The sequence below is a fragment of the Bradyrhizobium sp. 44 genome (genome assembly GCF_023073095.1).
In the GTDB taxonomy this organism is placed as follows: Bacteria; Pseudomonadota; Alphaproteobacteria; order Rhizobiales; family Xanthobacteraceae; genus Bradyrhizobium.
Genome location: NZ_JADPIY010000029.1, coordinates 619,586 through 840,787 on the forward strand (window position 1 = coordinate 619,586; position 221,202 = coordinate 840,787).

At 64.2% G+C, this 221,202-nt stretch carries 230 protein-coding genes, 2 tRNA genes and 1 pseudogene (2 of these 233 only partly in view); 119 read left to right on the forward strand and 114 right to left on the reverse strand.

All coding sequences use genetic code 11. The features are described 5' to 3' along the window. Window positions 1-16, forward strand: the final stretch of a protein-coding gene (locus IVB41_RS28660) for an alpha/beta fold hydrolase (protein WP_247437423.1). 1,544 nt of this gene lie to the left of the window's left edge; 16 of the gene's 1,560 nt are visible here — the last part of the coding sequence; its start codon lies off the left edge, out of view; it ends in the stop codon at window positions 14-16. A gap of 78 nt (window positions 17-94) precedes the next feature. On the opposite strand, the gene IVB41_RS28665 is transcribed toward IVB41_RS28660, so the two are convergent. Further along, the gene (locus IVB41_RS28665; RefSeq protein WP_247437425.1) at window positions 95-760 is read right to left on the reverse strand and encodes a TetR/AcrR family transcriptional regulator; all 666 of its coding nucleotides are present in this window, start codon (window positions 758-760) and stop codon (window positions 95-97) included. 245 nt (window positions 761-1,005) lie between these two features. Here IVB41_RS28665 and IVB41_RS28670 point away from each other — a divergent pair, with 245 nt between their 5' ends. From IVB41_RS28670 to IVB41_RS28680, 3 genes are read left to right on the forward strand one after another with little or no spacing between them, the layout of a single operon-like run. After that, window positions 1,006-1,548 (forward strand): OsmC family protein, encoded by a 543-nt coding sequence (locus IVB41_RS28670; protein WP_007612153.1) that lies wholly within the window; start codon window positions 1,006-1,008, stop codon window positions 1,546-1,548. 35 nt (window positions 1,549-1,583) lie between these two features. After that, a complete protein-coding gene (locus tag IVB41_RS28675) occupies window positions 1,584-2,717 on the forward strand; it encodes an acyl-CoA dehydrogenase family protein (RefSeq protein ID WP_247437427.1) in 1,134 nt (377 codons plus the stop codon). A gap of 46 nt (window positions 2,718-2,763) precedes the next feature. Further along, window positions 2,764-3,642: a sulfurtransferase gene (locus tag IVB41_RS28680; RefSeq protein WP_247437428.1), complete on the forward strand. Its 879-nt coding sequence runs from the start codon at window positions 2,764-2,766 to the stop codon at window positions 3,640-3,642. 6 nt (window positions 3,643-3,648) lie between these two features. Here IVB41_RS28680 and IVB41_RS28685 read toward each other — a convergent pair whose 3' ends face one another. Further along, on the reverse strand, window positions 3,649-5,577 hold the full coding sequence (locus tag IVB41_RS28685; RefSeq protein WP_247437430.1) for a sigma 54-interacting transcriptional regulator: 1,929 nt from the start codon (window positions 5,575-5,577) through the stop codon (window positions 3,649-3,651). A gap of 159 nt (window positions 5,578-5,736) precedes the next feature. On the opposite strand from IVB41_RS28685, the gene IVB41_RS28690 reads away from it, so the two are divergent. The 4 genes from IVB41_RS28690 to cynS all read left to right on the forward strand — a co-directional run bounded on the left by IVB41_RS28690 (window position 5,737) and on the right by cynS (window position 9,630). Further along, entirely contained in the window at window positions 5,737-7,116 is a 1,380-nt protein-coding gene (locus IVB41_RS28690; RefSeq protein ID WP_247437432.1) for a CmpA/NrtA family ABC transporter substrate-binding protein, read from the forward strand. 187 nt (window positions 7,117-7,303) lie between these two features. Continuing rightward, a complete protein-coding gene (ntrB, locus tag IVB41_RS28695) occupies window positions 7,304-8,146 on the forward strand; it encodes a nitrate ABC transporter permease (RefSeq protein WP_247437434.1) in 843 nt (280 codons plus the stop codon). 4 nt (window positions 8,147-8,150) lie between these two features. Next, the gene (locus tag IVB41_RS28700; protein ID WP_247437436.1) at window positions 8,151-9,083 is read left to right on the forward strand and encodes an ABC transporter ATP-binding protein; all 933 of its coding nucleotides are present in this window, start codon (window positions 8,151-8,153) and stop codon (window positions 9,081-9,083) included. Window positions 9,084-9,147: 64 nt separating this feature from the next. After that, the gene (gene cynS, locus IVB41_RS28705; RefSeq protein ID WP_051462744.1) at window positions 9,148-9,630 is read left to right on the forward strand and encodes a cyanase; all 483 of its coding nucleotides are present in this window, start codon (window positions 9,148-9,150) and stop codon (window positions 9,628-9,630) included. A gap of 53 nt (window positions 9,631-9,683) precedes the next feature. Here the strand turns inward: cynS and IVB41_RS28710 are convergent, their stop codons facing one another. Then, complete coding sequence (locus IVB41_RS28710) at window positions 9,684-10,007, reverse strand: DUF1476 domain-containing protein (protein ID WP_247362456.1); 324 nt, start codon at window positions 10,005-10,007, stop codon at window positions 9,684-9,686. Between the two features lie 309 nt (window positions 10,008-10,316). On the opposite strand from IVB41_RS28710, the gene purC reads away from it, so the two are divergent. Then, the gene (gene purC, locus IVB41_RS28715) at window positions 10,317-11,084 is read left to right on the forward strand and encodes a phosphoribosylaminoimidazolesuccinocarboxamide synthase (RefSeq protein WP_171944915.1); all 768 of its coding nucleotides are present in this window, start codon (window positions 10,317-10,319) and stop codon (window positions 11,082-11,084) included. A 12-nt stretch (window positions 11,085-11,096) separates the two neighbouring features. Next, complete coding sequence (gene purS / locus IVB41_RS28720; RefSeq protein ID WP_007602264.1) at window positions 11,097-11,339, forward strand: phosphoribosylformylglycinamidine synthase subunit PurS; 243 nt, start codon at window positions 11,097-11,099, stop codon at window positions 11,337-11,339. Between the two features lie 10 nt (window positions 11,340-11,349). Here purS and IVB41_RS28725 read toward each other — a convergent pair whose 3' ends face one another. After that, window positions 11,350-12,366, reverse strand: coding sequence for a magnesium and cobalt transport protein CorA (locus IVB41_RS28725; protein WP_018455523.1), 1,017 nt, complete (start codon window positions 12,364-12,366; stop codon window positions 11,350-11,352). Between the two features lie 165 nt (window positions 12,367-12,531). Here IVB41_RS28725 and purQ point away from each other — a divergent pair, with 165 nt between their 5' ends. Together purQ and IVB41_RS28735 are read left to right on the forward strand one after the other, a co-directional pair. After that, on the forward strand, window positions 12,532-13,233 hold the full coding sequence (purQ, locus tag IVB41_RS28730) for a phosphoribosylformylglycinamidine synthase subunit PurQ (protein ID WP_247437438.1): 702 nt from the start codon (window positions 12,532-12,534) through the stop codon (window positions 13,231-13,233). Beyond that, window positions 13,230-14,201, forward strand: coding sequence for a tripartite tricarboxylate transporter substrate binding protein BugD (locus tag IVB41_RS28735; protein ID WP_247437440.1), 972 nt, complete (start codon window positions 13,230-13,232; stop codon window positions 14,199-14,201). The genes purQ and IVB41_RS28735 overlap by 4 nt, the downstream gene beginning before the upstream one ends. Before the next feature lie 3 nt (window positions 14,202-14,204). Here IVB41_RS28735 and IVB41_RS28740 read toward each other — a convergent pair whose 3' ends face one another. Together IVB41_RS28740 and IVB41_RS28745 are read right to left on the reverse strand one after the other, a co-directional pair. Next, window positions 14,205-15,161 carry a DMT family transporter gene (locus tag IVB41_RS28740; RefSeq protein ID WP_247437442.1) on the reverse strand — a complete coding sequence of 319 codons (957 nt, stop codon included), beginning with the start codon at window positions 15,159-15,161 and terminating at the stop codon, window positions 14,205-14,207. Between the two features lie 75 nt (window positions 15,162-15,236). Then, entirely contained in the window at window positions 15,237-15,716 is a 480-nt protein-coding gene (locus IVB41_RS28745; protein ID WP_247437444.1) for a PaaI family thioesterase, read from the reverse strand. A gap of 183 nt (window positions 15,717-15,899) precedes the next feature. Between IVB41_RS28745 and purL the strand changes: the two genes are divergently transcribed. Beyond that, complete coding sequence (gene purL, locus IVB41_RS28750; RefSeq protein ID WP_247362442.1) at window positions 15,900-18,110, forward strand: phosphoribosylformylglycinamidine synthase subunit PurL; 2,211 nt, start codon at window positions 15,900-15,902, stop codon at window positions 18,108-18,110. A gap of 124 nt (window positions 18,111-18,234) precedes the next feature. Here purL and IVB41_RS28755 read toward each other — a convergent pair whose 3' ends face one another. Further along, entirely contained in the window at window positions 18,235-19,413 is a 1,179-nt protein-coding gene (locus tag IVB41_RS28755) for an acyltransferase (RefSeq protein WP_247438224.1), read from the reverse strand. A 190-nt stretch (window positions 19,414-19,603) separates the two neighbouring features. Here IVB41_RS28755 and IVB41_RS28760 point away from each other — a divergent pair, with 190 nt between their 5' ends. Beyond that, window positions 19,604-19,777 carry a DUF1328 domain-containing protein gene (locus tag IVB41_RS28760; RefSeq protein ID WP_007602280.1) on the forward strand — a complete coding sequence of 58 codons (174 nt, stop codon included), beginning with the start codon at window positions 19,604-19,606 and terminating at the stop codon, window positions 19,775-19,777. Between the two features lie 136 nt (window positions 19,778-19,913). Here IVB41_RS28760 and IVB41_RS28765 read toward each other — a convergent pair whose 3' ends face one another. After that, complete coding sequence (locus IVB41_RS28765) at window positions 19,914-20,273, reverse strand: DUF427 domain-containing protein (RefSeq protein WP_027567668.1); 360 nt, start codon at window positions 20,271-20,273, stop codon at window positions 19,914-19,916. 212 nt (window positions 20,274-20,485) lie between these two features. Here IVB41_RS28765 and IVB41_RS28770 point away from each other — a divergent pair, with 212 nt between their 5' ends. Next, a complete protein-coding gene (locus IVB41_RS28770; RefSeq protein WP_007602284.1) occupies window positions 20,486-20,722 on the forward strand; it encodes a BolA/IbaG family iron-sulfur metabolism protein in 237 nt (78 codons plus the stop codon). Between the two features lie 24 nt (window positions 20,723-20,746). After that, entirely contained in the window at window positions 20,747-21,940 is a 1,194-nt protein-coding gene (locus IVB41_RS28775) for a low temperature requirement protein A (protein WP_247438226.1), read from the forward strand. 25 nt (window positions 21,941-21,965) lie between these two features. Here IVB41_RS28775 and egtD read toward each other — a convergent pair whose 3' ends face one another. Together egtD and egtB are read right to left on the reverse strand one after the other, a co-directional pair. Continuing rightward, on the reverse strand, window positions 21,966-22,937 hold the full coding sequence (gene egtD, locus IVB41_RS28780; RefSeq protein WP_247437446.1) for an L-histidine N(alpha)-methyltransferase: 972 nt from the start codon (window positions 22,935-22,937) through the stop codon (window positions 21,966-21,968). Window positions 22,938-22,989: 52 nt separating this feature from the next. Then, on the reverse strand, window positions 22,990-24,282 hold the full coding sequence (egtB, locus tag IVB41_RS28785; protein WP_247437448.1) for an ergothioneine biosynthesis protein EgtB: 1,293 nt from the start codon (window positions 24,280-24,282) through the stop codon (window positions 22,990-22,992). A 241-nt stretch (window positions 24,283-24,523) separates the two neighbouring features. Between egtB and grxD the strand changes: the two genes are divergently transcribed. From grxD to IVB41_RS28805, 4 genes are read left to right on the forward strand one after another with little or no spacing between them, the layout of a single operon-like run. After that, a complete protein-coding gene (gene grxD / locus IVB41_RS28790) occupies window positions 24,524-24,850 on the forward strand; it encodes a Grx4 family monothiol glutaredoxin (protein ID WP_063995769.1) in 327 nt (108 codons plus the stop codon). Between the two features lie 3 nt (window positions 24,851-24,853). Next, the gene (locus IVB41_RS28795) at window positions 24,854-25,405 is read left to right on the forward strand and encodes an O-acetyl-ADP-ribose deacetylase (protein ID WP_247437449.1); all 552 of its coding nucleotides are present in this window, start codon (window positions 24,854-24,856) and stop codon (window positions 25,403-25,405) included. Window positions 25,406-25,450: 45 nt separating this feature from the next. Further along, window positions 25,451-26,737 carry a serine hydrolase gene (locus IVB41_RS28800; protein WP_247437451.1) on the forward strand — a complete coding sequence of 429 codons (1,287 nt, stop codon included), beginning with the start codon at window positions 25,451-25,453 and terminating at the stop codon, window positions 26,735-26,737. A 1-nt stretch (window position 26,738) separates the two neighbouring features. Further along, entirely contained in the window at window positions 26,739-28,001 is a 1,263-nt protein-coding gene (locus IVB41_RS28805; protein WP_247437453.1) for a serine hydrolase, read from the forward strand. On the opposite strand, the gene IVB41_RS28810 is transcribed toward IVB41_RS28805, so the two are convergent. From IVB41_RS28810 to murI, 7 genes are all read right to left on the reverse strand, one after another. After that, the gene (locus tag IVB41_RS28810) at window positions 28,002-29,069 is read right to left on the reverse strand and encodes a low specificity L-threonine aldolase (protein ID WP_247437455.1); all 1,068 of its coding nucleotides are present in this window, start codon (window positions 29,067-29,069) and stop codon (window positions 28,002-28,004) included. It abuts the gene before it with no gap. Between the two features lie 63 nt (window positions 29,070-29,132). Beyond that, a complete protein-coding gene (locus IVB41_RS28815) occupies window positions 29,133-29,348 on the reverse strand; it encodes a hypothetical protein (protein WP_247437457.1) in 216 nt (71 codons plus the stop codon). A gap of 63 nt (window positions 29,349-29,411) precedes the next feature. Then, a complete protein-coding gene (gene rpsD / locus IVB41_RS28820; protein ID WP_007602315.1) occupies window positions 29,412-30,029 on the reverse strand; it encodes a 30S ribosomal protein S4 in 618 nt (205 codons plus the stop codon). A gap of 197 nt (window positions 30,030-30,226) precedes the next feature. After that, window positions 30,227-30,994: an acyltransferase gene (locus IVB41_RS28825; protein ID WP_247437458.1), complete on the reverse strand. Its 768-nt coding sequence runs from the start codon at window positions 30,992-30,994 to the stop codon at window positions 30,227-30,229. Between the two features lie 104 nt (window positions 30,995-31,098). Next, on the reverse strand, window positions 31,099-31,482 hold the full coding sequence (locus tag IVB41_RS28830) for a cupin domain-containing protein (RefSeq protein WP_027518835.1): 384 nt from the start codon (window positions 31,480-31,482) through the stop codon (window positions 31,099-31,101). Between the two features lie 86 nt (window positions 31,483-31,568). Then, a complete protein-coding gene (locus IVB41_RS28835) occupies window positions 31,569-32,342 on the reverse strand; it encodes an HpcH/HpaI aldolase/citrate lyase family protein (protein WP_247287266.1) in 774 nt (257 codons plus the stop codon). A 61-nt stretch (window positions 32,343-32,403) separates the two neighbouring features. Continuing rightward, entirely contained in the window at window positions 32,404-33,201 is a 798-nt protein-coding gene (gene murI / locus IVB41_RS28840; RefSeq protein ID WP_247437460.1) for a glutamate racemase, read from the reverse strand. A 173-nt stretch (window positions 33,202-33,374) separates the two neighbouring features. Between murI and IVB41_RS28845 the strand changes: the two genes are divergently transcribed. Beyond that, the gene (locus IVB41_RS28845) at window positions 33,375-33,926 is read left to right on the forward strand and encodes a cytochrome b (RefSeq protein ID WP_247437471.1); all 552 of its coding nucleotides are present in this window, start codon (window positions 33,375-33,377) and stop codon (window positions 33,924-33,926) included. Between the two features lie 170 nt (window positions 33,927-34,096). After that, the gene (locus IVB41_RS28850; protein ID WP_247437473.1) at window positions 34,097-34,738 is read left to right on the forward strand and encodes a glutathione S-transferase family protein; all 642 of its coding nucleotides are present in this window, start codon (window positions 34,097-34,099) and stop codon (window positions 34,736-34,738) included. Window positions 34,739-34,756: 18 nt separating this feature from the next. Here IVB41_RS28850 and IVB41_RS28855 read toward each other — a convergent pair whose 3' ends face one another. Beyond that, window positions 34,757-35,563: a Crp/Fnr family transcriptional regulator gene (locus IVB41_RS28855; RefSeq protein ID WP_027567682.1), complete on the reverse strand. Its 807-nt coding sequence runs from the start codon at window positions 35,561-35,563 to the stop codon at window positions 34,757-34,759. Window positions 35,564-35,841: 278 nt separating this feature from the next. Continuing rightward, a complete protein-coding gene (locus tag IVB41_RS28860; RefSeq protein ID WP_247437476.1) occupies window positions 35,842-36,939 on the reverse strand; it encodes a SecDF P1 head subdomain-containing protein in 1,098 nt (365 codons plus the stop codon). A 260-nt stretch (window positions 36,940-37,199) separates the two neighbouring features. On the opposite strand from IVB41_RS28860, the gene IVB41_RS28865 reads away from it, so the two are divergent. After that, complete coding sequence (locus IVB41_RS28865) at window positions 37,200-39,107, forward strand: acyl-CoA synthetase (RefSeq protein WP_247437478.1); 1,908 nt, start codon at window positions 37,200-37,202, stop codon at window positions 39,105-39,107. Between the two features lie 193 nt (window positions 39,108-39,300). Beyond that, window positions 39,301-41,157: a caspase domain-containing protein gene (locus tag IVB41_RS28870; RefSeq protein ID WP_407062504.1), complete on the forward strand. Its 1,857-nt coding sequence runs from the start codon at window positions 39,301-39,303 to the stop codon at window positions 41,155-41,157. Between the two features lie 162 nt (window positions 41,158-41,319). On the opposite strand, the gene IVB41_RS28875 is transcribed toward IVB41_RS28870, so the two are convergent. Next, entirely contained in the window at window positions 41,320-42,492 is a 1,173-nt protein-coding gene (locus IVB41_RS28875) for a M20 aminoacylase family protein (protein WP_106944488.1), read from the reverse strand. Window positions 42,493-42,600: 108 nt separating this feature from the next. Further along, window positions 42,601-43,908: an adenylosuccinate lyase gene (gene purB / locus IVB41_RS28880; protein ID WP_247437482.1), complete on the reverse strand. Its 1,308-nt coding sequence runs from the start codon at window positions 43,906-43,908 to the stop codon at window positions 42,601-42,603. Window positions 43,909-44,486: 578 nt separating this feature from the next. On the opposite strand from purB, the gene IVB41_RS28885 reads away from it, so the two are divergent. Further along, the gene (locus tag IVB41_RS28885; RefSeq protein ID WP_247287254.1) at window positions 44,487-45,074 is read left to right on the forward strand and encodes a TetR family transcriptional regulator; all 588 of its coding nucleotides are present in this window, start codon (window positions 44,487-44,489) and stop codon (window positions 45,072-45,074) included. Between the two features lie 141 nt (window positions 45,075-45,215). On the opposite strand, the gene IVB41_RS28890 is transcribed toward IVB41_RS28885, so the two are convergent. From IVB41_RS28890 to IVB41_RS28915, 6 genes and pseudogenes are all read right to left on the reverse strand, one after another. After that, window positions 45,216-46,412 (reverse strand): calcium-binding protein, encoded by a 1,197-nt coding sequence (locus IVB41_RS28890; RefSeq protein WP_247437485.1) that lies wholly within the window; start codon window positions 46,410-46,412, stop codon window positions 45,216-45,218. A 192-nt stretch (window positions 46,413-46,604) separates the two neighbouring features. Further along, a pseudogene (locus tag IVB41_RS28895) lies at window positions 46,605-46,697 on the reverse strand (DNA-binding response regulator); the annotation flags it as partial. Window positions 46,698-46,789: 92 nt separating this feature from the next. Then, complete coding sequence (locus IVB41_RS28900; RefSeq protein WP_247437486.1) at window positions 46,790-47,089, reverse strand: hypothetical protein; 300 nt, start codon at window positions 47,087-47,089, stop codon at window positions 46,790-46,792. Window positions 47,090-47,190: 101 nt separating this feature from the next. Then, window positions 47,191-48,228 carry an MBL fold metallo-hydrolase gene (locus IVB41_RS28905; RefSeq protein WP_247437488.1) on the reverse strand — a complete coding sequence of 346 codons (1,038 nt, stop codon included), beginning with the start codon at window positions 48,226-48,228 and terminating at the stop codon, window positions 47,191-47,193. Window positions 48,229-48,467: 239 nt separating this feature from the next. Further along, complete coding sequence (locus tag IVB41_RS28910) at window positions 48,468-49,118, reverse strand: response regulator transcription factor (RefSeq protein ID WP_247437490.1); 651 nt, start codon at window positions 49,116-49,118, stop codon at window positions 48,468-48,470. A 7-nt stretch (window positions 49,119-49,125) separates the two neighbouring features. Beyond that, entirely contained in the window at window positions 49,126-50,496 is a 1,371-nt protein-coding gene (locus tag IVB41_RS28915) for a sensor histidine kinase (RefSeq protein WP_247437492.1), read from the reverse strand. Window positions 50,497-50,675: 179 nt separating this feature from the next. Between IVB41_RS28915 and IVB41_RS28920 the strand changes: the two genes are divergently transcribed. The 5 genes from IVB41_RS28920 (at window position 50,676) to IVB41_RS28940 (ending at window position 55,044) form a co-directional block, all read left to right on the forward strand. After that, the gene (locus IVB41_RS28920; RefSeq protein WP_247437494.1) at window positions 50,676-51,476 is read left to right on the forward strand and encodes a MotA/TolQ/ExbB proton channel family protein; all 801 of its coding nucleotides are present in this window, start codon (window positions 50,676-50,678) and stop codon (window positions 51,474-51,476) included. Beyond that, window positions 51,473-52,159, forward strand: a complete 687-nt coding sequence (locus IVB41_RS28925) for a hypothetical protein (protein ID WP_027567694.1) — start codon at window positions 51,473-51,475, stop codon at window positions 52,157-52,159. The genes IVB41_RS28920 and IVB41_RS28925 overlap by 4 nt, the downstream gene beginning before the upstream one ends. Then, entirely contained in the window at window positions 52,152-52,757 is a 606-nt protein-coding gene (locus IVB41_RS28930; protein WP_027567695.1) for a hypothetical protein, read from the forward strand. Before IVB41_RS28925 ends, IVB41_RS28930 begins: the two co-directional genes overlap by 8 nt. 116 nt (window positions 52,758-52,873) lie before the next feature. Then, a complete protein-coding gene (locus IVB41_RS28935; protein WP_247362393.1) occupies window positions 52,874-53,614 on the forward strand; it encodes a metallophosphoesterase in 741 nt (246 codons plus the stop codon). Between the two features lie 5 nt (window positions 53,615-53,619). Continuing rightward, a complete protein-coding gene (locus IVB41_RS28940; RefSeq protein ID WP_027567697.1) occupies window positions 53,620-55,044 on the forward strand; it encodes a bifunctional serine/threonine-protein kinase/universal stress protein in 1,425 nt (474 codons plus the stop codon). 24 nt (window positions 55,045-55,068) lie between these two features. Here the strand turns inward: IVB41_RS28940 and IVB41_RS28945 are convergent, their stop codons facing one another. The 4 genes from IVB41_RS28945 to rpe form a co-directional block, all read right to left on the reverse strand. After that, window positions 55,069-55,260, reverse strand: coding sequence for a hypothetical protein (locus IVB41_RS28945; RefSeq protein ID WP_007602380.1), 192 nt, complete (start codon window positions 55,258-55,260; stop codon window positions 55,069-55,071). A 21-nt stretch (window positions 55,261-55,281) separates the two neighbouring features. Further along, window positions 55,282-55,458: a hypothetical protein gene (locus tag IVB41_RS28950; RefSeq protein WP_197031140.1), complete on the reverse strand. Its 177-nt coding sequence runs from the start codon at window positions 55,456-55,458 to the stop codon at window positions 55,282-55,284. 4 nt (window positions 55,459-55,462) lie between these two features. After that, window positions 55,463-55,603, reverse strand: a complete 141-nt coding sequence (locus tag IVB41_RS28955) for a hypothetical protein (protein ID WP_162847284.1) — start codon at window positions 55,601-55,603, stop codon at window positions 55,463-55,465. 149 nt (window positions 55,604-55,752) lie between these two features. Beyond that, window positions 55,753-56,454 (reverse strand): ribulose-phosphate 3-epimerase, encoded by a 702-nt coding sequence (gene rpe / locus IVB41_RS28960; protein WP_247437496.1) that lies wholly within the window; start codon window positions 56,452-56,454, stop codon window positions 55,753-55,755. Window positions 56,455-56,705: 251 nt separating this feature from the next. Here rpe and IVB41_RS28965 point away from each other — a divergent pair, with 251 nt between their 5' ends. Further along, window positions 56,706-57,500, forward strand: a complete 795-nt coding sequence (locus tag IVB41_RS28965; RefSeq protein ID WP_247437498.1) for an EF-hand domain-containing protein — start codon at window positions 56,706-56,708, stop codon at window positions 57,498-57,500. 12 nt (window positions 57,501-57,512) lie between these two features. Here the strand turns inward: IVB41_RS28965 and IVB41_RS28970 are convergent, their stop codons facing one another. From IVB41_RS28970 to IVB41_RS28980, 3 genes are read right to left on the reverse strand one after another with little or no spacing between them, the layout of a single operon-like run. Further along, window positions 57,513-57,725 carry a KTSC domain-containing protein gene (locus IVB41_RS28970; RefSeq protein WP_247437500.1) on the reverse strand — a complete coding sequence of 71 codons (213 nt, stop codon included), beginning with the start codon at window positions 57,723-57,725 and terminating at the stop codon, window positions 57,513-57,515. Between the two features lie 50 nt (window positions 57,726-57,775). Next, window positions 57,776-58,771, reverse strand: coding sequence for a P1 family peptidase (locus IVB41_RS28975; RefSeq protein WP_247437511.1), 996 nt, complete (start codon window positions 58,769-58,771; stop codon window positions 57,776-57,778). 58 nt (window positions 58,772-58,829) lie between these two features. Beyond that, window positions 58,830-61,640 carry a PAS domain S-box protein gene (locus IVB41_RS28980; protein ID WP_247437513.1) on the reverse strand — a complete coding sequence of 937 codons (2,811 nt, stop codon included), beginning with the start codon at window positions 61,638-61,640 and terminating at the stop codon, window positions 58,830-58,832. A gap of 240 nt (window positions 61,641-61,880) precedes the next feature. Here IVB41_RS28980 and IVB41_RS28985 point away from each other — a divergent pair, with 240 nt between their 5' ends. Further along, entirely contained in the window at window positions 61,881-62,267 is a 387-nt protein-coding gene (locus IVB41_RS28985) for a response regulator (protein WP_247437523.1), read from the forward strand. Window positions 62,268-62,349: 82 nt separating this feature from the next. Here IVB41_RS28985 and IVB41_RS28990 read toward each other — a convergent pair whose 3' ends face one another. The 5 genes from IVB41_RS28990 to IVB41_RS29010 all read right to left on the reverse strand — a co-directional run bounded on the left by IVB41_RS28990 (window position 62,350) and on the right by IVB41_RS29010 (window position 67,443). Beyond that, on the reverse strand, window positions 62,350-63,468 hold the full coding sequence (locus IVB41_RS28990; RefSeq protein WP_007602405.1) for a branched-chain amino acid ABC transporter substrate-binding protein: 1,119 nt from the start codon (window positions 63,466-63,468) through the stop codon (window positions 62,350-62,352). Window positions 63,469-63,627: 159 nt separating this feature from the next. After that, a complete protein-coding gene (locus IVB41_RS28995; protein WP_247437525.1) occupies window positions 63,628-64,368 on the reverse strand; it encodes an ABC transporter ATP-binding protein in 741 nt (246 codons plus the stop codon). Further along, complete coding sequence (locus IVB41_RS29000) at window positions 64,365-65,198, reverse strand: ABC transporter ATP-binding protein (protein WP_247287232.1); 834 nt, start codon at window positions 65,196-65,198, stop codon at window positions 64,365-64,367. Before IVB41_RS29000 ends, IVB41_RS28995 begins: the two co-directional genes overlap by 4 nt. Further along, window positions 65,195-66,514, reverse strand: a complete 1,320-nt coding sequence (gene livM, locus IVB41_RS29005; RefSeq protein WP_027567705.1) for a high-affinity branched-chain amino acid ABC transporter permease LivM — start codon at window positions 66,512-66,514, stop codon at window positions 65,195-65,197. Before livM ends, IVB41_RS29000 begins: the two co-directional genes overlap by 4 nt. 11 nt (window positions 66,515-66,525) lie before the next feature. Beyond that, entirely contained in the window at window positions 66,526-67,443 is a 918-nt protein-coding gene (locus IVB41_RS29010; RefSeq protein WP_007602412.1) for an ABC transporter permease subunit, read from the reverse strand. Window positions 67,444-67,787: 344 nt separating this feature from the next. Between IVB41_RS29010 and IVB41_RS29015 the strand changes: the two genes are divergently transcribed. Beyond that, window positions 67,788-68,324, forward strand: coding sequence for a hypothetical protein (locus IVB41_RS29015; protein WP_247437527.1), 537 nt, complete (start codon window positions 67,788-67,790; stop codon window positions 68,322-68,324). Here the strand turns inward: IVB41_RS29015 and IVB41_RS29020 are convergent. The 3 genes from IVB41_RS29020 to IVB41_RS29030 form a co-directional block, all read right to left on the reverse strand. Then, window positions 68,286-68,678, reverse strand: a complete 393-nt coding sequence (locus IVB41_RS29020; protein ID WP_027567707.1) for a carboxymuconolactone decarboxylase family protein — start codon at window positions 68,676-68,678, stop codon at window positions 68,286-68,288. The genes IVB41_RS29015 and IVB41_RS29020 overlap by 39 nt on opposite strands. 86 nt (window positions 68,679-68,764) lie before the next feature. Next, the gene (gene pcaD, locus IVB41_RS29025; RefSeq protein ID WP_027567708.1) at window positions 68,765-69,547 is read right to left on the reverse strand and encodes a 3-oxoadipate enol-lactonase; all 783 of its coding nucleotides are present in this window, start codon (window positions 69,545-69,547) and stop codon (window positions 68,765-68,767) included. A 36-nt stretch (window positions 69,548-69,583) separates the two neighbouring features. Further along, window positions 69,584-70,939 (reverse strand): 3-carboxy-cis,cis-muconate cycloisomerase, encoded by a 1,356-nt coding sequence (locus tag IVB41_RS29030; RefSeq protein ID WP_247437529.1) that lies wholly within the window; start codon window positions 70,937-70,939, stop codon window positions 69,584-69,586. Between the two features lie 182 nt (window positions 70,940-71,121). On the opposite strand from IVB41_RS29030, the gene IVB41_RS29035 reads away from it, so the two are divergent. The 10 genes from IVB41_RS29035 to IVB41_RS29080 all read left to right on the forward strand — a co-directional run bounded on the left by IVB41_RS29035 (window position 71,122) and on the right by IVB41_RS29080 (window position 79,022). Then, window positions 71,122-71,568: a carbon monoxide dehydrogenase subunit G gene (locus IVB41_RS29035; protein WP_018455582.1), complete on the forward strand. Its 447-nt coding sequence runs from the start codon at window positions 71,122-71,124 to the stop codon at window positions 71,566-71,568. A 135-nt stretch (window positions 71,569-71,703) separates the two neighbouring features. Continuing rightward, window positions 71,704-72,189, forward strand: a complete 486-nt coding sequence (locus IVB41_RS29040; protein ID WP_007602418.1) for a (2Fe-2S)-binding protein — start codon at window positions 71,704-71,706, stop codon at window positions 72,187-72,189. 33 nt (window positions 72,190-72,222) lie between these two features. Then, on the forward strand, window positions 72,223-73,029 hold the full coding sequence (locus IVB41_RS29045; protein WP_027567711.1) for a xanthine dehydrogenase family protein subunit M: 807 nt from the start codon (window positions 72,223-72,225) through the stop codon (window positions 73,027-73,029). A 62-nt stretch (window positions 73,030-73,091) separates the two neighbouring features. Next, window positions 73,092-74,027 (forward strand): MoxR family ATPase, encoded by a 936-nt coding sequence (locus IVB41_RS29050; protein ID WP_247287225.1) that lies wholly within the window; start codon window positions 73,092-73,094, stop codon window positions 74,025-74,027. A gap of 128 nt (window positions 74,028-74,155) precedes the next feature. After that, window positions 74,156-75,358: a VWA domain-containing protein gene (locus tag IVB41_RS29055; RefSeq protein WP_247437531.1), complete on the forward strand. Its 1,203-nt coding sequence runs from the start codon at window positions 74,156-74,158 to the stop codon at window positions 75,356-75,358. Window positions 75,359-75,367: 9 nt separating this feature from the next. Further along, entirely contained in the window at window positions 75,368-75,691 is a 324-nt protein-coding gene (locus IVB41_RS29060) for an XdhC family protein (protein ID WP_007602422.1), read from the forward strand. Between the two features lie 2 nt (window positions 75,692-75,693). Then, entirely contained in the window at window positions 75,694-76,395 is a 702-nt protein-coding gene (locus IVB41_RS29065) for an XdhC family protein (RefSeq protein WP_247437533.1), read from the forward strand. After that, window positions 76,392-77,996, forward strand: a complete 1,605-nt coding sequence (locus tag IVB41_RS29070) for an NTP transferase domain-containing protein (RefSeq protein WP_247437535.1) — start codon at window positions 76,392-76,394, stop codon at window positions 77,994-77,996. The genes IVB41_RS29065 and IVB41_RS29070 overlap by 4 nt, the downstream gene beginning before the upstream one ends. A 162-nt stretch (window positions 77,997-78,158) precedes the next feature. Beyond that, complete coding sequence (locus IVB41_RS29075; RefSeq protein WP_007611990.1) at window positions 78,159-78,548, forward strand: DUF4189 domain-containing protein; 390 nt, start codon at window positions 78,159-78,161, stop codon at window positions 78,546-78,548. Window positions 78,549-78,611: 63 nt separating this feature from the next. Further along, the gene (locus tag IVB41_RS29080; protein ID WP_247362359.1) at window positions 78,612-79,022 is read left to right on the forward strand and encodes a DUF2000 family protein; all 411 of its coding nucleotides are present in this window, start codon (window positions 78,612-78,614) and stop codon (window positions 79,020-79,022) included. Window positions 79,023-79,065: 43 nt separating this feature from the next. Here IVB41_RS29080 and IVB41_RS29085 read toward each other — a convergent pair whose 3' ends face one another. The 3 genes from IVB41_RS29085 to IVB41_RS29095 are packed head-to-tail and all read right to left on the reverse strand — an operon-like array spanning window position 79,066 to window position 80,287. Next, entirely contained in the window at window positions 79,066-79,479 is a 414-nt protein-coding gene (locus IVB41_RS29085) for a GFA family protein (RefSeq protein ID WP_247437537.1), read from the reverse strand. Between the two features lie 11 nt (window positions 79,480-79,490). Then, window positions 79,491-79,955: an SRPBCC domain-containing protein gene (locus IVB41_RS29090; protein ID WP_247437540.1), complete on the reverse strand. Its 465-nt coding sequence runs from the start codon at window positions 79,953-79,955 to the stop codon at window positions 79,491-79,493. After that, window positions 79,952-80,287, reverse strand: coding sequence for a helix-turn-helix transcriptional regulator (locus IVB41_RS29095; RefSeq protein ID WP_007611986.1), 336 nt, complete (start codon window positions 80,285-80,287; stop codon window positions 79,952-79,954). The genes IVB41_RS29090 and IVB41_RS29095 overlap by 4 nt, the downstream gene beginning before the upstream one ends. Window positions 80,288-80,396: 109 nt before the next feature. Here IVB41_RS29095 and IVB41_RS29100 point away from each other — a divergent pair, with 109 nt between their 5' ends. The 6 genes from IVB41_RS29100 (at window position 80,397) to IVB41_RS29125 (ending at window position 86,469) form a co-directional block, all read left to right on the forward strand. Further along, window positions 80,397-81,092, forward strand: coding sequence for a TetR/AcrR family transcriptional regulator (locus IVB41_RS29100; RefSeq protein ID WP_247437542.1), 696 nt, complete (start codon window positions 80,397-80,399; stop codon window positions 81,090-81,092). Continuing rightward, the gene (locus IVB41_RS29105) at window positions 81,089-81,877 is read left to right on the forward strand and encodes an HlyD family secretion protein (protein WP_247437544.1); all 789 of its coding nucleotides are present in this window, start codon (window positions 81,089-81,091) and stop codon (window positions 81,875-81,877) included. Before IVB41_RS29100 ends, IVB41_RS29105 begins: the two co-directional genes overlap by 4 nt. Continuing rightward, window positions 81,874-82,806 (forward strand): ABC transporter ATP-binding protein, encoded by a 933-nt coding sequence (locus IVB41_RS29110; RefSeq protein ID WP_247362350.1) that lies wholly within the window; start codon window positions 81,874-81,876, stop codon window positions 82,804-82,806. The genes IVB41_RS29105 and IVB41_RS29110 overlap by 4 nt, the downstream gene beginning before the upstream one ends. Then, entirely contained in the window at window positions 82,803-83,966 is a 1,164-nt protein-coding gene (locus IVB41_RS29115; protein ID WP_247362348.1) for an ABC transporter permease, read from the forward strand. Before IVB41_RS29110 ends, IVB41_RS29115 begins: the two co-directional genes overlap by 4 nt. 30 nt (window positions 83,967-83,996) lie before the next feature. Beyond that, the gene (locus tag IVB41_RS29120) at window positions 83,997-85,304 is read left to right on the forward strand and encodes an adenylate/guanylate cyclase domain-containing protein (RefSeq protein ID WP_247287212.1); all 1,308 of its coding nucleotides are present in this window, start codon (window positions 83,997-83,999) and stop codon (window positions 85,302-85,304) included. A 250-nt stretch (window positions 85,305-85,554) separates the two neighbouring features. Further along, window positions 85,555-86,469, forward strand: a complete 915-nt coding sequence (locus tag IVB41_RS29125; protein WP_247437559.1) for a PhzF family phenazine biosynthesis protein — start codon at window positions 85,555-85,557, stop codon at window positions 86,467-86,469. 33 nt (window positions 86,470-86,502) lie between these two features. Here IVB41_RS29125 and IVB41_RS29130 read toward each other — a convergent pair whose 3' ends face one another. Continuing rightward, window positions 86,503-86,964, reverse strand: coding sequence for a DUF488 family protein (locus tag IVB41_RS29130; protein WP_247362341.1), 462 nt, complete (start codon window positions 86,962-86,964; stop codon window positions 86,503-86,505). Between the two features lie 22 nt (window positions 86,965-86,986). Then, complete coding sequence (locus tag IVB41_RS29135) at window positions 86,987-87,808, reverse strand: DUF72 domain-containing protein (RefSeq protein WP_247287208.1); 822 nt, start codon at window positions 87,806-87,808, stop codon at window positions 86,987-86,989. A 117-nt stretch (window positions 87,809-87,925) separates the two neighbouring features. Here IVB41_RS29135 and IVB41_RS29140 point away from each other — a divergent pair, with 117 nt between their 5' ends. The 4 genes from IVB41_RS29140 (at window position 87,926) to IVB41_RS29155 (ending at window position 91,547) form a co-directional block, all read left to right on the forward strand. Continuing rightward, the gene (locus IVB41_RS29140; RefSeq protein WP_106944528.1) at window positions 87,926-88,306 is read left to right on the forward strand and encodes a hypothetical protein; all 381 of its coding nucleotides are present in this window, start codon (window positions 87,926-87,928) and stop codon (window positions 88,304-88,306) included. 88 nt (window positions 88,307-88,394) lie between these two features. After that, window positions 88,395-88,598, forward strand: a complete 204-nt coding sequence (locus IVB41_RS29145) for a hypothetical protein (RefSeq protein ID WP_027518781.1) — start codon at window positions 88,395-88,397, stop codon at window positions 88,596-88,598. A gap of 306 nt (window positions 88,599-88,904) precedes the next feature. Next, window positions 88,905-90,038, forward strand: a complete 1,134-nt coding sequence (locus IVB41_RS29150; protein ID WP_027567728.1) for a glycosyltransferase family 2 protein — start codon at window positions 88,905-88,907, stop codon at window positions 90,036-90,038. 6 nt (window positions 90,039-90,044) lie between these two features. Next, window positions 90,045-91,547: a glycosyltransferase family 39 protein gene (locus IVB41_RS29155; protein ID WP_247437562.1), complete on the forward strand. Its 1,503-nt coding sequence runs from the start codon at window positions 90,045-90,047 to the stop codon at window positions 91,545-91,547. Window positions 91,548-91,573: 26 nt separating this feature from the next. On the opposite strand, the gene IVB41_RS29160 is transcribed toward IVB41_RS29155, so the two are convergent. Together IVB41_RS29160 and IVB41_RS29165 are read right to left on the reverse strand one after the other, a co-directional pair. Next, complete coding sequence (locus IVB41_RS29160; protein ID WP_247437565.1) at window positions 91,574-93,463, reverse strand: CHASE2 domain-containing protein; 1,890 nt, start codon at window positions 93,461-93,463, stop codon at window positions 91,574-91,576. Window positions 93,464-93,539: 76 nt separating this feature from the next. Further along, entirely contained in the window at window positions 93,540-94,064 is a 525-nt protein-coding gene (locus tag IVB41_RS29165; protein WP_247437567.1) for a FecR domain-containing protein, read from the reverse strand. Between the two features lie 655 nt (window positions 94,065-94,719). Between IVB41_RS29165 and IVB41_RS29170 the strand changes: the two genes are divergently transcribed. After that, the gene (locus IVB41_RS29170) at window positions 94,720-95,793 is read left to right on the forward strand and encodes a DUF2778 domain-containing protein (RefSeq protein WP_247437569.1); all 1,074 of its coding nucleotides are present in this window, start codon (window positions 94,720-94,722) and stop codon (window positions 95,791-95,793) included. 73 nt (window positions 95,794-95,866) lie between these two features. Here the strand turns inward: IVB41_RS29170 and IVB41_RS29175 are convergent, their stop codons facing one another. Together IVB41_RS29175 and IVB41_RS29180 are read right to left on the reverse strand one after the other, a co-directional pair. Continuing rightward, window positions 95,867-96,691, reverse strand: coding sequence for an SDR family NAD(P)-dependent oxidoreductase (locus IVB41_RS29175; RefSeq protein ID WP_247437571.1), 825 nt, complete (start codon window positions 96,689-96,691; stop codon window positions 95,867-95,869). A 22-nt stretch (window positions 96,692-96,713) separates the two neighbouring features. After that, on the reverse strand, window positions 96,714-97,547 hold the full coding sequence (locus IVB41_RS29180) for a MurR/RpiR family transcriptional regulator (RefSeq protein WP_247287203.1): 834 nt from the start codon (window positions 97,545-97,547) through the stop codon (window positions 96,714-96,716). Between the two features lie 136 nt (window positions 97,548-97,683). Here IVB41_RS29180 and IVB41_RS29185 point away from each other — a divergent pair, with 136 nt between their 5' ends. The 7 genes from IVB41_RS29185 to IVB41_RS29215 all read left to right on the forward strand — a co-directional run bounded on the left by IVB41_RS29185 (window position 97,684) and on the right by IVB41_RS29215 (window position 104,602). After that, complete coding sequence (locus IVB41_RS29185) at window positions 97,684-98,976, forward strand: ABC transporter substrate-binding protein (protein WP_247437573.1); 1,293 nt, start codon at window positions 97,684-97,686, stop codon at window positions 98,974-98,976. Window positions 98,977-99,082: 106 nt separating this feature from the next. Then, the gene (locus IVB41_RS29190) at window positions 99,083-100,003 is read left to right on the forward strand and encodes a branched-chain amino acid ABC transporter permease (protein WP_247437575.1); all 921 of its coding nucleotides are present in this window, start codon (window positions 99,083-99,085) and stop codon (window positions 100,001-100,003) included. A 4-nt stretch (window positions 100,004-100,007) separates the two neighbouring features. Next, entirely contained in the window at window positions 100,008-101,051 is a 1,044-nt protein-coding gene (locus IVB41_RS29195; protein WP_247437576.1) for a branched-chain amino acid ABC transporter permease, read from the forward strand. After that, a complete protein-coding gene (locus tag IVB41_RS29200) occupies window positions 101,048-101,791 on the forward strand; it encodes an ABC transporter ATP-binding protein (RefSeq protein ID WP_247362319.1) in 744 nt (247 codons plus the stop codon). The genes IVB41_RS29195 and IVB41_RS29200 overlap by 4 nt, the downstream gene beginning before the upstream one ends. Then, window positions 101,788-102,489 (forward strand): ABC transporter ATP-binding protein, encoded by a 702-nt coding sequence (locus tag IVB41_RS29205; RefSeq protein WP_247287198.1) that lies wholly within the window; start codon window positions 101,788-101,790, stop codon window positions 102,487-102,489. Before IVB41_RS29200 ends, IVB41_RS29205 begins: the two co-directional genes overlap by 4 nt. Continuing rightward, a complete protein-coding gene (locus IVB41_RS29210) occupies window positions 102,489-103,154 on the forward strand; it encodes an ATP-binding cassette domain-containing protein (RefSeq protein WP_247437578.1) in 666 nt (221 codons plus the stop codon). The genes IVB41_RS29205 and IVB41_RS29210 overlap by 1 nt, the downstream gene beginning before the upstream one ends. An 11-nt stretch (window positions 103,155-103,165) precedes the next feature. Beyond that, on the forward strand, window positions 103,166-104,602 hold the full coding sequence (locus IVB41_RS29215) for an NAD-dependent succinate-semialdehyde dehydrogenase (RefSeq protein ID WP_247437580.1): 1,437 nt from the start codon (window positions 103,166-103,168) through the stop codon (window positions 104,600-104,602). 18 nt (window positions 104,603-104,620) lie between these two features. Here IVB41_RS29215 and IVB41_RS29220 read toward each other — a convergent pair whose 3' ends face one another. The 3 genes from IVB41_RS29220 to IVB41_RS29230 form a co-directional block, all read right to left on the reverse strand. Continuing rightward, the gene (locus tag IVB41_RS29220) at window positions 104,621-105,973 is read right to left on the reverse strand and encodes a caspase family protein (protein ID WP_247400315.1); all 1,353 of its coding nucleotides are present in this window, start codon (window positions 105,971-105,973) and stop codon (window positions 104,621-104,623) included. Window positions 105,974-106,084: 111 nt separating this feature from the next. Further along, entirely contained in the window at window positions 106,085-106,723 is a 639-nt protein-coding gene (locus IVB41_RS29225) for a glutathione binding-like protein (RefSeq protein ID WP_247437582.1), read from the reverse strand. A 13-nt stretch (window positions 106,724-106,736) separates the two neighbouring features. Then, complete coding sequence (locus tag IVB41_RS29230) at window positions 106,737-107,330, reverse strand: cysteine hydrolase family protein (protein WP_247437584.1); 594 nt, start codon at window positions 107,328-107,330, stop codon at window positions 106,737-106,739. A gap of 131 nt (window positions 107,331-107,461) precedes the next feature. On the opposite strand from IVB41_RS29230, the gene IVB41_RS29235 reads away from it, so the two are divergent. Both IVB41_RS29235 and lepB read left to right on the forward strand, forming a co-directional pair. Further along, entirely contained in the window at window positions 107,462-108,295 is an 834-nt protein-coding gene (locus IVB41_RS29235; protein ID WP_247400312.1) for a LysR family transcriptional regulator, read from the forward strand. Between the two features lie 108 nt (window positions 108,296-108,403). Next, window positions 108,404-109,150: a signal peptidase I gene (gene lepB / locus IVB41_RS29240; RefSeq protein ID WP_247437586.1), complete on the forward strand. Its 747-nt coding sequence runs from the start codon at window positions 108,404-108,406 to the stop codon at window positions 109,148-109,150. 121 nt (window positions 109,151-109,271) lie between these two features. Here lepB and groL read toward each other — a convergent pair whose 3' ends face one another. Then, window positions 109,272-110,912, reverse strand: coding sequence for a chaperonin GroEL (gene groL, locus IVB41_RS29245; protein WP_027567746.1), 1,641 nt, complete (start codon window positions 110,910-110,912; stop codon window positions 109,272-109,274). A gap of 44 nt (window positions 110,913-110,956) precedes the next feature. Next, the gene (locus IVB41_RS29250) at window positions 110,957-111,271 is read right to left on the reverse strand and encodes a co-chaperone GroES (protein WP_027518760.1); all 315 of its coding nucleotides are present in this window, start codon (window positions 111,269-111,271) and stop codon (window positions 110,957-110,959) included. 376 nt (window positions 111,272-111,647) lie between these two features. Here IVB41_RS29250 and IVB41_RS29255 point away from each other — a divergent pair, with 376 nt between their 5' ends. Beyond that, window positions 111,648-111,935, forward strand: coding sequence for an usg protein (locus IVB41_RS29255; protein WP_007602477.1), 288 nt, complete (start codon window positions 111,648-111,650; stop codon window positions 111,933-111,935). Window positions 111,936-112,037: 102 nt separating this feature from the next. Next, a complete protein-coding gene (locus IVB41_RS29260) occupies window positions 112,038-112,577 on the forward strand; it encodes a cupin domain-containing protein (RefSeq protein ID WP_247437588.1) in 540 nt (179 codons plus the stop codon). 12 nt (window positions 112,578-112,589) lie between these two features. On the opposite strand, the gene IVB41_RS29265 is transcribed toward IVB41_RS29260, so the two are convergent. Beyond that, entirely contained in the window at window positions 112,590-114,716 is a 2,127-nt protein-coding gene (locus tag IVB41_RS29265) for a tetratricopeptide repeat protein (RefSeq protein WP_247437591.1), read from the reverse strand. 121 nt (window positions 114,717-114,837) lie between these two features. After that, entirely contained in the window at window positions 114,838-115,797 is a 960-nt protein-coding gene (locus tag IVB41_RS29270; protein WP_247437594.1) for a LysR substrate-binding domain-containing protein, read from the reverse strand. A gap of 115 nt (window positions 115,798-115,912) precedes the next feature. On the opposite strand from IVB41_RS29270, the gene IVB41_RS29275 reads away from it, so the two are divergent. Both IVB41_RS29275 and IVB41_RS29280 read left to right on the forward strand, forming a co-directional pair. Further along, the gene (locus IVB41_RS29275; RefSeq protein ID WP_247437609.1) at window positions 115,913-116,833 is read left to right on the forward strand and encodes an amino acid ABC transporter substrate-binding protein; all 921 of its coding nucleotides are present in this window, start codon (window positions 115,913-115,915) and stop codon (window positions 116,831-116,833) included. A gap of 27 nt (window positions 116,834-116,860) precedes the next feature. Beyond that, the gene (locus tag IVB41_RS29280) at window positions 116,861-117,931 is read left to right on the forward strand and encodes a low specificity L-threonine aldolase (protein ID WP_247437613.1); all 1,071 of its coding nucleotides are present in this window, start codon (window positions 116,861-116,863) and stop codon (window positions 117,929-117,931) included. A 208-nt stretch (window positions 117,932-118,139) separates the two neighbouring features. On the opposite strand, the gene IVB41_RS29285 is transcribed toward IVB41_RS29280, so the two are convergent. Further along, the gene (locus tag IVB41_RS29285) at window positions 118,140-119,390 is read right to left on the reverse strand and encodes a NupC/NupG family nucleoside CNT transporter (RefSeq protein WP_027567752.1); all 1,251 of its coding nucleotides are present in this window, start codon (window positions 119,388-119,390) and stop codon (window positions 118,140-118,142) included. A 157-nt stretch (window positions 119,391-119,547) separates the two neighbouring features. Between IVB41_RS29285 and IVB41_RS29290 the strand changes: the two genes are divergently transcribed. After that, window positions 119,548-120,786, forward strand: a complete 1,239-nt coding sequence (locus tag IVB41_RS29290; RefSeq protein WP_247437616.1) for an MFS transporter — start codon at window positions 119,548-119,550, stop codon at window positions 120,784-120,786. A 221-nt stretch (window positions 120,787-121,007) separates the two neighbouring features. Here IVB41_RS29290 and IVB41_RS29295 read toward each other — a convergent pair whose 3' ends face one another. The 5 genes from IVB41_RS29295 to IVB41_RS29315 all read right to left on the reverse strand — a co-directional run bounded on the left by IVB41_RS29295 (window position 121,008) and on the right by IVB41_RS29315 (window position 125,959). Next, a complete protein-coding gene (locus tag IVB41_RS29295) occupies window positions 121,008-121,766 on the reverse strand; it encodes an SDR family oxidoreductase (protein ID WP_247437618.1) in 759 nt (252 codons plus the stop codon). Window positions 121,767-121,792: 26 nt separating this feature from the next. After that, window positions 121,793-122,551, reverse strand: a complete 759-nt coding sequence (locus IVB41_RS29300; protein WP_027567755.1) for a proteasome-type protease — start codon at window positions 122,549-122,551, stop codon at window positions 121,793-121,795. A 123-nt stretch (window positions 122,552-122,674) separates the two neighbouring features. After that, complete coding sequence (locus IVB41_RS29305; protein WP_247437621.1) at window positions 122,675-123,523, reverse strand: transglutaminase family protein; 849 nt, start codon at window positions 123,521-123,523, stop codon at window positions 122,675-122,677. 68 nt (window positions 123,524-123,591) lie between these two features. Continuing rightward, on the reverse strand, window positions 123,592-124,536 hold the full coding sequence (locus tag IVB41_RS29310; protein ID WP_027567757.1) for an alpha-E domain-containing protein: 945 nt from the start codon (window positions 124,534-124,536) through the stop codon (window positions 123,592-123,594). A 4-nt stretch (window positions 124,537-124,540) separates the two neighbouring features. Beyond that, window positions 124,541-125,959: a circularly permuted type 2 ATP-grasp protein gene (locus tag IVB41_RS29315; RefSeq protein WP_027518749.1), complete on the reverse strand. Its 1,419-nt coding sequence runs from the start codon at window positions 125,957-125,959 to the stop codon at window positions 124,541-124,543. Window positions 125,960-126,236: 277 nt separating this feature from the next. Here IVB41_RS29315 and IVB41_RS29320 point away from each other — a divergent pair, with 277 nt between their 5' ends. The 3 genes from IVB41_RS29320 to IVB41_RS29330 all read left to right on the forward strand — a co-directional run bounded on the left by IVB41_RS29320 (window position 126,237) and on the right by IVB41_RS29330 (window position 128,263). Beyond that, the gene (locus IVB41_RS29320) at window positions 126,237-126,974 is read left to right on the forward strand and encodes a molybdopterin-binding protein (RefSeq protein WP_027567758.1); all 738 of its coding nucleotides are present in this window, start codon (window positions 126,237-126,239) and stop codon (window positions 126,972-126,974) included. Between the two features lie 36 nt (window positions 126,975-127,010). Beyond that, complete coding sequence (gene gpt / locus IVB41_RS29325; protein ID WP_007602504.1) at window positions 127,011-127,538, forward strand: xanthine phosphoribosyltransferase; 528 nt, start codon at window positions 127,011-127,013, stop codon at window positions 127,536-127,538. 107 nt (window positions 127,539-127,645) lie between these two features. Further along, window positions 127,646-128,263 carry a hypothetical protein gene (locus IVB41_RS29330; protein ID WP_247437624.1) on the forward strand — a complete coding sequence of 206 codons (618 nt, stop codon included), beginning with the start codon at window positions 127,646-127,648 and terminating at the stop codon, window positions 128,261-128,263. Window positions 128,264-128,401: 138 nt separating this feature from the next. On the opposite strand, the gene IVB41_RS29335 is transcribed toward IVB41_RS29330, so the two are convergent. Continuing rightward, window positions 128,402-129,424: a methionine synthase gene (locus IVB41_RS29335; protein ID WP_035961417.1), complete on the reverse strand. Its 1,023-nt coding sequence runs from the start codon at window positions 129,422-129,424 to the stop codon at window positions 128,402-128,404. 110 nt (window positions 129,425-129,534) lie between these two features. Here IVB41_RS29335 and IVB41_RS29340 point away from each other — a divergent pair, with 110 nt between their 5' ends. Together IVB41_RS29340 and IVB41_RS29345 are read left to right on the forward strand one after the other, a co-directional pair. Beyond that, window positions 129,535-130,143, forward strand: a complete 609-nt coding sequence (locus tag IVB41_RS29340) for a 2-hydroxychromene-2-carboxylate isomerase (RefSeq protein WP_247362275.1) — start codon at window positions 129,535-129,537, stop codon at window positions 130,141-130,143. After that, window positions 130,143-131,120: an NADPH:quinone oxidoreductase family protein gene (locus tag IVB41_RS29345; RefSeq protein WP_247437625.1), complete on the forward strand. Its 978-nt coding sequence runs from the start codon at window positions 130,143-130,145 to the stop codon at window positions 131,118-131,120. Before IVB41_RS29340 ends, IVB41_RS29345 begins: the two co-directional genes overlap by 1 nt. 105 nt (window positions 131,121-131,225) lie before the next feature. Here IVB41_RS29345 and IVB41_RS29350 read toward each other — a convergent pair whose 3' ends face one another. The 8 genes from IVB41_RS29350 to IVB41_RS29385 form a co-directional block, all read right to left on the reverse strand. Continuing rightward, entirely contained in the window at window positions 131,226-132,116 is an 891-nt protein-coding gene (locus IVB41_RS29350) for a crotonase/enoyl-CoA hydratase family protein (RefSeq protein WP_027567763.1), read from the reverse strand. 98 nt (window positions 132,117-132,214) lie between these two features. Beyond that, a complete protein-coding gene (locus IVB41_RS29355) occupies window positions 132,215-133,636 on the reverse strand; it encodes an amidase (protein WP_247438228.1) in 1,422 nt (473 codons plus the stop codon). Further along, window positions 133,629-134,801: a M20 aminoacylase family protein gene (locus IVB41_RS29360; protein WP_027567765.1), complete on the reverse strand. Its 1,173-nt coding sequence runs from the start codon at window positions 134,799-134,801 to the stop codon at window positions 133,629-133,631. The genes IVB41_RS29355 and IVB41_RS29360 overlap by 8 nt, the downstream gene beginning before the upstream one ends. Before the next feature lie 13 nt (window positions 134,802-134,814). Then, window positions 134,815-136,320, reverse strand: a complete 1,506-nt coding sequence (locus IVB41_RS29365) for a M81 family metallopeptidase (protein ID WP_247437627.1) — start codon at window positions 136,318-136,320, stop codon at window positions 134,815-134,817. A gap of 212 nt (window positions 136,321-136,532) precedes the next feature. After that, window positions 136,533-138,182, reverse strand: coding sequence for an ABC transporter ATP-binding protein (locus IVB41_RS29370; RefSeq protein ID WP_247438230.1), 1,650 nt, complete (start codon window positions 138,180-138,182; stop codon window positions 136,533-136,535). 14 nt (window positions 138,183-138,196) lie between these two features. Continuing rightward, a complete protein-coding gene (locus tag IVB41_RS29375; RefSeq protein WP_247287172.1) occupies window positions 138,197-139,084 on the reverse strand; it encodes an ABC transporter permease in 888 nt (295 codons plus the stop codon). Between the two features lie 20 nt (window positions 139,085-139,104). Next, entirely contained in the window at window positions 139,105-140,046 is a 942-nt protein-coding gene (locus tag IVB41_RS29380) for an ABC transporter permease (protein WP_007602533.1), read from the reverse strand. Window positions 140,047-140,214: 168 nt separating this feature from the next. After that, window positions 140,215-141,345 (reverse strand): M20/M25/M40 family metallo-hydrolase, encoded by a 1,131-nt coding sequence (locus IVB41_RS29385; protein WP_247437641.1) that lies wholly within the window; start codon window positions 141,343-141,345, stop codon window positions 140,215-140,217. Window positions 141,346-141,624: 279 nt separating this feature from the next. Here IVB41_RS29385 and IVB41_RS29390 point away from each other — a divergent pair, with 279 nt between their 5' ends. Both IVB41_RS29390 and IVB41_RS29395 read left to right on the forward strand, forming a co-directional pair. Then, a complete protein-coding gene (locus IVB41_RS29390; RefSeq protein WP_247437644.1) occupies window positions 141,625-143,232 on the forward strand; it encodes an ABC transporter substrate-binding protein in 1,608 nt (535 codons plus the stop codon). Between the two features lie 243 nt (window positions 143,233-143,475). Then, on the forward strand, window positions 143,476-145,071 hold the full coding sequence (locus IVB41_RS29395; protein WP_346770876.1) for a glycosyltransferase family 39 protein: 1,596 nt from the start codon (window positions 143,476-143,478) through the stop codon (window positions 145,069-145,071). Between the two features lie 204 nt (window positions 145,072-145,275). Here IVB41_RS29395 and IVB41_RS29400 read toward each other — a convergent pair whose 3' ends face one another. After that, window positions 145,276-146,526: a multidrug effflux MFS transporter gene (locus IVB41_RS29400; RefSeq protein ID WP_027567771.1), complete on the reverse strand. Its 1,251-nt coding sequence runs from the start codon at window positions 146,524-146,526 to the stop codon at window positions 145,276-145,278. Between the two features lie 160 nt (window positions 146,527-146,686). Beyond that, window positions 146,687-146,775: transfer RNA gene (locus IVB41_RS29405), tRNA-Leu, on the reverse strand. Window positions 146,776-146,964: 189 nt separating this feature from the next. Between IVB41_RS29405 and IVB41_RS29410 the strand changes: the two genes are divergently transcribed. Next, window positions 146,965-147,399 carry a hypothetical protein gene (locus IVB41_RS29410; protein ID WP_027567772.1) on the forward strand — a complete coding sequence of 145 codons (435 nt, stop codon included), beginning with the start codon at window positions 146,965-146,967 and terminating at the stop codon, window positions 147,397-147,399. 15 nt (window positions 147,400-147,414) lie between these two features. On the opposite strand, the gene IVB41_RS29415 is transcribed toward IVB41_RS29410, so the two are convergent. Next, window positions 147,415-148,617 (reverse strand): FAD-dependent monooxygenase, encoded by a 1,203-nt coding sequence (locus IVB41_RS29415; protein ID WP_247437648.1) that lies wholly within the window; start codon window positions 148,615-148,617, stop codon window positions 147,415-147,417. A 19-nt stretch (window positions 148,618-148,636) separates the two neighbouring features. Beyond that, a complete protein-coding gene (locus tag IVB41_RS29420; protein WP_007602543.1) occupies window positions 148,637-148,882 on the reverse strand; it encodes a zinc-finger domain-containing protein in 246 nt (81 codons plus the stop codon). Between the two features lie 304 nt (window positions 148,883-149,186). Between IVB41_RS29420 and IVB41_RS29425 the strand changes: the two genes are divergently transcribed. Together IVB41_RS29425 and IVB41_RS29430 are read left to right on the forward strand one after the other, a co-directional pair. After that, window positions 149,187-150,323 carry a hypothetical protein gene (locus IVB41_RS29425; RefSeq protein WP_247287164.1) on the forward strand — a complete coding sequence of 379 codons (1,137 nt, stop codon included), beginning with the start codon at window positions 149,187-149,189 and terminating at the stop codon, window positions 150,321-150,323. Between the two features lie 34 nt (window positions 150,324-150,357). Beyond that, window positions 150,358-151,113: an alpha/beta fold hydrolase gene (locus IVB41_RS29430; RefSeq protein ID WP_247438232.1), complete on the forward strand. Its 756-nt coding sequence runs from the start codon at window positions 150,358-150,360 to the stop codon at window positions 151,111-151,113. On the opposite strand, the gene IVB41_RS29435 is transcribed toward IVB41_RS29430, so the two are convergent. Further along, the gene (locus IVB41_RS29435; protein ID WP_247437651.1) at window positions 151,099-152,472 is read right to left on the reverse strand and encodes a hypothetical protein; all 1,374 of its coding nucleotides are present in this window, start codon (window positions 152,470-152,472) and stop codon (window positions 151,099-151,101) included. The genes IVB41_RS29430 and IVB41_RS29435 overlap by 15 nt on opposite strands. 275 nt (window positions 152,473-152,747) lie before the next feature. On the opposite strand from IVB41_RS29435, the gene cysE reads away from it, so the two are divergent. The 3 genes from cysE to IVB41_RS29450 all read left to right on the forward strand — a co-directional run bounded on the left by cysE (window position 152,748) and on the right by IVB41_RS29450 (window position 155,230). Next, window positions 152,748-153,572 carry a serine O-acetyltransferase gene (cysE, locus tag IVB41_RS29440; protein ID WP_007602549.1) on the forward strand — a complete coding sequence of 275 codons (825 nt, stop codon included), beginning with the start codon at window positions 152,748-152,750 and terminating at the stop codon, window positions 153,570-153,572. Between the two features lie 151 nt (window positions 153,573-153,723). Beyond that, window positions 153,724-153,942, forward strand: coding sequence for a DUF3126 family protein (locus IVB41_RS29445; RefSeq protein WP_027567779.1), 219 nt, complete (start codon window positions 153,724-153,726; stop codon window positions 153,940-153,942). 94 nt (window positions 153,943-154,036) lie between these two features. Further along, window positions 154,037-155,230 (forward strand): FAD-binding domain, encoded by a 1,194-nt coding sequence (locus IVB41_RS29450; protein ID WP_247437656.1) that lies wholly within the window; start codon window positions 154,037-154,039, stop codon window positions 155,228-155,230. A 162-nt stretch (window positions 155,231-155,392) separates the two neighbouring features. Here the strand turns inward: IVB41_RS29450 and IVB41_RS29455 are convergent, their stop codons facing one another. Beyond that, on the reverse strand, window positions 155,393-156,100 hold the full coding sequence (locus IVB41_RS29455; RefSeq protein WP_247437668.1) for a hypothetical protein: 708 nt from the start codon (window positions 156,098-156,100) through the stop codon (window positions 155,393-155,395). Window positions 156,101-156,321: 221 nt separating this feature from the next. Here IVB41_RS29455 and IVB41_RS29460 point away from each other — a divergent pair, with 221 nt between their 5' ends. The 4 genes from IVB41_RS29460 to IVB41_RS29475 all read left to right on the forward strand — a co-directional run bounded on the left by IVB41_RS29460 (window position 156,322) and on the right by IVB41_RS29475 (window position 158,349). Continuing rightward, on the forward strand, window positions 156,322-156,651 hold the full coding sequence (locus IVB41_RS29460; RefSeq protein ID WP_007611845.1) for a DUF6949 family protein: 330 nt from the start codon (window positions 156,322-156,324) through the stop codon (window positions 156,649-156,651). A gap of 90 nt (window positions 156,652-156,741) precedes the next feature. Beyond that, window positions 156,742-157,272, forward strand: coding sequence for a gamma carbonic anhydrase family protein (locus IVB41_RS29465; protein ID WP_027567784.1), 531 nt, complete (start codon window positions 156,742-156,744; stop codon window positions 157,270-157,272). Window positions 157,273-157,580: 308 nt separating this feature from the next. Then, the gene (locus tag IVB41_RS29470; RefSeq protein WP_247437671.1) at window positions 157,581-157,883 is read left to right on the forward strand and encodes a hypothetical protein; all 303 of its coding nucleotides are present in this window, start codon (window positions 157,581-157,583) and stop codon (window positions 157,881-157,883) included. Window positions 157,884-157,986: 103 nt separating this feature from the next. Further along, complete coding sequence (locus IVB41_RS29475) at window positions 157,987-158,349, forward strand: hypothetical protein (RefSeq protein WP_247437673.1); 363 nt, start codon at window positions 157,987-157,989, stop codon at window positions 158,347-158,349. A gap of 173 nt (window positions 158,350-158,522) precedes the next feature. On the opposite strand, the gene IVB41_RS29480 is transcribed toward IVB41_RS29475, so the two are convergent. From IVB41_RS29480 to IVB41_RS29505, 6 genes are all read right to left on the reverse strand, one after another. Continuing rightward, the gene (locus IVB41_RS29480) at window positions 158,523-159,017 is read right to left on the reverse strand and encodes a hypothetical protein (RefSeq protein ID WP_247437675.1); all 495 of its coding nucleotides are present in this window, start codon (window positions 159,015-159,017) and stop codon (window positions 158,523-158,525) included. A gap of 176 nt (window positions 159,018-159,193) precedes the next feature. Beyond that, the gene (locus IVB41_RS29485; protein ID WP_247438234.1) at window positions 159,194-159,925 is read right to left on the reverse strand and encodes an aspartate/glutamate racemase family protein; all 732 of its coding nucleotides are present in this window, start codon (window positions 159,923-159,925) and stop codon (window positions 159,194-159,196) included. A gap of 4 nt (window positions 159,926-159,929) precedes the next feature. Beyond that, a complete protein-coding gene (locus IVB41_RS29490) occupies window positions 159,930-160,808 on the reverse strand; it encodes an ABC transporter permease (RefSeq protein ID WP_027567789.1) in 879 nt (292 codons plus the stop codon). A gap of 3 nt (window positions 160,809-160,811) precedes the next feature. Next, the gene (locus tag IVB41_RS29495) at window positions 160,812-161,771 is read right to left on the reverse strand and encodes an ABC transporter permease (protein ID WP_027567790.1); all 960 of its coding nucleotides are present in this window, start codon (window positions 161,769-161,771) and stop codon (window positions 160,812-160,814) included. A 4-nt stretch (window positions 161,772-161,775) separates the two neighbouring features. Further along, a complete protein-coding gene (locus IVB41_RS29500; protein WP_027567791.1) occupies window positions 161,776-163,065 on the reverse strand; it encodes a PotD/PotF family extracellular solute-binding protein in 1,290 nt (429 codons plus the stop codon). Between the two features lie 42 nt (window positions 163,066-163,107). Further along, a complete protein-coding gene (locus IVB41_RS29505; protein ID WP_027567792.1) occupies window positions 163,108-164,094 on the reverse strand; it encodes an ABC transporter ATP-binding protein in 987 nt (328 codons plus the stop codon). A 265-nt stretch (window positions 164,095-164,359) separates the two neighbouring features. On the opposite strand from IVB41_RS29505, the gene IVB41_RS29510 reads away from it, so the two are divergent. Further along, window positions 164,360-165,067: a GntR family transcriptional regulator gene (locus tag IVB41_RS29510; protein ID WP_007611826.1), complete on the forward strand. Its 708-nt coding sequence runs from the start codon at window positions 164,360-164,362 to the stop codon at window positions 165,065-165,067. A 42-nt stretch (window positions 165,068-165,109) separates the two neighbouring features. Here IVB41_RS29510 and IVB41_RS29515 read toward each other — a convergent pair whose 3' ends face one another. Further along, window positions 165,110-166,087 (reverse strand): tripartite tricarboxylate transporter substrate binding protein, encoded by a 978-nt coding sequence (locus IVB41_RS29515; RefSeq protein ID WP_247437678.1) that lies wholly within the window; start codon window positions 166,085-166,087, stop codon window positions 165,110-165,112. A 116-nt stretch (window positions 166,088-166,203) separates the two neighbouring features. After that, complete coding sequence (locus IVB41_RS29520; protein ID WP_247437681.1) at window positions 166,204-167,016, reverse strand: helix-turn-helix domain-containing protein; 813 nt, start codon at window positions 167,014-167,016, stop codon at window positions 166,204-166,206. Window positions 167,017-167,347: 331 nt separating this feature from the next. On the opposite strand from IVB41_RS29520, the gene IVB41_RS29525 reads away from it, so the two are divergent. Beyond that, the gene (locus IVB41_RS29525) at window positions 167,348-169,096 is read left to right on the forward strand and encodes a CYTH and CHAD domain-containing protein (protein WP_247400279.1); all 1,749 of its coding nucleotides are present in this window, start codon (window positions 167,348-167,350) and stop codon (window positions 169,094-169,096) included. 122 nt (window positions 169,097-169,218) lie between these two features. Here the strand turns inward: IVB41_RS29525 and IVB41_RS29530 are convergent, their stop codons facing one another. The 4 genes from IVB41_RS29530 to IVB41_RS29545 form a co-directional block, all read right to left on the reverse strand. Continuing rightward, complete coding sequence (locus IVB41_RS29530) at window positions 169,219-169,845, reverse strand: transglutaminase-like cysteine peptidase (protein WP_247287143.1); 627 nt, start codon at window positions 169,843-169,845, stop codon at window positions 169,219-169,221. A gap of 331 nt (window positions 169,846-170,176) precedes the next feature. Further along, a complete protein-coding gene (locus IVB41_RS29535; protein ID WP_007602573.1) occupies window positions 170,177-170,788 on the reverse strand; it encodes a PilZ domain-containing protein in 612 nt (203 codons plus the stop codon). A 68-nt stretch (window positions 170,789-170,856) separates the two neighbouring features. Further along, a complete protein-coding gene (locus tag IVB41_RS29540) occupies window positions 170,857-172,023 on the reverse strand; it encodes a CynX/NimT family MFS transporter (protein ID WP_247437683.1) in 1,167 nt (388 codons plus the stop codon). A 52-nt stretch (window positions 172,024-172,075) separates the two neighbouring features. Next, window positions 172,076-173,323, reverse strand: a complete 1,248-nt coding sequence (locus IVB41_RS29545) for an MFS transporter (RefSeq protein WP_256464261.1) — start codon at window positions 173,321-173,323, stop codon at window positions 172,076-172,078. A gap of 262 nt (window positions 173,324-173,585) precedes the next feature. Here IVB41_RS29545 and IVB41_RS29550 point away from each other — a divergent pair, with 262 nt between their 5' ends. From IVB41_RS29550 to IVB41_RS29570, 5 genes are all read left to right on the forward strand, one after another. Further along, window positions 173,586-174,737: a zinc-binding dehydrogenase gene (locus tag IVB41_RS29550; protein ID WP_247437685.1), complete on the forward strand. Its 1,152-nt coding sequence runs from the start codon at window positions 173,586-173,588 to the stop codon at window positions 174,735-174,737. 3 nt (window positions 174,738-174,740) lie between these two features. Next, on the forward strand, window positions 174,741-174,965 hold the full coding sequence (locus IVB41_RS29555) for a hypothetical protein (RefSeq protein WP_247362212.1): 225 nt from the start codon (window positions 174,741-174,743) through the stop codon (window positions 174,963-174,965). Then, complete coding sequence (locus tag IVB41_RS29560; RefSeq protein WP_247362210.1) at window positions 174,962-175,222, forward strand: DUF5680 domain-containing protein; 261 nt, start codon at window positions 174,962-174,964, stop codon at window positions 175,220-175,222. The genes IVB41_RS29555 and IVB41_RS29560 overlap by 4 nt, the downstream gene beginning before the upstream one ends. A gap of 109 nt (window positions 175,223-175,331) precedes the next feature. After that, window positions 175,332-175,760, forward strand: a complete 429-nt coding sequence (locus IVB41_RS29565; RefSeq protein ID WP_247437687.1) for a VOC family protein — start codon at window positions 175,332-175,334, stop codon at window positions 175,758-175,760. Between the two features lie 114 nt (window positions 175,761-175,874). After that, window positions 175,875-176,387: a hypothetical protein gene (locus IVB41_RS29570; protein ID WP_247437690.1), complete on the forward strand. Its 513-nt coding sequence runs from the start codon at window positions 175,875-175,877 to the stop codon at window positions 176,385-176,387. Between the two features lie 17 nt (window positions 176,388-176,404). On the opposite strand, the gene IVB41_RS29575 is transcribed toward IVB41_RS29570, so the two are convergent. Beyond that, window positions 176,405-176,758, reverse strand: coding sequence for a cupin domain-containing protein (locus tag IVB41_RS29575; protein WP_247437692.1), 354 nt, complete (start codon window positions 176,756-176,758; stop codon window positions 176,405-176,407). A gap of 463 nt (window positions 176,759-177,221) precedes the next feature. On the opposite strand from IVB41_RS29575, the gene IVB41_RS29580 reads away from it, so the two are divergent. Beyond that, window positions 177,222-179,207, forward strand: coding sequence for a DEAD/DEAH box helicase (locus IVB41_RS29580; RefSeq protein ID WP_247438238.1), 1,986 nt, complete (start codon window positions 177,222-177,224; stop codon window positions 179,205-179,207). A 32-nt stretch (window positions 179,208-179,239) separates the two neighbouring features. Here the strand turns inward: IVB41_RS29580 and IVB41_RS29585 are convergent, their stop codons facing one another. After that, window positions 179,240-179,746: a GNAT family N-acetyltransferase gene (locus IVB41_RS29585; RefSeq protein ID WP_027567805.1), complete on the reverse strand. Its 507-nt coding sequence runs from the start codon at window positions 179,744-179,746 to the stop codon at window positions 179,240-179,242. A gap of 146 nt (window positions 179,747-179,892) precedes the next feature. Here IVB41_RS29585 and IVB41_RS29590 point away from each other — a divergent pair, with 146 nt between their 5' ends. Beyond that, window positions 179,893-180,282 (forward strand): hypothetical protein, encoded by a 390-nt coding sequence (locus tag IVB41_RS29590; protein ID WP_027567806.1) that lies wholly within the window; start codon window positions 179,893-179,895, stop codon window positions 180,280-180,282. 13 nt (window positions 180,283-180,295) lie between these two features. Here the strand turns inward: IVB41_RS29590 and IVB41_RS29595 are convergent, their stop codons facing one another. Further along, complete coding sequence (locus IVB41_RS29595) at window positions 180,296-180,850, reverse strand: PAS domain-containing protein (RefSeq protein ID WP_247437695.1); 555 nt, start codon at window positions 180,848-180,850, stop codon at window positions 180,296-180,298. 465 nt (window positions 180,851-181,315) lie between these two features. Between IVB41_RS29595 and IVB41_RS29600 the strand changes: the two genes are divergently transcribed. Then, window positions 181,316-182,152: a rhomboid family intramembrane serine protease gene (locus IVB41_RS29600; protein WP_249802791.1), complete on the forward strand. Its 837-nt coding sequence runs from the start codon at window positions 181,316-181,318 to the stop codon at window positions 182,150-182,152. Between the two features lie 189 nt (window positions 182,153-182,341). After that, entirely contained in the window at window positions 182,342-182,770 is a 429-nt protein-coding gene (locus tag IVB41_RS29605) for a CBS domain-containing protein (protein ID WP_007611784.1), read from the forward strand. Here IVB41_RS29605 and IVB41_RS29610 read toward each other — a convergent pair whose 3' ends face one another. After that, the gene (locus IVB41_RS29610) at window positions 182,771-183,811 is read right to left on the reverse strand and encodes a patatin-like phospholipase family protein (RefSeq protein WP_247400268.1); all 1,041 of its coding nucleotides are present in this window, start codon (window positions 183,809-183,811) and stop codon (window positions 182,771-182,773) included. A gap of 242 nt (window positions 183,812-184,053) precedes the next feature. On the opposite strand from IVB41_RS29610, the gene IVB41_RS29615 reads away from it, so the two are divergent. Next, the gene (locus IVB41_RS29615; protein WP_247437701.1) at window positions 184,054-185,127 is read left to right on the forward strand and encodes a hypothetical protein; all 1,074 of its coding nucleotides are present in this window, start codon (window positions 184,054-184,056) and stop codon (window positions 185,125-185,127) included. Between the two features lie 302 nt (window positions 185,128-185,429). After that, on the forward strand, window positions 185,430-185,711 hold the full coding sequence (locus tag IVB41_RS29620) for a hypothetical protein (RefSeq protein WP_027567811.1): 282 nt from the start codon (window positions 185,430-185,432) through the stop codon (window positions 185,709-185,711). Window positions 185,712-185,790: 79 nt separating this feature from the next. Here IVB41_RS29620 and IVB41_RS29625 read toward each other — a convergent pair whose 3' ends face one another. Then, window positions 185,791-186,783 (reverse strand): zinc-dependent alcohol dehydrogenase family protein, encoded by a 993-nt coding sequence (locus IVB41_RS29625; protein ID WP_247437704.1) that lies wholly within the window; start codon window positions 186,781-186,783, stop codon window positions 185,791-185,793. A 104-nt stretch (window positions 186,784-186,887) separates the two neighbouring features. Between IVB41_RS29625 and IVB41_RS29630 the strand changes: the two genes are divergently transcribed. Then, window positions 186,888-187,739: a LysR family transcriptional regulator gene (locus IVB41_RS29630; RefSeq protein WP_247437705.1), complete on the forward strand. Its 852-nt coding sequence runs from the start codon at window positions 186,888-186,890 to the stop codon at window positions 187,737-187,739. An 884-nt stretch (window positions 187,740-188,623) separates the two neighbouring features. Here IVB41_RS29630 and IVB41_RS29635 read toward each other — a convergent pair. The 3 genes from IVB41_RS29635 to thrS all read right to left on the reverse strand — a co-directional run bounded on the left by IVB41_RS29635 (window position 188,624) and on the right by thrS (window position 192,706). Beyond that, window positions 188,624-189,892: a serine hydrolase gene (locus IVB41_RS29635; protein WP_247437707.1), complete on the reverse strand. Its 1,269-nt coding sequence runs from the start codon at window positions 189,890-189,892 to the stop codon at window positions 188,624-188,626. Window positions 189,893-189,955: 63 nt separating this feature from the next. Further along, window positions 189,956-190,519: a nitroreductase gene (locus IVB41_RS29640; protein ID WP_247437709.1), complete on the reverse strand. Its 564-nt coding sequence runs from the start codon at window positions 190,517-190,519 to the stop codon at window positions 189,956-189,958. Window positions 190,520-190,612: 93 nt separating this feature from the next. After that, window positions 190,613-192,706 (reverse strand): threonine--tRNA ligase, encoded by a 2,094-nt coding sequence (gene thrS, locus IVB41_RS29645; RefSeq protein ID WP_247362181.1) that lies wholly within the window; start codon window positions 192,704-192,706, stop codon window positions 190,613-190,615. Between the two features lie 186 nt (window positions 192,707-192,892). Here thrS and IVB41_RS29650 point away from each other — a divergent pair, with 186 nt between their 5' ends. Continuing rightward, window positions 192,893-194,065 carry an MFS transporter gene (locus tag IVB41_RS29650; protein ID WP_247437712.1) on the forward strand — a complete coding sequence of 391 codons (1,173 nt, stop codon included), beginning with the start codon at window positions 192,893-192,895 and terminating at the stop codon, window positions 194,063-194,065. A 92-nt stretch (window positions 194,066-194,157) separates the two neighbouring features. Next, complete coding sequence (locus tag IVB41_RS29655) at window positions 194,158-194,547, forward strand: hypothetical protein (RefSeq protein ID WP_247437714.1); 390 nt, start codon at window positions 194,158-194,160, stop codon at window positions 194,545-194,547. 35 nt (window positions 194,548-194,582) lie between these two features. Here IVB41_RS29655 and IVB41_RS29660 read toward each other — a convergent pair whose 3' ends face one another. Further along, complete coding sequence (locus IVB41_RS29660) at window positions 194,583-194,909, reverse strand: GrlR family regulatory protein (RefSeq protein ID WP_247437716.1); 327 nt, start codon at window positions 194,907-194,909, stop codon at window positions 194,583-194,585. Window positions 194,910-195,079: 170 nt separating this feature from the next. Then, entirely contained in the window at window positions 195,080-196,417 is a 1,338-nt protein-coding gene (locus IVB41_RS29665; RefSeq protein ID WP_247437717.1) for an alpha/beta hydrolase, read from the reverse strand. 329 nt (window positions 196,418-196,746) lie between these two features. Here IVB41_RS29665 and IVB41_RS29670 point away from each other — a divergent pair, with 329 nt between their 5' ends. After that, window positions 196,747-198,114: an APC family permease gene (locus IVB41_RS29670; protein ID WP_247437720.1), complete on the forward strand. Its 1,368-nt coding sequence runs from the start codon at window positions 196,747-196,749 to the stop codon at window positions 198,112-198,114. A 2-nt stretch (window positions 198,115-198,116) separates the two neighbouring features. After that, entirely contained in the window at window positions 198,117-199,331 is a 1,215-nt protein-coding gene (locus IVB41_RS29675) for a hypothetical protein (RefSeq protein ID WP_247437722.1), read from the forward strand. On the opposite strand, the gene IVB41_RS29680 is transcribed toward IVB41_RS29675, so the two are convergent. Beyond that, the gene (locus tag IVB41_RS29680) at window positions 199,332-199,544 is read right to left on the reverse strand and encodes a hypothetical protein (protein ID WP_247437725.1); all 213 of its coding nucleotides are present in this window, start codon (window positions 199,542-199,544) and stop codon (window positions 199,332-199,334) included. 91 nt (window positions 199,545-199,635) lie between these two features. Further along, entirely contained in the window at window positions 199,636-199,974 is a 339-nt protein-coding gene (yidD, locus tag IVB41_RS29685; RefSeq protein ID WP_247437728.1) for a membrane protein insertion efficiency factor YidD, read from the reverse strand. 253 nt (window positions 199,975-200,227) lie between these two features. Between yidD and IVB41_RS29690 the strand changes: the two genes are divergently transcribed. Beyond that, window positions 200,228-201,127: a hypothetical protein gene (locus IVB41_RS29690; RefSeq protein WP_247437730.1), complete on the forward strand. Its 900-nt coding sequence runs from the start codon at window positions 200,228-200,230 to the stop codon at window positions 201,125-201,127. A gap of 70 nt (window positions 201,128-201,197) precedes the next feature. On the opposite strand, the gene IVB41_RS29695 is transcribed toward IVB41_RS29690, so the two are convergent. Continuing rightward, entirely contained in the window at window positions 201,198-201,653 is a 456-nt protein-coding gene (locus IVB41_RS29695) for an iron-sulfur cluster assembly scaffold protein (protein ID WP_247437732.1), read from the reverse strand. Window positions 201,654-201,882: 229 nt separating this feature from the next. On the opposite strand from IVB41_RS29695, the gene folE reads away from it, so the two are divergent. The 4 genes from folE (at window position 201,883) to IVB41_RS29715 (ending at window position 205,592) form a co-directional block, all read left to right on the forward strand. Next, on the forward strand, window positions 201,883-202,575 hold the full coding sequence (gene folE, locus IVB41_RS29700; RefSeq protein ID WP_247287114.1) for a GTP cyclohydrolase I FolE: 693 nt from the start codon (window positions 201,883-201,885) through the stop codon (window positions 202,573-202,575). A gap of 27 nt (window positions 202,576-202,602) precedes the next feature. Continuing rightward, window positions 202,603-203,025 carry a phosphoribosyl-AMP cyclohydrolase gene (gene hisI / locus IVB41_RS29705; RefSeq protein ID WP_247437734.1) on the forward strand — a complete coding sequence of 141 codons (423 nt, stop codon included), beginning with the start codon at window positions 202,603-202,605 and terminating at the stop codon, window positions 203,023-203,025. An 89-nt stretch (window positions 203,026-203,114) separates the two neighbouring features. Beyond that, the gene (locus IVB41_RS29710) at window positions 203,115-204,212 is read left to right on the forward strand and encodes a lytic transglycosylase domain-containing protein (protein WP_247438240.1); all 1,098 of its coding nucleotides are present in this window, start codon (window positions 203,115-203,117) and stop codon (window positions 204,210-204,212) included. 204 nt (window positions 204,213-204,416) lie between these two features. Beyond that, window positions 204,417-205,592, forward strand: coding sequence for a DUF2336 domain-containing protein (locus IVB41_RS29715; RefSeq protein ID WP_247437737.1), 1,176 nt, complete (start codon window positions 204,417-204,419; stop codon window positions 205,590-205,592). A gap of 138 nt (window positions 205,593-205,730) precedes the next feature. Here the strand turns inward: IVB41_RS29715 and IVB41_RS29720 are convergent, their stop codons facing one another. The 3 genes from IVB41_RS29720 to IVB41_RS29730 form a co-directional block, all read right to left on the reverse strand. Further along, the gene (locus tag IVB41_RS29720; RefSeq protein WP_027518674.1) at window positions 205,731-206,309 is read right to left on the reverse strand and encodes an Hpt domain-containing protein; all 579 of its coding nucleotides are present in this window, start codon (window positions 206,307-206,309) and stop codon (window positions 205,731-205,733) included. Window positions 206,310-206,341: 32 nt separating this feature from the next. Then, the gene (locus IVB41_RS29725) at window positions 206,342-206,887 is read right to left on the reverse strand and encodes a response regulator (protein WP_027567831.1); all 546 of its coding nucleotides are present in this window, start codon (window positions 206,885-206,887) and stop codon (window positions 206,342-206,344) included. An 88-nt stretch (window positions 206,888-206,975) separates the two neighbouring features. After that, window positions 206,976-207,755 carry an NAD kinase gene (locus IVB41_RS29730; protein ID WP_007602648.1) on the reverse strand — a complete coding sequence of 260 codons (780 nt, stop codon included), beginning with the start codon at window positions 207,753-207,755 and terminating at the stop codon, window positions 206,976-206,978. Between the two features lie 254 nt (window positions 207,756-208,009). Here IVB41_RS29730 and IVB41_RS29735 point away from each other — a divergent pair, with 254 nt between their 5' ends. Continuing rightward, window positions 208,010-209,575 carry a S10 family peptidase gene (locus IVB41_RS29735; protein ID WP_247437739.1) on the forward strand — a complete coding sequence of 522 codons (1,566 nt, stop codon included), beginning with the start codon at window positions 208,010-208,012 and terminating at the stop codon, window positions 209,573-209,575. On the opposite strand, the gene IVB41_RS29740 is transcribed toward IVB41_RS29735, so the two are convergent. Together IVB41_RS29740 and IVB41_RS29745 are read right to left on the reverse strand one after the other, a co-directional pair. Beyond that, window positions 209,562-210,950 (reverse strand): serine hydrolase, encoded by a 1,389-nt coding sequence (locus IVB41_RS29740; RefSeq protein ID WP_247437742.1) that lies wholly within the window; start codon window positions 210,948-210,950, stop codon window positions 209,562-209,564. The two genes, IVB41_RS29735 and IVB41_RS29740, sit on opposite strands and share 14 nt — an antisense overlap. 108 nt (window positions 210,951-211,058) lie before the next feature. After that, window positions 211,059-211,601, reverse strand: coding sequence for a tetratricopeptide repeat protein (locus IVB41_RS29745; RefSeq protein WP_027568442.1), 543 nt, complete (start codon window positions 211,599-211,601; stop codon window positions 211,059-211,061). A gap of 252 nt (window positions 211,602-211,853) precedes the next feature. Here IVB41_RS29745 and IVB41_RS29750 point away from each other — a divergent pair, with 252 nt between their 5' ends. Further along, a complete protein-coding gene (locus tag IVB41_RS29750; protein ID WP_247437745.1) occupies window positions 211,854-212,252 on the forward strand; it encodes a His-rich protein BRANT in 399 nt (132 codons plus the stop codon). 72 nt (window positions 212,253-212,324) lie between these two features. On the opposite strand, the gene IVB41_RS29755 is transcribed toward IVB41_RS29750, so the two are convergent. Then, window positions 212,325-212,534 (reverse strand): hypothetical protein, encoded by a 210-nt coding sequence (locus IVB41_RS29755; protein WP_247437747.1) that lies wholly within the window; start codon window positions 212,532-212,534, stop codon window positions 212,325-212,327. Window positions 212,535-212,634: 100 nt separating this feature from the next. On the opposite strand from IVB41_RS29755, the gene IVB41_RS29760 reads away from it, so the two are divergent. The 3 genes from IVB41_RS29760 to IVB41_RS35840 all read left to right on the forward strand — a co-directional run bounded on the left by IVB41_RS29760 (window position 212,635) and on the right by IVB41_RS35840 (window position 214,525). Then, window positions 212,635-213,030: a hypothetical protein gene (locus IVB41_RS29760; protein ID WP_035961651.1), complete on the forward strand. Its 396-nt coding sequence runs from the start codon at window positions 212,635-212,637 to the stop codon at window positions 213,028-213,030. A gap of 291 nt (window positions 213,031-213,321) precedes the next feature. After that, the gene (locus IVB41_RS29765) at window positions 213,322-214,029 is read left to right on the forward strand and encodes an outer membrane protein (RefSeq protein WP_247437749.1); all 708 of its coding nucleotides are present in this window, start codon (window positions 213,322-213,324) and stop codon (window positions 214,027-214,029) included. Between the two features lie 253 nt (window positions 214,030-214,282). Next, on the forward strand, window positions 214,283-214,525 hold the full coding sequence (locus tag IVB41_RS35840; RefSeq protein WP_018455389.1) for a hypothetical protein: 243 nt from the start codon (window positions 214,283-214,285) through the stop codon (window positions 214,523-214,525). Between the two features lie 39 nt (window positions 214,526-214,564). On the opposite strand, the gene IVB41_RS29775 is transcribed toward IVB41_RS35840, so the two are convergent. Together IVB41_RS29775 and IVB41_RS29780 are read right to left on the reverse strand one after the other, a co-directional pair. Then, window positions 214,565-214,819: a hypothetical protein gene (locus tag IVB41_RS29775; RefSeq protein ID WP_247287099.1), complete on the reverse strand. Its 255-nt coding sequence runs from the start codon at window positions 214,817-214,819 to the stop codon at window positions 214,565-214,567. A gap of 303 nt (window positions 214,820-215,122) precedes the next feature. Then, a complete protein-coding gene (locus IVB41_RS29780; protein ID WP_247287097.1) occupies window positions 215,123-215,488 on the reverse strand; it encodes a hypothetical protein in 366 nt (121 codons plus the stop codon). A 102-nt stretch (window positions 215,489-215,590) separates the two neighbouring features. Between IVB41_RS29780 and IVB41_RS29785 the strand changes: the two genes are divergently transcribed. The 6 genes from IVB41_RS29785 (at window position 215,591) to IVB41_RS29815 (ending at window position 220,435) form a co-directional block, all read left to right on the forward strand. Continuing rightward, window positions 215,591-215,755, forward strand: coding sequence for a hypothetical protein (locus IVB41_RS29785; RefSeq protein ID WP_247437752.1), 165 nt, complete (start codon window positions 215,591-215,593; stop codon window positions 215,753-215,755). Window positions 215,756-216,184: 429 nt separating this feature from the next. After that, the gene (locus IVB41_RS29795) at window positions 216,185-217,882 is read left to right on the forward strand and encodes a methyl-accepting chemotaxis protein (protein WP_247437756.1); all 1,698 of its coding nucleotides are present in this window, start codon (window positions 216,185-216,187) and stop codon (window positions 217,880-217,882) included. A gap of 256 nt (window positions 217,883-218,138) precedes the next feature. Continuing rightward, window positions 218,139-218,822, forward strand: a complete 684-nt coding sequence (locus IVB41_RS29800) for a class I SAM-dependent methyltransferase (RefSeq protein WP_247362126.1) — start codon at window positions 218,139-218,141, stop codon at window positions 218,820-218,822. A 59-nt stretch (window positions 218,823-218,881) separates the two neighbouring features. Beyond that, the gene (locus IVB41_RS29805; RefSeq protein ID WP_247437758.1) at window positions 218,882-219,295 is read left to right on the forward strand and encodes a GFA family protein; all 414 of its coding nucleotides are present in this window, start codon (window positions 218,882-218,884) and stop codon (window positions 219,293-219,295) included. A 177-nt stretch (window positions 219,296-219,472) separates the two neighbouring features. Next, window positions 219,473-220,204, forward strand: a complete 732-nt coding sequence (locus IVB41_RS29810) for a Crp/Fnr family transcriptional regulator (protein ID WP_247437760.1) — start codon at window positions 219,473-219,475, stop codon at window positions 220,202-220,204. Window positions 220,205-220,207: 3 nt separating this feature from the next. Further along, complete coding sequence (locus IVB41_RS29815) at window positions 220,208-220,435, forward strand: DUF6894 family protein (protein WP_027568432.1); 228 nt, start codon at window positions 220,208-220,210, stop codon at window positions 220,433-220,435. A gap of 79 nt (window positions 220,436-220,514) precedes the next feature. Here the strand turns inward: IVB41_RS29815 and IVB41_RS29820 are convergent. Together IVB41_RS29820 and IVB41_RS29825 are read right to left on the reverse strand one after the other, a co-directional pair. Continuing rightward, window positions 220,515-220,589: transfer RNA gene (locus tag IVB41_RS29820), tRNA-Thr, on the reverse strand. 167 nt (window positions 220,590-220,756) lie between these two features. Beyond that, window positions 220,757-221,202: the 3' portion of a hypothetical protein gene (locus IVB41_RS29825; protein ID WP_035961364.1), read on the reverse strand. 64 nt of this gene lie beyond the right edge of the window; only the last 446 of its 510 coding nucleotides appear in the window; the start codon falls outside the window, past its right edge; its stop codon occupies window positions 220,757-220,759.

Sequence of the window (221,202 nt, forward strand, 5' to 3'; positions counted from 1 at the left end):
GCTGCGAGTGCCGTAGCCCGGATGAGCGAAGCGACATTCGGGGACGGTCGTCCCGCATGTCGCTGCGCTCATTGGGGCTACGGGATGGGAGCGATCACACCGCCTCTAACTGATCCGCCGCGCGCTTCTTCTTTGCCTTGGGCTGGCTGAGCAGGGGGCCTGCCGTCAGCGCCGCCGTATCGGCCACGCCCGGATCGCGCGACACCATCGCCGCGACGATGGCGCCGTCGATCAACAGCCCGAGCTGATGTGCGAGCACGAGGGGCTCGTTCGAACCGAGCTCGCCAGCGAGCTTTTCGATGTGGCCGAGCACGATCTTCTTGTGCTTCATCGCGATGTTGCGGAACTGCTTGGCGTCCTTGTCGTGCTCGCCGACCGCATTGATGAAGGGGCAGCCGTAGAAGCGCTCCTCCGCGAACCAGCTCTTCAGGGCCGGGAAGATGCGCGTGAGCTTGGCCTGCGCGTCGCCGCCCCCTTCTTCCATGGCGCCGATGAACCATTCGCGCCACTGCTTGCCTTCGCTCTCCAGCACCGCGTTGACAAGATTGGTCTTGGAGCCGAACAATTTATAGAGCGTGGTCTTCGCGGTGCCGGCTTCCGCGATGATCGCGTCGATCCCGGTGGCGTTAATGCCGTTCTTGCAGAACAGATGCGTCGCGGCGTTGAGCAGGCGACCGCGTGCGGACTCGTCGTCGCCCGCACCGGCATGCGGCGAATGAGACTTCTTCTTTGACGTCTTGTTCAGTGAGGGCTTGACCATGAGTCCAAACTTACCCGCAGCCGCGCCGCATCAGCAAGCCGCATCTGTCCGCGCTGAAAAGATTCGCACGGGAAAGCCCGTCTGCATCGCCTTTGAGCAAACGGCGGCTGATCAATTCGCAGGCAGCGTTCGCTAAGCGGCTCCAATACTTCGCCTTTTGATTTTGGTCGGCTCTGGCACGCTCCATGCAAGGAAACAGACCGTTCGGTATCCTACCGATTTCCACTTCTGCCAGGGAGAAGACGATGACTGCCGTCGTTCAAAAGACAGTGCTGACGGGTTGCCTCGCGCCCATCGACAAGAATGGCCTCGAGCAACTGATCGCCAACGGCAAGGCCAATCCGAAGGTCATCAAGACCTTGAAGTGCAAGACGGTCGCGGAAGGAAAATTCCGCCACGCCAACTACATCCGCAATTTGCAGCCCTACATCGTCGACGAGCCGCCCGGTCTGCTCGGCGACGACACTGCGCCCAATCCGTCCGAAGCTTCGCTCGCCGCGCTGGGCTCCTGCCTCGCCGTCGGCCTGCACGCCAACGCCGTGCATCGCGGCTGGATCGTCAACAAGCTCGAGCTCGAGCTCGAGGGCGATCTCAACATTACCGCCGTCTGGGGCACCGGCGACGTCTCGGACAAGCCCGTTGGATTTACGGACGTGCGCGTCAAGGTCGACATGGAATGTGAGGGGATCTCGCCGGACGAAATCAATGCGCTGGTCGCCCATGTGAAGCAATGGTCGCCGGTCGCCAACACCTTCACCCGCCCGGTCAATCTCGAGGTGGGCATCTGAGCTGACGGCAACAGGACAAGGTGCGGGAGACGATCATGGGTTCACTGGCTTTATCACGGGCCGAAGTTTTGGATCAGCCCGCACCGTCCATCGCAGGCGAGGTGGCGCGGATCGCGCGGGAGCAGCTCGCGCCGCTCGCCGCCGGCATCGATGCCGGCACCATTTATCCGGCCGATGTGCTGCACAAGCTCGGCGAGGTCGGTGCCTGGGGCAGTCACGTGCCGCACGAAGGGCCTGCCGATCTGCGCTGTGCCATTCAGGCGATGGCGGCAATCGGTGAGGTCTGCGGCAGCACTGCCTTCATGGCGTGGTGCCAGAACACACTGGTCTGGTACGCGGCCAACTCGACCAACACGAAGCTGGCAAAGCGCTTCGGCGATGCGTTCTCGACCGGTCGCGTGCTCGGCGGCACCGGACTCTCCAATCCGATGAAGAGCTTTTTCGGCATCGAAAAGCTCAAGCTGAAGGGGCGCAAGGTCGAAGGCGGCTACATCGTGCGCGGCGCGCTGCCCTGGGTGTCCAATCTCGGACCGGATCATTATTTCGGCACCATCTTCGAACGCGAGGACGAGCCGGGCATCGCAAGTGGCGAGCCCGGCCAAGTGATGTTTTTGGCGGACTGCTCCGATCCCGCGATCACACTGACGCCATGCAAGCCGTTCCTCGCCATGGACGGCACCGGCACCTATGGCGTGCAGTTCCGGGACGTCTTCGTGCCTGACGAGCTGATCCTGGCCGATCCCGCCGCGCCTTTCGTGAAGAAGATCCGCGCCGGCTTCATCCTGCTGCAGGCCGGCATGGCGCTCGGGCTCATCAAGGACTGCATCAACATCATGGACGAGGTCGACAATCCCCTCGGCCACATCAACCGCTATCTGCCGCAACAGCCGGTGCACTTCCGCGATCTCGCCGCCGAGCTCGAGGCCGAGACCATGGCACTGGCGCGTGATCCCTACAACGAGGAGGAGACCTACTGGCGCAAGGTGATCGCGCTCAGGCTTCGCGCCGGCGAGGCCAGCGTCGCGGCGGCGCATGCGGCGATGCTGCATTGTGGTGCGCGCGGCTACCTCAAGTCCCACCGCGCCCAGCGCCGCCTGCGCGAGGCCTATTTCGTCGCGATCGTCACGCCTGCCACCAAGCAGCTGCGCAAGATGCTCGCCGATTCCTGAGTTTTACGAGCCCACCCACCATCGAACCTCAACGGAGAGGCTGCCAATGACGGACGTTCTGATCTCTGCCAGCGAACTTGCCGATCTCTTGAAAACCGAGCCCTGTGTCGTGATCGACACCCGCAACCCCGACGCTTATGGCGCCGGGCACCTTCCCAACGCCGTGAACGTGCATGAGATATTCACGTTTCTTGCGACCTCGACGCCGGAAGGCATGAGCGAGCTGAAGACCAAGTTCGCCGATGCCTTCGGCGCGGCGGGCCTGTCCGGCAAGGAGACGGCCGTGATCTACGAGCAGTCGATGAACTCCGGCTTCGGCCAGTCCTGCCGCGGCTACTACCTGCTCACCATGCTCGGCTATCCCAAGATCAAAGTGCTGCATGGCGGCTTCGATGCCTGGGCTGCCGCAGGTCTTCCGGTGACGAAAGATGTGCCGGCGCCGATGAAGGCGTCGTTCGGAATCGTGCCTGAAGCGGGCGAGATTCTGATCGACGCCAAGACCATGCTGGCGGCCGTCGGCAAGCCGGGCGTCGCCATTCTCGACGTACGCGACGTCGACGAATGGATCGGCGACAGCTCTTCTCCGTATGGCAAGGATTTCTGCCCGCGCAAGGGCCGCATTCCCGGCGCGGTGTGGCTGGAATGGTATCGCATGATGAAACCGACCGCCGAGGGACCGCGCTTCAAATCCAAGGACGAGATCCTGGCGGAATGCGCCACGGTCGGCATCTCGCCCTCCACGCCGGTCTATCTCTATTGCTTCAAGGGGGCGCGCGCCTCGAACACGTTCCTGGCGCTCAAGAACGCCGGCGTGAAGGACGTGCGGATGTATTTCGGCTCCTGGAACGAATGGTCGCGCGATCCGTCGCTGCCGATCGAGCAGGGACTGCCGATCGCATCGGAGGTCACGACCAAGGCGGCGTGATCGCCACTAACCGAGGGCTCGCGGACGGGGCGTAATCCCCAGCGCCTTGATCCGCGAGGCCAGCGTGGTCGGCTTGATATCCAGCATCTCGGCCGCGCCACCGGGGCCGAACACTTTTCCGGCGCAGCCCTCGAGCGCGGCCAGGATGTTGGCGCGCTCGTGGTCGCGCATTTCGGATGACGTCATCACAGCGGGCCGTGCGTCAGCCTTCTGCCGCGCGGCGCCGGCTGGGGCCTGCGTGCCGGAGGGGTCGGGCAGATCGATCCGCAAACGGCCGTTCTGCGACAGGATCGCGGCGCGCTCGATCACGTTCTGGAGTTCGCGGACATTGCCGGGCCAGTCATAGCGCGTCAGCCGACGCGCATCGCCTTCCGACAAGCGCAGATTCGATTTCAGCGCCTTGCTCTCGCGCGTGAGGAAATGCTGGGCGAGCAGCGCAATATCCTCGCGTCGTTCGCGCAGGGGCACCGTCTCGATCGGAAACACGTTGAGCCGGAAATAGAGGTCCTCGCGAAAACGCCCGCGCTGCACCTCCTGCTTGAGGTCGCGATTGGTCGCGGCGATGACGCGGACGTCGACCGCGCGCGTGCGCTCCTGGCCGACGCGCTCGAAATTGCCCTCCTGCAAGACGCGCAGCAGCTTGCCTTGCAATTCGAGCGGGATCTCGCCGACCTCGTCGAGGAACAGCGTGCCGCCATCGGCGAGTTCGAACCGGCCGATGCGGTCGCGCGTCGCGCCGGTGAAGGCGCCGCGGACATGGCCGAAGAATTCGCTCTCGAACAATTCGCGCGGGATCGCGGCGCAGTTGACGCGGATCAGCGGCCGGTCGCTGCGGGTGGAATCCTCGTGGATGGCGCGCGCGATCAGCTCCTTGCCGGTGCCAGATTCCCCGGTGATCATCACCGCGGCGCTGGTCGGCGCCACCAGCTTGACCTGGCGCAGCGTCGTCTGGATCGCCTCGCTGCCACCGATGATGCCGCGCGGATTGGTCTCGATCCGGATTTCTTCCTGGAGGTAGGCGTTTTCGAGCTCGAGACGTTCGCGCAGGCGATCGACCTCGGCGAGCGCGGCGTGCAGCTTCTCGTCGGCCTCGCGGCGCTGGCTGACGTCGCGAAACACCACGACGGCACCGACCACCACGCCGCGATCACGGATCGGCGTGGAGGTGTATTCGACCCAGGCCGGCGAGCCGTCCTTGCGCCAGAACACCTCGCCGTCGACCTGGTGCACCGCGCCGTCGCGGAACGCCGCGTAGATCGGGCAATCATGGTTGTGATAGTGCCGCCCGTCATGGTGGGTGTGGTGCATGATGGGATGGATTTCCTTGCCGACCAGCTCCTCGGCCGTCCAGCCCAGCATCCGCTCGGCGGCGGGGTTCACGAAGGTGGTCTTTCCTTCCGCGTTGACGCCGTAAATGCCTTCGCCGGCGGCGCGCAGGATCAGCTGGTTCTCGCGCTCGATGTCCTGGAACACGCGCTCGACCCGCTGCCAGGTCGAGATGCCGCTGCGCATGTGGTCTTCGGCGGCGGCGTCGACATTGCGGCGGCGGCGCGCGTCGAGATCGGTCAGGGTGAGCTGGACCAGCGTGCGCCCGTCATGGGGCAGGACGCAGCCGGCATATTCGAGCCGGAGATTTTGCCCGGTGGCATGGCGTGGGTTGAGCGCCGTGGTCCAGTAGGCGCCCTTGTGCAGCACGGCCTGGGTGAACACGGTCAGCGCCGGAAGCTCGCCGGCATGCAGCGTGCTCGCCCTGGTCTGGCGCAGCAGAGCGCGGTCGTAGCCGAGCAGGGCGCAGGCGGCGGGATTGGCATCGACGATCTGGTCGCTGAAGGGGTCGACCAGCAGCGTCGCCTCCACCGAGGATTCGAAGGCCGCGACGCGCGGATCGATGGTCGGGGCCACATCGTCGTGGGCGAGTAGTGGCGTCGTTGCCATTACGAAATCTCGTTATTCAACTACGAAATATCGTTTATCACGAATTTTCGTAATGACCAAGTACAAGCGAAAGTGCCGCGTCATCAAGGCACTGGCCAGCCTAAAGGTGATGGCATGCTCCTTGCGTAATTCTCCTCGCAACGACGCGCAGGAGGTCCGATGTCCACTTTCGACAATCCGTTTGATCCCGATCGCAACCTGCGAGCCGGCTGTGCCTGCGGTCAGCATCAATCCGCGGCGGAGCATGAGCAGGCCACCGCGTTGCGCTGTGATCCCGTCGAGAGCGAGGAGAAGCGCTACGAGGGCGTGGTCGCTTCTGCCGTGATGCGCGCGATGTTTCCGCAGGACGTTGCGCGGCGCGCATTCTTGAAGTCGGTCGGTGCTTCCACCGCGCTGCCCGCGCTGTCGCAGTTCTTCCCGCTTCAGACCGCTACCGAAGTCTTTGCGCAGGCCGGCGCGCCGGAAAAGAAGGACCTCAAGGTCGGCTTCATCCCGATCACCTGTGCCACGCCGATCATCATGGCCGCTCCCCTCGGCTTCTATGCCAAGCACGGCCTCAACGTCGACGTGGTCAAGACCGCCGGCTGGGCCGTGATCCGCGACAAGACCATCAACAAGGAATACGACGCCGCGCACATGCTGGCGCCGATGCCGCTCGCGATCTCGCTGGGCTTAGGTGCCAACGCCATTCCGTTCGCCGTGCCCGCGATCGAGAACATCAACGGGCAGGGCATCGTGCTGGCGAGCAAGCACAAGGACAAGCGCGACCCGAAGGACTGGAAGGGCATGAAGTTCGCCATCCCCTTCGATTATTCCATGCACAATTATCTGCTGCGCTACTATCTCGCCGAACACGGGATCGACCCCGAAACCGACGTGCAGCTGCGTTCGGTGCCGCCGCCGGAAATGGTGGCAAACCTGCGCGCCGACAACATCGACGGTTTCCTCGCGCCCGACAACATCTGCCAGCGCGCGATCTATGACGGCGTCGGCTTCATGCATCTTTTGTCCAAGGAAATCTGGGACGGCCATCCCTGCTGCAGCTTCGCCGCCAGCCGCGAGTTCATCACCACGGCACCGAACAGCTTTGCCGCGCTGACGCGCGCGATCGTCGATGCCACGGCCTATGCGTCGAAGGCGGAGAATCGCAAGCAGATCGCCGAGGCGATCGCGCCGGCGAACTACATCAACGCGCCGGTCACGGTGCTGGAACAGGTCTTGACCGGCACCTATGCCGATGGCCTCGGCGGCGTGAAGACGGATGAAAAGCGCGTCGATTTCGACCCGTTCCCCTGGCAGTCCTTTGCGGTGTGGATGCTGACGCAGATGAAGCGCTGGGGCCAGATCAAGGGCGATGTCGACTACAAGGCGGTCGCCGAGCAGGTGTATCTCGCCACCGACACCAGGAAGCTGATGACCGAGATGGGCCTGGCGCCGCCGGCCAGCAGCTACAAATCGTTCGCGGTGATGGGCAAGACTTTCGATCCGGCCAAGCCCGAGGATTATTTGGCGGGCTTCAAGATCAGGAAGGCGTCGTGAGCGGCCGCGATGTGCCTCCGCTGTCGTCCCGGCCTAGTGCGCGCTGCGCACGGGGGCCGGGACCCATAACCTCAGGGGGGAGTTTGGCGAAGACACGCTGTTCGGTACCACGACCTTTCGGCTCCGCTAGATCACGCGGTATGGGTCCCGGCCTTCGCCGGGACGACGTGTGGAGAGGTTTCGCGCGATGACCACCAGCTCCCTCCGTCTCCGCGCCGGCCTCGTCTCGATCGTGCTGCTCGTCGCGTTCCTCGGTGTCTGGCATCTCGCCGTGCGCTCGGCGGCACCGGTGGCCACGATGAGCCCGGAATACGCCAAGCTGATGGGCCTGACTGCGACGCAGGGCAAATCCGCCATGCCGGGGCCGGTCGATGTCGGCGCAAAACTCTGGGAGCATGTGAGGAGGCCGTTCTACGACAACGGGCCGAACGACAAGGGGCTCGGCATCCAGCTCGGCTACTCGATCGCGCGCGTCGGCACCGGCTATCTGCTCGCCGTGCTGGTCGCCATCCCGCTCGGCTTCCTGATCGGGATGTCGCCGCTGCTCAGCCAGGCGCTCGATCCCTTCATCCAGCTGCTGAAGCCGATCTCGCCGCTGGCGTGGATGCCGCTCGCGCTCTACACCATCAAGGATTCCTCGATCTCCGCGATCTTCGTCATCTTCATCTGCTCGATCTGGCCGATGCTGCTCAATACCGTGTTCGGGGTCGCGAGCGTACGCAAGGAATGGATCAACGTCGCGCGAACGCTCGAGGTCGGAACGATCAGGCGCGCCTTCACCGTGATCCTGCCGGCGGCGGCTCCGACGATCCTGACCGGCATGCGCATTTCGATCGGCATCGCCTGGCTCGTGATCGTCGCGGCAGAAATGCTCGTCGGAGGCACCGGCATCGGCTATTTCGTCTGGAACGAGTGGAACAACCTCTCGATCACCAACGTGATCATCGCGATCCTGCTGATCGGGGTTGTCGGCATGTTGCTCGACCAGATCCTCGCGCGCTTCACGCGCATGGTCACGTTTCCGGAGTAGGGCCGTGACCGAAAAATTCATCTCGATCGAAGCCATCGCAAAGCGCTATCCGGGCGCAGGCGGCGCGACAACGGCGGTCTTCGAGAATCTCTGGCTGTCGATGGCGCGCGGCGAGTTCTGCTGCGTGATCGGCCATTCCGGCTGCGGCAAGACCACGGTGCTCAACATCCTTGCCGGCCTCGATGCGCCGAGCGAGGGCGCGGTGATCGTCGACGGGCAGGCCATTTCAGGGACGAGCCTCGATCGCGCCGTGATCTTCCAGAGCCATGCGCTGCTGCCCTGGCGCACCGTGCTCGGTAACGTTGCCTACGCCGTCAGCTCGAAATGGCGGAACTGGGATCGCGCCAGGGTGAAGGCGCATGCGCAGAAATTTATCGATCTCGTCGGCCTGACGGGGTCGGAACACAAGCGACCTTCCGAGCTTTCCGGCGGCATGAAGCAGCGCGTGGGCATCGCGCGTGCGCTGTCGATCACGCCAAAGATGATGCTGATGGACGAGCCGTTCTCGGCACTCGATGCGCTGACGCGCGGCACGCTGCAGGACGAGGTGCGGCGCATCTGTCTGGAGACCGGGCAGACCGCGTTCATGATCACCCATGACGTCGACGAGGCGATCTACCTCGCCGACAAGATCTTCCTGATGACCAACGGTCCCGGCGCGGTGCTGGCCGAGGTCGTCGAGAACCCGCTGCCGCGGGATCGCGGCCGCACCGATTTGCACCGCCATCCGCTGTACTACGCGCTGCGCAACCACATCGTTGATTTCCTGGTAACGCGCAGCAAGACTTTCACGGCCGAGACGCCCGGTCACGATCCGCGGAATGTGCCGGTGGTGCATATCGGCAAGCCCGGACTGACGGTCGCCTCTGATGCCAAGTCGGAGCCACTCAACGAGACGTCATGGTCGGGCTTGGCCCGGCCATCCACGTCCTTCTAGTGCAGCCAGAACGTGGATGCCCGGGACAAGGCCCGGGCATGACGACAACCAAGGAGACCTTGACATGAAACGCGAAGACCTCACCGAGAAGCTGCTCGACATCAAGCGCGAGAAGGGCTGGAGCTGGAAACACATCTGCGAAAAGATCGGCGGCTATTCCGAGGTGCTGATAACAGGCGCGATCCTCGGCCAAATGAAACTGACCAAGCCGCAGGCCGCAAACGCCGCTGAACTTTTCGGCCTGACGAAGGCCGAGACCGCGATGCTGAACGAGACGCCGATGCGCGGCATGCCGATGCCGCCGACCGATCCCTTGATCTATCGTTTCTACGAGCTGGTCATGGTCAACGGTCCGGCGTGGAAGGCGCTGATCGAGGAGGAGTACGGCGACGGCATCATGTCGGCGATCGATTTCGACATGGTGATGGAGCGCCTGCCCAACCCGAAGGGCGACCGCGTCAAGATCACCATGAGCGGCAAATTCCTGCCGTACAAATATTACGGCGCCAGCGGCAATGTGCCGGAGTATGGGTTCAAGGAGGGATAGCTGGTTGGCATTCCGGGGTGCGTCGCAGACGTGCCCCGGAATGACGCTTCGCCTTACTTCCCGGCTTTCACCTCGGCCGCCGCCACCGCGATCAGCTCGTTCATCTTGGCGCGAATCACCTGTTCGGTGACGGCGACGTTCTTGGCGGCGAAATCGGCCATGACCTTGCGCAGGACGTCGGCGTCGCCGGCTTCCTCGAAATCGGCCGCGACCACCTCCTTGGCATAGGCCGTGGCGGCATCGCCGGTGATGCCGAGCTTTTCGGCCGCCCACAGACCGAGCAGCCGGTTGCGGCGGGCTTCCGCCTTGAATTTCTGCTCCTCGTCGAGGGCAAACTTCTTCTCGAAGCCTTCCTCGCGCTTGTCCAACGTGCTCATGCCTTTTCCAATTCCCTGCTGAATGGACCCGGCTGGCCCTCGTTGCGAGAGCCCCGGTGCATGCCTAGATAGGGGGCACGAATCGGCAAAACAACGAGCCGTTAAGCCGCAGGCAAGACGGTATAAGTTTGATGCCGGACGGCCGGATCGATTGTGCTGGGACGGCCAATCGGATAGGTTGCCTAAGGCTGGGTTCCCGTTCTGTTTCCAGGGGTTCCGGGCCGTTCACGGCAGCTCCGCTGTGGGTCGTAGTCTCGTCAACCGGAGCACACCAGATACATGGATTTCAACAAAACACGGTACATCCCCATGAGCCGTCGGCGTCGCATTTATGAAGGCAAGGCAAAGGTTCTTTACGAAGGCCCGGAGCCCGGTACCCTGATCCAGCACTTCAAGGATGACGCCACCGCGTTCAATGCGAAAAAGCATCAGGTGATCGAGGGCAAGGGTGTCCTCAACAACCGGATCTCGGAGTACCTGTTTCAGCACCTCAATGACATCGGGGTGCCGACCCATTTCATCCGCCGCCTCAACATGCGCGAGCAGTTGATTCGCGAAGTCGAGATCGTGCCGCTGGAAGTGGTGGTGCGGAACGTTGCCGCCGGCTCGTTGTCGCAGCGCCTCGGCATCGAGGAGGGTACGCAGCTGCCCCGCTCGATCATCGAGTTCTATTACAAGAACGACCAGCTCAACGACCCCATGGTGTCGGAAGAGCACATCACCGCTTTCGGCTGGGCAACGCCGCAGGAGATCGACGACATCATGGCGCTTGCCATCCGTGTCAACGACTTCCTCACCGGTCTCTTCCTCGGCATCGGCATCCGCCTCGTCGACTTCAAGATGGAGTGCGGCCGGCTGTTCGAAAACGACATGATGCGGATCATCGTCGCCGACGAGATCTCGCCGGATAGCTGCCGTCTATGGGACATCAAGTCGAACGAGAAGCTCGACAAGGACCGTTTCCGCAGGGATCTCGGTGGGCTGCTCGAGGCCTATACCGAAGTCGCCAAGCGTCTCGGCATTCTCATGGAGAACGAGCGTCCGGCCGGTTCCGGCCCGGTGCTGGTGAAGAGCTAAGAGGGATCTGACGTGAAGGCACGTGTCACCGTTACGTTGAAAACGGGCATCCTCGATCCGCAGGGTAAGGCGATCGAGGGTGCGTTGAAGTCGCTCGGCGTCGACGGCGTCGCCAGCGTTCGCCAAGGCAAGGTGTTCGACATCGAGCTCGCCGGCGCGGACAAGGCCAAGGCAGAGGCGGCGTTGAAGGACGCCGCCGACAAGCTCCTGGCAAACACCGTGATCGAGAATTATCGGGTTGAGCTGATCGGGTGAACAGGATGGCTCACAGCCATCCGACCCGACGAAAACGCCAGTACAGCGCGCCGCAGGCCGTCAGCATCACGCCGAGCAGCGTGTAATAGCCGTACTCCCAGTCCAGCTCCGGCATGTGCTTGAAGTTCATGCCGTAGATGCCGGCAAGCGCGGTCGGGATCGCGATGATCGCGAGCCAGGAGGCAAGTTTCTTGGAGACCGCCGTCTCCTGGGCCTGGCCGACCAGCAGGCTTGCTTCGAAGGCGAAGGCCAGCACCTCGCGCATTGAATCGATCCGCTCCTGGATGTTCCTGACGTGGTCGGTGACGTCGCGGAACAGCGGCTGCATCGTAGCGCGCACCATCGCCAGTTCGTCATGCTCGAGCCGGCGGCAGACCTCCACCAGCGGTCCGATGGCAGTCCTGAGCCGCAGCAGGTCGCGGCGCAGCATGTAGAGCCGCTCGATCTGCGCCTTGCTGATCGCCTTGGAGAGCACGTCGTCCTCGATGCTCTCGACCTCTTCGTGAATGCTCTCGAGCACGGGCGAGTAGTTGTCGACGATGAAATCGAGGATAGCGTAGAGGATGTAGTCCTCGCCGCGCGCGAGCGCGCGCGGGCAGCTTTCGCAGCGTTCGCGCACCGGCGTGTAGGACGTCGACGCGCCGTGGCGCACCGAGACCAGATAGCCTTCGCCGACGAAGATGTGCGTCTCGCCGAAGGCGATCCGGCCCTCGATCAGTTGCGCCGTGCGCGCCACGATGAACAGGGCCTCGCCATATTGCTCGATCTTCGGTCGCTGATGGGCGTGGTTGGCGTCCTCGATGGCGAGCTCGTGCAGGTCGAACTGCTTCTGCACCGCGCTGAGCAGCGCCATGTCGGGCTCGTGCAGCCCGATCCAGACCACGTGGCCGGGTTTCGCCCGCCAGCTCGAAGCCTCGCTGATGGCGATATTGGCGACGCGCCGGCCGTCGACATAGGCACCGGCGGCGATGACGCCCTCGGTGGACACCGGCTCGGAGAGGGATGCGGGCAGCGAGGGGACATTCATGGCTTTAATCCCGGGCGAATCGATCGGCCGAATGGCGGGCTATGGCCTGTGCACAACGCTCGCGGGCAAGGCTAGCACTGGTAAAATCCCCGTCAAATGGTTATGTCTGCTGCCGATTTGGCAGCCGTGCCAGCCCCATTTTAATCCTCGTTCGGAACCTCTGCCATGAAAGCCGCCATCCTCGTCTTTCCCGGAATCAACCGCGAGCGCGACATGGCGCGTGCCTTGAGGCTGATCTCGGGCAGCGAGCCCGCGATGGTCTGGCATGCCGAGACGTCGCTACCTGATGGCACCGACCTCGTGGTCGTGCCCGGCGGGTTCTCCTACGGCGATTATCTGCGCTGCGGCGCGATTGCGGCGCGGGCGCCGGTGATGGACGCGGTGCGCGACTATGCGGTCAGGGGCGGCCTCGTGCTCGGCGTCTGCAACGGCTTTCAGATCCTCTGCGAATCCGGCCTCTTGCCCGGCGTCCTGATGCGCAATGCGCGGCTGAAATTCATCTGCCACGACGTGCATCTCCGCGTCGAGCGCTCCGACACGCCGTTCACGCGCGGCTACAATGCGGGGCAGGTGATCCGCGTGCCCATCGCGCATGGCGAGGGCAATTATGCGGCGGACGCGGAGACCATCAAGCGGCTCGAAGGCGACGGTCGCGTGCTGTACCGCTATTGCTCGGCCGACGGCGCGATCGACGACATCAGCAACATCAATGGCGCCGCGCAATCCATCGCCGGCATCGTCAACGACAAGGGCAACGTGCTCGGCATGATGCCGCATCCGGAAAACCACGTCGAAGACATCATGGGCTGCACCGACGGCCGCGGACTGTTCGCCGGCCTCACCGCGCATCTGGAAAAGGCCGCGTGATTGCGTTCGTGCTGAAGCGGCTGGCGGCCGCTGTCGCCGTCGTTGCATTCGCGACGGCCGCGTTCGCGCAGGACTTCCCCAAGCGTCCCGTCACCATGATCGTGCCGTTCGCGGCCGGCGGCACGTCCGACGTGATCGCGCGCACCGTTGCCGAGCAGATGGGCATCGCGCTCGGCCAGACCATCGTGATCGAGAACGTTGCCGGCGCCGGCGGATCGACCGCGCTGGCGCGCGCCTCCCGCGCCGAGCCCGACGGCTACACCATTGCGATCGGCAATGCCGGCACCAACGCCGCGACGTATACCATCTATCCCAGACTGCCGTTTACCCCGGACTCCTTCGTGCCGATCGCCATGGTGGCGAAGACGTTCGGCATCATCGCCGTGCGCAAGGATTTTCCGGCGAAGGACCTGAAGGAGTTCATCGCCTACGCCAAGGCCAATCCCGGCAAGATCAATCTCGGCCATGCCGGCGTCGGCTCTTCGAATTACCTGATCTGCAAGAGCTTCGTCACGGCCGCCGGCATCGACGCGACGCTGGTCGGCTATCGCGGCGCCGCGCCCGCACTCACCGATGCCATCGGCGGCCAGATCGACGGCGTCTGCGATGCGGCAGCCTCCGTCTCGCAGTCGATCAACGAGAAGCTGGCGCGCGGGCTCGTGGTCGGCTCGACCGTCCGGCTCGCCACAGTGCCCGACCTGCCGACGTCGGCCGAAGCCGGCCTGCCCGAATTCGAGGCGCAGGGCTGGAACGGCCTGTTCGCGCCCAAGGGGACCCCGCTGGCGGTCATCGCCAGGCTGAATGCAGCTGCACGCACGGCGGTCGAAACCGACGCGGTGAAGAAGCGGTTCGCCGACCTCTCGACCGTGGCACCCGATGCCGACGAGCACACGCCCGAGGTGCTGCAAAAGCTCGTGACTCGCGACGTCGAGAAGTACCGCAAGATGCTGGCTGACGACGCCAAGTAATAGCTAGCGTCGTTTCAGCCGCTCCGTCGGCACCGTCATCGCGGCAACGCCCGCCATGACCAGCACCAGGCCCAGCACCAGGTTCGACGGCACGCTCTCGCCGAGCAGCAGCACGGAGAGGCCGACGCCGATCGGGATGCGCAAATAGCCTTGCGCGTTCGTCGTCAGCGTGCCGAGCCGTCCCAGGCACATGTAGAACAGCATCAGCCCCAAGGCGCTGGAGACGATCCCCATGACGACGGTGGCTATGATCGCCGTCGGCGTCGGGTGCAGCGTCCAGGGCTGGTCGATGATCAGCGAAGGCGGCAGCAGCACCAGCCCGCCGAACAGCAGCGAACCGGCCGCCACCACCATCGGGTCGTATTCGGACAGCCGCAGGCCGAAGATCGTGGCACAGGCAAAGGAGATGGTGGCGAGCAGGATGGCGATCTCCGCCACGATCTCGCTACCGAAGCCGCGCAGCGCATCGAGGCCGACGATGACGATGGTGCCGGCAAGGCCGAGGAGCGCGCCCAAGAGCTTCAGCAGCGTTGCCGGCTCGTGGCGCGTGATCAGCGAGGTGATCAGGAAGGCGAAGATCGGCGTGGTCGAGGCCAGCACCACCGTGTTCGACGCCGGCACATAGAGCTGCGACCAGGTGATGATCAGGAACGGAAAGGTCGAGTTGATCAATTGCTGGACCGCGAACAGCTTCCAGGCCTTCGCATCGGTCGGGATCCTGACGCCGCGCATCCACAGGATCGCGAACAGGAAGGCGGCCGCGATCAGCGAGCGAGCCGAGATGAAGGTCACGGGCGGGATCGTATCCAGCGCGAGCTTGGCCAGCGGATAGGTTGAGCTCCAGCAGCAGGCGAGCGCGACCAGCAGCGCATAGTCGCGCCAGCTCCGCGCGCCTGTGGCAGTCATGGACGGCAATTGCGAGGCCGTGGCGCGAGCCGTCGGCGGTGTGCTCTGCGGCACCTTGATATTGCTCCCCGGCGCGACAGCGCTCGACACAAGTCTGGGCGAGGGGGCGCCAAAAGGGAAGGCGGCGAGCTATGCGTTTGGCTGCGGTGCCGGCTTCCGCTTCACCCGCTTGATCGTGCCGGAGAAGGTGAACAGCGGCCGCCCGCCCGATGTCAGCTTGCCGCGCAGGAAGATCAGCGAGCCGCCGGCGCGGGAGACCTCGCCGACGCATTCGATCAGCTCGCCTTCGCGCGCCGCGTCGAGGAAGTCGCAGGCGAAATTGGTGGTCACCGCCGGCCCATCCAGCTCGTGGGTGGCGATCGCGAACAGGCAATAGTCGGCAAACGCCATGAAGCAGCCGCCATGGACGTTTCCGGAGCCGTTGAGGTGCTTTTTCTCGACCCGGAACGCCGAGCGGACGCTGCCGTCGTCCTTGATCTTGTGCCAGAACGGGCCGACATGGCTCTCAAAACTGTCGCGAATCCAGGTTCGCCAGCCCTGGAATTCCCCATCGGTGGCGACGTGGAGGTCGGGGCGGCGAGGCGGGGGCGCTTTGGTCAATTCGTGCAAGGGAATGGGCCTTCAATTGCGGGTCGTTTGCCCTTAAATCCGATCTGTCCGCGCTGTGCAATTCCTGTTCCCGCAGCCCCCGGCCGCAAAACGTGGGACAGCGGGAAAATGCGCCATAAAGGGCTTTTCCAAGCCGTCCGATGTTCCTAAGAACGGCCCACCGCCGTCGAAAGCCTCGAATCCATGAAGAATGAACCCAAGATCACCCCCGAGCTGATTGCCGCCCACGGGCTCAAGCCCGACGAGTATGAGCGCATTCTGAAGCTGATCGGGCGGGAGCCGACCTTCACCGAGCTCGGCATCTTCTCGGCGATGTGGAACGAGCACTGCTCGTACAAATCCTCGCGCCTCCATTTGAAGGGTCTGCCGACGAAGGCGCCCTGGGTGATCCAGGGTCCTGGCGAGAACGCCGGCGTGATCGACATTGGCGACGGCCAGGCCGTGGTCTTCAAGATGGAGAGCCACAACCACCCGAGCTACATCGAGCCGTACCAGGGCGCCACCACCGGTGTCGGCGGCATCTTGCGCGACGTCTTCACCATGGGCGCGCGTCCGATCGCCTGCCTCAATGCGCTGAGCTTCGGCGCGCCTGAGCATGCCAGGACGCGCCATCTCGTCTCCGGCGTCGTCGCCGGGGTCGGCGGCTACGGCAATTCCTTCGGCGTTCCGACGGTCGGTGGCCAGGTCCGTTTCCACACCCGCTATGACGGCAACATTCTCGTCAATGCGATGGCGGTCGGCCTCGCCGATACCGACAAGATCTTCTATGCGGCCGCCTCCGGCGTGAATATGCCGATCGTCTATCTCGGCTCCAAGACCGGCCGCGACGGCATCCACGGCGCCTCGATGGCTTCGGCCGAGTTCGACGACAAGTCCGAAGAGAAGCGTCCGACCGTGCAGGTCGGCGATCCCTTCGCCGAAAAGCTGCTGTTAGAGGCTTGTCTCGAGATCATGGAGAAGGGCTGCGTCATCGCGATCCAGGACATGGGCGCGGCTGGCCTGACCTGCTCGGCGGTCGAGATGGGCGCCAAGGGCGACCTCGGCGTCGACCTCGACCTCGACTCTGTGCCGACGCGCGAGATCGGCATGAGCGCCTACGAAATGATGCTCTCGGAGAGCCAGGAGCGCATGCTCATGGTGCTCAAGCCCGAGAAGGAGAAAGAGGCCGAGGCGATCTTCAAGAAGTGGGGCCTTGATTTCGCCGTGGTCGGCTACACCACGCCGAGCAAGCGCTTTGTGGTCAAGCATGGCGGCGACGTCATGGCCGATTTGCCGATCAAGGAGCTCGGCGACGAGGCGCCGCTCTATGACCGCCCGCATGTCCCTTCCGCCGCTTTGCCGGTCGTGCATGCGCGCGAAGTGGCGGCCCCGATGGGGCTCGGTGCCGCGCTCGAAAAGCTGATCGGCACGCCCGATATGTGCAGCAAGCGCTGGGTCTGGGAGCAGTACGACCACGTCATTCTCGGCAACACCATGCAGCGTCCCGGCGGCGATGCCGCCGTGGTCCGCGTGCAGGACGGCCCGAAGGGCTTGGCGCTGACCGTCGACGTGACGCCGCGCTATTGCGAAGCCGATCCCTATCAGGGCGGCATGCAGGCCGTGGCGGAAGCCTGGCGCAACATCACTGCGGTCGGCGGCAAGCCGCTCGCGATCACCGACAATCTCAATTTCGGCAACCCCGAGCGGCCCGAGATCATGGGCCAGTTCGTCGGCTGCCTGAAGGGCATCTCGGAAGCCTGCCGCACGCTCGACTTCCCGGTCGTCTCAGGCAATGTCTCGCTCTACAACGAGACCAATGGCCGCGCGATCCTGCCGACGCCTTCGATCGGCGGCGTCGGTTTGCTCGATGACTTCACCAAGTCAGCCTCGCTCGCGTTCAAGGCCGAAGGCGAGGCGATTCTCCTGATCGGCGAAACTCACGGCTGGCTCGGCCAGTCGGTTTACTTGCGCGACATCTGCGGTCGCGAGGAAGGGGCGCCGCCGCCGGTCGATCTCGCCGCCGAGAAGCGCAACGGCGACTGCGTGCGCGGCATGATCCATGCGGGCACCGCGACCGCCGTGCACGACCTCTCCGACGGCGGCCTGCTGATCGCGCTCGCCGAGATGGCGATGGCGAGCGGTATCGGTGCCAAACTGCTCGCGGCGCCAACCTCGTTGGTGCCTCAGGCCTATTGGTTCGGCGAGGACCAGGCGCGCTATCTCGTCATCGTGCCTGAAACCGAGGCCGGCCGCGTGCTCGCCAAGATGCGCGGCTGCGAGGTGCCCTGCGTGCGGATCGGCACCACCGGCGGCGACGCGATCGCGATCGCGGGCGAGGCGCCTGTGACGATAGAGGCGCTGCGGACCTCGTTCGAGCGCTGGCTGCCGGAGTATATGGGCGGCAAGGCGGCGTAGGACGCGCTTCCGCAAACTCCGTCATTGCGAGCGCAGCGAAGCAATCCAGAGCCTCACCGCCGAGGCACTCTGGATTGCTTCGTCGCAAGAGCTCCTCGCAATGACGAATGGAAAGAGCTCGGCCTCACAACACGTGCGAGGCCCCCGGAATCTTGCGCAACGCCGCTGTCAGTGCCCAGCTCAGGATCACCGTGAGCACGAAGCCGATCGTGGCCTTGACGATCGCCGGCCACCCGTAGTCGTACAGCGCGTACTGGATCCACAGCGCGATCGGGTAGTGCACCAGGAAGATGCCGTAGGCATCCGCCTGCATGCGGTCGAGCAGGTTCGGTCCCGGCGACTTCTGGTGCAGGAAGAAGGCGAGGATCGCGAGCAGGATCGAGCCTGAGAACAGCACGAAGAACGTGCCGTAGATCGCCTGGTACCAGTGCGGCTGTGGGTCGGGATTACCGAGAACTTCGCGCTTGATGTAGATCATGCCCCACATCAGGCAGTAGGGGATCAGCGTGGCGATCACCCACAGCCAGCGCTGTTTCGGCAACTGGCCGCCGGCGCTGAGGATGCCGCGATCGAAATTGGCGGCTCCAACGCTGACGCCGATGAAGAAATAGGCGAAGTAGAGCAGGATGCGGCTGGCCTGCACCGAGAACGGCCCGAGCTCGAACCATTTGCTGCCGCCGAAATAGAGCAGCGCCGGCACGTAGGCGATTGTCGTGACGACGACGAGCAGCAGCCAGAATACGGCCGGCTGGTCGAATCCGCGCAGCGACACGCGGTTGCCCGGATCGACCAGATGCGCGGAGACCCGGTAGAGCAGGCTTGCGGTCAGGTCGAATGCCAGCAGCACCCACACGAACCAGATCGGGCCGCTCGGCCACGGGCCAACCGTGATCGTCTTCCACCAGAATGCCGTGAAGCTCAGCCCGGGATCGTGCCGCAGCGCGATCGCGTAATAGGCGAGCGGGATGACGGTGAACGCCGCGATCGCGAACGGCAGCCCGAGCCGCAACAGGCGGTCGCGGAGAAAGACCGACGGCGCCTTGCGCGCGATGCCGGGCCAGGTGAACAGTCCCGACAGGAAGAAGAACATCGCCATGAAGAAGCTGTCGGTGGCCAGCACGACCACGTCGAAACCGGCCCAGGACGCCGGATCGGTGTGCCCGAAATAGGTGTAGGGAATGACGGCGTGGTGCAGCAGCACCACCAGCGTGAGGAAGGTGCGGGCGCGATCGAGCGACAGATTGCGCGCCTTGGCCTTCGGCGCCGCATGCGCCTCTGCTCCGATCGTCGCTGAATGTGACATCGTCATCGTGGCCGCCCCGGTCGCGCTTTCCGTCCCAGCGGGACTTTGCCGCCGGGAACCGGATTCAGCAAGGGTCGTTTGGGACGCCCGCAGGGCCCGCTGCCGCTAGGAACCAGTTCCCTGCGACGCAGTTAGCGTTCGCCAAAAGGGCTTGAGGGCCGCGACAGGCGGCACAATTTCGGAGCTGGCGATGACGATCTTGAAATGGGCGCTGATCTTCTTACTTGTCTCGATCGTGGCCGGCGTGCTCGGCTTCACCGGCATTTCGGCCGCCTCCGCCGACATCGCCCGCTTCCTGTTCTACGTGTTCGTCGCGATTTTCCTGGTGCTGCTGATCCTGGGGCTCACGATATTCAGGGCGTAGCGGGGCTCGCGTCGGCATTCCCAGTCGTCGTGCCCGGGCTTGCCCCGGGCATGCATCGACGTTTTTTGTATCCGCGGCAGCCAAGGGCGTGGATGGCCGGGACGAGCCCGGCCATGACGGCAGGCCCTATGTGGGCTTACCCCACTTCCTCGATCTTCACCTTGTCCGGGTAGAAGGCGAGATGACCGGAAATCTCGGTCATCGCGGGGAAGGGCGCCTCATAAGTCCAGATCGCGTTGTCCAGCGTCTTGCCGTCGGCCTTGACGCTGTAGTAGCTCGCATCTCCCTTGTAGGGGCAGTGGGTGACACGGTCGGTGCGCTCCAGCAGCGCCATGTTGGCGTCCTGTCGCGGCACATATTGCACCGCCGGATATTTCGCCTCTTTCAGCGTCAGCGCCTTGGTGGTCTCGGCGATCACGATATCGCCGGCCGTGACCCGGACGCGCCGGGGATTTGGGGTGATGGTGATGGGGTGGTCGGGCCCTGGAAGCTTCATGATTTCACGCCTTTTTCGATCACTCTGCCGCGCGCGGCACTTTGTCGTGGCTTTATCCAGATCGGATCACCGATATAGTGCCGGAAGGCGTGACGTAGAAGGCCGTTCACGCTAAGTTTGGCCCCGCCGGCAAGTTTGGCTTTGCAGATCCCGGACCCCGGCAGCGATTCGACGACAAGGCTGATTGCAGCCGAGACAGGAGCACGACCCGAATGCCAATGGACGCCCACGATATCGAGGCGATGATCAAGGCGGCGATCCCCGATGCCGAGGTGACCATCCGTGACCTCGCCGGGGACGGCGATCACTATGCCGCGACCGTGATCTCGGAGACCTTCCGCGGCAAGTCCCGCGTCCAGCAGCACCAGATCGTCTATCAGTCCCTGCGCGGCCAGATGGGCGGCGTGCTGCATGCGCTGGCGCTGCAAACCGGGGTGCCGGGCGCCTGATCCGATCGTGACGGGGGCATGACGATGGCTGCGGACAATCCTCGCGGCGCGATGTTTCGCGTCATCCTGCCGAACCAGCACAGCCGCGTCACCAATGCCGAGCTGTTCTTCGACCTGGTCTTCGTTTTCGCGATCACGCAGGTCTCGCACACACTGCTGCACCATTTCACGCCGCTCGGTGCGATGCACGTCGCGGTGCTGTTTCTCGCGGTATGGTGGGTGTGGGTCTACACCGCCTGGGTCACCAACTGGCTCGATCCCGAGCTGACGCCGGTCCGGATCCTGATCTTCCTGATGATGCTGGGTGGCCTCGTGCTGTCCACGACGATTCCGACCGCGTTCGAGGGGCGGGGCCTGTGGTTTGCGATCGCCTACGCAACGATGCAGGTCGGGCGCACCGCCTTCTGGATGTTTGCGACTCCGCGCCACCGAACGGCGGTCCGGCACAATGCGATCCGCATCCTGACATGGCTCTCGGTTTCCGCGATCTTCTGGATCCTCGGCGGCCTCGCCCATGACGAGGTGCGGCTGTGGTTCTGGATCGTGGCGCTGACGATCGAATACATCTCGCCGGCAGTGCGCTTCTGGGTCCCGAAACTGGGCTTCTCGTCGGTCGAGGCCTGGGCCGTCGAAGGCGGCCACATGGCCGAGCGCTGCTCGCTCTTCGTCATCATCGCGCTCGGCGAGGCCGTCGTCGTCAACGGCGCCACCTTTGCCGAGCTGGACTGGACCGCGGACAACATTTTGGCCTTCGTCTCCGCGCTGGTCGGCAGCATCGCGATGTGGTGGGTCTATTTCCACAAGGGCGCCGAGGCCGGCGCCGAGCGCATCTCGAAATCCGCCGAATCCGGCCGGTTGGCGCGGCTCGCCTATACCTATCTGCACATGCCGATCGTCGCCGGCATCATCCTGACCGCGGTCTCCGACGAGCTGGTGCTGAAGCATCCGGTCGGCCATTCCGATATCAGGACCATCGTCAGCACGATCGGCGGGCCGCTGCTGTTCCTGGTCGGCACCATCCTGTTCAAGCATGCGATCCGCGGCTTCCTCCAGCTCTCGCACGGCATCGGCATCATTCTGCTTCTGGCGCTGTCGTGGTTCGCCGCCGAACTGTCCCCGCTATGGCTGTCGGTCGCCGCGACGGTGATCATGATCGTCGTTGCGGTGTGGGAGTCGGTCTCCCTGGGATCGACGCCGGAACAAGCCGAGGAGCATTGAGCCGGCGCCATTGGCGCCGGAGCGCTTACTCCGCCGCCTCCAGCGCATGCACCGAGAACATCTTCGCGACATCCGTCCAGCTCTCGCGCACGCGCCAGCCTGCGCCCTGCGCCAGCGCGGCGAAGCGCTCGATGCTGTATTTGTAGCTGTTCTCGGTGTGGATGCTCTCGCCCGCGCGGAACGAAAAGCTGGTGCCGAGCAGGCGCACGGTCTGGCTCTTCTTGCTGATCAGGTGCATCTCGATGCGGTGCCGCTCGCGATTGTAGATCGCGCGATGGGTGAAGGCGGAGAGGTCGAAATTGCCGCCGAGTTCGCGATTGATCCGTACCAGCACATTGAGGTTGAAACGCGCGGTGACGCCGGCGGCATCGTTATAGGCGTCGTGGAGCAGGCGCTCCTCCTTCTCGAGGTCGGCGCCGATGATCATCTGCGCACCCCGGCCCAGGATAGCGCGCGCGCTCTTCAGGAACGCCTGCGCTTCATGCGGCTCGAAATTGCCGATGGTCGAGCCCGGGAAGAACCCGACCTTGGGCATGGTCGCCACCGCCTTGGGCAGCTCGAACGGTGTGGTGAAGTCGGCCGCCACCGGGTAGATGCCGAGTGACGGAAAATCCCGCTTCAGGCCGTTCGCCTGCGCCGTCAGGAAGTCGCCGGAGATGTCGACGGGCACATAGGCCGCGAACTTGCAGTGGTTGAGCAGCAGGCGAACCTTTGTGGTCGCGCCCGCGCCGAATTCGACGAGCGCCGCGTGCTCCGGAATGATCTTTGCGATCTCGCTGCCACGCTCCTTCAGGATCGCCAGCTCCGTGCGCGTCGGGTAATATTCCGGCAGCCGTGTGATCGCTTCGAACAATTCCGATCCGGCCGCATCGTAGAAATATTTCGGCGACAGCTTTTTGGGCTGCTGCGAGAGGTCCTCGATGGCCTCGCGGGCAAAGGCGGTGGTTTGTTCGTGGGGAAGATGGGCTTCGGCCAAAGCGCTGGCGTGCACATTCATGATACTCTCCTGAACGCGCTGTCCGGCGCGCATTTGTCGTCGGATGAGAATTTTACTCGTAGTCGGCGAGCCGCAGTCCCGTGAATTGCCACCGGTGGTGCGGATAAAAGAAGTTACGATAGGTGATACGGCTGTGCCCCTCCGGGGTTGCAAGCGAGGAGCCGCGCAGCACCAGCTGGTTGACCATGAACTTGCCGTTGTATTCGCCGAGCGCGCCTTCGATGGCGCGATAGCCGGGGTATGGCGAGTAGGACGACCGCGTCCACTGCCAGACGATGCCGAACGCATCGTTGAGCTGGCCCGCGCGGGCCGCGACCTCCCATTCCATCTCGGTGGGCAGATGTTTTCCGGCCCAGCGCGCAAAGGCGTCAGCCTCGTAATAGCTGACGTGGCAGACGGGCGCGTCGGGATCGACCGGCTTGAGGCCGGCCAGCGTCATGACATGCCACTGGCCGTCGATCTCGCGCCAATGGCCGGGGGCGTCCCAGCCCTCGTTGTTCACGGTCGCAAAACCGTCCATCAGCCACAGCGTTGCGGTCCGGTAGCCACCGTCGCGCATGAAGGCGAGCCATTCGCCATTGGTGACGAGATTGCGTGCGAGCTTGACCGGGCCGACGAGGGCGCGATGCGCCGGCTTCTCGTTGTCGAAATGAAAACTCTCGTCGACATGACCGACGGTGTGGATGCCTTCGTTCAGCGTCAGCCAATCCTCGCTGGCCGGCGTTGCGGCCGGGAAGCGCCAGCCCGGATCATAGGCCGGCGGGATCGGGTTCTGCGCGAAGGCGTGCAGGATGTCGGTGAACATCAATTCCTGATGCTGCTGCTCGTGGTTGAGGCCGACCTCGACCAGCGGCGCGATCTCGCGAAGCTTGTCCTCGCCGGCGTCGCGGAAGAATGTCACGACGGCAGCGTCGACATGTTTTCGATAGGCGCCGACCTGATCGGCGCTCGGACGGGTGATATCGCCGCGGTGATTGCGGGAATGGCGTGGGCCGGCGCTGACGTAATAGGAATTGAACAGGAAGGCGAAGTCAGGGTGAAAGGGCCGGTAGCCCGCACAGTGCTCGCCGAGCACGAATTGCTCCCAGAACCAGGTGGTGTGCGCCCGGTGCCATTTCGTCGGGCTCGCGTCCGGCATGGACTGGATCTGCTGATCCTCCGGCGACAGCGGTGCGGCCCGGCGCTCGGTCTCGTCGCGGACGTTGAGAAACGCGTCTTCCAGCCTCTGGGCAAGGCCGCCCAAATCGGCCGACGGTGACGGAGCGGGGGCCGTAGCGGAGGCTTGTTTCGTCACGTTTTTCTCCAGACAGGACAAGAGAACGTTGTTGGCGTTGTCGGGTTCCAAAACGCCTGGTTCGTCCTAGATAGGGGCTCCGTGACGGTATGAAAGTCCTCCTCGGCTATGATATTCGTGCCATCATGCAATGGGCCGCTGCTGCCGAGAGCGGTCCGCCCAGGGGCCGCTCGCCGCCATTTTACTTTGGATGCACAACGGTTTGGGCTACATATATAGGCAGGGATCGGGTTAAATCGGCTGAGCCAGCCCGAAGCGATTGGAGTGGGCTCCGCCCCAGAAGGACACGGATATGAGCATCGAGGAATTCATCGCCAACGAAGTGAAGTCGAACGACGTGGTTCTGTTCATGAAGGGCACACCGCAATTTCCGCAGTGCGGCTTCTCCGGCCAGGTCGTCCAGATTCTCGACCACATCGGCGTCGGCTATAAGGGCCTCAACGTTCTCGAATCCGCCGAACTGCGCAACGGCATCAAGGACTTTTCGAACTGGCCGACCATCCCGCAGCTCTATGTGAAGGGCGAGTTCGTCGGCGGCTGCGACATTGTCCGCGAGATGTTCCAGGCCGGTGAATTGCAGCAGCTGTTCTCCGAAAAGGGCGTCGCTGTCGCGGCCTGATAGGTGACCCAGCTGACGCGCCGGATCGGCGGCGCGGAGCTCAAGGTCATAGTCGCTGACATCACCACGCTGAGCGTTGACGCCATCGTCAACGCGGCCAACACGTCGCTGCTGGGTGGCGGCGGCGTCGATGGTGCCATCCATCGGGCGGCCGGGCCCGAGCTTCTGGCCGAGTGTCGGAAGCTCGGAGGATGCCCGACCGGCGATGCCAAGATCACGAAGGGTTACCTTCTCCCTGCACCCCATGTGATCCATGCGGTCGGCCCGGTCTGGCACGGCGGCACTCGCGGTGAGGCGCAGGCGCTGGGCTCATGCTATCGCCGTACGCTTGAGCTCTGCGGGGCCAATCGGCTGACCTCCGTGGCGTTCTCCGCGATTTCGACCGGGGTTTACGGCTTTCCGGCCGACCAGGCGGCGAAGATTGCGGTCCATGCGACCATTGAAGCCCTTCCCGCCGCGCCGCTGGTCGTCGACGTCATATTTTGTTGTTTCTCGGAAAAGAGCGCGACTCTGCACGCGGACGTTTTGGCGCGGTACGGCGGCCCTTGTGCCTGATGACGCGGTCGGTACACTCCCCGGGCCATGTTCCGGGGAGGGGATATGATTTTACAGTCTGGACTGCGCGCGCTGGTCTGCGCCGCGCTTGTGTCGTTGGGTACGATGTCGCTTGCGCGGGCGGAGGGCACCTACGAGATTCCGGCCGGCGCGCATTTCAATCCGGACAAGCTCGCGAGGATCACCGAGTTCTTCAAGAACGAGGTCGCGACCGGCAAGATCGCCGGCGCAAACGTCCTCATCAAGCAACATGGCAAGCCGGTCTACCACGAAGTCTTCGGCGTGCAGGACGCGGTCAGCAAGGCGCCGATCACGGACAAGACGATCTTCCGCCTGTTCTCGATGAGCAAGGCGATCACCTCCGTCGTCGCAGTGAAGTTGATCGAGGAAGGTACGATCAAGCTCGACGATCCCGTCTCGAAATACATTCCGTCCTTCGCCAATGTGAAAGTCGGCGTCGAGAAGAAGGCCGAGGACGGCACCAAGTCGCTTGAGCTCGTGCCGCCGAGCCGGCCGATGACGGTGCACGATTTGATGACGCACACTTCGGGCGTCACCTACGGCTTCTATGGCGACAGCCTGGTCCGCAAGGCCTATCGCGACGCCAACATCTATGCCGGCGATTTCGACCTCGCGGAGTTCGCCGAGCGAATCGCAAAACTTCCGCTCCACAACCAGCCGGGCGCGCTGTGGCAATACGGCCATTCCACCGACATCCTGGCGCGGGTCATGGAAGTCGCGGCCGGCAAGCCGCTCATCGAGATCGAGCGGGAGAAGCTGCTCGACCCGCTCGGCATGGTCGATACCGGCTTCTTCGTCACCGATCCCGAGAAGCAGAAGCTGCTGGCGCAGCCGGTGCCGAACGACAGCGATTTCCGGGTCGGACGGATCAACGATCCGACGGTGATCAAGAAGATCCAGTTCGCCAGCGGCGGTATGGTGACGACCATGGCCGATTATGAACGCTTTACGCAGATGCTGCTCAAGGGCGGCAGTCTCAACGGCAAGACGATTCTCAAGCCCGAGACGTTCAAGCTGATGGTGACCGACCAGATCGGCCCCAAGTCGGGCGTCGATCGCGATTATTTCTATTTCCCCGGCGATGGTTTCGGCTTCGGTCTTGGACTTGCGGTGCGCACCGACCCCGGCAACGCAAAACCGCCGCCGCCCGGCGATCTCGGCGAATTAAAATGGGACGGCGCCTCCGGCTGTTATTTCGTGATCGATCCCAAGCAGGACATGTTCTTCGTGCTGCTGGAGCAGACCCCGACCGAGCGCCAGCGCGTGCAGCGAACATTGAAGCAGCTGGTTTATGAAGCGATGGAGAACTGACATGTTCGGGCGCCGCGCATTGATCGCGGCGCTCGTCCTTCTCGCCGGCGGCATCGTTACGAAGGCAGGCTCGGAGAGACCTGCGGCCCGCACGCTATCGCCTGCGGGGCTGGCGAAGGTTTCCGATTACATCCGCAACGAGGTCGCCACCGGCAAGATTCCCGGCGCCATCCTGCTGCTTCAGCAGCACGGCAAGCCGGTGTATTACCGAGATTTCGGCGTCCGCGACGTCGCGACCGAGTTATCGATGAGCGCGGACACGATCTTCCGCCTCTACTCGATGTCGAAGCCGGTCACCTCGGTCATGGCGATGATGCTGGTCGAGGAGGGCAAGCTGTCGCTCGACGATCCCGTCTCGCAATACATTCCGGCCTTCGCCGGCATGAAGGTCGGCATCGAGAAGAAGGCCGAGGACGGCAAAGTCACGCTGTCGCTGGAGCCGCTGGAGCGACCCATCACGATCAAGGATCTGCTGCGCCACACCTCGGGGCTGCCTTACGGCTATTACGGCGGCGGTATGGTGCGCGAGCTCTACGCGGACGCCAATCTCTTCAACAGTAATCTGACCAACGCCGAATTCGCCGCCAAGATCGCCACGCTGCCGCTGGTCGAGCAGCCCGGCACGGTGTGGGACTATGGCTATTCCACCGACGTGCTCGGCCGCGTCGTCGAAATCATCGCGGGAAAGACGCTGCTGCAGTTCGAGAAGGAGCGGCTGCTTGATCCGCTCGGCATGACCGAGACGGCCTTCTTCGTTGCCGATCCCGCCAAATTCCCGCGCATCGCCGAGCCGATGCCGGGGGATCGCAATATCAATCCGACGACGCAGGTCCGCGACATCAGGCGGCCCGCGACATGGGAATCGGGCGGCGGCGGTATGGTCGGCACGGTCGGCGACTACGCCCATTTCGCCCAGATGCTGCTCAACGGCGGCACTTATGACGGCCGGCGCTATCTCAAACCGGAGACCATCGCGCTGATGGCCTCCGATCATATCGGGCCGGAGACGAAGATCGCGCGCGACCAGAACTATTATCCGGGCGGGTCTTCCGGCTTCGGTCTCGGCTTCGCCGTGCGCACCTCGGTGCCCTCTGGAACAACGTGGCCGCTCGGCGAATATCGCTGGGACGGCGTCGGCGGCACGTTCTTCTTCATCGATCCCGAGGACGATCTGTTCGGGATCTTCATGGTGCAGACTCCGACGCAGCGCGGCCGGATTCAGCTGGCGCTGAAGACGTTGATCTACCAGGCGATGGGGCGGTGATTACGCTCCGCGCACGATCTCGCGGATATATCCGATCGTCTCCTCGACCTGGCTCGCATTGACGTCGAGATGGGTGCAGGCACGGATGCGGCCATCCATCATCGCAAGCGTCACGCCGCGTTGGCGCAGCGCCGCAACCATCTTGTCGCCGGGAATGCCGGCGGCATCGGGCTTGAAGAACACCAGGTTGGTTTCGGGCTCCTGCACCTCGACGCCTGCGATCTGCGACAGTCCGCGGGCGAGCGCGCGCGCGTTGGCGTGATCGTCGGCGAGCCGCTCGACATGATGGTCGAGCGCGTAGATGCAGGCCGCCGCGCAGATTCCGGCCTGTCGCATTGAGCCGCCGAGCCGCTGCTTCCACTGCCAGACCGCATCGATGAAGGCGCGCGAGCCCGCCAGCACGCCGCCGATCGGCGCGCCCAAGCCCTTCGAGAAGTCGATCCAGGCCGAATCCCAGCCCGCGGTCATGTCGCGCGGGGAGATGCCGCTTGCGACAGTGGCGTTGAGCAGGCGCGCGCCGTCCATGTGGGTGACGAGGCCATGTTGTTTCGCGATCGCGACGATCTCGTCGAGCGCGGCCTTCTTCCAGACCGTACCGCCGCCGATATTGGCGGTCTGCTCGACGCTGACCACCGTCTGTGGCGGTTGGTAGCGCGTGCGCGGATGCAGCGCTCTGCGAAAGGTCTCCGGCGTGAACTGGCCGTCGGGTCCCTTCAGCTGCGTGACCTGGAAGCCGCCGATCGCGGCATGCGCGCCGCCTTCGCGCGCGATGATATGGGCGCTCTCATGGGCGAGGATCTCGTCGCCGGGGCGGCAATGCACCAGCGTTGCGGTGACGTTGCACATCGTGCCTGACGGCATGTACACGGCGGCTTCCTTGCCGAGCAGCTCGGCGACGCGCTCGCACAGCGCATTCACGGTCGGATCGTCGCCGACCTGCTCGTCGCCGACCTCCGCCCGCGCCATCGCCTCGCGCATTGCGGGTGTCGGCTTTGTCTGCGTGTCAGAGAGCAGATTGATGCGCACTGGCGGCGCTTTGGGATCGATCGGGGGAGGGGTGTAGAGCATGGCTGGTCTCATTCTCTAGTCGAACAATGGCAACGTGTTGCGTGCGTGTCCCAATGACCTGAACTAGCCACGAGAACGTTGAGCGACGCGCTGTCGCGCGGCGAGCAGGATGTCGTCTAGCGTGTCGGCAGCGAAGATATTGCAATCGGGCTGAGCGAACAGCCCCTGATATCGGCAGATCTGCTCGTCGCGGGAGAGGGCCTCCCACGCTCCAAGCGCCGCTTCAGTCGGCGTTGCCGAAGGATGAGTGTTGGCGAGCTGGTCGGCCGTGCGAGACATCAATGGCATGCTAACAAACAAAAAGGCCCCGGAAAACCGGGGCCTTTGTCGATGCTGCAATTATCAGCGCGAATAGAATTCGACGACCAGATGCGGCTCCATCTGCACCGGGAACGGCACGTCGGAGAGGTGCGGGATGCGAATGTATTTCGCGGTCATCTTGCCGTGGTCGACTTCGAGATAGTCGGGGGTGTCACGCTCGGAGAGCTGGCTGGCTTCGAGGACGTGAGCGAGCTGCTTGGAGGATTCCTTGACCTCGATCACATCGCCGAGCTTGACCAGATAGCTCGAGATGTTGACCTTGCGGCCGTTCACCTTGACGTGGCCGTGGTTGATGAACTGGCGCGCGGCGAAGATCGTCGAGACGAACTTGGCGCGGTACACGACCGCGTCGAGACGGCGCTCGAGCAGGCCGATCAGGTTCTCGCCGGTATCACCCTTGAGACGGCTGGCCTCGACATAGATGCTGTGGAACTGACGCTCGGAGATGTTGGCGTAATAGCCCTTCAGCTTCTGCTTGGCGCGCAGCTGCACGCCGAAGTCGGAGAGCTTGCCCTTGCGGCGCTGGCCGTGCTGGCCGGGGCCGTATTCGCGGCGGTTCACGGGGCTCTTCGGGCGGCCCCAGATGTTCTGGCCCATACGGCGATCGAGTTTGTACTTCGCCTCACTGCGCTTAGTCATCGCGTCCTCTTCAGGTACTTGGTTTGAGGAAACGCGCCCTCCTGTGTGACGGGCTAGCCCGGCACTGACAGGTCCGATCCCCAAAGCTTAAGGGACAGGACCACGGGTCGCGAAACGCTTCGCGGGCCGAAATCGGCCCGCGAGCAAGCGGCTTTTAGGGGGACTTGGGGCTCGCTGTCAATGCGAATGGCCCGGACTCACGTCCCGACCGCCCGGATCGGCTTTGACCCGGCCGCACGCAATTCGGCAGCGATTTCAGTGTTCAGGACCTGTTCCAGCCGGGTCAGGACCTGGGCGATCGGGGCGGCGTCGGTGACCCGGTGATCCCAGCGGATCACGACATGGATGGTCTGGTCAGGCCCGACCATCCCATAGCTGACGATGAAGGGGCCGGGCGTGATCGGGTGAAGCTCGCCGCCACCATAGGCGGCCACCGAGCTCACCGCGAAGCTGCCGAACCAGTTGCCGCGCTGCCGGCCGAAATTCAGTCCTATCGCCCAGGACATCCGCCGCAGCGGCAGCGGCAGACGGGTCACCCGCATGATCTTGCGGAACATGGGAATTTCGTCGATCGGGGCGGTCTTGGCGCGCCGGATCTCGGCGTCGACCTCAGCCAGGGTCATGGCCTCGGGAGCCACGATTCGCTGCGGGATCACGCATTCCTCGCCGCCCTCGACCCGGGCAATGGCCACCGACGCCACGCTCTTCGGGAGCTCGTAAAGCGACGGCCAGGGCCATTTGGCATAGACGGTACGCAGGACCGGCTCGTTGCTGGCGACCAGGGCAAAAGCCTTGACGAACATGGCCGCCCAGCCGGCTGGTGCCATCGCGCCCGCGCGGGCCTCCTGCAGGGGGCCAATATCGAGCGAACGGGACAGGGACACGAAGGGCACGCCCATCGATGCGTGCATGAGGTCGATAATCAGGCGACGCGGCAGCGAAATGGTCTTGGGCGTCCCGCGCATCGCTCTTTGGTTTCCCCTGATTAAAGTTTGTGCAGCGAGCGGGTTCCCGCTCGCCGCCTGCTCTAGCACGAACCAACCCGCATGGGGCCGGTCGGTTCGCCGCATCAGGGCGCCGGCGAGGCCAGCGGCTTGGTCTTGTCGACGACGTAAACTCCAAGCACTTTCATAGCCTTGTCGCCGTGGGCCTTGGCGTCATGCACGACGCCCGCCGGGATCTGGTAGGAATCGCCGGCTTTCAGCGTCTTTTCCGGCTGCCCGTCGATGAGGAGATTGAGCTCGCCTTCCAGCACGTAGCCGGTCTCGATGCCCGGATGGGTATGGCGTCCCGCCGCGCCGCCCGCCGGGACCTCCGCGATGGCGGTGATGGTGTTGTAGCCATCGGGAAATTCGACCTTCTGGAGCGGGGTGCGCTTGATGCCGGGCTGCTGGGCGAAGGCCGCAACAGCGAGGCCGGTGAAGGCGAGAGCGAGCAAAGTCTTTTTGAGCATGGTTTTTCCTCCCTGGAACGACCGACCCTAGCAGCGCGGTGGTTCCCGGCAAGGCTCTCGGCAAAACTCCAGGCAAAGGCTCAAGGCTAGCGCTTGATCCCCTCGAACGCTGCCATGATGCCGCGCTGGAACAGGGACCAGTCAAAGCCGAGCGCGATCGCGCGGTAGCCGCGATCGACCAGGGCATTGGCCTGGTCCGCGGTACGCGCCACGCCGCCGATCGGCACGCCGCTTCTGAGGATGCCAGCCTCGGCCCGCGCCACCAGCTCCAGCAATTCCGGATCGTCCATCTGGCCGCGCTTGTTGATGGAGGTGGCGAGATCGCCGGGGCCGATTACGGCGACGTCGATGCCGGGCGTGGCCATGATCTCGTCGATTCGGTTGACGGCCTCGACGTGCTCGATGGTGATCATGCAGATCATCTCGTCGTCGGAGCTGGCCATGTAGTCCGGCATCGACTGGCCCCAGCGAAATGGCGCATGGAACGGACCCCAGAGCCGATCGCCGCGTGGTGGATAGCGCACGCTGCGCACCGCTTTCTCGGCCTCCGCGCGATTGGTGATCATCGGGAAATTGATGCCGAAGGCGCCGATGTCCATCGGTGCCTTCGCAAGCCACGGTTCGTTCGCCGCGATCCGCACCAGCGGCGTGCACGGTGTGCCGGTCGTGGCCGCGATCATCGCATGTGCTTCGGTCAGTCCAATCGGCCCATGCTCGAGATCGACGATGATCCAGTCGAGTGAGCGCGCCATGATCTGCACGGTCTGCACGCTCGGGATCGTCGCGATCGCGCCGAAGGCGGGACGACCCTCGCGCCAGAGCTGGCGGAGACGGTTGAGCGGCGTGGTCGGGACGGACATGGGAAGAACCTGCAGGAAACGACGAGGGCGGAGCCTAGCAGCGCGCCGTCGAGGCGCAAGGTCAGGCTGGAATGCGGCCGCCGAAGAACGGCGTCAGCTTGGCCGAAAGGCCATGGACGCGGTTCGAGGTGAAGATCATCTCGGCGCCGGACTGCGCGATGCCACTGGTCTGCGCGCCGAGCAGATCCGAGACGCGGCGGGCGATCGCGGGCGCCGGATCGATCCAGTCGACCGGCCAGGGCGCGAGCTTTTTCAGCCGGTCGAGCAGCAGTGGATAATGCGTGCAGGCGAGCACCACGGTGTCGGTGCGTGCGCCTGCGTCCCCGGCATCGCCGACGAAACACGGGGCGAGCTCGGCGAGGATGGCGTCGTCGCTGACGGGAGAGCCGCTGAGCTCTGCTTCAGCCAGCGCAGCCAGCTCGGGCGAACCGACCAGTGTCACCTCGCAGCCTTGCGCGAAATCCCGGATCAGCGCCTTGGTGTATTCGCGCTTCACCGTGCCCTTGGTGCCGAGCACCGACACCCGCCGGCTCCTCGACTGCGCGCAGGCCGGCTTGATCGCGGGCACAGTGCCGACGAAGGGCAGGGAATAAGCGGCGCGCAGATGCGATAGGACCAAGGTGGACGCCGTGTTGCAGGCGATGACGACGAGGTCAGGATCATGCGTGCCGACCAATTCCCCCATCAGCGGCACCACGCGGGCGATGATCTCGTCCTCGCTGTGGTGGCCGTAGGGAAAGAAGGCGTCGTCCGCGACGTAGACGTAATGCGCGTCGGAGCGCGCGGCCACGACCTCACGCAGGACCGTGAGCCCGCCAAGGCCGGAATCGAACACCAGAATCGTCGGGGAATTGGTCACGTGATCACTCTAGCCGGACATGGTTACCATTCGGTTTTTGGGGCGGTTTTGCGGCAGGGGCGCTTAGGGCTAATTTGGACCGATTCGATTTCGCGATTGCCGCATGGACCCGATATCAGCTGCCGGACTGCGGCGCGGATAGGGACAGGCCCGCAAAACTCCGGAGAGCCGACATGATCAGAAATACCAGCCACGGCTGGGGCAGCATTTCCCGATGGCTGCACTGGGTTCTGGCGCTGACCATCATCGGCATGATCGGCTTCGGGTGGTGGATGAACCACATCCCGGCGCGTCCCGACCGCTTCTTCTACCGCTCGATCCACGCCGATATCGGCTATGTGATTCTGCTGCTCACGGTGCTGCGCCTGGTCTGGCGCCTCGTTAACCCGACGCCCGCCATGCCGGCCGAGACCTCGCGGTGGCAGAAGGTCGCCGCCCATGTCAGCCAGGGCGCGCTCTACCTCGCAGTCATCGTCGTCACCATGCTCGGCTGGGCGCATTCCGGTGCGCACGCACCTGATTATTCGGACTTCTTCGGCCTGTTTCACGTGCCGCAATTCACCGCCCCCGACCGCGTGGCGGCGGGCGCCTATGAAGACCGCCACATCCTTTTTGCCTATGTGCTGCTCGCCTTGATCGCGGTTCACGTGATCGCCGCGCTCTGGCACCACTTCATCCGCCGCGACCGCGTCGTGGCGCGGATGGTGACGGACGAGGCGGGGTAGGGCGGACATGGGAGGAAGCATCGCGCCCGCAGCCTCCGCATCGTCATTGCGAGCGCAGCGAAGCAATCCAGAATCTTTCCTTTGTGGCAGTCTGGATTGCTTCGCTGCGCTCGCAATGACGGAGTAAGATGTGGGTCACGAACTATCCGATTGCGATCGCAGGAGGCCTCATGCTCACCGTCCATCATCTCGGCAAGTCGCAGTCCGAGCGTATAGTCTGGCTGTGCGAGGAGCTGGCGATTCCCTACGAGTTGAAGCGCTATACGCGCGATCCCGTCACCATGCTGGCTCCGGCCGAGTACAAGGCGTTGCATCCGATCGGGGCGGCGCCTGTGATCACCGACGGCGCACTGGTGCTCGCGGAATCCGGCGCGGTCGTCGACTACGTCGTTGCAAAATATGGCAACGGCCGACTCGTGCTCGGGCCCACTCATCCCGCCTTCGCGCAGTTTCTGTATTGGCTTCATTTCGCCAATGGCACCCTGCAACCCGGCATGGGGCGGATGATGATCCTGAGCCGGCTCGATCTCGCCAAGGACAGTCCGACCCTGCTCGCGATGAAGGGGCGTCTCGATCGGGCCTTCGATCTTCTCGACGCAAGGCTTCGCGAGGCCGAATACCTTGCGGGCAGCGCCTTCACGACCGCCGACATCATGACGGTGTTCTCACTCACCACCATGCGCTACTTCCAGCCCTATGACGTGTCGCGCTGTCCCAACGTGGTCAAATATCTCGGCCGCATCGGCGCGCGGGCGGGCTATCGGCGTGCGATGGAGAAGGGCGACCCGGGCATGGCGCTGCTGTTGAACTGAGCGGCGAGGGGCAGTCGATCACGCGATCCTGTTCGTGGTGGCCGCGCGCTCCGACGCCAGCTGCTTCTGGAGGCGCTCGATGTTCTGCAGCAGGCGCTGGCTGGTCAGCACCAGGAAGTAGTAGCCGAACTGCGGATCCTGGAAGTAGATCTCGAGCAATCGGTCATAGGTAATCGTCAACACCTGCCCGTCTTCGATGCATTCGATCGTTCCGGTGCGCCGGTTGCCCGGCGTGAGGAAGCCGAGCTCGCCCATCAGCGCGCCCGGCATGATCTCGATATTGATCTCCTTGACCAGGAACTTGCCGGTGACCGTGAGGAGCATCTCCTTGGCTGGGTCGCCCAGTTTGAACAGCGTGTCGCCGCGGCGATATTTGCGTTCGGTCATGAACGGCTTGAGCCATTCGATCGACATGTCGCCTTCGGCCGCATGGCGCGCCTTCTTGACGAGCTTGAGCATCTGCCGCAGGCGCAAGGCGTTGATCGGGAGCAGCAGGAGATAGAGCAGGAAGGTCGAGACGTTGGCAGAGAGCGCACCGAAGACGGCGAAGAACGCGCAGCCGACCATGTTGGCAACGCGCAGCGGAACCATCGTCCGCATCAGGAGGGTGGCGACGAAGAAGCCGGCGCCGACCGCGGCAAACATATTGGCCAGCGTGATGTTCTGGACGAAGATCTCCAGCATCCGATTGAAGATCGAGTCATAGGTGACGTTGTTCGGATCGAGGCCCATCTGGACCAGGATCTTCGCGATCCTGAGGTTATCCGTCGCCGCCTCGAGAATGCGGTCGAGGATCGACGAAATGTCTGCGCTGCCGGACGGCATGGTACTATCCCCGCGTAAGGCCTTCAGTCACGGTCGGTCTTCTCGACACCTATAGCCGAAATCGAACGACGACCGCTTGAATGAAGCTTTCGGCCGCCGTGCCGCAAGAGGCAAATTTTAGCCTGATCGGGCGTTTCGGCAATTGCCTGTTTGGCGGTGCGTATGGCCGTGGCGCGCCCGCGATTCGGGGCCCACCGGGTACGAGCCTCGGCGTGGTGGACCTCGACGCCGGATAGGGCGGGGCGGGACCAGGCGTGGGCGTGGGGCGATCCCCGCTCTTAGGGTTTGGCGGCGGGCTGCACGACCTGCTGCTCGACCAGGCTGAGGTGCCCGGGCAGCGAACCGGCGCGCAGCAGCATGGCGACGCTGTTTGCTTCCTCCAGGGTGAAATTGCCGGAGATCTGGCCCGAGCCGCCGGTGATGGGCTCGCGGATCACGGGGGCGGAGATCACCTTGCCGTCGAGCACGATGGCGAAGGGCTTTGCTACGTTCTCTTCGGTGATGTGGGCAAAGCGCCGCGTGCCACGGCCGTTGAAGCGGAACGAGGCGATCGGCTCTTTCGTGGCGCTCGCAAAACCCGGGCCCGCATAGCTGATGTCGTCGCCGTCGAGCACGCTGTCCTGGGCGACCAGATAAAGGCTCTTGTCCTTGAAGCCGGGCAGGACTTCCGTGCCGGCCGGCGGCGTGCCGGATTGCGCTTGGTCCGGCGGCATCGAGAGGTCGATCAGGCGGAAGCCGACCTTGACCCTTCGGGCGAACACCGCGGTGACGCGCTCGGGCTCCATCAGACCGGGCAGGAAGATGCGGATGCGCTCGGTCCCATCGGGCTGGACGCTGGCGAGCTGGACGCCGGCCTCCTTCAGACGCTGCTCGATCATGGCGATGGTATCTTCGACGAGTTCGTGCAGCCGCGCGGCGGATGCCGCATTGGTCGGGGCAAGCCTGACCATTCCGTCGCCGCCGTCGGTCACGGCGAGTGCATGCGACGGCAATCCCTCCGCGGCTGACGCGAGCTTGCGCGCAAGCTGCTCGCGGCCCTTGGCGTCCGCGATCTTCAACTCGACGCCGCCGTCGCGGATCGCAAGGCCGGAGAAGGCGATCTTGCCGTCGCGCAGGTTCTTGTAGACGCCGTCGCGCAAATCCGTGACGACGCTCTCGCGCAGGCCATCGGTGTCCACCTTGTAGACGATGCGGGACCCGCCGAGCTTCTCCATCTTGTCGCTGATGAAGGCCGATATCTTGGCGCGCATCTTGTCGATCTGGCCGTCCTCGGCGTGTGCGGCGCGGGGCAGGGCGAGCACCGATGTCATGATCCCTGCTGTCACGGCGAGCGCGATGAACAGTCGGGTAGCGCAATCCCGCGGGAGCGTAGTCATGATCACCTCAAGTCTTGCGCCAGGGCGCTGGCAAGGACACCGGCATGTGAGTCCAATGCCAGTTCTTGGTCCCCGGATCTGGCGCGCAGGTTCAAAAGCCTCTCACCAGAGCCCGATTACGGCGGCCGTTAGGTCATGGACGAACGCCAAATCATCCATCATTCTGCCCGTGCTCGGCCGGCCATCGGTCGAGGTCTCGCCAACCCAAAAAGTCAAAAGACGGGGCGCGGGGACATGCATCTGAGGGAGGACGGAATTCCATGGCGGGCATCCACGCGCTCGATCGCTTCATCGGCAACGACTATCCGGACCTGGCAACGGACGCAGAGGTTCGAGCCTTCGAGCAGGTCCCTTACGCCGATCGCGTCGCGGCCGAGAGCACTTACGATGCCATCAGGCTGGGTGCGGCCCGTAACCCCGACGGGCCGGCGCTGCAGTTCCTGCAAAATGCCGATCCCGCCGACACGCCGGTCGTGGTCACGTACCGCGACTTCATCGCGCGTGTCACGCAGGCCGCCAACATGTTTCACGCACTCGGCGTCGAGAAGGGCGACGTCGTCAGCTTCATGCTGCCGCTGGTGCCGGACGCCTTCGTGACGCTGTTCGGGGCGGAGGCCGCCGGCATCGCCAATCCCGTCAATCCGCTCCTGGAGCCGCACCAGATCGCGGAAATTCTGGAGGCTGCGAACACAAAAGTCCTGGTGGCGCTCGGGCCGATGCCGGGCACCGACATCTGGCAGAAAGTCGAGCAGATCAGGCCGCAACTCAAGCACCTCAAGGCGATCGTGCAGGTGTTCGGTGCTGGCGATCCGGCGAGGGGAATCCTTTCGTTCAACGACCTGATCAGGCAGCAGCCTTCGGACCGCCTTATCAGCGGGCGCAAGATTCTGGGCAGCGACATCGCCGCCTATTTCCACACCGGCGGCACCACCGGCACGCCAAAGCTGGTGCGGCACACGCACGCCAACCAAGTGTATCAAGCCTGGGCGCTCAATCTGCTGCTGGAGTCGAAGCCGGGCGCCAACATGCTGTTCGGCATGCCGCTGTTTCACGTCGGGGGCTCGTTGACGCAGGTGCTGACGACGCTCTCGGCCGGCGGTTCGCTGGTCGTGCTGTCGCCGAGCGGATGGCGCAATCCGAATGCGGTCAAGAACATCTGGCAACTGGTCGAGCGCTTCAAGCCCGAAGCGCTGTCGAGCGTGCCGACGGTGCTCGCCGCAACGCTCGCGGTGCCGCCTGGCAATGCCGACATCTCCAGCCTGAAATATGCAGCCGGTGGCGGCTCCGCGATCCCGGTCGCGGTGGGGTCTGCGATCCAGGACAAGCTCAAGCTGCCTGTCGTCGAGGTCTACGGCATGACCGAGACCTCGAGCGTTCACACGCTGGCCTATCCGTCACGGCCGATCCGACTCGGTTCGGTCGGCCTTCCTATGCCTTACGCGCGGGTCCGCATCGTCCAGCTCGATGCTGACGGCAAGCTGATCCGCGACTGCGCGCCGGACGAGATCGGCGTCGTCATCATGGCCGGGCCCGGCGTGTTCGGCGGCTATCTCAACGACGAGCACAACAAGGGTGCTTTCGTCGACGAGGTCTGGGTCAATTCCGGCGATCTTGGCCGGCTCGATGCTGACGGTTATCTCTGGATCACCGGCCGCGCCAAGGATCTCGTGATCCGCGGCGGCCACAACATCGATCCGGCACCGATCGAGGAGATCATGTTCCGTCATCCCGCCGTCGGCTTTGCCGCGGTGGTCGGCCAACCCGACGCCTATGCCGGCGAACTGCCGGTGGGATATGTGCAGCTGAAGCCGGGGGCGACCGTCGAGCCGGGGGAGCTGGAGACGTGGGTGCGCGAGCGTACTCCGGAGCGCGCGGCTGTCCCGGTGCAGGTCATCCCGATCGATCCGATGCCGGTGACCGGCGTCGGCAAAGTGTTCAAGCCGCAGCTGCGCTGGGACGCAGCCCAGCGCGTGTTCACGAAGGTGCTGACACCCCTCACTGAGCGCGGCATCGACTGCAAGGTCAGGGTCGGTGCTCACGGCAGCCACGGCTCGATCGCTACCGTGACGCTGGCGGGCCTGCCGGCGGATCAGCGCGAAGCGGTTGCGCGCGAGGTGCACGCACTGCTTGCACCGTTCGTGATGCGCCACGAGGTGGTGCAGATGTAACGGACCCAACGGACGGCTTCGGCGTCAGCTCGAAAGCAGGGCGACGCTTCGCCGCATTAGCCATACCCCCGATAGAGCCCCCTATGTGACAAGTATCACATAGGAAGAATTGGCAATCGGCGATGCTACCGAATAGTCTCATGGAATTGCATCCGGGGGGACGCAAGTGATTCCGTTTCGGATATTTGCTTTGTTGATTTTGGCCATTGGCCTCGCCTGCGGACCGGCCCATGCGGACCGGCGGGTTGCGCTTGTCATTGGCAATTCCGCCTACAAGAGCGCGCCCAAGCTCGGCAATCCCGTCAACGATGCCACTCTGGTCGGCGGCATGTTCAAGAAGGCCGGCTTTGATTCCGTCGACTTCAGGTTGGATCTCAGCGCGAGCGAGATGCGGCGCATGTTGCGTGAGTTCGCCGGCAGGACCCGCGATGCCGACATGGCGGTGATCTATTACGCCGGCCACGGCATCGAGCTGGAAGGCACAAACTATCTCATTCCGATCGACGCGACGCTGGAGACGGATGGCGACGTGCTCGACGAAACCATCCCGGTCGAGCGCGCGCTGTTCGCGGTGGAGCCGGCCAAGCAGCTGCGCCTGATCATCCTGGATGCCTGCCGCGACAATCCGTTTTCCAAGACCATGAAGCGGACGCTGGCCTCGCGCGCGATCGGACGCGGGCTTGCCAAGGTCGAGCCGACCAGCCCCAACACCATGATCGCTTTCGCCGCGAAGGCCGGTTCGACCGCGTCCGACGGTGACTCCAGGAACAGCCCGTTCGCCGTCGCTTTGGTCGAGCACTTGCCCAAGCCGGGCCTCGATTTGCGCAAGGCCTTCGGCTTCGTGCGCGACGACGTGCTCAAGAGCACTGGCTACAAGCAGGAGCCCTATGTCTACGGCTCGCTCGGCGGCGACGATGTGCCGCTGGTCGCGACCAAGCCGGCAGCGACCGGTCCGCAGGCCAATCCGCAGGATTCTATTCGCAGGGATTACGAACTCGCGCTGCAGCTTGCCACGCGCGACGGTTGGGAAGCCTTCCTGGCGCAATATCCCGAGGGGTTCTATGCAAATCTCGCCAAGGGCCAGATGAACAAGATAGCCGCCGAAGAGACGCGCGCCTCGGCCGAGCAAAAAGCGAATGCGGCCGAGCAGCAGAAGGCAAAACTTATTGCCGAACGTGCCCAGAAGGCCGAGCAGGACAAGGCGGCCGCGGCGGCCAAGGCGGCCGAAGAGGCCCGGATCGCGGCGGAGAAGCAGAAGCAGATCGAGCAGGCGAGGACGGATGCGGCCGAGCAGCAGCGCAAGCTGGCCGAAGCTGCCGCGGCGAAAGCACAGGCCGAGAAGCAGGCGGCGGAGAAGGCCAAGGCCGAGCTTGCCGCCAGGCAGGCCGCCGAGAAGGCGGAACAGGCGGCAAAGCCTGTGGCCGATCGGCAGATGCCTGAGGTCGAGCAAAAAGTTGCAGCCCTTTCACCGGCGCCGGCATCCACATTGTCGGCGGCTGATCTGACAAAATCCGTGCAGAGTGAATTGCGCCGCGTCGGCTGCCTGTCCGCCACCGCCGACGGCGATTGGAGCGCAGCATCGCAGCGTTCGCTGGCCCTGTTCAACAAATATGCCGGCACCCAATTCGACGCCAAGCTCGCAAGCGTCGACGCGCTGGATGCACTGAAGGCAAAGCCCGGACGCGTTTGCCCGCTCATTTGCAATTTCGGCTCCAAGGCGGACGGCGATCAATGCGTGAAGATCAGCTGCCGCGCCGGCTATCGCGTCGGTGACGACAACGAGTGCGAGAAGGCGCCGGATCAGAAGCCCGTTGCAGCGCGAGACAACGCGATCAAGCAAGACTCTAAGCGGGAAGAGCAGAAACGCGAACGACTTGAGCGAGGAAAGGCCGACACAGCTCCGGCGAAGCCGCAGGCGTCCGGACAGATGTTCTGTGGACCGGCTGGCTGCAGGCCGGTCCAACATGGCTGTCGCCTGCAATCCGCTCGATCTGGCCCGCAAAGCACAGCAGCCATGATGTCGGGAGGGCAAGTGGAGGTTTGCAATTGATCGCGCGGGTTCTTGAGACTGCTGTCACGTTTGAACAGCAGAAGAACTTATGGCTCTTCTCCGGCTCGTGTGGGTGATTACCGAGCGTTCATGCCTAGATTTGCCGCCAGTGCAATCCGGTGGGAGTTCTCCCGAGTGTTGCGTCGTGCACCGAATGCAGCCTTAACCGGCCGGCATCCGCGTCTCCACCAGTCGCGCCCAATACGACGCGCCGTGGCCGAGGATGTTGTCGTTGAAGATGTAGCTGGGATGATGGCACTCGTTGCCGTCGCCCATGCCGACCAGGATCATCGCGCCGGGGCGCGCTTCCAGCATGAAGGAAAAGTCTTCGGCGCCCATCATCGGGATGAACTTGTCGTTGACGCGCTCGGCACCGACGATGTCGCGGGCGACGTCGGCGGCAAGGCCAGCCTCGCGCGCATGGTTCATCGTCACCGGATACATGCGCGTGTATTTGGTTTCCGCCGAACCGCCATAGGCGCGCGCGACGCTGTCGGCGACTTCGCCGATGCGGCGCTCGACGAGATCGCGCACTTCAGGGTCGAGCGTGCGCACGGTGCCGCCGAGCTCGGCGATCTCTGGGATGATGTTGAAGGCCGTACCGGAGTGGAATTGCGTGATCGAGATGACGGCGGACTTCAGCGGATCGACGTTGCGCGCGACGATCGATTGCAGCGCGTTGACGATCTGCGCGCCGATCAGCACGCTATCGATCGACTTGTGCGGACCCGCGCCGGCATGGCCGCCCTTGCCGTGGACGGTGATCTGGATGTTGTCTGAGGAGGCGAGCATCGCACCCGGCGTGGTCGCGAAATGTCCTTCGGGCAGGCCCGGCATGTTGTGCATGCCATAGACCTCCTGGATGTTCCAGCGCGTCATCAGCCCGTCCTCGACCATCGCCTTGCCGCCGCCGCCGCCTTCTTCCGCGGGCTGGAAGATCACGACCGCGGTGCCATCGAAGTTACGGGTCTCGGCGAGATATTTGGCAGCGCCGAGCAACATGGCGGTGTGACCGTCATGGCCGCAGGCGTGCATCTTGCCGGGGACCTTGGAGGCGTAGGCGACGCCCGACGTCTCCATGATCGGCAGCGCGTCCATGTCGGCGCGCAGGCCAATGGTCTTGCCCGAGGCGGATTTGCGGCCACGGATCACACCGACGACGCCGGTGCGGCCGATCCCCGTCACCACCTCGTCGCAGCCGAACTCGCGCAAGCGGTCGGCGACGATGCCGGCGGTGCGGTGGACGTCGTATTGCAGCTCCGGGTTCTCGTGGAAGTCATGGCGCCAGGCGGCCATTTCGTCGGAGAGGGCGGCAACGCGGTTGACGATGGGCATGAGGAAGGTCCGCCTTGATTTGTAGCCCCGGATGAGCGAAGCGACATCCGGGATCTTTGTGAGGGAAGTCCCGGGTATCGCTGCGCTCACCCGGGCTACGAAGGACGTTCAGCTCTCGCCGAACACGCGCTTGAAGATCGTGTCGACGTGCTTGAAGTGATAGCCGAGGTCGAACTGCTCCTCGATCTCGGCGTCGGTGAGATACTTCTTCACGTCAGCGTCCTTCTTCAGAAGCTGGAGGAAGTCGCCTTCGCCGCGCCAGACCGGCATGGCGTTGCGCTGCACGAGCTTGTAGGCGTCCTCGCGGCTTGCGCCCTTCTGGGTCAGCGCCAGCAGAACGCGCTGTGAATGCACGAGGCCGCCGAGGCGGTCGAGGTTCTTCTGCATGTTGGCGGGGTACACCAGCAGCTTGTCGATCAGGCCGGCGAGGCGGACCAGCGCGAAGTCGAGCGTCACGGTGGCGTCGGGGCCCATCATGCGCTCGGCGGAGGAGTGCGAAATGTCGCGCTCGTGCCAGAGCACGACGTTCTCCAGCGCCGGCGTCACATAGGCGCGCACCATGCGCGACAGGCCGGTGAGGTTTTCCGACAGCACCGGGTTGCGCTTGTGCGGCATCGCCGACGAACCCTTCTGCCCTTCGGAGAAGAACTCCTCGGCTTCCAGCACCTCGGTGCGCTGCATGTGGCGGATCTCCACCGCGAAACGCTCGACCGAGGACGCGATCACGCCGAGCGTCGAGAAATACATCGCGTGGCGGTCGCGGGGGATGACCTGCGTCGAGATCGGCTCGGGGACGAGGCCCATGGCCTTGGCAACATGCTGTTCGACGCGCGGATCGATCTGGGCAAAAGTGCCGACCGCACCGGAGATGGCGCAGGTCGCGACTTCCTTCCGCGCCGCGATCAGGCGTTCCCTGGCGCGCGAGAATTCCGCATAGGCATAGGCGAGCTTGAGGCCGAAGGTCACGGGTTCGGCGTGGATGCCGTGGCTGCGGCCGATGGTCGGCGTCATCTTGTGCTCGAGGGCGCGCTTCTTCAGCGCCGCCAGCACCTTGTCGAGGTCGGCGAGCAGCAGGTCGGCGGCGCGGGTGAACTGGACGTTGAGGCAAGTGTCGAGCACGTCGGAGGAGGTCATGCCCTGATGCACGAAGCGCGCCTCGGGGCCGACGATCTCGGCGAGGTGGGTGAGAAAGGCGATGACGTCGTGCTTGGTCTCGCGCTCGATCTCGTCGATGCGGGCGACGTCGAAACTGGCGTCCTTGGCCTTGGCCCAGACCGTTTTGGCGGCCTCCTTGGGGATCGTGCCGAGCTCGGCAAGGGCGTCCGCCGCATGCGCCTCGATCTCGAACCAGATCTTGAACCGGGTCTGCGGCTCCCAGATCGAGGCCATTTCCGGGCGGGTATAGCGGGGGATCATTGGACTGCTCCAGGAAGGTGGGCGGGCGACCCGGAAGGGGCGACCTGCCAAAATGCTTTTTACGCCGTGATCTAGCAGAGCGGGGAGGGCGAAACAAACGGCGCCGGCAACGTAGCGGGGGATGATTGGGCTGGACAGGATCATCGGCCCGGCGGCGGGGCGATGGGCAGCCGGCCTCAGGGGGGAAGCTCGCAGATATTAACTGTCAATCACGGATCATTGACTGACAGATATTGAAATCTGTCAGCGAGACGTGTATATCCATTCCTGGACGCTCCGATTGGGCGTCTGGCGGCATCCCGGGAGCCCGACGTCCCAAGCAAATGGGGGATTGAGGGTCGCAATTGAACAACGGGGACCGCCAATTGATTGGAGACTTACGACAATGACGACCGAAATCATCAATTTGACCGGGACGATTGGGCACTGGCTCAATTTACTGGTGGCGCGCCAGATCGCGGCGCAGGCTGCAAAACTGCCTCATTAAGGCGAGAGCTTTCCGAAACGACCGGCACGGGCGCTTCGGAAGCAGCTCCATCGCCGGGTAACTGAGCCCTCAACGGGAACATGGTGCTGGCATGAACGAAGCCGTTATCTTGACGCCGGAGCGGATCCTCGAAGTCACCGAGGACGTGCTGCGGCGTTACGGACTCGCCAAGGCCACCGTAGTCGACGTCGCCCGTGCGCTCGATGTGAGCCACGGCAGCGTCTATCGCCATTTCCCGAGCAAGGCCTCGTTGCGCGAGGCCGTCGCAAAACGCTGGCTGGACCGCATCGACGCGCCCTTACGCCAGCTCGCCGAAGAGCAGGGCCCGGCCCCGGCGCGGCTCGACCGCTGGCTGCGCACCCTGTTCGCCGCCAAGCGTTCGCGCGTGCTCGACGACCCCGAGATGTTCGACACCTATCTGACCCTGGCGCGCGAGGCCTGTGCAGCCGTCAAATGTCACAAGGACACGATGATCGACCAGATCGCGGCGATCCTGTCCGATGGCGTGACGCAGGGCGTGTTCGCCGTGGACGATGTCAAGACCACCGCGCGTGCGATCTTCGATGCCACCGTCCGCTTCCACCATCCGGCTCATGCCGACGAATGGAAGGACGCCGATCTCTCGGCGCGCGTCGATGCGACGCTGGCGCTGGTATTGCGCGGGCTGAAGGCGGCGTGAGGTTGCGGAGCTTGCGTACATCGCAGCTTGGGGCTTGATTCACTCCTGCTCATGACTTTGGCGATCGGCAGGATGACGGGCCTGGCCTCGACGATTCTCTCGTGACCACCATCCCATCATCCTGCTTGGCTGTGAGCGCCGTCAGATGACGAAGTCCGCTGGATGCAGGGCCGCCGTGTGCACACCGTCCAACGTGATGGTATCGTTGGCGGTGAGGTGGATCACGGCATCGCCGGCGCTATTGTCGCCAATGAGGCTGGAGAGGGCTGCCCAGTCTGCGAAGCCGTAGTCATGCAGGTTGATCAGGTCATGTTCGCTGGTGGTGCTGCCGACAGCTTGGTTGCCTTGATTGAAGTCGTTGATGATGTCCTGGCCGGAGCCCGTGTTGAACACGAACGTGTCGTTGTTCGGCCCGCCCCACAAGAGATCATTGCCGCCACCACCGTTGAGGGTATCCGTGCCTCCGGTGATCGAGCCGGGTGAGGAAGGAGCGTAGCTCATCGCATCGCCCGCCAGGCGATCGGGGCTCGATCCGCCGGTGAGGATGTCGTTCCCGCCGTGAGCATTGCCCGACATCGTGGGAGCGTCGCCGTACAACGTCGTGCTGAAAGCAGCTCGCTCGCCATCGACGACGGCAGTGAGGATATCGTTCCCGCCCTGGGTATTGTCGGACATGGACGTTCCGGAATCGCCCGACAGGCTTCCTCCTCCCAGCTGGGCGTCACTGCTCGCCGCAAAGGTCAGGATGTCGTTTCCGCCGACCGCGTTGTCAGTCATGGCACCCGTGGCATCGCCGCTGAGTGCGTCGCCGCCGCCATTTATCCCATAGTCCGTGGCGCTCAGCGTATCGTTCCCGCCATGCGCATTGCCGCTCATGGCACCTCCAGCGTCTCCGCTGAGCGACCCGAACGATCTCCATCCGGTCGACGCCGTCAGCGTGTCATTGCCGCCTCCCGCGTTGCCCGACATGTCGCCCTGGACGTCGCCATAGAGATAAACATTGGTGTAGAGCGAGTTGTGGGCATCGACATTGAGGGTGTCGTTCCCGCCCTGGGTATTGTCCGCCATGGATTGGGCATCACCAACGGTGATGGCACTATCCCAGCCGCCATCCACGCTCACCAGGAGACTGTCGTTTCCTCCGTGAGAATTGCCATGCATGGCCACCAGGTCTTCCCCAACGAGCGTCACGTTCGAGTTGAGACTCGATATGGCTGCCGTCAACGCATCGTTTCCGCCCCAGTCATCGGTTGCCAACCCGGGATCTCCGAGCACGGTCATGGATTGACCAAAGTCCGGCAGGGTGACTGCGATAGTGTCGTTTGGCAGTTGGTGCATGTCGCTTCACTCCGATTTCATTTCAGTCGCGGGGCCTGAAAGCAGCGGAGCTCTTTGCGAGACGCGCTGTGGCCGCGCTTAACGTTGAATTTGCTCGGAGTTGATGGCGGAGATTTGCTTTGGGTTGGATTTCATTGCGGCCGGAGGAACTTCGGCGCGCGGGGTAACGGAACTCGAGCGACGCCAGAAATTCGTCAGCCCGCAAGCCGCTGCGAGCTGCGCATCCGTGCGCGCGCCGGTCTTCGTCTTGATCAGATAATGATAGTTCTGCAGCGTCTTGACGCTCGCGCTGGTATTGCGCGGGCTGAAGGCGTCGGCCGGACTTCCTTCGCGCGGTCCGAAGCCGCGACACCTGACGGGACCTGTCGGTTTCTATCTCAGACCTTATGGGCAACGCTGCCATTGCCGAGCGAGCGCGAATGATGGGTCTTTTTTCGCGCACGTAAGGCGGCGTTGGCCGATGGCACGACCGACGGGCTTTCCGGATAGGTATTGACTTCGATTTCGACCACGTCCTTTGACCGCTTTCGAAGGCGATAGAACGCAAGTTCCTGCTCGAGGATGGGGCAGTGGAATTGGATCGTCGCTGTGTCTGGCAGACGGCAGAGTTCATCGATGAGCTCGCCGACAGTGATGATCGGGGGATGATGGATGGCTTCGCGGATAGCCTTACTCATGGCGCAACTCCCTCACTCTGCTACTAACCACGGCGCGACGGTGTCAGTTCCAATCCTACCGGTCACAGCATGATCTAAAGTGCGAGCCGCGGGCCAGCGCCCTAAAGCGCGGGCGCCAAATGCGAGCTGCGCAAGCGCAATATGCCGAACGGGTCTTCGCGCCCAGCGGGTTTGCGATAGGTCGCAAGGTCGTCGAGCGTCGGACCTTCCCCGCGCCTGTCATTCACGCCCGCAACCGTTGCAACCGGAATCGACGTGCCGAGGCCTGCGTAGAGATAGTTGTCGCCGAACGCCTTCTTGAGCGCGGCAAAAGTCGGCTCACCGGTGCAATGTCCCGGGGCTACGCTGTCGACCTTGAACCTGTCCTTGAGGGCGGTAACGACTTTCGCGATGGCTTCGTCAGGTGCGACGACCAGATGAAATCCCCCCGCGATGAGATGAATCCTGGGATTGATACCCGTCGCCGCTTCGACGATGCGCTCTATGCCGGGGTGCGAACAACCGACCAGAAGGACCATGCCGTCGGCCGTGTTGACGGCCAAGGACAGTTCCTTGAGTTCTCTCGTGCCCGGTGCGTCGGAAATCAGCGAGATAAGTGTGATACCGGGAGCGATCTCGGTGGTCTGATCGATCAGTTCGAAGTTCGCGTGGGCCCATGCCGTGCCGAACTTCATCACCGCGGGCGGCTTGCCTGCATAGTACCGCATCTCCGGCGGCAAAGCCTCGTCCTTGCGGTAGAAGCCGGACGGCAGAGACGAGCCGTAGATGCCAAATCCTTCCTTTGGCGCGTAGATCTTGACCGTCGGATTGATGCTCAGGAGGTAGGACAAGCCGGCCATATGATCGGAATGGCGATGCGAAAGAACGACAAAGTCCAGGTCCGAGAGATCAACTCCCTTGGCCTTCACGTTCGCCGCGAAGATTTCGGGATCGTTACCCGTATCGAACAGGATGCGTTTTCCTGCGATTTCGACTAGGGCGGAGAAACCCCAGTCCTTTGTCATCGCATCATTTGTGCCGAAGGCGTCATAGAGAATGGTGATCTGTTCTTTCGCCTCCGTTGCCGCGCTTTCCGTAAGCCCGGTCGCAAGAACGCCGAAGGCGATCAGTGCTGTAAGAAGACTGTTCCTGATGTTCATGAAAGCGTCTCCTGTTGTCGTGCAAGACATACAACGGGAAGGAGGGCGGCCTCGAGAGCCGTCCAAACTGGCTCTCGACGAAAGATCGGAGCCGGACGCACATCCACTGGCGGCTTGGTGCTGGATGCCGTGCCTGTGGTGAAACCTAGCACAATCTAAGAGAGATTTGGAGACCTTCGTTGGAATGGCCAGTTGGGAACCAGTTATTCTGGTCGCAGTAACCGGCTCGCCGTCACGCTCTAGATCTTCGTCAGCCCACAACTGGCTGCCAGCCGCACCAGCTGCGCATCCGTGCGCGCTCCGGTTTTGGTCTTGATCAGATAGTGATAGTTCTGCACCGTCTTCACGCTGAGATTGAGTTGCGCAGCGATCTGTTCGGTCGTGGCGCCGCCGGCGAACTGGCGCAGGATCTCGATCTCGCGTTCGCCCAGTTGATCCAGCGCCGAGCCCGCCGACAGGCTGTCCTCGGCCAGGATATGCGCGATGTCGTCGCTCATGGCGCGTTCGCCGCGCGCAACGCTGCGGATCGCGGACACGACCGCGGACGGCTCGCTGCTCTTGGTGACGAAGCCGCTGGCGCCGGCACTGAAGGCTGCCTTCACCAGCACGGCCTCGTTGTGCATGGTGAAGACGAGGATCCGGGCCCGCGGGCTGCGCGCGCGGATGTTGCGGATGGCTTCCAGCCCGCTCGCGCCGGGCATCGAGATATCCAGCAAGACCACGTCGGGATCGCGCGCCTTGAAGGCGCTGTAGGCATCCGCGGCGTTGTCGGCTTCCGCCACGACATGCAGATCGCCCTGGCTTTCCAGCACGCGCCGATAGCCTTGCCGCACGATCGGATGGTCGTCGACCAGCAGCACGGAGATGCCTGTTGCCGTAATCTCGTTCATGCCGGCCTCACGCGGCGAGCGGGATGGTGGCGGCGACGCTGAGTCCGCCTCGGGCGGGCAGGATCGAGAATGAGCCGCCGGCCGCTGCGACGCGCTCGCGGATGCCCGTGAGGCCAAAGCCGGCCGACTGCTTTACGCGTGCTGCGTCGCCGCCGCCATCGTCTTCGACGCGGATCAGCAACGCATCGTCGTCGCCCGCTCGCCGCTCGACGCTGAGCGAAATCTCGCGTGCCGCGCCGTGGCGCAACGCGTTGGTCAGGCATTCCTGCGCGACGCGATAGGCGGTGGTGGCAGCCGGGCCGCTGATGTCGGTGAAGTCGCCCCGGAGATCGAGCTGGATCGTCGGTCGCGCCGCGCTCTGCGAGCGCCAGCTATCCACCAAATTCACGAGGCTCGCCTCCAGCCCAAGCTCGGCGGGCAGGGGATTGCGCAGGCGCTTCAGCGCGTCGCGTAGCGAGGCCATCAGATGATGCGTGGCCTGCGAGATCATCCGCGCGTCCTGCACGATATCGTTGTGCTTGTCTGCTTTCGTGCTCGCCGTCTCGATGGTGTTGGCGAAGGCGAGGATGGCCGAGAGATTTTGTCCGAACTCGTCGTGCAACTCGCGGGCGAGCGCGCGGCGTTCGTCGTCACGGATCTCGATCAGGCGCCGCGTCAGCGCCGCGCGTTGCTCGGTCGCTTCCTCCAACCGGCCGCCGAGCTCGCCGACGGCGCTGCCGATCATCGCCAGCTCCATCGAGCGGAAGCGCGGCAGTTTCGTGCGATACTGACCGCGGGCCATGCGCTGCAAGGCGATCACGATCGTGCGCGCCGGCGCCAGCGCATGCGCAATCGCGAGCGAAGCCAGGAGCGCGATCGCCGCCGCCATCAAGAGCGCGACGTCGATCACGTTGAGGATGTATTCCCAGGCGAGCGAGATGGCGGCCGTTTCATCCGGCGTCGCGACCACCGTTCCGGCGGTCGCCGCGCGGGGACTGACGGGCCGTATCGCTTCGGCATGGCTGCCGAGGAAGGTCGGCACAATCGATGCAAACCAGCGCGGCGGCGCCTTGCCGAGCCCCTCGCTCTGGCCGCAGAGCGGCTTTTCGAATGCGATGGCCGGTTGGAATTCGACGCAGACGCCGGGTGAGATCAGCTTCATCGTCTCCAGCGTGCGCCACTCCGGAACCGGCAGAAGCTGCTCGCGTGTTCTGCTGCTACGCAACAAGAATTCGCGCCAGTACAGGGCTTGCAGCGCCTGGGCGACCCGCTGCGCCGAGGCCGCAGTCGCCCGGTCGACGCTGCGATAGGCGTCGAACGTGGCCCAGATGGTGGCCGCCCCGAGGCAAAGCGCGACGATGAGAAGCAGACGGGCGACAAGCTGAAGCACAAGGCGCATGCGATCACCCCAAAATTTGGTAAGGTCAGCCTAACAACGCCGCCGCGCCTTGCCAATTGCGAGGCACGGCAAGATGGCAGCTCGGGCAAATTTCCCAAGCCGGATTGGGCATGGCTCTTTGGACCGGGCGCGGCGGCTTTGATCTAATGGGCGGAATTCACGGCCAGGAGCAGTGCAGCATGAGTTCGATGACGATTGGGCCGATCGCGGGGCCTGTTGCCGACCCATCCGAGCGCAGCGCGCTCCTGTTCTGGATGATCTTCACCGGGCTTTCGATCTTCGCCGTCGTGCTGCTGTGGCGGTTCGGCCTGATCCGTCTGATGCTGACCTCGGACCGGACCTACATTTCCAGCGTGATCGCACTGCTCTATGTGCTCACCTGCGGTCACTGCTTCCTGCGCACGCGGGCCATCGCCCGTGAGGGCGCGGCGGCCCGGCGCTGCCGCGCGGTGCTCGCGGCGCCCGAGGGCGGGAGGGCGCTCGACGCCGGCGCGGCTGCGCTGCCGCGCGGGCTGGTGCGTGATCACATCGAGAGCCTCGTGACCAAGGCCGCGGCGCAGGACTACCGCCCGGTCGACCAGACCCTATTGCTGCGGACGCTTGCCGACCGGCTGCGCGGCTCCAACGGCTTCGGGGCCTTCGTCTCGGATACGCTGATGAAGCTCGGTCTGCTCGGCACCATCGTCGGTTTCATCATCATGCTGGCGCCAATCGCGGGGCTGGATGCCGCCGACAAGGTCGCGATGCGGTCCTCGATGGGGCTGATGAGCGACGGCATGGCGGTCGCGATGTACACGACGCTGGCGGGCCTGGTCGGTTCGATCCTGGTCCGCATCCAGTACTACATGCTGGATGCCGCGACCCAGCGGGTGTTCTCGGATGCCGTGGTGCTGACCGAGACTTATGTGACGCCGGTGCTGGAGCGCAAGGGTTTCGGAATCACGGGTTCTGGAATCAAGGGCGCTGGAATCGCGACATGATGGATGATTTCGGTCTCTATCCGCGCGAGGAGCCGTTCGATCCCTTGGGCGTGATGCTGTTCAAGGCACTCCAGGTGATCGCTTTCCTGTTCTTCCTCGCGCTGCTCGCGGTCTCACCGGACGCCAAGGACGGCAAGATCGATTCCAAGGCCGAGTTCATGATCACGCTGGACTGGCCCGACAGCCATCCCGACGATCTCGACCTGTTCGTGCAGGATCCCGTGGGCAACATCGCCTGGTATCGCCACCGCGAGGCCGGTTTCCTCACGCTCGACCGCGACGACCGCGGCGGAGCCAACGACTTCATCGTGGTCAACGGCAAGAAGATTGCCTCGCCGATCCGCGAGGAGATCGTCACGGTGCGGGGCATCGTTCCCGGCGAATACACCGTCAATGTCTCACATTTCGTGGCCACGACCGGCGAACCCGTCACAGCCAATGTGAAGGTGCAGAAGCTCAATCCCACAGCGCAAGTGGTCTTCGACAACAAGTTCACGGTCGATCACACCGGCGACGAGAAGACCGCGGTGCGGTTCCGGCTCGATGCCGAGGGCAAGGTCGTCAATGTGGATCAGCGGCCGAAATCGCTGCTGGAGACGTTTCGCAGCGGCTGGCGCAACGGCGCCGATCTCGACCCGAGCACTGGCGTGAGCAAGAACGCTGTGAGGGTGCGCCGTGACTAGCCTGCAGACGGTCATCCTCACGCTATCGATAGCTTACGCCGTCATCGGCGCGCTGCTGCTGGTCGTGTTGGTCTATGCGCGGCTGCACTGGTCGATCAAGGCCGTTGCGGTGGTCGTGACCAGCGCCTTCTATGTCGTCAGCTTCACGGAAATGCGCGGGCTGCTCGGCTGGGCCAGCGCCGACCGGCTGCCGGCCTCCTTCAAGCTGCTGAAGGCCCGCATCGTCGAGCCGCATTCGCTGGAAGGCGATCCCGGCTCGATCTATCTCTGGGTCGAGCAGCTCGACGAGGACAATCGCCCAAGCGGCATACCGCGCGCCTTTCGTGTGCCCTACAATGACAGGCTGGCCGACAAGACCCATGCGGCGGAGAACGAGATCGCGCTGGGACATCCGCAAGGCGGCCGGGCCGCCGATTTCGGCGGCGGCGATGGCAGCCTCATCGACATGGTCAGGGAATATGTGACGCCCAAGACGATCCTGGAGACGAGCGGAGGCGATTCCTCGACCGGCGAATTCCTGGCGCCACCGGCCGGCGCGCAGGGCGCCGTGTTCACCCCGATTCCGCCGCCCCGGATGCCGCCGAAGGACGAGCAATAGGCTCTTCACCATCGCGACAGGGCAGCGCTGGCAAACCGCGCGCCGCTGGCGCATGTTCTTGACCTCCCTCAATTTGGCCTTATCGGCTCCTAATAAGGTTCGAGGGTGGAGGGTGCGTGCTTCTCGCTGTCTTCTCGGATATCCACGGCAACCGGCAGGCGTTCGAGGCGTGCCTGAAAGTCGCGCGGGCGCGGGGCGCCGAGCGGTTCATCCTGCTTGGCGACTTCGTGGGCTATGGCGCCGACCCGGAATGGGTAGTGGATACCGCGATGGAGCTGGTCGCCCAGGGCGCCGTCGCTGTGCGCGGCAATCATGACCAGGCGGTGAATTCCTCGGCCGAGACCATGAATGCCGAGGCGCAAGTCGCGATCGAATGGACCCGCGGCCGGCTCGACACCGCGCAGCGGCGGTTCCTGGCGGAATTGCCGATGCTGGTGGAGGACAGCGATCGTCTGTTCGTGCATTCGGAAGCCTCCAGCCCCCTGAGCTGGCACTATGTCCGATCGACGGCGGACGCCGCCAAAAGCCTGATCGCGACGCCCGCTCATGTCACGTTCTGCGGCCACATCCACCGCCCGGCGATCTATTCGATGTCGGTGACGGCGAAGATGTCGGGACTCGTGCCCAAGACCGACGTCTCCGTACCGCTGCTGCGCGGGCGGCAATGGCTAGCGGTGCTCGGCTCGGTCGGCCAGCCCCGCGATGGCGATCCCTCCGCGGCTTTCGTGCTGTTCGACACGGTCACCTGCCTGATCACCTATTGCCGCGCGCCCTACGATGTCGAGACGGCCGCGAACCGGATCCGTGAGAACGGCCTGCCGCACTGGCTCGCCGACCGATTGTCGCAGGGGCGCTAGAGGCGATGCCGAAACCCCTCGTCAAATCAGGCGCAGAGATCGACGGCTACACCATTGGCGAATGCGTCCATGCCGGCGGCATGGCGACGCTGTGGACGGTCACCCATCCCGGCATCGAGGTGCCGCTGCTGATGAAGATTCCGCGGGTGTCGGAGGGCGAGGATCCCGCGGCGATCGTCTCCTTCGAAATGGAAATGATGATCCTGCCGCGGCTGGCCGGGCCGCACGTGCCCTCAAGCTTCGGCACCGGCGATTTTGCCCACCAAGCCTATGTCGTAATCGAGCGCATCACCGGGACAACGCTCTACAAGCGGCTGCCCGACCTGCCGCTGCCGTATGACGAGGCGCGGCAACTCGTCGCCAGGATCACGACGGGGCTGGCGGATTTGCACCGGCAGAACGTGATCCATCACGACATCAAGCCGAGCAGCATCATGTTCCGCGAGAGCGGCGAGGCGGTGCTGATCGACTATGGCCTGTCGCATCACAACCACCTGCCTGACCTGTTGCAGGAGGAATTCCGCCTGCCTTACGGCACCGCGCCCTACATGGCGCCTGAACGGCTGTCAGGGGTGCGCGACGATCCGCGCAGCGATTTGTTCTCGCTTGGCGTGCTGCTCTATTTCTTCACGACCGGCGAGCGGCCGTTCGGCGAGGGCGAGACGCTGCGTGCGATGCGGCGCCGGTTGTGGCGCGATCCGCACCCGCCGCGCGGCTTGCGCGCCGACTATCCGCCCTGGCTCCAGGAGGTGGTGCTGCGGTGCCTCGAGATCGAGCCGGTGCGGCGCTATCCGACGGCGTCGCAGCTCGCCTTCGATCTGACCCATCCGGACCAGATCAGGCTCACGATGCGCTCGGAGCGAATGAAGCGCGATCCGCTCAGCGTCGCCTGGCGCCGCCGGTTCAACCAGGGTGTCATGGCGCCCCGCGCGAAATCGGATGTCGCAGCCCAGCTCGCATCAAGCCCGATCGTTGCGGTCGCGCTCGATACGGCGGAAGGCGAGCCGGAGTTGAACGAGGCTCTGCGCATGACGACGGAACGCATTCTCGCCACGCTGCCGTCGGCGCGGCTCGCATGTCTCAACGTGCTGAAGCTCAACCGCATCGCGATTGACAGGACGCTGGATGAGCAGGGCTCCAACAAGCATATCGACCGGTTGGTGGCGCTCAGGCACTGGGCCACTCCGCTCAAGCTCGATGAGAGCCGGCTGTCGGCTCACGTGCTGGAAGCCGTCGATCCCGCGGCGGCCATCCTGGAGTTTTGCGAGGTGAACCACGTCGACCACGTCATCATCGGCGCGCGGCAGGGCTCGTTCAGGCGCACGCTGCTCGGCAGCGTCTCGGCCAAGGTGGCCTCGGAAGCGGCCTGCACCGTTACCGTGGTACGGCCGCCGCGAATGGCTGCGGATGTGGGCGAAGAGGCCGGATAGGGCGGCGCTCTGGATCCTGGAGATTCAGGCCGCGTGAGCGGTGTGGACGGAGCGCTTGCGGCGGATCGGCCAGGAGAATTGCGGGCCGGGCTCGCCGTGATCCGCGCTACCGCCGAAGAACTGGATGATCTCGCGGCAGGGCTCGCAGTTGAACAGGTTACGCGACGCGGACGCCTTGGTCATTTCTTTCAGGCAGTTCGGGCAATGCGGCTTCATGAGCTTGGTCCAGAAAAGAATTCAATGCCGGCGCGGTGACCGGAGCGGATGATCCAGGTCCATGTCGGGCCCGGTGTCGTCGCGCATCTCGCCTTCGGTGCGTTCGAGCCGACCGAAGAAAAAATCGAGGTCAGGATGCGGGCGCCGCGGGATGCGGCACCGGCGCTTCGGCTGACGCTTTACGAGCGCGATCTGCATGGGGTCAGGCCCGATACCAGTCGCGACGGGCGATGCGGGCCGAGCGTACCGAGACCTTCACCGGTCCGGCTGATGGACCAAACACAACAAACGCACAAAAACCAAGCCACAACGCCACGCCAGTCCAAACCAAGGTCGTCGTCATGATGTGCTCCCGCGAAACAGGCAAGAATCACTAGCGGTGATTTGCGCGAATCAGGGAAGCCCGGAGGAGTACGGATCAAGGTTGCAAATTTAGGCATTGCGCGCCGCAACACCCGTAGAAGCCGCACGTCTGCGGAGCCGAGCGGGCCCTCAGATCGCCTCGCCACGCGCGCCCGCGGCGGCGTTGCGGATCGCCGCGATGTTGGTCTTGTAGGCGTCCTGCGTGCCGCCCCTGAACACGGACGTGCCGGCGACGAAGGCGTTGGCGCCGGCTGCGGCGAGGGGACCTGCGACGTCGGAGCCGACGCCGCCGTCGACTTCGATGTCGATCGGACGGCCCGCCGTCATCGCGCGGATGTCGCGGATCTTGCCGATCGAGGCGGGGATGAAGGCTTGGCCGCCGAAGCCGGGATTGACCGACATCACCAGCACGAGGTCGACCAGGTCCAGAACGTATTCGAGCGCGCTGATCGGCGTGCCCGGATTGAGCGAAACGCCGGCCTTCTTGCCGAGAGCGCGGATCGCCTGAAGCGAGCGGTGCAGATGGGGACCGGCCTCGGCATGCACGGTGATGTGGTCGCAGCCGGCTTTCGCAAAGGCCTCCAGGTAGGGGTCGCAGGGCGAGATCATCAGATGCGCGTCGAAGATCTTCTTGGTGTGCGGGCGCATCGCCTTGATGACGTCGGGGCCATACGAGATGTTGGGAACGAAGTGCCCGTCCATGACGTCGAGATGGATCCAGTCGGCTCCGGCGGCGTCCACGGCGCGCACCTCCTCGCCGAGCTTGGAGAAGTCCGAGGCCAGGATCGAGGGCGCGATTGCCAGGGGGCGGGGAGCGAAGGCTTGGGTCATGGCGGTTTCCCGTGGCGGCCGTGAAAGATGGACTCGCCTAACATGGGCCTCTCAGCCGGGCAATGCAGGGGCGGCGTGCTTCCTGTGGGCGGAAATTTCTGCCGCGACCGGCATGAATTGCCGGTGTTCCCGGGCCGTGCAAAGCGCGGTGAAAGCGGATTTCATTGAGCTTTTTGCGCTGGCACGGCGCTTGCTGACTTCACCTGAACAGAACATTGGCCGCGGCATGCCGCATCGGTTGGAGTTGTGCAATGTTGTTCGCTCTTGGGGCCGTATCGAGCGCGCTCGACGCGATCCAGTCGCTGACGAATTCGAAATCGTCCTCGTCGACGCAGAAGACGGGGTCCTCGCAAAAGCCTGCGACCAATCCGTTCGCGATCGACAGTGGCAGCAACAGCACGACCGGCGCGACCTCGTCGGTCAATGCGGGCAAAACCCCGCAGATCTCGCCGGAGACGATGAACGCGCTGTTCGCCGCACAGAGCCAATCCTCGGACAGTACGAGCAGCGCAGCGAGCTCGACCTCGTCCAGTTCAATATCCTCGTCCTCCACGCGCCGCGACGCCGCCCTGAAGGATCTGTTCTCGCAGATCGATGGCGACGGCGACGGCAAGATCACCGAGTCGGAATTCGAGAATGCGCTCGGCGCCGGCGGCACCAACCTCGCGCAGGCCGACGACGTGTTCTCTAAGCTGGATACGAATACCGACGGCAGCGTCAGCCTCGATGAGATGTCGAAGGTGCTGAAGAGCGGCCATCGCGGCCACCATCACGCGCAAGGTGCGGGCGATGCGTCCGGCGGCGGTTCGGATTCCTCCTCGCGGTCCAGCGGCGGTTCGACCTCGACCTCGACGACCGGCGCCGACGGCTCGACCACCACCACCGTCACCTACGCCGACGGCTTCAAGATGTCGACGACGGTCCCGGGCGCCTCCAGCCCCCGTAATTCGGCGTACGATCTGTTCGCGCAGTTGATGCAGCGGCAGGGCGGGCAGGGACAAGGCGCCTCAGCGGCTGTCGGTTCATCCATGTCGATGAGCGTGTAACCTTGCTCACGGCTAGCCTGCATATTCGCGAGTGATGTCACGGTAGAGATAACGGTCGCGGATTTCGCGGTTGAAGAATGTACCCTTTGAGCGCGCATTCCTGAACGCCGCGGCGACCTCGGGCGGAACGTCCTCGTAGACATAGAGGCGTCCGCTGACGAAAGTCACTTTCAGCTCGCGAGTCTCGGGCGCATAACGGAAAAACCGGATCACGGAAGACGGCATGGCGGTGCACCTTGGCCCGTCAGGGTAACGCCGTGTCAGCCGTTTCGTTTCTAGCCGAACCGATCCTTCCACGCCGGCAGCGCGCCGGCAAACGGCAGGGCCGTCGCATTGTAGACGCCGCGAGCGATCGCGCGTGCGACCACGTTGGCGGCGACGGTTCCCAATTCGGTGAGGCCGACCAGCGGCTCGATCGGCTTCTCGCCCGTTGCGGCGGCGAACAGCACGTCGCCATCGGTTGGGGCATGCACCGGATAAATCGCACGGGCGAACCCGGTATGCGCGATCATCGCAAGCCGCTTGGCCTGGGCCTTGGTCAGCGTGGCATCGGTGACGACGAGGCCGATCGTGGTGTTCTCACGCGCGTTCGCGGCGGGCCCGCCCTTGATACGCATCGCCAGCATGTCCGGCGTGAACGCGGACGGCAGGCCGCGCCCGCCGAACTCGCCGTTCTCCTCGAACGGTGCAGCCCAGAACCAAGGCCCCTCGCCAACGGTTGTGCTGCCGACCGCGTTGACGACGATGATCGCAGCGACCTTGATGCCATTGGCCAGGACCGCGGAGGCCGACCCCAGTCCGCCCTTGAAGGTTGCGGTGGTGGCACCGAGGCCGGCGCCGACGCTGCCCAGCGCGAAATCGTCGCTGGCGGCCAACGCTGCGGCGTAGCCGAGATCGCGATAGGGCGCGAAGCGTCCCCAGGCCTTGTCGCCACCGTTGAGCAGGTCGAAAACGATCGCGCCCGGGACGATCGGAATCACCGCGTCGCGAATCCGCAAGCCGCGGCCTTGTTCGGCGAGCCAGGCCTGGATGCCGCCGCCGGCGTCGATTCCAAAGGCTGAGCCGCCGGACAGCGCAATGGCGTCGACGCGATCGACGGTGCTGGCGAGGTCGAGCAACGCGTCTTCGCGCGTGCCGGGGCCGCCGCCACGAACATCGATGGCCGTAACCGCGGGGGCGTCGAAGATGATCGCGGTCGTGCCAGTGGCAATTTTCGCATCCTCGGCATGGCCGACGCGGACGCCGGCGATATCGGTGAGAAGGTTTTTCAAGGCGGCTCCGCAGGCTGAAAGGCGTCCGCTTCAGCGATATCGCAGGGATGCCGCAGGCTCAACCCGCGAGCGCGGTCCTCAGCATCTTGGCGAGCTCGGACTTGCGGTAGGGCTTTGCCAGCAGCAGCACGCCGGAATCGAGCCGTCCGTGATGGACGATGGCGTTCTCGGTGTAGCCCGAGGTGAACAGCGTCTTCAAGTCGGGGCGGCGGCGAGCCGCCTCGTCGGCGAGCTGGCGTCCGTTCATGTTGCCCGGCATTATGACGTCCGTGAACAGCAGGTCGATGTTCTTGTCGGCGTCGATAATGACGAGGGCCTCGGCCGCGTTGCCGGCTTCGAGGGTGACATAGCCGAGGCTCTTGATCTGGGTCACGACATATTGGCGCACCAGCGCGTCGTCCTCGACGATCAGGATCTTTTCGTGGCCGCCGGTGACGGGCGCGTTCTGGAGCGCCTCGAACTCGGTCTCCTGCACGCCGCTCGAGCGCGGCAGGTAGATCTTCACGCTCGTGCCGTGGCCTTCCTCGCTGTAGATCTTGATGTGTCCGCCGGACTGCTTGACGAAGCCGAACACCATGCTGAGCCCGAGGCCGGTGCCCTTGCCGACCTCCTTGGTGGTGAAGAAGGGATCGAACACCCGGTCCATCAACTCCGGCGGGATTCCGGAGCCGGTGTCGCTGACGGCGATCATGACGTAATTGCCAGCCACCACGTCGGGGTTCATGCTGGCATAGCCGTCGTCAAGAAAGATGTTGCGGGTCTCCAGCACCAGCGTGCCGCCGTTGGGCATGGCATCTCGCGCGTTCAGCGCGAGATTGAGGATCGCGGTGGAAAGCTGGCCCGGATCGATCAGTGCCGGCCACGCATCCTCGGTGAGTTGCGGCATGATGGTGATCTGCTCGCCGAGCGTGGGATGCAGGAGCTTTGCGGCCTCGAGCGTCAATGCGTTGACGTCGATTTCGCGCGGTTGGAGCGGCTGCTTGCGGGCGAAGGCGAGCAGATGCTTGGTCAGTTGCGCGCCACGTTCGGCGGCGTCATCGATTAGCTTGGTGATGGCAGCGAGCTCGGGACGGTCAGCGACCGCGTCCGCCAGAATGCCGATCGTGCCGGTGATGACGGTCAGCACATTGTTGAAGTCGTGCGCGACACCGCCGGTCAATTGACCGATGGAATCCATCTTCTGGACGTGCCTGAACTGCGCCTCGGCGGCCTGCTTCTCGGTGAGGTCGCGACCGATGAAGAAGTGGCGCTTGACCGGATCGGACCAGGTGCCCATCCAGTTCAGCGTGACCTCGTGACCATCGTAGTGGTAGTAGCGCGCCTCGAAGCTGCGCTTGACCGCGCCACGCCGCGCCGCGCGCATCTCGTCGCGCGTCTTCTGGAGGTCATCGGGGTGAATGAACTCGGTGGCGCTGTGCCCGATCATGTCGTCCGGGCTCAAGCCGAGAATCGTCTTCACGCTCGGGCTGACCTGGATGAAATTGCCAAAACCGTCGGTGACCAGGATCAGGTCCTGCGAGGTCTCGAAGATCCGCTCCCGCTCCTCGACCTCGCGGCGCAGTTTTTCTCTTGCCTGCTTCTCTTCCGTGATGTCGTGGGCGATCTTGGAAGCGCCGATGATCTGTCCGTTGGCTGATTTGAGCGGAGAAACATTGAGAACGACGTCGAGCGGCCGACCGTCCTTTCGGATCCGGACCGTTTCATGCTGGGCGATCGTTTCATTGCCGCCGACCCTGTTCAGGATACCCCTGACCTCGGCCTTGCGGTCCTCCGGCACGATGATGTCGATCGGTTGGCCGATGGCCTCCGCGGCGGCATAGCCGAACAGATGTTCGGCGGCCTTGTTCCAGCCCGTGATGACACCGTCGAGGGTCTTCGTAATGATGGCATCATTGGCGGATTCGACGACGGCCCCGTACAGCGCAAGGCGCTTGCCATAGTAGTCGCGATCCAATGCTGACTGCTGGCGCAACCTGCCGACGAGCCCCAGCGTGTGCGCCTGGAGGCGGACATTTTCGATCAAAAGCACTGCGAGCACGAAGGTCGCCGCGCAGAGGCCGTAGACGCGGCCGGCGTAGAAGCCGAGATCGAAGCGCGCGACGTTGACGATCGCCGACAGCGCGATGTCGAACAGCCACGCGCACATCACCACCATGAGCCAGACGTCGATGACCGAATGCGGACGACGGAACCACAGCGAGACCAGCGCGGCAAAGCTCAAGGACCAGACAAAGGCCACCACGCCGATCATGATCTGCGTGTAACGGCCGTCGCGCAGCAGGACCGGAAGCAGGTCGTGCTGGGCAGTGACGATCCAGGTCAAGACGACCATGACCGCGGCGACGCCGACCACGCTGGCGTAGATCGCCTTGCTTGCCGAGCCCGCGATCCGGGCGCCGCCGTCGGCCTCCTTCAGCCAGGCATAGGCCAGCACGCAGAGCGGGAAGCCACCGTGCCAGATCATGTAGAGCCAGACCGTGGTCTGCTGGTTGGCTCCCAGCAGCCCGGTCGGCGAAAAAAGTCCGGGGAAGGTGAGGGCATGGACCACGGCCGCGGCAGCGGTGAACAGATAGCCCGTCGCCAGCACGAGCAGCGCGCGGGTCCTGAGCACCGCAAACTGCGACAACAGCAGGACCGCGGTGACGATGTCCGCGACCACAAGGGCGGATTGATAGCTCGCGACGAAGGCTGGCACGGGCAGCAGCGGGATACCTGCGAAGGGCACGGCCACTGCGAACAGGATCGACGAGACGCCCACGATCGCCAATGCTGCGGTGCGGTCTTTCGGGGTGGCCGGCAACGTCGAAAGGAATGTGCTCCGATCGGTCGGCGCGGACACGTGCAGCTCTCGCAGATCGGTCTTGAGCATCTTCGCCAATCTCATTTGGCCCAATGAATTTCCGTCCATGGTAGCGGGTTCTGGGCACGCATCATGACAAAACCCACCGCGACTCAACCGAAGGTTACAGTTTACTTAATTTTATGGGGAACGCGCACGGGGGCTCGGGTAAGATGCGCTTTACTGGACGGTGCCATAATGCTCTCCCGCTGCTACGGGTTCCAGGTTTGAATCAGGCATTTTGAATTCAGGATCCGGGAGTTGTTCCCTATGCCCCGCGTTCTCATCATCGACGACCAGAAGGACGTCCGTGCGATGGTCGCGATCGTGCTGCGCGTCAACCGTTACGACGTCGTTGAGGCCGATAGCGGCGCAGCCGGGGTGAAAGCCTTCACCGAGACCTGCTTCGACGCGGCAATCGTGGACATTTTCCTTGGCGATACCAGCGGCGTCGAGGTCATCACGACGCTGCGCGAGCTTGCACCGAGTCTTCCGGTCGTTGCGGTGTCGGGGATGACGGCACTGGACTTCATGGAACAATCGTCCCACCTCGCCAATGTGGTCTGCCTGCAAAAGCCGTTTCGGCCGAACGATCTTCTTCAAGCACTAAGGAACGCCCAAGCCGCAGCGGACGGCGCGCTGCCTGCAGCCGTCTGACCCTGACGCAGGAAGAAACGCCCCGGGGCAAGCCGGGGCGCGATGATGATTGGAGGAAGCCTTCAGGCCCCGGCAACCGTGCTTAGGTGCCGTTGCCGCTGATCGCGGCGTAGCCGCCCTTGGCGTCCCATTTGTAGACGACGTAGTCGAGCTGCTTGATGTCGCCCTTGGCGTCATACTCGATCGGCCCGATCACGGTGTCCCACTTGCCGGCCTTGATGGCCGCCATGACCTTCTTGGCATCGGTGGTGCCGGCCTTCTTGGCCGCCTGCGACCAGACCTGCATCGCCGCATAGGTGTAGAGCGTGTAGCCCTCGGGGTCGATGTTCTTGGCCTTGAAGGCCTCGACGATCTTCTTCGCGGTCGGCTTATTGCGCGGATCGGGGCCAAAGGTGAACAGCGTGCCTTCGCCGGCAGGGCCGGTGATGGAGGCATATTCCTTGTCGGCGAGCGCGTCGCCGGCCATCAGCACGGTCTTGAGGCCCTGGTCGCGCATCTGGCGCAGGATCAGGCCGCTCTCCTGATGGTAGCCCCCGACATAGACGAGATCGATGTTGTCGCGCTTCAGCCGCGAGACGATCGCGTTGAAGTCCTTGTCGCCCTTGTTGTAGGACTCGTACATCTTCTCGGTGACGCCGGCCTTGTTGAGCGCCTTCTTGGTCTCGTCCGCAAGACCCTTGCCGTAGGTGGTCTTGTCGTTGAGGATGGCGATATTCTTGCCCTTGTAGTTCTTGGCGATGTACTGGGCGGCGACCAGGCCCTGCTGGTCGTCGCGGCCGCAGACGCGCGCCACGTTCCACAGTCCGCTATCGGTGAACTTCGGATTGGTGGAGGCGGGAGTAATCTGGAGCACGTTGCCGTCGGCATAGGCTTCCGACGCGGGGATCGACGACGACGAGCAATAATGCCCGGCCACGAAGGGGATCTTCGCGCCGGCGATCTTCTCGGCGATCGAGCGCGCCTGCTTCGGGTCGCAGGCGTCGTCCTCGACGGACAGCGCGAGCTTCTTGCCGTTGAGGCCGCCGGCGGCGTTGATGTCGGCTACGGCCATCTCGGCGCCGTTCTTCATCTGGCGGCCGAAAGCGGACTCGCCGCCGGTCATCGGACCTGCGACTGCGACGGTGACATCCTGCGCGAATGCCGCGCTCGACAGCGCGATCGACGCGCCGAATGCCAGACCGATGAGCTTCAGTGATTTCATGAGATACCTCGAGGGTGGTCGCCTGTGGGAGTTACCGGGCATGCCCGGTTCAAACCGGCGCTATTCTTGAATGAATTCGAGGAGAAGTCACCGGCAAAATACGGGCATGGGCAGAGATATCTCGCCACATTCGGCAGCGCGGGTTCGCCCTGGGCGGCCTCAACCGTGCCGGCCGCCTTCCAGGTAGGCGGCGCGAATCTCGGGGCGCTGCAACAACTCGGCGCCGGTCCCGGCCAGCGTGATCAGGCCATTGACCATGACATAGCCGCGATGGGCGAGCTTGAGCGCATGGTTGGCGTTTTGCTCGACGATCAGCACGGTGAGGCCGTCTTGCCGGTTCAGAGTGCGGATCGCATCGAAAATCTGGCGCGCGATCAGCGGCGCCAGACCGAGCGAGGGCTCGTCGAGCAGGAGCAGGCGAGGACGGCTCATCAAGGCGCGGCCGATGGCCAGCATCTGCTGCTCGCCGCCGGACAGGGTTCCGCCACGCTGGGCGTAGCGTTCCTTCAGCCGCGGGAACAGCGTGAACACGCGTTGTAGCGTCGCCTCGCGTTCGGCGTCAGCGCACTCGGTGGCGTCCGCCCCCATCTGGAGATTTTCCGCCACGCTCATGCGCGGGAAGATGCGGCGGCCTTCCGGCGATTGCGCGATGCGCAAATGCGCGATCTCGTGGGTGGGCACTTCGGTGATGTCACGGCCTTCGTACAGGATCTGGCCGGCGCGGGCGCGCGGCTTGCCGAAGATCGTCATCATCAGCGTCGACTTGCCGGCACCGTTGGCGCCGATCAGCGCCACGATCTCGCCGGCAGTGATTTCGAGGTCGACGCCCTTCAGCGCCTCGATCTTGCCGTAGGCGGCGCGAAGGCCGCGGATCGCGAGCAAGGCAGTGGGTGACGTCACGACCCGCTCTCCATCACGGCCGCCGCCTCTTCCTCATCGGTGCCGAGATAGGCGGCGATCACCTTTGGATCGTCGCGAACCTCGCGCGGGGAGCCTTCAGAGATCTTCACGCCGTGGTCCATCACCACGATGTGGTCGGAGATCTCCATCACCACAGACATGTCGTGCTCGATCAGCAGGATCGAGGTGCCGAGCTCGTTGCGGATCGACAGCAGCAGCTCGCTCAGGGCGGCACTCTCGCGCGCGTTGAGGCCGGCTGCGGGTTCGTCCAGGCACAAGAGCGCGGGCTCGGTGCACATCGCACGTGCGATCTCGAGCCGTCGCTGGTCGCCATAGGCAAAATTACCGGCGGCATCGTCGGCGCGATCGAGCAAATTGACCCGCTTGAGCCAATCGGTGGCGAGATCGATCGCGCGCTTCTCGGCCTCGCGGTAGACAGGCGCGCCAATGAGCCCGAGCAAGGTGAAGCCGGAGGCGCGCATCAGCGCGTTGTGCTGCGCCACCATCAGGTTTTCCAGCGCGGTCATGCCGGGGAACAGGCGGATGTTCTGGAAGGTGCGGGCGACCTTGGCCTGCTTGGCGATGCGGAAATCGTTCAGCCGCTCCAGCGCGATCACCTTGCCGTCGTCATGGCTGAGGCGGATGGCGCCGCCGCTCGGCTTGTAGAACCCGGTGATGCAGTTGAACACCGTCGTCTTACCGGCGCCGTTGGGTCCGATCAGCGCGGTGATCTTGTTCCGCTCGGCAGCAAACGACAGGTCCTGCACCGCGACGATGCCGCCGAAGCGCATGGTGAGCCGGTCGACCTCGAGAATCTGGTCGCGGCTCATCCGTGTCCCTCCTTGACGAGGTCGGATGAGATCGCGTGGGCCTTGGTCAGATACACGGTCGGCGCGCGATGGCCGATCAGGCCGCGCGGCCGCCAGATCATGATCAGCACCATGGCCATGCCGAACACCAGCATGCGATAGCTCTCGAGGCTGCGGAACAGCTCGAAACCGCCGATCATGGCGAGCGCGGAGAGCGCAACCCCAAGCTGCGAGCCCATGCCGCCGAGCACGACGATGGCGAGCACCAGCGCCGATTCCTGGAAGGTGAAGGATTCCGGGCTGATGAAGCCCTGGCGAGTCGCGAAGAACGCGCCGGCAAAGCCGCCGAACATCGCACCGGTCGCGAATGCCGTGAGCTTGGTCGTCGTGGTGTTGATACCGAGCGCGCGGCAGGCGACTTCATCCTCGCGCAAAGCTTCCCAGGCGCGGCCGATCGGCAGGCGGCGCAGCCGGATCGTCACCCAGTTGGTGAGCAGCGCGAGCGCCAGGATCAGGTAGAACAGGAAGACGATGCGGTGGGTCGGCGAATATTCGATGCCGAGCCGGGCGGCGAGCCCGTTGTCGCTGTTGTCGAGCGGGATGCCGAAGAAGGAGGGGCGGGGAATGCTGGAGACGCCGTTGGGGCCGCCGGTCAGATCCTGCCAATTGATGATGACGAGGCGGATGATCTCGCCGAAGGCGAGCGTCACGATGGCGAGGTAGTCGCCGCGGAGGCGCAGCACGGGAAAGCCGAGCAGCACGCCCCAGAATGCGGCGAGGACGCCGGCGAGCGGCAGGCAGATCCAGAATGACCAGCCGAAATTGGTCGCAAGCAGCGCGTAGGAATAGGCGCCCACCGCATAGAAGGCGACGTAGCCGAGATCGAGCAGGCCGGCGAGGCCAACCACGACATTCAATCCCCAACCCAGCATGACATAGGTGAGCACGAGGATTGCGAGGTCGAGGATGTACCGCTGGTCATAGAAGATCACGGGCACCAGCAGCGTGAAGATCAGGAGCGCCGGTGCGAGATAGCGGCCGAGGAACGACATTCCGCTCTGCACCGCGGGCGGCACCAGCTTCTCAGCGCCGGTCGGACCGATCCATTGCTTGAGCAGCTCGAGCACGATCGAGCCGCCGAATACCGCGGCGACGAGGGAGGCGACCTCGCCGAAGCGCGTCCAATAGGTGAGCTGGCCGTCGGAACCGGCTTCGGTGCGGACGCCGACCATCAGCGAGAACAGCACCAGCGCGATCAGTGCGTTGACGCAGGCGGTCTTCAGGAGAGCGGGGATGCCCGATGCAGCTTTGGCCGTATTGCTCGAAGGAGTTTTCACGCGCGCGACCGTCAGACTTTTTCGACTTCGGGGCGGCCGAGCAGGCCGGTCGGCATGAAGATCAGCACGACGATCAGGATCGAGAACGCGGCGACGTCCTTGTACTCGACCGAGAAATAGGCCGACCAGAACGTCTCGATCAGCCCGATCGCGAGCCCCCCGAGCATGGCGCCGGGCAGCGAGCCGATGCCGCCGAGTACGGCCGCGGTAAACGCCTTGATGCCGGCGACGAAGCCCATGAAGAAATCGACCAGGCCGTAATAGAGCAGGTACATCAGGCCGGCCACCGCGGCGAGCGCAGCGCCGATCACGAAGGTCATGGAGATGGTGCGGTCGACGTTGACGCCCAGCAGCGCCGCCATGGTCTGGTCCTGCTCGCAGGCGCGCATGTCGCGCCCGAGCCGGGTGCGCGACACCAGCCAGGTGAAGATCGCCAGCAGCACGATGGTGGTGATGACCACCACGATCTGGATGTTGGAGAGCTGGATGACGAATCCATCGGCGCTCTCGTGCAGCGTATATCCGCCGGTGATCACTGGCGGCACTGGCTTCACCCGTGCGCCTTGCGCCACCTGCGAATAGTTGGTCAGCACGAACGACATGCCGATCGCCGACAGCATCGGCGCCAGGCGGAAGGAGTGGCGCAGCGGACGGTAGGCGATGCGCTCGATGGTCCAGCCATACAGGGCGGTGACCGCCATCGAGACCAGGATCACGATCAAAAGGATCACCGGGACCGCAGTCAGGCCGGTCGAGACCAGGAGAAGGAAGGTGATCAGCGCGATGAAGCCGCCGATCATGAAGACATCGCCATGGGCGAAGTTGATCATGCCGACGATGCCGTAGACCATCGTGTAGCCGATCGCGATCAGCCCGTAGATCGAGCCGAGCACGAGGCCGTTGATGAGCTGCTGGGCGAAATAATCCATAGGCTGCCGTACCCAAATCTGACGCGGCTCAAAGGGAGCTCTTCGAGAGAGAGTGCTGGTTTCTTCTCGGGCCCCGGCAGCCCTTAAGCATTCTCGTTTTGTAACAGGAGGGAACTGGCGGCTGCAACCGGCCCTGCCTCCGCATCAAGGCTTTTACAGAGATCATTTGGGGCGCTCCGGTTCCCCGCAATGGCCGGAACCGGCGCCGCCGGCGCCTAATTGGATGCCTGGCGGGAGGCAGTTAAGGTAAACAAAGGGTTTAAATTGCCGCCACAGTCTGATGCGAGTTAGCTCCCGGCAAAGCCTTCCATCGAAGGCGCGGGCCAAACGAAGCGGGAAGCGGCATGTTCGGAAACTGGCGGATCGGTTCGGTCAACGGCGCACTTCTGGCGGCCTATTTCATCCCGGCCTGGACCCTCGTTGCCTTCAACATCATGGTGGCGCCGGTGCACGGCCTCTATGAGCGGCCGAGCGTCGCAGTGGCGCTTTTCCTCAGCGACCATCTCCAGATGGCGGGGATGGACACGGTGCGCGCCGCCTGGCTGCTGGCACTGGGGCGACTGACGGTGGTGGCGTTCCTTGCGATCTACCTTGCGCTGCTCTGCATCCCCCGCATCCGCAAGAACGGCGGCAGCGACGAAGCGCTCGGCATTGCGCTTGCGATCGGCAGCCTGATCTCGTTTGCGAGCATGATCATGGCCTCGAAGGTCGGCGAGATGGCCGCGCTGCGGCTGCACGCCACCGAGCTCCTGCTCCTGCTCGGTGCCGCCATCGTGGTGGTGATCGAACGGCCCGCGGCGGCGCCCAAGATCGTTCAGAGGACCGTCGAGGCCACCCCGCCGCTAGGTCTTGAGCAGGCCGAGCTCCTGCACAATCGCTGAGGCTTCCTTGACGGCGTGGTTCGCCGCCGGCACGCCGCAATAAATCGCCTGCTGCAGCAGGATTTCCTTGATGTCGTCGGGCGTGAATCCGCCCTCGGCGAGGGCTGCGCGCACATGCAGGCGGAATTCGTCCCATTGGCCGAGCGCAACCATGGTGCCGATCACCAGCACCCGCCGCGTGCGCTCGTCGAAATGCGGCCGCGTCCAGATCTCGCCCCAGGCGTAGCGTGTGATCATGTCCTGGAAATCGGTGTTGAATGCATTGCGGCCCGCGATCGACTTGTCGACCCAGGCATTGCCCAGCACTTTTCGGCGCACGTTCATGCCGGCATCGCGGCGTTTCTGGTCGTCCATGCTGTTCTCCTCCTTCGTCATTGCCAGTCTGTCACCGCGGAGGCATTTTCTGGATTGCTTCGCTGCGCTCGCAATGACGGTTGCGACTAACGCTGCGTCAAGAAGCCCACCACTGCGTCGGTGAACGCGTGCGGCTGCTCGACATTGGAAATATGGGCGGCGTCGATGATGGTCATGCTTGCGCCGGGAATGTTTGAGCGGATCAATTCACCCGCCGAAATCGGCGTCGCCATGTCGTGGCGGCCGGCGATCACCAGCGTCGGGCTTTTGATCTTCGGCAGCAGCGCGCGCTGGTCGAGCGTCGACAGCGCTTCGCAGCAGGCGAGATAGCCTTCGACCGGCGAGGCCAGCAGCATCGTCTTCATCCTGGCGCTGATGTCGGGTGCGCGCTCGCGGAAATCCTGGGTGAGCCAGCCGGCAATAACGGCATCGGCGACGGCGGCGATGCCGCCCTTCTTCACGGCATCGATGCGCTCGAGCCATTTGGTCGGCTCGGCATAGTAGCAGGAGGTGTTGGCGAGGATGAGCTTGCCGAAGCGCTCCGGCGCGTTCGCGCCCAGCCATTGCCCGACCATGCCGCCCATCGACAGGCCGCACCAGTGCACTTTCTCGATATTGAGGTCGTCGAGGATCGCGAGCACGTCGCGGCCGAAGCGCTCCATCGTATAGGGGCCGGGCGGAACGTTGGACTTGCCGTGGCCGCGGCGGTCGTAGCGGATGACGCGGAATATCTGCGTCAGCGCCTTCATCTGCGGCTCCCACATCTGCAGCGTGCAGCCGAGCGAGTTCGACAGCATCAGCGTCGGCCCGCCGTCGCGGCCCTCGACGGAGACGTTGATCAGGCAACCGTCGGCATCGATCATGGGCATGCTGGCGTCTCCGTTTTATGTCCGCTCAAGGCTGCTCTATTCGCGTTCGAGGCTGTCGAGCAGGCGGTCGATCAGGGCTTGGGAAGCGCCTTGATAGGCCATCGGCTCGAACAACGCCGCAATTTTTTCCTGCGAAAGATACGCAGTGACCTGCGAATCGGCTGCGAGCACCTCGCGCAGATGCTTCTTCTCGGCGACCGCGCGCTTGCTCGCGGCCTCGATCAGATGATGCGCATCGCTCTTGCCGATCTTGTCGGCCAGCGCAAAGGTGACCGCTTCCGCCATGATCAGCCCGTGCGTCGCATCGAGATTGCTGCGCATGCGCGCGGCATCGACATCGAGACCCTCGGCGATGTCGACGATGGCGGCAAGCGCGCCGGAGGTGACCAGCATTAATTGCGGCAGCGTCGGCCATTCCGCGTGCCAGGGACCGGCGCTGCGTTCGTGGTCCTGCACCTGTGCGGCAAAAATCGTCGCTGCGAGCTGAGGCGCCATGGTCGCGCAGCCCAGCGCACTTGCGGCCGCGACCGGGTTCCGCTTGTGCGGCATGGTCGAGGAGCCGCCGCGGCCTTCGCCGGCAGGCTCGAACGCTTCGCCGACATCGGTCTGCATCAGCAGCGAGACGTCGCGCGCGATCTTGCCGCAGCTGCCGGCGAGAATCGCAAAGCTCGATGCGGCTTCCGCGATGCGGTCGCGATGGGTGTGCCAGGGCGCTTCGGGCAGCAGCAGGTTCAGCTCCCGCGCCAGCTGTTCGGAGACCACGAGCCCCTTGTCGCCGAGTGCTGCAAGCGTGCCGGCCGCGCCGCCGAATTGCAGTGCGAGGCCCTCGCGGGAGAGCCGCCTCAAGCGGCAGCGGGCGCGGGCGAGGCTTGCGGCGTATTCGGCAGCCTTCAGGCCGAACGGCATCGGCAGCGCGTGCTGGAGCCAGGTCCGCGCCACCATCGCCGTGTTGCGATGAGTGCGCGCCAGTGCGGCAAAGCCCTTGATGGCGCGGCTGAGATCGGCGTCCAACGCATCGATGCCGGCGCGAAGCGTGAGCATGGTCGCGGTGTCGATGACGTCCTGGCTGGTCGCGCCCCAATGCACGTAGCGGGCGGCCTCTGCGTCGGCCCTGCCGACATTGGCGGTCAGCGTCTTGACCAGGGGGATCGCGAGATTGCCGGATCGCGTCGCGGCCTCGGCCAGCGCAGCCATGTCAAAGGTATCGGCCTTGCATGCGGCTTCGATCGGGCCCACCGCGGACGCGGGAATCACACCGGTGGCGGCCTCGGCTCGGGCCAGGGCTGCCTCGAAATCGAGCATGTTCTGGAGGGTCGACCGGTCGTCGCAGACCGCGCGCATGGCCACGCTCGACAGCATCGGCGCGAGCAGGGGGGAGAGGGATGTGCTCATATTATGCGGACCTAACCACCATGGCCCGCCTGTGCCAATCCCAAACCGGCGGCGCAAGCTTTTTGCAGTTGCGAATATGCATTGCCCGTGACCGGAGGCCACCCTTTCTTTTGCCGCCTCCGTGCGGTACTTGAGCAGCATTAAAGTTGCACGATCCAAGTTCGGTATCCGGGAGGCACCCAATGGCCATGACGATGAACGGCGAAGTCCAGCTTGCGGCGCCGCGCGAGGCCGTGTGGGCCAAGCTCAACGATGCCGAGGTGCTGAAGGCCTGCATCCCCGGCTGCGAGGAGCTGGAGAAGACCGACGATGGCGGCTTTCGTGCGACGGCGAAAATGAAGGTCGGTCCGGTGTCGGCGCGCTTCAAGGGCAAGGTCACGCTGTCCGATCTCGACCCGCCGAACGGCTACAAGATCTCCGGCGAAGGCGAGGGCGGGGTGGCCGGCTTCGCCAAGGGTGGCGCCGTGGTCAAGCTTGCGGAGAAGGACGGCGGCACGCTTTTGTCCTACGAGGTCGAGGCACAGATCGGCGGCAAGTTGGCGCAGCTCGGCCAGCGCCTGATCAACGGCGCCGCCAAGAAACTGGCCGACGAATTTTTCGCGAACTTCGCCAAGGCGGTACAGGGCTGAACGCTATCGCCTTTCGGCATGGCGCCTTGCATTCCCGGTGATGTTGCCCCGGGGCATAATGGCCCATATGATGGGTTGGAATAATTATAAGAACCGCTTCGACGGGACCCGTCGGGGCGCTGATAGAGAGTGCTTATGGCAAAAATCTCCCTCATCGTGAACGGCAATCCTGTTACGGCCAATGTCGATCCCCGCACCCTGCTGGTGCAGTTCCTGCGCGAGAATCTGCGGCTCACCGGCACCCATGTCGGCTGCGACACCTCGCAGTGCGGCGCCTGCGTCGTGCATCTGGACGGCAAGGCCGTGAAGTCCTGCACCACGCTCGCCGTGATGGCCGACGGCCACGAGGTCAAGACGATCGAGGGGTTGGCCGCCGACGGCGCGCCGCTGCATCCGATGCAGGAGGCCTTCCGCGAACACCATGGCCTGCAGTGCGGCTTCTGCACGCCCGGCATGATCATGACCGCGATCGACATCGTCCATCGGAAGGGCAACGAGCTCGACGACCACACCATCCGCGAGGAGCTGGAAGGCAATCTCTGCCGGTGCACCGGCTACCAGAACATCGTCACCTCGATCTCCGCCGGCGCCAAGGCGATGGCGAAATCCGATCTCGCGTAAACCTCGCGCGCACTCTGCGATCAGGACATTCAGATGTACGACTTCAAATATCATCGCCCCGGGACCGTTCGGCAGGCCGCCAACATCCTGGTCAAGAACGAAGACGCCAAGGTGATCGCCGGCGGCCATACGCTGATTCCCGTCATGAAGCAGCGCCTCGCCAGCCCGCCGCATCTGGTCGACCTCTCCCATATCGATGGGCTCAACACGATCGAGATGAAGGGCCGCGCGCTTGTGATCGGCGCCACCGCCAGGCATGCCGAGGTCGCAAGCTCGGCCATCGTCGGCGAGGCGATCCCGGCGCTCGCGAATCTTGCCAGCCAGATCGGCGATCCCGCCGTGCGCCACAAGGGCACGATCGGCGGCTCACTCGCCAACAACGACCCCACGGCGGACTATCCGGCTGCAGTGCTCGCGCTCGGCGCCACCATCGTCACGAACAAGCGCCGCCTTAAGGCGGAAGAGTTTTTCCAGGGCCTGTTCACGACGGCGCTCGAAGCCGACGAGATCATCACCAAGGTGATGTTCCCGCTGCCGAAGAAGGCGGCCTATATCAAATTCCGCAACCAGGCCTCGCGTTACGCGCTGGTCGGCGTGTTCGTGGCGCGGCGTCCCTCCGACGTGCGGGTCGCGGTCACCGGCGCCGGCTCCGAAGGCGTATTCCGTGTCACCGCGTTCGAGGAAGCCCTGAAGAAGCGCTTCGCCGCGAAAGCGCTTGACGGCATCGAGGTGCCGGCGGACGGCCTCAACAGCGACATCCATGGCAGCGCCGAATACCGCGCGCACCTCATCGGCGTGCTGACGCGGCGTGCCCTCGACGCCGCCAACGCCAAGGAGTGAGTGATCCTCACGCCTCGGCCCAAACTTGTCCCCGGTGAGGGCGTAGCGAGACTGGCTTTTTCATGACCTCAGCGGCCAATACGTCCGGTGCCAATACTTCAGTTGTATTGCCGGCATCGGTCGATTCGATGCTCGAACTCCTGACGTCGCGCGGCTATCTCGCCGAGCGATCGCTGGCCACGGTGACCTATCTGTCGCTGCGCATGGGCCGGCCGCTGTTTCTGGAAGGCGAGGCCGGCGTCGGCAAGACCGAGATCGCAAAAGTGCTGTCGGCGGCCCTGGGGCGGAAGCTGATCCGCCTGCAGTGTTACGAAGGCCTCGACGTCTCCTCGGCGGTCTACGAGTGGAATAGCGCCGCGCAGATGATCGCGATCCGGATGGCCGAGGCCGCCGGAGATACCGATCGCGATCAATTGTCGTCCGACATTTTCGCCGATCGCTACATGATCAAGCGACCGCTGCTCCAGGCGCTCGAGCCTGACGTCGCCGGGCCGCCGGTGCTGCTGATCGACGAGCTCGACCGCGCCGACGAGGCGTTCGAGGCCTATCTGCTCGAAATCCTCAGCGACTTCCAGGTGACGATCCCCGAATTCGGCACCGTGAAGGCGCCGAGCCCGCCGATCGTCATCATCACCTCCAACCGCACCCGCGAGATCCACGACGCGCTGAAGCGGCGTTGTCTCTACCACTGGGTCGATTATCCCGACGCCGACCGCGAGCTCGCGATCGTCAAGTCGCGCGTGCCCGGCATCTCCGCAAAATTGTCGCAGCAGGTCGTGCGCTTCGTCCAGGCACTGCGCAATCAGGATTTCTACAAGTCGCCGGGCGTCGCCGAGACCATCGATTGGGCCACCGCGCTGTCGGAGCTCGACGCCCGCTCGCTGACCCCGCAAGTGGTCGGCGACACGCTGGGCGCGCTGCTCAAATACCAGGACGACATCACGCGGATGCAGGGCGACACCTTGCAGAAGGTACTGAAGGACGCGACGAGCGACTAACTTGTCATTCCGGGGCGCGCGAAGCGCGAACCCGAAATCCATTGGGCCGCAGAGTGAGTAGATTGAATGGATTCCCGACTCGCGCCCATGAGGGCGCGCCCCGGAATGACGGCTGAGAGTGATGAACCATGGCCATCAACCACCTTGCGCCTGAGCAGACCGAGCAGTTCGCCGACAACATCGTCGGCTTTGCCCGCGCGCTGCGTTTGGCGGGCATGCCGGTCGGGCCGGGTGCGGTCATCGATGCCATGAGCGCGCTCCAGGTGATCGACATCGGCAACCGCGCCGACGTCTTCACCACGTTGGAGGCGATCTTCGTCAAGCGCCACGAGCATGCGCTGATCTTCAAACAGGCTTTCAACCTGTTCTTCCGCGCGTCGGAAGAGTGGAAGCACATGCTGGATTCGGTGCCGTTGCCGGAGCAGGCCAAGAAGAAGCCGCAGGCCGGCTCGCGCCGTGTGCAGGAGGCGATGTCGCAGCCGCGCATGACGGAGACGCCGCAGCACCAGGAGCAGGATTTGCGTCTGTCGGTCTCGGACAAGGAAATCCTTCAGAAAAAGGATTTTGCGCAGATGAGCGCCGCCGAGATCAACGAAGCGCTCCGCGCCGTCGAGCGGATGCGGTTGCCGCAGGCCGAGCTTCTGACGCGCCGGCACCGGCCCGATCCCCGGGGCCTGCGCCTCGATCTCCGCCGAACGCTGCGCGCCTCGTTACGCACGGGCGGCGACATCATCGACATCCATCGCCTCGGGCGGATCGAGAAACCGGCGCCGATCGTCGCGCTGCTCGACATCTCGGGTTCGATGAGCGAGTACACCCGCCTGTTCCTGCATTTCCTGCATGCCATAGGGGACGCGCGAAAACGTGTCTCGGTCTTCCTGTTCGGCACTCGCCTCACCAACGTGACCCGGGCGCTGCGCCAGCGCGACCCCGACGAGGCGCTGGCGAGCTGCTCGGCCTCGGTCGAGGACTGGGCCGGCGGCACGCGGATCTCGGCCTCCCTGCACAATTTCAACAAATTGTGGGCGCGGCGCGTGCTGAGCCAGGGCGCCATCGTGCTGCTGATCTCCGACGGCCTGGAGCGGGAGGCCGATTCCAAGCTCGCCTTCGAGATGGACCGGCTGCACCGTTCCTGCCGGCGGCTGATCTGGCTCAACCCGCTGCTGCGGTTTGGTGGCTTCGAGGCCAAGGCCCAGGGCATCAAAATGATGCTGCCGCACGTTGACGAATTCCGCCCCGTACATAATTTGAGCTCGATCCAGGAGCTGATCACCACGCTCTCCCGGCCGCTGCCGCCGCATCACCGCAGCTTGATCCGCTCCGCAGCCTGAGAGGTAGCCATGCTCGATCGCGACGAGGATATTCTGAAGGCGGCGGAGGACTGGCAGAAGGCCGGCCGTGGCGTCGCGCTCGCCACCGTGGTGGAGACCTGGGGCTCGGCACCGCGCCCGGCGGGCTCGAGCCTCGTCATCAATGACGAGGGCACGTTCCTGGGGTCCGTTTCCGGCGGTTGCGTCGAGGGCGCCGTGGTCACCGAGGCCATGGATGTGATCCAGAGCGGCAAGCCCAGGATGCTGGAGTTTGGCGTTGCCGACGAGACTGCCTGGAATGTCGGGCTGTCCTGCGGCGGCACCATCCGCGTCTTCGTCGAGAAGGTCGGCTAGCCGTGAAGCTCGCAATCCTGCACGAACTCAATGCCGAGCGCGCCGCGCGCCGCCCGGTGATTCTGGTGACGGACACCGAGAGTGGTGAGCAGCGCCTGGTGAAGGCCGAGGACTTCAGTAAGGATCCTTTCCGCGCCGAGCTGGACAAGCAGCTCCGCATGGGCAAGAGCGCCAGTGTGGAGGCCGGCGGCAAGAAGCTCTTCCTCAACGTCTATGCGCCGACCGCAAAGCTCGTCATCGTCGGCGCTGTCCATATCAGTCAGGCGCTGGCGCCGCTGGCGCGCTCGCTCGGCTACGACGTCACCGTGGTTGATCCGCGCACGGCCTTTGCGAGCCCCGAGCGCTTCCCCGACGTTCCCTTGGTCGCGGAATGGCCTGACACGGCGCTGCCGCCACTCAACGTCGATGCCTACACCGCTTTCGTCGCGGTGACGCACGATCCAAAGATCGACGATCCCGCGCTGCTGCACGCCTTCGAGCGCAACTGCTTCTATATCGGCGCACTCGGCTCGCGGAAGACGCACGCCAAGCGCGGCGACCGGCTGCGGGCGCAGGGCGCCAAGGACAGCGACATCGCGCGCATCCATGCGCCCATCGGGCTTGCGATCGGCGCGGTCTCGCCGTCCGAGATCGCGGTGTCGATCATGGCCGAGATCACGGCGGTGCTTCGCCTGCCGCCCAAAGAAAAAGAAGAACCCGCATGAAATTTGGCCCGGCGAGTCCCAGGGATGCGATCGGCGGGGTGACCGTCCACACCCTGCGCCAGGGACCGCTGGTGCTGAAGAAGGGCACGACGATCGGCCCTGCCGAGGTCGAGGCGCTGGAGCGCGCCGGCATCAAGGACATTGTGGTGGTGCGGATGGAGGCGGGCGATGTCTCCGAGGATATCGCTGCCGCCAGCATCGCACTTGCCGTCGGTGGCGATGGCATTCATGTCGAGCGTGCCTTTACCGGTCGCGCCAATCTGTTCGCCGCGCGCCCGGGCGTGCTGGTGATCGATCGCGCCGCAGTGGACCGCATCAACAATATCGACGAGGCCATTACCTTTGCCACGCTCTCCGCCTTCAAGCCGGTAGTCGAGGGCGAGATGGTCGGCACCGTCAAGATCATCCCGTTCGGCGTCGAAGGAAACTTGCGCGATGCCGCGGTGAAGGCCGCGGGTCGCGACGTTCTGAAGATCGCGCCTTACGTCATCAAGCGTGTCGGCGTGGTCTCGACGCTGTTGCCGGGCCTGTCCTCCAAGGTGATCGACAAGACGTTGCGCGTCACCGCCGAGCGGCTTGCGCCAGCCGGCGCTGGCATCATCGCCGAGCGGCGGGTCCCCCATGAGGAGCAGGCGCTGTCGGCTGCGATCAACGAACTGCTGGAACTTGGCGCCGAGCTCGTGATCGTGTTCGGGGCATCCGCGATCGCCGATCGCCGCGACGTGATCCCTGCGGCCGTGACCGCCATCGGCGGCGAGATCGAGCATTTCGGCATGCCGGTCGATCCCGGCAATCTTTTGCTGATTGCCCGGGCCGGCACCGTTCCTGTGCTGGGAGCGCCCGGCTGCGCGCGCTCGCCGGTCGAGAACGGCTTTGACTGGGTGCTGATGCGGCTGCTGGCTGGCATCAAGGTGACACGGTCCGAGCTGATGGGCATGGGCGTCGGCGGCCTCCTGATGGAGATCGTCACGCGTCCGCAGCCGCGCGCAAAACCGGAGATCGAGGGCAACAACCAGGTCGCGGTTATCGTGCTCGCGGCGGGCCGTTCGACCCGGATGGGTGGGCCGAACAAGCTACTGGCCGAGCTCGACGGCAAGAAGCTGGTGCGGATTGCGACCGAGCAGGCGCTGGCCTCGAAAGCATCGGAGGTCATCGTGGTCACCGGCCATCAGACCGAGCTGATCGAGCAAGCCTTGCAAGGCCTGAAGGTGCGTTTCGTCAAAAATCCGGATTTTGCCGGCGGCATCGCAAGCTCGGTCAAGGCCGGTATCGCGGCCGTTCCAGAAGCTTGCGACGGCGCTGTGGTCTGCCTCGGCGACATGCCGCTGATCGATGCCGGCCTGATCGACCGTCTCATCGACGCGTTCGCACCGGACCGCGGCAATCTCATCGTCGTGCCCGTCAGCGAAGGCCGCCGCGGCAATCCCGTGCTGTGGTCGCGCCGCTTCTTCACGGAGTTGATGACGCTCGATGGCGATGTCGGCGCGCGCCATCTGATCGCCAAGCACACCGAGGCGGTCGCCGAAGTGCCGGTCGACGGCGAGAGCGCCTTCCTCGACATCGACACGCCGCAGGCGTTGGAAGCGGCAAGACGCGGGTGACGCTGCGGTATGGTGGGCAAAGGCGCGTAGCGCCATGCCCACCATTCCCCAGACTGCGATCTGAAATTGGTGGCACGCCTCAATTTCAACGCCCCGTTCACCATCTGGAAACGACCGGCGCTTACAGTCCACTTCACCTGCCTTGGGGGGAGGGGTTTTTCCATGGCTTCGAACGTCGTCGCGCGCCGTTGCGCGATGTTTTTCTTTGCGCTGTCCGTCTGCGTCGCGGGCGCTCGCCATATCACCGATGCGCACGCCGCCGGTGCATTTGCGGTCGGCAAGTGCGGCGCCTATGGCCAAGCGTTTGATTATGGCGCCGAGCACGAAGCGCGTGCGGCGGCGCAGAAGCAGTGCAAGGGCGATTGCACGACCGTGACCATGAAGCGCGCTTGCGCCGCGATGTCGGTCGATCTGTCCAATCCCTGCGGCGCCTATGGCTATGCCGTCAAGCCGAAGATCTCGGCCACGCTCAATGCCGCGACGCGCGAATGTTACAAATATGGCGGCAAGGAATGCGTGATCCGCGCCTGGGCCTGCGACGCAAAGGGTTGATTCCTGTTGCCGTCATTCCGATGTTGCGTAGCATCGAGTCCGGAATGACAGTTGGGGAATTCAATGCAATTCGACACTAAAATCGCGGTTGTGATCCGCACTGATCTTCAGCCCTGGCAGAAGCTCAACGTTGCCTCGTTCCTGACCAGCGGCATCGCGGCTGCGTTTCCCGACTGCATCGGCGAGCCCTATGAGGACGCGTCGGGCACGAAATATCACGCGCTGATCGGACAGCCGATCCTGATCTATGGCGCCGACGGTCCCGCATTGACGCGCGCGCTCGATCGGGCCCTGACGCGCAGCGTCAAGCCGGCGGTCTACACCGAGGACATGTTCAAGACCACGCATGATGCCGCCAATCGCGAGGCGGTGAGGGCAGTGGCGCGCCCTGACCTCAACCTCGTTGGACTTGCGATGCGCGCCGAGCGCAAGGTGATCGACAAGATCGTTGATGGGCTGAAGTTTCATAGTTGACGTGAATGCGCGCGGTCTTGCGCGCGCTTCCACTTGCGATGCCTTACCCCGGCGGCATGCCAGCGAATTTCGGCAGGTCCGGGTCAAGACGATCCCAGTCATGTCCGCGCGCGGCAAAAGTGACCGCCTGCGGCTTGTAGCGGGCGGGCTCGTCGAGGCTTGCGGCGCGGATCGTAAAGACGTCGGGCTGTGCCGCGAAGGTCATGTACACAGGCACGCCGCACTGCGTGCAGAAACCGCGCGTCTTCACGTTGCCGCTGTTGGCGACCATGGTCCAATGCTTCGCCTCGCCGGTAAGCGTGACGCCGGCGCGCGCGAAGGTTACGTAGGAGCCGTGGCCGCTGCCGCTTTCGCGCTGGCAGTCCCGGCATTGGCAGTGATTGCTGAACAGGGGCTCACTCGCGATCGAATAGCGGATCGCGCCGCAGGCGCAGCCGCCGGTAAAGGGCTTGGTCATGCGATAACTCCTTACTTGTCTTCGCCGCTGATCTCGTCGAGCTGGCGAACGACCTTCTTCCAGCCGCCGCTCATGCCCGTGTAGGCCGACTCGTTCCTGGGGATGACGAAGCCCGCATGAACCAGACGGATCCGCGTGCCGGCCTCGACCGGGGTGAGGGACCACGTCACGACAGTGTCGAGCGGCGCGCCGTAGCCGGTGTTGCGCTCATCGCCGCCCTTCCAGGCGTAGACGAGGCGCCGGTTCGGCATGACTTCAAGGACGCGACAATGGATGACGCCATCCCAGGCGCCGCCCGGCGTGGTCTGGTAGGTGAAAGTGTTGCCTTCGACGGCCTCGAAACCGGTCGGCGGCATCAGCCAGCGCGCGATGAGCTGGGCGCTGGTCAGCGCCTTCCAGATCGTCTCCGGCGCGTGAGGGAGCACCTCGTCGAGGACGATGTCTTTTGTCTCGGCTTTCAATTCAAGAGCACTCACGGATCGATCTCCTTCAAGAGGTCACGCAGGTTCTGGAAGCGCTCGCGCCAGAACACGCCGTAATGGTCCATCCAGGAGACCAGCGGTTCGAGGCCTTGCGGCGCGGCACGGTAATAGACGTTGCGGCCCTCGGCACGCTCGGCGACGAGGCCGGCCTGCTTCAGGGACTTCAAGTGTTGCGAGATCGCGCCTTGCGTCACGCCGCTTCCGCGCGTGAGCTCGGCGACGCTGATCTCCTTGCTCTCGAAGACGCGCTCGAACACCGCGCGCCGGGTCGGATCGGCGAGGGCGCGCATCACGGTGGTGACGGGATTTGGGGCGGCTTCGATCATGAGAATTAGATTAGTACCCACTAATGAATTAGTAAAGGCTAATTTATTGGCCTGGTTGGGTCTGTAATCCTGTCTTGATTATGACTGACCGGTCAGTCATGTAATCAGGATGACCAAGAAGCCGACCAAACCCGCCGCTCCGTCCACAGATCGCGCCAGCGCAAAGGCCTCTGCACGCGCTCGCAACGACGCGGCACCCGCGTCGAGCCGCGCCACGCGCGCGGCGGAACGGCGTGCCGCGATCGTGGAGGCCGCGATGGAGGAATTCATCGCGCGCGGCTTTGCCGCGACGCGGCTCGACGATATCGCGAAGCGCGCGGGTGTCGCCAAGGGCACCATCTACCTGCACTTCAAGGACAAGGAATCCATGTTCGAGGAGCTGGTGCGGACCGTGATCGTCCCTGTGGTGACGCGGTTGACGGCATTGCCACCGCCGGCGGGCTCGGTGCGTGATCTCGTCGAGACGTTTGCCAGCAACTTCCTCAAGGAGGTGATCGGCACCAGACGCGGTGATCTCGTGCGCCTGATCGTGGCCGAGGGACCGCGCTTTCCGTCCGTGGCCGATTTCTACTATCGCGAGGTCGTCTCGCGCGGGATGGCCGCCATGCGCGCCCTGATCGAGCTCGGCATTGCCCGCGGCGAGATCCGCCAGAAGAACCTGGCGCATTACCCGCAGATCCTGGTCGCACCCGCGATGATCGCGGTGATCTGGCAGAGCCTGTTTGCGCGGCACGCGCCGCTCGACGCGCAGCACATGCTGCGCGTCCATCTCGATTTGATTTTTGGCGAACGGAGCACGGCATGAGGTCGTTGCGAGCAATTTTTATATTCGCATCAGTCGCGGTCCTCGCAACCGGGCTTGCTGGCTGCAAGGACAAGCGTGAGCCCGGCTTCCAGGGCTGGGTCGAGGCCGACATGATCTTCGTCAGCCCGGACGAGGCGGGCCGCGTGACGAAGCTGAACATGCGCGAGGGCGACGAGGTCAAGGTCGGAGATCACCTCTATTCCGTCGACGACGATCTCCAGCTTGCCGATCTCAACCAGAACAAGGCGACGCTTGCCAACGCGCAGCAGACCTATGACCGCGCGGCCTCGCTGAGCAAGACCGGCTCGGGCACGCAGGCCAATCTCGACTCGGCCGTCTCTGCCTTGCGCGTCGCTGAGGCGCGGGTGGCGACCTCGGAGACGCGGATGGCGCGGCGCAAGGGCTTTGCGCCCGTGGCCGGTACCATCCAGCAGATCTATTTTCGCGAGGGCGAGATGGTGGCAGCGCAGCGGCCCGTGCTCTCGATCATGCCTCCCGGCAACATGAAGCTGCGCTTCTTCGTGCCGGAGACGGAGCTGCCGAAGCTTGCGATCGGCGATACGGTGCGGATCGCGTGCGACAATTGCGCCGCCGATCTCACGGCAAAGATCTACTTCATCGCGACTTCGGCCGAATACACCCCGCCTGTCATCTACAGCCTCGAGGAGCGCAACAAGCTCGTCTACCTGATCCAGGCGCGGCCGTCGCGCCCCGATGCGCTGCGTGTCGGACAACCTATCGACGTCCATCTCAATCCAAAAACCCCCGTGGCGGACAAGCGATGAACGGCGGCAATGGCATTGCGATCGACGTCAAGGGCCTGAGCAAGTCGTTCGGCGGCCGCGAGGTCGTGCACGATTTGTCGATGCAGGTGAAGCGGGGTTCGATCTACGGCTTCCTCGGCCCGAACGGCTCGGGCAAGACGACGACGATCCGCATCCTGTGCGGCCTGCTCACGCCCGACAGCGGCGAGGGCACCTGCCTCGGCTACGACATCAGGCGCGATGCCGAAAAGATCAAGCGCCAGGTCGGTTACATGACCCAGCGCTTCAGCCTCTATCAGGATCTCTCTGTCCGCGAAAACCTCGAATTCGTCGCGCGCCTATACGGCCTTCGCGATGCACGCGGCGCCGCGCGCGACATGATCAAGCGGATCGGGCTCTCGGGGCGCGAGGAACAGCTCGCGGGCGAGCTCTCCGGCGGCTGGAAGCAGCGGCTGGCGTTGGGCGCCTGCACATTGCCCAGTCCGAAACTGCTGTTGCTGGACGAGCCGACCGCCGGCGTCGACCCGAAGGCGCGGCGCGATTTCTGGAACGAGATTCATGCACTGGCGGCCGACGGTCTCACCGTGCTGGTCTCGACACACTACATGGACGAGGCCGAGCGCTGTCACGAGATTGCTTATATCGCCTATGGCCATCTGCTCGTGCACGGCACCGTGGACGAGGTGATCGCGAAATCCGCGTTGACGACCTACACCGTGACGGGCGAGGACCTGAACGGGCTCACCGCTGCGCTCACCGGCAAGCCTGGAATCGACATGGTGGCGCCGTTCGGCACGTCGTTGCACGTCTCCGGCCGCGACGTCGCCGCGCTCGAGGCCAGCATCGCGCCGTGGCGCGAGAAAAGCGGGCTGCATTGGCACAAATCATCGCCTTCACTGGAAGACGTGTTCATCGAATTGATGAGTCGTTCCAAGGACAATTTCCAATGAGCGCGGTCGATCGTCCCGAACCCCAGCACGCGATCCGGGAGCGATTCGGCTTCTGGAGGCGCTCCTATGCGATGCTGATCAAGGAGTTCATCCAGCTCAGGCGCGACCGGGTGTCGTTTGCAATGATCGTGATGCTGCCGGTGATGCAGCTGCTCCTGTTCGGCTATGCCATCAACACCACGCCGCACAATCTGCCGAGCGCGGTGCTGCTCCAGGAGGACTCCGATCTCGCCCGCTCGATCCTGAAGGCGCTGGAGAACACCGCCTATTTCCGCTTTCTCTACGAAGTGCACGACGTCGACGACTTCGACAATCTCCTGAAATCCGGCAAGGTTCTGTTCGGCGTCGAGATCCCGCGCGGCTTCGAGCGGGCAGTGCGGCGCGGCGATAAGCCGGCGCTGCTGGTCGCGGCCGACGCCACCGATCCAGTGGCGGCGAGCGCGGCGATCGGCTCGCTCGGCATGGTCGTGCAGACCGCACTCAAGCACGATCTCTACATCGGAGATCCCCCGGAGATGCCGTTCGAGATCCGCGCGCATGCCCGCTACAACCCCGCCGCCGCGTCGAGCCTCAACATCGTGCCGGGCCTCGTCGGCACCATCCTCACCATGACCATGCTGATCTTCACCGCGCTCTCGGTCACGCGCGAGGTCGAGCGCGGCACGATGGAGAGCCTGCTGTCGATGCCGATCAGGCCGGTCGAGGTGATGTTCGGCAAGATCATCCCTTACGTGCTGGTCGGGTTCGTGCAGGCGTTCCTCATCATCGGCATCGGGGTCGGCCTGTTCGGCGTGCCGGTGCTCGGCAATCTGTTCCTGCTGGCGCTGCTCTCGACGCTGTTCATCACGACCAACCTGGCGATCGGGTATACGATCTCGACGCTGGTGCAGAACCAGCTCCAGGCGATGCAGATGTCGATGATGTTCTTCCTGCCGAGCATCTTGCTGTCCGGCTTCATGTTCCCGTTTGCCGGGATGCCGGCCTGGGCGCAATATGTCGGCGAGTGCTTGCCGCTGACGCATTATTTGCGCATCGTCCGCGCCATCATGCTGAAGGGCGCGAGCATGCAAAATTTGCATTTCGACGCGCTGGCGCTGGCGGTCCTGATGCTGCTCGCCATGACCATCGCCGTGACGCGCTTCCGCCGCACGCTGGATTGAGGCAAGATGCCCCGGAATCAAGGGGGCGGAATGGTCAGTTTTGCGAGCAGGAAGGCCCGGCAGCATGCCGTGGTCTCCGAAGACTTCGAGCGCGAGCTGACGCGCGAAGTGCTGCGCACCGAGCTCGTGCGGGTGAGGGCGCTGATCACGACGGGCTGCGTCATCGTCGTGTTTCTCACTGCGATCTATCTTGTCGATTCCTCCGTGGTGCAGCGGGTCTGGCGGGGCACCGAGGGGCTTGCCGAGGTCTATGGTCTCCTGACCGGCTTCATCCTGTTCGAGGTCTGGGTCCACAGCCAGATCAGGCGAAACCTCAAGCTCGACCGCGATCTGCCGGTGATCCGGCGCTATATCGGTGCGCTGATCGAGACCTCGCTGCCGACCGTCATCCTGATCCTGCAGATTCGCAGCATGGGCGCGAGCCAGGCGCTCGGCTTCGTCGTGCCGCTGATCTATTTCATTTTCGTCATCCTTTCGACCCTGCGGCTGGACTTCTGGCTGTCCACCTTCACCGGCTTCGTCGCTGCGGGTGAGTTGCTCACTGTGGCGCTGATCTTCGATCCCGCCAGCGGGAGCGGCGAGCCGCAGATCTATTTCCACGCGGTACGAAGCACCATCATCCTGATCTGCGGCGTGCTTGCCGGCGCGGTCGGTGCGCAGCTCCGCCGCCAGTTCGCCGCGAGCATTGCCGCAGCGACCGCGCGCGACCGGGTGACCAACCTGTTCGGCCAGCACGTTTCGCCGCAGGTGGTGGAGCGGCTGATGGCGGCGGGGACGAGCGCCGCCGGCGACCTCCGCCGCGTTGCCGTGATGTTCGTCGATTTTCGCGGCTTCACCGCGGGCGCGCAGTCGCGAACCCCGCAGGAGGTGGTCGACCGGCTCGACGGCGCCTTCGCCGTTCTGGTCGACATTCTCGACCGCGAGGGTGGCATCGTGAACAAGTTTTTGGGCGACGGCTTTCTCGCCCTGTTCGGTGCGCCGCTGGAGACTTCCGACGCCGCGCACCGCGCGGTCGCCGCGGGCCGCGAGATGCTAACCGCGATGGAGCGCATCAACGCGCAGACGAGCTGGCCGCTCAAGATCGGCATCGGTATCCATTTCGGCGAGGTCGTCGCCGGCAATATCGGCTCGCCCCGGCGCAAGGAATACACCGTCATCGGAGACACCGTGAACTTCGCCTCACGGCTGGAGGCGCTGAACAAGGAGTTCGGCTCGCAGCTCTTGATCTCGGCGGCCGTTCGCGAGGCACTTGGCAAGGACTGCGACGATGCGGTCTCGCTTGGGGAGGTCGAGGTGCGCGGTTACGAACAGAAGGTGGCGGTGTTTCAACTGGGGTGAGGGCCGCTTCCTGCGCTTTCAAATGTGAGTCGCGCTTCGCTGAAGCGGGTCGGGTTCGTTGAAGGAGCGTGATGAAATATCTCTGCTAGCTTTTGGGGCTTGCATTGTGGAAGCCGCTTCTCGGCCTCCAACGCGTCACCGCGATTGCTCCGATTGCACTCAATTTTGGGGAATGACGGACGATGTTGCCGGCTTGTAAAGTGCCGGCGACGCGGCCGATTGCGGCTGCGATTGCGTAAGGGAAATGAAGATGCAGCGCCGCTACATCACCGTCGACGTGTTCACCGACCGCGCCTTCGGCGGCAACCAGCTCGCCGTGGTGCTCGATGCCGGCGGGTTGTCGACCACGCAAATGCAGGCGATCGCGACCGAGTTCAACTATTCCGAGACGACCTTCGTGTTGCCGCCGCGTGACAAGGCGAATGATGCAGAGGTGCGCATCTTCACGCCTGTCAGGGAGCTTCCTTTCGCTGGCCATCCCAATGTCGGCACCGCCTTCGTGCTGGCCTCGATCGCGAAGGAGCCGAAACCGCGTCTGCGGTTCGAGGAGAAGGCGGGGCTGGTGCCGGTCGATATCTCGCGAGAGCAGGGGCGGGTAATCAGCACCGAGCTCACCGCGCCGCAGCCTCTGACCCGCCTGTCGCAGTTGTCTGCCGCTGATGCCGCGAGCTGCATCTCACTCCGTGCAGACGACATTAGGGTCGACCGTCACGCTCCACAGGTCGTCAGCGTTGGAACGCCGTTTCTGGTGATTGAGGTGCACTCGCGCGATGCGCTCAAACGGGCGAGGTCCGACGCGGCGGCCTTCGGCAAGGTATTTCCGTGCGACGGCGCGTTCGCGGCGTGGTTCTATACGCGCGATGTGCCCGCGGCGGAGGCGCCTTGCGAGCGGCAGGCGCGGATGTTCATGCGCGGCGCCGGCGGCCTCGCCGAAGACCCCGCCACCGGCAGCGCAACGGTCGCGGCCGCCGCGCTGTTCGCCGATCTCGATCCTGTCCGCGACGGCGAGTTGAAGCTCACGGTCGGCCAGGGTTTTGACATGGGGCGGCCGAGCCTCTTGCTGACGCGCGTGCGCAAGCAGGACGGCAACATCGTCTCCGCTCATGTCGGCGGCAGCTGTGTGCAGATGATGGAAGGCACGTTCCGGCTCGCGGGGGAGGGGTAGCTCTCTATTCCCGGCCATGACGGAGAGAGTCGTTCAGGCCTGCCGTCCCGCCAGATTCTTCACTGCCACTCCATCGCGCTCTTCGATGATCTCAGCGATCATCTGGCGGTGGCAGTGGGTGTGATCGCGCTCGTAGCAAAGCAGACAGACGGGACCTGCTTTCTTCACCAGCGCCGAGAGCTCGTCCATCTGCTCCCTGGCCTCCGGCGTCTTCAGGTGCTTTGAGAAAACCTTCTCCAGCACATCGTATTGCCCGCTGCGGGCGGCGAGGCGGCCTTCCTTGGGCGTTCCGAGCGCTGCCAGATGGACATAGGCGATGCCGCGTTCATCGAGGCCTGCGGCGAGCTGCCTCTTGGAAAAGCCGGGCCGGCGCGATGACGTCACCGCGCGCACGTCGACGACGAGCTTGACGCCGGATTGCTCCAGCTCGTCGAGCACTGCCTTGGGCGGCGTCTGCTCATAGCCGATGGTGAAGAGCTTTTTTGCCTTTGCCATGAGACACCTTTAGCGAAACACGTCAGCTCACCCGCGCGATCAGCTCCATGGCGCCGGCCGGCGCGCGCACCTTGCCCTCGTGGATGACATAGGCGAACACGTCGCGCGGCTCCTTCTTCGGCTTGGCCTTGTCGACCTTCGGCAGGTCGTCGGGTTCACTTCCCTCGGCCCAGTGCTGAAAGCGCTTTGCCCAGGCATCGAGCTGCTTCGGCGGATAGCATGTCTTGATCTCGTCATTGCCCTTCTGCAGCCGGGCATAGACGAAATCGCCGGCGACGTCGGCGATCGCGGGATATTTGCCGTGCTCGGCGAAGACGACGGGCGTCTCGAATTCGCGGATCAGCGCGACGAAGTCCGGCGCGCAGAAACTGTCGTGACGGACCTCGACGACGTGGCGCAGGGCGCGTCCGTCGAGCTTGCGCGGCAACAGCTCGAGGAATTTGCCGAAATCGGCGCCGTCGAATTTTTTGGTCGGCGCGAACTGCCACAGCACCGGCCCAAGATGATCGCCGAGTTCCAGCACGCCGGAATCATAGAAACGTTTGATGGAATCCCCAGCCTCGGCCAGCACGCGCCGGTTGGTGGCGAAGCGCGGCCCCTTGACCGAGAACACGAAACCATCAGGCACCTCGCTCGCCCATTTGCGAAAGCTCTCCGGTTTCTGCGAGCCGTAATAGGTGCCGTTGATCTCGATCGAGGTCAGTTTCGAGGCGGCGTAGGACAGCTCCTTGGCTTGCGTCAGCTTCTCCGGATAGAACACGCCGCGCCAAGGCTCGAAGGTCCAGCCGCCGATGCCGATAAAGATGTTGCCTGATTTTTTAGACGCGGTTTTTGCTTTGGCCACGGGAGGATCTCGGATGACGGGAGGAGGGGCCTCCATCCTAATCAAACGAGTTGTGATTGGCCAGTTGCGACGTCCCGTCTAAGCTCGCGACGGGATCTGCGAAAAAAGGAGAACAAGATGCGGATGCTGATGGTGGGAGCGGCGCTCGTTATGATGACATCTGCTGCCATGATATCTTCAGTTATGGCCGACGATGACGATGCCAAGGGTGCGCAGAAGCTCGCCATGCAGGGCCGCGACGATTATTGGCATTGCCTGGCGCGGGAATATTCGCGCGACGGCAATCAGGGCCTGTCGGAACAGGATTTTGGCCGCTCCGTCGCCGGAGCCTGTCCGTCGGAGCGACAATACTACCGGGTGGCACTGCTCGATTATCTCACCACGCAATATCCCGATATTGATGCCGGCGCGCATCTCGCGACCGCGAACAGGGCGGTGGAGGCGGCGCAAAAGGACATCGTGACGGCCTTCGTCAAGCACAAGCCGCCGCAGAAATAGCCCATGGACCGGTGCCTCCGGCAAGCCCTTCCGGCGGCGCTCTCATCCATGGTATTATTGAGCGCATCTGGAACAGGGATGAGTTTCCATGTCGTCTGAGTCGGTGGGGGGCATTTTGGGCGCGATCGTCGCGGCGATCGTGCTTGCGGTGGCCGTCGTCTTCGGGCCGATCGGCCAATACGGCAAGCCGCCCAGGCCCGCGAAAGTCGACCCGGCCGCCGTTACGGCGCCGGCGGCCCCTGCCGCGCCCGTGCCGCGAGGGCCGGTGATCAAGGAAGTCCCGAACCAATAAGGGCGTGAAAAGGGCCTGTTTCGCCCCTTGTAAAGCGGCGTTGCCGTTCCCATTTAGCTTATAACGGCGACGTTGAGCGAAAAACTCCGGCGCTGGAACGACCTTGGAATAGCACAGGCTGCGCCGGATGTACGCGCGGCCCGCCGTTCCGGGGTCGTTGGCATTTTTGGGCCCCTTTTGGGCCGCTCCCCAGAGAAACCCCGGCTTGCGAGCGCAAGTTCTTGGCAGCACAAGTTCTTGGCAGCACAAGTTCTTGGCAGCACAAGTTCTTGGCAGCACGGGACGCGGCGGATATACGCTGCCGTCATGAATGAAGCGATCAGACCGGGCTCCGACACCCAAAAGGCGGCTTCGCCGGCGCCGGAATTGTCGGTCGTCGTCCCGACCTTCAACGAACGCGACAATGTCGCGGTGCTTTACCGGCGGCTGGAGGCCGCGCTGGCCGGCATCGCCTGGGAAGTCGTGTTCGTCGACGACAATTCGCCTGATGGCACTTGGGACGTCGTGCGCGCGCTGGCCCAGCGCGACAGCCGCGTGCGCTGTGTCCGCCGCATCGGCCGCCGCGGCCTGTCGGGGGCCTGCATCGAGGGCATCCTGGCCTGCAGCGCGCCCTATGCGGCCGTGATCGACGCCGATCTTCAGCACGACGAGACGCAACTGCCGAAGATGCTGTCGCTGCTCGCGAGCGGGCAGGCCGAGCTCGTGGTCGGCAGCCGCTACATCGAGGGCTACAAGAGCGAAGGCTTCAACAAGCAGCGCGCCGGCGCCAGCGCGCTGGCAACGGAACTCGCCAGGAAAGCGCTGCGGGTCGAGATCGCCGATCCCATGAGCGGCTTCTTCATGGTTCGCCGCGACCGTTTCGAGCAGCTGGCGCCGAAACTTTCCGTGCACGGCTTCAAGATCCTGCTCGACCTCGTCGCGAGCGCGAACGGCAGCTTGCGCGCCATCGAAATTCCCTACACATTCGGTGAGCGCCAGCACGGCGAAAGCAAGCTCGATTCTATGGTCGCGCTGGATTTTCTCGGCCTGGTGCTGGCAAAGTTCACCAACGACGCTGTCTCGTTGCGCTTCCTGCTGTTCGCGATGGTCGGCGGGATCGGCCTCGTGGTGCATCTCACGACCCTGTTCATATCGCTCGAACTATTCAAGGAGCCGTTCGCGGAAGCGCAGGCCTCCGGCGCCATCGTCGCGATGACCAGCAATTTCGTCCTCAACAACTTCCTCACCTATCGCGACCAGCGGCTGAAGGGCTTTGCGCTGCTGCGCGGCCTGATCGCGTTCTACATCGTGTGCAGCGTCGGCCTGCTCGCCAATGTCGGCGTCGCCTTCTCGGTCTACGACCAGGAGCCGATCTGGTGGCTTGCGGGTGCGGCCGGGGCGCTGATGGGCGTGGTGTGGAACTACGCGATGTCCGGACTGTTCGTCTGGCGCAAGAAATAGCTCACGATGGGCGGGGCTGACGCGCGGATCGTCCGCAATACGGCGCTGGTGATCCTTGCGCTGGTCGGCATGCGGCTCGTCGCAGCCGCGTTCACGCCGATCACCTTCGACGAAGCCTACTACTGGATGTGGTCGAAGAACCTCGCCGGGGGGTACTACGACCACCCGCCGATGGTTGCCTACGTCATCCGCGCCGGCACCCTGATCGCCGGCGACACCGAACTCGGCGTCCGCCTGGTCTCGATCCTGCTCGCGCTGCCGATGAGCTACGCGATCTATCGCTCCGCCGCGATCCTGTTCGGCGGCGCGCGGGTGGCGGCGACCAGCGCCATCCTGCTCAACGTGACGCTGCTGGCCTCGGTCGGCACGCTGATCGTCACGCCCGATTCGCCACTTCTGGTTGCCTCCAGCTTCGTGCTGTTCTTTCTCGCCAAAGTGCTGGAGAGCGGGCGCGGCGTCTGGTGGCTCGCGGTCGGCGCAGCCGTCGGCGCGGCGCTCCTGTCGAAATACACCGCGATGTTCTTTGGGCTGGCGATCCTGATCTGGATCGCGGCCGTGCCGAAACTGCGGCACTGGTTTCTCTCGCCCTGGCCGTATCTCGGCGGTTTCGTTGCGCTCGCGCTGTTCTCGCCGGTGATCCTCTGGAATGCCGATCATCAATGGGTCTCGTTCGCAAAGCAGCTCGGGCGCGCCAGGATCGAGGATTTTCGTCCGGTCTTCATTGCCGAGCTGATCCCGACCCAGATCGCGTTCGCAACCCCGCTGGTGTTCATCCTCGGCGCGATGGGGCTGCACGCGCTGACCTGGCGTCGGGCCGGCGCGCTGGCCTCGCGCGTGCTGATCGAGACGATGTTCTGGACCATCGTTGCCTATTTCGTCTGGCATTCGCTGCATGCCCGCGTCGAGGCCAACTGGTTCGCGCCGGTCTATCCGCCTTTCGTCATCGCGGCGGCCGGCGCCGCCAATCTCGTGCAGTGGAAGCCCCGCCAGCGCCGCTTGGTGGATTTTTGCCTGCGCTGGGCCGCACCCACCGGCATCGTGATGTTTTCCGCGTTGATCGTGCAGGCCAATACCGGCTGGCTGTCCGGCTATCGCCGCGATGCGACCGTGCGCAGCGTCGGCGTCGGCTGGCGCGAGCTCGCTGCCGAAATCGAAGCGGTGCGCGCCCGCAATGGCGCGACCTGCGTGCTTGCGCCGGACTACGGCACGACGGGCTGGCTCGCCTTCTATCTGCCGCGCGGCAGCTGCGTGGCGCAGCAGAACCAGCGCATCCGCTGGGCCAACATGCCCGATCCGGATCCAAAGCTGCTTGCGGGCAAGCTGATCTATGTCGACGAGCTGCGCACTGACGGCCATCCGGCGGTCCACGACCTCTTTGCCAAGGTGACGCAGGTCGCGCAATTGCAGCGCAAGCGCGGCCCGCTCGTGGTCGAGACTTACAGCATCGATCTGCTCGAAGGCGCCAAGGGCGACGTGCTGGATCGCTCGCCGCCGCCGGAAGCGCGGTAGCTCTTCGTCGGGATGATGGCGAAGGTTCAGTCGATCATCTCGGCCTTGGTCGCGGCCTGGTTCGGCCTGTCCTGGTCGCGCCAGAACCAGACGGTCACGACGCCGGAGCGGCCGCGGACCTGCGTGAGCAGGGGGCCCGACAATACGCCGTCGGGAGCGCCCTGGAAGTCGGCCGCATCCAGCAGCGTATCGCTGAGCGCGAGCCGCGCGCCGTTCTGGGCGGCAACCTCCATCAACCGGCTCGCGACGTTGACGGTGTCGCCCGTCGCCGTGATGTGCTGATGGCTCTCGCCGAGGCGCGAGGCGACGATCGGGCCGAAATGCGCGCCGATCTTGAAGCCGAGCTGGTGCCCGATCGCAGACGGCAGTGACGCGATCCAGCGTTCGACGCCGCGATGCAAGTCGATCGCGCATTTCAGTGCGCGTGCGGCGTCGTCGGGCATTGCGCCGGGCAGGCCGAACAGGATCATGGCGCCGTCGCCGAGAAAGCCGCTGATCATGCCACCGCTATCGACCGCGGTCTTCTCGATCAGCGCGTGAAACGCCTTCAGAATGTCCTGGAGTTCGCCCGGATCGATCCGCTCGCTCAGCGCCGTGAAGCCGGAGAGATCGATGAAGACCATTGCTGCGTCCTGCCGGACGGGTGTTGACAGGAAATTCGGATCGCGCGCCAGCCACTCCTGCACGGCCGGCGCCTGGAATTGCGCGAGCGACCGGCTCTTGGCGGCGAAATATTGCGTGCGGCGGCCTCCCGCCCACAATTGCACGCCGGCAAAGATCGCAACCGGCGGCACTGCTGCGGCGAGCGTGGTCGCGGCGTTCAGCCAGACGCCATGTGTGAACGCGAACAAATTGAAGCTGGCCCAGGCGATCATCACCGCGGCCGCGGCGACGATGCCAAGCGCGCTGCGCCGCCAGGCGAGCAGACCCACCAGCAGCATCGGCAACAGGATCGCGATGAGCGCGTCGGCGATGTGGACCTTGCGGTCCCGCACGATGCTGTCGCCGGCGACGAGATGGGTGATCGCGGTGGAGACCACTTCGACGCCAGGCATCAGGGAATCGAACGGTGTTGGGTAAAAATCACCGCCGCCGGCGACCGAGGCCCCGATCACGACGATCCGGTTCTCGATCGCCGCGCGACTTAACGTGCCGTCGAAGATGCTCTGTGCGCTGACGGTGCGGATGGTCCGGCGCGGGCCGTAATAGGTGATCGGTAGCGCGAAGTCGGTATCGGTGGGCACTGCGCGGTCGCCGAGCATCAGATGGTCCGGCGCGATCGTCAGCGACTTGTCGAGCGCGCGCGCCGCGACCCGCAACGGAAAGGACAGCTCGACCTTGTCGCTGGTCCGGAACAGCATCGGCACCGAGAGCGGTGAGCCAGACTGGCCGGTCGCAACATTGACGACGCCGACCTCGGCATGATCGGCGAACGCCGGCAAGGGCAGCAGGAAGCGCTCGGCCTGCGGCAGGGCGGCGAGGGGGCCTTGGCCGCTGGTCTCCACGGTCTCGCTGGCGGACGGGAAGATCGCCGCGGCGGCAAGAACGATGGGACCCGTAGCCAGCGTATTTGCCAGCGTGGCGTCGCCGATCGCAGCGCTGCGGTCGACCAGCAGCAGGTCGATCGCGACGACCTTCGGCTTGAACTGCACGATGGTGTCGACGACGCGGGCGAGATCGGCGCGCGGCAGCGGGTAGCTGCCGCCGCGCTTCACGACGGTGTCGTCGATCGCGACGATGGTGATGAGATCGGGCGGAACCCGCACGCCACGGACCTGCGTCCGCCAGTCCGTCAGCGTCGCCTCGAGGCGGTCGAGAAAGCGCAGATGACCGTTGGCGTGCCCGGCATAGATGCCCGCGCCCCACAGTGCGGTGAGGACGAGTGCCACCAGGATCTGAACGCGTCGGCTACTCATGTGGTCGTGTTGCAATTTCTCTATCGTCCAAATGCTGTTGGCCGAGTCCAGCTGACTCGAACTTATTGGCCTGGCCCTATTGACCAAGCCTTGCCATCAATGCGTCGACGCGCGGCTGGCCCCATGTCTTGACCGTCAACAGGCCTGTCGCTTCCACGTCGACGCCTTCGCCGCGGCCCAATACCACGCCGCGCCCGCCGCTCCTGCGGCTCACGCCGACACGGCCGTCAGCCACGAAGACGGAGGTCTTGGCCTCCGCGACATCGACCGCCCATTTCGTGCCGCGCACCGCGGCGATCGCCTGCGGCGTCAGGACCTTGAAGGGATTGCCGCCGGGCTTCTTGGGCACCTCGACCAGCAGCGCTTTGCTGCTCAACTCCACGGAGTCTATATGTCCGTCGCGGTTAGCGTCCTTAAGTTCAAATCTGGCACCGCTTTCGGCAACGATCGTGATGCCGTTGTCGCAGCGCCAGGTCTGCGTACCGGCAGCAGACGGCGCCGCCGTGCAGCCCACATTGGCAGCAGGCTGTGCAATCGCATGTCCGATCAACAGAAACGACCCCGCCAGAGCGAAAAACCCTGCGCGCACGAACTCTCTCATGCCAGCCTCCGTTTGCGTGCTCGGCACAGTTCAAGGCGATCTTGATACGGTACCGTATCACACGCAGAGGCTGCTGAAAAGTGCCGGTTGCCGTAGCTATTTTCTCGCTGCGGCCTTTTCCAGTGCGGTGCGATCAACTTTCGGTCAGGGCACCGGCTCGCGCGCGCGGTCTGTGATGTGGCTGCTGATAACCGCGCTGCGGCTACGGACGAGAGGGGGCCGTGCGCACCAGCCTCGCGCAACGTTTCCCCGTTATCTTCCGGGTATTGAAGACCACGAAAACGACTTGGTTGGATGGCCTTAGAGATGCGGCCGGAGACGGTCGCCGGCAACGCCAAATCCCGCCGAGAATCATAGTTAACAGACGCGCTTAAGTCCGTAATTCTGCGGGCTTTTTTCTCGAAATGGGACACCCGAACGGGTTGCCTCACATCCGCCCGAACTTAATCCGCATTTAACTAAAAGTGGCCTTAATGACGCTCCGACCCTCTGCGAGATGCTGTTCCCGGATCGTGACCAGCGGCGCTTCGAAGGGAGACTGAGTGACACCGTTCTGGACGCAAGGCGAATGAGTACGAGTATCGCTGCGCAAGGCATCGCGGCACGAAAGTCCAAAGGGTTCTCGAGCACTTCTTATCGGAAGCCTTCCCGGAAAATGACCATCCAAAACGTGCTTGGCGCCGCCGTGATCGGCTGCGTCGTGCTTGGCGCCGGCTGGACCATCTACAGCAACATCTTTGCCGCCAGCGTCTATCCGACCGTCGGCAGCAACGGCTACGACGAGCCCGTGATCAAGCGGGCGCCCAGGGTCGCGCTGCGCGAGGCCGGGGAGGCCGTCAAGGACGCCTTTGCGCTCTTGCCCGACCGCTTGCAGGTCGCAGCGCCGATCTCGCGCGAGATGTTCAACGATCGCTTTGCCGCGGCTGCGACCCAAGGCGTGACATCGAATGCGGCCAGCGCCGCGCCCGCAACCAAGGTCGCCGAAGCCAAGGACGCGCCGAAGCCGAGCGTGATCGCGAGGGTCGCGGAAGTCCTGAAGCCGGGTCCGGCCAAGATCGCTGACGCTGCGAAGTCCAAGCGCGGCGCTGACGCGCCGGTGCAGCTTGCCTCGGCAGATCCGGCCGAGATCGTGCCGGCGCCTGAGGCGAAACCAAAATCGATTGCCGATCGCGCCAAGGCTGCGGTGATGTCGATCACCGGACCGCGCCAGTCGATGGTGGAAAAGCTATGGGGCAAGCGCGAGCCGTCCGGTGGGCTGCTCGCCTATGCCTCGGCCGACGCCAGCGTGACCGCGTCCATCGCGCCGAGGGAGCAGAACCCCATGCTCGGCGGTTCGGCGCCCTATGAGCGTGACACCGCGGTCTACGACATCTCCGCTAAAACGGTTTACTTGCCCGACGGCACCAAGCTCGAGGCGCATTCCGGCCTCGGCTCCAACCTCGACGACCCACGCTCCTCGCGCGTCCGCATGCGCGGCGTGACGCCGCCGCACATCTACACGCTGAAGCCGCGCGAGGCACTGTTTCACGGCGTGCCTGCGCTGCGCCTGACCCCGATTGGCGGTGAGAGCGCGATCTACGGCCGCGACGGCCTGCTCGCGCACACCTTCATGCTCGGGCCCAACGGCGATTCCAACGGCTGCGTGTCGTTCAAGGATTATTACGCGTTCCTCGACGCCTACCGCAACAAAGGCATCCGCAAGCTCGCGGTGCTGGCGCGGGTGGACTAACTTCGGTCAATTCGAGATCACGCAAAAGGGCCGCTTGCAGCGGCCCTTTTCTGTTTCGCTTCGCGCGTGCGTTTTAGCCCGGCCAGCACTGCCCGCCGCCGTCGATCCGCAGCACCTGACCGGAAACGAAGACGCCCATGGGCCCTGCGAAGAATTCGACAACGCGCGCGACCTCGTCGACGGTAGCGATCCGGTCGAGCGTGCCGGTCTCGACCATTCTGTCGGGGTCGACTGCGCGCGTTCCGAGGAAGCGGCCGGTGCGGGTATCGCCGGGCGCGATGCAGTTGACGGCGATGTCGTAGGGGCGGAGCTGGTCGGCCAGGCATCGCGTGTAGTGGGTCACGCCGGCCTTCGAGACCGCATAGATCGAGCCCTGGGTACGTCCCTTGAAAGCGGCGACGGAGCCAAGCGTGACGATGCGGCCGCGCCGGCGCTCCATCATGCCGCGCGCGACCGCCTGGCATGTCAGGATGGTGGAGAGCAGATTGCGCTCCAGCACCGCGCGCACATCGGCCTCCTTGATATTCACCGCATCGTTCGGATCGGGCTTGCCGCCGCCGGCCGCGATATCGCCGCCGGCATTGTGCACGAGAATGTCGATCGGGCCGAGTGCCGTTTCGGTCTCCGCGATGACGCGTGCGATGTCCTCGCCCTTGGTGAGATCGCCGAGCACGCGCTGGCTGCGAACGCCGAATTCGCGGCCGATCTCGACGGCGACCGCGGTGAGGGTGGTGCCCTCGCCATACTCGGCCGGCCCGTTTTCACGCATGCCGTGGATGGCGACGTCAGCGCCAAGCGCGGCAAGCTTCTCTGCAAAAGCGCGGCCGAGCCCGCGTCCCGCGCCGGTCACCAGCGCAACTTTGCCTGCCAGAAGCTTGTTGGTGTCATGCGATGTCATGATCTTGTTCCTGTTGTGAATGTCAGTCTGCTGCGAGGTCGAGGCCGATCGCCAACGCCTGCACGAGGCACATCGGTGCGACAAGCGTACGCAGCGCAGGCTCAGGCATATCCTGGATCTCGAACACGACGCTTGCGCCCTCAACGATCGGGCTCAAAAGGCTGTCGGTGATGGAAATCGTGGGCACGCCCCGCGCGACGAGTTCAGGAAACAACCGCGCCGTATCCGGATAGTAATTTCGGAAGCTGATCGCGACCAGCGCGTCGTCTGATGTCGCCGCGTGCGACTGCTCGTGGATGCTGCCGCCAAGACCGTCGAGCAGGACGACGCGCCGTCCGAGCTTGCGCAGCACGTAGGCGAGGTGGATCGCAACCGGGAACGAGCCGCCCAGGCCGAGCAGATAGATGTCACGTGCCTTGGCAAGGATCGCGGTTGCGGCGTCGAGTTCGCGCGCATGGACGGATTGGCTGAGCGCGACCAGCGATGATTGCGCTTCGGACACGAAACGCGACAATACCGCGGCCGGCTGGCGGCCGAGCACTGACTTCTCCTGGCTCTTCATGCGGGCGAGGCGCGCCTTGTAGCTTGGCGCGACGCCGGCAACGAGGCGTGAGCGGAACACCTGCTGCATCTCGGTGAAGCCGCCGAACCCGAGCGCATGCGCGAAGCGAACGATCGCCGACGGCGGCACCCCTGAGCGCTGCGCCACCTCCGCCACGGTGCCGAGCGCGACATCGGTCGGGTGATCGAGCACGAACTCCGCGATCTGCTGCAGCCGGCCGGACAGCGCCCGGTGCCGCTGCGCAATCGCGCCGCGCAGTTCGTCATAACTCATGGCGCCAGCCGCCTTGTTCATCGAGTCGGATCTCCGGATCGGTCGCCTGTTTAACGGCATTTCATCGTTTGGATCAAATATTCCACTTTACATAACAGATGGAATGAATATTCTAATCTCACAAAAAAGCAAAAGACTTCGAAAACGGGAGGACACGATGAGAGGGCGTCAGATCTCACGGCGAAGCGTTCTGAAGGGCAGCTTGATGGCGAGCGTCATCGGCGGCACCGGCAGCTTCTTTGGGCCGTGGCGGCAGAACCATGCCTGGGCGCAAGGCGCGAAACCGATCAAGCTTGGCCTGACTTGCGATGCCAGCGGTCAATACGGCAACAGCGGCCAGGACGACTTCCGCGGCATCAAGATGGCGATCGACGAGATCAACGCCAAAGGTGGCGTACTCGGGCGCCAGGTCACGTTCATCACCGCGGACACCGAGACGACGCCAGCCACCGGCAGCCGCGTCGCCGAACGCTTCATCACCCGCGAGGACTGCACCATCCTGATCGGCGCGCTGCATTCGGGTGTCGCCAACGCCATCACGCAGGTCGCCAGCAAATACGGTGTGATCTATATGAACACCAATTCCTCGGCGCCGAGCGAAGCCGGGGAGAATTGCTCACGCGTGAAATTCGTCTGGGACGGCAACGGCACCAATTTTTCCAAGGCGTCGGTCAAGAACGCGGTGGACTCCATCGGCAAGAACTGGATGCTGCTGACCAACGACTATGTCTGGGGTCACACGACGTCTGCCGCGACAAGAACGCAGGTCGAGAGCGCTGGTGGCAAGATCCTCGACAATCTGCTGGTGCCGCAGAACACGCGCGACTTCACCGCCTATCTGCTGAAGATCCAGCAGGCAAAACCCGATGTTGTGGCGACCGCGGTTGGTGGCGACGACATCAAGGCATTGCGCGAGCAGGTGGCGCAGCTAAAGCTCGACGGCAAGCCGGCCTGGATCAACAACCAGCAGGACTGGCCCGACGTGTGGGGTGCGCCCGACAGCCTGTTCGGCGTGTTCGGCACGACCTGGTATCACAAGCTGCCGCTGCCCGGCGTCGCCGAATTCGTCAAGAAGTGGCAGGCCGCCAACAAGGACGGCCCGATCCCGGTGCCGGGCAATGTCTCCTACAACGGCTACATGTCCACGCGCGAACTGCTCCGTGCGATCGAGCGGGCAGGGTCGACCAACAACGTCAAGATCATCAAGGAGCTTGAGAATCTGAAGGTCTCGGCCACCGACCGCATGCAGCATTTCGACGCCTGTATGGATCCGACGACGCACCAGATGCAGCAGACGATCTACCTGGCGCGACGCAACGCCAAGCCGGCTGACAATACCGATTTGTTCGAGATCATCAGCTGGACGGAGCCGAAATCCGCCGCCGACGACGCGGCGGCCGGCAAGTGCAAGCTCACGCCCTACGAGCAGGTGCCGACCGTCGACTCCTGAAGACGGCGCGTCACGTCGCAGAACGGGCGGCGCGCATCTCGCGCGCCGCGCGCCCGGGACCGTCAGCGTTCCGGATGACACATGCCAGTTGCGAGAGCCAAAAACCTTGTTCGACCTTCTTCCGCATCTCCTCAACGGCCTGACGCTGGGCCTGTTGTTCGCGCTGATCGCACTCGGCTTCATGCTCATCGTTGGGCTGATGGAGCAGATCAACCTCGCGCACGGCTCCCTGTTCGCGCTCGGGGCTTATGTCGCGATGCAGCTCACGGGGCCGCGCCCGCCATTGCCGGCGGAACTTGCGAAAGCGTGGCTCGCGCTGCCGCTCGGCTGGCGCTATGCCGCCACGTTGATCATCGCGCCCGTGATCGTGAGTCTGGTCGGCATGCTGATCGAGCTCTGCATGCGGCGCACTTACGGCAAGGATCCGCTGTACGGGCTCCTCTTGACCTTCGGCGCCGCGATGGTGATCGAGGAGATGATCCGCCTGGTCTGGGGCACGCGCGACTACGTGCTGCAGGTGCCGTCTGCCATCAATGGCGGCTTCCTGTTCGGCGACCTGATCTGGTCGACCTATCGCTTCTACGCAGCGGGTATCGCCGCCGGGTTCATCGGCCTGGTCTGGCTGTTGATCGAAAAGACGTCCTTCGGCGCGACGGTCAAGGCCGGCGCGCATGACAGCGAGATCGTCCGTGCGCTCGGCATCAACCTGTCACGATTGCGGCTGCTGGTGTTCGTGTTCGGCACGATGCTGGCCGCGATCGCGGGCATCATCGTCGCGCCGATCTGGGGCATTCGCCCGCATATGGGCGTCGATGCGGTCATTCCTGCGTTCCTGGTGATCGTGCTCGGGGGCGTCGGTAGTTTTTGGGGTGCGGTCGTGGCGGGTCTTTTGGTCGGACTGTGTGTCGGCCTCGCCGGTGCCTACGCGTCCGAATGGTCGCTGTTGTCGATGTACATCTTGCTCGTTGCCGTCGTGACGTTCCGCGCGCGCGGCTTGTGGGGCAAGAAGAGCGTGCTCGAAGCCTAAAGGAATGATTGTGGAATCAAAATCTTCACCGGACGCCGCGCGCCTCGTGACGCCGACGATGCTGGTGCTCTGGCTCGTGCTTGCAACAGTGCCGCTCTGGATCACGCGGATCGGGCTCTATCCCTATCTCGGCATCGAAATCCTGATCTGGTCGCTCTATGCGCTCGCGTTCAACCTGGTGCTGGGCACCGCCGGACTTCCGTCGTTCGGTCATGGCGCCTATTTCGGCATCGGCGCTTATGCGTTCGGTCTCTGCCAGCTCGAAATCGTTGCAAATCTCTGGATATGTCTGATGGCCGCGGCCGCGGTGGCGGGCTTCGCCGGCGTGCTGGTGGCGCTGTTCATCTCGCACAGGCGCGGCATCTATTATGCTTTCATGACGATTGCCTTCGGCCAGATCTTCTGGACACTGGCGATCAAATCGCACCGGATCACCGGCGGCGAAGACGGCCTACTCAAGATCAAACGGTTGCCGGCCGATTTCGGGCTGGTGTCTTTCGATCTCACCGACAATGTCGCGTTCTACTATTTCGTGCTCGCCGTCTTTGCGGTCGGCACCGCTGCATTGTGGCGGCTGGTGCACTCTCCCTATGGCCGCGTGGTCGCTGCGATCAGGCAGAGCGAAGTTCGTGCAAGCCATCTCGGCTATAATGTCTGGCTCTACAAGGTCGCGGTCTTTGCGCTGTCGGCCGCCGTATCGGGCTTTGCCGGCGGATTGTTCGCTATGGCTCAGCTCGCCGCATTCCCTGACGTCATGAGCCTGCATCAATCCGGCTACGTCGTGATGATGACGCTTGTCGGCGGTGGGCTTGTCAGCTTCTGGGGCCCGGTGATCGGCGTGTTTCTCTTCCTCACCGCCCGCGACGTGATCGGCGCGCTGACCAATGCCTGGATGCTCTATTTTGGTCTGCTTTTCATCGCGATCGTGCTGTTCCGCCCCGAAGGCATTGCCGGCGCGATCTCCGCTGCCGTGCAGCAGCACTCTCTCGGCGCCTTACGGCAGCGCGGTACCTCGGCGATGCGGCTGCTGTTCGGGAGCGGGCGATGAACATGATCGAAGCCGCGGCCGTTCATGTCCGCTTCGGCGATCGCGTCGTGCTGGAGAGCGTCGATCTCGCGGTCGCGGAGGGCGAGTTTCACGGTGTGATGGGTCCGAACGGCGCCGGCAAGACCACATTCTTCAATGTCCTCACCGGCCGAGTGAAGCCGAACCGGGGCCGAGTCCTGCTCGGCGGCGAGGATGTCACGGGCCTCAGCCCGCACCGCATCGCCGCCAAGGGCATCGCCCGCTCATTTCAGATCATGACGCTGTTCGACGAGTTCTCCGCGCGTGACAACGTCATGATGGGATTGCCCGAGTTTCGCGCCCGTGGCCACGATGTCGCGCGCGCAGCGGCAGGCGACAGCCGGTTTGCGGCGAAGTCTACCGAAGCGCTCGCAGCGGTCGGGCTTGCCGACAAGGGCGGCATCCGAGCGAAGGACCTGTCCTATGGCGACCGGCGCGCGCTGGAGATCGCGGTCGCCCTGGCGCAGGCGCCCCGCGTGCTGTGCCTGGACGAGCCGACCTCCGGTCTCGGCTCCGATGGGGTGCAACGGCTCGCAACCCTGATTGCTCGCCTGAAGGGGCGGCTGACCATCGTCGCCATCGAGCACGATATGGAGTTCCTGTTCTCGTTGGCGGACCGCATCTCGGTCATCCATTGGGGCCAGGTGGTGGCGCGCGGAACGCCACACGAACTGCAGCAGAACGAATGGGTGCGGCGCTCCAATCTCGGGAAGTTCGCATGATCCTCGAAGTGGACGCGGTCGATACCTTCTACGGCGAGACCCAGGCGCTGTTCGGCGCCTCGCTCGCGATCGAGCACGCCAAGGTGTTTGCGCTGCTCGGCCCCAACGGCGCCGGCAAGACGACAATGCTCCGCTCGATTCTCGGGCTGACGCGCCCACGCCGCGGCTCCGTTTGTTTCGACGGTCACGATGTCACGCGCGATCCGACCCACGAGATTGCGCGCGCCGGCATCGGCTGGGTGCCCGACGACCGCCGGCTGTGCCCGACATTGACGGTCGCACGCAACCTGTCGATCGCGCAAAAGCGCACGCGCTTTCGCCACTGGAGCCTCAAGGAGGCCGCTGCGATCTTCTCACCGCTCGAATATCTCATGGAGCGCGACTGCGAAAACCTGTCGGGCGGCGAAATGCAGATGGTGGCGATCGCCCGCGCGCTGGTCGGCTCGCCGGGACTGGTGCTGTTCGACGAGCCGAGCCAGGGACTAGCGCCAAAAATCGTCGGCGACGTGCTTGCGACGATCCTGCGCATGAAGGACGAGGGCATTGCCTCGCTGGTCGTGGAGCAGAACGCCGAGATCGCGCTGTCGGTCGCAGACCATGCCGCGGTGATCGACCGCGGCCGGATCGTCTGGACCGGGGAGGCCGCGGCCTTGCGCGATGATCGCGGGCTTCGTCAGCGCTTGCTGGGAGTACAATAGTGGCCGCACCGCTGCTCGTTCTCGACGACGTTCGGAAGGTCTATACAAGGGGCCGCGTGATCCGCCGACCGTCATTCGCGCTGCAGGCGAACCTGTCGCTGGACGAACCTGACATCGTCGGTGTCGTCGGCCCGAATGGGGCCGGCAAGACGACCTTGTTCGAGATGATGACGGGCTCGAACGCACCGACCTCGGGGCGCGTGCTGGTCGCGGGCACCGATATCCATGGCGTCAAATATCGTGAGCGCGATCGGCTCGCGATCCACTATCACCAATCGTATCAGGTCAGGCGCTTTCGCAAGCGCATTCCGTCCGCCTTCCTGGCGCCGTCGCCGACCCCGACGCCGACGCCGCTGGTGCACCTGTTCGACGAACCGCAGTTCAACCTGCAGGACGGTTATATCGGCTTTATGCTCGATTTCTTCCGCAAGCTGCGCGACGAGGGCCGGCTGGTCGTGCTCTGCATGCACCCGACGGCCGCCTGGCACCTCGAGATCCTCGCCGAGATCGCCGGACGATTCCTGTTCGTGGCCGGCGGCGGCGTAACACCCATGGCGAATTTCGGCGCGCTCGTCGCAGATCCGCGCTGTCGCGCTTATCTCGGGCCGGAAATGACAAGGGCGGCGGACGCGATTTGTCACAGTGCCATTCACAGATCGACCTAAAGGAGAATCCATTGGCCTATTCGAACACCCAGCTTTTCATTGGCGGCAAATGGCGACCGGCCCATTCGGGCAAGGTGATCGAGGTGCGCAATCCCGCGACCGAAGAGGTGATCGGCACCGTCGCCCATGCCGGACGGTCCGACCTCGACGAGGCACTCGCCGCAGCCAGCGCCGGCTTCAGGATCTGGCGAAACGTTGCTCCCTTCGAGCGCTGCCGGATCATGCGCAAGGCCGCCGCGATCATGCGCGAGCGCAATGACGAGATCGCACCGTTGCTTACGATGGAGCAGGGCAAGACTCTCGGCGAAGCCAAAATGGAGGCGATGGCCGCCGCCGACGTGATCGAGTGGTTTGCGGAAGAAGCCAAACGCGCCTATGGCCGGCTGATCCCCGCGCGGGGGCCGGGCATCTACCAGCTCGCGATCAAGGAGCCGGTCGGCCCGGTCGCGGCGTTCACGCCCTGGAATTTTCCGATCAATCAGGTCGTGCGCAAGCTCTCCGCCGCACTCGGCGCCGGCTGCTCGATCATCGTCAAGGCCCCGGAGGAGACGCCGGCCTCGCCCGCACAACTGATCCGTGCATTTGCGGATGCCGGCGTGCCCGATGGCGTCATCAACCTGGTCTACGGCGTTCCTGCCGAGATCTCCGAATATCTCATTCCGCATCCGGTGATCCGCAAGATCTCGTTCACGGGCTCGACCCATGTCGGCAAGCAGCTCAATGCGCTCGCCGGCTTGCACATGAAGCGCGCCACCATGGAGCTCGGCGGTCATGCGCCGGCGATCGTTTTCAAGGACGCCGACGTCGCATCGGCGGCCAAGATTCTGGCGGCAGCAAAATATCGCAATGCCGGTCAGGTTTGCATCTCGCCGACGCGGATGCTGGTGCAGGATGACGTGTTCCGTGAATTCGTCGACACCTTTGTCGACAGCGCCAAGACATTCAAGGTCGGCCACGGCCTCGATCCCGACTCCAAAATGGGTTCGCTCGCCAACCCCCGCCGCGTCACCGCCATCGAAGGTATGGTGCAGGATGCCGTCGGCAAAGGCGCAAAGCTCGAGACCGGCGGCAAACGCGTCGGCAACAAGGGTCATTTCTTCGAGCCGACCGTGGTGAGCGACGTGCCGAAAGATGCGCGCGCCATGAACGAGGAGCCGTTCGGCCCGCTCGCGCTGATTTCGCGCTTCTCATCCTTCGACGAGGTGGTCGAGGAGGCCAACCGGCTGCCTTTTGGGCTGGCGTCCTACGCCTTCACCAGCTCGGCCAAGACGGCGGCCGCGATCGGTTCGGCGATCGAAGCCGGCATGATGTCGATCAACAGTTTTGGTCTCGCGCTGCCCGAAGTGCCGTTCGGCGGCATCAAGGATTCCGGCTACGGCTCGGAAGGCGGCACCGAGGCGATGGAGGGCTATTTCAACACCAAGTTCATCAGTCAGACCGGCGTGTGAACGCTGGACGATGCACGATCAGCGTTTGACGAAGACCAGGCCGCAGGCGCGTGCCTCGTTGCGCTTGCCGGTGCCGCGGGTGCGATCGAACTGCGCATCCACCGTAAAGGCGTAGGGCGAGCCGGGCGCGAGGTTGTTGAGAGTGTAGGTGCTCGCCCCCGTCGTGCCGCGCGCGCTCAAAGTCGTCTTGCCGTCCGCGGGGATCTGGCCATCGATCTCCAGGCGGTTGACGGCGCCCTGGCTCTGGGCGTCGGCATGAAAGACGCCGTTCGCAACCGTGGCAGACAGGGCCCGGGTGAAGCCCTGCGCCTTGCCGGTAGGCGGGCAGTTCAACGTCACGTCCCAATTGCCGTCGAAGTCCTTCGCGGTACGGGCGTTGCCGCTTGCCGGCGCGAGCGCCACCTTCTGCTTCAGACCTTCAATTCGGGCCTTGGCAAGCGTGGCGAAGATGCAATTCGGGAATCTCGTGAGATGGTCCTCGTAGGCGCCAAGCGTGCCGATGCCGTCCGCGGCCTTCCAGTGCGCTTCTGCTGCCGCGCAGGGATCAGCCCGGGGTGCGGCTTGCGGCGCCGCCGGCGCTATCGTGACCGACACCGGCCCGTTCAGGTAGAACTTGCCGATGATCGACAGCGACAGCTCCGGGAGCTGGGTCTTGCCGCTGGAATCGTAGACGTCGCTGCTGATGTCGCGAAAGACCTCGCCGATCTCCTGGGGCTCCTCGATGTGCTTCAGGAACGCCGTCGTATAGGGGCTGTTGCGGCCGCTGCCGTCGGCCGCGGTCTGCCCGGACTGGGTCGAGAACGATACGATCGTGCCGCGTGGTGCTTCGACTTTCGACAAGCCCCGCCCGATCGAGGCAGCGCGCGTCATGCCGGCGGAGCGTTTCAAGGTTTCGGCCAGCGGATTGTCGCGGCAGGAATCGAGGATGAGGATGCGCAGGTTCTTGGCCTGCTGCAGATCGTTCACGATATCGTCGACCCGCACGAAGCGCTTCAGATCCGCTTCGTCGCTCAGCACGGCGTCGACAGGCATCAGATAGTTCACGCCGTTGTACTGCATCGCATGACCGCTGTAGTAGAACATGGCGACGTCGGCTTTGCTCGCGGCGCGCGCGAAGCGGATGGTCAGGTCCTGCATGTCGGCCTGGCGCAGGTCGATGCCCTGGAGCACTTCGAAGCCGCTGCGCTTGAGCGAGGCGGCGACGTCTTCGGCATCGTGAGACGGATTGGGAAGCTTCGCCGTACTGGCATAGGCGCCGTTGCCGATCACCAGTGCGACCCGCGTTTCCGCCGATGCCGGCGCGACGGAAAGCCAGCAGGCGAGGAGGGCGAGGCAAAGTCCGGCCGGGCAAAATCTGGAAAGAGCACGCATGAATGCCTTCCAATGAAATGTCGAAAAATATCCCTCCAGATTAGCGCATGCCGCGCCGACATCAATGCCCTGCCAGAGAAAACGCTCGGATTTCCCGGCCGTGACATCCTGTCACGCCGGGCTCGCCGCCATCGTCTTGCGCACGGCCATTTCGGTCGCAATCGCGTCCCGCACGGCCGGTCGGGCCTGCATGCGCGCGAGATAGGCCGACAACGATGGCCATTGCGCGATGTCGACGCCTGCCGGACGAAGCAGCAGCAAAGCCCAGGTGAGGTGGGCATCCGCGACGGTGAAGCTGTTGCCGACGAGGCATTCGCGGCCCGCCAGATGCGTGGCAGGCATCGACAATGTCTGCGCGATCCTTGCACGCGGCTTGGCGAGCGAGGCGTCGTCCTTGTACCAGAAGGTTGGAAACAGGAACGCCTTGTGGATCTCCGCCCCGACGAAGCTGAGCCATTCCTGGAGCCGATAGCGGTCGGGATCTCCGAACGCGGGTGCAAGGCCTGTCTCGGGCTTCAAATCGGCGATGTATTGCAGCACCGCCGCGCTTTCGGTCAGCCGTTCGCCATTCTCCAGCACCAGGACCGGCACCGCGCCCTTCGGCGAAACGCCGAAGAAATCGCTGCCGTCGTCCACCACCTGCTTGGTCTGGAGATGGACCGGATGATAGCGGGCCTCGAGGCCCGCTTCCATCAGCGCGATGCGGCTCGCAAGCGAGCAGGCCATCGGGGAGAAATAGAGTTGCAGCATCGCCCACGCTCCTTCAGGTCAGCGCCTCGGTTTGCGCGATGATCGCAAACCGGTCCGACAATTCGGCCAGGGCGACCTCGTGGATGGTCCTTGCGCAGAGCGCTCCGCCGCGGCCGTCGGGAAGATCGCGTGTTGCACAGGCATCGGCTGCGATCGTCGTGCGCAGGCCGAGGTCGAGCGCGGCGCGGGCGGTCGAGTTGATGCACATATGGGTCATGAAACCGGCCAGCACGATGTTCGTGCGTCCGGTTGCGGCGAGTCTGACCTGCAGGTCGGTGCCGGCAAAAGCATTCGGCAGCGCCTTTTCGATCACGGCTTCGGTGGCGAGCGGCGCCAGGTGCCTGACGATCGCACCGCGCGCGGCCTCGCGGTCAAACAGGCTGCCGGCACGTCCCTTGTGCGCGATATGGAAGATCGCAGCGCCGCTCGCCCTCGCGCGGGCGAGCAGGCGCGCGGCGGCGGCGATCGCGGGCTCCGCATCCGGCAAGGCAAGCGGGCCGGCGCAATATTCATTCTGGATGTCGATCAGCACGAGGCAGGAATCGGCGAGCCTGGGCGGATTGAGATCGGCGCCGGACAATTCAAGCAGGGTTTTTGGGGCGGTCATGCGGGTCGGGCTTTCCTGGCGGTATCGGATGGCGCGACATTAGCGCGGCGGCGGCCTGCCAATGTGCAGGACTATTGCAGCATATGGCTGCAAATTTGCAGGAGCCGGTCGTGCCTGATAGGTTCATCGCCATGAATTGGGACGATCTGCGCATCATCGCCGCGGTCAGGGACGAGGGCACCTATGCCGGCGCCAGCGCACGGCTGCGCATCGACGAGACCACCGTCGGCCGCAGGCTTGCACGCATCCAGCGCGATCTCGGCGTGCCGCTGTTCGATGCGGTGGACGGCCAGCGTCGGCCGACGCGGAGTTGCGAGGCGGTGCTGGCGCATGTCGAGGCGATGGCCGCACATGCCGCCGAGATCGGTCGCGTCGGCGAGAGTCTGGCGGGCCCGGTGGGACGCCTGCGTATCGCCTCCACCAACACGGTCGCCGAGGAGGTTCTGTCGCCGCGCGCGAGCGACTTCCTGCGCGCCAATCCCGGCCTGACGCTGCAATTCCTCACCTCGAGCGAGAACGTCAAGTTCTCGCGCTGGGAAGCCGATCTCGCTATCCGTCTGCGCAAGCCCGACAAGGGCGACTTCGCGATCTCCAGGCTCGGTGACGTCAAGCTCTATTATTTCGAGCCTGTTACGACCGAGGGCGAGCCGGTGCTGTGCGCCTATCCGGACGAACTCGGTGCCATTCCCGAGATGCAATTCCTGCGTATGAAGCAAGCCCACGCGCGCTGCGTCACCGACAACGTTCGCGTCATCCGTAACCTGATCCGCGCGCATCAGGCCGCCGGCGTGTTGCCGGAGCATGTCTGCGCGGACTTGCTCGGCGATCGCCGCCTGCGCGCCACACTGCTGCCTGGGCGCCGCGACGTCTGGTTGCTGGTGCAGAACCATCTCAAGCGAGATCCGGCGACGCGGCTCACCATCGAATGGATCCGCCGTTGCTTCAGCGATCTCGCGCGCGGCTGATTGCGGGCGTGAACGCGATCCGCGCGCGGCGCGACCAAGCAATGGGATTGCGTGCGCGCGAAGGTTGCGTAATCTCGTGACGACCAAGGGCTTGATCAGGGCAGGCGCATGACCACTCTTCAGGAAACCATCCACCCGCAGGCCAAAGTGCGGGAATGGAAGGCGATCGTCATCCTGATCCTCCTGATTCCGGTGCTGTGGTCGCCGCCGTTCCTGTTTCGCATCATCCTGTTCCAGCCGTTCAACATCCCGTCCGGCTCGATGACGCCGACGCTGGTCGTCGGCGACTACGTCTTTGCCGCAAAATATGCCTATGGCTATGGCCGCTATTCCTTTCCGTTCGCGCCGTCATGGATCTCTGGGCGTTTCCGGGCCGCCGAGCCCGAGCATGGCGACGTCGTCGTGTTCCGGACGCCAAAGGACACCTCGGTCGACTATGTCAAGCGCGTGGTCGGGCTACCCGGTGATCGCATCCAGATGCGGCAGGGCCAGCTCATCCTCAACGATCGCGCGGTGACACGCGTTGCCCTGAAGGCGGTGGTTGCCGGCTCCACTTGCGGCGCGGATGACGCTGCGAAGGCCAAGCGCTGGCGCGAGACGCTGCCGAACGGCGCCTCCTACATCACGCAGGACTGCGTCGACAACGGCTACTACGACAACACCGACGCCTACACCGTGCCGCCGGGCCATTTCTTCGTGCTCGGTGATAACAGAGACAACTCGAGCGACAGCCGCGTGATGTCGTCGATCGGATTCGTGCCGATGGACAATCTGGTCGGCAAGGTGACGCGGATATTCTGGTCGCTCGACCAGCACGGCGAACCACACATGGAGCGGCTGGGGAAGGTGTGGTGAGGCCGTCCAGTCATTCCGGGGCCCGGCGCTGCGCGCCGCTCCGGAATGAGGAGCGGAGAAAACAAAAACCCCGGCATCGCTGCCGGGGTTTCGCATTTCGTATTGTGCCTGAGTGGCTGGATCAGAAATCCATGCCGCCCATGCCGCCGCCCGGGGGCATCGCGGGACCGGAGCCGCCCTTCTTGGGCAGCTCGGCGACCATGGCTTCCGTGGTGATCAGGAGAGCCGCAACCGAAGCCGCGTTCTGGATTGCCGCGCGAACCACCTTGGTCGGGTCGATGATGCCCTTCTTGACGAGATCGCCGTATTCGCCGGTCTGCGAGTCGAAGCCGTAAGCGTACGACTTGTTCTCGAGGATCTTGCCGACGATCACGGAGCCGTCTTCACCGGCGTTGATCGCGATCTGCCGAGCCGGCGCGGAGAGCGCCTTGCGCACGATCTCGACGCCGGTCTTCTGGTCGTCGTTCTTGGTGCGCAGGCCCTTGAGCTGCTCGGAGGCACGGAGCAGGGCGACGCCGCCGCCCGGGACGATGCCTTCCTCGACCGCGGCGCGGGTCGCATGCATCGCGTCATCGACGCGATCCTTGCGCTCCTTCACCTCGACCTCGGTCGCGCCGCCGACGCGGATCACCGCGACGCCGCCCGCGAGCTTGGCAAGACGCTCCTGGAGCTTCTCACGGTCGTAGTCCGAGGTGGTTTCCTCGATCTGCGCCTTGATCTGGGACACGCGCGCCTCGATGTCGGCCTTCTTGCCGGCGCCATTGACGATCGTGGTGTTCTCCTTGTCGATCATCACCTTCTTGGCGCGACCGAGCATGGCGAGCGTGACGTTCTCCATCTTGATGCCGAGATCTTCAGAGATCGCCTGACCACCGGTCAGAACCGCGATGTCCTGCAGCATGGCCTTGCGGCGATCGCCGAAGCCCGGAGCCTTGACGGCCGCGACCTTCAGACCACCGCGCAGACGGTTCACGACAAGCGTGGCCAAAGCTTCGCCTTCGACGTCTTCGGCGACGATGACCAGCGGCTTGCCGGTCTGCACCACGGCTTCGAGCAGCGGCAGCAGTTCGTTCAGGTTGGAGAGCTTCTTCTCGTTGATCAGGATGTAGGCGTCGTCGAATTCAACGCGCATCTTGTCGGCGTTGGTGACGAAGTAGGGCGAGATGTAGCCACGGTCGAACTGCATGCCTTCGACGACGTCGAGTTCGGTCTCGAGCGACTTGGCTTCCTCGACCGTGATGACGCCCTCGTTGCCGACCTTCTTCATGGCGTCGGAGAGGAACTTGCCGATTTCGGCGTCGCCGTTGGCGGAGATGGTGCCGACCTGGGCGATTTCCTCGTTCGAGGTGACCTTCTTGGAGTTCTTGACGAGGTCGGCGACCACGGCTTCCACCGCCATGTCGATACCGCGCTTGAGGTCCATCGGGTTCATGCCGGCGGCAACCGACTTGGCGCCTTCGCGCACGATCGCCTGGGCCAGCACGGTGGCGGTGGTGGTGCCGTCGCCGGCCGCGTCAGCGGACTTGGAGGCGACTTCGCGCACCATTTGCGCGCCCATGTTCTCGAACTTGTCGTCGAGTTCGATCTCCTTGGCGACGGTGACGCCGTCCTTGGTGATGCGGGGAGCGCCGAACGACTTGTCGAGGACGACGTTGCGGCCCTTGGGGCCGAGAGTGACCTTCACCGCGTTGGCGAGGATGTCGACGCCGCGAAGCATCTTGTCGCGTGCATCGACGCCGAATTTGACTTCTTTAGCTGCCATCTGAATTTTTCCTTGAGAGGTTTAGCTGGGGGAGAGAGGGGCTCTTAGGCCGCCTTCTTCTTGGAAGCGGGGACGTCGAGGACGCCCATGATGTCGCTTTCCTTCATGATCAGCAGATCGACGTTGTCGATCTTGACCTCAGTGCCGGACCACTTGCCGAACAGCACGCGGTCGCCGACCTTCAGGTCGATCGGGATCAGCTTGCCTGCTTCGTCGCGGCCACCCGGGCCCACGGCGACGATCTCGCCCTGCGAGGGCTTTTCCTTGGCCGTGTCGGGAATGATGATGCCGCCAGCGGTCTTCTCTTCTGCGTCGATGCGCTTGACCACGACGCGGTCGTGAAGCGGACGGAATTTCATGCAGTTCTCCTAAGCTTTTGCACAAGTTGGGAATTTTGGGTTGTTAGCAGTCTGCGCCCGCGAGTGCTAGCACAGGCACAGCTGAGATAAGGCAGGATTTTGGCGGGAGCAAGGGCTTGTAGCAGAAAAATAGCACTCGGAAGCGCCGCCTGCCAAAATCTCTTTCCATCGTTAATCGCGCTCCGCGCCCGTATTAGCACGGAGCCGCATCTGCTGCTAACGCATTGAATTTCAACAGCTTGTTAAACTTTTGGGCTTGAGATGGATTGTCAGTTTGCGTCACATTTCACTCATGTGAGCGCATCTCCACCGGGTGGCTCGTAGGGCGTACCGGAAAGCCACCCCTTGAATATGCGCTCCTGCAAAGGAGGTTGGCATGGTCTCGCGAGTTGGGGTTGTTTCCGACGACTTCCGGAAACAGGTGCTGGGTTACGGGCTGACGACAGCCGAAATTCTCTACCGGATGCCGGATCATCGCTCGCTGCTCCAGACCTATGTCTGGCAGAACTACGACATGTTTCCGAAATTTCCGGCGCTGACGGATTTCCTGGCGTTCTGGCAGAAGAAGCTCGACGGTCCGCTATTCTCGGTCACGGTCGCGCATTCCAAGCTGATCAAGCCGGCCGAGCTGCGCGCGGTCGACGGCGTATTCCGGCTGCATTGAAGGCGAGCGTGGTGCTGTAGGGTGGGTTACGCTGACGCTAACCCATCCTACGATTTCGCATTCCGTGCTAACCTCTCCCCTATAACAACAGGGGAGACCGCCATGGCCAAGAAAGCAAAATCGCGTAGCGCATCGCAGGCGGCGGTGAAGAAGCGAAGCGGGGCCAAACCCGCCGCACGATCGACGGCGCGCAAGGCGGTGAAGGCGAAAGCCCCCACGACTCCGGCCAAGTCAACCGTCAAGAAACCGGCGCGGCCCAAGCAGCGCATCGCGATCAGCCATCATCGCGAGGAAGACTTCAAGGCCGACGGTTTGCGCACCTACGCCAAGTATCGCGATCTCGGCATCGCCGCTGCGAGCCACGGGCTGGCGCAAGCGCACGTGATCCGGCTGCAAGGCCCCTGCAATCCGGACGAAGTGTCGAAGCTGCACTTCCACGACGTCGAATTCCAGATGGTGTACGTGCTCAAGGGCTGGGTAAAGACCTATATGGACGGAGAGGGCGAGACGCTGATGAAAGAAGGCAGCGCCTGGACCCAGCCGCCGAAGATCAAGCACATGATCCTGGACTATTCGGACGACGTCGAGCTGCTGGAGGTGATCCTGCCGGCGGAGTTCAGGACGGTGGAGTTGAAGGCGTAGGTGAAGCGGAGATCAGCCATCACCGTTGCAATAGCGTTTCCACATCGCGCGATAGGCATCGTCCACCGCTTGCGCGTATGAGACGGGGTTGCCGGCGGCGGCAGCCCTGATCTGTCCGGGCAGTTCGCGGCGCAACTTGTCGAGGTCGCCGATCTGTGTCCCACGGCTCGCTGCGATCTCGACATAGGCCTTATCGCTTTCCGCGACCCAGTCCGGCAGGCCCAGCGCGGCGAGGATGGAGCCGGCAGCACGGCTCGGCAGACTGTGACCGAGCTTCGCCACTACCGGCACGCCCATCTGCAAGGCTTCCCACGTGCTGACGCCGCCATTCTGCGGGAATGGGTCGAGGCCAATATCGACGCGATTGAACGCTGCCAGATGTTCGTCTCGCGACGTGGCTCCGAGCAGATCGACGCGTTCGGCCGGCAACCGGCCAGCTGCAAACCGCGCCAACAGATTGTCGCGGACCAGCTGAGCGTCCAGCGCAGTATCCTTGATCAGCAGTCGCGAACCCGGCACCCGCTCGAGAATCCTGGACCAGACGTCCACCGCCTCGTTCGAAATCTTGCTGATGCGGTTGAAGACACCGAATGTGATGAAGCCGTTCGCGATCGCCGGCGTCGGCGCCCGCGCAATCCCGGCCGGCAGTGGCGCCAGCGTCACAAAGCACGGCAGGTCGACGATGGTCTCCGCAAACAGATGCCGAACCGCGACCGGAATCGCGACCGGGTCCGAGAACAGATAATCGATCGTTGGCAGCCCGGTGCCAGTGCCGTGGCCCCAGCCATGCACCTGAACAGGTGCCGGCTTGCGCGCAAACACACCGAGGCGGTTTCCGCTGGTATGGCCGGACAGATCGATCAGGATATCGACACCATCGGCGCGGATCTGGGCGGCCAGGCGATCGTCGGACCATTGCGAGGCGTCGCGCCAGCGATCGGCGATCCCCTGAAATTCGCGGGTCGTCGCATCCGTTTTCGGTGAACAAGCGTAGCACACGATCTCGAACTGTGCCCGATCATGGTGCTGCAGGACCGGCTTGAAAATGAACGCCGCCGAATGTGCGTGAAAATCCGACGAGACATAACCCAGCACCAGACGGCGATCCGGATCGCGGCTGTTGTCATGTGGTCCCGCCGCTGCTGAGGCGATCTTCGCACCGATCTGCTCCCACCATACACGTCGCGCTTGCTGATGCTGCGCAACGCTGGCGTCGGCCATAAAATCGAGGGTGAATATCTTGCTGGAGATCGTGCTCTGATCGGGCTCGATGTCGAGAGCTCTGTCGAAACTGGCGAGGGCTTCGTCGACCCGGCCAAGTGCCGCGAGACATTGGCCGAGCAGGCTGTGGGCCTGAGAGAAGCCGGGATCGGCCGCGAGAGCCTTCTCGCAATCGGACAATGCTTCGGCAACTTGCCGGGTCAGGAGCAAGATGCTGGCCCGCCAGAGCCATCCATTCGCGTCGTCAGGTGCCAGGGCGATTGCGCGATTGCAATCCGCCATGGCTTCGCCGAATCGCTGAAGCTCCCGCAAGGCAACGGCGCGGCTCGACAGCGCCGAGGCATAGTCAGGCTTGATCGATAACGCGCGGTTTAAGCTTGCGACAGCCTCGTCATAGGCGCGCAGACGGCAGAGCGCCCAACCCCGGCCGTTATGGGCTTCGGAAAGTTTTCCGTCGATTGCGAGCGCCTTGTCGTAGCTCTCGAGCGCTTCCTGGTAAAGTTCAAGGGCCGCGCTCGCGTTACCGAGATTGGACAGGGCCAAGGCGTAGTTGGGCCGGAGGGCGAGGGCTTTTCGATAGCTCTCGCGGGCCTCATTGTGACGTTTTAGCCCGTTGAGCGCGACACCCAGGCTCATATGAGCTTCGGCAGATCGCGGATCCACGGCCACCGCTCGGCTCAGCAGAACTTGCGCTTGCTGATAGTTTTTGGCTTCAGCCTCCAAAGCGCCCAGCAAATGCAGCGCGATGAATTGGTTGGGTGCGAGCTCCAGGAGTTCGCGATAGGCCGTCTTTGCCTCGCGCAGAAGTCCCGCTTTGTGCAGCTGGAGGGCGCGCGCGAGCAACGGCCCTACGTCGGCTTTTTGTCGTTTCTGAAGCCGGGAATTTTGAAATGCACGCTGGCCGACGCTGTCGCTCATGAATCAATTCCACCCGAATCTCCTGAGGAGATTAACATGGAAGGATTGTCGCGATTGCGCTGCGCTCCATCGGAGCTACGAGGGCGCCAGCCTCGCACAAGCCTCGCCGCGGATCGACCCGCTACCGCTCGAGATAGCCCAATTCCGTGCTCATGACCTTGCGAGCATATTCGCTGAAGGCATCGATCAACCGGGCGCGAGCGGCATAAGGTGGGTAGAGCAGTGCGATCGTAACGGGGACCGCCGGGTTGAAGGGGCGCGTGGTCAGAGCCGCGCCAGAGCTTTCGTCATGCGCGGCAATCGGGTTGATAATGCTGATGCCAAGGCCCGCCGCGACCAGGGCGCAGACCGATGCGCCCAGATCGGTCTCCGCAACAATGCGGCGCGTGACGCCCGCCTGCGCGAAGATCGTATCGATGCGATCGTAGAGTGGACTCCCCGTGGCGAAGGAAATGAAGGCCTCGTCGGCGAAATCGGCAGGGCGCAGCGTCTTCTTCTGTGCAAGACGATGCGTCTTCGGCATGATCGCGACGCAACGCGTCTTGAGCACCGGCTCGACATGCACCCCCGCAACCTCGCCGTAGAGCATTGCCAATCCGGTGTCGCAAAGCCCGGAACTGACCCAGTCGTGCACGGCGCTCGCCGTGCCGGATCGGATCGAGATCATCACATGCGGATAGTCCACCTTGAAGCGTGCCGCGATGCGTGTCAGCAGGCCGCCGGCCAGGCGCGGCATCGCCGCAACACTTAACCGACCCATACCGAACGAGCGGATGCTGGCTGCGCTGGCCTCCAGTCCCGCCAGGCCGATGAAAGTCTTCTCGACCTCCTGGAAAAAGCGCGATCCGTCCACGGTGGGACGGAGGCGGCCGCCGCTGCGGTCGAACAGCGGGAACTGCGTGATCGCCTCCAACTGTCCGATCAGGCGGCTGATCTGGGGTTGCGAGGTATGCATGCGCTGAGCCGCCTGCGTCATCGATCCCGTCGCGAAGACCGCCCGAAAAGCCTCCACATGCTTCAGGCCCATCCGTCTGGTGGCCATATCAAATCCGTATAGGAGAGTATGAAACTGGAATTTCATCAGATCGGGCTTTTGGACGATAGTCCAGAGCACGGAGCTGTTTGCACGGAGCTGTCCTGGGTTTGCTCACCCACCGTGGACGGCGTCACCGGCATTCGCAACAAGAGAGGGACATATGAAAGCGACGATGATCAAGGCACTGGCCGCGGCGACCGTCGCTGGTGTTCTTCTTTCCAGCGAGGCCATGGCCCAGGGTGCGGGCAGGCTGGACAAGATCCGTGAGAGCGGCACGATCACATTGGGGTACCCCGAGACCTCGGTGCCCTTCGCCTATCTCGACGGCAACCAGAAGCCGATCGGTTACACCGTGGAAATCTGTGAACAGGTGGTGCAGGCGATCAAGACGGCCCTCAAGCTTCCCAAGCTCGAGGTTCGCTACAACCCCATAACCTCGGCGACACGTATTCAGCTGCTCGCCAACGGCACGATCGATCTCGAATGCGGCAACACGACCAATAATGTCGAGCGGCATAAACTCGTTGCCTTTGCTCCCACCACCTTCGTTGCGCAGGTCGTCCTCGTCGCGCGCAAGGATGGCGGGGTCGATGTCAACGACCCGGCTTCGTTTCGCGGCAAGGCCATCGCCGCCCAAGCCGGCGGCCAGACTTTCAAGGTGATTACGCTGATCAACGCCAAGAACAATCTCAGCATCACGGTGGTGCCGGCCAAGGACACCGCCGAGACCTTCTTGTTGGTGTCGACGGGCCGTGTGGCCGGCACCGCCAACGATGACGGTCTTGCCTATGCCACGGTCGCCTCGTCCAGAACGCCGGATGACTTCCTGATCGGTAGCAAGAGCCTCGAGACGGCGCCCTATGGTATCGTCCAACCCAAGGATGATCCTGCTTTCAAGAAGATGGTCGACGATGCCGTGATCGACCTGATGAAGAGCGGGCAGATTGCGGCGCTCTACGACAAATATTTCAATTCACCGATTCCACCGCATGGCCTCAACCTGAAATTCCCGATGAGCGCCGCCCTCAAGCGGGCGCTGGCCAACCCGACCGATTCCGGCGATCCGGCAGTCTACGAATGACGCGACAAGCGCTCTAGAGGTCTCGCAATGGCACATCAACACGACACGAGTCCGGCAGGCGCCGCGTTGCCCCCCATCGACCTGCGCAGCGATACTGTCACCAAGCCGACCGAGGCGATGTATGCCCGCATGGCCTCGGCGCCGCTCGGCGATGACGGGCTGGACGGTGACCCCACGGTGCAGGAGCTGGAGGCCGTCGCGGCTGCGGCGTTGGGCAAGGATGCCGGCCTGTTTGTGCCGAGCTGCACCATGGCCAATCTGCTGGCGACGCTGGCGCAGTCGCAGCGCAGTGAACAGATCGTGCTGGAATCGAATGCCCATATGTACACCTCGGAACGAGGGGCGGCGACGTTTACGGGGCAGTTCTACCTCGCAATTGCCGGCACTGCCGGCGCAATGGATCTGAATATGCTGGAGGACGCCCTGCAGGGCGAAGGGCTCAAGCTCGGGACCGCTCTTGTCGCAATGGAAACCTCGCACAACAACGCGAGCGGCGCCGTATTGCCGCTGGATCATATGCAGGCCGTGCACGCCATGGCCTCGGCCCGCGGTGTCCCGGTGCATCTCGACGGTGCGCGGCTGTTCAACGCCGCCGTCGCCCTTGAAACGGCGCCTGCCGAAATTGCGAGACATTGCGACACGGTTTCTCTGTGTTTGTCGAAGGGCCTGAGCGCACCCGCCGGTGCCGTGCTCGCCGGGCCACGCGCAGTAATCGATAGCAGCCGCAGGTTTCGCCGCATGTTGGGAGGCACGCAGCGTCAGATCGGCGTCCTGGCCGCGGCCGGCCTGGAGGCGGTTCAGGTCATGGGGACGCGTCTGGCGGAGGATCACCGGCGTGCGCGGGTCCTGAGTGATGCGTTAAACGGGATGCATCCAAAGATCAGCGCGACAATCCCGCAGACGAATATCGTGCAGGTTGATGTCTCTCTCTCCGGGCGCGACAGCGCCGTGTGGTCGGGGGCTCTGGAGAGGGAGGGCCTGAGGGCGAGGCCCTGGGGCAGGCGTCGATTGCGCTGTGTGACCCATCGCCATATCGATGATGCGGATATTGATCGCGCGGTCATGGCATTTCGCACCGTGGCTGGAGCTTTGGTTTAGAGCATCCGTCAGCGTGAACGAACCGAACGCGGTTTCTCAACCGTCGCGAAGCCAGGCTCATGTTTCGTGTTTATAGATTCCGAGGCTTAAGCGCTCGACTCTCTCCGCCGTCATTGCGAGGAGCCCTTGCGACGAAGCAATCCAGACTGTTTCCAAAGATGCATTTCTGGATTGCTTCGCTGCGCTCGCACTGACGAGCGGAGAGAGCCTAGGCCAGCACACCCACCACCGCTCCCATCAGACACGTTGTCAGCGTCCCCGACACGATCGACTTCAGCCCGAGCGCGTTGATTTCCTCGCGCCGCTCCGGCGCCATCACGCCGAGACCGCCGATCATGATGCCGAGGCTGGCGAAATTGGCGAAGCCGCACATCGCATAGAGCATGATCAGGCGCGAGCGCGGATCGAGCGTGCCGGGCGGCAGCTTCGAGAAGTCGACATAGGCGATCAGCTCGTTCAGCACGGTTTTCGTGCCCATCAGGCTGCCGGCGGTGATCGCCTGGTCCCACGGCAATCCCATCAGCCAGCACACCGGCGCCATCACGAGGCCGAGCAGGCGCTGCAACGAGATCGCAGCGCCGCCGATATCCGGCAGCAGGCCGAGGATCGCATTGACGAGGTAGACCAGCGCCACCAGCACCAGCAGCATTGCGACGATGTTGATCAGCAGCTCGATCCCCGCGCCGGTCCCTTTCACGATCGCGTCCATCGTGCCGGAGACTTCCGTCTCGGGATCTTCCAGTGCGCCGCCGGTGCGCTTGTCGGATGTCTCCGGCACCATGATGAGGCTGACCAGGATCGCGGCCGGCGCGCCCAGCACCGACGCGATGACGAAATGCGCGGCTGCGTCGGGAATGAGGGGAGCAAGCAGCGTCGCATACAGCACCAGCACCGTGCCGGCGATGCCGGCCATGCCGCCGGTCATCACCAGGAACAACTCGCTGCGGGTCATCTGCGCAAGATAAGGCCGCACGAACAGCGGCGCCTCGACCATGCCGAGAAAGATGTTGGCGGCGGTCGAGAGCCCGACCGCGCCGCCGACGCCGAGCGTCCGCTCCAGCAGCCAGGCCATGCCGCGCACGACCGGCGGCAGCATGCGCCAATAGAACAAGAGCGTCGTCAGGACGCTCATGACCAGCACGATCGGCAGCGCCTGGAATGCCAGGACGAAATCGGCACCCGGTGCTTTCAGATCGAAGGGCAGGGGACCGCCGCCGACATAGCCGAACACGAAAGAGGAGCCGGCGCGCGAGGCTGCCGAGATCGCGCCCACGGCGTCGTTGATAGCACCGAAGGCGCGCGCGACGACAGGCACCTTCAGGAGAACGATCGCGGTGACGAAGGTGGCGACGAGGCCGATCGCCGCCTGGCGCAGCGAGGCCGCGCGGCGGTTCTCGCTCAGGACCAAGGCGATCAACAGCAATGCGAAAACGCCGAGTGCCGATTGCAGCCGCAGCATGATGTCCCCAAACCCGATGATTATGGCCACCCCTGCGTTGCAAACGCAATGCCGGGAGATTGTCGGAGCGTCCCGCTGTTGACAAGCAGGTCCGCGTCAGCCACGCGGAGCACGTCGACATCAGGAGCCGGATAGTCCGAGCGTGACCGAACAGGCGATGCCAGACCAGCCAATATCGGGAAACCCGCCGGTCAGTGCCCGCGCGCTCCTCTCCCATCGCGCCTTCCTGTTCTTTCTGCTCTCGCGCAGCCTGTCGCGTTTCTCCAGCCAGATTGCGGCGGTCGCGATCGGCTGGCAGATCTACGATCTCACCGGCTCGGCCTTCGACCTCGGCATGGTCGGCCTCGTGCAATTCCTGCCCACGGCGCTGTTGGTGTTCGTCGCCGGCCATGCGGCCGACCGCTACGAGCGCAAGCGCGTGGTCCAGCTCTGCCAGCTCGTGGAAGCCGCGACCGCGCTCTATCTCGGCGTCATCACCTATCTCGGCCTGGTCAGCGAAGTTCAGATTTTCGTGGCGACCTTCGTGCTGGGCATTGCCGGGGCCTTCGAAAGTCCGACCACTGCTGCGCTGCTGCCGGCGATCGCGCCGCAGGGCTCGCTCCAGCGCGCCACCGCCGTCTCCAGCGGAGCGGCGCAGGTCGCGACTATTACGGGGCCGGCGCTCGGCGGTTTTGCCTACGCGGTCGCGCCGCATCTCGCCTACACCGTGATGGTGCTGTTCTGGATCTTCGGGATGATCCTGACCGGCTTCATCCGTCCGCGCCCGCAGGCGATCGCCAAGGACATGGCGGGCGCCGACAATATCTTCGCCGGCGTCCGCTTCATCCGCAGCAATCCTGCGATCCTCGGCACCATCTCGCTCGATCTGTTCGCGGTGCTGTTCGGCGGCGTCACCGCGCTTCTGCCGATCTATGCCCGCGACATCCTCCAGACCGGTCCGATGGGGCTCGGGATCCTGCGCGCCGCGCCTGCGGTCGGCGCGTTGCTGATGACCATGGTGCTGGCCCGTCACGCCATTTCGCGGCACGTGGGCCTGCGCATGTTTCAGGCCGTGATCGTGTTCGGCGTCGCAACAATCGTGTTCGCTTTGTCGTCCTGGATGTGGCTGTCGGTGCTCGCGCTCGCCGTTCTCGGCGCGGCCGATACGATCAGCGTCGTGATCCGCTTCTCGCTGGTGCAGCTCGCGACCCCCGACGAGATGCGCGGCCGGGTCGGTGCGGTGAACTTCCTCTTCATCAACGCCTCCAACCAGCTCGGCCAGTTCGAGAGCGGGGTCGCCGCCGCATTGTTTGGCGCCATGCCGGCAGCCGTGCTGGGCGGCGTCTGCACGGTCGCGGTGGCGCTGTTGTGGATGAAGCTGTTTCCGAGCCTGCGGCAGGTGGAAAGCTTGGAGTAGGAGCTCGCTCGTTCTCTCCCCGTCATTGCGAAGCAATTTTGCGCTGGTGCGACGAAGCAATCCAGAATCTTGCCACAGTGGTAGTCTGGATTGCTTCGCTGCGCTCGCAATGACGATTGTTGAAGCAGTGCGGAGATTTAGCCGACTTCACGTCCGCTTGCGGAGCGAGGCCGCAACCCCATGCCGCCTACTGTGCATGGGGTTGTTTTCGCGTTTTTTATTCAGCCCCGTCCCACGAACGGCATCTTGGTTGCCATGACGGTCATGGTCAGCACGTTGGCATCGAGCGGCAGGCCGGCCATGTAGGCGACGGCGTCGCCCACCGCTTTCGCGTCCATGCGCGGCTCCTGCTTCGACGTGCCGTCGGGCTGCAGCACGCCGGGACCGTTGACCATGCGGTCGGTCATGGGCGTTGCGGCATTGCCGATGTCGACCTGGCCGACCGCGATGTCGTACATGCGGCCGTCGAGGTTGGAGGCCTTGGTGAGGCCGGTGATGGCGTGCTTGGTCGAGGTATAGGCCGCCGAGAACGGCCGCGGCGCATGCGCCGAGATCGAGCCGTTGTTGATGATGCGGCCGCCGCGGGGGGTCTGGTCCTTCATGATGCGGAAGGCGTGCTGGGTGCACAGGAATGGGCCGGTGAGGTTGGTGTTCACCACCGCCTGCCACTGCTCGAGGCCGAGATCCTCGAAGTTCACCGGCGGCGCGCCCATGCCGGCATTGTTGAAGAGCACGTCGAGCCGGCCGTAGGTGGCCTTGACCTTGTCAAACAGCGCGGCAATCGAGTCCGGCTTGGTCATGTCGGCGGTGACGCAGAGGCTTTTCCCCGCGGGGCCGAGCTTGGCCGTCTCCTCGAGCATGTCGGGCCGGCGCCCGACCAGCACCACGGTGAAGCCTGTGTTCATCAGCGCCAGCGACGCCGCGCGCCCGACTCCGGTGCCGGCGCCCGTCACCACTGCGATCTTTTTCGCTTCACTCATCGTTTCCTGCCTTTTCTCTTGAGCTGTCAGGTTTTGGATTCTTTTTCGTTCTTGTAGGGCGGCCGCGGAATGTTCTGATGCGCGGCGCGCAAGGCCGCCGACCAGCGCGAGCGCAAATCGTGGAAATAGGGTTCGCCCGCCTCGATGCGGTGATTGAGATCGGCCTCGCAGGCGTCGGCGCGCACCACCAGCACGTCGATCGGCAGGCCGACGCCGAGATTCGAGCGCATGGTCGAATCCATCGAGATCAGCCCGGTCTTCAGCGCCTCGTAGAGTTCGACGTCGTAATGCATGGCGCGGTCGAGCACCGGCTTGCCGTATTTGTGCTCGCCGATCTGCAAATAGGGCGTGTCGGTGGTGCATTCGATGAAATTGCCGGCGGTGTAGACCATGAACAGGCGCATGCGCGCGCCGTTGATCTGACCGCCGAACAGGAAGGACACGTCGAACGACACGTCCTCTGATTTGAGCGCCGGGCCTTCGGTCGCGTGCACGGCCCGGATCGCCCGGCCGATGCGCTGGGCGGCCTGGAACATGGTCGGCGCGTTCATCAGCGTCTCGATCTCACCCGTGTTGGGGTCTTCGAGGCCCTCGGTCAGCGTCGAGAGCACCGATTGGCTGATCGCGAGGTTGCCGGCGCTGGCGATCGCCATGATGCGGTCGCCGGGCTTGGAGAAGATGTGAAGCTTGCGGAAGGTCGAGACGTTGTCGAGGCCGGCATTGGTGCGGGTGTCGGCGATCATCACCAGACCGTCCCGAACCAGAATTCCGCAACAATAGGTCATTTCCAGTCCCCGAACGCGTTTGCGCGGAATTACTAGCCAATTTCAACGGCCGCTCCAACCCCCGATTGCCGCGGGGCGGCAGGGTGGAAACCGACCGTGGGTGAGGGGCGCGCGCGGCGCGGTTCAGCTCTGCCGCTGTGACTGCGATTGCGACTGGCCGCCGCGGCCGGCCTGCTCGACCTTGACCGTCACCGACAGCGTCTCCGCGCCGCCGCCATAGCGGGTGCCGCGCACGGGGGCGGCGCCGAGATAATCGAGCCCGATCGCGACGCGGACATGGGCGTCGGTGGCGCAGATGCTGTTGGCAGGATCGAAGCCGACCCAGCCGAGACCGCCGACATAGGCCTCCGCCCAGGCATGGCCCGCGTCCTGGTGCACCGTGCCGTCGGAGCGCAGGAAATGGCCGGAGACGAAGCGCGCCGGCACGCCGCCGCTGCGGGCGCAGGCGATGAAGATGTGCGCGTAGTCCTGGCAGACGCCGCGCTTGAGCGTGAACGCTTCCGCCGCCGACGTGCCGCTGTTGGTCGGGTCCTCGTCGAACGTCATGTGATCGCTGATTTGCGTCATCAGCGTGTGCAGGAAGCCGAGCGTGTCGCTCTCGGCCTCGCTGCGCAGCTGGCGCGCGACCGCATTCATCGCCGGATTGACCGTGGTGAGGTCGGTGGCGCGTAAGAACATGCCGGCCGGAAAGCGCTCATCGGCGCCGCGGAGAACGCCGCCGGTGTCGTGGGTCTCGATCAGGCCCTCGGCGGTGATCTTGATGTCGCCGACCGGTCCGCAGGACAGGACATGGGTGACGTTGCCGAACGCATCCTCGTGGGTGTCGAGCTTGGTGTCGGTCGACACGTCGATCTGCCACTCCGCCACATATTGCCCGTCATGGCTGCCGGGCGTCATGCGCAGGATCTGGATCACGCTCGTGGCCTGCGGCTCGTAGCGATAGGTCGTGGTGTGCAGGATTCGCAGGCGCATGGTGGACCGTTGTTGTCGCGTCATCGATCCGGGCTAGCCCTGCGGGCGTCCCCGGAATGACAGCAGTATCAGATCAAATACTGCTTCGTGATGATTTCGCCCAGTCTGGAATTGTCCGAGATGAATTCCTGAATGAATTCATGCACGCCATGCTGGAAAATGTCGTTCATATTGCTGTGTTCCAGCCGGTTGCGGATGCCGCGGGCATGGCGTTGGGCCGGGCCCTGGCGGCCATAGGCGACCCCGATCTGATCGAGATTGCGCACCAGATTGCCGTAGCAGCTTGCGAGCGAACGCGGCAGCGAATCGTTGAGGATGAGCAAATCCGCGATCAGCCAGGGTTTCAGTGTTTCGCGATAGACCCAGTGATAGGCCGTCAGTGCCGAAACCGAGCGCAGGATCGAGGTCCACTGGTAGAAATCGAGCGGGCCGCCGACATGCTCCTCCTCGGGCAGCAGCACATGGTATTTCACGTCGAGAATGCGCGCGGTGTTGTCGGCGCGTTCGAGATGCAGGCCCATCCGCGAGAACCAGTACGCGTCGTTGCGCAACATGGTCCGGTAGGCCGAGCCGTCGAAGCGCAGCGAGGTTTCCTGCACGAAGCGCAGGAACTTTGCGAGATCCTCGCGCGTGGAGGTCCCTCTGCTCCAGACCTCCTGCAATTCGATCCAGGCCGAGTTGATGGTGTCCCACATCTCGCTCGTCAGCGCTGTGCGCACCGAGCGCGAATTCAGCCGCGCCGCCTCGATGCAGTTCCTGATCGACGACGGATTGTCCGCCGAGAACGAGAGATAATCGACGACGTTGTGCTCGTTGGCTTCTTCGTACTGCTGATAGAAGCTTGCGGCGACGCCGGCAGTCAAAAGCGCCGAGTCCCATTCGTTGGTCTTGCCGATATAGGCGGCGGGAAGCGCGGTCACGCGCAGCGTCGCATCGATGGTGCGCGCGAGATACTCGGCCCGTTCGACGTAACGGGCGAGCCAATAGAGGTTTTCGGCGGTACGCGACAGCATCTCTCTACTCGTCCAGGATCCAGGTATCTTTGGTACCGCCGCCCTGGCTCGAATTCACCACCAGGGAGCCTTCCTTCAGGGCAACGCGTGTCAACCCGCCGGGCACGATCGTGGTGCTCTTGCTGCCGGTGAGCACGAACGGCCGCAGGTCGACGTGGCGCGGCGCAAGGCCGGATGCCGTGCAGGTCGGGCAGGTCGAGAGCGCCAGCGTCGGCTGCGCAATGAAGCCTTCGGGCTCGCGCTTGAGCTTTTCGCGGAAGGCTTCGATCGTCGCCTTGGTCGCGGCAGGACCAATCAGCATGCCGTAGCCGCCCGAGCCGTGCACCTCCTTCACGACGAGTTCGCTCAGATGGTCCAGCACATAGGCGAGGTCCTTCGGCTCGCGGCAGCGCCAGGTCTGCACGTTCTTCAGGATCGGCTCCTCGCCCAGGTAGAATTTTACGATGTCCGGCATGTAGGAGTAGATCGCCTTGTCGTCGGCGATGCCGGTGCCGACGGCGTTGGCGAGCGTGATGTTGCCGGCCGCATAGGCCGACATCAGCCCGGGCACCCCGAGCGCGGAGTCGGGCCGGAAGGTGAGGGGATCGAGGTAGTCGTCGTCGACGCGGCGGTAGATCACGTCGACCCGTTTCACGCCCTCGGTCGTCCGCATGAACACTTCGTTGTTCTTGACGATGAGGTCGCGGCCCTCGACCAGCTCGATACCGAGCTTGTCAGCGAGGAAGGAGTGCTCGTAATAGGCCGAGTTGTAGACGCCCGGCGTGAGCAACGCGACGGTCGGCTCGCCGGAAGCGCTTTGCGGCGCCACCGAGCGCAGGGCGGACAGCAACTCGTCCGGATAGCGTTCGACCGGCGCCACCCTGTGACGGGCGAACAGGTCCGGAAACAGCCGCATCATGATCTCGCGGTTTTCCAGCATGTAGGACACGCCCGAGGGTGTGCGCGCATTGTCCTCCAGCACGATGAAGTCCTCGGCATCGACCCGGACGATGTCGATGCCGGCGATGTGCACGTAGACGTCGTGCGGCACCTGCTGACCGTTCATTTCGGGACGGAAGACCGGGTTCTGAAAGATGAGGTCGTCGGGCACGATCTCGGCGCGGAGGATGTCGCGGCCGTGATAGATGTCGCGCAGGAACATGTTGAGCGCGCGCACGCGCTGCTTCAGGCCCTTCTCCAGCAGCGACCATTCCTTGCCGGACATGATCCGCGGGATCACGTCGAAGGGGATCAGGCGCTCCGTCGACTCGGAGTCCCCATAGACCGCGAAGGTAATGCCGATGCGGCGGAACAGGAGCTCGGCCTCCTGGCGGCGATATTCGAGCGCCTCGGGAGGCGTCTCCTTGAGCCAGCGCGCCAGCTCCTGATAGGCAGGGCGAAGGTCCCCACCGGGAATGTTCATTTCATCAAACGCGACTGCCATAGATCCCGACTTGTCTCCGCAAGGCGTTGCGCCATTCGACAGGCCGCGAGGCCTTGGTGAAGACCGCAACGTCCTGGCCATGCGGCAAGAGTGCATGACTTTCATGCGGTAGCAAGGGCCGGGCCAGCGCGATAAGCATGGGGAGAGGACATTTGCCGGGGATGGCCGGCGGCTTGCCTGAAAAAATGGCTGAGGACTGCTTATTTCGGCAGCAAAAGCGCGTGACTTCAACGTGTTACCTCGGCAAAGTCGGGCCGACAGGTGAGGGACTTGAGGTATGAGCGAGATCGTCACGGCGGGTATTCTGGTTATTGGGGACGAAATCCTGTCCGGCCGGACCAAGGACAAGAACATCGGCTTCATCGCCGAATACCTGACCAATATCGGCATCGACCTGAAGGAGGTCCGGGTCGTCTCCGACGACGAGCCCGACATCATTGCCGCGTTGGATGCACTGCGGCATCGCTACACCTATGTCTTCACCACCGGTGGCATCGGGCCGACCCATGACGACATCACCGCTGATAGCGTCGCCAAGGCGTTCGGCGTCGGCATCGACCATCACCCGGAGGTGGTGGCCCGTTTCCGCGAGCGCTGGAGCGAGCAGGACCTCAACGAGGCCCGCCTGCGCATGGCCCGCATCCCTGATGGTGCCGAGCTGATCCAGAGCGCGACCATCCTCGCCCCCGGGTTCAAGATCGGCAATGTCATCGTGATGGCGGGCGTGCCCTCGATCATGCAGGCGATGATGGACATCGTCTCGCCCAAGCTGAAATCGGGCGTGCGCATGCTCTCCGAATCGGTGCGCGCCAATGCGCGGGAAGGCGACATCGGCAGCCCGCTGCGGGCGATTGCCGCCCAACATCCCGACACCATCATCGGCAGCTATCCCTTCATGGATGAAGAGCAGAAGCCGAACACCAATCTGGTGGTGCGCTCGCGCGATGCGGACAAGCTCGCAGCCGCAATGGCGGCGGTGAAGGAAATGCTGGCGGGATTGAACATCACCCGCTAGCAACCTAGCTGCCGGCAGACGAAGCAGGAGACGACGATGGCTGGTGAAGCACCGGAATTAAGTGCGGAGGAACGGGCGGGCCGCCCCTTTCCGGTCTCGTGGGACCAGTTCCACCGAGATTGCCGGGCACTGACCTGGCGGCTCAATGAGGTTGGTCCGTTTCATGCGGTGATCGCGATCACCCGCGGCGGCCTTGTGCCGGCCGCTATCGTGGCGCGCGAGCTTGGCGTGCGCGTGATCGATACGGTCTGCATCGCCAGCTACGACCACGACAAGCAGGGCGACCTCAAAGTGCTGAAGGGCATTTCCGAAGACGTGATGAAGCTCGGCGGCGGCACCGGCAAGGGGCTTTTGATCGTCGACGACCTCGTGGATACCGGCAAGACCGGCAAGCTGGTGCGCGCGATGCTCCCCGACGCGCATTTCGCCACCGTCTACGCCAAGCCGAAGGGACGTCCCCTGGTCGATACCTTCATCACGGAAGTCTCGCAGGACACCTGGATCTTTTTTCCCTGGGACACCGCGCTGTCCTACCATCCGCCGCTTCGCGACGGGGCGGCGTGATTATCACCGTCATTGCGAGCGCAGCGAAGCAATCCAGAAATGTGTCCGCGGAAATAGTCTGGATTGCTGCGTCGCTTCGCTCCTCGCAATGACGGGCGGAGGCGACCATGCCCCTGCAAAACCGCGTCACGCCGACCGGCGAGATTATCGCGACACCGCACCGCGGCCTGTTCACCGGTAACCGCGGCATCATCCATGATCCCGCGACCAAGACGCTATTGAAAAAGCGCTGGTCGTCGCCGGCTTGGATCGTTTGCCTGTGTGAATTCCGCGGCTGGCGGCGGCCGGTGATGGCGCGACGGAGCTGGACCGAGCTGTTCTTTCTTGACGAAGCCACGGCCTTTGCCGCAGGCCACCGTCCCTGCTTCTTCTGCCGCCGCGATGATGCCAAGCGCTTTCGCGTTGCATGGGAGACGGGCAACAGTGCAAGCGGCATCAGCGCCAAGGCGATGGATGCCGTACTGCATCGGGAACGGCTCGATCGCGGCAAGAAACGGCTGCATGCGCTGCCGAGGCCGCTCGTGGAATTGCCGGACGGCGCGATGGTCCAACAGGGCGATGATTGCTTCCTCGTCGCGCAGGGCAGGACGCTGCTGTGGTCACCCGCGGGCTACGCCCCGCATAGCAGCGCCCTCGATCACCCGCTGTTGCTGACGCCGCCTTCCACCTTGCGCGCGATCATCGCTGGATATCAACCTGTGCTGCATCCGACCGCACGCCCCTAGCGCAGCGGCTTACCGTTTTCATCGACTGTCGTGCTCCACCATCGCCTCGCAATTGAGAAGCACGGAACGATCCTCACCGCACGCCGGCAGCGCGATCGCCGCAAGCGTCGCAATAACGAAAGCGGATCGGTCACAGCCTTAACCCAGCTTCTCGCGTGCCAGCGCGGCACCGGCCCCGAGCGCCATCAGCTTGGCTTCGGCGATCTCGCGCCGCATCGGCGCCATGCCGCAGTTGGTGGTGGCGATGATGTTGCTCTTGGGCACGAATTTCGACACTGCGTCGATCACCTGCACGACATCCTCGGCGGTCTCGACCGTGTCGCTGGCGACGTCGATCACGCCGGCCTGCACGATCTTGGACTTGAGCAGCGCGAGCAGGTCGAGCGGTACCTTCGAGTTGCGGCACTCGATCGCGACCTGCTGGATCGGGCTGGCGTCGATCGCGGGAAAGATCTGCTCGTACTGCCGCCATTGCGCGCCGAGCGTCTCCTTCCAGTCGGTGTTGGCCTTGATGCCGTAGCCGTAGCAGATGTGCACGGCGGTGGCGCAGGTCAGGCCCTGCGCGGCGCGCTCCAGCGCCTTGATGCCCCAGTCGTTGACCTCGTCCATGTAGACGTTGAACGCGGGCTCGTCGAACTGCACGAGATCGACGCCGTCGGCCTGCAGCGCCTTGGCTTCCTCGTTCAGGAGTTCGGCGAACGCAAAGGCCATCTTGACGCGGTCGCCATAGTAGCGATCGGCAATGGTGTCGATGATGGTCATCGGGCCGGGCAGGGTGAACTTGAGCTTCTTCCTCGTGTGAGCGCGGGCGACGCGCGCCTCGTCGGCGTGGACGCGGCTCTTCAGCCGGAGCGGGGCGACAACCTGCGGCACCATAGCCTTGTAGCGATCCTTGCGGATTCCCATCTCGACCTTGTGGGCGAAATCGATGCCCTCGATCTTCTCCAGGAATCCGTGGACGAAATGTTGCCGGGCCTGCTCCCCCTCGGTGACGATGTCGATCCCGGCATCCTCCTGCACTTTGACGGCGAGCATCGTCGCATCGCGCTTGGCGCGGACAAGCTCCTCGCCCTGCGATTTCCAGGGCGCCCAGAGCATGTTGGGTTCGGCGAGCCATTCCGGCTTCGGCAAGGAGCCGGCGATCGTGGTTGGAAACAGCATGGCGGCCCTCACGGCGGGTTATGATTGCGCCCCTTCCTGCCATGTCTTAACGTCGAGGTACAGAACAACAAAAGTCGCCTTGAAACCGGCGGCGCCGGACCGGAAACGCCATGATCGAATTCTTCTTCGACTGTTCCAGCCCCTGGACCTATCTCGCCTTCCACAACATCCAGCCGCTGGCCAGGGAGGTTGGCGCGGAGATCGTCTGGCGGCCGATCCTGGTGGGCGGCATCTTCAATACGGTCAATCCAAGTGTTTACGCGCAGCGTGAGACACCGGTGCCGCTGAAGGCGCGCTACATGAAAAAGGACCTTGCCGACTGGTCGCGCTCGGCCGGCCTCGCGATCAAGATGCCGCCGACGGTATTTCCGGTGAACAGCGTGAAAGCGATGCGTGGCTGCATCTGGCTCGGGCAGGACTCGGTGCCTTTCGCCACGGCGGTGTTCGAGACCTATTGGGGCGAGGACAAGGACATCTCGCAGGACGCGGTGCTCGCCGAGATCTGCAGGAAGGTGGGCGTCGACGAGCAGAAATTCTTCGCGGGCATTTCGGGGCAGGGGATCAAGGATCAGCTCAAGGCCAACACCGAAGAAGTCGTCGCCCGCGGCGGCTTTGGCTCGCCGACGATCTTTGTCGGCAAGACCGACATGTATTTCGGCAATGACCGCCTGCCGTTGATCCGTGAGGCGCTGCTGCGCGGCAAGGCGAGCGCGGCCTGATGGTGCGGGCTGTCGTCTGCCGCGCGCTCGGCGCGCCCGAAAAATTGCAGCTTGAAGAGTTTCCGTCGCGCGACCTGAAGCCGGACGAAGTGCGCGTCGCGATCCGTGCCGCCGGCCTGAATTTTCCCGACGTGCTGATGGCGGCCGGCGAATACCAGCTCAAGCCGGAGCTGCCGTTCACGCCGGGCGTGGAGGCAGCCGGCGACGTGACCGAGGTCGGCGCGGGCGCGAGCGGCGTCGCCGTCGGCGACAAGGTCATCGTCAAGATGCGGCACGGCGCTTTCACGGATGAAGCCGTGGTGACACCGTCGCAGCTCACACCGATGCCATCGACGTTCGACTATGCGGAAGCCGCGACCTATCTCGCCGGGCACGGCACCGCCTATCACGCGCTGATCGACCGCGGCCGGCTCGAGCCGGGCGAGGTGCTGCTGGTGCATGGCGCCGGCGGCGGCGTGGGCCTTGCTGCCGTCGAGATCGGCAAGATGCTGGGCGCGACCGTGATCGCGACGGCGTCCAGCGACGAAAAGCTCGCGATCGCCAAGGCGCGGGGCGCCGATCATCTCGTGCGCTACGACCGCGAGCCGTTTCGTGATGCCGTCAAACGGATCACTGACGGTCGCGGTGCCGACGTCGTGTTCGATCCCGTCGGCGGCGAAGTGTTCGAGAATTCGATGCGTTGCATCGCCTGGGGCGCACGGCTGCTGGTGATCGGCTTCACCGGCGGCATCGGCTCGGCGAAAACCAATCTCCTGCTGATCAAGGGTGCCAGCGTGCTCGGCGTGCGAGCGGGTGAAGCGGTACGGAAAAATCCCGCGCTCGGCGAGAGCAGGCTGAAGGCGTTGCTCCAATGGGCGGAAGAGGGCAAGCTCCGGCCTAACGTCTCGCACCGCCTGCCGCTGCAGGAGGTTGCGAAGGCGATGCGGCTGTTGCTCGACCGCAAGGCGATCGGGCGCGTGGCGTTGTTGATGGAGTGACGGTGTCGTAGGGTGGGCAAAGGCGCGTGAGCGCCGTGCCCACCATTTATCGGCAGCCGTGACAAGAATGGTGGGCACGCTTCGCTTTGCCCACCCTACGATGCCTTACTTGTACTCCCGCTCCGTCCACCACGGGAAATAATCCGGCATGTCGCTCGACACCTTGTTCTTGAACTGAGCCGGGCGCTTCTCCAGGAACGACACCACGCCTTCCTTCACATCGTCCGAGCGGCCGCGGGCGTAGATGCCACGGCTGTCGACCTTGTGGGCCTCCATCGGATCGTCGGCGCCCATCATGCGCCACATCATCTGGCGGATCAGTGCCACCGACACCGGTGCCGTCTTCGCCGCAAATTCCTTGGCGAGCGCGCGGGCGGTCGGCAGCAGATCATCGGGAGCTACGACCTTGCTGACGAGGCGTCCGGCGAGGGCTTCCTGCGCCGGGAAGACGCGGCCCGAATAGCACCATTCCAGCGCCTGCGAGATGCCGACGATGCGCGGCAGGAACCAGCTCGAGGCGGCCTCCGGCACGATGCCGCGCTGGGAGAACACGAAGCCGAAGCGCGCGGCGTCGGAGGCGATGCGGATGTCCATCGCGAGCTGCATGGTGACGCCGATGCCGACCGCGGGACCGTTCACCGCAGCAATCACAGGCTTGAGGCATTTGAAGATGCGCAATGTCACCTGGCCGCCACCGTCGCGCACCTGGGAATCGCTGTAGTCGACCTTGCCATCGGCAAAGCGCTTCACTGGCCCGCGCCGGGCGTCGCGATCGAACGTATCCGCGCCCGACGAAAGGTCTGCGCCCGCGCAAAAACCGCGACCGGCGCCTGTGACGATGATGGCGCGGACGTCGTCGTCCTTGTCGGCTGCGTCGAACGCGTCGATCAGCTCTCCTTGCATCTGCGCGTTGAAGGCGTTGAGCTTGTCGGGCCGGTTCAGCGTGATGGTGAGGATCTGCTCGGCGACATCGTATTTGATCGTCTCATACGCCATGGTGGTTTCCTTCCCTGTCCTGAATTCTGTCTCTAAGAGACGTCATGCATGAACGCCAGCGTCCGTCTTGTGCGGACTGGGCGTTTGTTGGCCAGGCTCTACTTCGCCGGCGGGCTCGGCCAGGGCTTCTGCGCCCCGCGCAGGCTCTCGAACGCCTTGGCCATGCCAAGCACGCCGATATCGTCGAAGCGGCGGCCGACGATCTGCACGCCGATGGGAAAACCCTTGGCGTCGAAGCCGCCGTTGATGGAGATCGCCGGATTCTCCGACATATTCCACGGGACGGTATAGGCGATGTGCTCGAACGGCTTCATGGGATCGTTGGTCGGCGAGGCCCACTCCGCTGGATAGCTCACGTTCGGCGCGGTCGGCGAGATCACATAGTCGAGCTCGCAGAACAGCTTTGATGCCGCCGCGCGGATTGCCATGGTCTGGTTGAAACCACGGATGACGTCGACGCCCGAGAGCTTCGCGCCGGACTCGCCCCACTTGAAAATGTAGGGCAGCACCTTTGCCTGTTCGGCGGGCGTCAGCTTCGACAGATCATCCCACATCCGTGCGCGCCAAAAGTTGTCGAGGCCGTCGAGCATCTCGCGCGTGAGGATGCCGTCGACTTCGGTGACGACGGCCCCTGCGGATTCGAACGCTTTCGCCGCCTTCACAGCGACCTCGCGCACCGGTTTCTCCAGCGCCAGGCCAACGCCGGGATCGAGCATCAATCCGATGCGGAGTTTGCGCGGGGATTTCTCCAGCCCCTTCCAGTTGAGGGGCTCCGCGGGCAGGCTCGTGCCGTCGCGCCGGTCGGGTTTCGCGATCGCGCTCATCATCAGCGCGCAATCGTCGACGGTGCGGGTCATGGGACCGGCGACGCGGCCGACATAGGCGGGATCGATCGGCACGCGTCCAAAGCTCGGCTTCAGTCCGACGAGGCCGCACCAGCCCGCGGGCAGGCGGACCGAGCCGCCGATATCGGTCCCGAGATGCAGCGGACCATAGCCGGCCGCGGCCGCGGCGCCCGCGCCGGCGCTCGAGCCGCCTGGATTTTTGGAGAGGTCCCAGGGATTACGCGCCAGCGCGTGGAAAGAGGACAGCCCCGAGGACAGCATGCCGTAGTCGGGCATGGTGGTCTTGGCGAAGATGATCGCACCGGCTTCGCGCAGGCGCGCCGCGGGTGGTGCGTCCTTCTCGGCCGGCACGAGCTCGACGCTGGCCGCACCCAGCGGCACCGGCACGCCTTTGGTCGCGATGTTGTCCTTCACCGTCACCGGCACGCCGTCGAGCGCTCCGGAGGGCTCGCCCCCGGACCAGCGGGCGGTCGAGGCCTTCGCGGCCTCGCGCGCGCCGTCGGGATCGAATGCATAAAGCCCGTTGAGGTGCGGCTCCCACGCGGCGACGTGCGCGAGCACGTCTTCCAGCACCTCGCTCGGCGAGAACTGCTTGGCGCGATAGCCCGCGATCAGATCGACCGCGGAGAGATCGTGCAGCGAGGTGACTTCCTCTTCGACACCCTTTTTATGCATGGGCACCCACCGGCATCCGGGTCTCGATGATCCGGGCGAACATGCTGGCACCGATCGGCAGAATCTTGTCGTCGAGCACGAAGCCGGGATTGTGCACGGGCACCGAGCCGTCGTGGCCGACCCAGAAATAGGCGCCCGGAATGGTTTGCAGCATGTCGGCGAAATCCTCGCTGCCCATCTTCGGCTGGGCGCGGGTGATCACGTTGGCGGGGTCGACGATGGTGCGCGCGACGTCTTCGACCACCTTGGACTGCTCGACCTGGTTGACCAGCACATCGAACGTGTCGCGGATGTCGACGTCGATCACGCACTGATAGGCGCTCGCGATGCCAGCGCAGATCGTGCGAATGCGTTCGCTGATCAGGGTGCGGACTTCTTTCGAGAAAGTGCGGATGGTGCCGCAAAGATGCGCCTCGCCGGGGATGACGTTGTACGCGGAACCGGCGTGAATCTGCGTGATCGAAACGACTGCGGCCTGCAGCGGCTCGACGTTGCGGCTGACGATGGTCTGGATCGCCTGCGCCAGCGTGGTCGCGATGATCACAGCGTCCTTGGAGCGTTCGGGCATCGCGCCATGCGCGCCGTAGCCGGTGATGCGGAGATCGAAGAAGTCGGCGCTGGCCATCGCGGGGCCGGGCAGGATCGCGATCTCGCCATGGTTCAGGTCGGGCGCGTTGTGCAGGCCGTAGAGCTCGTCGCAGGGAAACTTCTCGAACAGTCCGTCCTTGATCATCGCGCGGGCGCCGCCGAGACCTTCCTCAGCCGGCTGGAAGATCAGGTGCACTGTACCGTCGAAATTCTTGGTTTCGGCGAGGTAGCGCGCGGTGCCGAGCAGCATGGTGGTGTGGCCGTCATGGCCACAGCCGTGGAAGCGGCCGGGGATTTTGGAGCTCCATTTCAGATTGGTGTTCTCCTCCATCGGCAGCGCGTCCATGTCGGCGCGAAGCCCGATACGCTTGCCGCTCGAACCTTTGCCCTTGATGACGCCGATCACGCCGGTGCCGCCGAGACCGCGATGCACCTCGATGCCCCAGCTCTTCAGCTTGTCTGCGACGATGCCGGAGGTGCGCACTTCCTCGAAGCCAATTTCCGGATGGGCGTGGAGGTCGCGCCTGATGGCTGTGAGTTCGTCGGCATAGCCGTCGATGCGGTCGATCGTGGGCATGTGTTCTATCCAGTTAGCGTGAGGAGGGAGTGAAAACCGGGCCGTTCGGCTTGATGCGGATGCCCGGCCGCAGGCGCGTCCACGGCAGCGTAGCCGTGTCAGCGGGCATCGCGCCGGGGGCAGCGCAGATCATCAGCTTTTCCGCGATCGGCTCGAAGTCGGCGCGGAAGTGCACCGAGCTCTTGTTGACCAAAATCTTCTGTTCGGTTGGCTCGATGCCGACATAGCGGTACATGGCCTGGTCGGCGAGCTGCGCCTTGTGTGAGCTCACGACGATTCGGACGTCGCCGATGCGAAGGCAGGCGGACGGGCCCATCTCCATCTCGCGGCCGCCATAGTAGGGCCCGGGCGCGATGAAGCGGCCGTCGGAAAGTTTTTCGACGACGAAGGTCTCACGATAGGGCTCGTCGCCGGGAATGCCCGACTTGCCGCCGAGCGACAGCGTCACGGTGGCGCCGACGCCGGCTTCATGCGCGGCTTTCGCCGATGCCGGATCGTAGATCGCGCCCGTCGCAGCACTCGCCTTGTTGCGTACCAGCGCGCGTAGCATGCCGGTGGTGTCGGAATCGCCGCCGGCGCCGGGATTGTCCTGGGTGTCGGCGATGATGATCGGCTTGCTCGCGCCCTTCGAGAGTTCCATCGCGTGGCGCACGCCGTCATCGGGCGACCAGATCTTGCCGTCGAAATCGTCCTCGTGGCTTTCGATCAGCTTGACGATCGCATCGGCCGCGCGGTCGGCATCGGCTTGTGTCTTGCCATAGGCGAACACGCTCGGCCCGCAATCACGGAAATCGGCGGCGGGGAAGCCGGGCGCGAAGGACAGCGTCGGAACCGCGTCGCTCTCCAGCGCGGCAAGCTTTTCGTAGATGCCCTTGGTCGGCTGGTCGTTGGTGCACTGCCAGCTGATCGGAATCAGAAACGGCAATTGCCGGAAGGCCTTTGCGAAACGCTGCTTTGTCTTCAGAAGCAATGCGAGGTGTCGCGCGGAGGCACCGCCGGTCTCGGCCATGTCGACATGGGGATAGGTGCGGTAGGCGATCAGCGCGTCCGCATGCTCCATCATCTCGGGCGTGACGTTGGCGTGCAGGTCGAGGCTCGCGACCAGCGGAATGTCCTTGCCGATGACGCGGCGCACGCGGGCCAGAATCTCGCCTTCGCCATCGTCGAGATGTTCCGTGACCATCGCGCCGTGCAGATCGAGATAGACGGCGTCGATCGGGCCGGCGGCTGCGATGCCGTCGACCATCGTCTTGACGATACGCTCGAAGGCGTCCCTGGTGACATGCGCTGAGGGGCTGGCGCCGCAAGCGATGGTCGGGATGAGTTCCCAGCCGAGGGCCTCGGCGCTGTCGACGAAACCGGCGAGGCCGACATTGATGCGGCGCATCACCTTCAGCACGTCAGGTCCTTGCGTCATCGCCGGCCAGCCGCCGCCGTGCTGGAAGTCCGCGAACGTCGCCTTCGTCGGAGCGAAGGTGTTGGTCTCGTGCAGGAAGCCGCCGACGGCGATACGTGTCATCAACTCAAGTCCAGCAATTGAAAGTGCGCGACGTTAGCCCTGTGCTTGCGGCGAGAGCAAGCCGGGAAGCAATCGCGCCATGCATGGCGTCAAGCCGTTTTGGGAATGCTTGTCGCAACCGCCGTCATGGCGAACGCAGCGAAGCAATCCAGGTTGTCCCCGCGGAGGGATGCTGGATTGCTTCGCTGCGCTCGCAATGACGAGGAGAGAGACTAGGCGCCTGCCGCCAGACCCTCCGACACCGGCCGGAAGTTCGCAAAATCCCAGCCGCGGCCCGGCGCTGCCTCGAGCAGAGCTCTGGTGTACGCCTCCTTCGGATGCGTCAGCACTTCAGCGGCCGGGCCCTGCTCGACGACGCGGCCGTGCTGCATCACCACGACCTCGTCGCAGATCTGCGCTGCGACGCGCAGATCGTGAGTGATGAACAGGATGGCGATGCCGAGCCGCTGCTGGATCTCGTCGAACAGTTCCAGCACCTGCGCCTGCACGGAGACGTCGAGGGCGGAGACCGCCTCGTCCGCGACCAGCACGTCGGGATCGAGCGCGAGCGCGCGGGCGATCGCAATGCGCTGACGCTGGCCGCCGGAGAACTGGTGCGGATAGCGCGCGACCGCATCGGCGGGCAGGCCGACCAGCTCGAGCAATTCGCGGGCACGCTTCATTGCGTCGGTATGCGACACGCCGTAATTGACCGGGCCTTCCGCAATGCTTTCGCCGATGGTGACGCGCGGATTGAGCGAGCGGTAGGGGTCCTGGAATACGATCTGGATCTTCTTGCGATGCGGCTGCAACAGCCGCCGCGAGATGTCCGAGATCTCGCGGCCGGAGAGGCGGACGCCGCCGGAGGTCGGGTCGATCAGGCGGACGATGCAGCGCGCCACGGTCGATTTGCCTGAGCCGCTCTCGCCGACGATGCCGAGCGTGCGGCCCTTGCGCAGCGTCAGCGTGACCTTGTCGGCGGCGACGACTTCGCGGCCTTTACCGAAGAACGCGCGCTCGCGATAGACCTTGCCGAGCTCGTTGGCCTCCAGCACCACCGGTTCCTTGGTCTCGGGCCGCGCTGCGCGCGGCACCAGGCTCGGCACTGCCGAGAGCAGGTTGCGGGTGTACTCCATGGTCGGATTGCGCAGGATGGAATCCAGCGTTCCGGTCTCGACCAGTCGGCCCTGCCGCATCACCGCGACGCGGTCGGCGATTTCGGCGACCACGCCCATGTCGTGGGTAATGAAGAGCACGGCGGTGCCGTGATCGCGCTGGAGGTCGCGGATCAGTGTCAAAATCTGCTTCTGCGTTGTGACGTCGAGCGCGGTGGTCGGCTCGTCGGCGATGAGAAGCTTCGGTTCGAGCACGAGCGCCATCGCGATCATGATGCGCTGGCGTTGACCGCCGGAGAGTCGGTGAGGGTAGGAGGCAAAGATACGCTCGACCTGGGGCAGGCGCACCTGCTCCATCATGTCGAGGATGCGCTTCTTGCGCGCCTTCGCATCGAGTTTGGTGTGCGCGCGGAGAACCTCGTCGATCTGGCGACCGACCGGCATCACCGGATTGAGTGCCGTCATCGGCTCCTGGAAGATCATCGCCATCCGCGTCGCGCGGAGCTGCCGCAGGCGGCGGTCGGTCGCGGTGAGAATCTCCTCGCCGACCAGCTTGACGCTGCCGCCGGTCGGAATCAGCGTGCCCTTCGGCAGCAGACCCATCGTGGTCAGCGAGGTCACGGACTTGCCCGAGCCGCTTTCGCCGACGAGGCACAGCGTCTCGCGCTCATGCACCTGGATCGAGATGCCCTCGATGATGTTTGCAGCATTCGGCTTCTTGCCGACGGAGACGACGAGGTTGTTGATGTCGAGGATCGGGCTGGTCATCACTTGATCGGTCATCATTTGCCTTCCCGCTGCTTCATGCGCGGATCGAGTGCGTCGCGGGCGGCGTCGCCGATCAAATTGATGCTGAGGATGGCGATCGAGAGCAGCAAGCCCGGCCAGAAGATCAGCGTCGGCTTGAGCTGGAAGTATTGACGGCCCTCGGCCATGATGTTGCCCCAGGTCGGCGTTTCCGGCGAGATGCCGGCGCCGAGGAAGGAGAGGATGGCCTCTGTGAGGATCGCGGAGGCGCAGACGTAACTGCCCTGCACGATCAGCGGTGCGATCGTGTTCGGCATCAAATGCCGCCACATGATCTTTGGCAGGGATGTGCCGACCGAGATCGCCGCTTCAACATAGGGCTCTTCGCGCGCCGATAGCACGACCGAGCGCACCAGGCGTGCCACGCGCGGAACTTCGGGGATCGTGATCGCGATCAGCACGGTCCAGAGGCTGGCGCCGGACAGCGACACCACGGCGATTGCCAGCAGGATGCTCGGCATTGCCATCAGGCCGTCCATGATCCGCATCATGACGGAATCGACCAGCTTGAAGAAGCCGGAGACGAGGCCGATCGCCAACCCAATGACGATCGACATGATCGCCGAGCCGATGCCGATCAGAAGCGAAATGCGTCCGCCATACATGACGCGCGACAGCAGGTCGCGGCCATAGGCGTCGGTGCCGAGCAGGAATTGCGCCGAAGAGGGCTTCAGCCGCTGCGAGGGCGCAAGCTGGATCGGATCATACGGCGCGATCAACGGTGCCAGGATCGAGATCAGCACGACCAACGTCAGGCAGATGGTCGCCGCCGCGATGATCGGCGTCGAGGTCAGGAATCCGAAGCGCGGCCGCAGCGGCGACGTGATCGGGATGGAGGACTGGGGAAGGGTATCGACAGACATTATTGTTGTTATCCTTAGCCCTAGTACCGGATCCGGGGATCGAGCAGCGTGTAGGCGACGTCGATCAGGAGATTGACGACGACATAGATCAACGACGTCAGCAGGATCATCGCCTGGATCACCGGATAGTCGCGCGCCAGCACCGCGTCCACCGTGAGGCGGCCGATGCCGGGGATGTTGAACACGCTTTCGGTGACGACGACCCCGGAGATCAAAAGCGCAAAGCCGGTCCCGATCACGGTGATCACGGGCACGGCGGCGTTGCGCAGCGCATGGCGCATCATCACGGCGACTTCGTTGATGCCTTTTGCGCGCGCGGTGCGGACGTAGTCCTCGCCGAGCACGTCGAGCATCGCCGCGCGCGTCATGCGCGCGATCAACGCGATGTAGATAAAGGACAGTGCGCAGGTGGGCAGGATGATGCGCTCGAAGAACGGCCCAAAACCGTTCGAGATGCTGCGGAAGCCCTGCACCGGCACCCAGCGCAGGTCGATCGCGAAGACCTCGATCAGGATGTAGCCGACCACGAACACCGGCACCGAGAAGCCGAGCACGGACAGGCCCATCACGAAGCGGTCGATCCAGGTGCCGTGCTTCCAGGCCGCGATCACGCCCAGGGGAACAGCGACGATGACGGCAAGGATGATGGTCGACAGCGCAATCGAGATCGACGGCTCGACCCGCTGGCCGATCATCTTCATCACCGGAAGGTTGGAGATGAGTGAAGTTCCGAGATCGCCATGCAGCAGCTTGTTCAGCCAGGTGATGAACTGCACGATCAGCGGCTCGTTGAGGCCGAGCGAGGTCCGGATGCGCTCGAGCCGCTCCGGCGTGGCGTTGTCGCCGGCAAGAATCGCGGCGGGATCGCCCGGGGTGAGGCGGAGCAGGAGGAAGACGAACAGCGCCACCACGCCCATCACGGGCACGGCGGCGAGAATTCGGCGAAGGAGATATCCGAGCAAGTTGGATCCCGTCAGATTAGAGTCAAATCAGAGACAGCGGCTGGAGCCTGGGGTTCTGCCACCAGCCTAACATTTCAGCAATTCCCATGCCATCCGGGCCACCGTTTTTGCAGTGCGGTCAACTTGTTTCGGTGATCTGGCCGGGTTTTGGCGATGTGGCTCGCGCCGTTACTCCAGAGTCGCGAGCAGCCCCGCCATCAGCCGGCCGCGTTCGACCAGACTTCCAACCTCGATATACTCTTCGAGCGTGTGGCCGTTGCCGCCACGCACGCCCAGGCCGTCGAGAGTCGGGATGCCCAATGCGCCAGTGAAATTGCCGTCGGAGCCGCCGCCGGCGCTCGCATGCGGCAGTTCTGCGCCGAGCGATTTGGCGATCCCGCGCGCCTTTTCATAGAGCGCCATGGTGCCAGCATCGGGCTCCCAGACCGGACGTGTCACGCCGCGCGTCACATTGAAGGTGACGTCATTGGTTGTACCGGAGAGCGCCAGCATCCTCTCGACGCCGCGATCGAGGTCGGCCTGGCGCTTGGCCATCGAGAGCGCTTCGCCGGTGGCGGTCGTGGCAACGCAATTGACCCATTGACCCCCGTGCACGACTCCGACGGAGAACGTGCAGTCCTCGCCCGTCATCGCGTCGATGGCGAGGATTTGCCGCGCCATCTCGCGGATAGCAGAGCGGCCCGCCGACAAGGTCGCGCCGGCGTGGCTGGGCCGGCCGGTCGCCTCGAGATTGAAACGCGCGATGGCATAACGTCCGGTGGTGACGCCGTTGTCGGCGCGGCCGGGCTCGGGCACCAGCACATATTTGTTGCGCGCGGCTTCCGCCTCGATGATATCGCGCGTGGAGGGTGTGCCGACTTCCTCGTCGGGCGTGAACAGCACGGTGATCGGCAGCGGCGTCGTGAACGAGGCGCGGGCCAGTTGGCGGATCGCTTCCAGCGAAAGATAATTGCCGCCCTTCATGTCGTAGATGCCGGGTCCGTAGCACTTGCTGCCCTCGCGCCGCCATTTCAGCTTCTCGATGGTGCCAGTGGGGTGGACCGTATCCATATGTCCGGCAATCAGGATGCCCGGCTCGCCTTGCTTCGGATGCGGAAAGCGTGCGCGGATCACGCCGCCAAAACCCTGACGACCGGCGATGCGCTCGATCGTCGCACCCATGATCGCCATCTCCCGCGCTGCGATATCGAGCATGCGGTTCACGGCGCTCGCGTCCCAGGTCGGGCTTTCGCATTCCACCCAGCCGCGCAGGCCCTGGAGCATCGCTTCGGAATCGAAGGGAAGATTGGCTGGATTCATCTCAATGTCTCTCGAATGTCTCTTGGGCTTCGGAACATGGAACGCGCATTGCATCGGCGCGGGGCAGGACAGGCGGAGAGCGTTGTAGAGCCAAACCGATCGTTGTGGAGCCCGTGCGCGCGCCGCTTGGGCTTGCAGCGAAACCGGATTGACGCGCTCGGCACTGTCTGCAACTCTCGAAAAGATAAAGGCATTGCATGAGGTTAGTTCGCCTAAAGAACGAACCGGATGCTCAATCAATAACCTGCCTTTGAACAGTTTCACGTCAGGAGAACATTTATGTTTAAGTTGATGCGCCGGGGGCCTCGCGCGTTCGCCTCCAAACTTGCGCTGTCGGTCGTCGCGCTTTCAACCGCACTGGCCTCGCCGGTGCTTGCGGCCGGCAAAACCATCACGGCGGTGATGCATTCGGATCTGCGCATCATCGATCCGATCTTCACCACCGCCTACATCACGCGCGACCATGGCTACATGATCTACGACACGCTCGTGGCGCCCGATTCGAACTTCAAGATCCAGCCGCAGATGGCGGAGTGGAAGATCTCCGACGACAAGCTCACCTACACGTTCACGCTGCGCGACGGCCTGAAGTGGCATGACGGTGCGCCGGTGACGGCGGAGGACTGCGTTGCCTCGCTCAAGCGCTGGGCCGCGGTCGACGGCATGGGCCAGAAACTGCTCGACTTCACCGCGAGCATCGAGGCGACCGATGCCAAGACCATCACGCTGAAGCTGAAGGAGCCCTACGGCCTCGTGCTCGACTCGATCGGCAAGCCGTCCTCCCGCGTTGCCTTCATGATGCCGAAGCGCCTGGCCGAGACGCCGCCGGACAAGCAGATCCCCGAGCAGATCGGCTCGGGTCCTTTTAAGTTCGTGCAGTCGGAATTCCAGCCGGGCGTGAAGGCGGTCTACGTCAAGAACACCGATTACGTGCCGCGCAAGGAGCCTTCGAGCTGGACCTCCGGCGGCAAGGTGGTGAAGGTCGACCGAGTCGAGTGGATCACCATGCCGGACTCGCAGACCGCGGTGAACGCGTTGCAGTCGGGCGACATCGACTTCGTGGAAAACCTGCCTTACGACATGCTCCCGCTGCTGGAAGCGAACAAGGAGATCACGATCGAGGTCTCGAACACGTTCGGTTTCCAGACGCTCGGCCGGATGAACTTCCTTTATCCGCCGTTCGATAATGTTAAAGTGCGCCGTGCTGCCTTTCTGGCGATAAACCAGAAGGACGTTCTCGACGCGCTGGTCGGCAACGCCAAATATCAGAAGATCTGCGGCGCCTTCTTCGTGTGCGATACGCCATTCGCGACCGAGGTCGGTGGCGAGACCCTGGTGAAGGGCAACGGCATGGCAGAAGCCAAGAAGGCGCTCGCCGAGTCCGGTTATGACGGCACCCCGATCGTGATCATGGCCCCCGGCGATGTCACGACGCTGAAGGCGCAGCCGATCGTTGCGGCTCAGTTGCTGCGCGAGGCCGGCTTCAAGGTCGACCTGCAAGCGACCGATTGGCAGACGGTGGTGAGCCGCCGCGCCAGCCAGAAGCCTCCGAAGGAGGGCGGCTGGAACATGTTCTTCACCAACTGGGTCGCGGCCGACGTTTCCAACCCGATCGCCAATCTCTCGATCGGCGGCCAGGGCAAGAAGGGCTGGTTCGGCTGGGCCGAGAACGCCAAGATCGAAAAGCTCAAGGACGACTTCGTTCGCGCCGCCTCGCTCGACGATCAGAAGAAGATCGCCGCTGACATCCAGAAGGAAGCCTATGAGCAGGTGATTTACATCCCGCTGGGGCAGTATCTCCTGCCGAGCGGCTGGCGTAAATCGCTGACCGGCGTGCTCGACGGTCCCGCGACCCCGCTGTTCTGGAACGTCGACAAGTCGGAGTAGGGCGAAGGCTCTTTCTTTCGTCCGAATCATCATGCGGCGCCGCTGTCATCAGCGGCGCCGTTGTCGTTTGTCGATCTTAGTCTTTTGTCGACCTTGCGCCGGCTGAGAAGGCGGACGTTTTCAATCTTTTCCAGTTTCCAATCATTGCTATTTGTTTCCGTACTGAACTAGATGTGCCGTTCTTGCGCATCACCTTCCTTCCTCCATTTGATTCCAGTGCCGATCGATTTTGCATTCCAGGCGATGGCCGAACGGTCCGATCGCGCGCCGGCGCGATGGCGCCGCCCATTCCTGCGTTGGCTCGATGGCGTCGAGACGGGCTGGGCCGTGCCGCTTCTCATCGCCTGCTTCGTCGCGATCTGGACACTCTATCTGGCGGTCGCCTATGCCGGCGGCGGTCTGCACCCCGATACGCTGGAGGCCTGGACGCTGGGGCGGCATTTCGCGTGGGGCTACCCCAAGCATCCGCCATTGACCGGCTGGGTTGCCGCGAGCTGGAGCGCCATCTTTCCGCTCAGCGAGTGGTCGCTGCAATTGATGGCGATGACCAATGCCGGGCTTGCGCTGGTCTTTGTCGACCGGATCGCGCGGCAATTCGTGACGGGGCACAAGCGCGTCCTGGTGCTGTTGCTCCTGATGCTGACGCCGGCCTATCAATTCCATGCCCAGCGCTTCAATGCCAATGCGGTGCTGCTAGCCGTTTGGCCGCTGGCGACCTGGTGCTTCCTGCGCGCATTCGAGACCCGCTCGGCGTCGTGGGCGATCGCCGTGGGGGTCACGACGGCGCTGGCCATGGCCGGCAAATATTATTCGATCTTCCTTGTCGCGAGCTTCACGTTTGCCGCGCTGGCGCATCCGGCGCGACGCGCCTATTTCACGTCCGCCTCGCCCTGGATCTCGGTCGTCGTCGGGCTTGCGGCGCTGTCACCGCATGTTCATTGGCTCGCCACGACGGGGGCACCGACCTTCACCTACGCGCTGAACCATGCCAACGGCACTGCGGTGAGCTCGCTCGGTGAGGCCAGGAACTTCCTTCTGGGGCTGTTGGCGGCCATCAGTGTGTCAGCCGTCAGCTGGATGTTGATCGCTGGCACGCGGCTGAAGCAGTTTCCGGACGATTTCGCGGCGATGAATCCGGGCCTGCGGCTCCTCTTTTACGTTGCCGTCGGCACGATCGCGCTGCCGGTCCTGGTCTCGCTCACGATAGGCACCGATCTGCCGTCGCTCTGGGCTTTGCAGGGATTGTTTCTGTTCGCCATTCTCGTGGTCTGCGGCACAAATTATCCGATCGAGCGCTTTTACATCGTCAACCTCACCTTGATCGTGGCCGGCGTTGCGCTCACGGCCGTCCTCGTCGCCGCGCCGATCCATGCCGTCTACCGCAACGATCACGGTTACGAGGAGGGGCGCAATTTCTATGCGGAGGCGGCCAGCGAATTGACACGCGAGTGGCGCGAACTGACAGGCGAGCCGCTCGCCGCCGTCAGCGGCGACGATGCGCTGGCCTTCGCGTTGGCCTTCTACAGCCCGGACCACCCGCACTACGTGCAGCCGTTCGAGGATCAATATCCCGGGGGGTTGCCGGGCAAGACGACGCTGGACCGCGGCTGGGCCGCGCTCTGCTTCCGCGATCAGGATGATTGCAGCCGGTGGATGGACGGGGTGGCCGGGCGTGCCGGGCACTTCGTCAGACGGGAATTTATCGTCCAGGCGCAGCTATGGGGCCGGCCCGGTCTCACGCGGGAAGTGGTTGTGCTGATGGTGCCGCCCCGTGGAAGCGGCGCGGCACCCGAGGGCGTCGCGGACGATTTCAGCGCCAGCAGGCGCGCAACGGAATAGACGTCTTGCTCAACAGTGGCTGTCGCGGACCCGCTCGAGCCCTTCACTCGCGAATGGCACGGTGAAGGCGGTCGTTTCGGCGTTCGACGGCGTGCGTTCCGTTTTCGCCCGCTCCGCGGCGTCGTGGTCTTTACGGTGTTTCGGTTCCATTGAAGCGCCTTTTCAAATTGTTGCAGTACAACATCGTGAGCGCCGCGAAGTTCCTCACCCGATGGCGCGCTGATGCGGCTTGAACAGCCGTCCCCTCTCCACCACCAGCACGATCGCGAGCGCGGCGAGTGACGACACGAAGAAGCCGACCGAGAACGGCAGCAGCGTGCCGTCGAAGCTTTGTCCGATCGCCATGCCGACGGCGATGCCGATCAGCGTGGTGATCGAGCCGTAGAGCGAGGACGCCGTGCCGGCGATGTGGCCCTGCGGCTCCATGGCAAGTGCGGTGAAATTGGCGACCATCATGCCGAACGAGAACATCATCAGCGCCGAGAGCACCATGAACAGGGGAAGCGGCAACGCGCCGAGGCTTTCCGTCAGCAGCATCACACCCGCCACGGCGGTGTAGAGCGTCAGCGCGCCGTGCGAGATCACGCGCATGCCGAGGGTTCCGACGAATCTTGCGTTGAGGAAGCCGGCAATGGCGGTGCCGGCCGCGATCGCGGCGAAGGCGAGCGGAAAATAATGGCCGAGGTGATAGATGCCGACAAACACTTGCTGGGCCGAAAATACGTAAGCGAACAGCGCACCCATGACGCTGCCGGCGGCGAGCGCGTAGCCGAGAGTTTGGCGATGGGTCACGGTTTGCCAGTAGGCCGTGAGCACGTCGACCGGCGCGAGCGACCTGCGTTCGCTCTCAGGCAGGGTCTCCGGAAGCCGCAGCACCGACCATGCGAGCGCGAGCAGGCCATAGAGCATCAGCACGACGAAGATGCCGCGCCATTGCGTCACCAGCAGCACCGCCTGTCCGAACGAGGGGGCGATTACGGGGACGGCGATGAAGATCATCATCGCAAGCGACATCACGCTCGCCATGCGGCGGCCGACGTAACAGTCGCGCACGATCGAGGTTGCGATCACGCGCGTCGCCGAGGTGCCGAAGCCCTGCAGTGCGCGCGCCAGCAGCAGTGTCTCGAACGACGGCGCGGCAATCGCCAGCACGCTCGCCATCGCATAGACCGCCATCCCGCCGAGCAGCACCGGGCGGCGGCCGAAGCGATCCGACAGCGGTCCCATGACGAACTGGCCCGCGCCAAAGCCAATCAGGAAGGTCGACAGCACCAGCTGAAGATGATTGGCGACGGGGATATTGAAGGCCGCCCCGATATTGGGCAGCGCCGGGAGCATCATGTCCATGGCAAGCGGATTCAGCGCCATGATCGACGCGATCACGATGACGAATTCGGGAAAACCCATGGGGCGGTGTCCCGAGGACACCCAATCGTCGGCATTGACGTCGGACAAGTAGCTCACCTCTGATTTGAGGCCCTTGTCTAACTCCGATGCTGCGATGCACAAGCGATGATTCGGGATGGCTGGCAGGCGGTGCAGGAGCAGACAGGAATTGATGAGGTATCAGCGCTCGCGGCAGCGGCGCTCGGTGGGATCATCCGCGCAGCTCTCGTGGTGCGGGCAGCCGGGGTCGAACCGGCACAGCGCTTGCGCGCCGAGGGATTTTAAGTCCCTTGCGTCTACCAATTCCGCCATGCCCGCTTGATCCAACGAGATCAATCGCTTAAGTCCCTTGCCGGCGGTCTGGAATTGGCGTTTGCAGGCCGGAGGGGCGGTTCTTCCTTAGGCGAGCCGGCGGCACAAGGCAAAGCCTCAATCCGGACATCTGTTGTTGCTTTAGGCATTCTCAATCGACGGGGACTATTCATCCGACATGTCAGCTTTGATTCGATGTCTGCTTTGACCCAATATCGCCTGCGCACGTGCTGCGTGGCCGCCGCGCTGCTCGCGGCCGGCTTCGCGCAGTCCGGCTGCGCCGGCATGAGCGAGACGGTCGCTCCGGCGTTTGCCGATCCCGGCAAGTACGAATTGTACGATTGCAAGCAGCTCGAAGGCGAGCGCAAGTCGCTCGCTAGCCGCACCATGGAGTTGCAGAGGCTGATGGACAAGGCACAGACCGGCGCGGGCGGCGCCGTCGTGTCGGAGCTTGCCTATCGCAACGACTACGTCGCGGTCCGCGGGCGGGCGCAGATGGCCGAGGACGCTTGGCGCCGCAACAAGTGCCGGGAAACGCCGCCCGAAGAGAAGCCGGCCGCTGCGCCGGCGCCCGCGGCCAATCCTGGCCCGATCAAGCCTGGCCCGAAATCGACAAGAGCAGTGCGCTGAAACCAGCGCCTCGCATCAGGGGCGCCAGCCGTAAATCCAGTCCTGCCGTGCCAGCATGCGTTCCGGGCCGAGGGCGCGGACCGCAAGATCGCGCGCGTATGCGAGCGGCTCACCGAAATGGTAGATGCGGCCTTGCTGCCGCGCGGTCCGCTGCACCCGCCGCACGCGCGTCTGGCGCGTACGCCCGTATTGTCTCAGCGCAGCTGTGATGCCCGCGGTGCTCTCGGCGATCTCAAGGCTCAAATGCTGCGCGAGCACCGCGGCGTCCTCGATCGCCATGCCGGCGCCCTGCGCCGCAAACGGCAGCATCGCATGCACGGCGTCGCCGAGCAGCGCGACCGGGCCTTTGCTCCAGGGGCAGTCGTCGGGCACGTCGAACAGCGCCCATTTCCGCCAGCTATCGACCGTGGCGAGCATCATGCGCGCCGCGGGCGGCCAGCGCGGCGCGGCGAAGGCATCCATCACCTCGAGGGGATCGCCGGGCGTGCTCCAGCCCGGTCTGTTCCAGGTGCCCGGCAGCACCGCGACCACGTTGATCTGGCGTCCGCCCGCGATCGGGTAGGCGACGAGATGGGCATTCGGGCCCATCCAGAGCTGGACCCGGCGCGCGGTGTAGTCCTTCGGCAGCTGCGTGGCATCGAGCGTGCCGCGCCAGGCAATCAGCCCGGAGAAGCGCGGCTGCACCTCGGGAAAGAGATGCTGGCGCACCGTCGACCAGATGCCGTCCGCGCCGATCAGCGCACTGGCGAGATCGCTGCGCCGGATCGTGCCGCTGCGATGGACGACCGTCAGCCCCTTGGCGTGAGGCGCGACGTCTTCGAAGGTCGCGCCGAGTTTCAGATCGATATCGGGATGGTCGGAGACTGCGCCGGCGAGTGCGGATTGCAGGTCGGCGCGGTGCACCACCCAATAGGGGGCGCCGGCGCGCGCGGCGGCGGCTTCTCCCAGCGGCATGCGCAAGAGTTCGCCGCCGGCCCGCGCGCTCATGATCGAGACCGCCTCCGGGATCACGGCACGCAGCTTGAGGCGCTCGGTGAGGCCGAGCTCGACCAGCACGCGGCTGGCATTGGGAGAGAGTTGCAGACCGGCGCCGACTTCCTCGAGCCGCTCGGCCTTTTCCAGTACGACGATGCGGAAGCCGCGGGCCGCGAGCGCAAGCGCAGCCGTCAGTCCACCTATGCCGGCACCGGCGATGACAATTGTTCGGGAGAGCGCCACCCCTGACCGATGGAAGCGATCAGGCGACCTTGTCCTTCAGGACGCATTCCGGCGGACGGGCTTCGCCCGCCTTCAGGTCGGCGGCGAAACGGTACAGCGTCGAGCAGTAGGGGCAGATGATCTCGTTGTCGTTGCCGAGGTCGAGGAAGACGTGCGGATGATCGAACGGAGGGTTGGCGCCCACGCACATGAACTCTTGCGAGCCGATTTCGATGACGGGGACACCGGCATCGTTGTGGAAGTGCGGGACGACATGGTCGGACATCGTACTCATCCTGGAGTGGCAATGGCGGCAGACACAATCACGACTGACGCGGCATTATTAAGGCGCCGCGGACCATACTGGTGGGTGTGGATGATTGCTAGCCCAGCGGAACCGAAAGCCCCGCAATGCCCCATGCTCATTTGCTCATGCAAATTCGACACAATCTTGCGGCCTGAGAGAAGCCCTTCTTTCGTCGGGGACGTTGTGTCGCAATTTTGGCATACTATGTCTGTGGACGAGCGTAATTGCGACGAAAGACGAACCGTCAGGCGTCAACGATCTCAGGACCGTCCAGGCTCTCCGCATGAAGTGGTTGCGAATCAGCACAGCGTTGACCGGTATCGTGGCGTGCGGCTTCATGCTCGCGCAGGTAGCACCCCATGCCCGCGAGGCCGGCGCGATTCTGGCCGCCCAGGACGATCCCGCCGCGCTCTCCGAGATCAAGCTCGACGCGCTGCTGCGGCACAACGACCGCCTGATTCAGGACAACATCGAGATCGCGCTCGCATCGGGCGATGCCGATCTTGCCGACAGTTTTGTCGCGTTGGCGCGCGACCGCAACATCGCGCTGCCTGACGACCTCCTGAGCCGTGTCGGCGATGCGGTCAAAGCCGAAAATTCCACCTCGCATTTCGCAAAACGGTTTGCCACCGGTCTCGTCACCGGCAACGCGGACGATGTTGCGAGCCTGTCGGGGACCGTGGCCGGCGATCTCTTTGTCATCGGCGACATCCGGGACGTCGTCCGGGAGGGCAAGCACCTCGCGATGGGCGAGGAGACCGATCGCCTGGTGCTGGGCCTCGCGGCCGCGGGTCTCGCGGTTACGGCCGTGACCTACGTCTCCGTCGGCGGTGCCGCGCCGGTTCGCGCGGGGCTGACGCTGGTGAAGGACGCGCGCAAGGTGGGCCGGCTCGGCGAGGGACTGGCGGCATGGGCCGGCCGGTCCGCGCGCGAGGTCGTCGATACGCCGATGCTCCAGAACGCGGTTGCCTCCGGCTCGGTGCTGCGGCCGGGCCAGACCTTGAGCGCGATCAAGGCCGCGTTCCGCGCGGAAAAGGCCGGCGCGCTGGTTCGGCTCGGCAAGGATGTCACGCGCGTCGTCGAGAAGACCGGCACGCGCGGCGCGATGGATAGCTTGCGCATCGCCGAAGGCCCCAAGGACGTCGCACGCGCGGCGCGGCTCGCGGAAGCGCAGGGCGGCAAGACGCGCGCGATCCTGAAACTGCTCGGCCGCGGCGCGCTGCTGCTGATCGGCGGGGCGTTCAATCTCGCACTCTGGCTGTTCGGTGCGGCCTTGACGCTGTTCGGCCTGTTGTCCTCGATCAAGGCGACGACGGAGCGCCTGACCCAGGCCTGGTGCGATCGCAGACGGGCGCGGCGACTTCGCCAGGCCCGGATCGCCGCCGAAGCCGTTCTGGCAAGCGCTGCCGTCACGGCCTAAGATACCTCTTCCCCTCAAGATTGCGGAACTGATGATGCCGAGCTTTCACAACGGCGCCGTTGAAATTGCCTATCTCGACGAAGGCGAGGGCGATCCGATCATCCTGGTGCACGGCTTTGCCTCCAGCAAGAACGTGAACTGGGTCTATCCGACCTGGGTCTCGGAGTTGCGCAAGAACGGCCGCCGCGTCATAGCGCTGGACAATCGTGGCCATGGCGAAAGCGCAAAGCTCTACGAGCCCGCGCAATACTCGATCCCGACCATGGCCGGCGACGTGCTCGCGCTGATGGATCACCTCGCCATCCCGCAGGCTGATCTCATGGGCTATTCGATGGGCGGACGGATGACGGCCTGGCTCTCCCTCAACGAGCCGCAGCGCCTGCGTTCGGCAATCCTCGGCGGCATCGGCATAGGAGGCCTGATCGAGGGCACCGGGCCCGGCGAGAACGTCGCGAAGGCGCTGGAAGCGCCCTCGCTCGACGACGTCTCCGATCCCGTCGGCCGCACGTTTCGTGCTTTTGCAGACCAGACCCGTTCAGACCGCAAGGCGCTGGCCGCCTGCCTGCGCGGCACGCGCGATCTCATGACGAAGGACGAAGCCGCGCGCATCGACGTGCCCGTGCTGATTGCGGTCGGCTCGACCGACGACGTCGCGGGTTCGGCCAGCGCACTCGGTGCCATCATCCCGGGTTCGGAAGTGCTCGTCATTCCGAACCGCGATCACATGCGGGCGGTCGGCGACAAGGTCTACAAGACCGGCGTGCTCGATTTCCTGTCACGCCGCGGCTGAGGTTTCGTCCGCGGCCTCGTCGCCGAACGAGCGAAACAGCGCCATCAACACCACGAAGGTGGCAACCCACACCATTCGCGCGCCGTAGCGATCGTGGGGGCCGGAGATGACGGCGCAGATGAGGGCGTTGCCGAGCAGCGCCAGCGTCACCGTCGCCGCCAGGAGCGTCAGATCATCCAGTCGGCGATGTGTGAGCGCGTGGCCGAGCAGCGCGACCAGCGCCAGCATCGAGGCCAGCGCGACGGGAACGTGCAGCCAGTTGATGGTGTCGAAATCGAGTCTCCAATTCTGCTGGCGCGCGGCGCGCATCGGCGTGACCTGGGAGGGGATGTAGCGCTCGATGATGCCGCGGGTGTGCGGGATCCAGCCATTGGTGCCTTCGCCGGTCGCGACATGCAGCAATTGCTGGCCCAGCGCCCGCAACGCCGCGCCGGCCTGCCAGGCCGGATAGTCGGCGAGCGAACCCACGACGATGGTGCCCATCTCCTCGTTCATGCCTTCGAAGCGGCCGAGCGTGTTGAACATGCTCTTGCCCCACAGGAATTCGTCGGCGGTCGCCGGCAATTGGTCGCGATAGGGGCAGAGTTTGAGTTTTTCGCGAGGGCAATGGTCATTGAGATAACGCGCGACGATGCCGTCCTGCATCATGCGGCCAAAGGCGACGCCGGTGCCGCCGGGCGTCCATGTCCATTTGCCCGACAGCGCGTGATTCGCCGACACCAGCATCAGGCCGCCAGCGACGATGGTGAGGCTCGCCTGAGCCAATCCCGCGATCGGAAGCCGGGGCCCCAGCAACGGCCGCGCCATCCAGCCGGCGACGCAGAGCCCGAGCAGCACGCCGAGCGTGGCGCTGTGGGTCGCGGCGGCAAAGGCGGTGAAGAAGAACAGCGAGATTTTTTCGAGCGCCGAGGTCCGCGGCCCACCGATGACCAGCAGGAATAGCGACAGCACCGACAGGCCTGCAAAAATATCGGTGAGCAGCATGCTCGCAAGCCAAGGCAGCGCAGTCGACAGGATCAGGAACAGGCTGATCGCGACGAAGCGGAACGTCTGCATCAGGCCGAGCACGCGCAAGGTGAGCTGCAACAGCCACAGCGTCGCCAGCGACTGGACCGCGAGATTGATCCAGAAACCAGAACTCTCGCCATAGTGCAGATAGATGCCGAACACGGTGGAGCGGCTCGGGACGAGATAGCCCTCGTACCAGCGGGCCAGATAGCCTCCGGTATCCCATTGCAACAGCGGATAGCCGTTCCAGAACGCCGGCGCGATCATCAGCAGCGGCAGGGCGACCGCGGCGAGCCGCAGCCAGAGTGAGCCCGCGGCGCCCGCGCGCGCATGATCGGTGGTGATGGTCAAATCCGCTCCGTCCTCACTCGGACCATGCCCGCAATCACGGTTGAGGCGGAATTCACCAATAGTTTGACGCCGCCCGGCTTGAATTTGGCGAAACCCTGACCATTTTGAGCCGACCTTGCCGCCGGGGGCGTCGGAAGAAACTGTTGTGATTCAACGCGTTGGCATGGCCTCGCTGGGCAACGCACTGTTCACTCTCAGGCAAGCCCGTCAGGACTTTGTCGCCTAGACTGTGTTATAGAACCAGTGAAACGAGCCAATTCGAAAGAGCAGATCTCATGGCAGTGCATCAGGTCAATCCGGGAGGAAAGCTCGCAACGCTCGATCCGATCTGGGATCGGATCCGCGGCGAAGCGGAGGACATCGTCCATCGCGAGCCAGAGCTTGCGACCTTCATCTATTCGACGGTGCTGCATCACAGTCGCCTGGAAGATGCGGTGATCCATCGCGTCGCCGATCGGCTCGATCACTCCGCGCTGTCGGGCGATCTCGTGCGCCAGACCTATGACGAGGCGCTACGCGACGATCCCGATCTCGGCAACGCCTTCCGCGCCGATCTCGTCGCCGTCTACGACCGTGACCCCGCTACCTCGCGTTTCATCGACCCGTTGCTCTATTTCAAGGGCTTCCACGCCATCCAGACCCACCGCCTCGCGCATTGGCTTTATCTGAAGGGCCGCAAGGACTTTGCGTATTATCTGCAGAGCCGCGCGTCTGCGGTATTCCAGACCGACATCAACCCCGCCGCGCGCATCGGCCGCGGCATCTTCCTCGATCACGCCACCGGTTTCGTCTGCGGTGAGACGGCGCTGATCGAGGACGACGTCTCGATCCTGCATGGCGTCACGCTCGGCGGCACCGGCAAGGAGAACGAGGACCGCCATCCGAAGATCCGCCACGGCGTCCTGATCGGGGCCGGCGCGAAGATCCTCGGCAATATCGAGATCGGCCATTGCGCGCGCATCGCGGCGGGCTCGGTCGTGGTCAAACCCGTGCCGCACAACGTCACGGTCGCAGGCGTGCCCGCCAAGGTCGTCGGCGAAGCCGGCTGCGCCGAGCCGTCGCGCACCATGGATCAGATGATCAACGCCATGGGACTTTGAGATGGGACTTTGAGAGGGGACGTCGAGCTTGTCGGAAGGGGCGGATTTTCCGCCCCCTTCGCCCCAAAAATTCTTTGGCAATTCATGCTGGCGGTTGGTCGCGTCTCGTCCTAAAACCCGCGCCAACCCAGATTTCGATTGGAGACTTGCCGTGGACGTGAAGGAAGTTAGGAAGCTCGACGCGTACCTGAAGCGCGTATTCGGCAATTCCAAGATCCGCGTCGTGCCGCGGCCGAAGAAGGATGATTCCGCCGAGGTCTATATCGGCGAGGAATTCATCGGTGTGCTCTTCGTCGATGATGAGGACGACGATCGCTCGTTCCAGTTCCAGATGGCGATCCTCGAGGACGATCTCGTCGATCAGGAGTGATGCGACCCGATTGGTGAGACGGAACTTCTCGCCCTCACCATTTAGTGTCTAACGCGGCGGTGCGATCGGCCGACGCTTTTCCCACATTCCGTCCATGCGAACAGTGCTGATCTCCGGGGCGGGGATTGCCGGGCCTACGCTCGCGTATTGGCTGCGTGCCGGAGGCTACGAGCCGACGCTGGTTGAACGCGCGCCCGCGCTTCGTCATGGCGGCTACGTGATCGATTTCTGGGGACTGGGCTACGACATCGCCGAACGGATGGGGCTGTTGCCGGCGATCGAAAGCGCCGGCTACCGCGTCAGGGAAATGCGGATCGTCGATGGTCGCGGCCGGCGAGTCGCCGGATTTGGTGCGAACGTCCTCGACGATCTCACAGGCGGGCGTTACGTCACTCTGGCACGAAGCGATCTGTCGCGCCTGCTGTACGGTACGGTCCGCGATGGTGTTGAAACGATCTTCGATGAGGAGATCGTTGGCCTGGAGCAGCAGCCTGAAGGGGTCGACGTCCAGTTGCGGCGGGGCGGGAGCCGACGTTTCGATCTCGTCGTCGGTGCTGACGGCCTGCATTCGGAGGTGCGCCGCCTTGCGTTCGGCTCGATCGAGACGTTCGAAAGAAATCTCGGCTATGGCGTCGCGGCATTCGAGACCCGCGGCTATCGCCATCGCGACGAGAATGTGTACCTGATGCACAACCGGCCGGGCCGTATGGTTGGCCGTTTCGCGCTGCGCGATGATCGCACCCTGTTCCTCTTCGTGTTTCGCGGTGATGCAGGCGAGCCTGCCGCACAGAAGGCACAGCTGCGTGATCTCTATCGCGACGCCCGCTGGGAATGCCCAGACATTCTGAACGAACTCGAGCGCACCGATGATTTGTATTGCGACCGGGTCAGCCAGATCAGGATGGACGGCTGGTCGCGGGGCCGCGTCGTGCTGATTGGAGACGCTGCGTTCTGCGTCTCGCTCGTCGCCGGGCAGGGCTCGGCTCTGGCCATGATCTCTGCCTATGTGCTTGCGGGAGAGCTCGTACGCGCCGACGGGCGCCACGAGGAAGCATTCAGCACCTATGAGACCCGCCTTCGCAGCTATATCGGCGCCAAGCAGCGCGGAGCGGAGCGCTTCGCCGCGGCATTTGCGCCGCGGACGTCATGGGGATTGTGGTTTCGCAATCAGGTCGTGAAGGCGTTCTCGTTGCCAGGCGCGGCGAAATTCGCCATCGGCCGAGACCTTGCCGACAAGCTGGATCTGCCGACTTATCGCTGGAGCGATCGCAAGGTGATCGGCGTTTGAATGGCCCGGGGCTTTGAATTTTTTCGAAAACGACGAATTGTCGGAGGGGGCGAATTTTCGCAGGCTGGCTTCGAAAATACGAAGTCATGCCAGGCACTTGGCTACTGTGCATGGGGTTGTTTTCGCAGTTTTTGTTTTGGAGGCTTGGGGCCGCGCGGCCGCTTACCCCTTCGGTCCCCGCAACTGCGCCGTCAGCTTCTCCATCGCTTCCGCCGCATCGCGCCACTGCGATAGCCAGCTGCGCGGAAAGCGGAAGGTGAGGTCGGCGCCGCCGACGCGGCGTTCGGCGAGGCACATGCCGGGCGTCGCCCCATCGCGCGTGCAGCGCGCGGTCAGCGCCGGACTTGCGGCAGAATAGAGATCCTCGCTGCCGTACGGCGTATCGGCGCGGAACATCCGCATCGTCAGCCCGTCCTGGGGCATTGCCGCGGCCTGGTCGAGATAGCGCAGATAGATCGTGGCGGTGCGCTGCTCGGGCGAGAGCGCATCGCGATGCGCGGCGATCGACAGGAAGATGCGGTCGATCGGCTGCATCGCCGCATCCACGCTATCGGCGGTGACGTGCTTCGGCGCGCCCGGCGGCTCCAGCGAGGGATACAGGAAGTCGAGATCGATCCGCTCCTGCGGCCCGGAGTGGCGCTGGATCTTCATCCGGATCGCAGTGGTGGGCAGGTTGAACAGCGTGCCGCCAACGCTCACCGGCAGCTTGTCCGGGCCGCTCGCGCCGCTCGGACCCCAGGTCGGCCACAACAGATAGGCGACGAGCGCGACGGCGCACGCCGCGGCAATGCCGCCGAGCACGATCGGGATCACGTGGCCCCGGGTGCGCGCCCGGGGAGACTGAGGGGAGGTTGCCGAAAACACCGTCATGAGCCGCGCGAATGAGCCGGAAGTCGGCGGATGGCCGACGAATCAGCGGCGAATATGCCACGTGGTGGCGATTTCGCGGAGCGTTCACCGGCTGCAGGGAAGGGAGAGAGGCCTGCGTGGGACGGCTGGCGGCGTTAACCTTCCCTTAAGGATAATGTAGCGTTAACCGGCACTCTTTGTCACAGGAAGGCTCTGGCGTTGCGTAAGGGCGGACCGTTCCGATGACACCTGAAGCTCTCAATACATTCTTCTCGATCGGCATCGGTTTCGCGCTCGCAGGCGCGCTCGTGAGCGGATACCAGACGGTCGCACAGCGGCCCGCCGGCTTCGGTCTGTTGCAGGACGGCGTGGCGCCGAAGACCTTCGCGGCGGTTCCGTTCCTGGTGTTCGCGGCGCCTTTCATCATCATGCGCAACACCCTGCGCGGCAGGCAGTTGGAGAGCCGTCGCGTCGAATTCGTGATGATGGCCACCGTCATCGCCGGCTTCTGGAGCATGATGAGCGGCACCTTCTTCCTGATGACGCTCCGCGCGGCCGGCGTTCTGGTCTGATGCGCGCGCTGTAGGGCTGCCTGCGCGGCAGCCCTTTGCGTCAAGGCTGCCGTTTCGCTATGGCTGGGGTTGACCCGACAGGAGACCCTCATGGCGATCTACGAGCTCGACGGGCAGGCGCCCGACCTTCCCGCCGACGGCAACTACTTCATCGCCGAGACCGCCACCGTGATCGGCCGCGTGCGCCTGAAGCCGGGCGCGAGTGTCTGGTTCGGCGCGGTGCTGCGCGGCGACAATGAGTGGATCGAGATTGGCGAGGGCGCCAACGTGCAGGACGGATCGACCTGCCACACAGATCTCGGTTTTCCGCTTCACATCGGCAGGAACTGTACGGTCGGCCATAACGTCATCCTGCACGGCTGCACCATCGAGGAGGGCGCACTCGTCGGCATGGGCTCCATCGTGATGAACGGCGCCAGGATCGGCCGCAACAGCATCGTTGGCGCCGGCTCCGTCATCACCGAGGGCAAGGAATTCCCTGAACGGTCCCTGATCATCGGCTCGCCGGCGCGGGTCATCCGCACGCTCGACGACGCCCAGGTGCAGAAGATGGGCAGCGCGGCGAAGTTCTACGTCGCGAACGGCCCGCGCTTCACGAAGGGCCTCAAGCGGATCGGGTGAGCTCAGCTTCCTTCGGACTCGCGCGCTTCTAGTGCGCTTGCGACCTTCTCGTGCCCCGCGGACCATAGAGCATGCTCGTCGCTGCCGTCCTGGTACGGATTGGCTTCCGCCGGAATGTTTTGACGCGCCGCGCGTTCGCCTTCTGCAAAAGCATCGCGATCGTTCATCGTGACTGCGCCTTTCTGTTTCTGGAGCAGAAGATCAGCTTGAGCGTGATCGTGCCCGCCTCCCGGTTTCAAGCTGATGCGACGGCATTTGTTCCGGAACCGGTGTTGGCTGCGGCGGTTGACGGGCGAAGGAGAATTTCGATGGCCAGCTTGCCTACAGCCCGTTCAATCAAGACCGTGATCGTGATCTTCGCCCTCGCCGCGATGCCGGCCGTATCGTTTGCGCAAGCCACCGGCGGCTCCGCAGGATCGGCCGGAGGTGTCGCCAATTCTCCGGCTCCCGCGCCTGGCACCAACAGTCTGGGTACGGCGCAGTCATCGGGAGCGAATGCCTCCTCCGGAACCACCACCGGGACCGGTGCAGGCGGATCCACCGACGCCGCCGTCAACGCGGAGAACCGGCTGCTCGACAGGAAGCTCAAGAGCATCTGCCGCGGCTGCTGATGCTCGCGCGGAAGTGAGACAGTGAAGCTGTCAGGAACGCCTCAAGCCGATTAGCTTGGTCCTGCTTTGAAGCGTGGAGCGTCTCCACGCGGAGGATCGAGTGATGTTACGCAAGATGATGATGGCGGCGCTCGCCGTCGCGGCAGTCGCGCTGTCGGCCCCACAGGCGGCCCAGGCGCGGGGCGGTTTCGGCCACGGTGGCGGCGGTTGGGGCCATGGCGGAGGCTGGGGCCAAGGAGGCGGCTGGCGCGGCGGCGGCTTCTGGCCGGGAGTCGCCATCGGGGCGGGTATCGCCGGCGCGGGTTATTACGGCAGCTATTACGGCTATGGCCAGCCGTATTACGGCGATCCCTATTACTATGGTACCGGCTACGACGATGGTGGCTATGGCAGCTGCTACGTCGTGCGCAAGCGCGTCATGACGCCGTCGGGCTGGCGCATCCGCCCCGTAGATGTCTGCGAATAGGCGGCGGTACCCGTTAAAAAACAAGGTCGCTGACGCAATATACCGTCAACGACCTTGCCAGCCCCGGACATTGAAATCGGCTCACGCCATCCGGTAACGGCGAGCATCGCTTGGAATCACACGGGCGAATGTGATCCAGTTCACAACTCCAAAAATTTAGGCGGGCCGGCTGCTCAGCCGCGCGAGCGCTTGCGTGCATTGGCATGGACACGATGCCGTGCAGGTTTCCTGCGGGTAACCGAGGGAGTCTCCGCCTCGCTCGCCCGGGCGCTGGCAAAGGATTGCCGCAGGCCGTCGATGGACTCGTTGAGTGTCGTGACCTGCTCGGACAGACGCTTGGTGTCGGCCTGCTGGAATGCGAGCAAGCGCTTCACACTCTGAAGCTGGTCCTGCACGACTTGAAGCTGGTCAATCGATTCCTGCTGAGTTGCTTCCAGCCCCTTGGTCTTCTCGACCAACTGCTCGGAGGCTTGGGCGGTGCGAGCCTGAAGCTGCCGCGACGCCACCACCCGGTCGGTCTCGGGGGCTGAGCCGGTATAGGCGCGCCAGATCGCGATCGAGGTCACACCGGCGATCAGCAGGAGCAGGGCGGCGGCGGTCAGCGCGATGGGCTGGGCGCCGAGGCGAAGAAGCGGGTTGGACGGTGCGTCCTCTGCGAGATCGATCATCGCTGACAAAACCCAAATTGAAACTTGGTGAGTGGCGAAGACCGGCAACCCTGAGGCCGCCGGGTGTCCCGAAAGCGTTACGTTTCGGCAAGGAATGGGACCAAAAAGAGGCTAAGAGCAAAAAAACCAACCATCATGAGGCCTTGAGGCCTCCGAACGTCCGTCAGGGGCAGAGATCAGGGCTGAAACGGCGAAAACGGACCTGAATAGGTCTTCGAGCGCGGCGCCGCATAGGGCCCGAGCCGGGAGGTTTTCAGTCCCAGTCGCACCAGTGATTCCGCCAAGGTCACCGCGGCGGCGACGCCGTCGATCACGGGCAGGCCATGCGTGGCGGCGAGTTCATTGGCGAGATCGGCCATGCCGGCGCAACCGAGCACGATGGCCTCCGCGCGGTCGTCGCGGATCGTGGTTGTGATCTCCGCGGAGATTTTTGCGAGCGCATCGGTGTTGCGCTCCTCCAACGCGAGCACCGGCACCTCGGCGGCGCGGACGCGGGCGCAGCGTTCGGCGAGGCCGTATTTTCGCAAATTATGCTCGATCGGCACGACGGAGACACCGAGCGTCGTCACCACGGCGAAGCGCGCGGCGATCAGGCTCGCCATGTGGAAGCCCGCCTCGCCAATGCCGATCACGGGTGCCTTTGCCGCGGCACGCGCGGCGTCGAGGCCGGTGTCGTCGAAGCAGGCGATGATATGCGCGTCCGCGCCGTCGCGATCGGCCTCGCGGATGCAGCCGAGCATGCCGGGGACGGCGAAGGCCTCGTCGTAAAATCCTTCGATCGAAACCGGACCCATCGCCGGCTGGCGCGCGTCGATCAATGTGTCGGGCAGGGCGATGCTGCGCGCCGCGGCGGCAATCTTCGCCGTCATCGACGCCGTGGTGTTGGGGTTGACGACGTGGAGTCGCATCAGATCAGACAAGCCCTTTGCCGGCGTCCGAGCCTTTGGCCGCCTGCCGCCTGTTCAACACGTGGATGGTGCCGAGTGCAAGGCTGATCACCGTGAACGAGACGGCGGAGATCACGGTGCCGAGCGCATAGATGTCGGGGTTGGTCACGGTGGTGGTGAGGCCCTGGAGATCGAGAGGCAGCGTGTTCACCGCACCGATCGCCTGGCTGGAGCGTGCGAGCTCGTCCCAGGAGAGGGTGAAGCCGAACAGGCCGATACCGATCACCGAAGGCAGGATGATCGGCAGCACGACATGACGGAAGGCCTGCCACGGCGTCGCACCGAGATCGCGCGCGGCTTCCTCGAGCCTGGGATCGAAGCGGTTGAAGATCGCGAACATGATGAGCAGGCCGAACGGCAGCGTCCAGGTCAAATGTGCACCGAGGCCCGAGGTGAGCAGGCCCATCGAGGTCTCGAAATTCTCGTTCCAATGCGCCTTGATCAGGTCGTCGATGATGCGGAATTCGAGAGAGATGCCGAGCGAGGTGATGATCGAGGGCACGATCAGGCTCGCGATCGCCGAGTAAAACAAAATGCTCTGCGCCTTGAACTTGCGGCGAAACGCCATGCCCGCCGCGACCGACAGCACGACGGTGACGATCATCACGATAATGCCGAGCAGCAGCGAACGGCGGAACGCCGCGCCGAGATCGACGATGCCGGTGCCCTGGAACAGTTTTGCGATCCAGAAAGTCGATACACCGTTCATCGGGAAGGTGAGGCCGCCCTGCGGCCCCTGGAACGACAGCACGTAGATCGCGATCATCGGGCCGTAGAGAAACAGCGTGTAGGCCGCGAAGAAGATCGCAAGCACGTAGAAAGAGCGCGGGCGTCCTTCCTTCATGCTCTAGAGCTCCTTCTTGATGTCGACGATGCGCGACATCATGGTGATAATCAGGAACGTGATGACGAGCAGGATCACGGCGTTGGCCGCTGCGGCCGGGAATTGCAGCGCGTTCACCCGCGTTTCGATGATCTTGCCGGCGGCCGCGATCTGCTGCCCGCCCATCACGCCGATGGTGATGAAATCGCCCATCACGATGGTGATGACGAAGATCGAGCCGATCACGATGCCGGGCTTGGCGAGCGGGATGATGACGTTGACGAGCGTCTGGAAGCCGGTGGCGCCGGCGTCATAGGCGGCCTCAATCAGCGATTTATCGATGCGCACCATCGAGTTGAAGATCGGCACCACCATGAAGAAGGTGAAGAGGTGAACCAGCGCCAGCACCACGGAGAACTCGGAGAACAGCAGCCATTCAACGGGATGGTTGATCAGCCCCGTCTTGACCAAGCCTGAGTTGACAAGGCCATTGCGCCCGAGCAGCGGAATCCAGGCGATCATGCGGATCACGTTGGAGGTCCAGAACGGGATCGTGCACAGCAGCGACAGTCCCATCTGCCAGGTTTTCGACTTGACGTGAAAGGCGAGGAAGTAGGCGACCCAGAAGCCGATGAAGAGGGTAATGACCCACACGAGGAAGCAGAGCTTCAGCGTCTTCAGATAAGTCTTGGCGATCGTGCAGAGATCGGGGAGCTGCGCGATGCAGCCCTCGAACGTGTCGGTGTAGCCGCGGCCCGAGAAAGCCGGCAGCAACTGATATTCGTTGTAGTCCCAGAACGAGACGATGACGACGAAGACGAGCGGAATCAGGAAGAAGGCGAGGAACACCAGCATCATCGGCCCGGCCTGAAGCCAGGAGATGAAGGAGGGCGACAGCCGCACCGCTTTGCTGCGGCGCGCCGTCTCCGATCCCCGGAACAGGTCCGGGGATGCCTGTTGCAAAATGTCCTCCGACGTGTCCATCAGATTACGCCGCGATGAACTCGTTCCACTTGCGGACCATGTAGTCGTTCTCGTCCATCACAGCGTTCCAGCATGCGACGCCACCCATGCGGTCCTCGTAGGAGCCGCCGTCGCGCACGGCGCCGGCCTTTTCGAGCAGCGAGCCGTCGGGCGCCTTGATGTCCTTTTCGGCCGCCTTGCCTTCCATCCAATAGGCCCACTCGTAGGGCTCCATATGCGCCTTTGCGGTGGAGAGCACGGCGGAGTAGTAGCCTTGGCGGTTGAGATAGGCGCCGGCGTAGCCGGACAGGAACCAGTTGACGAACTCATAGGCCCATTCGAGCTTCGCACCCGAGACGCCCTTGGAAACGCAGAAGCCCGAGGCCCAGGAGCGATAGCCTTCCTTGAGCGGCTGGAAGGTGCAGGCAATCCCCATCGAGCGGACCTTCGTCACCGCCGGCGACCACATCGACTGGATCACGGTCTCGCCAGAGGCCATCAGGTTGACGCTCTCGTTGAAGTCTTTCCAGAAGGCGCGGAACTGACCGGCCTTCTTGGCCTCGGTCATCACCTTCATGGTGAGATCGATCTCTTCCTTGGTCATGTTGCCCTTGTCGGCATATTTGTATTTGCCGGTGGCTTCCACGACCATCGCGGCATCCATGATGCCGATCGAAGGGATGTTGAGGATCGAGGCCTTGCCCTTGAATTCGGGATTGAGCAGCTCGGCCCACGAGCTGATCGGACGCTTGATGATATCAGGACGGATGCCGAGCGTGTCGGCGTTGTAGACGGTCGGGATCAGGGTGACGAATTCGGTCGCGGACGTCGCGAACTTCTTGGAGTCTTTGCCTTCGAGATAGAGCACCTTCCAGGGCGCGGTACCCTGGCCGCCGATCTTCTTGCCGCCGGGCGTCTGGCCCTTGGTGAAGACGGGCGTGATGTTGTCGAATTCCTTGATCTTCCTGGCGTCGAGGGCAAGGATGTTGCCCGAGGGCACGATCTTCTTCAGCGCGAAATATTCGGTGTCCAGCACGTCGAAGGAATTCGGCTGAGTCATCACGCGCTTGGTGACGTCGTCGGTGGTCGCGGTGATGTATTCGATCTTGATGCCGGTGTCCTTCAGGCACTGCTTGGAGATCTCGTCGCCCTCGTTCACGGCGGTGCCGAGATAGCGCAGCACCTTCGGCTCGGCCGACATCACGTAGGGGAAGCCGGTGATGGCGCCGGAGCCGGCGGCAAGGCCGGCGAGACCCGCGGTGCTCTTCAGTAGCGTGCGGCGGCTAAGGCCCTTCTTCCTGGTCGTTTCGGTCATATCACTCACTCCTCTGTTGCGCATTCCGGTGATTGATCGGCGCTATTGCAGACGTTGCGCCTTGGCGGGATCCCAGGTGGCCAGCACGCGATCGCCCGGCCGGAACTGGTGGACGTCGAAGGCAGCCTCGGGAAGATGGGAGAACAGGGCGGTCCCGTCTTCGAGCGTGAGCGAGACGGCGATGTAGGAGCCCTGGTATTCAGTCTGGGTCAGCAGCGCCGGCGCGCCGACCGCGCCGTCGGCGATCGGCACGATGCCGAGCTGATCGGCGCGCACGGCGATGAGTTTGCCTGCGTCGCTGAGGACGTTGTGACCGCCGATGAAGCGCGCCACGAATTCGGTGCGGGGATGATGGAAGATGTCACGGGCACTTCCCTGCTGTTCGATCCTGCCCTGGTTCATCACCACGATGTGGTCGGCGAGCGCCATCGCCTCTTCCTGGCCGTGCGTGACCTGAACGAAGCTGATGCCGAGCTCGCGCTGCAGCCGCTTCAGTTCGCCCCGCATCTTCACCCGCAGGAACGGATCGAGCGCAGAGAGCGGCTCGTCGAGCAACAGGATCTGCGGCTCGGTGATCAGCGCGCGGGCGAGCGCGACGCGCTGCTGCTGGCCGCCAGACAGCTGTGCGGGGAGGCGGGCCGCGTAGGGCGTCATCGCGACCAGCTCGAGCAACTCACCGGCGCGCTTGTGCCGCGTCGCCCGGTCGATGCCGCGCATTTTCAGGGCAAACGCCACGTTGTCGATCACGGTGAGGTGCGGAAACAGCGCGTAGGACTGGAACATCATCGCCGTGCCGCGCTTGGCGGGTTCGAGATCGGTGACGTTCTGCGGACCCAGGATGATGTCGCCTTCACTGACCGCCTCGTGACCGGCGATCATGCGCAAGGTCGAGGTTTTGCCGCAGCCGGAGGGGCCGAGCAGGCAGCAATAGGTGCCGGCCGGGATCTTCAAATTGACGGTGTCGACCGCCAGCGTCGTGTCGTAGCGCTTGGTGACGGCGACCAGTTCGAGGGCGGCAGGAGTGGCCATGGCGTGTCCGGGGCAAGGGCGATGCTGCGCCTCTCTCCGCAAGGTCCATGCCAATCGCCCTTGAATCGTTCTCGGCCGGCCGAATTCCAAAACAGTGCAGCGGAGTCAGATCGTTAGATCGAATCCCACGGGCGTGGGCGGCTCGCCGCTTTCGCAGTTGCGTGCACACAAAACAGGCGCAGATTGTATAAAGTTTCGCCTGTGATTGAATACAGCTGGTCGATTAGGATTCGACGCCATCTTCGACGATCGAGTCCTCACCCCCATGGCCGCCAAGTCCCGACCGAAATCCGACGCGCCAGATGCGAGCGATCGCGTCAGCCGCATCCGGGAAGGCGTGACGGCGGCGATCCTCGAGCATCGCCTGCTGCCCGGCACGAAACTCGGCGAGGACGAGATCGGCGAGATCTACGGGGCAAGCCGAACGTTGGTTCGCACCGCGCTTCAACAGCTCGCGCATGAGGGCATCGTCAACATCGAGAAGAACCGCGGCGCCTTCGTCGCGCGGCCGACGCCTGCGGACGCGCGCGAAGTGTTCGAGGCGCGCCGCCTGATCGAGCCGACGATCGTCGATCACGCCGTTGACGCGGTGTCGCCGGCCTGGATCGGGCGTCTCCAGCGGCATCTTGCCGAAGAACGCGAGGCGGAGCTGCGTGGCGATGCTCGTGCTTCGGTCCGCCTCTCCGGTGACTTCCATCGACTCGTCGCCGAGATGAGTGGCCACAGCATCTATCTCGGTTTTCTCAAGGAGCTGATTGCGCGCTCCTCGCTGATCATCCTGCTCTACCGCCGGCACGACACGCCGGCCTGCGGCACCGATCATCACGCCGGGATCGTCGCCGCGATCCGCAAATGCGACAGGGAGGCCGCGCGCGCGCAGATGTTGTCGCATCTGAACGAGATCGAGGCCGAGCTGTTCCTGAAGGATCCCGCCGCCGACGAGTTGCGGCTCGCGGACGTGCTCGGGGTCTGAGCTCAACGAGGCGCGTCCGCACCCGGGTGGGCACGGCGACGGCTATTGCGGCTCCAATCCGAGAGTCTTGATCGACTCGAGCCAGACCGGCCCTTCTTTTTCGTAGAGCGCAATCGAGGACGCGCGATCCATGGCCGGCGAATCGACGCCGAAGGCATCGAGCAGCTTCTGCACGCGCTCGGTCTTGCCGCCTTCGACCATCAGCTTGGCGAGCATGTCGATCCGGTCTTCCGGCATCGCAGCGGGCGCCACCAGCGCGGTAAAGCTGATGAGCTGGAAGACATTGCCGGTGACCCCTTGCTCGGCAAATGTCTTGGTCTCGGGCAGCTTCTTCATGCGCACCGGTGTCGGCACGGCAATCGGGCGGCCGATGCCGGTATCGAGCACCGGAAGCGCAGCCTGATAGCTACCGACCGCCGCCTGGATCACCCCGGCGGCCAGATCCTGCCACATCGGCGCTTCGCCGCGGTAGTGCACGATGGAAATGTCGAGACCGAATTGGCGGTTGAGCTCGGCGATCGCAATATGCGCGAACGAGCCGATCCCGTACGAGCCGGCCGTGACCTTGTTGCCACGTGCGTACGCGACGAACTCTTCGATCGTCTTTGCATTGGTGGCGGAATGGACCACCAGCGGTAGATGCCCCGAAGGCGTCACCGCCACGATCGTGAAATCCTTGTCCGGATCATAGGCCAGCGATTTCAGCAGCAGCCGGTTACCGAGCAGGGTGGACGAGATCGTGTACATCAGCGTGTAGCCGTCGGCCGGGGAATCCTTCACCGACTGTGCCGCCAGCGCGCCGCTGGCTCCGGTCTTGTTTTCGACAATGACCGGCTGGCCAAGCTTCTGCGAGATATAGTCGCCATAGGCGCGGGCGAAGGCATCGGTGATGCCGCCTGCCGGCGTGGAGACGACGATCTTGATTGCCCGGGTCGGCCACGCTTCGGCCCAAGCCGTTTCAGAAGCGGCTATCGTCAGGCATGCAATCGCGGCAGCCCAAATTGTCGCGGATGTCCGCACTTCGGCCTCCCCCTTTTTCCTGTGTCATTGGGTAGCCGGCAGCCACCGCAACGAGGTGTCACACGGGTAAAGAGGAGGGTCAAGAAATCAAAATATCGTTTCACTGTGTGAAATGATCATCGCCGACCTGCATGAGAACCCGGCGCGGCAAGCTTGGCGCCGAGCGCCTCCGCAAGTGCGGAAGCGACTTTCTTCATCGAAGGTACGAAGCGGCGTATGCCTTCCTCCGGACTGACCGCTTCGCGGAGCATCATCACGTTCATGCTGCCGAACAGCCGATTCCGCAAAACGACGGGTACGCCAATCGCCCACACTGCGCCGCCGAACACGCGGCGGCTGTAGGTCTCGTCCATGACTGCGAAGCCGGCGCCGTGGATCGTGCGCAGCACTTTGGCAAGCCTGACGGGATTGCGCGCCAGATCGTTCCAGGGCTCGGGACCGAGGGCAAGCCGCGCGGCAATGCGCTCCTGCTCGGCGGGCTCGCAGAAGGCGAGATAGGCGCGTCCCATCGAGGTGCCGAGGACGGGAAAGCGAAAACCCGGCGGGCGGCTGAACAGCAGCGAGCCATCCACGCGCGTCGTGTGGGCGATGACCATGGACTCCTGATCGAGCACCGCGATGTCTGACGGCCAGTGGATCTGCTTGCGGAATTTGTTGAGGATGGGTTCGGCGATGCCGCCAATCCAGGTCGGCTCGTCATAGCCTGCGCTGAGCAGCAGCGCGCGTCCCGTCGGCGCGTAGCTGGTGGGCTCGGTACGGCGCACCACATAGCCTTCGTGCTCCAGCGTCTCGAGCATGCGGACGATTGTTGCCTTGTTGAGCCCCGTCGCCTTGTGCAGCGAGCCGACGGTCGACTGCCGTTCCTGATTGATCACCCGCAGGACTTCGAGGCCCCTGGACAACGCGATGACGGGACGGAACGACGTCATGGCAGCTCCTTGTGATTGCCTGTGCCGCTAGCCGATGAAGCAACCGCCGGGGCGACAGGGCAGCGCGCTCGATGCCATCGTCACCGATTGCGGGAAGGCCATGATGAGTCAAGTCCGCTGACGCGTTCATTTCGGTTTCGAGTAGAGCGGAATTCGCAGTCAATTCGATCGCTTGCTGCGCCCGGCGGCAATTTAGTTCCTGTGGTCGAGCTGGATTGTGCGCTCGCAACGCGTGTGGATGGTCGGGCGCTGCGACGTCACGTGACTAGTCCTCGCGAGTCGCACCGGCTATAGGATGACGCTCTGTCATCGAACTGTCATGTACCTGTAAATGCTCAAGTCAGACGCAACGCCGGTTCGCAAGTACCCGAGCGCGCGGGATGGGAATCCTGTTGCGAAGGACAACAAGAGAACGCAAGTCGTCGCCGGCTTCTTCAGGCAGCGTGAACCCGCCGAGCTCGTCGCGGAGCCCGTGATCGATCAGACGCCATCGCAAGATGCGGAACCGGCAGCGGAACCACTCCGGTCGAGCGCTGCCGCGCATGCCGGTGAGATCGAGCTCAAGCTTCTGGTCGATGCCGATCGCATGGCGTATTTCAACGCTGCGCCCGTCATCGCGGCGAACGCGCGCAACAAGGGCACGCGCAAACATCTCAAGTCCGTCTATTACGACACGCCGGAGCGGACGTTGCGGCGCAACGGCTTGAGCTTGCGCGTTCGTCAGAGCGGCGCGCGCTTCGTCCAAACCGTGAAGACCGATGCGGCGGACGATCCGCTCCGCCGCGGCGAGTGGGAGGCGGGGGTACCATCGCTTGCGCCCGATCTGGCTCTCGCGATGCCCTTCATTCCGGAGAAGCTTCGTGGCCAAGTGGAAGCGCAGCCGCTCGAAGCGGTCGTCACCGCCGATGTCCGTCGTCATGCGCGGATGATCGACCTGCCGTCGGGCACGGTCGAGATCGCCTTCGACCGGGGCGAGTTGACGGCCGGCAATCGTTCACTGCCCGTGAGCGAGATCGAGCTGGAGCTCAAGAGCGGCAGCGCGAGCGCGATCTACGAGATCGCGCTGCGGCTCGCGGAGCACGGCGACGTAATGCCGTCGATCCGCACCAAATCGGCGCGCGGCTTCGATCTTGCCGCCGACAAGCCGCCCTCGGCGCGGCGTCCGCGAAAACTTCGTCTCGATCCGTCGGTGACATTGGACGAGGCGTTCGCGACAATCCTGCGCTCCTGCTTCCTCCATTTGCTTCAGTCGCTGCCGGCGGCCGAGGACGGCCGTAATCCGGAAGGCGTCCATCAGCTGCGCGTCTCGCTGCGCCGGCTTCGATCTGCGCTGGGTCTGATGCGGTCGGTCGGCGCGCTCAGCAATCTCGATGCGCTGCGGTCGGAAGCCAGATGGCTGGCGCAAGACCTCTCCGCCGCGCGCGACTGGGATGTGTTCCGGCTCGACACCTTGCCGACGATCGCAACAGCCTGTCCGTCGGTAGCGGGCTTCGATGCGCTGGGCCGGGCTGCGGCCGGGCGTCAGTCGGACGCCTATCGCAAGGCGCATGATGCGCTCGAAGATCGCGGCTGCGCCGTGTTCCTGCTCGGCCTCGGCGGCTGGATCGAGACGAGGGGCTGGCGCAACGACGTCGCCGCGCAGGATCTCGGCCAGCTTGCCGAGCCCGCCGTCACCTTCGCGCAGCGCATTCTGTCGGAGCAATATGCGAAGGTGCTCAGGCGCGGCCGCCGCTTCAAGTCGCTTTCCGCCGAAGGTCTGCACCGCCTGCGGCTCGCGACCAAGCGGCTGCGCTATCTCAGCGAGTTTCTGCTGCCGCTGTTCGCAGATCGCAAATCCGCGCGAAAATTCTCGCGCAGGCTGGCCGGCCTGCAGGAGCAGCTTGGCGCCTTCAACGATATGGCGGTCACGGCATCATTGCTCGACGGGCTTGATGCCGAGCCCGACTGCGCCATCGCCGCGGCGGCGATCGCCGGCTGGCAGGCGCGCGCGTCGGTCGGGGTGCAGCCCGCCCTGCAAAGCACATGGCGCGATTTCACCGCCGCGCGCGTGCCCTGGTCGCGGCAGACGCCGCAGGACTAAGCGAAGCACATCCCCCAAAAAAGTTGCGGCCAGCCATTGGGGGATGGCTGGCCGCGCGCGAACCGGTCTGGGACGGGGAGGGGTGGGGATGTGACCGGGTCGCGTATCTCTTTCGCTTGTCTCTACTGATCTCTCGCGCTGGCGGTGGAGACCGCCGGCTTGGTGTCGCCGAGCGAGACCCAGACGTTTGGATCGCTCTGCGACTGGCGCTTGACGAAGCGGTAGCCGGTCTCCGTCCAGGCAACGACGTTCTCGTTCTGATTGTCGAGAACGAACTCGCCCTTGTCGGTTTTCACCGTCAGCACCGCGTGTCCTTCGCCCTTCTTGTCGCGCACGACGGTGATGAGCAGGGCCTCGCGGGGCCATCCGGCATCGATCAGCATCTTGCGCTTCAACAGCACGTAGTCTTCACAGTCGCCGTAACCGTCCGACGGCAGCGACCATTTTTCGATCACGCCCCAGTGCTCCTGGTCGGTCAAAGGCTTGACGGTCTCGTTGACCCAGCGATTGACCTTGACGAGGTCGCGCCATGCAGCCTGCGACATCACGATGTCGCGCGGTTGCGTCGGTGCGCCCTGGCACTGGGCGGCATTATCCGCACAGAACTCGACCCAGCCGATCGGCGCACGCGTGGTGTCGCCGAGGCTTGCGTAGAGCAGACGGCCTTCGCCGGCCTGCGCTGCCGCGCTCATTCCGAAGAGCATGGCGGCCAGCGCCATTCCCTTCCCCTGTCCCCTGAAATCAAACATTGCGGCCCCCGTTTCTTGTTGGGACCACATTGCGCAGGCAGCTTTTGAGTTGCCGCTAAGCCAGTCAAGTCAAGTCGAGACGAATACAAGTAAAACACGCGGCGAATTCGATCTATACTTGAGTCAAACTTGAATAAAATTCGATATGACTTCAATTGATTCAAATTTTATCGATTAACGCGGAAACGCTGGCGGAACCGTTGTTTGCACGCACCCGCAGCCTCCGCGTTAACCCGCGCGAGGCCCGTCACGACCTATGAAAAAGGCGGCGTCCGCATCGCGGAGGCCGCCTTCAGGGCTGGAAATGCAGCGGTTTTGGTGCCTTCGCGCTTTACCGCGCGGTAACGCTCTCTTCGAGAGTTTCAATTGGTTGCGAATGCATGAACTCGAGCGCGAAGCCGTCTTCGAGGTTTCGGACCACGCGGCCCTGCACCCGGCCGAGCAGAACCGTCGATTTCAGGGGCGGCCGGTTCTCGGCGGCGATGGCGGCGCCCGAGAGCGAAAGGTCGATGATGCGGCAGGTCATCTTGGTGCCGTCCTCGAGCGTCAGCACCGCGATCGGATTGCGCGGCACGATACGATCGTGGCGGCGGTCTTCCGGCAAATTGAGGATGTCGCGGTTGGCGAGCCAGGTCAGCTGTGCCGCGAGCTTGTCGCGCTTTCGCGGTGTGGCACCGACCGTCATGGCGAAGCCATTGTCGATGATGCGGGTGATCTTGCCCTCGACGCGGCCGATATGGTCGAGATAGGCGACCACGCGGTCGCCGACATTGCCGATGCCGGGGGCCAGCAGTGCCAGCCCGCCCGGCGACATGTTGATCACCTGGCAAGGGAATTCACGGCGGTCCGGCAGCATGTAGCGGCCGAGCAGGTGAACCTTCACCCGCTGGAAACGCCGACGTTCCTCGGCGGCCGGAAGAAATTTTTTGTGCGCCAACGCCATTTTCACAACCCGACCCCCCGCCTGGCGGAGTCCGGGACGACCCTAAGGTGCACAGGGTTAATGCCGCGTTAGGATCGGGCGCGGCGATGACGAACAGACACAATGCGTTCGAAAAGCCACATCAGGGGCGGGCAGGCCAGCACCGTCAGCGCGCCGAGGTCGAGTGCGACCGCGGCCGTGCCGGCCGATTTGGCGAGCCGGCCGGCAATGGCCGGTCCCAGCATCATCGCGGCATAGAAGAGAGTGTAGAACACGCCCATCCCGATCGCCCGGGTTTCAAGGCCAAGCACGCGGGCGGCGAGGCTCATGATCGGGCCGGCCGGAAGGCCCCCAAACAGGCCGATCAGGACGAGGATCGTGATCACGGCGTCGGATCGGGTCAGCCAGGCCAGCAGCCCGGCCACCACCAGGCTGGCCGCGATCGCCAGCACGAACGGTCGCTTGAAGCGATCGGCGAGATAGCCGCCTGCCGGCACCGAGATCACCGACAGCCACATCACGAGGCTGATCGCCGATCCCGCCGCGGCAATGCTCCAGCCACGCTCGGCGAGCAGCGAGGGGCCGAACGAGAAGATCATGGCGAAGCCGACATTATAGAGGCCCCAGATCGCGCCCGCCACGATCACCGCCAGAAGCGCGAGCGGATCAAGCCGCCCGGAGCCGGCCGCGCTGGCGGTTGCTCCCGGCGGCGCTTCGTAGAACGTGATCAGCACAATGCCGATCGCGGTCAGCGCGCCGGCCACGAGGAACACGGCGCCCGCGCCATACGCCGTGCCGATCGCCGGCAGCACCAGCAGCGAGATCGCAACGCCGGCTGGCCAGGAGTTGACGAAGATCGCCATCGCGGTGGCGATCTCCTTACCCGAAAACCAGTCGGTGCCCATCTTGGTGAGTTGCACGGTCAGCAACACGCCGCCGGCGCCGGAGGCGAGCCGGCCCGCCATCTGCCAGCCCCAGATGTCCGTGGTGGCCATGACGAGGCTGCCCGCCGTCATCAGCAGCAGCGCCACGATCGTGGTGGGCTTGTCGCCGAGGGTCCGGCCGATCGCGCCGCCCGGCAGCGCCAGCACGATGCCCGGTGTGAAATAGAGTCCGATCAGGATGCCGATATCGGCGAGCCCGACGCCGAAGCTCTGCTGCAGCAGCGGCGCGACCGCGGCCACGCTCTGGAACTGGAACGCGATGGTGAGGCGAACGACGAACAGGATCGCAAGAATGCCCCAGCGATTGCGCAACGCGTCATCTCCCCAAGCCCTGTATCGAGCGTGCGGTGGGGAGACGCCGGAGTCAACCGGTCGTCTTCCTCGCCGCGCGCCCATAGAGAAAACATAGCAGCGCCAGCAGCATCGCGGCCGAGAGCCCGAGCGACCAGTGAATGCCGATCGCCGCACCGAACAAGCCGACGGTAATGCCGCTGAACGCCCGCATGCCGAGCCCCGCCATGTTGTAGAGGCCGACGACGCGGCCGCGAATGTCGGACGGCGCGTTCAACTGCACCAGCGCCTGCGCCATGGTGTTGAACGACAGCTCGAAGAAGCCTGCAAAGAACAGCAGCACGATCGCGACCGGATAGATCCGCACCGAGGCGAAGCCGAGCAGCGCCACGCTCCACAGCATCGCGAGCATGATCGCGGTGCGCGGCGTACCCTTGAGCCGTCCCCAGGATTCCAGCGCAATGCCGGCGAGCAGTGCGCCGGCAGCATCGGCCGCGAGCAGCACGCTGTAGGAGATTCCGGGATCGCCATAGCCGAGATCGCCGGCAAAGCCCGGCATCTGGGCGTGATAGGCGTTGCCGATCATGAAAGAGGTGAGGCCGGCAAGCCAAGTCATCGCCGTCAGCACCGGCTGGGTGCCGATGGCGCGGATCGTCAGTATGATGTCGGCGAAGCCCCGCACGGCGAAGCGCCGCACCGCGACACTCTTGTCCCGCACCGGCGCCCAGAACAGCCACAGCAGCATCGGCAGATAGAATAGCGTGTTGAAGATGATGCCGTGCGAGGTGCCGAGCGTGAGCATGATGATTCCGCCGACGGCGGGGCCGACCAGAATGCCGAGATAGCGCGCCATCGCATTCAGCCGCACTGCGCTCGGAAGATCGGCCGGACCGACGAGATCATAGAGCAGCAGCTGGTTGGGCGTCTGCCACAACACGCCGGCGCAGCCATGGATCACCAGCAGCAGCATGGCGTGCCACATCTCGATGGCGTCGGTGATGAAGAAGAAACCCCATCCAGCCGAGGCAACAATGAACAGCAGCATGCCGCATTGAATGATGCGGCGCGGATCGACCCGGTCGGCCAGCCCTCCAACCGCGACCGAGAACAGCAGGAACGGCAGCCAGTGCGAGAGCACCGCAAAGCCTGCCAGCGCCGGCGAATGGAATTTCTGGAACACCACCCAATAGCTGATCACATGCTCGATATTGTCGGCCATCATCGCCAGCACGTAAGCGATGAACTGGAGCCGATAGGGCACCGACTTCATCGCCGCGAACGAGCCGGACGCGACCACGGGATTTTGGGGGAGGGGGTTCAAGAGGGCACCTGGGTGGGACTTTTCGCGCCGTGCCTACACGTTCGCCGTCGAGCGCTCAAGACACTTGGGTGTGTGAGAACAACGGTCCCGTAGCTGGATGGAGCGAAGCGTAATTCGGGATTCTCGCCTGTGGCTCCCCGTATTCCGCTACGCTCCATACGGGCTACGCCCCCGCGGCTTGGCACGGCCGCTCACCTCACATACGCTGCTCGTCAGCCCACACCAATCAGCCATCATAAAAACGGGCAGCGAGGAAACAGCCATGGACCAGATCCGCGTCTGCACCCACGCAGGGCCGGGCAGCGAGCCCGTCATCCGCAGCGTGCCGTGGCCGAAGGTCGGCAAAAAGGCCGCCCTGATCAAGGTCGGCGCGTGCGGCGTCTGCGGCACGGACCTGCACATCCTGAAAGGACATTGGCCGAGGCCGCTGCCATGGCCGTTCACGCTCGGCCATGAGCTCGGCGGAATCATTGTCGAATGCGGCGACGAATTCACCGAGGACTTCATGAGCAAGCCGCTCAAGGTCGGATCAAAAGTGATGATCCCGCCGCTGATGCCCTGCGGCCGCTGTTATTACTGCATCCATTATCCCCTGACCGCCAACAAGTGCCTGACGCCGGTCTATTACGGCCGCTATCTCGGCTTCGACAAGGCGCCTCACATGTGGGGCGGCTGGGCCGAATATGTCTATGTCGATCTCGACATGCTGCCGGGCACCAAGATCTACAAATTGCCGGACGACATGTCGCTGCGTCTGGGTGCGCTGTCGGAGCCGCTGACCTCCTGCATCCGTGCCTTCAATCGCGCGAGCCGCGCCGGTGGTTTCACCTGGGGCGACACCGTGGTGATCCAGGGCTCGGGCCCGATCGGCATTCTCGCGGTCGCTGCTGCCCAGGAGATGGGGGCAGGGCGCGTGATCTGTGTCGGCGCACCGGAGGAGCCCCGGCTCAAGCTCGCGCGCGAGTTCGGCGCGGAGGCGACGGTGAACATCGAGGAGATCAAATCGCCCGAGGCACGCATCGCCCGCGTGCGCGACATCGTCGGTGGGTTCGGCGCCGATCTGGTGATGGATTGTTCGGGTCATCCGACCGCCGGCCCCGAAGGCATCGAGATGCTGCGTGACGGCGGCACGTATGTCGAGATGGGCCAGTTCACCGACGCCGGCTCGATCGAGACCTCCTGGCACCGCATCTGCACCAAGGATATCAACGTGCTGGGCTCCTGGGGTTTTAGCGCCAACGATCTGCCGCTCGGCGTCGACATGCTCCATCGCACGGCGGGCAAATATCCCTGGCTGAAGATGCAGACGATCTATCCGTTCACGGAAGACGGCGTCGCGCAGGCGGTGAGGGACGCGATGGCGATGAAGACGGTGAAATCGACGATCGTGCCGTGGCCGGAACTGGTGGAGTAGGCGATGGTATCGATTCCGCACGAGCTCGCGGCGTTTCTGGTCGAAGCCAAGCGGCGGACCTATGCGGGCCTCGACGACGACGCCACCGTGGCCGCTCCGCCGCTCAGAGGCTCAAAGCAGCTCGAGCATCGCGCGGCACCCTATGCCTATCGCGATATCTATTTCGGAATAGGGTTCTTTGTCGGCAGGAGACCGTGTCTCGGGATGAGCGCGTCATTTGGTCGATGAGCTACAGCGGTGGCGTCCGCGCGGAGATCACGGATCGAGACACCTTCCTCGCGGTCTACAAATTCCTGCGCCAGGCGTTGCTGGACGTCAGCGTCGAGTATCCGTTTCGGGGCCCGCATCTGTTCGAGCAGGCAGGCATGATTTATCGGAACGAGGTGGAGGGCGCGCTCGATCGTTTCCACGGTGTCGAGACGATCGCGCGGCAGGATGGCGTGCCGCTCTATGCGGTCCGTTACAGTGGCGGTTTGTTGCGATAAAGTCTCGCGAGCCCTGTAGCCCGGATGGAGCGCAGCGTAATCCGGGATTCTCGCCTGTGGCTCCTCCTATTCTGCTACGCTCTATCCGGGCTACGAGCCGGCGTTTGGAATGAAGGACGAGATGACAACCGAACCGATCCAACGCACCCGCTCGCCCTTCCGCGCCATCCGTGCGATCGACTACACCGTCTTCTTCGTGCGCGACATGGCGGCGATGCGCCGCTTCTATGAAGACGTCCTCGCGTTTCCGCTGCTGCGGGAGCTGTCGGCGAACTGGATCGAGTACGGGTTGGGCCCCAACACGCTGGCTCTCGCTACACCGGGCCGGACCGCGACTGACACACCGACGCCGGCGGGCAGTGCCTCGCTGCAACTGGCTTTTAAGGTCTGCGCGGCCGAAGTCGATGCGTGTGCCGACGAACTTGCACGCCACGGCGTGGCGCTGCTGTCGCCGCCGACGAACCAGTCGTTCGGGCATCGGACGCTGTTCTTCCGTGATCCCGACGGCAATCTTTTGGAGGTCTATGCGGAGATCTGAACCCCGGGAGCGGGCGGCCGTGCACGAAAAGTTCCATCGAAAATCCCCGAGTTATTCACGCCGGGGTGAAACTTAGGCCCGGGTTTCGGCTTTCAGTTCACGGGAGAGTTCATCGTGAAGCGAATCCTGAAACCCGTCACTTACATCCTGGCCGCCGTCTACTTCCTGGTGGATGCGGTCTTCATGGCTGTGGCGAGGCCAATCTCGCGCTGGATCGGGCGGCACCTCCAGTTGAAGCGATTGCGCGGCTGGATCAGATCGCTGTCGCCTTACTGCTCGCTCGCCCTGTTTTCCGTGCCCGTCATTATCCTGGAGCCGGTCAAGCCCGTGGCGGCCTATCTCGCGGCGACCGGCCAGGTCGTGAGTGGGGCGGTGACGTTCATCATCGGCGAGCTGCTCAAGCTGGTGCTGGTCGAGCGCCTGTTCCATCTCACCCGTGACAAGCTGATGAGGATTCCAGCCTTCGCCTGGGCCTATGGGAAGGTCACCGAGGTAAGGGCATGGCTGCAGGCGACCGAAGCCTGGCGCGCGGTCCGCGCCTTGGGCCGCGCGGCGAGGGACACTGTTGCGCGGGCCAGAGCCAGGCTGGCCGGCGGATTCGGCAGGCTGGTGACCACCAGGGATTAGGGCCCGCGCGTCGCTCTCTATGCGAGCTTGCGGGCCGCGGCGGTGGCCTTGTCGCCCGTGTTCGGCGTGCCGGTTGGCTCGATCAGCAGGAGATGAACTTCCTCGCGCGCGACCGGGCGATGCTCAACACCTTTGGGCACGACATAGAGTTCGCCCGGACGGAGCGTCACCGTGCGATCCCGCAATTCGATGTCCAGGCTGCCTTTCAGGACGAGAAAGAAATCGTCGGTGTCGTCGTGCTTGTGCCAGGTGAACTCTCCCTTCACCTTCACCACCATCACGTCGCAGTCGTTGAAGGTCGTGATCGTGCGCGGAGACCAGAAATCCCCAAAAGTCGCGAGTTTGTCGGCAAGCGATATGCCGTCGGCCATGTGTCACCCTTCTTTGCTTCCTCGTTAGGCACGATTTGGGGGCGACGCGCTGGGGCGACAAGACTTGCGTCTCGACGGCTGTGGTCTCGTCGCAAGGCGTGCAGTCGCCACACAAGCCGTTCGACCGAGAGAGGTCATGTGCACATCTCGGCGCGCCCAATGGTGTGAAATTGAGCCGGGTGGCCGCGAAACCCTCTGCTTCGGCGCAAAGTCCCGCTATATGCAGCAAAACGGCCCGGAAACGCTGGATGTAGTGGGTCGAGCTGGCCAGTAAGCTTATTCTCGGCATCACCAAAGCCATGCGTCATAGGCATGGTGATTTGCCCGCACTTGGCGTAAAGAGCGTCCAAATCAAATCACCACGCGTGCGGCTGGACCATTTGCCGCCTACGCAGCTTCAGGTCGCGCGGCTCGACGTTCCGCGCCTGGACCAACCAAGGTTTATCCCGTGTCTTTTCCGACCATGAGTGCGCCGCTCGCCCGAGCTTTGGCCGAGCGCAACTACGACCGTCCGACCCCCGTTCAGCTCGCCGTGCTCACGGACGAGGCCGCAGACCGCGACCTCTTGGTTTCGGCCCAGACCGGCTCCGGCAAGACCCTGGCCTATGGGCTGGCGATGGCCAAGGACCTGTTGGGCGACGCCGAGCGGTTCGAGCGGGCGGGTGCACCGCTCGCCCTGATCGTGGCGCCGACCCGCGAGCTTGCCCTGCAGGTCCATCGCGAGCTGGCGTGGCTGTACGAGCATGCGAGTGGGCGCGTCGTCTCCTGCGTCGGCGGCATGGATCCCAGGCGCGAACAGCGCGAGCTTGTGGCCGGCGCTCATATCGTCGTCGGCACGCCCGGCCGGCTGTGCGATCATTTGCGCCGCGGCCGTCTCGACATCTCGGAATTGAAGGTGGTCGTGCTCGACGAGGCCGACGAGATGCTCAATCTCGGCTTTCGCGAGGACATGGAGTTCATCCTCAAGACCACGCCGGACACGCGCCGCACCCTGATGTTCTCGGCGACATTCCCGCGCGGCATCGTCGCGCTGGCCAAGCAGTATCAGCAGCGGGCGTTCCGGATAGAGGTCGCCGGCGACGAAGGCGGTCACGCCGATATCGACTACCGCGCGATCCGGATCGCGCCCGGCGATGCCGAGCACGCGGTCGTCAACGTGTTGCGCTTCTACGAGGCGCCGAGCGCGCTGGTGTTCTGCAGCACGCGCGATGGTGTCCGGCATTTGCAGGCGGCGCTGCTGGAGCGCGGCTTCTCCGTGGTCGCTCTGTCCGGTGAATTGACGCAGAACGAGCGGACCACGGCGCTGCAGTCGCTGCGGGACGGACGTTCGCGCGTCTGCGTGGCGACCGACGTCGCCGCCCGCGGCATCGACCTGCCCAGCCTCGATCTCGTCATTCATGCGGACCTGCCCAACGATGCCGAGGTCATGCAGCATCGCTCCGGCCGCACCGGCCGCGCGGGCCGCAAGGGGACGAGTATCCTGCTGGTGCCGCCCGTGCGGCGGCGGCGTGCGGAAATGCTGCTCAACGTCTCGGGCATCGACGCGGTCTGGGGGACGGCGCCGCAGCCGGATGAGATCCGCAAACTCGATCACGAGCGCATGAAGGACGTGCTGTTCACGGAAGAGACCACCGCCGACGATCTGGCGCTGGCGCAGGCCCTATTGGCCGAGCGGTCCGCTGAGGATATTGCCGCTTCACTCGCACGGCTCTATCGCGCGCGGCTGCCGTCGCCCGAAGACATTATGGATCCCGGCGAGCGGAGCAGCCGGCCGCGCGAGGATCGCGGCCGCAATGATACGCGCGCACCGCGCGACGATGTCCGCGCTTCGCGTGGCGACGATCGGCCCGAAAGGGCTCGACCCAAAGCGGGAAAATCGTCGTCGAAGCATGGCATGGCGGATGGCAGCGTCTGGTTCCGGGCCAACATCGGACGAAAAAAGAATGCGGAAGCGCGCTGGCTGTTGCCGATGATCTGCCGTCGTGGCGGCATCGACAAGAACGATATCGGCGCAATCAAGATCATGGACACCACGACCGAGTTCGAAATTTCCGAGCGGGTCGCGGAATCCTTCGCCGTGAAGATCAAGCGTCCGGACAAGGAAGACAATATCCGCCTCGAGCCGATGGCGGATGCGCCGCAGCGGCAAACGGCTTCGGAAGAGCGGTCCCACGCGCCGCGGCGCGACAGCGGCGACAGCGATCATCGCGACCGCGCGCGCGAGCCGAGCGGGTTCAAGCCGCAAGGCAAACCTCAAGGCAAGCCACATGGCAAGCCGCACGAAAAGCCGTACGGCGAGCGCACACCGAAATTCGACGATGCTCCTTCCTTCGCAAAGAAGAAAAAGCACAAGAACAAGCCGGGCCACGCCGAGCCCTCGGTCACGTCGTGGTCTGAGAAGGGCGCCGCCGGAAAGAAGTCGAAGACGAAAAAGAAGCATCGCGCCTGACGGCCGCCTTCCGGCGTCGCCGGGGAGGGGCGCTACGTCGCAGCGAGGTCGCGCAGCATGTAGGTTGCGCTGTCGCCGTAGGTCGCAAGCTTTGCCCGCAGCTCCGCATCCGCCTTGACGGGCCGAAAGCCGAGACGCTCCCACAGCGGCCGCGTGGCGTAGACCGACACCAATGCGAGCGTCGCGATCCCTGAGGCGCGCGCGAGCTGTTCGATCGCCAACACATAATCGCGCGCAACGCCGCCGCGAAAGTCGGGCAGCACCGCGACGTCGTGCAAATAGAGGCAGTCCGCATCGCCGGGCAATTGCTCGAGCAAGCCGTCGAGCGGCGGAATCCGGTGCTGCATCCAGGGATGCGCGAGACCGTAGCCGACGATCCCGTCGTCCGTGGCAAGCACGCGGCAGCCATCGGGATAGAGCCGCATCTTTTCCGCGAACACTTCGGGACGTTCAGGCAGATCAGGATGGATCCGCGCTGCGATCGTGCTGACCGCCGGCAGATCGGAGGCGTGCGCGGGACGCCAATGCAGCTTGCTCATGTCGACCCGTCGTTCCGTCTCCATCATCCCAGTTTATTCCGATGTGGCGATGCGCGCAGCGAAAAAAATCCTTGCCGCCATCTCAGGAATACGACGGCTCGCGCGGCGTCCTACCCATGCAAGCCCATTGCATGACAGGAGAGACCATGACGACATCCTCGATCCGCCTCGCGCTCACGCTCGCAATATCGCTGGCGATGATTCCCGCCGCTTTCGCGGCACCGCCGACAAAGACCGGCAAGACCGACAAGGGCAACGTGCTCACCGACGCCAAGGGCATGTCGCTCTATACTTTCGACAAGGATGCGGACGGCAAGTCGGCCTGCAATGGTCCGTGCGCGACCAACTGGCCGGTGCTGAAGGCCGAGGCGAGCGATGCCGCCGCCGACGGCTACACCGTCATCACGCGCGACGACGGCTCGAAGCAGTGGGCCTACAAGGGCAAGCCGCTCTACACCTTCGCCAAGGACACCAAGCCCGGCGACGTCACTGGCGATGGCTTTCTGAACGGCGCGTGGCATCTGGCGATGCCGTGAGCAGGGTGCACTGCTAGCGCAGTCCCTCATACACCATCAGCCCGCGTGCGATCTGCAGCTTGCGGATCGCGCGCGGCAGCAGTTTTTCCGGCTGGTGCAGATAGCGCCAGGAGGTGAGGGCGAACGGGCCCAGCGCGCCGCATTCGTCGTCGAACGGCGCGAGCACGCCTGTCACGCTCACTGGTGTATGCGGGCGGGCGTTGAACGGCAGCAGCAGCAACTCGAGATGCGCCTTGCTGCCGTCCTCGCGTGTGGCGGTGACGCCGGCGATTGCGCCGAGGCTCTCGTCGGCGACGATGGTCGTGATCTCTTCGATCTCGCGGCGGCTGGCTTCGTTGAAAAGCGCCGCAAAGCTCGAATCCTTGAGGTCGCACCCGGCGAGCGCGCAGACGCGCGTGCCCGCGACGCGGAACGGGAAGCCGAGATTGGGCTCGCAGGACAGCACGAAGATGTCACCGAGCAGGCCGCGCACGGCGGCCGGATCGATATCGGCCCGGTCTGGCGCCCGCGCAGTGCCGCGCTTCTCGTTCCAATATGCGAAGAACTCGCGGCTCGACGGATGTTTCATGACTGAACGCTTACCCCGGGGCGCAACCTTGCGAGACAAACCTGTCCCGCTTCAGTGCAGCCGCGATCCCTGTGTTGTTGTGCAGGAGGGGCTTTGCAGCGTCCATGCCGCAGCGGCGTTTTCGGTGCCGCTGGCGCTGCCTTTGCGTCGTTAACGTTAAATTAACTATGCGCTTTTCGTGCGCCGCGCCGCTGCTATGGTGACCGCGGTCGCAAGCTTCGCCGCTTTTCTCCAGGTTCTCGGCGAGGCCTGTACACAGGCGTCAAACAGTTTGGTCACCGGCCGCGGGGAGGGGTGGGGATACTCCCGTCTCTCTGGGTACCGGAAGTCCGACACGGATAGGCAGGGCTTTCCCAGGGCCCTGCCTTTTCCTTTTGTGCACTTGCGCAGGGCAGGCAAAGGCGACTATCTCCAAGGCCTGTCGTTACGCCTGTCGCTCCGATCGCGCCTGAAAGCGAAGCCGCCTTGGATTCCCCGCCAAATTCTCCGCCGCAAGATCCTCCGTCGCAAGATGCTTCGCTGGGGGTGCCGGCCGTCGTTGAGGAGGCTCCGCGCGAGCCGATCCTGACGCTGCCGTTCGCGCTGACGGCCTATATCCTCTTGCTCGCGGTGATCCATCTGCGGGTGCTGCTGCCGCCGGAGCTCGAGAACTGGACCATCGACGTCTTCGGCTTCATCCCGAAGCGCTACGATACCTCGCTGCTCAATCTGGAGATTCCCGGTGGGGCCGGCGCCAAGGTCTGGACCTTCGTCACTTATTCGCTGCTGCACGCCAATCTCACCCATCTCGGCTTCAACGTGCTGTGGCTGTTGCCGTTCGGCAGCGCGCTGGCGCGGCGCTTTGGCGCCATCAGGTTCTTCCTGTTCCTGGCGGTGACGGCGGCGGCCGGCGCGCTCGCCCATCTCGTCACCCATGAGCACGCGGTGGCACCGATGATCGGCGCCTCGGCCTCGGTGTCCGGCGCGATGGCGGCGGCGATCCGCTTCGCCTTCGTTCGCGGCAGCTTCCTGTCTTTCAGCCGATCGGATGCCGATACCGCCGCAAGAGTTCCGGCGCTGCCGCTGTCGCGCGCGCTGCGCGACGGGCGGGTGCTCGGTTTCCTCGCGGTGTGGTTTGGCGTCAACATCGTCTTCGGCGTCGGCGCGATCGGCGTCGATAGCGAGACCACGAGCGTTGCCTGGCAGGCGCATATCGGCGGCTTCCTTGCCGGCCTCTTGCTGTTCACGCTGTTCGATCCCGTGCCGCGCGCGCGAAGCGATGCTGCGGATGCGTCATCACAGGACATTTCAGACCGTATTTGAAGCGGCGCTTGCGGCGCCGCCCGAATTCATCCATCATTCCCGAGAAGAATGTTCCGAAGCGACAGGCCGCTAGCGGCGATGCTTCGCAAAGCGCCTGAGCGTGAAACCGGCGCTGAAACTGTTAGTTGAAGACTCGAAGAACAAGTCCGGACCGCGAACAGCGGACGGTTTCGATTCAGGGAGGCGACAATGACGGTACGTTCGATTCTCAACACCAAGGGCCACCAGATCATGAGCGTCGAGCCGGACGCCAAGCTGGCGGTCGCGGTCAAATTGCTCGGTGAGAAGAAGATCGGCGCGGTGCTGGTGATGAACCAGAGCCGGCTGGAAGGCATCCTGTCGGAGCGCGACATCGTGCGGGTGATCGGCGAACGCGGCGCCGGCGCACTGGAGGAGCCGGTCTCGCAGGTCATGACCCGCAAGGTCGTCACCTGCAAGGAGACCGACACGGTCGCCGAGCTCATGGAGATGATGACCACCGGCAAGTTCCGCCATCTGCCCGTGGTCGACAACGGCAAGGTGGTCGGCCTGATCTCGATCGGCGACATCGTCAAGCGTCGGGTGCAGGAATACGAGTCCGAGCAGGAAGCCCTGCGCGACTACATCAAGACCGCCTGATCAGGCCTGCTGGTCGGCTTTGGGCGCGGCGCCCTCCGGCGCGGGCGCGAGCTCGTGGATTGCCTCCTGGATGGACTCCAGCGCACGCTCGGCAGCGCGGGTGCCCAGGGCGATGAGGTCCTCGGAGCGGTGAAAATCGAACCAGCCGAATTGACCGATCCGCGGTGTGATCAGCATATCGGGCGGATCGCCGGCGAGGCGGGCCCGGGTGATGCGGTCCTGCATGATGTTGAAGGCGTCGACCATCACCGAAGAGAGGCCGGGCCGGGCGCTGCCGCCGCCGAAGAACTCGCGCTTCACCGTCTTCTCAGGCGAGAAGAATCTCGGGAAGCGCCGCTTTGACGCCGGCTCTTCGGCCGCGGGGATCACCGGTTCAGGTATCGCGCCGTGCGAATAGACCGTCGTCGAATAGGTGAAGATGTCGCTGGAAAGATTTGCGGCGATGACGATTTCCGCGCCGAGCGCGCGCGCGGCCGAGACCGGCACCGGGTTCACCAATGCGCCGTCGACCAGCCAGCGATCACCGATCAGGACCGGAGAGAAGATGCCGGGCAGCGCATAGGAGGCGCGCATCGCGTCGACCACGCGGCCGCGCGTCAGCCAGATCTCGTGGCCGGTGCGGACCTCGGTCGCGACGGCGGCGAACTTGACCGGGAGGTCCTCGATCTGGCTCTGGCCGCAGGCAGCCTCGAGCCGGGTCGCCAGCTTCTCGCCGCCGATCAGGCCGGAGCCGTTGAGGCGGATGTCGAGGTAGCCGAGAATGTTGCGCATCCCTTGCAGGCTGCGGCCCCATTCTTCCAGCGTATCGAGCCGGCCGGCCGCATAGAGGCCGCCGACCACCGCGCCAATCGAGGTGCCGACCACGACGTCAGGCACGATTCCGTTGGCGAGCAGGGTCCGGATAATGCCGATATGGGCGAAGCCGCGCGCCGCGCCGCCGCCAAGCGCAAGGCCGATGACCGGCCGGCGGATGCTGCCCAGGCCGACTTTCTCGGCGACCTTGTCGCTGTTCGAACCCCGACCCTTCAATATGTCCAGCACCGAAACTCTCCTACGCCGGGACCCGCCATCAGACTAGGCACCGCAGTCGCGCTCCGCCAGAACCGGGCCGAAGCATGGTTTATGCCGGTTTGGGAAGGGCACGGGGCAGGAGTATGGCGAGGCGCGGTTGCCCCTGGGGTAATCACGCAGGCGTCAACCGGGTTCCAAAAGCTGTATCGGGCCGTATTTCTCGGGGTTTCGGAGGCTTGAATTTGCCGCGTTTTCGGTGAAAAGCAGATGGCATGACTCTCGGGGGTGACGGCATCATCGGATGGCGGCGCAGCGCATCGCTGCTGTCGGCGCTGATCCTTGCTGCCTGCCTCCATACCCTTGGCCAGAATGCTGCGCAGGCGCAGCTTTTCTCCGATCGTCCACCGCCGGTGCCGCCCGCTTCGGTGCCCGATCCCGGCGGCGCGGTCAGTCTGGCGCCGCCCTCCGGCCCGGGTGCCGGACCGCCGAGCCTGCCGCCGACCCTGTTGCAGCCGACCACGCCCAGCATGCCGCCGCCCGCGGTCACGACCGTGCCGTCCGCCGCGCCGCTCAACGCGGCCGTGCCCGGGCAGGGCGTGCTGTCACTGACGGCGAAATACGGCAAGGACACCCCCCCGATCACCAGCGGCTTGGTCTGGCGCGTATTTGCCGATCGTCCTGACGAGAACGGCACCTTCAAGCTGATCCGCGAGGACCGCAATGCCACGCCGAACATCGTGCTGCCGCCCGGCAATTACGTCGTGCATGTCGCCTTTGGCCTCGTCAGCGCGGTGCGCACCGTCAGCCTGAAGGCCGAGACCGACCGGGAGTCCTTCGTGCTGCCCGCCGGCGGCTTGCGCATCGAGGGCCGCGTCGGCACCAGCCGCATTCCGCAGAACCAGATATCGTTCGCGATCTACAAGGGCAGCCAGTTCGAATCCGGCGAGCGCGCCTCCCTGGTGCCGAACGTCGCCGCCGGTGACGTCGTGCTGCTGCCGGAAGGTACCTACTACATCATCTCGAACTACGGCGATGCCAATTCGGTGGTGCGCTCGGACATCCGCGTCCAGGCCAGCAAGCTCACCGACGTCACCATCACCCACCGCGCCGCCGTCATCACGCTCAAGCTCGTCAGCGACAGGGGCGGCGAGGCGCTCGCCAACACCGCCTGGTCGGTGCTGACCCCGGGCGGCGACGTCATCAAGGAATCGATCGGCGCCTTCCCGCGCGTCGTGCTCTCGGAAGGCGAATACCGCGCCATCGCCAAGAACGAGGGCAAGGTCTACGAGCGCGGGTTCAACGTCGTCAACGGCGTCGACGGCGAAGTGGAAGTCGTCGCGCGGTAGTGCTTGAGCGGTGATACCGCATGCGGCCTGACGCTGGTCTTCGTGTCTGGCGAACACGTCTCATTCAGCGCACGGATCTCCCATATCTTATTACCGCCAGTCCTCGTCACGTGCGAAAGCGGATGCTCTCCGCTGCTCCGTTTGGTGTTGCGATTTGAATAGCTTTGTCAGCGCTACCAGGCAGGACCGACAAACACCGGCACCGCCGGCTTATTCCAGCGGCGCCGCGACTTCCTCACAGCCGGTGCAAGATACCTATTTCCGATAATCAATTTTATTCGCTTTCCATCCTGCTGCGTTATATGTCGGGCATCCCTCCAACGGAGGAGGCCGGAGCAGGCTCGTGCGTCTGCGAGACCGGCAAGGAGCAGGGGACCAAGCTCGTCGGCATGTTCGAAGTGATCCTCACCAGGCGTAAGCGGTTCGGCTGGCGGTGGCAGGTGTGCGACCAATCCGGCAAGAAATTCGCCGATGGCTTCGAGCGCACCCGGCCGTCCGCCAAATATCATGGCGAGCGCGCATTGTTCTTTCTGTTGTCGCAAGCCCATCTGCGCAACCGCTTGGCGACGTCCAGCGAGGACTAGTCGCCTCAGCGCGTGCGGGTCTCCGCAGCCCGGCTTGCGCTTCGCTTCATCCGGCGACTAGACTTCTCTGCGAGCGCCGTCAGATGTCCACAACGAGCTTGCCCTGCGTCGCGTGATCGCGGATCAGCGCATAGGCATCGCCGACGTTCTCCAGTGTGAAGTGCCGGGCATCGAGCGTCGGCAAGAGCTTGCCGGCCTCAACCAGGCGCGTGGCTTCCGCCATGATCACTCCGTGATGCGCGCGGCCTTCCCCTGAGAGCAGCGGCAGCAGCGTGAACACGCCGGAATAGGTGGCGGAGCGGAACGAGAGCGGCGCAAGCGCGTGCGAGCCCCATCCGAGCGCGCTCACGACATGGCCGAAGCGGCGCACGGCTTCGAAGGAAGCGTCGAGTACCTGACCGCCGACGGTGTCGTAGACGACGTCGAAGCCGCGGCCGCCCGTATGCTCTGCAACATAAGTCGCGATGGCGGTATCGCGATCGATGAAGGTCGCGCCAAAGCCTTCGATGGTGGCGCGCTGCGATGCCGAGCCGGTCGCGAACATTTCTGCCCCGAACGCGCGCGCGATCTGGATTGCCATGTGCCCAACGCCGCCTGCGCCGCCATGGATCAACACCTTTTGTCCGGCCTTCAGCGCCGCGCGGTCGATCAGTCCTTCCCAGGCCGTGATGAAGATGAGGGGCAGGGCGGCTGCCTCCCGCATGCTGAGATTGGCAGGCTTCAACGCCAGCAGGTCGGCGTCGACAGCGGCGAATTCGGCGAGCGATCCCTGCACACCGCCGACGCCTCCCGTCATGCCATAGACCTCGTCGCCCCGGTTGAACCGCGAGACGTCACGACCGGTCTGTTCGATCACGCCGGCGAGATCCAGCCCGAGGATTGCAGGCAGCGGATGGCGCGCATGCGCCGCCGCGCCCGCATGGATCTTGGTGTCGAGCGGATTGATCCCGCTCGCGCGGATTCGCACCAGCACCTCGCGCGGACCGATCTCGGGCGTGGGGACGGTTGAGGGGCGCAGCGGCGCGTTGTGGGTCTCCAGGACGGCCGCGCGCATCGTCGATTGTCTCGTCATGATCGTCTTGCTCCGTTGTCGGCCTCCAATATGCCCATGATTTTTTGCATGGGAAGGAATGAGAATGTACGATTGTCGTGCGTTTTTGTATGAGGAGGCTTCCGGTGGACTGGAGCGATCTGCGCATCTTCCTGGCGGTTGCGCGCGAAGGCACTCTCGGCGCGGCCGCACGGAAGATCGGCCAGACCCAGCCGACGATGGGACGGAGACTTCGTGCGCTCGAAAAGTCGCTCGGACAAACGCTGTTCCAGCGCACGGCGGATGGCTTCGTGCTGACCGACGAGGGCACAGCTGTGCTGCGCCATGCCGAGCGGATTGAAGAGGAGGCGCTCGCCTTGGAGCGGCGTGCATCCGGCGCGGAGACGCAGCTCGATGGCTTGCTGCGTCTGTCGTCGTCGGACTGGTTCGGGACGGTGATACTCTCCCCGCTGATTGCCGCGTTCGGCAAGCGCCATCCCAAGGTGACCGTCGAGCTTCTGACCGATGCGCGCCTCTACAGTCTGCCGCGCCGCGAGGCTGATCTCGTCTTCCGCATCAAACCGTTCGACGAGCCTGAAGTGATCTCCCGAAAGCTGCTCCACATTCCCTACGCTCTCTACGGCAAGAAAGGCAGCAAGCCGCCACGCGCCGGCGACGGAAGCGGTATCCGTGTTGTGACCATGAACGCCGAATTCGCCGACATGCCCGATGCGCTGTGGCTGAAGCGCACGCTGCCGAATATGGAAATCGCCGCGCGCAGCAATAACAGGCAGGCGCAGGCGGAGCTTTGCGCGAGTGGCGGCGGGCTCGCGGTGCTGCCGCGTCCACTCGGCGATCGCGACCGCCGGCTGGTCGCGCTCGACATCGGCGCGACGCCGCCCGGCCGCGACACCTATGTCGGCTATCACCGCGATCTCAGGCGCCTCGCCCGCCTGCGCGCGCTGCTCGATCTCGTGATCGAGCGATTGGCGGGGTGATTGCTTTTGATACCCTGCTGTGACCAGGGCGTTCGCAGCAATCCCCCGGGACAGGTGCGGCGCGAGCCGGATTGCGCTGGGATCATCCGGCTTACAAGACCTTGCGGTGCCCGTCAGGCAAAACACCCAAGCTGTCGGTCAATTCCTGCCCTCAAAAACTATTCCGCTTTACCGAAATTCGGAAACGGCGTATATCTCGCCGTAACCCGGCCCAAGGAAGAGGGGCGCATCGCGATCGTCACGAACGCGGGCCGGATGGCGGTGGACGTTGGTCACATCGGCGCGAACGGCTTCGCAGGGCGGGCAACCGTGAGCGAAGGCCTCGCGCACACGACCGGTGTGATCGGCGTACGGCGAAATCGTGTGGTCCTGACGCCCGGGGTCTGTGCGTCAAGCGTTGCGGTGATGTGGGCTGCCCAACCGGGCACACGCATCAGCCATCCGCAAGGCGACGGGGGCAATAGTGCATCGCTCCCCGGGGAGAGCGCGACATAAGCTGTAAAGCCACTGCGCAGGGAAGGCCGGATGTTGGGCTTCACCTGTATGCCGCTGTGCAATCTTGTTACGACAATCTCGCACAGTGGACCGCGGGTGCCAGCCGGCACCCGGTCTTCCCTGCGCCCTCTTTCAATTGAGGGTGAGACGACGAAGCAAAGCTCGGGCGAACACGCCGCGAGGATGCGAAGGTGTGTCTGCGATCCGGAATGCGAATGGACGCGCGACCCTGCCACCCAAAGACTCCGTCATTGCGAGCGGAGCAAAGCAATCCAGTCTGTCGCCGCGGAAAGATTCTGGATTGCTGTGCTGCGCTCGCAATGACGAGGATGATGGAAGTGCCCGGCGCCGAGATCGCAAAGCTGCTCGCCGCTTTCAGCCAGCGCGCTTCACGGGCGGCGTAACTCGGACGGATAACAGTCATAGACCAGCGCCTTGAAGGCGGGCGTGATGCGGCTGCGCTCGTTCTGGGTCTGCTGCATCAGCAGGTAGACCATATCGAGCTTGGGATCGACGCCGAAATAGGTGCCGCTGCCACTGTCCCATTTCAACTCGCCGAGCGAGCCCGGCGGCGGCGGTTTGGCGTTGCCGGGATCGGTCCGCACCGCAAGGCCATAGCCATAGCCGAAACCGTCGCCCGGAAAATAGAAATAGTCGCGTCCGACGCCCGAGCCCGGCCCGACGTGATCGGTCGTCATGGCCTTGAACGCCGCAGGACTGAGATAGCGCTTGCCGTCGAACTCGCCGCCATTGAGCAGCATCTGCGAGAAGCGCTGATAGTCGGTGATGGTCGAGAGCAGGCCGCCGCCGCCGGACTGCCATTCGGGATGGTCGAGGCGCTCGCGCTCGGCGGCGAGCAGGATGTCGTCGTTCGGCAGGGGCCGCGCCATCCGCGCGAGCTCGTCCTCGGTCGCCAGCGCGAATTTTGTGCTGCTCATGCCGAGCGGATCGAAGATGCGCTGCTTGAGGAATGCGTACAGCGTCTGGCCCGAGATGATCTCGATGACGCTGCCGAGCACGTCGGTGGAATGACCGTAGCGCCACAGCGTTCCCGGTTGCCGTGCCAGCGGCAGCCTCGCGATTCGTTGGGCGAACTCCCTGTTGTCGAATTGACCTTCGAAGATGTTGGCGGCCTTGTAGGCCTGCTCAACCCATTTGCCGCCGATATAGTCGTAGCTGATGCCCGAAGTGTGCCGCAGCAGATCCTCAATGTTGACGGGACGGACCGGGGCCACGAGATCCACCTTCAGCGTGCCGTCGGGATTGGTGACCTCGAGGCCCACCTTAGTGTCGGCAAAGAGGGGAATGTATTTCGACACGGAGTCGGTGAGCGCAAGCTTGCCCTGGTCGATCAGCATCATCGCGCCGAGGCACGTGACCGGCTTGGTCATCGAGTGGATGGCGAAGATCGTATCGGACGTCATCGCGAGGCCCGTCCTGGTGTCGCGCACGCCAAAAGTCTTCAGATAGACCGGCTTGCCGTGCTGCTGGACCAGCACCACTACGCCCGGCAGCCGGCCGCTCGTCACCTCGTTGTCAAAATACGCGGTGATACGGTCGAGCCCGTCGGACGACGGCGCGGGGATGTCGGCGGCGCGGCTTCGCGCCATCGTGCCGGCCAGCAGCGCGGCTCCGACCAGAAATTCACGACGCTTCATCCGGGCTTCCTCCCTTGCCGGGATCAAAGCCGCAAGACGTCGAAGGCGTCAACACGCCTTCGGTTAAAACCGCGTCACGATTTCAGAAAGGACCGGTCGCGGACGGTCCTCGCTCGGCCTGGTCGGCTTGCCGATATGGACGAAGCCGGCAAGTTTCTCGTCCGGCTTGAGGCCGAGGCCGTCCAGCACGTCGCGATCGAACGAGAACCAGCCGGTCAGCCAGCAGGCGCCGTAGTCGAGCGCGGTCGCGGCCGTGACAATGTTCATGACGCTGGCGCCGGCCGACAATTCCTGCTCGAAGGCCGGCACTTTCGGATGCGGCTTGGTGAAGCTGACGATGCCGATCACCAGCGGCGCATCCGTGAGGCGTTTGCGCTCGGTCTCGACATCGGCCGCTGCCGCGCCGGGATTCTTCCGGGCAAACACCTTCGCGATCACCTCGCCGGCGCGCTCGCGCGCATCGCCCTCGAAGATGATGAAGCGCCAGGGCGCGAGCTTGCCATGGTCGGGCACGCGCGCGCCGATGGTGAGGATGGTCTCGAGCTCGGCCGGGGAGGGGCCGGGCCCGGACATCTCGCGCGGCTTGACCGAGCGGCGGGTCTTCAGGAGTTCGATGGCGTCGGGCACTGCGGTTTCCTCTTCGGCTGGTCGTCGGGCGTGCAATCCCCACATAGGAATGCACGCCCGCAACCGAAAGCGAGTTTAGACCGATTTCAGATGTCAGGCCGCGCCGCGCGCCCGCTTCACATCCGGCGGGGTCGCCTCGTCGACGAGGGCGGCGATGGCCTCCACCGTCGTCGTCACTTGCTGACCGTCGCTGCCGAGCCGGCGGATCGAGACCGACTGCGTCTCGGCCTCTTTCTTGCCGACCACGAGCAGTGCCGGAATCTTGGCCAGCGAATGCTCGCGGACCTTGTAGTTGATCTTTTCGTTGCGCAGGTCGATCTCGGCCCGAAGTCCCGCACGCCGGACCTGCTCCAGCACCTGCTTGGCATACTCGTCGGCTTCCGATGTGATGGTGGTGACCACCACCTGCACCGGCGACAGCCAGAGCGGGAAGTTGCCGGCATAGTGCTCGATCAGGATGCCGATGAAGCGTTCCATCGAACCGCAAATCGCGCGGTGCACCATGACCGGCGGCTTCTTGCCGCTGTCGTGGTCGATGTAGAACGCACCGAACCGTTCCGGCAGGTTGAAGTCGACCTGCGTGGTGCCGCACTGCCAGTCGCGGCCGATGGCGTCGCGCAGCACATATTCGAACTTCGGCCCGTAAAAGGCGCCTTCGCCCGGGTTGATCTCGGTCTTGATGTGATTGTTCTGCGACTGGATCTCGCGCAGCACTGTCGCCATCACGCGCTCGGCGTGATCCCACATCGCGTCGGTGCCGACGCGTTTCTCCGGCCGGGTCGACAGCTTCACGGTGAGATCGCCGGTGAAGCCGAAATCAGCATAGGTCGACAGGATCAGCTCGTTGATCTTCAGGCACTCGTCGGCGAGCTGATCCTCCATGCAGAAGATGTGCGCGTCGTCCTGGGTGAAGCCGCGCACGCGCATCAATCCATGCATCGCGCCGGACGGCTCGTAGCGGTGCACCACGCCGAACTCGGCGAGCCGCAGCGGCAGGTCGCGGTAGCTCTTCAGGCCATGCTTGAAGATCTGCACGTGGCCCGGGCAGTTCATCGGCTTCAGCGCGAACCAGCGCTTGTCCTCGGCCTCCTCGCCGGCCGACTGCGCCGCGAACATGTTCTCGCGGTACCAGCCCCAATGGCCGGAGGTCTCCCACAGCGACTTGTCGAGGATCTGCGGGGCGTTGACCTCGCTATAGTCGCCGGCCAGGCGCCGGCGCATATAGGCGATCAGCTGCTGGAAGATGGTCCAGCCCTTGGCGTGCCAGAACACGACGCCCGGGCCTTCCTCCTGGAAATGGAAGAGGTCGAGCTCGCGCCCGAGCTTGCGATGGTCGCGCTTTTCCGCTTCCTCGATCTGCTTCAGATAAGCGTCGAGGTCCTCCTGCTTGGCGAACGCCGTGCCGTAGATGCGGGTCAGCATCGGGTTGTTGCTGTCGCCGCGCCAATAGGCGCCGGCCACTTTCATCAGCTTGAAGGCGTTGCCGACCTTGCCGGTCGAGGTCATGTGCGGGCCGCGGCAGAGATCGAACCAGTCGCCCTGGTAATAGATCTTGATCGGCTCGTTGCCGGGAATGGCGTCGACCAGCTCGACCTTGAACGCTTCGCCCTTGTCGCGGAACACCTGTTTCGTCTTTTCGCGATCCCAAACCTCCTTGGTAAAAGGCTTGTCGCGCGCGATGAGCTCGCGCATCTTTTTCTCGATCGCGGCAAAGTCTTCCGGCGTGAACGGCTCGTTGCGGAAGAAATCGTAATAGAAGCCGTTCTCGATCACGGGACCGATGGTGACCTGGGTGCCCGGCCACAGCGTCTGCACGGCTTCGGCAAGTACGTGGGCGCAGTCATGGCGGATCAGCTCGAGCGCGCGCGGATCGTCGCGGTTGATCAGCTCGATCCTGGCATCGGCTTCGATTGCGTCGTCGAGGTCGGAGACCACGCCGTCGAGCGCCATCGCGACTGTGCGCTTGGCCAGCGACGGCGAAATGCCCTTGGCAAGTTCGAGGCCGGTGATGCTCTTGGCATATTCGCGCCGGGCGCCGTCCGGGAAGGTGAGGGTGATTTTTTCCGGCGGGGTCACGGGCCTCAAATTGCTCAGGCTGTACTGGAAGCCGGATTCGGATTTGGGCTGCTCGGACTTGGACTGGTCCTTGGACAGGTCCTTGGATTGGTCGTTGGGCTGGTCGGTCATGGCGTGTCTCCTGAGGCTCACTCCTGCGAACGAGCGCAGGTAAGCGGGAACGAGCGATATATCAGGCGATTCGGCCTGCGCAATCCGGCATTTCCAAGAAACCGGCGCGCAAAAGCGGGGGCGCTGCACGAACTATTCCGGGCAACGCCCTTTGACTGGTCGCAAGCCCGCTCTACATGCGTTTGCATGGAAAATGCATGCGCCGGCCGTTTCGCGCCAACCGCCCTGATGCTCGGCAATCTCGTCACCGGCTGCTCGGTCTTGGCACCGGCGGGCATGCTGCCGGAATTGGCGACGGGGCTCGACGTCAGCATCCATGCGGCCGCGCTCCTGATCACCTTCGGGGCTGTCATCCTGTGCATCGGCTCGCCGCTGACGGCCTGGCTCACCAGCCGGATCGAACGCCGGACGCTGCTCACCACGACGCTCGCGGTGCTCGCTTTTGGCAATCTCGCCTCTGCCTTTGCGCCCGATTATGCAGGCCTCCTCGTCATCCGCCTGGTGATGCTCGCGGTCGGCGCGCTCTACACGCCGCAGGCCGCCGGTACGGCGGCGTTGATCGTGCCGGTGGAGCGTCGCGGCAGCACGATTGCCTACATCTTTCTCGGCTGGTCGCTCGCTGCCGCCGTCGGCCTGCCGCTGATCACCTTCATCGCCAGCCGCTATGGCTGGCGCGCGGCCTATGGCGGGATCGGCGCGCTCGGCTGCGTCAGCTTCCTGCTGTTGCTGATGCGACTGCCGGCGGGCTTGAAGGGCACGCCCGTGGATCTGAAGACCTGGAGCGCGGTCGGTCGCAACAGGACGATCCTGCTGCTGCTTGCGATCACGATGTTGCAGATGTCCGGGCAGTTCGTGGTGTTCACCTTCATGGGGCCGTTGCTCAACAAGCTGACCGGCGCAGGGCCCGATGCGATCGGCATGGTGTTCGCTCTCTATGGGGTCTGCGGCTTCCTCGGCGTTGTCATTGCGACCCGCATCGTCGACACCTCGGGACCCTATCGTACCTCGCTGCTGTTCACGTGCCTGCTGCTTGCGGGGATCACCGGCTGGGCGCTCGGCGCCGGCACGCTCGCGTTGATGGCGGGTGCGGTCGCGATCTGGGGCCTCGGCTTTGCCTCGACCAATTCGATGCAGCAGGTGCGGCTGGTCTCGGCCGCACCGTCGCTGGCATCGGCGACCGTCGCACTCAACACCTCCGTCCTCTATATCGGCCAGGCGGTCGGCTCTGCCGTCGGCGGACTGCTGTTCGCCCGCGAGCTCCTGCATACGCTCGGCTTCGTCGCGGTCGGCTTCGTCGTGCTGGCGCTGATCCTGGTGGTCCTGACCCGGCCCCGGCCGGCAACTGTCGCCCCGGCCTGAACGGAAGCGTGTCCGTGCGCGCAAGGTGCTTGGCAAACCGCGCGCCGGGAGGCTAGAAGGCCGGTCATGGGGACCAAAGAGGGTTGACTGAGATGAGGATGATTCTGGCGGTTGCCGCGGTGCTCTATTCAGCCTCCGCTTTCGCGCAAGCCGACAAGCCACCAATGATCGGGGACAAGCCGTTGGTGCAGGTCAAGCCCAAGGGCACCAAGGCAGGGACCAAGGAGGCTGCGGCAAAGTCGGCTGCGGCGCCGAAGGGCAAGCCGCAATCCATCGCAGCGCGGCTCCAGGCCTGCCTCGATCTAGACGACGGCACCAAGGACCGGCTCAATTGCTACGACGCCGTGATCGCGCCGACACCGAAGCCGAAGCCGCCGAAGGCCAAGGGGTACGCCGATTGCCGTTTCTTCAAGGAGGAGGACGAACGGCTGGCCTGCTTCAACGGCTTTGCCGAGAGCATTCCGAAGCTGCCAAAAACCTGAGGCCGTTAAGACCCGAAGGATCAGGAGCCGGACGGTTAGTCGCTGATCCGGCTCAGCACGGCCCTGAAGGCAACGCCCGGCAGTTGCAGTGCGGTGCCTTCGAATTCCGCAGTGTCGCCATCCTCCCGACCGGCGAGCGTCAGCGTGATCCGGTCGAGACCGAACAGCGCCTTGAAGCACGGGTCGTCATTGTGGCGCTCGGTCGAGATCTTGACCTTGATGCTGTCGCCTTCGCCCGTGCAGGTGCCAATGAACGCGAAAGCAGAATTGCCGCCGCGCATCTTGCCCTCGGTCACATAGACGACGCCGCAACCCGTGCCGTGAACCGTGTGGAAGTCGACTTTGTAGAGTCCCTGACGCACAGTCTGTCCCCGCAGAATCCAGATGCAACTTGGCCGGCAAAGTATGATTGTTGCCAGTGGAAGCAATCCGGTCCGCACCGGGACCGTCGGCCATCAACATCACATTTTGATCAAGGCTTGAGAGGCTTGCGGGCCGTGCAGCCAAATGCCGACGGGCGCAATATCGCAAGCTACCGGCTCGATGGATTGGTGGAGGCCACGCGCGTGAGCGCGAGCGCCGGCGTTGCCGACATCTTCACCAGTACGTCCTTGAGCGGGTCCCGCGTCCACGCTCGGGTCACATAGTCGCGATGGGTGATGCCGTCCCCGGTTTCGACGAACACCACGCTGCCCGGACGTAAGGGGCCGTCCATGTCTTCGGAGACGGCGATGCCTTTCTGCCGCAGCGTGCTCATCAGCTCGCGGTCGCGCCGCGCGGTGTAGCGGGTGTACGAGCTGACGAAGAAGCCGGAGCGGTGGCTCTCGATCCATGAGGCGAACTTGTCCATTTCGCCATAGACGGCGTCGAGCAGCACGACGCCGCGGACACGGTCGCTGATGCCGCCGACCTCGAGGCTCCAGGCCGTCGGCAGGAAGCCGCCGCTGTAGCCGACGATCACGATCGGCATATTGGCGAAGGCGCGGGCGCTGTTGGGATCGCCGGTGAGCCGGGCCAGATGGTTCGCAGACTCTTCCAGGAAGCGCTTGAGGCCGCCAGCCTGCCAGAACTTGCCGGCGCTGGAATCGGCGGCGTCCACCGCCATTTGCGGCGCAAGTAGGATGGCGTTGGCGCCGGAATCGGTGACCTGCTGCGGCACCAGCTGTCGGTCGCGCACGTCGCGCTCGAGTGTCGCGCCATTGCCGTGGAAGAACACCACGATCACGCCTGGCTTCCGCACGTCGAAATGTTCGGGCACGTGCATCAGGACGCGGTTATCGTTGTAAGTCTCGTCCTGCCAGAACACGCGCCCGGAATAGCTGCGGTGGCCGCGGCGGTCGCCCTTGGAGATGTTGAGGAACGGCGCGTCGGAGGCGGGGTTGTTGCCGAAATAGGGGAAGGCTGACGACTTCATGCTGACGAGGGTCGTCAGGTCCTCGCGCGGCGGACGCTGGTATGGGGCCTGCGGCGCGAGCGAAGCGACCTTGTAGGGCGCCTGCTCCGGCTGCTGCTGCACGGCGCGCTTGGGTGAGAAGTCCGACATCTGCCGTTGCAGAAAACCCTCGCTCGCGGATGGGAAGCGCTCCCTGAACTGGGGGGCCGGGAAGCGATCCTCAAACGTGTCGCTGCTTGCGACTTGCTGGTTTGTCTTCGCAACGACCTGGACGTTGGCTGGGACGTTGCCTTGGACGTTGGCCTGCGAGTTCGCCGCGAGCGCTGCCGGATTGGGTGCCTTGCCGCATTGAACCAGGGTCAGCGACAACGGCACCAAGACTGAGATCAGAGCGGTCCGAAGCGCACGACCGCGCGCGCCGGACGTGGTCCGGTCGGCGCGGATGTCAGCTCTCGGTTTCGGAACGGCCCCGACCATTCACCCATGACCCCAAGTCATGACCACAAGTCCATCGGCAATCATTAAGGCAATTGAGCCGATGGGCGTTTAGGCGACGTTAAGTGTCCGGAGAAACTTCCCCACATCCGGAACGCTCAAGGGGACCACGCAATCGTGTCCTGATTGTGGGGGACGGGAGCGGGATGCCCCGGTGTTTACGAAGCTTTATTGCCCGGATCGTGGATTAATGGTGCTAGAGTACCGAAGTAGCCCCGCCTCATTTAACCCTTGTTAACCCTGCTTGAATTGACTGGACCGAGCTGCACGATGCTTCCCACGAGGCGTGACGCCTGAGGTTGAGGACGGCGATGACGGCATCAGATGCGGGTACTGCACCCTGGACCGGCCGGCTGACCGGAAACGGGTCGGGGGTCTCCGTTCTGGTTGCGACCGCCATCGTCGTGGCCGACATGATCGGGGTCGGCGTCTTCACCAGCCTCGGCTTCCAGGTCAAGGACATCCCCTCGGGCTTCTCGATCCTCCTGCTGTGGACCGTCGGCGGCATCGTCGCGCTGTGCGGGGTATTCTCCTACAGCGAGCTCGGCGCGATGTTTCCGCGCTCGAGCGGCGAATACAATTTTCTCGGCCGTGCCTATCATCCCGCCTTCGGCTTTCTCGCCGGCTGGGTGTCGGCAACGGTTGGTTTTGCAGCACCCGTCGCGCTCGCCGCGATGGCGTTCGGCGAATACGCCAAATCGGTGGTGCCCGGTGTGCCGCCGATCCCGCTTGCCATCGCCGTGGTGTGGCTGGTCTCGCTCGTGCAACTGACCGGCGTCAGGCACTCCTCGACCTTCCAATTGATCTCGACCATCCTGAAGGTCGTGCTGATCGTTGCCTTCCTGGTTGCCGGCTTCATCGTCGGCGTGCCGCAGCCGATCGCCTTCACGCCGCAGGCCGGCGATCTCGCGCACATCGTCAGCGCGCCTTTCGCGATCGGGCTCGTGTTCGTGATGTATTCGTTCTCGGGCTGGAATGCCGCGACCTACATCATCGGCGAGATGAACATGCCGCAGCGGGACCTGCCGCGCGCGCTGCTCGCGGGCACGCTGATCGTGCTCGTGCTGTACGTCGCGCTGAATGCGGTGTTTCTCCATTCGACCCCGGTCGGCGCACTCGCGGGTCAGCTCGACGTCGCCAGCGTCGCCGGCAGCGCGATCTTCGGTAATCTCGGGGGCCGGATCGTAGGCGCGATGATCTGCTTCGGCCTGATCTCATCGATCAGCGCGATGATGTGGATCGGCCCGCGCGTGATGATGACGATGGGGGAGGACATTCCGGCACTGCGCGTGTTCTCGCAGAGATCGGTCCGCGGCGCGCCGGCCTATGCCATCCTGTTTCAGCTCGCCGTCGCCAATCTGCTGCTGTTCACCCGCAGTTTCGAGGCCGTGCTCGACTTCATCCAGTTCGCGCTCTTGTTCTGCTCGTTCTTCACGGTCGCCGGCGTCATCAAGCTGCGTATCACCGATCCCGATTTGCCGCGGCCCTATCGTGCCTGGGGATACCCGTTCACGCCGCTCGTTTTCCTGCTCGTGACCGCCTTCATGATGTACTATTTGTTGACCGAGCGGCCCGTGCAATCGCTGTCGGGGATGCTCGTCATGCTCTCGGGCCTGTTGATTTATGCTGTTTTCCGCAGGCGGCCGGTCGCCGCTGGCACTTCACGACATTGCGAATAGACATGTTTCGACCCATGAGAATTGCGGCCGTCGCTCTCGCCTTGCTGGCTGCGACCGTCTCGTCCGCACGTGCCGCCGAGGCGACCTTCGACGACACCGCGCGCTTCCTCGCGGGCATGCAGCCTTCGGCGGATTCGCCGCTGGTGCCGCTCACAAAGGACCCGGGTTGGCAGCGCCACGCAAAGTTCTTCGACGGCGCCTTCGCCCAACTCGAGCAGCGCCAGCTCTCGAAGATCCGCAACTGGGCCGACGTCAATCTGGCGGCGCCCAGGCCGACCATGTTTTATTTGTTCAGCGGTCCCGACTTCCTCTACGCCAACGCCTTTTATCCCAAGGCCAGCACGTACGTGCTCGGCGCGCTGGAGCCGGTCGGTGCGGTGGCTGACCTGACGCGCTTGCCGCGCGGCTCGGTCGGCGCCGCGCTCTACAATGTCGAGCGCTCACTCGGCTCGATCCTGAGTTTTTCCTTCTTCATCACCAAGCAAATGAAGGTCGACCTGCACACCAACCAGGTCAACGGCACCTTGCCGATCCTCTATGTTTTCCTCGTCCGCTCCGGCAAGACCATCCGCAATGTCGAGATGGTCGCACTCGACGACAAGGGCGGCGTGCATGTCGGCAACGACAATCCAGGGCCGAACGCGACGCGCGGCGCCCGCATCACCTTTGCAGGCCCCGACGGCGAGGCGCGCACGCTGTACTATTTCTCGACCGATCTCTCCAATTCGGGTGCACGCGCGGCAGGCTTCCTGAAGTTCTGCGAGACGCTCGGCCCCGGCAACAGCCTGATCAAGAGTGCGTCCTATCTGCTGCACTCCGACAACTTTACCGTCGCGCGCGATTGGTTGCTGGCCAACAGCGCGACCATCGTCCAGGACGATTCTGGCATTCCGCTTTCGAGCTACAATTCGCGGCAATGGCGGTTCTTCCCGTTCGGCCGCTATCTCGGACCCATCGGCGAATTTCCCGGCCGCTATCAGGAGCGCTACGCCGCATTGTTCACGCGCGCCCAGCCGATCGACTTCGGCGTCGGTTACCGCTGGCGGATGCACGAGTCGAACTTGCTGCTGTCGGTGAAGGTGCCGGGAAGCGAGACGGCGCCGGGCGCGGAGACCACCTCGTCCGCCGAGCCGCCGCCGAAACCGCCGCGTCCGAAGCGGCCACGTCCGCCCGAGCCGGTCCCGCCGCCGCCCGGACGCTTTTTCTGGTCCCGCTGATTACCAGTGCACGCTCTGGCTCGGCACGATGAACTCCGTCGTACTGGGCGGCGTGGCAGTGCTCGTCGCTAGATACCAGCCCGAGCCGACGACAAGCACAAGCAGGCCGATGATAGCGAGCATGTCGAGGGTTCTGGGATCGTGGCCTCGCGAACCAGCCCGCGAATCCCGTCCAGACCTGAAGTGAAAATGAGGGCTGATTTTCCAGCGCATTGTTGTTTCCTCCCGCAGGAGCATCACATCAACGCGAGGGGCGAGTTTCGGTTCCACTCAAGGTAGCGACGGGTGAGGCGCCGCATCATGCTCAGGATGCGTTGACACCGCGCCAGCGCGCGTAGCGCCAAGGCAGATACCAGCGCGAAGCTTGCGGTGTGGTGAGGGGCACGTTGTCGATGCCCGAGGTGCCGAAAGGGTTGCAACGGAGCAGGCGCGCCAGCGTCATCCAGCCGCCGGCCCACAGCCCGAATCTTTCGATCGCCTCGTCGCCATAAACCGAGCAGGTCGGCAGGTGCCGGCAATTGTAGCCAACCAGCGGCGAGAGCGTGTGGCGGTAGAGCCAGATCAGCGCGCGGCCGAATCTGCGTGGAAGCCGGCGCGCGCCCGCGACGGGATTGGAACAATGCTCGCAAGTTGATCGCTTCATGGGCGCATTGCTGAGATCGTGGGCGAGGTCCTGCGCGGTTCCGGCGCAGGGAACTGTAAGCAGTTGTTTGTACGTCATATTTTGCGTGCTTTTTGGGAGCAGTGCAGCAAGCGCCTATGGACGAGCTGTATTCCCCCGGATACCATTTTTGTGACGGTCATGTGAGACTCATTGGAAAGTCAGAACGGGGCTTGGCTGAGTCGGCTCGCCGTAAGGCTTGGGCTAAAGCTTGGGACTTGGGGAAGGGACCAGTTTGAAACTTCTGAAGGCGCTCAAACTTCGCGGCTGGTTGCTGGTGGGAACCGCTGCTTGTGGAGTCGTGTTGGCTGGCGCCGTCGCGACGCTCGGGTCGTCGGCTCGGGCCGGTGTTGCCCTCGAAGAGCGCAAGCTGCCGATGAAGTTCAATTGGGTCGCCTGCGAGCCGAATTGCCGCGGGTGGGTCAGTGCGGTCGGCATCATCACGGCCGATACGCCGAGGGACTTCGAAGATTTTTCCCGCGGACGCCAGCTCGGCGGCGCCACCGTGGTGCTCGATTCCAGCGGTGGTTCCGTCAACGACGCGATCACGCTCGGCCGGCGCTTCCGCAATCTCGGACTTCTGACCACGGTCGGCATCAGCCTTCAGAACCGCGGCGGGCAGTCGGTCCGTCCGGCGGTCGCGCCTGAGGCCTATTGCGAATCCATGTGCGTGTTCCTGTTGCTGGCCGGCAAGAAGCGCTACGTGCCGGAAGCGGCCCATGTCCGGGTCCACCAGATCTGGATGGGCGATCGCGCCGACGATGCCAAGGCAGCGAGCTACAGCGCGCAGGACCTGATGATCGTGGAGCGCGACATCGGCCGGCTCGCCAAATACACGTTCGACATGGGCGGTGCCGGCGATCTGCTGTCGCTCGCGCTCAGCGTCCCCCCCTGGGAAGATTTGCACGAGCTCGATGCAGGCGAGCTCAAGCTCACAAATCTCGTGACGACGGATCTCGTGGCCGACGTGCTGCCGCATGTCGACATCTCCGCGCCGGCAATGGCGGAGCTTGCACCGAAGACCCAGGCAAGGTTCGGTGCGGAACCGGAGCAGCCCGCCAAGTCGACCAAGACGGCGGAAGCCCTGGTGCCGACGGGCGGCGTAGCCACGCCGGTCGCGGCATCGCAGAAGTAGCCTCGAATTTCTGATCTCGTTCCGGGCCTAGCCACGCGCCGGAAGCAGCCGCCGGAATCAGCCTCCGGACTCAGCCTTGCGCCGCAGCCGGCTGCTTCGCTTTCGCCTCGATCTGGCCGATGGCATCGACCACGGCATCGAAGGTCAGGAGCGTCGAGGCGTGCCGCGCCTTGTAGTCGCGGACCGGCTCGAGGAACTTGATCTCTGCCCATTTGCCGTCAGGAGGCGCGCCGTTCTCCTTCAGCATCTTGCGAACAGTTTCGCGTAACTCACGGAGTTCGCTCGCAGTCGATCCGACGATCTGACTTGCCATGATGGATGAAGAAGCTTGTCCCAGCGCGCAGGCCTTCACGTCGTGGGCGAAGTCGGTGACCTTGTCGCCCTCCATCTTGAGGTCGATCTTGACGGTCGAGCCGCACAGCTTGGAGTGGGCGGTGGCGGTGGCATCGGGATCCGACAACCGTCCGAGCCGCGGAATATTCCCGGCCAGTTCGATGATCCGCTTGTTATAAATGTCGTTCAGCATGTGATGGAGTCCAGCAGGATCGGCCTTGGCGTGCGCCGTCCACGGCCCTATATAGGGTCGGAACTGGCGGAAAAACAGTCCAGCGCTGCAGCAGTGGTGTGATCCAGAACCGTGCTGCCGGCGTTAATTTGAAGACCTTTTCGCCGAAACTGTTCTCTCAGGCGTCCGGCGGCTCGCCGCCCCGTCTGCCGGTGACACTCCGGCCGCAAGGCCGTCGAACGGAGTAGACATGGACGCTACCATCAAATCCATCCGCCCCAACAAGCCCTCCGACCGGCAGCCCGATGGCCGTCCGGCGGAGCTTGATCCTTCCGAATTCCTCGCCGCCGCCGTCCGCGCCGACCAGCCGCGCCCTGCGCGCGCCGAGGCCGAGCAGGCGGTGAAGACGCTGCTCGCCTATATCGGCGAGAACACCAACCGCGAGGGCTTGCTCGACACGCCGCGCCGCGTGGTCGAGGCTTTCGACGAACTCTATCAGGGCTACCACCAGTGCCCGGCCGAGGTACTCGATCGCACCTTCGGCGAGACCGCCGGCTATGATGATTTCGTCCTTGTGCGCGACATCGAGTTCACCTCGCAATGCGAGCATCACATGATGCCGTTCTACGGCAAGGCGCACATCGCCTATACGCCGGTGGAACGCGTGGTCGGCCTGTCGAAGCTTGCGCGCCTCACCGACATCTTCGCCCGCCGGCTCCAGACCCAGGAGCACATGACCGCGCAGATCGCGGCGGCGATCGACGAGATCCTCAAGCCGCGCGGCGTTGCCGTGCTGATCGAGGCCGAGCATACCTGCATGTCGGTGCGCGGCGTCGCCAAGCATGGCGCCTCCACCTTCACCAGCCGATTCACCGGCATGTTCCGCGACAATCCGGCGGAGCAGGCTCGTTTTCTGTCCCTGGTGCGAGGCCTGCAGCGCTGACCTCGCGAATAGACCGGCGAGGTCATTGTGTCCGCTCACTCCCATGAAACCGAGGAAGGTCTCGCCTTCCTTCCCAGGTTCGACGCGGCCGGGCTCGTGACCGTCGTCGCGACCGACGTCGCCACCGGCGACGTGCTGATGGTCGCGCACATGAACGACGAGGCGCTGCGCAAGACCATTGCGACCGGCGAGGCCTGGTACTTCAGCCGCTCGCGCAAGGCCTTGTGGCGAAAAGGTGAGACCTCGGGTCAGACCCAGCGCGTGGTCGAGATCCGCACCGATTGCGATCAGGATGCAATCTGGCTCCGCGTCGAGCAGATCGGCGCGGCGTGTCACACCGGCCGCCGGTCCTGCTTCTACCGCAAGGTCGAGGCCGAAGACGGCGGCGCCACGCTCCTCTTCGTCGATGCGGACAGGCTGTTCGATCCAGACGCGGTGTACAAGAAGTAGTCCTGCCGTCACGCGCAGGGCGGAGCTGGCGATCCGAATTAACCCCGCATTAACCATACCTGTCCCACGGTGAGACGACAGGGCGCTGAATTGCCGGCGCACTCAACGCCGTGCGGTGCGGGCACTTCATCATGTCGGTCGACAATTCCAGTGCCTCTCAGACGGCGGTTCTCGATCCGTCGCGGGCACGCGTCGCCGGTGCGATCAAGCAGGCCTCGAACGTCGCTGGCGTCAGCTTCCAATACATGCTGACCACCGCCAAGATGGAATCTGATTTCGATCCCACGGCTGGGGCGACGACGTCATCGGCGCACGGGCTCTACCAGTTCATCGACCAGACCTGGCTGGGCACGGTGAAGGAAGCGGGCACCCAGCTCGGCTATGGCAATTATTCCGACGCCATCACCAGGACGTCGTCAGGCACCTACACCGTCGATGATCCCGCGATGAAGCGGTCGATCATGAAGCTGCGTGACGATCCGCAGGCCGCCTCCAGCATGGCGGCCGCGCTGACGCAGTCGAACAGCTTCAAGCTCACCGGCCTGCTCGGCCGCAGGCCGTCCGACAGCGAACTCTACATGGCGCATTTCATGGGCGTCGGCGGCGCCGCGAAGCTGATCGCCAACGCCGAGGACAATCCGCAAGCGGTCGGTGCGCGGTTGTTTCCCAACGCTGCGTCCGCCAATCGCTCGATCTTCTACGCCAAGGACGGCCGCGCGCGCAGCGTCTCGGAGGTCTATTCGGTGCTGGATGCGCGCTACGCCGGCGCGGCAAATTCGAAAACCACCCGCAGCGCGATGGCGATGTATGGCGGCACGCTGTCGACCACGCTGGTCGCGAGCGCCAATGGCGTACAGCCTGCCGCGCCGCTGATCGACAATGCCGCGTATCTCCAGACCTTTCCGAACACACGCGCGGTGACGCCGGTCAGCGCGACAGCGCCAATGACGGTCGCGGACAATGCACCGGGCACGCCGGTGTTTCGCTCGATCTATCAGCCCGGCGACACCACCCAGCCGGTTTCGACGACCGTGCAGACATTGTGGGGCAACAATGCCTCGCTCACCTCGGTCGCACCCGCGACCACGGTCGCACCAGCGACCTCGGCCGCATCGGCGACGCCCGACGTCCGGCCGCCGCAGCCTCTTGATCTCTTCAGCGATCGCAGCGGCACGTTCTCAAGCTAATTCGCGCGCCCGCGTCTCGGATACGTCGTAGCGTGAACGCTGCGAGCAGGTCCCAGCGCGTCCACAGGCGCCTTTGTTCCCTTAACAAAACGTCAATAAAACCAGCCAGTTATGGTGAACGCTTTGTTAAGCGTCGTGGTTTAATTTGTGTTGCAGGTGACAAGCCGTCACCGCTTCGTCTTCGTTGCGTAAGCCGGAAGCACCATGATTGTTCGGCAGTTCATCAATTGGATCAGGACGGCGCCCGCTGGCGAGCGGGCCGAGGCGACGCGGGCGCTGGCCCGGGCCTGGCTGATCTCAGACCTTTCCCATGACGACCGTATTGCCGCTGAAGGCGCGCTTCTGATGCTGCTCGACGATCCCTCGCCGCTGGTGCGGCAGGCGATGGCCGAGGCGTTTGCGCGCAGCACCGAGGCGCCGGCGTCGATCGTGCGGGCGCTGTCGGCGGACCAGCCGACCGTCGCGCTGCCCGTGCTCGAACATTCTCCGCTGCTGATCGACGCCGATCTCGTCGACATCGTCGCGACCGGCAACGACGAGGTGCAGTGCGCGGTCGCGCGCCGCATCGCGCTGCCGGTATCGGTCTGCGCCGCCATTGCCGAAGTCGGCTGCGCGGCGGCAGCGCTCGAGCTGATCGAAAATCCTCATGCCGAGCTTGCGCCATTCTCCTGGGATCGCATCGTCGAGCGTCACGGCCATCTCGCCGCGATCCGCGAGGCGATGCTGGTGCTGGAGGATCTGCCGTCCGCCACGCGCGCTGCGCTGGTGGCAAAACTCTCGGAGACGCTGGCTCAATTCGTCGTGGCCCGGAACTGGCTGAGTGCCGACCGCGCCGAGCGGATCGCGACCGAGGCGCGCGACCGCTCCACCATGAATATCGCGGCGCGCTCACGCGGCGAAGACATGGAAGGTCTTGTTCAGCACCTGCGCATCACCGGCCAGCTCACAGCGGGTCTCATTCTGCGCGCGCTGCTGTCGAGCAATCTGGACCTGTTCGATGCGGCGCTGGCTGAGCTCGCCGAGCTGCCGCTGGCGCGCGTGTCCGCGCTGCTGCACGATCGCGGCGGCAATAGCCTGCAGGCGCTGCTACGGCGCGCCGGGCTTCCCGAGGCGACATTTGCGGCCTTCCAGGTCGCGCTCGATGCCTGCCACGAGCAAGGCTTCGTCGACAGCGACGACAATGCGGTGCGGCTGCGCCGCCGCATGGTCGAGCGCGTGCTCACCCATTGCGAGACCGACCGCGGCGCGACCGAGCCGCTGATGGTCCTGCTGCGCCGCTTCGCCACGGAGTCCGCGCGCGAAGAGGCAAGGCTGTTCTGCGACGAGCTGGTCGCGGAGGAGATGGTTGATCCTGTCTATGACGATCTGATCGCGGCCTAATTCGATATCCGAGATAGGGCAGGTCTAAACCGCAAACTCCGTCATTGCGAGCGCAGCAAAGCAATCCAGAATCCCACCGCGGAGACAGTCTGGATTGCTTCGCCGCGCTCGCAATGACGAGAGGAGAGAGGCGAGCCCTTACCCCGCCGGCGCGATGCTCGGCGCCAGGATCACCTCGAGATGCTCGGGGCGATCGCGGTTGGCGTCGGCGAGATAGTCGTCGGCGACCTTGCGCAGGCGCCGGCTGAGCTCGGCGGAGACGCTGATGCTGTCGAGCTTGGTGTTCTCGTGCACGATGGCGAGGATGGCGTTGATGTGGTGCGTGAACAGCTCGGCCGGCACCTTTTCCAGATCGGGCGCGTGCTCGATGACACGGCACAGGCTCTCGGCTACGCCGGCCGCCGCCGGATAGCCGAAGGTCGCGGCATCGCCCTTGATGTCGTGCGCGGCGCGAAACAACTCGTCGCGCCTGTCCTTGGTGAAGCCGTCGTGCCGGATGGCGACGTAGGCGGCCGACAGCCGGTTGATCTCGGTCGCCATCCAGTCCTTGAACTCGCCGGCGAGGCCCGCGAGCGCCTGCTCGGCCCGGCCGACCGGATCGTCCATGTCCTTGTCTTCGACGCGGCGCAGGACCGACCGCAGCGGGTTGGGCTGCGTGATGATTTGATGCGTGGCGAAGGCCGTGATCTCGATGTCTCTTGCGCTGTTCTTCGCCATGATATTCGGCCTCGATCGTGAGAGACGTTGCGCTAGATGGAGGAGCGGGCCTTGTCGAGCAGCGAGGGCTGCTGCAGCACCTCGTGCTTTTCGCCGACGCGGCGCTCGGGACCCATATAGGCGGAGGTGATGTTGCGGCGCCGGTCCGGGCCGAAATAGGTCTTGGTCTTGATGAAGGGTCGGGGACTGGCGACCACGTTGAGGATGCGCTGGTAGAGCCCCTTGGCCGAGATCGGCTTGGCCAGGAATTCGGTGACGCCGGCATCGCGCGCCACTGTGACGCGGCGCTTCTCGGAATGGCCGGTCAGCATGATGATCGGCGCGTAAGGATTGCCCTTGGATTCCGGCTGCCGGATCATCTGCGCCAGCTCGAGCCCGTCGAAGATCGGCATCGCCCAGTCGGTGATGACGATGTCGGGCACGTAATGGCTGTACATTTCCAGCGCCGTGGCGCCGTCCTCGGCCTCGTAGACTTCACGCGCGCCAAAGGAATGCAGCAGCGTCCGCAGGATGCGGCGCATGTGCGGATTGTCGTCGCAGACGAGGAAACGCAGCTTGTTGAAATCGATGCGGAACATGGAGCCCGGGCCGGAGCGGTCAACTTTCGTTAACCATATCTCGCCGGGGGTTAATGAAGGGTTGCGATCGGCAGTCCGGCGAGGCGGCTCAGGAGCCGAACTGTTCGCGCAGAATGCGCTCTTCCAGGCTGTGACCGGGGTCGAACAGCATGCGCATTGAGATGGTCCTGTCGGACAGCACCTCGACGCGGCGGACGTCGCGCACCTCGTCGTGGTCGGCGACCGCCGCCACGGGGCGCTTGTCGCCCTCAAGCACCTCGATCACGACATAAGCCGTGTTCGGTAGCAGCGCGCCGCGCCAGCGTCGCGGGCGGAAGGCGCTGATCGGTGTCAGCGCCAGCAGCGCAGCGTTGATCGGCAGGATCGGCCCCTGGGCGGACAGATTGTAGGCGGTCGAGCCGGCCGGCGTTGCCACCATGATGCCGTCGGCGATCAGCTCGGACATGCGCTCGCGCTCGTCGATCAGGATCCGCAGGCGCGCCGCCTGATAGGTCTGCCGGAACAGGGCGACCTCGTTGATGGCGTGATGCAGGTGAACGCGGTCGTTGGCGTCGGTCGCGCGCATCAGGAGCGGGTGGATCTCGGATTCCTGCGCGGCCTCGAGACGGGCCCGAAGATCGACCGTCGAGTACTCGTTCATCAGGAAGCCGACGGTGCCGCGGTGCATGCCGTAGATCGGCTTGCCCGTGTGCATGTGCTGATGCAGCGTCTGGAGCATGAGCCCGTCGCCGCCGAGTGCGACCACGATGTCGGCGTCCTTCGGGTCGCAATTGCCGAAGTCTCTGGTGAGCTGGCCGAAGGCGGCTTGCGCCTCGCTGCTCGGGCTGGCGACGAAGGCGATCCGGTCGTATCGCGCTGGCTTGGTCATGGCTTCGGGCAGGGCCGCTGGCTGGAGAAAGTTCCGCCGGGCTCGTCTAACGATCTCGACCCCGATTGTCGAGGATGACCGCCCTTCACACCAGACCGGCAACTGCCCATTCCGATTTGAGGACGAAACCGGCTCGATTTGTGCCCAACCGGGCTCTTCAGGCGCCGCTGGAGCCATGATCCCCCAAACCGTCGCAATTTCGCGCTAGCCTTGCGGTCCGCACCGGTGGTCGTCGCCGGGCAGGGAGAACGATCATGGCCATGAATATGCCGGCGCTCCGCCGCGCGACCCTGGTGCTGGCGGTGTCGGCATTCGCGCTCGCAGGATTTGCGCGCGCCGACGATCCGCCGCAGCCGCGCGCCGAGGCGGCGGCAGCAGCCGGACAGAAGGGTGGTCGCGGCGGCGCACAAAGCGCGTCGCAGAATTCATCGTCATCCGCCGAGCCGCACCGTCTTCCGTCGGATTCGACCACGAAGCAGACGCTCGATCTTCCCGGCCGCACCCTCAATTTCGCAGCGACCGCGGGTTCGATCCGCGTGTTCGACGGCAAGGGCGAGCCGGTGGCCGACGTCACCTACACATCCTATGAGCTCGACGGCGCCGACCGCGCGACGCGCCCTGTGACGTTCCTGTTCAACGGCGGGCCCGGTGCGTCCTCGGCATGGCTCCAGTTCGGCGCGGCGGGGCCGTGGCGGCTGCCGCTCGATGGCGAAGCGCTGTCGCCGTCCGCCTCGCCCGAGGTGAAGCCTAACGCGGAGACCTGGCTCGATTTCACCGATCTCGTCTTCATCGACCCCGTCAGCACGGGCTATAGCCGCTTTGTCGCGACCGGCGATGACGCGCGCAAATCGTTCTACTCCGTTGACGGTGACGTCAATTCGATCGCGCTCGTGATCCGCCGCTGGCTCGAGAAGCACGACCGGCTGACCTCGCCGAAATACGTCGCCGGCGAAAGCTATGGCGGCATTCGCGGGCCGAAGGTGGTGCGCCAGTTGCAGCTCCAGCACGGCGTCGGGGTCAGGGGATTGATCCTGGTGTCGCCGCTGCTGGACTTCCGCGAGTTCACCGGCACCAGCCTCCTGCAATATGTCGCGACGCTGCCGAGCTATGTCGCGGTGACGCGCGAGGCGAAAGGCCCGGTCAAGCGCGCCGATCTCGCCGACGTCGAGGCTTACGCGCGCGGCGAATTCCTGGCCGACCTCGTCAAAGGCGAGGCGGACCAGGAGGCGACCAATCGTCTTGCCGACAAGGTCGCCGAGCTCACCGGCATCGACCAGGCGGTGAGCCGCCGGCTTGCCGGCCGCTTCGACGTCGGCGAATTCCGCCGCGAATTCGACCGCAAGAACGGCAAGGTGACGGGGCGCTACGATGGCTCGGTACGAGGCTTCGATCCCTATCCGGATTCGAGCAGCTCGCGGTTCGGTGATCCCTCCGGCGATGCGCTGCAGGCGCCGCTGACGAGTGCCGCGGTTGACCTGTTGACACACAAGCTCAATTGGCGGCCCGATGGCTCCTACGAGGTGTTGAACGGCGCCGTCGAGGGTTACTGGGATTTCGGCCGCGGCATCAACCCGCCGCAGTCGGTCTCCGAGCTGCGCCAGATCCTCGCCACGGATGCGAAGCTGAACGTGCTGGTCGCGCACGGACTGTTCGATCTCGCCACGCCCTATTTCGGATCGAAGCGGGTGCTCGACCAGTTGCCGGCCTTCGCAACACAGCGTGTCAAGTTCGTGGTCTATCCCGGCGGCCACATGTTCTATTCGCGCGACGGCTCGCGACAGGCGCTTCGGAGCGAGGTCGAGGCGCTCATTCGGGAGTAGGCCGTCGCTTGCGCGGCTTGTATCTCCGCGCGATCTCGCGGGCTACGACGGCCGCAGGCTTGATGTTGGCGCCCGCGATCCAGACGTCGCTGACCTTGCCACGCTTGTTGCGGACGCGGCGCACCGGCTCGCCATGGCTGGAGTAGCCGGCGGCCCAGGCGAGCTTGCCGGTGTCGCGGCCGGTGACCTCGATCTCGGCGGCGTCCATGAACGGGTTGTTGAACTGGGGATTGGCGACCAGCACGCGGTTGCCGAGCGGCACGAGGTCGTTCGCGCCCCAGATCGTCCACCAGCGGCCGGTCCAGTCGCGCACGCGCCTGTCGGGTGCGCCACGGGCCTGGAAGACGCGGAGGATTTGCATCGCGCCGTCCATCCAGAACGGCGCCGCGCCGTCGATGGAGTTGCTGAGGATGCTGATCGCGAGCTCGCAAGCGGGGATGCAGCAGGTCCGCGAGATGTAACCTTGAAAGCCGCCGCCATGGCCGAACCAATCCCAGCCGTCGGTTTTGCCGGCGTTGACGCCGAGGCCGTAATAGGCCTCGAAGCTTTGCGGCACGCGCCAATGGTTTCGCGTCATCTCGCGGCGGCTCGCGACCGATAGCATGCTCTTTTTCGCATTGGGCGCGAGCTGTGCGTAGAAGCGGGCGGTATCGGCGGCGGTCGCGATGAAGCCGGCGGCGGAGGCCATCGCGTGCGCGGGATTGTCGCCGGGGATCACGCATCGCTCCCCATACGGCAGCTTGCGGGTGTGGCCGCGCGCGAACGACGCGCCCTTGGGAAGCGGGGCGTCCGGCTCGGTCTCGCGCAGGTCCGCGGGTTCGATGATCTCGCGCTTGATCCAGGTGCGGTAAGGCTCCTTGGTCACGGCTTCGATGACGAGACCGATCAGCCCAAAGCCGTGATTGGAATATTTGAAGCGTGTGCCCGGCTCGATCGCGGTCGGCAGCTTCAATTCCGCGATCAGCTCGCTAGCGTCGAGATAGGGACGGCTGTCGATGAACTGGCCGGAATCGGCGCCGTCGCGCGTCAGTCCTGCGCTGTGCGAGAGCACTTGCGCAATCGTCGTTCCGGCGACGCGCGGATGCAGGCCGGCGACATATTGGCCGATGGGATCGTCGAGCCGGAGCTTGCGCTGCTCGCGCAGCTTCATGATGCCGGCCGAGGTAAAGCTCTTCGAATGCGAGGCAATGCGGAAGCGGTGGCGCGGGGTGAGCTTCTCGCCGGTGTCGAGATTGGCGAGGCCGAACGCGTGCTCGGCGACGATTTCGCCGCGATGGGCGAATGCGACGATCACGCCCGGCTGCTGGATTGTGGTGTGCTGGAATTCGATCCAGGAGCCGATGTACTCGATTGCGGATCGCAGCCAATTGTCCATTGCGCACCGATTTGCGAGGGGAAGATTGGTGGGAAAGCTAGCCGAGAACGCAGAACGGGCACAACCCTGAGGTTGTGCCCGTTCGTCCCATTCGGAGATGCGATGTTCTTAATAGACGAGAGTCGCTCCGGTCGGCTTGTCGAGCGCGGTGGCGAGCGAACGATATTCGGAGCTGTCGGTGCCGGCGAGCGAGGCGAGCTTGTTCAGGTGATACTGCGCCTGCTCGCGGTTGCCCTGCTCGAGCTGCCAGAGGCCGTAATACTGCCAGGTGCGGACGTGGTTCGGATCGTCCTTCAGCGCCAGCTCGTAATAGACCTTCGACGACTGGTAGTCGCCGAGCTTGCGATAGGAGTAGCCGATCAGATTGGCGACGTCGGCGACGTCGTCGCGCTTGAGCGACTTCAGCTGGCCGATCGCGCCAGTGTAGTCGTGATTGTCGTAGATCGTGGTGTAGGCGGTGCGATAGGCAGCAAGGAATTTCGGATCGTTGACGGAGGAGCTTTTCTTCTTGCCCTTTTTGGTCGAGGTGTCCGAGGCCGGCGGCGACGAGGGGGTGTCGCCACCTGCGGCATAGGCGCTGGTCAGAGCCGGCCCGGCCGCCAATGTCATGGCGACAAGTCCCGGCACAAGAAGCGTTGAGAGTTTTCGCATCTAAGTTCTCCCGTATGGAACGTGGCGATCCTACACGATTGCCCAAAGACCGGAACACCCATCAGGCAAAAACATTCCCGGCATCCTGGTCTATTCGCCCTGCGGACAGATGACAAACTTGTCATCCAGATGAACGGGAGCCTGCTGCGGGCTTCAGATTGGGTTCAGTGCGTGCCCCCTAGGCTCCAACCTACGATCAAAGGGTTGGCGAGAGGGCGCCCGCCTCAAGATCCTTCCAAGAGGAGACCAACCATGTTGAAGACCATTTCCGCAGCCTTGCTTGCAGCTTCCGTGATCGCAGCCCCGGCCTTCGCAGCCGAGACCGGCAAGACCACCACGACCACGCCGGTGATCAAGGCAGACGAGGCCCAGACCAAAGTGTCCACCACCGCCGCGAAACCCGACGCCGGCCTCAAGGCCGATGCCAAGACTTCGGATGTCAAGACTTCGGATGTCAAGGCTTCGGACGTCAAGGCCGACGCCAAGGTGGATGCCAAGTCGAAGGCGATGAACGCCAACGCCGCGGTCACACCGGACGCGCACAAGACCGTGCGCACGCATCGCCACCACCACAAGCATCTGTCCGCGAAGAAGTCGCTGACGACGCAGCCGGACGTGACCAAGCCGGCGACGATGGAGAAGCGCAGCTAACGACTGATCCTGCGCGGCGGCGTTCTAGCATTGCCCAGCCGCCGCGTGAGGAATTCAGGCCCGGCCCGTTCGTCACGCCTTGCGCGAAAGCTCGAGGTGCTGGCGGCGGGCCGGTACGCTGAAGCCCGCGAGCAACGTCCCAGGTTTGGCGGCCGCAAACAAAACCTCGAAAACAACCCCATGCACAGTAGCCGGTGGTAGATAAATCAATGGTTTGATCGGTGGCTCATCTGCGGATTTTACGAAGCCGTTTGACTCGTCGGGCAAAACACCTGTAGACATGCATCATTGCAACCTTGGGGCTGGAACGTCTCCGAGACTGATCGAGCGGAGAGCGTAAGCGGTGCGGCGACTAGCGGAACGCGCAGTGAGCTTGGCGTTGATGCTGGCACTGCCGCTGGCGCTCACGGGATGCTTCGGCAGCGACGGTGACCGTCCGACCCTGATGGACGGGACCCAGGCCGGAGGTCCACAACCGTTCCCGGATAATTTCCGCGGCGACACGCTGGCCTTGATGCGCAGCTATCTGAACAACCCCGTCGGCGTGCGTGACGCCAGCATGGCCGAGCCGGTGCAGCGCGAGGTCGGCGGTCGGCAGTTCTACGTCAGCTGCCTGCACTTCACCCCACGCGAGACCGACGGCACCTACAAGGCCATGAGGGAACGCGCCGTGATTTTCGTCAACGGCCGGGCGGACCGCGTCGTCGATCGCGCCAGCGAGCTGTGCGCGGGCGCGGTTTACGTACCCTTTCCGGAACTTGAAAAGATGACGCGGTAGCGCAAAGCCCACCTTCATCGCTTGGTGATAGGACAGAGCCAACCGGAGCTGCCGGATCACATTTCGGGGAGCCTTGAACGGAGTGGTTTTGCGTTGCGACTAATCGCTACAGCAGGTTCTGTTTTCCAGCGGAAAAAAAACCGTCGGTATGAGCCTGCGGGACGGAACAAAATCGCGCTGTTGCCGCTCCGTCACAGTAACGAACGATCAACGTTCCGGCATCGCCGCGAAGCAACCCAATTCACGCCACGTTGTTTCCTGAGTGTCGAATTTGAAAGAACGGGGATGATCATGAAAAGGATTTTGCTGGGTGCGGTTGCCCTGCTTGCGCTGGCCGCGCCGGCTGCCGCAGCCGACATGCAGGCGCGCACCTACACCAAGGCTCCGGCCTACACGCCGCCGCAGGTGATCTACAACTGGACCGGCTTCTACATCGGCGGCCATGTCGGCGGCGCCTTTGCCGGCGACAGCAGCTTCCAGTCGAGCGACGCGCGCTTCCTCGGCGGTGTCCAGGGCGGCTTCGACTACCAGTTCGCGCCCAATTGGGTCATGGGTATGGAGGCGCAGTATTCCTGGCTGCCGACCAACAACGGCGGTGCCACGTTCCCGCTGGGCACGCAGGTGACCTCGAATACCGACCAGCTCGGCTCGGTGACCGGTCGTATCGGCTACACCTGGGGACCGGCGCTGCTTTACGCCAAGGGCGGTTATGCCTGGCGCAATGGCGGTCTTGGCGTGAATGTCGCCGGCGTGCCGCAGCCCTTCACCGCGACCGGGAACAGCAAGGACGGCTACACTGTCGGCGCTGGCCTCGAATACATGTTCGCGCCGAACTGGTCGGCCAAGGCCGAGTACCAGTACTACAACTTCGGCAGCACGACGATCACCTCCGGTCCGGCTGACGTCGTGGGCGTCCGCGGCCGGGAGGACGAGCATACCGTCAAGGTCGGCGTGAACTATCGCTTCGGCTGGGGCGGTCCGGCAGCCTCGCGCTACTGACGCGCCACCAACGATCACGATCTGACAAAGGCCGGCTCCCCCGCCGGCCTTTCGTTTGCCGGGCTCTGGTTGCCAGCCTTCTGTTTGCATTGCGTCAACCATCTGGCGCGTCATTTGCAAGCAAACGTTTTGGCGCGCGCTTTCTCACGCGCGTCATGGAGCTCGGGTAAAGCAAAAATAATTTTTGCAGCTTAGGGAACTCGCGCGCCGGAACGCGTTATATGAGAATTACCGGGCTGGTGGGACGACGGACATGCGTATCTTGGTGTCGGCTGTGGTGCTCTCGTGCTTCGTCAGTTTGCCGTGCGCTGCCCAAACAATCCTCAAATCCGAGCCTCTGATGCTGGCACCCTACGAGGTGGCCTTCGTCAAGGACGCCTCGTGCTCCTCCGGCAAGGTGCTGAAGGTCACAGGCGCGATCCGTGGGCTGCATCGCCGGAAGGCCTGCGTGGCTCTGGCGGGCGAGCAGGCCTCGCTCGCGACCGCGACGCCCTGAGCTTTTCCTGAGCTCCGGCTTCCCATCCTTGATCCGTCTTCAGGAATTCAGCTCAAGCTCCATCCTCGCCTGGCGATCGGCCTCGGCCTTGTTCCGGGCCGGGTCCTCGCCCTGTGCGGCCCGGCACGGCTTGATCTCGTAATCGTTGTCGAGCACCCGGCGTGGCCCGGGGCGGTTGTCATCCGCGATTACGTCCACGACGAGGCCACTTCGCTGCGCGAGCCTCCAGACGTCGGACTCATCAGGATAGGCCTTGCTGATCTGGGCGTCGTTGCAGAACAGGGCGTAGGGCATTCTTCCCGCTCCCGGAAAGCGCGTTAACGACTTTGCGGGGGAGGGGTTCCGATTGCCGGTCGATCACGCGGCCGTGATCGGGGTCGCCGAGGCCTGAGTCCTTAACGAGTCCTGAATCCCGAAAAAAAGAATCCCCGGGACTCATTTGGCGGAATCAGGGGATGTTTTCGGTCATGACGACCGACCTGAAAACCTCTTGCGGGCACATGCTGCTGCCCCTCACGCTGGCCCTGTTCGGGGCCTGCGCGGCCAATCTCTGGCTGGTGTGGTCCTGGCTGTAGCCCGCGACGGGAGGCCCCGGCTCTACTTTTCAGCCGGTGGCCGGGGGGAGGCGTCCCGAATGGCGGCGCGCAGTTTGGTCAGGGTGGCCGCGCAATACTCCTCGCGCTCGCGCTCGAACCGCTCCTGATGCTTGCGGAAATTGGCGATGCGGGCCTGCATCTCGGTGCGGACGTCGTGGCTCGCCGCGCGCTGCGATGGGAGAGGCAAGGGTTGGGGCGGAAGTGGCTTGCTCTCGACGGCGGTGTTGACGGGGACGATCTGCACTGACGCGGCCACTGTCGCCATCGGGATCTCCGGTGGATGCAAGTCATCCTTTTTGCCGGTTACCGATTGGACGAAGGCCATTGTCTGCGCGATCAGCGCGTCGCGTTCCGTGATCCACTTCATGGTGCACCCCTGTCGGGGGCATTCCAGCAAAGCTGGCCGGCCGAATCAAGAAGGTGTTGGGTAGGGGATTGCATATTTTTCCCGGCCGCCCGACAGTGGGGAATGGATGTCAAAGCAGACCATTCAGCCGAAGCTGAGGGCTTGAGGCTCGTCCGCGCGTTCCTGTCGCTGCCGCCCAACAAACGGGCGGAGGTGATCGCGTTCGTTGAGGAGTTGGCCCGCGCCAAACGCCGTCCCGAGGAGGGCGCCGACGTCTCGCCGGGGTGAGGGCTAACGCTCCCGCGGATTGAGGTTGGGCTCGAACGGAGCCCCGACCACCCGAACCGGCGTCGGAGCGGTCACATCGATTATTGCCCGTTGGGCCTGCTGCTTTGCCGGAGCCGGTTCGAACAGCGCAATTGCTCCAGCCAAGGCGCTACAGCACAGCGTCACCGTCGCCAGCAGAAACATGTTTCGGTTTTCTTCCCTGATCCGCATGGGCCGACAACGGACGATGCCACCGACCGGTTCCGGTTTTCCAAGCCCGGCTCACACCCCGGAATAGGCTGAAGCTTACACCAAGCTTACGGCGGAAGCCCAAATAGTTAGTTTTCCGTAAGACTACCCGGAACATTTGGCATCAAATCTTAACGTCAGCTGGTTCCAATGCACGGTGCTGGGAATATGCATCGGCAGAAAATCACTGGGGCGGCTGCAATGAGCGTTTTGAACAATCTGAAAATCGTGTGGAAGGTCGCGCTGATCGTCGCCGTGATGGGCTTTGCCATGGTCGCCGTCGCGGGCTTCGGCACGCGCGAGCTCTCGGCAACGGTCGACGGCTTCGCCGAGCTTTCCGCAGCACAATCCTCAGCGCTCAACCTGACGCGGGCCCAGCGCCGCGCGGAGACCTATCATGCAGCGCTCTATGCGGTCTTCACCGAGGCGACGGAGGCGGGCAACGCCAACCGTCTCAAGACCGCGACCCAGAACCGCGACGAGATCCGCCAATACCTCGAGGCAGCCGAGCAGGACGATCCCGCGCGCGCGAGCCAGATCAAGAGCATCGGCGACCAGTTGAAATCCGTGTTCGCCGGCTGCGATCCGGTGCTGAAGGCAGGCTCACTCGCAAGCAGCCCGGAAGAGAACGCCAAGGCATCCGAACGCGCGCACAAGGAGTGCGACCCGGTGATGGATGCGGCCCTGGGGCGCATTGCCCAGTTCGTGGGCGAGACCGCACAGGCGGTCGCCAAACGCAAGGACGCCATCAACCGCGATGCCAGATCCGCGACCTGGACCGTGATCGGCGTCAGCGCCGGCGGCCTGATCCTGGGGATCGCGATCGCGCTGTTCATCGGCCTTAATGCGATGTCACGGCCGATTGCCCGCCTCAAGCTCGCCATGGAGGGCCTTGCCCGCAACGATCTCAAGACCGAGGTGCCTGAGACGGACCGCCGCGACGAGATCGGCGACATGGCGAAGACGGTCGAAATCTTCAAAACCAACGGGATCGAGGTCGAGCGCCTCAAGGCTTCGCAGGTCGAAGTGGAGAAGCAGGCCTCCGATCAGCGCAAGCGCGATATGGTCAACCTTGCCGACGGCTTTGAGCGCGCGGTCGGCGAGATCATCGAGACAGTAGGCTCGGCGTCCACCGAGCTCGAAGCGTCGTCCTCGACGTTGGCCACCACCGCGCAGCGTGCGCAGGAGCTCACCTCGGTCGTCGCGGTCGCCTCGGGTGAAGCCACCAGCAACGTGCAGTCGGTTGCGACCGCCACGGAGGAGCTGTCCTCCTCGGTCAACGAGATCAGCCGCCAGGTGCAGGAATCCGCACGGATGGCTGGCGAGGCCGTCACCCAGGCCCGCACCACGACGGTGCGCGTCAGCGAGCTCTCGGTTGCGGCGACGCGCATCGGCGACGTCGTCGAGCTGATCAACACCATTGCCGGCCAGACCAACCTCCTGGCGCTCAACGCCACGATCGAGGCGGCACGTGCCGGCGAGGCCGGCCGCGGCTTCGCGGTCGTCGCCGCCGAGGTGAAGACGCTGGCCGAGCAGACGGCCAAGGCGACCGGCGAGATCAGCCAGCAGATTTCCGGCATCCAGACCGCGACCCAGGAATCCGTCAACGCGATCCGCGACATCTCCACGACGATCGAGCGGCTCTCGGAGGTGTCGTCGACCATTGCCGCAGCCGTCGAGGAGCAGGGCGCCGCGACCCAGGAGATCTCGCGCAACGTGCAGCAGGCCGCCCACGGCACCCAGCAGGTCTCCACCAACATCGCCGACGTACAGCGCGGTGCGGCCGAGACCGGCTCGGCCTCCTCGCAGGTGCTTTCCACCGCCAAGATGCTGGCGACCGACAGCAACCGGCTGAAGGACGAAGTCGGAAAATTCCTCCGAACGGTGCGCACCGCCTAAGTCAGCGCGGCGGCTTTCGTCGATCGCGCGGTTAGCGGTTACAGCGCCAGCAGAAATCCCATTGCGATCGCGAACAGCACGGCCGTCATGACGACGGCCGCCGCCGCGCCGGCGGCGATCCTGGCCTTCTCTTTGGCTGTGGTGGGGCGCATGGGGCGAGACGCGACCGATGACGTAAGCAGGTTCGCTTACGGACCGTTTCGGACCGCTCGCTTTGCCTGTATACTGTGGCTGCGTCGGAATTCACATCCCGTCCATGATCTCCAAGCGTCCACCCGTGCTCGCCCATGAGCGGTTCGTCGCCGACCGCGATAAATTCGCGGGCCTCGATCTGGCCGCGCGGTTCGAGCGCATCGAAAAGACGAACCTGTGGGGTGCGGCGACCTCGGTGTCCGGCCTCGGCTCGGAGGATCACGCGACCGCCGCGATCCGTGAGGTGCTTCCTCCGCTGTTGCAACGGCTCGGCGCGCGCTCGCTGCTCGACGCGCCCTGCGGGGACGCGGGCTGGATCGGCCGCATGAAGCTGGATCTCGACTACACCGGCATCGACATCGTGCCGTCATTGATCGAAGCCAATCGCCAGCGCGTCGCGGCCGGCGAGTTGTCAGGCCGGTTTCTCGTTGCCGACATCACGCGCGATGCACTGCCGCGCGCGGATATCGTTCTGTGCCGGGACTGCCTGGTGCATTTGAGCTTCGACAACATCGTTCGCGCCGTCGCGAACTTTCGCGCCACCGGCGCGCATTTCCTGCTGGTCACGACGTTTCCCGAATGGGGCGGCAATCGAGATTGCGAGGACGGGGACTGGCGCGCACTGAACATGGAGAAGGTGCCGTTCGACTGGCCGGCACCGCGCGAGCTGATCAACGAGCGTTGCGAGGAGGGCGGTGGCGGCTGGCGCGACAAGAGCCTCGGGCTGTGGCGGCTCGATCAATTGTAGCCCGGATCGCACTGCGCTCCATCCGAACTACAGGACCAACGAGAGTGGAGTGAATCCCGATGATCGATGCCCAATGCCGCTGCGGCGCTCTCGCGCTGTCGCTTCCAGGACCTTCCAGCCTCGTGGTCGCCTGCCACTGCATTGACTGCCAGCGTCGGACCGGCGCGCCGTTCGGGGTCGGTGCGTTCTATCCGGCGGAGGGCGTCACGATCTCAGGGACGTCGAAGGAGTACGTCCGGACAGCCGCAAGCGGCGGCAAGGTCCGCAGCTATTTTTGCCCCGAGTGCGGTTCGACGGTCTATTGGAAGGCGGACAATCTGCCTGCGATGATCGGCGTTGCCGTGGGCGCGATCTCGGTTCCGAACTACCCGGCACCCATCCGCTCGGTTTTCGAACAGTCGAAACATGCCTGGGTGGAGATATCAGGCGCCGAGCACTTCCAGCAAAGCAGCGCACCGAAGCATTCGAAGTGAGAGTTGCGCGTCAAATTTCGCGCCAAGGCTTCGCGGCGAGATGAATTGACGCCGTTCCCGTCTGGTTCCGCCGAGGTTGGAATTTGCGGCAGTCCCTCTGCTTCGCGTGAGACAATAGCTGGCGATCCCGGGTTGGAACGAACGTGACAAAAACTCGTTTGCCGACCGGAGCTAACGATGAATAACGCGGAAATTTTCGAACCTTTCTTGGCGCGGTTGCGGGTCAGCACCGAAATTGACGAAGAGGACGAGGTCGCTATCCGTCATCTGCCAATCACGGTGAAGCGGATGGCTGGCGGTCAACCGGTCGTTTCTCTCGGAGATCGACCTTCCGCATGCTGCCTTGTCGTTGATGGCTTTATCCTGAGATCAAAGATCGTCGGCAATGGCCACCGCCAAATCATGGCCTTTCACCAACCCGGCGACATTCCCGATCTGCAGGGGCTCTTTCTGCATGTGATGGACCATGACGTCAGCACGCTTGGCGATAGCATTCTCGGCTTCATTCCGCATGCAGCGGTGCGCTCACTCATAAGAAAGCGGCCCAACGTGGCCGAAGCGCTTTGGCGCGATACACTGACCGACGCCGCGATCTTCCGGGAGTGGATTTGCAACGTTGGTCAACGCGAAGCCACAAGCCGCGTGGCGCATCTCGTGCTTGAGCTTTACACCAGATTGAAGGCGATCGGCCGAGCGGACGGCCTGTCCTTCAATTTTCCGGCCTCTCAGGCACTCCTCGCCGACGCCGTCGGCACCAGTGTGGTTCACATGAATCGCGTCGTTCAGCAGCTGCGTGCTCAGCGCGTGTTGGACCTGGAGCGGGGAAGAATATCCATCCTTGATGAAGCCAGGCTGCGCGAAATAGCAGACTTCGACGTGCTTTACCTTCATCTCAATCCGTCGCTCTGAACCATGAAGTTCTACTTCGACATCAAGGACGACTTTTTCGCTGCGGTCGACGAGGATGGGGTGGATTTGCCCGGCCCGGAAGCCGCCGAAAAAGAGGCGATCGCAATGGCGACCTCGATTGCCAGAGACGTCGCATCGGCAAAGGGGGCGCAGGTCCTCATTACAGTCAGGAACGAGAAGCACCCGCTGCTCGAGCTGAGTGTAACCGTCGCTCGGAAAACTCTGACGTGATGGCCTTGGAAATCGATTGTAGCCGTCGTCCGACTGAGGAGTGCCCCGATCTATAAGGCCGCGGTGTCGGCTAAATCGGTGGTGCCGGCTGAGGGGATTGAACCCCCGACCTTCGGTTTACAAAACCGCTGCTCTACCGCTGAGCTAAGCCGGCGACGCCTGGAGAAGCGGGCAGGGACCATCATACGCCGGAGCCCTCCGCCCGTGCGCGCCGCAATACCAGACTTGACCGGAAAGTGCCAGAACCCGCGATCCCCCGATCCAGACATGAATCAGGCGGCCCGAAGGCCGCCTGATCTGTCGTATTCGGTTCAAACCGCCTTACTGGCAGATGTGGCGACGGCCGTCTTGGCCCTTGAACCAGGTGCCGGGCGTGCAGACGAAGCCGTTGCGCTGAGCGTAGGTGCGGGTGTCCCAGCCGCGGTTGTCCCAAGAATTATTCCACGAATTATCCCAGCCATTGTCGTAGGCGTAGGCGTCGTTGGTGGCACGGAACGGGGCGGTTGCGATCGCGCCCGCAGTCCCGATGGCTGCGCCGGCGACGCCAGCGGCTGCTCCGACCGCGCCGGCGGCGACGTCGGTCGGCCAGAAGCCGGTGCGGCTCCTGTTCCAGTCGTTATTCCAATCGCCGTTGTTGGTCTGGCGATAGGACACGCGACGATGCCGATAGCCGCTATCTGTGTACGGATTTCCCGGTCCGACGTTCTGGCAGTTGGCGTTGGGGAATTGCGCCGCGCAGCGGCCGGGATTGGTGATCACGGCCTGCG

What these genes read in the sequence shown, in the direction of transcription:
- IVB41_RS29735 (WP_247437739.1), top strand. Translation starts at nt 208,010, where the DNA reads ATGGCCATGAATATGCCGGCGCTCCGCCGCGCGACCCTGGTGCTGGCG.
- IVB41_RS29485 (WP_247438234.1), bottom strand. Translation starts at nt 159,925, where the DNA reads ATGCGACTCCACGTCGTCAACCCCAACACCACGGCGTCGATGACGGCG.
- IVB41_RS29270 (WP_247437594.1), bottom strand. Translation starts at nt 115,797, where the DNA reads ATGAAATTCCAGTTTCATACTCTCCTATACGGATTTGATATGGCCACC.
- IVB41_RS29755 (WP_247437747.1), bottom strand. Translation starts at nt 212,534, where the DNA reads ATGTCTACAGGTGTTTTGCCCGACGAGTCAAACGGCTTCGTAAAATCC.
- IVB41_RS29180 (WP_247287203.1), bottom strand. Translation starts at nt 97,547, where the DNA reads ATGAACAAGGCGGCTGGCGCCATGAGTTATGACGAACTGCGCGGCGCG.
- IVB41_RS29775 (WP_247287099.1), bottom strand. Translation starts at nt 214,819, where the DNA reads ATGCCCTACGCCCTGTTCTGCAACGACGCCCAGATCAGCAAGGCCTAT.
- IVB41_RS29615 (WP_247437701.1), top strand. Translation starts at nt 184,054, where the DNA reads ATGACTCTCGGGGGTGACGGCATCATCGGATGGCGGCGCAGCGCATCG.
- IVB41_RS28665 (WP_247437425.1), bottom strand. Translation starts at nt 760, where the DNA reads ATGGTCAAGCCCTCACTGAACAAGACGTCAAAGAAGAAGTCTCATTCG.
- IVB41_RS29060 (WP_007602422.1), top strand. Translation starts at nt 75,368, where the DNA reads ATGCTCGATCGCGACGAGGATATTCTGAAGGCGGCGGAGGACTGGCAG.
- IVB41_RS29080 (WP_247362359.1), top strand. Translation starts at nt 78,612, where the DNA reads ATGCAATTCGACACTAAAATCGCGGTTGTGATCCGCACTGATCTTCAG.
- lepB (WP_247437586.1), top strand. Translation starts at nt 108,404, where the DNA reads ATGACCACTCTTCAGGAAACCATCCACCCGCAGGCCAAAGTGCGGGAA.
- IVB41_RS29330 (WP_247437624.1), top strand. Translation starts at nt 127,646, where the DNA reads ATGCCCCTGCAAAACCGCGTCACGCCGACCGGCGAGATTATCGCGACA.
- IVB41_RS29030 (WP_247437529.1), bottom strand. Translation starts at nt 70,939, where the DNA reads ATGAGCACATCCCTCTCCCCCCTGCTCGCGCCGATGCTGTCGAGCGTG.
- IVB41_RS29595 (WP_247437695.1), bottom strand. Translation starts at nt 180,850, where the DNA reads ATGAAACATCCGTCGAGCCGCGAGTTCTTCGCATATTGGAACGAGAAG.
- IVB41_RS29370 (WP_247438230.1), bottom strand. Translation starts at nt 138,182, where the DNA reads ATGACCAGCCCGATCCTCGACATCAACAACCTCGTCGTCTCCGTCGGC.
- IVB41_RS29625 (WP_247437704.1), bottom strand. Translation starts at nt 186,783, where the DNA reads ATGACGAGACAATCGACGATGCGCGCGGCCGTCCTGGAGACCCACAAC.
- IVB41_RS29345 (WP_247437625.1), top strand. Translation starts at nt 130,143, where the DNA reads ATGGTGCGGGCTGTCGTCTGCCGCGCGCTCGGCGCGCCCGAAAAATTG.
- IVB41_RS29205 (WP_247287198.1), top strand. Translation starts at nt 101,788, where the DNA reads ATGATCCTCGAAGTGGACGCGGTCGATACCTTCTACGGCGAGACCCAG.
- pcaD (WP_027567708.1), bottom strand. Translation starts at nt 69,547, where the DNA reads ATGCCCATGATCGATGCCGACGGTTGCCTGATCAACGTCTCCGTCGAG.
- IVB41_RS29795 (WP_247437756.1), top strand. Translation starts at nt 216,185, where the DNA reads ATGAGCGTTTTGAACAATCTGAAAATCGTGTGGAAGGTCGCGCTGATC.
- IVB41_RS29110 (WP_247362350.1), top strand. Translation starts at nt 81,874, where the DNA reads ATGAACGGCGGCAATGGCATTGCGATCGACGTCAAGGGCCTGAGCAAG.
- IVB41_RS29520 (WP_247437681.1), bottom strand. Translation starts at nt 167,016, where the DNA reads ATGACGTCGTTCCGTCCCGTCATCGCGTTGTCCAGGGGCCTCGAAGTC.
- IVB41_RS29800 (WP_247362126.1), top strand. Translation starts at nt 218,139, where the DNA reads ATGATCTCCAAGCGTCCACCCGTGCTCGCCCATGAGCGGTTCGTCGCC.
- IVB41_RS29235 (WP_247400312.1), top strand. Translation starts at nt 107,462, where the DNA reads ATGAATTGGGACGATCTGCGCATCATCGCCGCGGTCAGGGACGAGGGC.
- IVB41_RS28990 (WP_007602405.1), bottom strand. Translation starts at nt 63,468, where the DNA reads ATGAAATCACTGAAGCTCATCGGTCTGGCATTCGGCGCGTCGATCGCG.
- IVB41_RS28755 (WP_247438224.1), bottom strand. Translation starts at nt 19,413, where the DNA reads ATGTCACATTCAGCGACGATCGGAGCAGAGGCGCATGCGGCGCCGAAG.
- IVB41_RS29505 (WP_027567792.1), bottom strand. Translation starts at nt 164,094, where the DNA reads ATGGCCACTCCTGCCGCCCTCGAACTGGTCGCCGTCACCAAGCGCTAC.
- IVB41_RS29425 (WP_247287164.1), top strand. Translation starts at nt 149,187, where the DNA reads ATGAAGTGGTTGCGAATCAGCACAGCGTTGACCGGTATCGTGGCGTGC.
- IVB41_RS29530 (WP_247287143.1), bottom strand. Translation starts at nt 169,845, where the DNA reads ATGTTTGATTTCAGGGGACAGGGGAAGGGAATGGCGCTGGCCGCCATG.
- IVB41_RS29020 (WP_027567707.1), bottom strand. Translation starts at nt 68,678, where the DNA reads ATGGACGACCAGAAACGCCGCGATGCCGGCATGAACGTGCGCCGAAAA.
- purC (WP_171944915.1), top strand. Translation starts at nt 10,317, where the DNA reads ATGAGCCGTCGGCGTCGCATTTATGAAGGCAAGGCAAAGGTTCTTTAC.
- IVB41_RS29120 (WP_247287212.1), top strand. Translation starts at nt 83,997, where the DNA reads ATGGTCAGTTTTGCGAGCAGGAAGGCCCGGCAGCATGCCGTGGTCTCC.
- gpt (WP_007602504.1), top strand. Translation starts at nt 127,011, where the DNA reads ATGGCTGGTGAAGCACCGGAATTAAGTGCGGAGGAACGGGCGGGCCGC.
- IVB41_RS29715 (WP_247437737.1), top strand. Translation starts at nt 204,417, where the DNA reads ATGATTGTTCGGCAGTTCATCAATTGGATCAGGACGGCGCCCGCTGGC.
- IVB41_RS29170 (WP_247437569.1), top strand. Translation starts at nt 94,720, where the DNA reads ATGACCATCCAAAACGTGCTTGGCGCCGCCGTGATCGGCTGCGTCGTG.
- IVB41_RS29375 (WP_247287172.1), bottom strand. Translation starts at nt 139,084, where the DNA reads ATGTCTGTCGATACCCTTCCCCAGTCCTCCATCCCGATCACGTCGCCG.
- IVB41_RS29665 (WP_247437717.1), bottom strand. Translation starts at nt 196,417, where the DNA reads ATGGTCGGGGCCGTTCCGAAACCGAGAGCTGACATCCGCGCCGACCGG.
- thrS (WP_247362181.1), bottom strand. Translation starts at nt 192,706, where the DNA reads ATGACCGACCAGCCCAACGACCAATCCAAGGACCTGTCCAAGGACCAG.
- IVB41_RS29000 (WP_247287232.1), bottom strand. Translation starts at nt 65,198, where the DNA reads ATGAGCCGCGACCAGATTCTCGAGGTCGACCGGCTCACCATGCGCTTC.
- IVB41_RS29015 (WP_247437527.1), top strand. Translation starts at nt 67,788, where the DNA reads ATGTTCGGAAACTGGCGGATCGGTTCGGTCAACGGCGCACTTCTGGCG.
- IVB41_RS29070 (WP_247437535.1), top strand. Translation starts at nt 76,392, where the DNA reads ATGAAATTTGGCCCGGCGAGTCCCAGGGATGCGATCGGCGGGGTGACC.
- IVB41_RS29695 (WP_247437732.1), bottom strand. Translation starts at nt 201,653, where the DNA reads ATGCTGAACGACATTTATAACAAGCGGATCATCGAACTGGCCGGGAAT.
- yidD (WP_247437728.1), bottom strand. Translation starts at nt 199,974, where the DNA reads ATGAAGCGATCAACTTGCGAGCATTGTTCCAATCCCGTCGCGGGCGCG.
- IVB41_RS29675 (WP_247437722.1), top strand. Translation starts at nt 198,117, where the DNA reads ATGTTTCGACCCATGAGAATTGCGGCCGTCGCTCTCGCCTTGCTGGCT.
- IVB41_RS29150 (WP_027567728.1), top strand. Translation starts at nt 88,905, where the DNA reads ATGAATGAAGCGATCAGACCGGGCTCCGACACCCAAAAGGCGGCTTCG.
- IVB41_RS29085 (WP_247437537.1), bottom strand. Translation starts at nt 79,479, where the DNA reads ATGACCAAGCCCTTTACCGGCGGCTGCGCCTGCGGCGCGATCCGCTAT.
- IVB41_RS28770 (WP_007602284.1), top strand. Translation starts at nt 20,486, where the DNA reads ATGCCAATGGACGCCCACGATATCGAGGCGATGATCAAGGCGGCGATC.
- IVB41_RS29320 (WP_027567758.1), top strand. Translation starts at nt 126,237, where the DNA reads ATGAGCGAGATCGTCACGGCGGGTATTCTGGTTATTGGGGACGAAATC.
- IVB41_RS29105 (WP_247437544.1), top strand. Translation starts at nt 81,089, where the DNA reads ATGAGGTCGTTGCGAGCAATTTTTATATTCGCATCAGTCGCGGTCCTC.
- IVB41_RS29565 (WP_247437687.1), top strand. Translation starts at nt 175,332, where the DNA reads ATGAAGGACGAGATGACAACCGAACCGATCCAACGCACCCGCTCGCCC.
- IVB41_RS29785 (WP_247437752.1), top strand. Translation starts at nt 215,591, where the DNA reads ATGGATGTCAAAGCAGACCATTCAGCCGAAGCTGAGGGCTTGAGGCTC.
- IVB41_RS29720 (WP_027518674.1), bottom strand. Translation starts at nt 206,309, where the DNA reads ATGGCGAAGAACAGCGCAAGAGACATCGAGATCACGGCCTTCGCCACG.
- IVB41_RS29815 (WP_027568432.1), top strand. Translation starts at nt 220,208, where the DNA reads ATGAAGTTCTACTTCGACATCAAGGACGACTTTTTCGCTGCGGTCGAC.
- IVB41_RS29765 (WP_247437749.1), top strand. Translation starts at nt 213,322, where the DNA reads ATGAAAAGGATTTTGCTGGGTGCGGTTGCCCTGCTTGCGCTGGCCGCG.
- purB (WP_247437482.1), bottom strand. Translation starts at nt 43,908, where the DNA reads ATGATCCCCCGCTATACCCGCCCGGAAATGGCCTCGATCTGGGAGCCG.
- rpsD (WP_007602315.1), bottom strand. Translation starts at nt 30,029, where the DNA reads ATGACTAAGCGCAGTGAGGCGAAGTACAAACTCGATCGCCGTATGGGC.
- IVB41_RS28910 (WP_247437490.1), bottom strand. Translation starts at nt 49,118, where the DNA reads ATGAACGAGATTACGGCAACAGGCATCTCCGTGCTGCTGGTCGACGAC.
- groL (WP_027567746.1), bottom strand. Translation starts at nt 110,912, where the DNA reads ATGGCAGCTAAAGAAGTCAAATTCGGCGTCGATGCACGCGACAAGATG.
- IVB41_RS29750 (WP_247437745.1), top strand. Translation starts at nt 211,854, where the DNA reads ATGTTGAAGACCATTTCCGCAGCCTTGCTTGCAGCTTCCGTGATCGCA.
- IVB41_RS29725 (WP_027567831.1), bottom strand. Translation starts at nt 206,887, where the DNA reads ATGTTCCGCATCGATTTCAACAAGCTGCGTTTCCTCGTCTGCGACGAC.
- egtD (WP_247437446.1), bottom strand. Translation starts at nt 22,937, where the DNA reads ATGAATGTGCACGCCAGCGCTTTGGCCGAAGCCCATCTTCCCCACGAA.
- IVB41_RS28970 (WP_247437500.1), bottom strand. Translation starts at nt 57,725, where the DNA reads ATGCCGTCTTCCGTGATCCGGTTTTTCCGTTATGCGCCCGAGACTCGC.
- IVB41_RS29410 (WP_027567772.1), top strand. Translation starts at nt 146,965, where the DNA reads ATGTCTGCTTTGACCCAATATCGCCTGCGCACGTGCTGCGTGGCCGCC.
- IVB41_RS28955 (WP_162847284.1), bottom strand. Translation starts at nt 55,603, where the DNA reads ATGACGACGACCTTGGTTTGGACTGGCGTGGCGTTGTGGCTTGGTTTT.
- IVB41_RS29470 (WP_247437671.1), top strand. Translation starts at nt 157,581, where the DNA reads ATGGCCAGCTTGCCTACAGCCCGTTCAATCAAGACCGTGATCGTGATC.
- IVB41_RS28800 (WP_247437451.1), top strand. Translation starts at nt 25,451, where the DNA reads ATGATTTTACAGTCTGGACTGCGCGCGCTGGTCTGCGCCGCGCTTGTG.
- IVB41_RS29315 (WP_027518749.1), bottom strand. Translation starts at nt 125,959, where the DNA reads ATGGCAGTCGCGTTTGATGAAATGAACATTCCCGGTGGGGACCTTCGC.
- IVB41_RS28765 (WP_027567668.1), bottom strand. Translation starts at nt 20,273, where the DNA reads ATGAAGCTTCCAGGGCCCGACCACCCCATCACCATCACCCCAAATCCC.
- IVB41_RS28825 (WP_247437458.1), bottom strand. Translation starts at nt 30,994, where the DNA reads ATGCGCGGGACGCCCAAGACCATTTCGCTGCCGCGTCGCCTGATTATC.
- IVB41_RS28670 (WP_007612153.1), top strand. Translation starts at nt 1,006, where the DNA reads ATGACTGCCGTCGTTCAAAAGACAGTGCTGACGGGTTGCCTCGCGCCC.
- purL (WP_247362442.1), top strand. Translation starts at nt 15,900, where the DNA reads ATGAAGAATGAACCCAAGATCACCCCCGAGCTGATTGCCGCCCACGGG.
- IVB41_RS28925 (WP_027567694.1), top strand. Translation starts at nt 51,473, where the DNA reads ATGATGGATGATTTCGGTCTCTATCCGCGCGAGGAGCCGTTCGATCCC.
- IVB41_RS29555 (WP_247362212.1), top strand. Translation starts at nt 174,741, where the DNA reads ATGGTATCGATTCCGCACGAGCTCGCGGCGTTTCTGGTCGAAGCCAAG.
- IVB41_RS29430 (WP_247438232.1), top strand. Translation starts at nt 150,358, where the DNA reads ATGCCGAGCTTTCACAACGGCGCCGTTGAAATTGCCTATCTCGACGAA.
- IVB41_RS29035 (WP_018455582.1), top strand. Translation starts at nt 71,122, where the DNA reads ATGGCCATGACGATGAACGGCGAAGTCCAGCTTGCGGCGCCGCGCGAG.
- IVB41_RS29155 (WP_247437562.1), top strand. Translation starts at nt 90,045, where the DNA reads ATGGGCGGGGCTGACGCGCGGATCGTCCGCAATACGGCGCTGGTGATC.
- IVB41_RS29220 (WP_247400315.1), bottom strand. Translation starts at nt 105,973, where the DNA reads ATGCGTGCTCTTTCCAGATTTTGCCCGGCCGGACTTTGCCTCGCCCTC.
- IVB41_RS29780 (WP_247287097.1), bottom strand. Translation starts at nt 215,488, where the DNA reads ATGAAGTGGATCACGGAACGCGACGCGCTGATCGCGCAGACAATGGCC.
- IVB41_RS29385 (WP_247437641.1), bottom strand. Translation starts at nt 141,345, where the DNA reads ATGAATCCAGCCAATCTTCCCTTCGATTCCGAAGCGATGCTCCAGGGC.
- IVB41_RS29310 (WP_027567757.1), bottom strand. Translation starts at nt 124,536, where the DNA reads ATGCTGTCGCGTACCGCCGAAAACCTCTATTGGCTCGCCCGTTACGTC.
- IVB41_RS29355 (WP_247438228.1), bottom strand. Translation starts at nt 133,636, where the DNA reads ATGCATAAAAAGGGTGTCGAAGAGGAAGTCACCTCGCTGCACGATCTC.
- IVB41_RS28815 (WP_247437457.1), bottom strand. Translation starts at nt 29,348, where the DNA reads ATGTCTCGCACGGCCGACCAGCTCGCCAACACTCATCCTTCGGCAACG.
- IVB41_RS29655 (WP_247437714.1), top strand. Translation starts at nt 194,158, where the DNA reads ATGAGGATGATTCTGGCGGTTGCCGCGGTGCTCTATTCAGCCTCCGCT.
- IVB41_RS29040 (WP_007602418.1), top strand. Translation starts at nt 71,704, where the DNA reads ATGGCAAAAATCTCCCTCATCGTGAACGGCAATCCTGTTACGGCCAAT.
- IVB41_RS29295 (WP_247437618.1), bottom strand. Translation starts at nt 121,766, where the DNA reads ATGAGTGAAGCGAAAAAGATCGCAGTGGTGACGGGCGCCGGCACCGGA.
- IVB41_RS28940 (WP_027567697.1), top strand. Translation starts at nt 53,620, where the DNA reads ATGCCGAAACCCCTCGTCAAATCAGGCGCAGAGATCGACGGCTACACC.
- IVB41_RS29305 (WP_247437621.1), bottom strand. Translation starts at nt 123,523, where the DNA reads ATGCGCCTGCGAATCCTGCACACCACGACCTATCGCTACGAGCCGCAG.
- IVB41_RS28810 (WP_247437455.1), bottom strand. Translation starts at nt 29,069, where the DNA reads ATGCTCTACACCCCTCCCCCGATCGATCCCAAAGCGCCGCCAGTGCGC.
- IVB41_RS29810 (WP_247437760.1), top strand. Translation starts at nt 219,473, where the DNA reads ATGAATAACGCGGAAATTTTCGAACCTTTCTTGGCGCGGTTGCGGGTC.
- IVB41_RS28890 (WP_247437485.1), bottom strand. Translation starts at nt 46,412, where the DNA reads ATGCACCAACTGCCAAACGACACTATCGCAGTCACCCTGCCGGACTTT.
- IVB41_RS29550 (WP_247437685.1), top strand. Translation starts at nt 173,586, where the DNA reads ATGGACCAGATCCGCGTCTGCACCCACGCAGGGCCGGGCAGCGAGCCC.
- IVB41_RS29160 (WP_247437565.1), bottom strand. Translation starts at nt 93,463, where the DNA reads ATGAGTAGCCGACGCGTTCAGATCCTGGTGGCACTCGTCCTCACCGCA.
- IVB41_RS29140 (WP_106944528.1), top strand. Translation starts at nt 87,926, where the DNA reads ATGCGGATGCTGATGGTGGGAGCGGCGCTCGTTATGATGACATCTGCT.
- IVB41_RS29130 (WP_247362341.1), bottom strand. Translation starts at nt 86,964, where the DNA reads ATGGCAAAGGCAAAAAAGCTCTTCACCATCGGCTATGAGCAGACGCCG.
- IVB41_RS29605 (WP_007611784.1), top strand. Translation starts at nt 182,342, where the DNA reads ATGACGGTACGTTCGATTCTCAACACCAAGGGCCACCAGATCATGAGC.
- IVB41_RS29560 (WP_247362210.1), top strand. Translation starts at nt 174,962, where the DNA reads ATGAGCTACAGCGGTGGCGTCCGCGCGGAGATCACGGATCGAGACACC.
- IVB41_RS29290 (WP_247437616.1), top strand. Translation starts at nt 119,548, where the DNA reads ATGCCAGACCAGCCAATATCGGGAAACCCGCCGGTCAGTGCCCGCGCG.
- IVB41_RS29390 (WP_247437644.1), top strand. Translation starts at nt 141,625, where the DNA reads ATGTTTAAGTTGATGCGCCGGGGGCCTCGCGCGTTCGCCTCCAAACTT.
- IVB41_RS29620 (WP_027567811.1), top strand. Translation starts at nt 185,430, where the DNA reads ATGTCGGGCATCCCTCCAACGGAGGAGGCCGGAGCAGGCTCGTGCGTC.
- IVB41_RS28760 (WP_007602280.1), top strand. Translation starts at nt 19,604, where the DNA reads ATGACGATCTTGAAATGGGCGCTGATCTTCTTACTTGTCTCGATCGTG.
- IVB41_RS29680 (WP_247437725.1), bottom strand. Translation starts at nt 199,544, where the DNA reads ATGCGCTGGAAAATCAGCCCTCATTTTCACTTCAGGTCTGGACGGGAT.
- IVB41_RS28885 (WP_247287254.1), top strand. Translation starts at nt 44,487, where the DNA reads ATGAACGAAGCCGTTATCTTGACGCCGGAGCGGATCCTCGAAGTCACC.
- IVB41_RS29350 (WP_027567763.1), bottom strand. Translation starts at nt 132,116, where the DNA reads ATGGCGTATGAGACGATCAAATACGATGTCGCCGAGCAGATCCTCACC.
- IVB41_RS28900 (WP_247437486.1), bottom strand. Translation starts at nt 47,089, where the DNA reads ATGAGTAAGGCTATCCGCGAAGCCATCCATCATCCCCCGATCATCACT.
- IVB41_RS28855 (WP_027567682.1), bottom strand. Translation starts at nt 35,563, where the DNA reads ATGCCGTCCGGCAGCGCAGACATTTCGTCGATCCTCGACCGCATTCTC.
- IVB41_RS28875 (WP_106944488.1), bottom strand. Translation starts at nt 42,492, where the DNA reads ATGCCCATCGTCAACCGCGTTGCCGCCCTCTCCGACGAAATGGCCGCC.
- IVB41_RS29225 (WP_247437582.1), bottom strand. Translation starts at nt 106,723, where the DNA reads ATGCTGCAACTCTATTTCTCCCCGATGGCCTGCTCGCTTGCGAGCCGC.
- ntrB (WP_247437434.1), top strand. Translation starts at nt 7,304, where the DNA reads ATGACCACCAGCTCCCTCCGTCTCCGCGCCGGCCTCGTCTCGATCGTG.
- IVB41_RS29010 (WP_007602412.1), bottom strand. Translation starts at nt 67,443, where the DNA reads ATGGATTATTTCGCCCAGCAGCTCATCAACGGCCTCGTGCTCGGCTCG.
- IVB41_RS29420 (WP_007602543.1), bottom strand. Translation starts at nt 148,882, where the DNA reads ATGTCCGACCATGTCGTCCCGCACTTCCACAACGATGCCGGTGTCCCC.
- IVB41_RS28710 (WP_247362456.1), bottom strand. Translation starts at nt 10,007, where the DNA reads ATGAGCACGTTGGACAAGCGCGAGGAAGGCTTCGAGAAGAAGTTTGCC.
- IVB41_RS29045 (WP_027567711.1), top strand. Translation starts at nt 72,223, where the DNA reads ATGTACGACTTCAAATATCATCGCCCCGGGACCGTTCGGCAGGCCGCC.
- IVB41_RS35840 (WP_018455389.1), top strand. Translation starts at nt 214,283, where the DNA reads ATGCGTATCTTGGTGTCGGCTGTGGTGCTCTCGTGCTTCGTCAGTTTG.
- IVB41_RS29580 (WP_247438238.1), top strand. Translation starts at nt 177,222, where the DNA reads ATGAGTGCGCCGCTCGCCCGAGCTTTGGCCGAGCGCAACTACGACCGT.
- cysE (WP_007602549.1), top strand. Translation starts at nt 152,748, where the DNA reads ATGGCAGTGCATCAGGTCAATCCGGGAGGAAAGCTCGCAACGCTCGAT.
- IVB41_RS28850 (WP_247437473.1), top strand. Translation starts at nt 34,097, where the DNA reads ATGCTCACCGTCCATCATCTCGGCAAGTCGCAGTCCGAGCGTATAGTC.
- IVB41_RS29490 (WP_027567789.1), bottom strand. Translation starts at nt 160,808, where the DNA reads ATGAAGGAAGGACGCCCGCGCTCTTTCTACGTGCTTGCGATCTTCTTC.
- IVB41_RS29475 (WP_247437673.1), top strand. Translation starts at nt 157,987, where the DNA reads ATGTTACGCAAGATGATGATGGCGGCGCTCGCCGTCGCGGCAGTCGCG.
- IVB41_RS29500 (WP_027567791.1), bottom strand. Translation starts at nt 163,065, where the DNA reads ATGACCGAAACGACCAGGAAGAAGGGCCTTAGCCGCCGCACGCTACTG.
- rpe (WP_247437496.1), bottom strand. Translation starts at nt 56,454, where the DNA reads ATGACCCAAGCCTTCGCTCCCCGCCCCCTGGCAATCGCGCCCTCGATC.
- IVB41_RS28860 (WP_247437476.1), bottom strand. Translation starts at nt 36,939, where the DNA reads ATGACTACGCTCCCGCGGGATTGCGCTACCCGACTGTTCATCGCGCTC.
- IVB41_RS28690 (WP_247437432.1), top strand. Translation starts at nt 5,737, where the DNA reads ATGTCCACTTTCGACAATCCGTTTGATCCCGATCGCAACCTGCGAGCC.
- IVB41_RS28865 (WP_247437478.1), top strand. Translation starts at nt 37,200, where the DNA reads ATGGCGGGCATCCACGCGCTCGATCGCTTCATCGGCAACGACTATCCG.
- IVB41_RS28845 (WP_247437471.1), top strand. Translation starts at nt 33,375, where the DNA reads ATGATCAGAAATACCAGCCACGGCTGGGGCAGCATTTCCCGATGGCTG.
- IVB41_RS29730 (WP_007602648.1), bottom strand. Translation starts at nt 207,755, where the DNA reads ATGACCAAGCCAGCGCGATACGACCGGATCGCCTTCGTCGCCAGCCCG.
- IVB41_RS28980 (WP_247437513.1), bottom strand. Translation starts at nt 61,640, where the DNA reads ATGCTCAAGACCGATCTGCGAGAGCTGCACGTGTCCGCGCCGACCGAT.
- IVB41_RS29230 (WP_247437584.1), bottom strand. Translation starts at nt 107,330, where the DNA reads ATGACCGCCCCAAAAACCCTGCTTGAATTGTCCGGCGCCGATCTCAAT.
- IVB41_RS29275 (WP_247437609.1), top strand. Translation starts at nt 115,913, where the DNA reads ATGAAAGCGACGATGATCAAGGCACTGGCCGCGGCGACCGTCGCTGGT.
- IVB41_RS28985 (WP_247437523.1), top strand. Translation starts at nt 61,881, where the DNA reads ATGCCCCGCGTTCTCATCATCGACGACCAGAAGGACGTCCGTGCGATG.
- IVB41_RS29200 (WP_247362319.1), top strand. Translation starts at nt 101,048, where the DNA reads ATGAACATGATCGAAGCCGCGGCCGTTCATGTCCGCTTCGGCGATCGC.
- IVB41_RS29740 (WP_247437742.1), bottom strand. Translation starts at nt 210,950, where the DNA reads ATGGACAATTGGCTGCGATCCGCAATCGAGTACATCGGCTCCTGGATC.
- IVB41_RS29465 (WP_027567784.1), top strand. Translation starts at nt 156,742, where the DNA reads ATGGCGATCTACGAGCTCGACGGGCAGGCGCCCGACCTTCCCGCCGAC.
- IVB41_RS29460 (WP_007611845.1), top strand. Translation starts at nt 156,322, where the DNA reads ATGACACCTGAAGCTCTCAATACATTCTTCTCGATCGGCATCGGTTTC.
- IVB41_RS28805 (WP_247437453.1), top strand. Translation starts at nt 26,739, where the DNA reads ATGTTCGGGCGCCGCGCATTGATCGCGGCGCTCGTCCTTCTCGCCGGC.
- IVB41_RS29535 (WP_007602573.1), bottom strand. Translation starts at nt 170,788, where the DNA reads ATGGCGTTGGCGCACAAAAAATTTCTTCCGGCCGCCGAGGAACGTCGG.
- IVB41_RS29575 (WP_247437692.1), bottom strand. Translation starts at nt 176,758, where the DNA reads ATGGCCGACGGCATATCGCTTGCCGACAAACTCGCGACTTTTGGGGAT.
- IVB41_RS28675 (WP_247437427.1), top strand. Translation starts at nt 1,584, where the DNA reads ATGGGTTCACTGGCTTTATCACGGGCCGAAGTTTTGGATCAGCCCGCA.
- purQ (WP_247437438.1), top strand. Translation starts at nt 12,532, where the DNA reads ATGAAAGCCGCCATCCTCGTCTTTCCCGGAATCAACCGCGAGCGCGAC.
- IVB41_RS29650 (WP_247437712.1), top strand. Translation starts at nt 192,893, where the DNA reads ATGGAAAATGCATGCGCCGGCCGTTTCGCGCCAACCGCCCTGATGCTC.
- IVB41_RS29455 (WP_247437668.1), bottom strand. Translation starts at nt 156,100, where the DNA reads ATGACGGTGTTTTCGGCAACCTCCCCTCAGTCTCCCCGGGCGCGCACC.
- IVB41_RS29280 (WP_247437613.1), top strand. Translation starts at nt 116,861, where the DNA reads ATGGCACATCAACACGACACGAGTCCGGCAGGCGCCGCGTTGCCCCCC.
- IVB41_RS28950 (WP_197031140.1), bottom strand. Translation starts at nt 55,458, where the DNA reads ATGCAGATCGCGCTCGTAAAGCGTCAGCCGAAGCGCCGGTGCCGCATC.
- IVB41_RS29145 (WP_027518781.1), top strand. Translation starts at nt 88,395, where the DNA reads ATGTCGTCTGAGTCGGTGGGGGGCATTTTGGGCGCGATCGTCGCGGCG.
- IVB41_RS28725 (WP_018455523.1), bottom strand. Translation starts at nt 12,366, where the DNA reads ATGAATGTCCCCTCGCTGCCCGCATCCCTCTCCGAGCCGGTGTCCACC.
- IVB41_RS29095 (WP_007611986.1), bottom strand. Translation starts at nt 80,287, where the DNA reads ATGATCGAAGCCGCCCCAAATCCCGTCACCACCGTGATGCGCGCCCTC.
- IVB41_RS29185 (WP_247437573.1), top strand. Translation starts at nt 97,684, where the DNA reads ATGAGAGGGCGTCAGATCTCACGGCGAAGCGTTCTGAAGGGCAGCTTG.
- IVB41_RS29195 (WP_247437576.1), top strand. Translation starts at nt 100,008, where the DNA reads ATGATTGTGGAATCAAAATCTTCACCGGACGCCGCGCGCCTCGTGACG.
- IVB41_RS29510 (WP_007611826.1), top strand. Translation starts at nt 164,360, where the DNA reads ATGGCCGCCAAGTCCCGACCGAAATCCGACGCGCCAGATGCGAGCGAT.
- IVB41_RS29450 (WP_247437656.1), top strand. Translation starts at nt 154,037, where the DNA reads ATGCGAACAGTGCTGATCTCCGGGGCGGGGATTGCCGGGCCTACGCTC.
- IVB41_RS28945 (WP_007602380.1), bottom strand. Translation starts at nt 55,260, where the DNA reads ATGAAGCCGCATTGCCCGAACTGCCTGAAAGAAATGACCAAGGCGTCC.
- IVB41_RS29745 (WP_027568442.1), bottom strand. Translation starts at nt 211,601, where the DNA reads ATGCGAAAACTCTCAACGCTTCTTGTGCCGGGACTTGTCGCCATGACA.
- grxD (WP_063995769.1), top strand. Translation starts at nt 24,524, where the DNA reads ATGAGCATCGAGGAATTCATCGCCAACGAAGTGAAGTCGAACGACGTG.
- IVB41_RS28775 (WP_247438226.1), top strand. Translation starts at nt 20,747, where the DNA reads ATGGCTGCGGACAATCCTCGCGGCGCGATGTTTCGCGTCATCCTGCCG.
- IVB41_RS29335 (WP_035961417.1), bottom strand. Translation starts at nt 129,424, where the DNA reads ATGCTGTTTCCAACCACGATCGCCGGCTCCTTGCCGAAGCCGGAATGG.
- IVB41_RS29670 (WP_247437720.1), top strand. Translation starts at nt 196,747, where the DNA reads ATGACGGCATCAGATGCGGGTACTGCACCCTGGACCGGCCGGCTGACC.
- IVB41_RS29480 (WP_247437675.1), bottom strand. Translation starts at nt 159,017, where the DNA reads ATGATCGATCTCGCAGAGGACGCACCGTCCAACCCGCTTCTTCGCCTC.
- IVB41_RS29075 (WP_007611990.1), top strand. Translation starts at nt 78,159, where the DNA reads ATGGCTTCGAACGTCGTCGCGCGCCGTTGCGCGATGTTTTTCTTTGCG.
- cynS (WP_051462744.1), top strand. Translation starts at nt 9,148, where the DNA reads ATGAAACGCGAAGACCTCACCGAGAAGCTGCTCGACATCAAGCGCGAG.
- IVB41_RS29805 (WP_247437758.1), top strand. Translation starts at nt 218,882, where the DNA reads ATGATCGATGCCCAATGCCGCTGCGGCGCTCTCGCGCTGTCGCTTCCA.
- IVB41_RS29115 (WP_247362348.1), top strand. Translation starts at nt 82,803, where the DNA reads ATGAGCGCGGTCGATCGTCCCGAACCCCAGCACGCGATCCGGGAGCGA.
- IVB41_RS29365 (WP_247437627.1), bottom strand. Translation starts at nt 136,320, where the DNA reads ATGACACGTATCGCCGTCGGCGGCTTCCTGCACGAGACCAACACCTTC.
- IVB41_RS29360 (WP_027567765.1), bottom strand. Translation starts at nt 134,801, where the DNA reads ATGCCCACGATCGACCGCATCGACGGCTATGCCGACGAACTCACAGCC.
- IVB41_RS29250 (WP_027518760.1), bottom strand. Translation starts at nt 111,271, where the DNA reads ATGAAATTCCGTCCGCTTCACGACCGCGTCGTGGTCAAGCGCATCGAC.
- IVB41_RS28685 (WP_247437430.1), bottom strand. Translation starts at nt 5,577, where the DNA reads ATGGCAACGACGCCACTACTCGCCCACGACGATGTGGCCCCGACCATC.
- IVB41_RS29585 (WP_027567805.1), bottom strand. Translation starts at nt 179,746, where the DNA reads ATGAGCAAGCTGCATTGGCGTCCCGCGCACGCCTCCGATCTGCCGGCG.
- IVB41_RS29175 (WP_247437571.1), bottom strand. Translation starts at nt 96,691, where the DNA reads ATGACATCGCATGACACCAACAAGCTTCTGGCAGGCAAAGTTGCGCTG.
- IVB41_RS29590 (WP_027567806.1), top strand. Translation starts at nt 179,893, where the DNA reads ATGACGACATCCTCGATCCGCCTCGCGCTCACGCTCGCAATATCGCTG.
- IVB41_RS28830 (WP_027518835.1), bottom strand. Translation starts at nt 31,482, where the DNA reads ATGCTCAAAAAGACTTTGCTCGCTCTCGCCTTCACCGGCCTCGCTGTT.
- IVB41_RS29525 (WP_247400279.1), top strand. Translation starts at nt 167,348, where the DNA reads ATGCTCAAGTCAGACGCAACGCCGGTTCGCAAGTACCCGAGCGCGCGG.
- IVB41_RS29285 (WP_027567752.1), bottom strand. Translation starts at nt 119,390, where the DNA reads ATGCTGCGGCTGCAATCGGCACTCGGCGTTTTCGCATTGCTGTTGATC.
- IVB41_RS28905 (WP_247437488.1), bottom strand. Translation starts at nt 48,228, where the DNA reads ATGAACATCAGGAACAGTCTTCTTACAGCACTGATCGCCTTCGGCGTT.
- IVB41_RS28835 (WP_247287266.1), bottom strand. Translation starts at nt 32,342, where the DNA reads ATGTCCGTCCCGACCACGCCGCTCAACCGTCTCCGCCAGCTCTGGCGC.
- IVB41_RS28915 (WP_247437492.1), bottom strand. Translation starts at nt 50,496, where the DNA reads ATGCGCCTTGTGCTTCAGCTTGTCGCCCGTCTGCTTCTCATCGTCGCG.
- IVB41_RS29265 (WP_247437591.1), bottom strand. Translation starts at nt 114,716, where the DNA reads ATGAGCGACAGCGTCGGCCAGCGTGCATTTCAAAATTCCCGGCTTCAG.
- IVB41_RS29760 (WP_035961651.1), top strand. Translation starts at nt 212,635, where the DNA reads ATGCTGGCACTGCCGCTGGCGCTCACGGGATGCTTCGGCAGCGACGGT.
- IVB41_RS29050 (WP_247287225.1), top strand. Translation starts at nt 73,092, where the DNA reads ATGACCTCAGCGGCCAATACGTCCGGTGCCAATACTTCAGTTGTATTG.
- folE (WP_247287114.1), top strand. Translation starts at nt 201,883, where the DNA reads ATGGACGCTACCATCAAATCCATCCGCCCCAACAAGCCCTCCGACCGG.
- IVB41_RS28965 (WP_247437498.1), top strand. Translation starts at nt 56,706, where the DNA reads ATGTTGTTCGCTCTTGGGGCCGTATCGAGCGCGCTCGACGCGATCCAG.
- IVB41_RS29395 (WP_346770876.1), top strand. Translation starts at nt 143,476, where the DNA reads ATGGCCGAACGGTCCGATCGCGCGCCGGCGCGATGGCGCCGCCCATTC.
- IVB41_RS29125 (WP_247437559.1), top strand. Translation starts at nt 85,555, where the DNA reads ATGCAGCGCCGCTACATCACCGTCGACGTGTTCACCGACCGCGCCTTC.
- IVB41_RS29255 (WP_007602477.1), top strand. Translation starts at nt 111,648, where the DNA reads ATGGTCTCGCGAGTTGGGGTTGTTTCCGACGACTTCCGGAAACAGGTG.
- IVB41_RS29165 (WP_247437567.1), bottom strand. Translation starts at nt 94,064, where the DNA reads ATGAGAGAGTTCGTGCGCGCAGGGTTTTTCGCTCTGGCGGGGTCGTTT.
- IVB41_RS28680 (WP_247437428.1), top strand. Translation starts at nt 2,764, where the DNA reads ATGACGGACGTTCTGATCTCTGCCAGCGAACTTGCCGATCTCTTGAAA.
- IVB41_RS29055 (WP_247437531.1), top strand. Translation starts at nt 74,156, where the DNA reads ATGGCCATCAACCACCTTGCGCCTGAGCAGACCGAGCAGTTCGCCGAC.
- IVB41_RS29100 (WP_247437542.1), top strand. Translation starts at nt 80,397, where the DNA reads ATGACCAAGAAGCCGACCAAACCCGCCGCTCCGTCCACAGATCGCGCC.
- IVB41_RS29635 (WP_247437707.1), bottom strand. Translation starts at nt 189,892, where the DNA reads ATGAAGCGTCGTGAATTTCTGGTCGGAGCCGCGCTGCTGGCCGGCACG.
- IVB41_RS29300 (WP_027567755.1), bottom strand. Translation starts at nt 122,551, where the DNA reads ATGACCTATTGTTGCGGAATTCTGGTTCGGGACGGTCTGGTGATGATC.
- IVB41_RS29495 (WP_027567790.1), bottom strand. Translation starts at nt 161,771, where the DNA reads ATGGACACGTCGGAGGACATTTTGCAACAGGCATCCCCGGACCTGTTC.
- IVB41_RS28920 (WP_247437494.1), top strand. Translation starts at nt 50,676, where the DNA reads ATGAGTTCGATGACGATTGGGCCGATCGCGGGGCCTGTTGCCGACCCA.
- IVB41_RS29340 (WP_247362275.1), top strand. Translation starts at nt 129,535, where the DNA reads ATGATCGAATTCTTCTTCGACTGTTCCAGCCCCTGGACCTATCTCGCC.
- IVB41_RS29260 (WP_247437588.1), top strand. Translation starts at nt 112,038, where the DNA reads ATGGCCAAGAAAGCAAAATCGCGTAGCGCATCGCAGGCGGCGGTGAAG.